Annotated in this window: 205 protein-coding genes (2 of these 205 only partly in view); 121 read left to right on the forward strand and 84 right to left on the reverse strand. The window is 60.3% G+C overall.

Translation table 11 applies throughout. The features are described 5' to 3' along the window. Positions 1–1,867: the 5' portion of a M3 family metallopeptidase gene (locus R5R33_RS09320; RefSeq protein WP_318952426.1), read on the reverse strand. It extends 182 nt beyond the left edge of the window; 1,867 of the gene's 2,049 nt are visible here — the first part of the coding sequence; the start codon lies at positions 1,865–1,867; the stop codon falls past the left edge of the window. 120 nt (positions 1,868–1,987) lie between these two features. Here R5R33_RS09320 and R5R33_RS09325 point away from each other — a divergent pair, with 120 nt between their 5' ends. The 3 genes from R5R33_RS09325 (at position 1,988) to R5R33_RS09335 (ending at position 5,104) form a co-directional block, all read left to right on the forward strand. Further along, positions 1,988–2,566 (forward strand): gamma carbonic anhydrase family protein, encoded by a 579-nt coding sequence (locus R5R33_RS09325; RefSeq protein WP_449843685.1) that lies wholly within the window; start codon positions 1,988–1,990, stop codon positions 2,564–2,566. A 191-nt stretch (positions 2,567–2,757) separates the two neighbouring features. Beyond that, a complete protein-coding gene (locus R5R33_RS09330; RefSeq protein WP_318952427.1) occupies positions 2,758–4,005 on the forward strand; it encodes a Zn-dependent hydrolase in 1,248 nt (415 codons plus the stop codon). Positions 4,006–4,192: 187 nt separating this feature from the next. Next, the gene (locus R5R33_RS09335; RefSeq protein ID WP_318952428.1) at positions 4,193–5,104 is read left to right on the forward strand and encodes a dimethylarginine dimethylaminohydrolase family protein; all 912 of its coding nucleotides are present in this window, start codon (positions 4,193–4,195) and stop codon (positions 5,102–5,104) included. 63 nt (positions 5,105–5,167) lie between these two features. Here R5R33_RS09335 and R5R33_RS09340 read toward each other — a convergent pair whose 3' ends face one another. The 7 genes from R5R33_RS09340 to R5R33_RS09370 form a co-directional block, all read right to left on the reverse strand. Further along, complete coding sequence (locus R5R33_RS09340; protein WP_318952429.1) at positions 5,168–5,569, reverse strand: hypothetical protein; 402 nt, start codon at positions 5,567–5,569, stop codon at positions 5,168–5,170. Positions 5,570–5,787: 218 nt separating this feature from the next. Beyond that, positions 5,788–6,903: a 5-(carboxyamino)imidazole ribonucleotide synthase gene (locus R5R33_RS09345; RefSeq protein ID WP_318952430.1), complete on the reverse strand. Its 1,116-nt coding sequence runs from the start codon at positions 6,901–6,903 to the stop codon at positions 5,788–5,790. Between the two features lie 49 nt (positions 6,904–6,952). Continuing rightward, positions 6,953–7,444 carry a 5-(carboxyamino)imidazole ribonucleotide mutase gene (purE, locus tag R5R33_RS09350; RefSeq protein WP_404810359.1) on the reverse strand — a complete coding sequence of 164 codons (492 nt, stop codon included), beginning with the start codon at positions 7,442–7,444 and terminating at the stop codon, positions 6,953–6,955. 390 nt (positions 7,445–7,834) lie between these two features. Beyond that, a complete protein-coding gene (gene aroE / locus R5R33_RS09355; protein WP_318952431.1) occupies positions 7,835–8,665 on the reverse strand; it encodes a shikimate dehydrogenase in 831 nt (276 codons plus the stop codon). A gap of 33 nt (positions 8,666–8,698) precedes the next feature. Next, on the reverse strand, positions 8,699–9,130 hold the full coding sequence (locus R5R33_RS09360) for a hypothetical protein (RefSeq protein ID WP_318952432.1): 432 nt from the start codon (positions 9,128–9,130) through the stop codon (positions 8,699–8,701). A gap of 179 nt (positions 9,131–9,309) precedes the next feature. Beyond that, on the reverse strand, positions 9,310–10,215 hold the full coding sequence (gene hemF, locus R5R33_RS09365) for an oxygen-dependent coproporphyrinogen oxidase (protein WP_318952433.1): 906 nt from the start codon (positions 10,213–10,215) through the stop codon (positions 9,310–9,312). Positions 10,216–10,278: 63 nt separating this feature from the next. Beyond that, positions 10,279–10,881: an L-threonylcarbamoyladenylate synthase gene (locus R5R33_RS09370; RefSeq protein WP_318952434.1), complete on the reverse strand. Its 603-nt coding sequence runs from the start codon at positions 10,879–10,881 to the stop codon at positions 10,279–10,281. Positions 10,882–11,138: 257 nt separating this feature from the next. On the opposite strand from R5R33_RS09370, the gene rrtA reads away from it, so the two are divergent. After that, positions 11,139–11,795: a rhombosortase gene (gene rrtA / locus R5R33_RS09375; protein WP_318952435.1), complete on the forward strand. Its 657-nt coding sequence runs from the start codon at positions 11,139–11,141 to the stop codon at positions 11,793–11,795. Here the strand turns inward: rrtA and R5R33_RS09380 are convergent. The 3 genes from R5R33_RS09380 to R5R33_RS09390 form a co-directional block, all read right to left on the reverse strand. Further along, complete coding sequence (locus R5R33_RS09380) at positions 11,783–12,925, reverse strand: PQQ-dependent sugar dehydrogenase (RefSeq protein WP_318952436.1); 1,143 nt, start codon at positions 12,923–12,925, stop codon at positions 11,783–11,785. The genes rrtA and R5R33_RS09380 overlap by 13 nt on opposite strands. A 69-nt stretch (positions 12,926–12,994) precedes the next feature. Then, complete coding sequence (gene dprA, locus R5R33_RS09385; RefSeq protein WP_318952437.1) at positions 12,995–14,158, reverse strand: DNA-processing protein DprA; 1,164 nt, start codon at positions 14,156–14,158, stop codon at positions 12,995–12,997. 108 nt (positions 14,159–14,266) lie between these two features. Then, the gene (locus R5R33_RS09390; protein WP_318952438.1) at positions 14,267–15,334 is read right to left on the reverse strand and encodes a LysM peptidoglycan-binding domain-containing protein; all 1,068 of its coding nucleotides are present in this window, start codon (positions 15,332–15,334) and stop codon (positions 14,267–14,269) included. A 279-nt stretch (positions 15,335–15,613) separates the two neighbouring features. On the opposite strand from R5R33_RS09390, the gene def reads away from it, so the two are divergent. The 5 genes from def (at position 15,614) to R5R33_RS09415 (ending at position 21,657) form a co-directional block, all read left to right on the forward strand. After that, positions 15,614–16,120 carry a peptide deformylase gene (def, locus tag R5R33_RS09395; protein ID WP_318952439.1) on the forward strand — a complete coding sequence of 169 codons (507 nt, stop codon included), beginning with the start codon at positions 15,614–15,616 and terminating at the stop codon, positions 16,118–16,120. Positions 16,121–16,314: 194 nt separating this feature from the next. Beyond that, positions 16,315–17,283, forward strand: coding sequence for a methionyl-tRNA formyltransferase (gene fmt, locus R5R33_RS09400; RefSeq protein ID WP_318952440.1), 969 nt, complete (start codon positions 16,315–16,317; stop codon positions 17,281–17,283). Next, positions 17,276–18,589 carry a 16S rRNA (cytosine(967)-C(5))-methyltransferase RsmB gene (gene rsmB, locus R5R33_RS09405; RefSeq protein WP_318952441.1) on the forward strand — a complete coding sequence of 438 codons (1,314 nt, stop codon included), beginning with the start codon at positions 17,276–17,278 and terminating at the stop codon, positions 18,587–18,589. Before fmt ends, rsmB begins: the two co-directional genes overlap by 8 nt. A 216-nt stretch (positions 18,590–18,805) precedes the next feature. Beyond that, positions 18,806–20,191 (forward strand): Trk system potassium transporter TrkA, encoded by a 1,386-nt coding sequence (trkA, locus tag R5R33_RS09410; protein ID WP_318952442.1) that lies wholly within the window; start codon positions 18,806–18,808, stop codon positions 20,189–20,191. A 14-nt stretch (positions 20,192–20,205) separates the two neighbouring features. Continuing rightward, positions 20,206–21,657, forward strand: a complete 1,452-nt coding sequence (locus tag R5R33_RS09415) for a TrkH family potassium uptake protein (RefSeq protein WP_318952443.1) — start codon at positions 20,206–20,208, stop codon at positions 21,655–21,657. 18 nt (positions 21,658–21,675) lie between these two features. On the opposite strand, the gene R5R33_RS09420 is transcribed toward R5R33_RS09415, so the two are convergent. Both R5R33_RS09420 and R5R33_RS09425 read right to left on the reverse strand, forming a co-directional pair. Next, a complete protein-coding gene (locus tag R5R33_RS09420) occupies positions 21,676–22,317 on the reverse strand; it encodes a CDP-alcohol phosphatidyltransferase family protein (protein WP_318952444.1) in 642 nt (213 codons plus the stop codon). A 98-nt stretch (positions 22,318–22,415) separates the two neighbouring features. After that, positions 22,416–23,300, reverse strand: coding sequence for a lysophospholipid acyltransferase family protein (locus tag R5R33_RS09425; RefSeq protein ID WP_318952445.1), 885 nt, complete (start codon positions 23,298–23,300; stop codon positions 22,416–22,418). Between the two features lie 161 nt (positions 23,301–23,461). Between R5R33_RS09425 and glyQ the strand changes: the two genes are divergently transcribed. From glyQ to gmhB, 3 genes are read left to right on the forward strand one after another with little or no spacing between them, the layout of a single operon-like run. After that, the gene (gene glyQ, locus R5R33_RS09430; protein WP_318952446.1) at positions 23,462–24,442 is read left to right on the forward strand and encodes a glycine--tRNA ligase subunit alpha; all 981 of its coding nucleotides are present in this window, start codon (positions 23,462–23,464) and stop codon (positions 24,440–24,442) included. Continuing rightward, entirely contained in the window at positions 24,442–26,523 is a 2,082-nt protein-coding gene (gene glyS / locus R5R33_RS09435; protein ID WP_318952447.1) for a glycine--tRNA ligase subunit beta, read from the forward strand. The genes glyQ and glyS overlap by 1 nt, the downstream gene beginning before the upstream one ends. 21 nt (positions 26,524–26,544) lie before the next feature. Next, positions 26,545–27,093 carry a D-glycero-beta-D-manno-heptose 1,7-bisphosphate 7-phosphatase gene (gmhB, locus tag R5R33_RS09440; protein ID WP_318952448.1) on the forward strand — a complete coding sequence of 183 codons (549 nt, stop codon included), beginning with the start codon at positions 26,545–26,547 and terminating at the stop codon, positions 27,091–27,093. Between the two features lie 147 nt (positions 27,094–27,240). Here gmhB and rimO read toward each other — a convergent pair whose 3' ends face one another. Next, the gene (gene rimO / locus R5R33_RS09445; RefSeq protein ID WP_318952449.1) at positions 27,241–28,614 is read right to left on the reverse strand and encodes a 30S ribosomal protein S12 methylthiotransferase RimO; all 1,374 of its coding nucleotides are present in this window, start codon (positions 28,612–28,614) and stop codon (positions 27,241–27,243) included. Positions 28,615–28,840: 226 nt separating this feature from the next. Here rimO and R5R33_RS09450 point away from each other — a divergent pair, with 226 nt between their 5' ends. Then, the gene (locus tag R5R33_RS09450) at positions 28,841–30,064 is read left to right on the forward strand and encodes a class I SAM-dependent rRNA methyltransferase (protein WP_318952450.1); all 1,224 of its coding nucleotides are present in this window, start codon (positions 28,841–28,843) and stop codon (positions 30,062–30,064) included. A gap of 83 nt (positions 30,065–30,147) precedes the next feature. Further along, entirely contained in the window at positions 30,148–30,624 is a 477-nt protein-coding gene (locus tag R5R33_RS09455) for a GNAT family N-acetyltransferase (protein ID WP_318952451.1), read from the forward strand. Positions 30,625–30,751: 127 nt separating this feature from the next. Here the strand turns inward: R5R33_RS09455 and gyrB are convergent, their stop codons facing one another. From gyrB to dnaA, 4 genes are all read right to left on the reverse strand, one after another. Beyond that, a complete protein-coding gene (gene gyrB, locus R5R33_RS09460; protein ID WP_318952452.1) occupies positions 30,752–33,175 on the reverse strand; it encodes a DNA topoisomerase (ATP-hydrolyzing) subunit B in 2,424 nt (807 codons plus the stop codon). Positions 33,176–33,301: 126 nt separating this feature from the next. Continuing rightward, a complete protein-coding gene (gene recF, locus R5R33_RS09465) occupies positions 33,302–34,408 on the reverse strand; it encodes a DNA replication/repair protein RecF (RefSeq protein ID WP_318952453.1) in 1,107 nt (368 codons plus the stop codon). Between the two features lie 143 nt (positions 34,409–34,551). Then, positions 34,552–35,661 carry a DNA polymerase III subunit beta gene (dnaN, locus tag R5R33_RS09470; protein WP_318952454.1) on the reverse strand — a complete coding sequence of 370 codons (1,110 nt, stop codon included), beginning with the start codon at positions 35,659–35,661 and terminating at the stop codon, positions 34,552–34,554. A 77-nt stretch (positions 35,662–35,738) separates the two neighbouring features. Further along, positions 35,739–37,448 (reverse strand): chromosomal replication initiator protein DnaA, encoded by a 1,710-nt coding sequence (gene dnaA / locus R5R33_RS09475; RefSeq protein ID WP_318952455.1) that lies wholly within the window; start codon positions 37,446–37,448, stop codon positions 35,739–35,741. 688 nt (positions 37,449–38,136) lie between these two features. Between dnaA and rpmH the strand changes: the two genes are divergently transcribed. The 21 genes from rpmH (at position 38,137) to R5R33_RS09580 (ending at position 59,423) form a co-directional block, all read left to right on the forward strand. Next, positions 38,137–38,271 (forward strand): 50S ribosomal protein L34, encoded by a 135-nt coding sequence (gene rpmH, locus R5R33_RS09480; protein WP_105102590.1) that lies wholly within the window; start codon positions 38,137–38,139, stop codon positions 38,269–38,271. Between the two features lie 45 nt (positions 38,272–38,316). Then, positions 38,317–38,832 carry a ribonuclease P protein component gene (rnpA, locus tag R5R33_RS09485; protein WP_318952456.1) on the forward strand — a complete coding sequence of 172 codons (516 nt, stop codon included), beginning with the start codon at positions 38,317–38,319 and terminating at the stop codon, positions 38,830–38,832. Then, the gene (gene yidD, locus R5R33_RS09490; protein WP_318952457.1) at positions 38,829–39,095 is read left to right on the forward strand and encodes a membrane protein insertion efficiency factor YidD; all 267 of its coding nucleotides are present in this window, start codon (positions 38,829–38,831) and stop codon (positions 39,093–39,095) included. The genes rnpA and yidD overlap by 4 nt, the downstream gene beginning before the upstream one ends. Before the next feature lie 7 nt (positions 39,096–39,102). Then, positions 39,103–40,758, forward strand: a complete 1,656-nt coding sequence (gene yidC / locus R5R33_RS09495) for a membrane protein insertase YidC (RefSeq protein ID WP_318952458.1) — start codon at positions 39,103–39,105, stop codon at positions 40,756–40,758. 167 nt (positions 40,759–40,925) lie between these two features. Then, positions 40,926–42,299, forward strand: a complete 1,374-nt coding sequence (gene mnmE, locus R5R33_RS09500) for a tRNA uridine-5-carboxymethylaminomethyl(34) synthesis GTPase MnmE (RefSeq protein WP_318952459.1) — start codon at positions 40,926–40,928, stop codon at positions 42,297–42,299. A 780-nt stretch (positions 42,300–43,079) separates the two neighbouring features. Then, positions 43,080–44,969: a tRNA uridine-5-carboxymethylaminomethyl(34) synthesis enzyme MnmG gene (gene mnmG, locus R5R33_RS09505; RefSeq protein ID WP_318952460.1), complete on the forward strand. Its 1,890-nt coding sequence runs from the start codon at positions 43,080–43,082 to the stop codon at positions 44,967–44,969. A 4-nt stretch (positions 44,970–44,973) separates the two neighbouring features. Continuing rightward, positions 44,974–45,618 (forward strand): 16S rRNA (guanine(527)-N(7))-methyltransferase RsmG, encoded by a 645-nt coding sequence (gene rsmG / locus R5R33_RS09510; RefSeq protein ID WP_318952461.1) that lies wholly within the window; start codon positions 44,974–44,976, stop codon positions 45,616–45,618. Between the two features lie 207 nt (positions 45,619–45,825). Beyond that, positions 45,826–46,641, forward strand: coding sequence for a ParA family protein (locus tag R5R33_RS09515; protein ID WP_318952462.1), 816 nt, complete (start codon positions 45,826–45,828; stop codon positions 46,639–46,641). Positions 46,642–46,659: 18 nt separating this feature from the next. After that, positions 46,660–47,568 (forward strand): ParB/RepB/Spo0J family partition protein, encoded by a 909-nt coding sequence (locus R5R33_RS09520; protein WP_318952463.1) that lies wholly within the window; start codon positions 46,660–46,662, stop codon positions 47,566–47,568. Positions 47,569–47,858: 290 nt separating this feature from the next. Then, entirely contained in the window at positions 47,859–48,269 is a 411-nt protein-coding gene (locus R5R33_RS09525; RefSeq protein ID WP_318952464.1) for an ATP synthase subunit I, read from the forward strand. Between the two features lie 116 nt (positions 48,270–48,385). Next, positions 48,386–49,309 (forward strand): F0F1 ATP synthase subunit A, encoded by a 924-nt coding sequence (atpB, locus tag R5R33_RS09530; protein WP_318952465.1) that lies wholly within the window; start codon positions 48,386–48,388, stop codon positions 49,307–49,309. Between the two features lie 100 nt (positions 49,310–49,409). Next, complete coding sequence (atpE, locus tag R5R33_RS09535; RefSeq protein ID WP_010131056.1) at positions 49,410–49,658, forward strand: F0F1 ATP synthase subunit C; 249 nt, start codon at positions 49,410–49,412, stop codon at positions 49,656–49,658. Positions 49,659–49,712: 54 nt separating this feature from the next. Further along, a complete protein-coding gene (locus R5R33_RS09540; RefSeq protein WP_318952466.1) occupies positions 49,713–50,183 on the forward strand; it encodes a F0F1 ATP synthase subunit B in 471 nt (156 codons plus the stop codon). Between the two features lie 11 nt (positions 50,184–50,194). Beyond that, entirely contained in the window at positions 50,195–50,728 is a 534-nt protein-coding gene (locus R5R33_RS09545; RefSeq protein ID WP_318952467.1) for a F0F1 ATP synthase subunit delta, read from the forward strand. 48 nt (positions 50,729–50,776) lie between these two features. Next, positions 50,777–52,321, forward strand: coding sequence for a F0F1 ATP synthase subunit alpha (atpA, locus tag R5R33_RS09550; RefSeq protein WP_318952468.1), 1,545 nt, complete (start codon positions 50,777–50,779; stop codon positions 52,319–52,321). A gap of 65 nt (positions 52,322–52,386) precedes the next feature. Next, positions 52,387–53,244, forward strand: coding sequence for a F0F1 ATP synthase subunit gamma (gene atpG, locus R5R33_RS09555; RefSeq protein ID WP_318952469.1), 858 nt, complete (start codon positions 52,387–52,389; stop codon positions 53,242–53,244). Positions 53,245–53,282: 38 nt separating this feature from the next. Next, a complete protein-coding gene (atpD, locus tag R5R33_RS09560) occupies positions 53,283–54,680 on the forward strand; it encodes a F0F1 ATP synthase subunit beta (RefSeq protein ID WP_318952470.1) in 1,398 nt (465 codons plus the stop codon). 71 nt (positions 54,681–54,751) lie between these two features. Further along, positions 54,752–55,171 carry a F0F1 ATP synthase subunit epsilon gene (locus R5R33_RS09565; RefSeq protein ID WP_318952471.1) on the forward strand — a complete coding sequence of 140 codons (420 nt, stop codon included), beginning with the start codon at positions 54,752–54,754 and terminating at the stop codon, positions 55,169–55,171. Positions 55,172–55,294: 123 nt separating this feature from the next. After that, positions 55,295–56,815 (forward strand): hypothetical protein, encoded by a 1,521-nt coding sequence (locus R5R33_RS09570; protein WP_318952472.1) that lies wholly within the window; start codon positions 55,295–55,297, stop codon positions 56,813–56,815. An 87-nt stretch (positions 56,816–56,902) separates the two neighbouring features. Then, on the forward strand, positions 56,903–57,913 hold the full coding sequence (locus tag R5R33_RS09575) for a patatin-like phospholipase family protein (RefSeq protein WP_318952473.1): 1,011 nt from the start codon (positions 56,903–56,905) through the stop codon (positions 57,911–57,913). Positions 57,914–57,968: 55 nt separating this feature from the next. Beyond that, positions 57,969–59,423, forward strand: a complete 1,455-nt coding sequence (locus R5R33_RS09580; protein WP_318952474.1) for a tetratricopeptide repeat protein — start codon at positions 57,969–57,971, stop codon at positions 59,421–59,423. A gap of 70 nt (positions 59,424–59,493) precedes the next feature. On the opposite strand, the gene R5R33_RS09585 is transcribed toward R5R33_RS09580, so the two are convergent. Together R5R33_RS09585 and R5R33_RS09590 are read right to left on the reverse strand one after the other, a co-directional pair. Then, positions 59,494–62,823 carry an amidohydrolase family protein gene (locus R5R33_RS09585; protein WP_318952475.1) on the reverse strand — a complete coding sequence of 1,110 codons (3,330 nt, stop codon included), beginning with the start codon at positions 62,821–62,823 and terminating at the stop codon, positions 59,494–59,496. 273 nt (positions 62,824–63,096) lie between these two features. Continuing rightward, on the reverse strand, positions 63,097–63,990 hold the full coding sequence (locus R5R33_RS09590) for a cation diffusion facilitator family transporter (RefSeq protein ID WP_318952476.1): 894 nt from the start codon (positions 63,988–63,990) through the stop codon (positions 63,097–63,099). Positions 63,991–64,149: 159 nt separating this feature from the next. Here R5R33_RS09590 and glmU point away from each other — a divergent pair, with 159 nt between their 5' ends. The 7 genes from glmU (at position 64,150) to R5R33_RS09625 (ending at position 72,507) form a co-directional block, all read left to right on the forward strand. Continuing rightward, a complete protein-coding gene (gene glmU / locus R5R33_RS09595) occupies positions 64,150–65,511 on the forward strand; it encodes a bifunctional UDP-N-acetylglucosamine diphosphorylase/glucosamine-1-phosphate N-acetyltransferase GlmU (RefSeq protein ID WP_318952477.1) in 1,362 nt (453 codons plus the stop codon). Positions 65,512–65,639: 128 nt separating this feature from the next. Further along, a complete protein-coding gene (pdhA, locus tag R5R33_RS09600) occupies positions 65,640–66,746 on the forward strand; it encodes a pyruvate dehydrogenase (acetyl-transferring) E1 component subunit alpha (protein WP_318952478.1) in 1,107 nt (368 codons plus the stop codon). Then, positions 66,747–67,754, forward strand: a complete 1,008-nt coding sequence (locus tag R5R33_RS09605) for an alpha-ketoacid dehydrogenase subunit beta (protein WP_318952479.1) — start codon at positions 66,747–66,749, stop codon at positions 67,752–67,754. Then, the gene (locus tag R5R33_RS09610) at positions 67,751–68,902 is read left to right on the forward strand and encodes a dihydrolipoamide acetyltransferase family protein (protein ID WP_318952480.1); all 1,152 of its coding nucleotides are present in this window, start codon (positions 67,751–67,753) and stop codon (positions 68,900–68,902) included. The genes R5R33_RS09605 and R5R33_RS09610 overlap by 4 nt, the downstream gene beginning before the upstream one ends. Before the next feature lie 76 nt (positions 68,903–68,978). Next, a complete protein-coding gene (locus R5R33_RS09615; RefSeq protein ID WP_318952481.1) occupies positions 68,979–69,740 on the forward strand; it encodes a DeoR/GlpR family DNA-binding transcription regulator in 762 nt (253 codons plus the stop codon). 24 nt (positions 69,741–69,764) lie between these two features. Then, the gene (glmS, locus tag R5R33_RS09620) at positions 69,765–71,594 is read left to right on the forward strand and encodes a glutamine--fructose-6-phosphate transaminase (isomerizing) (RefSeq protein ID WP_318952482.1); all 1,830 of its coding nucleotides are present in this window, start codon (positions 69,765–69,767) and stop codon (positions 71,592–71,594) included. A 43-nt stretch (positions 71,595–71,637) separates the two neighbouring features. Then, positions 71,638–72,507, forward strand: a complete 870-nt coding sequence (locus R5R33_RS09625; protein ID WP_318952483.1) for an alpha/beta hydrolase — start codon at positions 71,638–71,640, stop codon at positions 72,505–72,507. Positions 72,508–72,538: 31 nt separating this feature from the next. Here the strand turns inward: R5R33_RS09625 and R5R33_RS09630 are convergent, their stop codons facing one another. The 5 genes from R5R33_RS09630 to R5R33_RS09650 form a co-directional block, all read right to left on the reverse strand. Then, positions 72,539–72,688 (reverse strand): hypothetical protein, encoded by a 150-nt coding sequence (locus R5R33_RS09630; protein ID WP_318952484.1) that lies wholly within the window; start codon positions 72,686–72,688, stop codon positions 72,539–72,541. A 69-nt stretch (positions 72,689–72,757) separates the two neighbouring features. Next, positions 72,758–73,624 (reverse strand): hypothetical protein, encoded by an 867-nt coding sequence (locus R5R33_RS09635; protein ID WP_318952485.1) that lies wholly within the window; start codon positions 73,622–73,624, stop codon positions 72,758–72,760. Between the two features lie 59 nt (positions 73,625–73,683). Continuing rightward, positions 73,684–74,571 carry an oxygenase MpaB family protein gene (locus tag R5R33_RS09640; protein WP_318952486.1) on the reverse strand — a complete coding sequence of 296 codons (888 nt, stop codon included), beginning with the start codon at positions 74,569–74,571 and terminating at the stop codon, positions 73,684–73,686. Continuing rightward, a complete protein-coding gene (locus R5R33_RS09645) occupies positions 74,558–75,448 on the reverse strand; it encodes an oxygenase MpaB family protein (protein ID WP_318952487.1) in 891 nt (296 codons plus the stop codon). The genes R5R33_RS09640 and R5R33_RS09645 overlap by 14 nt, the downstream gene beginning before the upstream one ends. A 5-nt stretch (positions 75,449–75,453) precedes the next feature. After that, the gene (locus tag R5R33_RS09650; protein ID WP_318952488.1) at positions 75,454–77,790 is read right to left on the reverse strand and encodes a TonB-dependent receptor; all 2,337 of its coding nucleotides are present in this window, start codon (positions 77,788–77,790) and stop codon (positions 75,454–75,456) included. A 258-nt stretch (positions 77,791–78,048) separates the two neighbouring features. Between R5R33_RS09650 and R5R33_RS09655 the strand changes: the two genes are divergently transcribed. Further along, a complete protein-coding gene (locus R5R33_RS09655) occupies positions 78,049–78,291 on the forward strand; it encodes a VF530 family protein (protein ID WP_318952489.1) in 243 nt (80 codons plus the stop codon). A 171-nt stretch (positions 78,292–78,462) separates the two neighbouring features. Here R5R33_RS09655 and R5R33_RS09660 read toward each other — a convergent pair whose 3' ends face one another. Next, on the reverse strand, positions 78,463–78,876 hold the full coding sequence (locus tag R5R33_RS09660) for a hypothetical protein (RefSeq protein ID WP_318952490.1): 414 nt from the start codon (positions 78,874–78,876) through the stop codon (positions 78,463–78,465). Positions 78,877–79,164: 288 nt separating this feature from the next. Here R5R33_RS09660 and R5R33_RS09665 point away from each other — a divergent pair, with 288 nt between their 5' ends. The 7 genes from R5R33_RS09665 to R5R33_RS09695 all read left to right on the forward strand — a co-directional run bounded on the left by R5R33_RS09665 (position 79,165) and on the right by R5R33_RS09695 (position 85,649). Next, positions 79,165–79,701: a lipocalin family protein gene (locus R5R33_RS09665; RefSeq protein WP_318952491.1), complete on the forward strand. Its 537-nt coding sequence runs from the start codon at positions 79,165–79,167 to the stop codon at positions 79,699–79,701. Between the two features lie 142 nt (positions 79,702–79,843). Continuing rightward, complete coding sequence (locus R5R33_RS09670; protein ID WP_318952492.1) at positions 79,844–80,389, forward strand: sugar dehydrogenase complex small subunit; 546 nt, start codon at positions 79,844–79,846, stop codon at positions 80,387–80,389. Positions 80,390–80,391: 2 nt separating this feature from the next. Then, a complete protein-coding gene (locus R5R33_RS09675; RefSeq protein WP_318952493.1) occupies positions 80,392–82,005 on the forward strand; it encodes a GMC family oxidoreductase in 1,614 nt (537 codons plus the stop codon). After that, the gene (locus R5R33_RS09680; protein ID WP_318952494.1) at positions 82,002–83,321 is read left to right on the forward strand and encodes a cytochrome c; all 1,320 of its coding nucleotides are present in this window, start codon (positions 82,002–82,004) and stop codon (positions 83,319–83,321) included. The genes R5R33_RS09675 and R5R33_RS09680 overlap by 4 nt, the downstream gene beginning before the upstream one ends. Before the next feature lie 188 nt (positions 83,322–83,509). Next, positions 83,510–83,971, forward strand: coding sequence for a DUF6795 domain-containing protein (locus R5R33_RS09685; protein ID WP_318952495.1), 462 nt, complete (start codon positions 83,510–83,512; stop codon positions 83,969–83,971). 12 nt (positions 83,972–83,983) lie between these two features. Further along, positions 83,984–84,454, forward strand: coding sequence for a DUF6795 domain-containing protein (locus tag R5R33_RS09690; RefSeq protein ID WP_318952496.1), 471 nt, complete (start codon positions 83,984–83,986; stop codon positions 84,452–84,454). Positions 84,455–84,482: 28 nt separating this feature from the next. After that, entirely contained in the window at positions 84,483–85,649 is a 1,167-nt protein-coding gene (locus R5R33_RS09695; RefSeq protein WP_318952497.1) for a lipase family protein, read from the forward strand. A 38-nt stretch (positions 85,650–85,687) separates the two neighbouring features. Here R5R33_RS09695 and R5R33_RS09700 read toward each other — a convergent pair whose 3' ends face one another. From R5R33_RS09700 to R5R33_RS09710, 3 genes are all read right to left on the reverse strand, one after another. Next, positions 85,688–87,601, reverse strand: coding sequence for a monovalent cation:proton antiporter-2 (CPA2) family protein (locus tag R5R33_RS09700; protein WP_318952498.1), 1,914 nt, complete (start codon positions 87,599–87,601; stop codon positions 85,688–85,690). Between the two features lie 47 nt (positions 87,602–87,648). Next, complete coding sequence (locus R5R33_RS09705; RefSeq protein WP_318952499.1) at positions 87,649–88,944, reverse strand: cation:proton antiporter; 1,296 nt, start codon at positions 88,942–88,944, stop codon at positions 87,649–87,651. A 125-nt stretch (positions 88,945–89,069) separates the two neighbouring features. Further along, a complete protein-coding gene (locus tag R5R33_RS09710) occupies positions 89,070–89,975 on the reverse strand; it encodes a pirin family protein (protein ID WP_318952500.1) in 906 nt (301 codons plus the stop codon). A 152-nt stretch (positions 89,976–90,127) separates the two neighbouring features. On the opposite strand from R5R33_RS09710, the gene R5R33_RS09715 reads away from it, so the two are divergent. The 5 genes from R5R33_RS09715 to gstA all read left to right on the forward strand — a co-directional run bounded on the left by R5R33_RS09715 (position 90,128) and on the right by gstA (position 94,306). Then, the gene (locus R5R33_RS09715; protein WP_318952501.1) at positions 90,128–91,015 is read left to right on the forward strand and encodes a LysR family transcriptional regulator; all 888 of its coding nucleotides are present in this window, start codon (positions 90,128–90,130) and stop codon (positions 91,013–91,015) included. 51 nt (positions 91,016–91,066) lie between these two features. Further along, complete coding sequence (locus R5R33_RS09720) at positions 91,067–92,071, forward strand: Gfo/Idh/MocA family protein (protein WP_318952502.1); 1,005 nt, start codon at positions 91,067–91,069, stop codon at positions 92,069–92,071. 190 nt (positions 92,072–92,261) lie between these two features. Then, positions 92,262–92,666, forward strand: a complete 405-nt coding sequence (locus tag R5R33_RS09725) for a DoxX family protein (RefSeq protein ID WP_318952503.1) — start codon at positions 92,262–92,264, stop codon at positions 92,664–92,666. 37 nt (positions 92,667–92,703) lie between these two features. Next, positions 92,704–93,675: a glutathione S-transferase family protein gene (locus R5R33_RS09730; RefSeq protein ID WP_318952504.1), complete on the forward strand. Its 972-nt coding sequence runs from the start codon at positions 92,704–92,706 to the stop codon at positions 93,673–93,675. 31 nt (positions 93,676–93,706) lie between these two features. Next, the gene (gene gstA, locus R5R33_RS09735) at positions 93,707–94,306 is read left to right on the forward strand and encodes a glutathione transferase GstA (RefSeq protein ID WP_318952505.1); all 600 of its coding nucleotides are present in this window, start codon (positions 93,707–93,709) and stop codon (positions 94,304–94,306) included. A 7-nt stretch (positions 94,307–94,313) separates the two neighbouring features. On the opposite strand, the gene R5R33_RS09740 is transcribed toward gstA, so the two are convergent. The 3 genes from R5R33_RS09740 to hexR form a co-directional block, all read right to left on the reverse strand. After that, complete coding sequence (locus R5R33_RS09740) at positions 94,314–95,558, reverse strand: multidrug effflux MFS transporter (protein ID WP_318952506.1); 1,245 nt, start codon at positions 95,556–95,558, stop codon at positions 94,314–94,316. Between the two features lie 145 nt (positions 95,559–95,703). Further along, on the reverse strand, positions 95,704–97,494 hold the full coding sequence (locus tag R5R33_RS09745; RefSeq protein WP_318952507.1) for a DUF4153 domain-containing protein: 1,791 nt from the start codon (positions 97,492–97,494) through the stop codon (positions 95,704–95,706). Positions 97,495–97,506: 12 nt separating this feature from the next. After that, complete coding sequence (gene hexR / locus R5R33_RS09750) at positions 97,507–98,361, reverse strand: transcriptional regulator HexR (protein ID WP_318952508.1); 855 nt, start codon at positions 98,359–98,361, stop codon at positions 97,507–97,509. Between the two features lie 300 nt (positions 98,362–98,661). Between hexR and uvrD the strand changes: the two genes are divergently transcribed. The 7 genes from uvrD to pbp4b all read left to right on the forward strand — a co-directional run bounded on the left by uvrD (position 98,662) and on the right by pbp4b (position 115,979). Beyond that, the gene (uvrD, locus tag R5R33_RS09755) at positions 98,662–100,893 is read left to right on the forward strand and encodes a DNA helicase II (protein WP_318952509.1); all 2,232 of its coding nucleotides are present in this window, start codon (positions 98,662–98,664) and stop codon (positions 100,891–100,893) included. A gap of 141 nt (positions 100,894–101,034) precedes the next feature. Then, positions 101,035–102,159, forward strand: coding sequence for a TRAP transporter substrate-binding protein (locus tag R5R33_RS09760; RefSeq protein WP_318952510.1), 1,125 nt, complete (start codon positions 101,035–101,037; stop codon positions 102,157–102,159). A 204-nt stretch (positions 102,160–102,363) separates the two neighbouring features. Next, positions 102,364–103,218 (forward strand): PA4780 family RIO1-like protein kinase, encoded by an 855-nt coding sequence (locus tag R5R33_RS09765; RefSeq protein WP_318952511.1) that lies wholly within the window; start codon positions 102,364–102,366, stop codon positions 103,216–103,218. 131 nt (positions 103,219–103,349) lie between these two features. After that, positions 103,350–103,703 (forward strand): PBPRA1643 family SWIM/SEC-C metal-binding motif protein, encoded by a 354-nt coding sequence (locus tag R5R33_RS09770; protein WP_318952512.1) that lies wholly within the window; start codon positions 103,350–103,352, stop codon positions 103,701–103,703. Between the two features lie 326 nt (positions 103,704–104,029). Next, on the forward strand, positions 104,030–109,081 hold the full coding sequence (locus R5R33_RS09775; protein WP_318952513.1) for a S8 family serine peptidase: 5,052 nt from the start codon (positions 104,030–104,032) through the stop codon (positions 109,079–109,081). Between the two features lie 300 nt (positions 109,082–109,381). Continuing rightward, a complete protein-coding gene (locus R5R33_RS09780; RefSeq protein WP_318952514.1) occupies positions 109,382–114,427 on the forward strand; it encodes a S8 family serine peptidase in 5,046 nt (1,681 codons plus the stop codon). Positions 114,428–114,590: 163 nt separating this feature from the next. Continuing rightward, entirely contained in the window at positions 114,591–115,979 is a 1,389-nt protein-coding gene (pbp4b, locus tag R5R33_RS09785) for a penicillin binding protein PBP4B (protein WP_318952515.1), read from the forward strand. Positions 115,980–116,124: 145 nt separating this feature from the next. Here pbp4b and R5R33_RS09790 read toward each other — a convergent pair whose 3' ends face one another. The 5 genes from R5R33_RS09790 to R5R33_RS09810 all read right to left on the reverse strand — a co-directional run bounded on the left by R5R33_RS09790 (position 116,125) and on the right by R5R33_RS09810 (position 120,886). Further along, positions 116,125–116,460, reverse strand: a complete 336-nt coding sequence (locus R5R33_RS09790; protein ID WP_318952516.1) for a hypothetical protein — start codon at positions 116,458–116,460, stop codon at positions 116,125–116,127. Then, entirely contained in the window at positions 116,457–118,100 is a 1,644-nt protein-coding gene (locus tag R5R33_RS09795; protein ID WP_318952517.1) for a hypothetical protein, read from the reverse strand. The genes R5R33_RS09790 and R5R33_RS09795 overlap by 4 nt, the downstream gene beginning before the upstream one ends. Positions 118,101–118,310: 210 nt before the next feature. Continuing rightward, positions 118,311–118,700 carry an acyl-CoA thioesterase gene (locus R5R33_RS09800; RefSeq protein WP_105102539.1) on the reverse strand — a complete coding sequence of 130 codons (390 nt, stop codon included), beginning with the start codon at positions 118,698–118,700 and terminating at the stop codon, positions 118,311–118,313. Positions 118,701–118,922: 222 nt separating this feature from the next. Beyond that, on the reverse strand, positions 118,923–120,284 hold the full coding sequence (locus tag R5R33_RS09805; protein ID WP_318952518.1) for a TRAP transporter large permease: 1,362 nt from the start codon (positions 120,282–120,284) through the stop codon (positions 118,923–118,925). Beyond that, positions 120,281–120,886, reverse strand: coding sequence for a TRAP transporter small permease subunit (locus R5R33_RS09810; RefSeq protein WP_318952519.1), 606 nt, complete (start codon positions 120,884–120,886; stop codon positions 120,281–120,283). The genes R5R33_RS09805 and R5R33_RS09810 overlap by 4 nt, the downstream gene beginning before the upstream one ends. A 284-nt stretch (positions 120,887–121,170) precedes the next feature. Between R5R33_RS09810 and R5R33_RS09815 the strand changes: the two genes are divergently transcribed. From R5R33_RS09815 to R5R33_RS09840, 6 genes are all read left to right on the forward strand, one after another. After that, the gene (locus R5R33_RS09815; RefSeq protein WP_318952520.1) at positions 121,171–122,238 is read left to right on the forward strand and encodes a PstS family phosphate ABC transporter substrate-binding protein; all 1,068 of its coding nucleotides are present in this window, start codon (positions 121,171–121,173) and stop codon (positions 122,236–122,238) included. Positions 122,239–122,394: 156 nt separating this feature from the next. Next, positions 122,395–123,774, forward strand: coding sequence for a phosphate ABC transporter permease subunit PstC (gene pstC, locus R5R33_RS09820; protein ID WP_318952521.1), 1,380 nt, complete (start codon positions 122,395–122,397; stop codon positions 123,772–123,774). A 1-nt stretch (position 123,775) separates the two neighbouring features. Then, positions 123,776–125,068: a phosphate ABC transporter permease PstA gene (gene pstA, locus R5R33_RS09825; RefSeq protein ID WP_404810396.1), complete on the forward strand. Its 1,293-nt coding sequence runs from the start codon at positions 123,776–123,778 to the stop codon at positions 125,066–125,068. A 35-nt stretch (positions 125,069–125,103) separates the two neighbouring features. Next, complete coding sequence (gene pstB, locus R5R33_RS09830; protein WP_404810360.1) at positions 125,104–125,979, forward strand: phosphate ABC transporter ATP-binding protein PstB; 876 nt, start codon at positions 125,104–125,106, stop codon at positions 125,977–125,979. A 24-nt stretch (positions 125,980–126,003) separates the two neighbouring features. Next, positions 126,004–126,699, forward strand: coding sequence for a phosphate signaling complex protein PhoU (phoU, locus tag R5R33_RS09835; protein ID WP_318952523.1), 696 nt, complete (start codon positions 126,004–126,006; stop codon positions 126,697–126,699). 444 nt (positions 126,700–127,143) lie between these two features. Beyond that, positions 127,144–127,947 (forward strand): putative porin, encoded by an 804-nt coding sequence (locus R5R33_RS09840; protein WP_318952524.1) that lies wholly within the window; start codon positions 127,144–127,146, stop codon positions 127,945–127,947. An 80-nt stretch (positions 127,948–128,027) separates the two neighbouring features. Here the strand turns inward: R5R33_RS09840 and R5R33_RS09845 are convergent, their stop codons facing one another. Next, positions 128,028–129,320: a M48 family metalloprotease gene (locus R5R33_RS09845; RefSeq protein WP_318952525.1), complete on the reverse strand. Its 1,293-nt coding sequence runs from the start codon at positions 129,318–129,320 to the stop codon at positions 128,028–128,030. 101 nt (positions 129,321–129,421) lie between these two features. Between R5R33_RS09845 and R5R33_RS09850 the strand changes: the two genes are divergently transcribed. The 4 genes from R5R33_RS09850 (at position 129,422) to R5R33_RS09865 (ending at position 131,867) form a co-directional block, all read left to right on the forward strand. Next, positions 129,422–129,913 (forward strand): DUF4265 domain-containing protein, encoded by a 492-nt coding sequence (locus tag R5R33_RS09850; RefSeq protein ID WP_318952526.1) that lies wholly within the window; start codon positions 129,422–129,424, stop codon positions 129,911–129,913. Between the two features lie 158 nt (positions 129,914–130,071). Continuing rightward, complete coding sequence (gene yaaA / locus R5R33_RS09855; RefSeq protein WP_318952527.1) at positions 130,072–130,851, forward strand: peroxide stress protein YaaA; 780 nt, start codon at positions 130,072–130,074, stop codon at positions 130,849–130,851. 17 nt (positions 130,852–130,868) lie between these two features. Next, on the forward strand, positions 130,869–131,465 hold the full coding sequence (locus R5R33_RS09860; protein ID WP_318952528.1) for a DUF938 domain-containing protein: 597 nt from the start codon (positions 130,869–130,871) through the stop codon (positions 131,463–131,465). 45 nt (positions 131,466–131,510) lie between these two features. Further along, positions 131,511–131,867 (forward strand): hypothetical protein, encoded by a 357-nt coding sequence (locus R5R33_RS09865; RefSeq protein ID WP_318952529.1) that lies wholly within the window; start codon positions 131,511–131,513, stop codon positions 131,865–131,867. Positions 131,868–131,948: 81 nt separating this feature from the next. On the opposite strand, the gene phoR is transcribed toward R5R33_RS09865, so the two are convergent. From phoR to R5R33_RS09885, 4 genes are all read right to left on the reverse strand, one after another. Continuing rightward, positions 131,949–133,262 carry a phosphate regulon sensor histidine kinase PhoR gene (gene phoR / locus R5R33_RS09870; RefSeq protein ID WP_318952530.1) on the reverse strand — a complete coding sequence of 438 codons (1,314 nt, stop codon included), beginning with the start codon at positions 133,260–133,262 and terminating at the stop codon, positions 131,949–131,951. Between the two features lie 227 nt (positions 133,263–133,489). After that, positions 133,490–134,194, reverse strand: a complete 705-nt coding sequence (phoB, locus tag R5R33_RS09875; protein WP_318952531.1) for a phosphate regulon transcriptional regulator PhoB — start codon at positions 134,192–134,194, stop codon at positions 133,490–133,492. A gap of 129 nt (positions 134,195–134,323) precedes the next feature. Continuing rightward, positions 134,324–135,211, reverse strand: coding sequence for a 4-hydroxybenzoate octaprenyltransferase (gene ubiA / locus R5R33_RS09880; RefSeq protein ID WP_318952532.1), 888 nt, complete (start codon positions 135,209–135,211; stop codon positions 134,324–134,326). Positions 135,212–135,237: 26 nt separating this feature from the next. Then, positions 135,238–135,810, reverse strand: a complete 573-nt coding sequence (locus R5R33_RS09885) for a chorismate--pyruvate lyase family protein (protein ID WP_318952533.1) — start codon at positions 135,808–135,810, stop codon at positions 135,238–135,240. A 155-nt stretch (positions 135,811–135,965) separates the two neighbouring features. Here R5R33_RS09885 and R5R33_RS09890 point away from each other — a divergent pair, with 155 nt between their 5' ends. Continuing rightward, a complete protein-coding gene (locus R5R33_RS09890) occupies positions 135,966–137,282 on the forward strand; it encodes a dicarboxylate/amino acid:cation symporter (RefSeq protein ID WP_318952534.1) in 1,317 nt (438 codons plus the stop codon). 74 nt (positions 137,283–137,356) lie between these two features. Here the strand turns inward: R5R33_RS09890 and R5R33_RS09895 are convergent, their stop codons facing one another. The 4 genes from R5R33_RS09895 to R5R33_RS09910 all read right to left on the reverse strand — a co-directional run bounded on the left by R5R33_RS09895 (position 137,357) and on the right by R5R33_RS09910 (position 142,369). Next, the gene (locus tag R5R33_RS09895) at positions 137,357–138,037 is read right to left on the reverse strand and encodes a hypothetical protein (RefSeq protein WP_318952535.1); all 681 of its coding nucleotides are present in this window, start codon (positions 138,035–138,037) and stop codon (positions 137,357–137,359) included. A 307-nt stretch (positions 138,038–138,344) separates the two neighbouring features. Further along, positions 138,345–139,046, reverse strand: a complete 702-nt coding sequence (locus R5R33_RS09900) for a hypothetical protein (protein WP_318952536.1) — start codon at positions 139,044–139,046, stop codon at positions 138,345–138,347. 285 nt (positions 139,047–139,331) lie between these two features. Continuing rightward, positions 139,332–141,449 carry an ATP-dependent DNA helicase RecG gene (gene recG / locus R5R33_RS09905; protein WP_318952537.1) on the reverse strand — a complete coding sequence of 706 codons (2,118 nt, stop codon included), beginning with the start codon at positions 141,447–141,449 and terminating at the stop codon, positions 139,332–139,334. Next, positions 141,446–142,369, reverse strand: coding sequence for a hydrogen peroxide-inducible genes activator (locus R5R33_RS09910; protein WP_318952538.1), 924 nt, complete (start codon positions 142,367–142,369; stop codon positions 141,446–141,448). The genes recG and R5R33_RS09910 overlap by 4 nt, the downstream gene beginning before the upstream one ends. Before the next feature lie 233 nt (positions 142,370–142,602). Between R5R33_RS09910 and R5R33_RS09915 the strand changes: the two genes are divergently transcribed. After that, positions 142,603–142,857, forward strand: coding sequence for a GlsB/YeaQ/YmgE family stress response membrane protein (locus R5R33_RS09915; RefSeq protein WP_318952539.1), 255 nt, complete (start codon positions 142,603–142,605; stop codon positions 142,855–142,857). A gap of 216 nt (positions 142,858–143,073) precedes the next feature. After that, a complete protein-coding gene (locus R5R33_RS09920) occupies positions 143,074–143,952 on the forward strand; it encodes an NAD-dependent epimerase/dehydratase family protein (RefSeq protein ID WP_318952540.1) in 879 nt (292 codons plus the stop codon). Between the two features lie 76 nt (positions 143,953–144,028). On the opposite strand, the gene R5R33_RS09925 is transcribed toward R5R33_RS09920, so the two are convergent. From R5R33_RS09925 to R5R33_RS09945, 5 genes are all read right to left on the reverse strand, one after another. Beyond that, positions 144,029–144,412, reverse strand: coding sequence for a RidA family protein (locus R5R33_RS09925; protein WP_318952541.1), 384 nt, complete (start codon positions 144,410–144,412; stop codon positions 144,029–144,031). 241 nt (positions 144,413–144,653) lie between these two features. Then, entirely contained in the window at positions 144,654–146,771 is a 2,118-nt protein-coding gene (gene spoT, locus R5R33_RS09930) for a bifunctional GTP diphosphokinase/guanosine-3',5'-bis pyrophosphate 3'-pyrophosphohydrolase (protein ID WP_318952542.1), read from the reverse strand. A gap of 58 nt (positions 146,772–146,829) precedes the next feature. After that, positions 146,830–147,093, reverse strand: coding sequence for a DNA-directed RNA polymerase subunit omega (gene rpoZ / locus R5R33_RS09935; RefSeq protein ID WP_318952543.1), 264 nt, complete (start codon positions 147,091–147,093; stop codon positions 146,830–146,832). Positions 147,094–147,403: 310 nt separating this feature from the next. Next, positions 147,404–148,024: a guanylate kinase gene (gene gmk / locus R5R33_RS09940; protein WP_318952544.1), complete on the reverse strand. Its 621-nt coding sequence runs from the start codon at positions 148,022–148,024 to the stop codon at positions 147,404–147,406. Between the two features lie 235 nt (positions 148,025–148,259). After that, positions 148,260–149,504: a sterol desaturase family protein gene (locus tag R5R33_RS09945; RefSeq protein ID WP_318952545.1), complete on the reverse strand. Its 1,245-nt coding sequence runs from the start codon at positions 149,502–149,504 to the stop codon at positions 148,260–148,262. A gap of 167 nt (positions 149,505–149,671) precedes the next feature. Here R5R33_RS09945 and ahr point away from each other — a divergent pair, with 167 nt between their 5' ends. Then, positions 149,672–150,679 carry an NADPH-dependent aldehyde reductase Ahr gene (ahr, locus tag R5R33_RS09950; protein ID WP_318952546.1) on the forward strand — a complete coding sequence of 336 codons (1,008 nt, stop codon included), beginning with the start codon at positions 149,672–149,674 and terminating at the stop codon, positions 150,677–150,679. A gap of 92 nt (positions 150,680–150,771) precedes the next feature. Here ahr and R5R33_RS09955 read toward each other — a convergent pair whose 3' ends face one another. The 3 genes from R5R33_RS09955 to R5R33_RS09965 all read right to left on the reverse strand — a co-directional run bounded on the left by R5R33_RS09955 (position 150,772) and on the right by R5R33_RS09965 (position 155,077). Next, the gene (locus R5R33_RS09955; protein WP_318952547.1) at positions 150,772–152,562 is read right to left on the reverse strand and encodes a S8 family peptidase; all 1,791 of its coding nucleotides are present in this window, start codon (positions 152,560–152,562) and stop codon (positions 150,772–150,774) included. 387 nt (positions 152,563–152,949) lie between these two features. Beyond that, on the reverse strand, positions 152,950–154,185 hold the full coding sequence (locus R5R33_RS09960) for a glycosyltransferase (RefSeq protein ID WP_318952548.1): 1,236 nt from the start codon (positions 154,183–154,185) through the stop codon (positions 152,950–152,952). Positions 154,186–154,207: 22 nt separating this feature from the next. Then, positions 154,208–155,077 (reverse strand): YicC/YloC family endoribonuclease, encoded by an 870-nt coding sequence (locus R5R33_RS09965; protein ID WP_318952549.1) that lies wholly within the window; start codon positions 155,075–155,077, stop codon positions 154,208–154,210. A 137-nt stretch (positions 155,078–155,214) separates the two neighbouring features. On the opposite strand from R5R33_RS09965, the gene rph reads away from it, so the two are divergent. Both rph and R5R33_RS09975 read left to right on the forward strand, forming a co-directional pair. Next, positions 155,215–155,934, forward strand: coding sequence for a ribonuclease PH (gene rph / locus R5R33_RS09970; RefSeq protein WP_318952550.1), 720 nt, complete (start codon positions 155,215–155,217; stop codon positions 155,932–155,934). 191 nt (positions 155,935–156,125) lie between these two features. Continuing rightward, positions 156,126–157,850: a hypothetical protein gene (locus tag R5R33_RS09975; RefSeq protein WP_318952551.1), complete on the forward strand. Its 1,725-nt coding sequence runs from the start codon at positions 156,126–156,128 to the stop codon at positions 157,848–157,850. Between the two features lie 79 nt (positions 157,851–157,929). Here R5R33_RS09975 and R5R33_RS09980 read toward each other — a convergent pair whose 3' ends face one another. Further along, on the reverse strand, positions 157,930–158,697 hold the full coding sequence (locus R5R33_RS09980; RefSeq protein ID WP_318952552.1) for an exodeoxyribonuclease III: 768 nt from the start codon (positions 158,695–158,697) through the stop codon (positions 157,930–157,932). A gap of 122 nt (positions 158,698–158,819) precedes the next feature. On the opposite strand from R5R33_RS09980, the gene pyrE reads away from it, so the two are divergent. Then, positions 158,820–159,476, forward strand: coding sequence for an orotate phosphoribosyltransferase (gene pyrE / locus R5R33_RS09985; RefSeq protein ID WP_318952553.1), 657 nt, complete (start codon positions 158,820–158,822; stop codon positions 159,474–159,476). Positions 159,477–159,588: 112 nt separating this feature from the next. Continuing rightward, complete coding sequence (locus tag R5R33_RS09990; protein WP_318952554.1) at positions 159,589–160,185, forward strand: hypothetical protein; 597 nt, start codon at positions 159,589–159,591, stop codon at positions 160,183–160,185. 17 nt (positions 160,186–160,202) lie between these two features. Here the strand turns inward: R5R33_RS09990 and slmA are convergent, their stop codons facing one another. The 4 genes from slmA to coaBC form a co-directional block, all read right to left on the reverse strand. Beyond that, complete coding sequence (gene slmA / locus R5R33_RS09995) at positions 160,203–160,814, reverse strand: nucleoid occlusion factor SlmA (RefSeq protein ID WP_318952555.1); 612 nt, start codon at positions 160,812–160,814, stop codon at positions 160,203–160,205. A 233-nt stretch (positions 160,815–161,047) separates the two neighbouring features. Continuing rightward, positions 161,048–161,956, reverse strand: coding sequence for an acetylglutamate kinase (gene argB / locus R5R33_RS10000; RefSeq protein ID WP_318952556.1), 909 nt, complete (start codon positions 161,954–161,956; stop codon positions 161,048–161,050). 67 nt (positions 161,957–162,023) lie between these two features. Further along, positions 162,024–164,378, reverse strand: a complete 2,355-nt coding sequence (locus R5R33_RS10005) for a phosphomannomutase/phosphoglucomutase (protein WP_318952557.1) — start codon at positions 164,376–164,378, stop codon at positions 162,024–162,026. Between the two features lie 97 nt (positions 164,379–164,475). Next, positions 164,476–165,687 (reverse strand): bifunctional phosphopantothenoylcysteine decarboxylase/phosphopantothenate--cysteine ligase CoaBC, encoded by a 1,212-nt coding sequence (gene coaBC, locus R5R33_RS10010; RefSeq protein ID WP_318952558.1) that lies wholly within the window; start codon positions 165,685–165,687, stop codon positions 164,476–164,478. 130 nt (positions 165,688–165,817) lie between these two features. Here coaBC and radC point away from each other — a divergent pair, with 130 nt between their 5' ends. From radC to mutM, 4 genes are all read left to right on the forward strand, one after another. Then, positions 165,818–166,492 (forward strand): RadC family protein, encoded by a 675-nt coding sequence (radC, locus tag R5R33_RS10015; RefSeq protein WP_318952559.1) that lies wholly within the window; start codon positions 165,818–165,820, stop codon positions 166,490–166,492. Positions 166,493–166,889: 397 nt separating this feature from the next. Then, entirely contained in the window at positions 166,890–167,126 is a 237-nt protein-coding gene (gene rpmB / locus R5R33_RS10020) for a 50S ribosomal protein L28 (RefSeq protein ID WP_318952560.1), read from the forward strand. Between the two features lie 33 nt (positions 167,127–167,159). Next, positions 167,160–167,315: a 50S ribosomal protein L33 gene (gene rpmG, locus R5R33_RS10025; RefSeq protein ID WP_066960071.1), complete on the forward strand. Its 156-nt coding sequence runs from the start codon at positions 167,160–167,162 to the stop codon at positions 167,313–167,315. 266 nt (positions 167,316–167,581) lie between these two features. After that, a complete protein-coding gene (gene mutM / locus R5R33_RS10030) occupies positions 167,582–168,397 on the forward strand; it encodes a bifunctional DNA-formamidopyrimidine glycosylase/DNA-(apurinic or apyrimidinic site) lyase (RefSeq protein ID WP_318952561.1) in 816 nt (271 codons plus the stop codon). Here the strand turns inward: mutM and ggt are convergent, their stop codons facing one another. The 3 genes from ggt to rsmD form a co-directional block, all read right to left on the reverse strand. After that, positions 168,398–170,146, reverse strand: a complete 1,749-nt coding sequence (gene ggt, locus R5R33_RS10035) for a gamma-glutamyltransferase (protein WP_318952562.1) — start codon at positions 170,144–170,146, stop codon at positions 168,398–168,400. It lies immediately after the preceding gene. 88 nt (positions 170,147–170,234) lie between these two features. Next, positions 170,235–170,723: a pantetheine-phosphate adenylyltransferase gene (gene coaD / locus R5R33_RS10040; RefSeq protein ID WP_318952563.1), complete on the reverse strand. Its 489-nt coding sequence runs from the start codon at positions 170,721–170,723 to the stop codon at positions 170,235–170,237. Positions 170,724–170,831: 108 nt separating this feature from the next. After that, positions 170,832–171,422: a 16S rRNA (guanine(966)-N(2))-methyltransferase RsmD gene (gene rsmD / locus R5R33_RS10045; RefSeq protein ID WP_318952564.1), complete on the reverse strand. Its 591-nt coding sequence runs from the start codon at positions 171,420–171,422 to the stop codon at positions 170,832–170,834. 453 nt (positions 171,423–171,875) lie between these two features. Between rsmD and ftsY the strand changes: the two genes are divergently transcribed. The 7 genes from ftsY to R5R33_RS10080 all read left to right on the forward strand — a co-directional run bounded on the left by ftsY (position 171,876) and on the right by R5R33_RS10080 (position 178,488). Further along, the gene (gene ftsY / locus R5R33_RS10050) at positions 171,876–172,859 is read left to right on the forward strand and encodes a signal recognition particle-docking protein FtsY (protein WP_318955721.1); all 984 of its coding nucleotides are present in this window, start codon (positions 171,876–171,878) and stop codon (positions 172,857–172,859) included. A gap of 232 nt (positions 172,860–173,091) precedes the next feature. Beyond that, positions 173,092–173,775, forward strand: a complete 684-nt coding sequence (ftsE, locus tag R5R33_RS10055; RefSeq protein WP_138234223.1) for a cell division ATP-binding protein FtsE — start codon at positions 173,092–173,094, stop codon at positions 173,773–173,775. Continuing rightward, a complete protein-coding gene (ftsX, locus tag R5R33_RS10060; RefSeq protein WP_318952565.1) occupies positions 173,759–174,769 on the forward strand; it encodes a permease-like cell division protein FtsX in 1,011 nt (336 codons plus the stop codon). The genes ftsE and ftsX overlap by 17 nt, the downstream gene beginning before the upstream one ends. Before the next feature lie 344 nt (positions 174,770–175,113). Then, on the forward strand, positions 175,114–175,968 hold the full coding sequence (gene rpoH, locus R5R33_RS10065) for an RNA polymerase sigma factor RpoH (protein ID WP_318952566.1): 855 nt from the start codon (positions 175,114–175,116) through the stop codon (positions 175,966–175,968). Between the two features lie 276 nt (positions 175,969–176,244). Continuing rightward, positions 176,245–176,622: a DUF423 domain-containing protein gene (locus R5R33_RS10070; protein WP_318952567.1), complete on the forward strand. Its 378-nt coding sequence runs from the start codon at positions 176,245–176,247 to the stop codon at positions 176,620–176,622. A gap of 214 nt (positions 176,623–176,836) precedes the next feature. Then, complete coding sequence (gene trmB, locus R5R33_RS10075) at positions 176,837–177,574, forward strand: tRNA (guanosine(46)-N7)-methyltransferase TrmB (RefSeq protein ID WP_318952568.1); 738 nt, start codon at positions 176,837–176,839, stop codon at positions 177,572–177,574. A gap of 89 nt (positions 177,575–177,663) precedes the next feature. Next, complete coding sequence (locus R5R33_RS10080; protein WP_318952569.1) at positions 177,664–178,488, forward strand: outer membrane beta-barrel protein; 825 nt, start codon at positions 177,664–177,666, stop codon at positions 178,486–178,488. A 57-nt stretch (positions 178,489–178,545) separates the two neighbouring features. Here R5R33_RS10080 and R5R33_RS10085 read toward each other — a convergent pair whose 3' ends face one another. Beyond that, positions 178,546–180,456, reverse strand: coding sequence for an ATP-binding cassette domain-containing protein (locus tag R5R33_RS10085; protein ID WP_318952570.1), 1,911 nt, complete (start codon positions 180,454–180,456; stop codon positions 178,546–178,548). Between the two features lie 67 nt (positions 180,457–180,523). On the opposite strand from R5R33_RS10085, the gene R5R33_RS10090 reads away from it, so the two are divergent. Next, positions 180,524–181,084, forward strand: a complete 561-nt coding sequence (locus R5R33_RS10090) for a TIGR02444 family protein (RefSeq protein WP_318952571.1) — start codon at positions 180,524–180,526, stop codon at positions 181,082–181,084. 20 nt (positions 181,085–181,104) lie between these two features. Here R5R33_RS10090 and R5R33_RS10095 read toward each other — a convergent pair whose 3' ends face one another. Beyond that, entirely contained in the window at positions 181,105–182,100 is a 996-nt protein-coding gene (locus R5R33_RS10095) for a histidine kinase (protein ID WP_318952572.1), read from the reverse strand. A gap of 615 nt (positions 182,101–182,715) precedes the next feature. On the opposite strand from R5R33_RS10095, the gene R5R33_RS10100 reads away from it, so the two are divergent. Continuing rightward, positions 182,716–183,483, forward strand: coding sequence for an FKBP-type peptidyl-prolyl cis-trans isomerase (locus tag R5R33_RS10100; RefSeq protein WP_318952573.1), 768 nt, complete (start codon positions 182,716–182,718; stop codon positions 183,481–183,483). Positions 183,484–183,575: 92 nt separating this feature from the next. Here R5R33_RS10100 and rsd read toward each other — a convergent pair whose 3' ends face one another. The 12 genes from rsd to R5R33_RS10160 form a co-directional block, all read right to left on the reverse strand. Then, the gene (gene rsd, locus R5R33_RS10105) at positions 183,576–184,043 is read right to left on the reverse strand and encodes a sigma D regulator (RefSeq protein ID WP_318952574.1); all 468 of its coding nucleotides are present in this window, start codon (positions 184,041–184,043) and stop codon (positions 183,576–183,578) included. Positions 184,044–184,159: 116 nt separating this feature from the next. Further along, positions 184,160–184,918 carry an LrgB family protein gene (locus R5R33_RS10110; RefSeq protein ID WP_318952575.1) on the reverse strand — a complete coding sequence of 253 codons (759 nt, stop codon included), beginning with the start codon at positions 184,916–184,918 and terminating at the stop codon, positions 184,160–184,162. Next, positions 184,908–185,306 carry a CidA/LrgA family protein gene (locus R5R33_RS10115; RefSeq protein ID WP_318952576.1) on the reverse strand — a complete coding sequence of 133 codons (399 nt, stop codon included), beginning with the start codon at positions 185,304–185,306 and terminating at the stop codon, positions 184,908–184,910. Before R5R33_RS10115 ends, R5R33_RS10110 begins: the two co-directional genes overlap by 11 nt. Before the next feature lie 6 nt (positions 185,307–185,312). After that, positions 185,313–185,810, reverse strand: a complete 498-nt coding sequence (locus R5R33_RS10120; RefSeq protein WP_318952577.1) for a disulfide bond formation protein B — start codon at positions 185,808–185,810, stop codon at positions 185,313–185,315. Positions 185,811–185,831: 21 nt separating this feature from the next. Continuing rightward, positions 185,832–186,419, reverse strand: coding sequence for an acyl carrier protein phosphodiesterase (locus tag R5R33_RS10125; RefSeq protein ID WP_318952578.1), 588 nt, complete (start codon positions 186,417–186,419; stop codon positions 185,832–185,834). A 6-nt stretch (positions 186,420–186,425) separates the two neighbouring features. Further along, positions 186,426–188,015, reverse strand: a complete 1,590-nt coding sequence (gene gshA / locus R5R33_RS10130) for a glutamate--cysteine ligase (RefSeq protein ID WP_318952579.1) — start codon at positions 188,013–188,015, stop codon at positions 186,426–186,428. A gap of 128 nt (positions 188,016–188,143) precedes the next feature. Then, positions 188,144–188,620 carry a hypothetical protein gene (locus tag R5R33_RS10135; protein WP_318952580.1) on the reverse strand — a complete coding sequence of 159 codons (477 nt, stop codon included), beginning with the start codon at positions 188,618–188,620 and terminating at the stop codon, positions 188,144–188,146. A 129-nt stretch (positions 188,621–188,749) separates the two neighbouring features. After that, positions 188,750–190,003 carry a malic enzyme-like NAD(P)-binding protein gene (locus R5R33_RS10140; protein ID WP_318952581.1) on the reverse strand — a complete coding sequence of 418 codons (1,254 nt, stop codon included), beginning with the start codon at positions 190,001–190,003 and terminating at the stop codon, positions 188,750–188,752. Between the two features lie 180 nt (positions 190,004–190,183). Continuing rightward, on the reverse strand, positions 190,184–191,008 hold the full coding sequence (locus R5R33_RS10145; protein ID WP_318952582.1) for a thermonuclease family protein: 825 nt from the start codon (positions 191,006–191,008) through the stop codon (positions 190,184–190,186). A 23-nt stretch (positions 191,009–191,031) separates the two neighbouring features. Then, positions 191,032–191,244, reverse strand: a complete 213-nt coding sequence (gene rpmE, locus R5R33_RS10150) for a 50S ribosomal protein L31 (RefSeq protein ID WP_318952583.1) — start codon at positions 191,242–191,244, stop codon at positions 191,032–191,034. Positions 191,245–191,408: 164 nt separating this feature from the next. Further along, positions 191,409–191,714 carry a winged helix-turn-helix domain-containing protein gene (locus tag R5R33_RS10155; protein ID WP_318952584.1) on the reverse strand — a complete coding sequence of 102 codons (306 nt, stop codon included), beginning with the start codon at positions 191,712–191,714 and terminating at the stop codon, positions 191,409–191,411. Continuing rightward, positions 191,711–192,289 carry a hypothetical protein gene (locus R5R33_RS10160; RefSeq protein ID WP_318952585.1) on the reverse strand — a complete coding sequence of 193 codons (579 nt, stop codon included), beginning with the start codon at positions 192,287–192,289 and terminating at the stop codon, positions 191,711–191,713. Before R5R33_RS10160 ends, R5R33_RS10155 begins: the two co-directional genes overlap by 4 nt. Positions 192,290–192,584: 295 nt before the next feature. On the opposite strand from R5R33_RS10160, the gene R5R33_RS10165 reads away from it, so the two are divergent. Together R5R33_RS10165 and R5R33_RS10170 are read left to right on the forward strand one after the other, a co-directional pair. Next, entirely contained in the window at positions 192,585–194,864 is a 2,280-nt protein-coding gene (locus R5R33_RS10165; protein WP_318952586.1) for a primosomal protein N', read from the forward strand. A 106-nt stretch (positions 194,865–194,970) separates the two neighbouring features. After that, positions 194,971–195,531 (forward strand): SPOR domain-containing protein, encoded by a 561-nt coding sequence (locus R5R33_RS10170; protein ID WP_318952587.1) that lies wholly within the window; start codon positions 194,971–194,973, stop codon positions 195,529–195,531. Between the two features lie 10 nt (positions 195,532–195,541). On the opposite strand, the gene R5R33_RS10175 is transcribed toward R5R33_RS10170, so the two are convergent. Next, entirely contained in the window at positions 195,542–195,775 is a 234-nt protein-coding gene (locus R5R33_RS10175; RefSeq protein ID WP_318952588.1) for a DUF2798 domain-containing protein, read from the reverse strand. Positions 195,776–195,894: 119 nt separating this feature from the next. Between R5R33_RS10175 and hslV the strand changes: the two genes are divergently transcribed. From hslV to R5R33_RS10205, 6 genes are all read left to right on the forward strand, one after another. Then, positions 195,895–196,434, forward strand: a complete 540-nt coding sequence (gene hslV / locus R5R33_RS10180) for an ATP-dependent protease subunit HslV (protein ID WP_138234242.1) — start codon at positions 195,895–195,897, stop codon at positions 196,432–196,434. Positions 196,435–196,673: 239 nt separating this feature from the next. After that, complete coding sequence (gene hslU, locus R5R33_RS10185) at positions 196,674–197,987, forward strand: ATP-dependent protease ATPase subunit HslU (protein ID WP_318952589.1); 1,314 nt, start codon at positions 196,674–196,676, stop codon at positions 197,985–197,987. 72 nt (positions 197,988–198,059) lie between these two features. Then, the gene (locus tag R5R33_RS10190; protein WP_318952590.1) at positions 198,060–198,437 is read left to right on the forward strand and encodes a DUF971 domain-containing protein; all 378 of its coding nucleotides are present in this window, start codon (positions 198,060–198,062) and stop codon (positions 198,435–198,437) included. A 166-nt stretch (positions 198,438–198,603) separates the two neighbouring features. Next, positions 198,604–200,451, forward strand: a complete 1,848-nt coding sequence (locus R5R33_RS10195) for a PhoX family protein (protein ID WP_318952591.1) — start codon at positions 198,604–198,606, stop codon at positions 200,449–200,451. A gap of 93 nt (positions 200,452–200,544) precedes the next feature. After that, positions 200,545–202,233, forward strand: a complete 1,689-nt coding sequence (locus R5R33_RS10200; protein WP_318952592.1) for a hypothetical protein — start codon at positions 200,545–200,547, stop codon at positions 202,231–202,233. Positions 202,234–202,362: 129 nt separating this feature from the next. Next, positions 202,363–203,919, forward strand: coding sequence for an alkaline phosphatase (locus tag R5R33_RS10205; protein WP_318952593.1), 1,557 nt, complete (start codon positions 202,363–202,365; stop codon positions 203,917–203,919). A gap of 54 nt (positions 203,920–203,973) precedes the next feature. Here R5R33_RS10205 and R5R33_RS10210 read toward each other — a convergent pair whose 3' ends face one another. Next, a complete protein-coding gene (locus R5R33_RS10210) occupies positions 203,974–205,497 on the reverse strand; it encodes an N-acyl-D-amino-acid deacylase family protein (RefSeq protein ID WP_318952594.1) in 1,524 nt (507 codons plus the stop codon). 252 nt (positions 205,498–205,749) lie between these two features. Here R5R33_RS10210 and lysA point away from each other — a divergent pair, with 252 nt between their 5' ends. Next, positions 205,750–207,201, forward strand: coding sequence for a diaminopimelate decarboxylase (gene lysA / locus R5R33_RS10215; RefSeq protein WP_318952595.1), 1,452 nt, complete (start codon positions 205,750–205,752; stop codon positions 207,199–207,201). 33 nt (positions 207,202–207,234) lie between these two features. Here lysA and R5R33_RS10220 read toward each other — a convergent pair whose 3' ends face one another. Then, a complete protein-coding gene (locus R5R33_RS10220; protein ID WP_318952596.1) occupies positions 207,235–208,086 on the reverse strand; it encodes a CHAD domain-containing protein in 852 nt (283 codons plus the stop codon). A 116-nt stretch (positions 208,087–208,202) separates the two neighbouring features. Between R5R33_RS10220 and ubiE the strand changes: the two genes are divergently transcribed. The 8 genes from ubiE (at position 208,203) to tatC (ending at position 214,071) form a co-directional block, all read left to right on the forward strand. Beyond that, positions 208,203–208,952, forward strand: coding sequence for a bifunctional demethylmenaquinone methyltransferase/2-methoxy-6-polyprenyl-1,4-benzoquinol methylase UbiE (ubiE, locus tag R5R33_RS10225; RefSeq protein WP_318952597.1), 750 nt, complete (start codon positions 208,203–208,205; stop codon positions 208,950–208,952). 169 nt (positions 208,953–209,121) lie between these two features. Continuing rightward, positions 209,122–209,778: a ubiquinone biosynthesis accessory factor UbiJ gene (locus tag R5R33_RS10230; RefSeq protein WP_318952598.1), complete on the forward strand. Its 657-nt coding sequence runs from the start codon at positions 209,122–209,124 to the stop codon at positions 209,776–209,778. 4 nt (positions 209,779–209,782) lie between these two features. Continuing rightward, entirely contained in the window at positions 209,783–211,420 is a 1,638-nt protein-coding gene (ubiB, locus tag R5R33_RS10235; RefSeq protein WP_318952599.1) for a ubiquinone biosynthesis regulatory protein kinase UbiB, read from the forward strand. Positions 211,421–211,522: 102 nt separating this feature from the next. Beyond that, positions 211,523–211,921: a phosphoribosyl-AMP cyclohydrolase gene (gene hisI / locus R5R33_RS10240; protein WP_404810361.1), complete on the forward strand. Its 399-nt coding sequence runs from the start codon at positions 211,523–211,525 to the stop codon at positions 211,919–211,921. A 6-nt stretch (positions 211,922–211,927) separates the two neighbouring features. Next, entirely contained in the window at positions 211,928–212,275 is a 348-nt protein-coding gene (locus tag R5R33_RS10245) for a phosphoribosyl-ATP diphosphatase (protein ID WP_318952601.1), read from the forward strand. A gap of 60 nt (positions 212,276–212,335) precedes the next feature. Further along, positions 212,336–212,587, forward strand: coding sequence for a twin-arginine translocase TatA/TatE family subunit (tatA, locus tag R5R33_RS10250; RefSeq protein ID WP_318952602.1), 252 nt, complete (start codon positions 212,336–212,338; stop codon positions 212,585–212,587). A 29-nt stretch (positions 212,588–212,616) separates the two neighbouring features. Then, the gene (gene tatB, locus R5R33_RS10255) at positions 212,617–213,279 is read left to right on the forward strand and encodes a Sec-independent protein translocase protein TatB (protein ID WP_318952603.1); all 663 of its coding nucleotides are present in this window, start codon (positions 212,617–212,619) and stop codon (positions 213,277–213,279) included. Positions 213,280–213,324: 45 nt separating this feature from the next. Further along, positions 213,325–214,071, forward strand: coding sequence for a twin-arginine translocase subunit TatC (gene tatC, locus R5R33_RS10260; protein WP_318952604.1), 747 nt, complete (start codon positions 213,325–213,327; stop codon positions 214,069–214,071). A gap of 40 nt (positions 214,072–214,111) precedes the next feature. Here the strand turns inward: tatC and R5R33_RS10265 are convergent, their stop codons facing one another. Continuing rightward, positions 214,112–214,348 (reverse strand): hypothetical protein, encoded by a 237-nt coding sequence (locus R5R33_RS10265; protein WP_318952605.1) that lies wholly within the window; start codon positions 214,346–214,348, stop codon positions 214,112–214,114. A gap of 73 nt (positions 214,349–214,421) precedes the next feature. Between R5R33_RS10265 and R5R33_RS10270 the strand changes: the two genes are divergently transcribed. Next, complete coding sequence (locus R5R33_RS10270) at positions 214,422–215,528, forward strand: aminopeptidase (protein ID WP_318952606.1); 1,107 nt, start codon at positions 214,422–214,424, stop codon at positions 215,526–215,528. Here the strand turns inward: R5R33_RS10270 and dtd are convergent. After that, positions 215,459–215,905 (reverse strand): D-aminoacyl-tRNA deacylase, encoded by a 447-nt coding sequence (gene dtd, locus R5R33_RS10275; RefSeq protein ID WP_318952607.1) that lies wholly within the window; start codon positions 215,903–215,905, stop codon positions 215,459–215,461. The two genes, R5R33_RS10270 and dtd, sit on opposite strands and share 70 nt — an antisense overlap. A 167-nt stretch (positions 215,906–216,072) precedes the next feature. On the opposite strand from dtd, the gene R5R33_RS10280 reads away from it, so the two are divergent. From R5R33_RS10280 to R5R33_RS10310, 7 genes are all read left to right on the forward strand, one after another. Further along, the gene (locus tag R5R33_RS10280) at positions 216,073–218,208 is read left to right on the forward strand and encodes a prolyl oligopeptidase family serine peptidase (protein WP_318952608.1); all 2,136 of its coding nucleotides are present in this window, start codon (positions 216,073–216,075) and stop codon (positions 218,206–218,208) included. A 53-nt stretch (positions 218,209–218,261) separates the two neighbouring features. Continuing rightward, a complete protein-coding gene (locus R5R33_RS10285) occupies positions 218,262–219,326 on the forward strand; it encodes an NAD-dependent epimerase/dehydratase family protein (RefSeq protein ID WP_318952609.1) in 1,065 nt (354 codons plus the stop codon). 209 nt (positions 219,327–219,535) lie between these two features. Further along, positions 219,536–220,384, forward strand: a complete 849-nt coding sequence (locus tag R5R33_RS10290; RefSeq protein ID WP_318952610.1) for a mechanosensitive ion channel family protein — start codon at positions 219,536–219,538, stop codon at positions 220,382–220,384. Further along, positions 220,377–220,976, forward strand: coding sequence for an MgtC/SapB family protein (locus R5R33_RS10295; protein WP_318952611.1), 600 nt, complete (start codon positions 220,377–220,379; stop codon positions 220,974–220,976). The genes R5R33_RS10290 and R5R33_RS10295 overlap by 8 nt, the downstream gene beginning before the upstream one ends. 74 nt (positions 220,977–221,050) lie before the next feature. After that, on the forward strand, positions 221,051–222,946 hold the full coding sequence (locus R5R33_RS10300; protein ID WP_318952612.1) for a DUF885 domain-containing protein: 1,896 nt from the start codon (positions 221,051–221,053) through the stop codon (positions 222,944–222,946). Positions 222,947–223,003: 57 nt separating this feature from the next. Beyond that, on the forward strand, positions 223,004–224,692 hold the full coding sequence (locus tag R5R33_RS10305) for a SulP family inorganic anion transporter (protein ID WP_318952613.1): 1,689 nt from the start codon (positions 223,004–223,006) through the stop codon (positions 224,690–224,692). A gap of 41 nt (positions 224,693–224,733) precedes the next feature. Continuing rightward, entirely contained in the window at positions 224,734–225,639 is a 906-nt protein-coding gene (locus R5R33_RS10310) for a polyphosphate kinase 2 family protein (RefSeq protein ID WP_318952614.1), read from the forward strand. 43 nt (positions 225,640–225,682) lie between these two features. Here R5R33_RS10310 and R5R33_RS10315 read toward each other — a convergent pair whose 3' ends face one another. Further along, a complete protein-coding gene (locus tag R5R33_RS10315; protein WP_318952615.1) occupies positions 225,683–227,362 on the reverse strand; it encodes an NAD-dependent malic enzyme in 1,680 nt (559 codons plus the stop codon). Between the two features lie 207 nt (positions 227,363–227,569). On the opposite strand from R5R33_RS10315, the gene R5R33_RS10320 reads away from it, so the two are divergent. Beyond that, complete coding sequence (locus R5R33_RS10320) at positions 227,570–227,959, forward strand: acyl-CoA thioesterase (protein ID WP_318952616.1); 390 nt, start codon at positions 227,570–227,572, stop codon at positions 227,957–227,959. Positions 227,960–227,999: 40 nt separating this feature from the next. Here the strand turns inward: R5R33_RS10320 and R5R33_RS10325 are convergent, their stop codons facing one another. Together R5R33_RS10325 and R5R33_RS10330 are read right to left on the reverse strand one after the other, a co-directional pair. After that, positions 228,000–228,434 (reverse strand): Hsp20/alpha crystallin family protein, encoded by a 435-nt coding sequence (locus tag R5R33_RS10325; protein ID WP_318952617.1) that lies wholly within the window; start codon positions 228,432–228,434, stop codon positions 228,000–228,002. Positions 228,435–228,564: 130 nt separating this feature from the next. Continuing rightward, positions 228,565–229,665 (reverse strand): GGDEF domain-containing protein, encoded by a 1,101-nt coding sequence (locus tag R5R33_RS10330; RefSeq protein ID WP_318952618.1) that lies wholly within the window; start codon positions 229,663–229,665, stop codon positions 228,565–228,567. Positions 229,666–229,761: 96 nt separating this feature from the next. Here R5R33_RS10330 and R5R33_RS10335 point away from each other — a divergent pair, with 96 nt between their 5' ends. Both R5R33_RS10335 and R5R33_RS10340 read left to right on the forward strand, forming a co-directional pair. Next, the gene (locus R5R33_RS10335; RefSeq protein ID WP_318952619.1) at positions 229,762–230,313 is read left to right on the forward strand and encodes a macro domain-containing protein; all 552 of its coding nucleotides are present in this window, start codon (positions 229,762–229,764) and stop codon (positions 230,311–230,313) included. Between the two features lie 15 nt (positions 230,314–230,328). Next, positions 230,329–230,686, forward strand: the start of a protein-coding gene (locus R5R33_RS10340) for a VIT1/CCC1 transporter family protein (protein WP_318952620.1). It continues 398 nt past the right edge of the window; 358 of the gene's 756 nt are visible here — the first part of the coding sequence; it begins with the start codon at positions 230,329–230,331; its stop codon lies off the right edge, out of view.

Raw genomic sequence — 230,686 nt, forward strand, 5'->3', positions numbered from 1 at the left:
GGACCTCCGCCCACTTGTAGCTGTAGTAGCCAGCCGCGTAACCGCCGGCAAAAATATGGCTGAAGCTGTGCTGGAAACGGTTTTCCGGCGACACCGGCACCACCGAAATCTGTGAGCGCACATCGTTGATCAGCCGCTGAATTTCTTCGGCATTGGCGCCTTCGGGGCGCGAGTGCAGCAGGAAATCGAACAGGGCAAACTCCAGCTGGCGTACGGTAAACATGGCGGACTGGAAATTTCTAGCCGCGAGCATTTTATCCAGCAGTGTCTGCGGCAATGGCTCCCCGGTCGTGTAGTGCCCGGAAATCATGCTCAGCGCCTCCGGCTCCCAACACCAGTTTTCCAGAAACTGGCTGGGTAGCTCCACTGCATCCCAGGCCACACCATTAATGCCAGACACCGCCGCCACATCCACCTGGGTAAGCATATGGTGCAGGCCGTGGCCAAATTCGTGGAACAGGGTGGTGACTTCGTAGTGGGTCAGCAGCGCAGGGGCATCCTTCGACGGACTGCTGAAGTTACACACAAGATAAGCCACGGGCAACTGGAGTCCGGCCGCGGTCTGGCGGCGTACCCGGGCGTCATCCATCCAGGCGCCGCCGCGTTTGTTTTCCCGCGCATAGGGGTCCAGGTAGAAGCCGGCGATCGGCTCACCGCCGCGCTTTAACCAGTAGAAGTGCACGTCCCCATGGTAGGTGGCGACAGAGGTATCCGGTTCCGCGGTTACCCCGAACAGCTTTTCCGCCACCGCGAACAGGCCCTGCAGGACCTTCGGGTAGGGGAAATACGGACGCAACTCTTCCTCGCTGACCGCATAGCGGGACTGCTTGAGTTTTTCCGCGGCCCAAGCGGTATCCCAGGGCTGCAGGCGATCGATGCCAAGCTCCGCCGCAGCAAACGCCTGCAGTTCGGCGAACTCTTTGGCCGCCGCCGGTCGCGCGCGCTTGGCCAGGTCCCACAGGAAGGTTTCCACTTCCTCCGGGTCTCTGGCCATCTTGCTTGCCAGCGAGCGTTCGGCGTAGTTTTTCATCCCCAGCAGGTGGGCCTGTTCGGCGCGCAGGGCGAGAATTTCCGCCATCACATTGGCATTGTCGAACTCACCGCCGTTCGGCCCCACATCGGATGCGCGGGTTATATACGCGGTGGACATCTTGCGGCGCAGCTCGCGATTGTCGGCATGGGTCATCACCGCGAAGAAACAGGGGCCATCCAGAGTCAGCAGCCAGCCCGTCTTGCCTTTCGACTCGGCGAGGGCCTTGGCGCTGGCGAGTGCGGTCTGGGGAATCCCGGCAAGCTCGGACTCGTCCTCGATTTGCAGAGTCCAGGCTTTGGTGGCATCGAGGACGTTGTTGGCAAAGGTGCTTTTCAGTTCTGCCAAGCGCTTGCTGATAGCGGCGAAACGCTCCCGTGCGGCACCCTCCAGGCTCACCCCGCCCAGGTGCATATCCCGCAACCCGTGACGCACCGCCTGCTGGCGTGCCTGGGGCCAGCTGGCAAATTCAGGCGCCTTGGCCAGGGCGCGATATACCGCGTAAAGCGCCGGATCCTGCCCCACTTCGGTCCAGTACTCGGTCACCTTTGCCAGGCAGGCTTCGTAGGGCGCACGCCAGTCGCCGCTTAGTACACTGTTGAGGTGCGAAACCGGGTTGAACGCCTTGCCCAGCCGGTCCTGCACCTCTTCAAGCGGCGCCAGGGTCCCCTCCCAAGTCGGATTATCTCCGGCATTTTCCAGGCTATTTCTCAGCTGTTCGCGACACTTGTAGATCAATTCGACAATCGCCGGCTCCGCAAACTGCGGCTGGATGCGGTCGAAGGGCGGTAGTAGGTGGGACTCTAACAGCGGGTTGGACCACAGCGTGTCGGACATGGGCATTCCTTGTCGGCAAGGCGGATACAAAAAACAAACGCAACCCCGAGACCGCGGACGCGACAGACGGGGTTAACATATGCGCTGTATTTTAGTGGATTGCCAATCCGGAGGTCAGCCTTGTCCACAAACGCCCCCGCCGAAACCCCAAATGCCAACCTGCGTGAACACCGCGGCCAAGCCCCCAAGCTCGGCGCCCGCGTGTTCATTGACCCGATGAGCACGGTCATTGGCGACGTAGAACTGGGTGACGACTGCTCCGTATGGCCGATGGCCGTGATCCGCGGCGACATGCACCGGGTGCGCATAGGCGCTCGCACCAGCGTGCAGGACGGTTCCGTGCTGCACATCACCCACGCCAGCGCATTCAATGAAGGCGGCTGGCCGCTCACCATCGGCGAGGATGTCACCATCGGCCACAAGGCCTGCCTGCACGGCTGTACCGTGGGTAATCGGGTGCTGATCGGCATCGGTTCGATCGTGCTCGACGGCGCGGTAATCGAGGACGAAGTGGTGCTTGCCGCCGGCGCGCTGGTGCCACCGGGCAAGCGCCTGGAAAGCGGTTATCTCTATGTAGGTTCCCCGGCGAAGCAGGCGCGCCCGCTGTCGGAAAAAGAGCGCAAGTTCTTTACCTACACTGCGGGAAATTACGTCAAGCTGAAGGACGAGTACCTGAACGACCAATCCTCCAGTCGCTGAGCTGCGCTGCAGTTACTGCACTTACTACCGGCGGAATCCGCAGGATTACCGTCGGATGACCGTGAGTTCGACAATCAGAAGTTATCGCCGGCTGCAAAATTACCAGCTGTATATGTACTAAACCTACCTAGCGGAACCGACCGTACGGAGTAGTACTGCAATCACAATAACTTCAGCAATTGGACGACTCGATGAGCGATTACCACCAACTGCGTATTAACGGCCAGCGCCTGGGGGACACCCTGATGGCCATGGCCGCCATCGGCGCCACCGACAAGGGTGGCTGCAACCGCCAGGCCCTGACGGATCTCGACAAACAGGGTCGCGACCTCTTCGTACAGTGGTGCGAAGACGCCGGCTGCAGCGTCACCGTCGACGCCATGGGCAACATCTTCGCCCGCCGCCCGGGCACCAACCCCGATTTACCCGCCGTGCTCACCGGCTCGCACCTTGACACCCAGCCCACCGGCGGCCGCTTCGACGGCGTCTACGGTGTGCTCGCGGGCCTGGAAGTGGTGCGCAGCCTGAACGACGCCGGCATCGAAACCGAAGCCCCGCTGGAAGTGGCGGTGTGGACCAACGAGGAAGGCGCGCGTTTCTCCCCCGCGATGATCGGCTCCGGCGTGTGGAGCGGCGAATTCGACCTCGACTACGCCTACGCCCGCAGTGACAAGGAGGGCAAAACCTTCGGCGACGAACTCGCGCGCATCGGCTACAAGGGCAAGGCCCCGGCTGTGGCGCGCCCGCTCAGCGCTGCGTTCGAAGTGCACATCGAACAGGGCCCGATCCTGGAAGCGGAACAGAAACAGATCGGCGTGCTCTCCGGCGTACAGGGCATGCACTGGTACGACCTCACCCTGATCGGCCAACCCTGCCACGCCGGCCCCAGCCCGATGGAAACCCGCCGCGATCCGTTCATGGGCCTGCACCGCATCCTGAGTGAGCTTTACCAGCTCGCCGCCGAACACGGCCCCTGGGCCCGCGCCACCTTCGGCGACATCCGCGTCGAACCGGGCAGCCGCAACACCGTGCCGGAAAAACTCGTACTCGCCGTCGACCTGCGCCACCCCGACCAGAAAACCCTCGACGCCATGGACCAGCGCTTCCGCGAAATCGCCGCCCGCGTCGCCGATGAAACCGGCCTCGAACACCAGATCCGCGACGAATGGCGCTCCCCCGCCGTCGCCTTCGATCCCAAATGCGTCGAAGCCGTGCGTAGCTCGGTCGCCGAGCTCGGCTACAGCAACAAGGAAATGGTCTCCGGCGCTGGCCACGACTCCGTGTACATCTCGCGCGTGGCCCCCACCAGCATGATCTTCGTGCCCTGTGAAAAAGGCCTGAGCCACAACGAGGCAGAGAATGCCAAGGCGGAGGACCTGGAAGCCGGCGCCAATGTGCTGCTGCACGCCATGCTGAAAATGGCAAACAAGAGCAACTGACGAAGCACAAAACTCAAATGCGAAGCGGCTGATGCCGGTACCCCTTCACGAGACCTTCCGCGAGAGGGACCTCGCGGAAGAGCCCCCAGGGATGGGTTCACGGCGTGTCTCGTGAAGGGGTGCCGGTAGCAGCCGCGCCAGCGGGCCTGAAACAGGGCCCGATAAAACAAGATTCGAGAGAGACGACATGACCGAATTCACTTACAAACACCGCAATGACAACGGCGATACTGCGCCACTCACTCGCTGGGGCATCGACTCCGAGTACGGCGTACTCACCGACCTGCTTGTCGGCCCCATCGACCACTACTCCTGGCAGATGGGCAACGCCGCCTCCCGCCGCTCCGTGCGCCTCGGCCGCGAATTCAATGCCGATGTCGCCAAACGCCAGCACCAGGAAATGCTCGACGCCTACAAACACGCCGGCGTCACCACCCACCTGCTGCCCGCCGACGCCAACCTCCCCTACCAGCTCTACGCCCGCGACAGCAGCGTCATGACACCCTGGGGCCCCATCGTCACCCAGATGTACTCCCCCTGGCGCCGCGGCGAATGGGTCGACGTGATCAAGACCTACCAAAAACTGGATATCCCGGTGTACGACATCATCACCGCCGGCAGCCTCGAAGGCGGCGACTTCATGGTGCTGGAACCGGGCGTCATCCTGTGCGGCTACAGCGGCGAACGCACCTCACCGCAGGGCTTCAACCAGATGAAAAGCTGGATCGAAAAAGAAGGCTGGGAAGTGAAGGGCTACCAGTTCGACCCCTACTTTCTGCACCTCGATGTGCTGGTGGCCGCGCTCGCGGACAAATTAGTAGCCGTGTGTGTGGACGCGGTGGAGCCGGAGCTGGTGCAGTGGTTCAAGGCCCGCAACTTCGAGATCATCGACATCTCCTACCCGCAGGTGATGGAGCTGGGCGTGAACGTGGTGGCGCTCGGCAACGACCGCGTGATGCTGCCGTCCGACAATACCGAGCTGAAGGAAAAGTGCCGTGCGCGCGGACTGGAAGTGATCGACCCGGATATTTCCATGATCACCGCCGGTGGCGGCGGCGTGCACTGCATGTGCCAGCCGCTCGCGCGCAAGCCGGCGTAAGCTGCACAGAAATAAAAAAGGGGCTGCCATTGGCAGCCCTTTTTTATCCGCGGAATCTACCGGTTATTTCCCCTGCGCCCGCAGCAGGCCGGAACCGGCGATGCCACCGGCCGCGCACGCCAGAATTATCACCAGCGGCGTAAGGGTTCCCAGTGCCAGCGCGCCGATCCCCAGGCCGCGCATCGGCAACAGGATCAGCAGCAGGATACCGGCGGGAATCAGCGACAGCAGGAAACCACGCGTCAGCCAGCTCTTCTGCCACGGCAGCATAAAAATCAGGCCGCAGATACCGCCCCACACCACCCGCTGATACACATAGGTACTGGAAAGATAGGGGGCGATATCCACGTGCAGGAAACGGCTGAAACCGTAGTGCCCCATCGCCCACAGCGCGAGCGCATACCCCAGCCCGGCGAAACAGCCGGCGGCAAAACAGAAGGACAGGTCTCTCAGAAATTCTCGCACTTGCTACCTCCACAAATGGTGTCCGCGAAAACGCTATTTTTTTATTCGGGAACGTTTGGCAGAGGAGTATGCCAGAAGCACAGGATCGAATCGCAAACCCGTGTTCACTTTTGCTGTCCGCTGTGGACCGGCGTAAGTGCAGAAAGAAAAAACGCACCGCCCGGGGTGGCAAGGAAAAGTCCGGGGCGATGCGTTCAGAAAGGGATAACGACTTAGGTTCAGGCGGGACGTTTGGTTTCGCCGTAGAGTTCTTCCAGCATGCTGTCGATGCGTGTGGCCAGCGCTTCCTGGGAATCATCCAGCAGGATCACATGGCCCATCTTGCGGCCGGGGCGCAGCTCCTTGCCGTAAGACCAGACACCTTCGTTCTGCAGCGCCGGCTTTTTGTCCACGCCCAGCATGTTGATCATGACCGCCGGGCGCGCCGCTGCGGTATCACCCAGTTCCATGCCGAGGATGGCGCGTACGTGATTGGCAAACTGGCTGGTCTTGGCTCCAGCTAAAGTCCAGTGACCGCTGTTGTGCACCCGCGGTGCCAGCTCGTTGATCAGCAGGCCGTCGTCGCTAACGAAACACTCCATCGCCAGTACGCCCACGTAGTCCCAGGCATTCATCAGGGTGGCGAGATAAGTTTCGGCGGTGTGCTGCAGCTCTTCACTCACGTGCGGCGCCGGTGCGGTGGAAACCAGCAGGGTGCCGTTGTAGTGGTCGTTTTCCGCCAGCGGGTAGGTCACGACTTTGCCGTCCGCGGTGCGCGCGCCGATCAGGGATACCTCGCGGGAAAAGTGGATGCCCTTCTCCACCACGTATTCCGACGCGGGCACGTCGTTGGCGATGGCGGCGAGGTCCGCATCGCTGTTCACGCGCCACTGGTTCTTGCCGTCGTAGCCGTGCTCACAGCTCTTGATGAACGACGGGTAGCCCAGCTGCTTCACCGCCGCGCAGATCTCGTCGTAGTTGTTTGCCGGCAGGAACGGCGCTACCGGCAGGCCGGCGGCGGTAATCGCGGTTTTCTCGCGCAGGCGGTGCTGGGTTTTCTCGAACGCATCCGGGCGCGGGTACACGGGGCAGAATTTTTCCAGCGCGCGCAGCAATTCGGCGGATACGCCTTCGCGTTCGGCGGTGATCACTTTGGGCTCGCCCATGGCGCGGTACAGAGATTCGATATCCGCGTCGTCGGTGATCTGCACGATGGTGCCGAGGCCTTCCACACAGGTGGTGTTCTCACCGCCCTCGGCGAGGAAACTGAACTCGATGCCCAGCGGGCGCGCTTCCTGGGCCATCATCTGCGCCAGCTGGCCGCAGCCGACAATGCCTACTCGTCTGACTGTCATTTCCACACCTCTACAAACTCTTCAAATCTCTGCCCGGTCACTATCGGGCTTATTCCACTTCGAACGGCACGCCGGCGCTCTGGTTTTCGCGCCACTGGATCAGGCGCTGCTGCAGTTCCGGGTCGGACAGGGACAGCATCTGCGCTGCCATCAGGCCCGCGTTGTAGGCACCGGAAGCACCTACTGCCTGGGTGGCCACGGCCACACCTTTCGGCATCTGCACGATGGACAGCAGGCTGTCCATGCCGGTCATGAATTTGCTCTCCACCGGCACGCCGATCACCGGCAGCGGGGTCATCGCCGCGATCATGCCCGGCAAGTGCGCGGAACCGCCGGCACCGGCAATGATCACCTTAGTGCCGCGCTCGTGAGCGGTAGTGGCGAACTCCACCATGCGCTGCGGGGTGCGATGCGCGGAAACTACCGCGGTGGCAAAGGGGACTCCCAGTTCGGTGAGGGGTTTGGTCGCCATTTGCATGGTCGGCCAGTCGGATTGGGACCCCATCACGATGGTGACTGTTTCGAAGGGAATCTGTTTCACTTGCGCTTAACTCCAATGGTTCACGAGCACCGTGGCGGGAATCGCCACCGACACCAAGGACGGGCCAAGGACAAAATGGGTCTCACCACAGCCACACCATTGATAGAGGGTGCCCGACCCGGCCCGAATTAAGGGGCGAGAGGATACCAAAAAACAGCCAGAAAGCACGCCACACGGCGCCCTCAGGAAGGGTTAGCGACAGCTTTTCGCTATGTCACACGCGATATCCGGCCAGTGCGGACGGATTTCAGCGACCGTAACCGCAAAGATAGTGTGGAGAAGCGGTCACGACACCTTTGCGTGACCGGCCGGTTATGACTTGGGTGGGATAGGAAGGGACAGGTTTTTCGGCGCCGTTGCCGTTCTGCCAATGCTGTAGGTCTTGCGCCGCTAGACCTGCGACTTGGCGCGCAACCGGGCCCGCAACATCGCCAGCACCGGTGCCACCTGCGGGCGCACCCCGCGCCACAGGTAAAACGCCTCCGCCGCCTGCCCCACCAGCATGCCCAGACCATCGGCGGTCTCGGCACCCAGCGCGCTCGCCCAGCGCATAAACGGGGTCGGCTCGGCCCCATACACCATGTCGTAGGCACAACAGCCCGCCCCCACCACCGTCGCGGCGATCTGCGGCCGCTCTCCGGAGAGTCCGGCGGCGCTGGCATTGATGATCAGGTCGAACCCCGCCGGAATATCTTCGAGACCACTGGCGCTCAGGCTGCCGTAGGCGGAAAAGTCCTGCGCCAGCTGCAGCGCTTTCGACGCGGTGCGGTTGGCGATATGCAGCCGAGCAGGCTGTTCGTGCAACAGCGGCAACAGGGTGCCGCGGGTGGCGCCACCGGCACCCAGCACCAACAGCTTCTTGCCCTTTATGCTCCAACCCAGATGGTTGCGGATATCCGATACCAGGCCCGGGCCATCGGTATTGTCCCCCAGCAGCGAGCCATCCTGCTGCAGTGCCAGTGTATTCACCGCCCCCGCGGTACGCGCGCGCTCGGTCAACTCATCGGCGTAATCAAATGCATCCAGCTTGAACGGCGCGGTGATGTTCAAGCCCTTTGCGCCCGCGGAAAAAAATTCATCCGCTGCCGCCTTGAAGCCATCCACCTCCGCGAACAGCTTGTCGTATTCCAGATCCTGATGTGTCTCCTGCGCGAACGCCGTGTGAATTTCCGGAGACATGGATTGTTTGATGGGATTGCCGATGACTGCGTATCTATCCATGACGATATTTCGCTGATTGATAAATTATCTTGGTTACTGCTGACGCAGCGCATTTTTCAGCTGCACGGTTTCATTCACACCGATCAAACCATCAATTTTCAGTTTGCCCGCGTACTCGCACACCATATAGCGGGTGATCGCACTGTATACCTGTTTCGGCTTTTCGCCACTGGTATCCAGTAGCACCCAGTTCAGGGTGGCGAGGCTGGTGTTTTCATTCAGCTCGATGACATCGGTTACCGCACCGACGATCTGGTTTACCCCGAGTTTTTTATACTGCTTCAACAGCTTTTTTACCCGGCCAATAAAATACTCGCGGCTGAGCTCTGATTTTTTGCCGTTGGAAAAATAGTAATGAATGGGGAAGCGATAGAAGTCCGCGATCTGTTCGGCATCGCGCGCTTCGAACAGGCGGCGGTATTCGAGGAACAGTTTGTTGATGTCTTCCAGACGAGCCTTGTGCATGGCGATTTCCTTTTAGACAAATACCATCGAAATTTCCGAGAAGGTGTCGATGCCGTGTTTGTCTTTGCGAGACCTTCCGCGAGAGGGACCTCGCGGAAGAGCCCCCATGGATGGGTTTACGGCGTGTCTCGCAAAGGCAAACACGGTAGCGGCACCGCTACCAGAGCAATTAAAAACCTTTAAACCCAGTCCTTGTGCGGCAAGAAATCGGTATAGAGTTTTTCTTCCGGGGAGCCCGCTTCCGGGTGCCAGTCGTAGCGCCAGCGCACTTCCGGCGGCAGCGACATCAGAATGGATTCGGTGCGACCGCCGCTCTGTAATCCGAACAACGTACCGCGGTCGAACACCAGATTGAATTCCACGTAGCGGCCGCGGCGATACAGCTGGAAATCCCGCTCCCGTTCACCGTATGGCGTGTCCTTGCGCTTATTCAGAATTGGCAGATACGCATCCACATAACTGTCGCCCACCGCCTGCATCAGGCCAAACGCGTTTTCGAACCCACCCTCGTGGAAATCATCAAAGAACAGGCCGCCGACACCGCGCGCTTCACCCCGGTGCTTCAGATAAAAATATTCATCGCACCATTTCTTGAAGCGCGGATAAATATCCGCACCGAACGGGGCGCAGGCATCTTTCGCGGTCTGGTGCCAGTGCACTACATCTTCCTCGAAGCCGTAGTAAGGCGTCAGATCGTAACCACCACCAAACCACCATACCGGCTCGGCGCCCTCTTTCTGCGCCACAAACAGACGCACATTGGCATGGCTGGTCGGTGCATAGGGGTTGCGCGGGTGAATCACCAGGCTCACGCCCATCGCCTCGAACGAGCGGCCGGCCAGCTCCGGGCGCGCCGCGGTGGCGGACGGCGGCAGCTTGTCGCCGTAGACGTGGGAAAAGTTCACCCCGCCCTTTTCAATCACCTTGCCGTTTTCCAGCACCCGGGTGCGGCCACCGCCGCCGCCCTCGCGCGCCCACGCGTCCTCAAAAAATTCGTTGCCGTCCACCGCCACCAGTGCCGCACAAATGCGGTCCTGAAGATTCAGCAGATAGTCTTTGACGGCCTGGATGTCGACATTATTCATGCAAAGCTCGCGAATTGGGTTCGGCGGTATTCTTGTGGGTCGGAGAGAGACTGGCGCGCGTACTCAGCCGGCGCGCACAATCCGTCCGCTGGAGGCATCGCGGATCTCGCTCGGCGCCGAGCGGCCACCGGTATTGCCGCCACCGACAAAATCCAGCTCATCGCCAAAGTAGCGCAGCACCTGATATTTATGCCGCGCCGGCTGGCAACCAGTGGGATTGGCGGAGGTGGATACGATAGCACCGCCGAAGGCCCGCGATAATGCCGCGGTAAACGGATGACTGGTGTGACGCAGGGCCACACTGTGATGGACGCCGGTAACCCAGGTCGGTACCTGGTCGAAATGGGGCACCAGCCAGGTGACCGGTCCCGGCCAGGTGGCATCGATGCGCGCACGCTGGTCGCCGGAGAGGTTGTGCAGCAGGTCAGAGAAATGTTTCACGTCGCCGGACACCAGAATCAGCCCCTTTTCCAGCGGGCGGTTCTTGAGCCTGAGCAGGCGGGCAACGGCATCCGGATTAGCGGGATCGCACGCGAGTCCCCACACGGATTCGGTGGGATGGGCGATCACGCCCCCCGCGGCCAGTGCGCGCACGGCGGTCGCCATGGTCAGGCCGAAACTGTGCAGCATGGGGCGCTGGTTTATTGGGGAATGGTTTTCTGACAAGGGTCGGGACTCTTTCGGGTCTTGCGCTGCTGCAAAGGTTGCGACACCGCGGCTCACAGGGGAGCGCCGCAATTTATCGGATAGTACCAGCCTAGACAAGGCTGGCCGGGGAAGCGTGCCGGTTCGCGCCACCACGCGTGCGGTTCACAGCCTGCCAGCCACTCGGTGCTATCCACCGCATTCCCGCGCGCGTCTGCTGACCCGACTTTCCAGCTGTGGGATACTGCGGCAAGTTTTTGTGGCAACAGATTTACCCCATGTCAGTACCCTTCCTGCACACCAGCCGAATACTCCTGAAACAACAGGGTTTGGGTGGACCGCTGCTGCTATTTGCCGCGGTGTTGTGCTGCTGGCTGCTGGCGCCGGTGCTGTCGCCGCTACTGGAATACGACCGCGCCGCGATTGGCGGCGGAGAGATCTGGCGGCTGCTGAGCGGTCACCTGCCACACACCAACCTGCAGCATTTGCTTTTGAACAGCGCGGGCCTGTTGCTGTTGTGGATTCTGCACGGTCCCCACTACCGCATGGGCAACTTTGTCTCCAGTACCGCGGTGGTGGCGCTGGGCACCGGCCTGGGTCTGCTGCTGTTCTCACCGCAGACCGATGTGTACCTCGGACTCTCCGGGGTGCTGCACGGATTGATCATCTGGGGAGGCTGCCTGGATATCCGCGCGCGCTGGCTCACCGGTTACCCGCTGGTGGCGGGAACCTGGATCAAGGTGGGGCTGGAGCAGTACTACGGTGCCAGTGATGCCACCGCGCAGTTGATCGATGCGGCGGTGGCGGTGGACGGCCACCTGTGGGGCTCGGTGAGCGGAACAGTGCTGGGCCTGGTGGCGCTGGTGCGGCCAGCTAGCCCGGCAAAGGGCACGAGCGACAAAGCCGCTCAGCCCTCACCATCTCAACCTTCGTAACTGACCCGGTAAATGGCGCCGGCGTAGTCGTCAGATACCAGCAGCGCGCCGTCGGGCATTACCAGCACATCCACCGGTCGCCCCCAGTTTTCCTCTTCCTGCAGCCAGCCGTCGATAAACGGCTGGTAGGTGGTAGCCTCCCCCCTGTCATTCAGGGTGACCATGCTTACCCGATAGCCGATCTTCTTGCTGCGATTCCAGGAACCGTGTTCGGCGATAAACACCTGGTTTTTAAACGCCGACGGGAATTGGCTGCCGGTGTAGAACTTCACACCCAGCGGCGCCACGTGCGGTCCCAGCTGCTGTACCGGCGGTACGTAGGCGCTGCACTGCTTGCCCTCGCCGAATTCAGGATCAATGACATCGCCCGCATGGCAGAAGGGGTAGCCAAAGTGCTTGCCCGCGACCGGCGCGGTGTTGAGTTCGCACGGTGGCGTCTCGTCCCCCAGCAGGTCGCGGCCGTTGTCGGTAAACCACAGGTTTTTGGTCTGCGGATGCCAGGTAAAGCCGACGGTATTGCGCACCCCTTCCGCCCAGGTCTCGGTCGCAACTACCTTGTCGCCCTCGATTTTCAGGCGCTGGATATTCGCGTAGTCGGGTTCATCGCAGATATTGCACGGCGCGCCGACGGGCACGTAGAGCCAGCCGTCGGGGCCGAACGCGATGTACTTCCAGCCGTGGTGTTTGTCGGGAAACTGCTCGGTAATGGTGACCGGCTGCGGCGGGTTGTCGAGCCGCGACTCGATATCGTCGAAACGCAGGATGCTGGTGACGGCGCTCACATAGAGAGCGCCATCCTTGAACGCGACGCCGGTAGGCAGTTTGAGGCCCTCGGCAATGACCTTCACTTCGTCCGCCTTCTGGTCGCCGTCCTTGTCCAGCACCGCGTAGACCTTGCCCTCGCGCATGGATCCCACGAACAGGGTGCCCTTGTCTCCGCGCACCATGTGGCGCGCATTGGGCACATCCCTGCTGTAGACCTCGATCTTGAAGCCGTCCGGCAGGCGCAGTTTGTCGAGGTGGATCTCGCGGGGTTCGGCGCGTGCGCCGGTGGCGAGGGCCAGCGCCAGCACGCTGGCGATGGCGGCGACCGGGCGCCGTGGAGACGCGAGGTGTTTGAACAGCCCCATGGATGGACACTCCCTGAAAATGACAGGTGTGACCCTAGCGGCTTTTTTGTCTTGCGGCCAGTGGCCAGGTCATCCGGCCAGTGCGCTCAATTTAGAAAAAAGACGCGCGCCGCGACCGCTGAGCTGGTAGCCGCCGGGCAGCTGTTCCACCAGTCCCTCCAGCTCCAGCTGTAGCAGGCTCGCCATCAGGTCACCGGCTTCAGCGCCGGTATCCCGCGCCAGCTGTTCGATACTGCGGAGATCACCGCCCAGCGCTTGCACGAGCTGCCGCTGATCCGCGCTGAGGTCGGGAGCCTCGCTCACGGTCTCCTCAAACAGCCCCGGCTGGCTCGCCATGCCGGACAGCAATCCGCCCAACTGCTCAACAATGTCGGCGCTGGTCTCAACCAGGTGCGCCCCGTGCTTGATCATGTGGTGACAGCCCCGCGCCATTGGATTGTGAATGGAGCCGGGGATCGCAAACACCTCTCGATTCTGCTCCAGTGTCAGGCGCGCGGTAATCAGCGAACCGGAACGCACCGCGGCCTCAACCAGCAGTGTGCCGAGGCTGAGGCCGGAAATTACGCGGTTGCGCCGCGGGAAGTTGGCCGCTTCCGGTGCGGTGCCCAGCGGCATCTCACTGACGATGGCGCCGTCGGCGGCGAGTATCTGCTCGGTGAGTACGGCGTTGCGCACGGGGTACACCCGGTCGACGCCGGTGCCCAGTACCGCGATGGTTTTGCCCCCACCTTTCAACGCGCCGCTGTGGGCTGCGGCATCCACACCCAGCGCCAGGCCGGAGGTGATGGCGAAACCGGCGGAGGCGAGGTCGGCGGAAAAATCCCGCGCGTTGTCGAGGCCAGCGCGGGTGGCGCGGCGCGCGCCAACGACCGCCACCTGTGGCAGTGACAATGTGTGGGGATTTCCGCTCACGTACAGCAGCGGTGGCGGGCGGTGGATTTCTTTTAGTAGTTTGGGGTAGTTATCGTCGTCCCGATGCAGCAGGTAGACACAATGTTCGGCGCAGCGTTCGCGCTCTGCCAGTGCCCACTTACCCAGTTCACTGTCCAGCTCGCGGCGCTGGAATTCCAGTAATTGCGCACGGGCCCGTTCGGGCAGCTTGCGGGTCAGATTTTGTGGAGACTGTTGCAGGACGGCGGCAGCGGAGCCGAAGCGCTCCACCAGTTGCCAGTAGAGGCCGGGGCCAATGCCCTCGAGCCGAAGCAGGGATAAAGTAGCGGTCAACGCATCCATGCGCGGGTACCTCTAAAAATGATCTTTTTGCACGCGCGCAATGCGGCGTGCGGTGCCCCCGGTCAGAGGTACAAAACCTGACCGAGGGAGGCACCTTTATTATTCTGCTCAGGGATTTCTAACGAGATCCATCACCGCCAGCGGCTTGTCAGCTTCCAGCACCAGGCCGAGGCTCATTTTCTCAAAGCTGCGGAACACCATCAGCACGCCGGCGCGCTCGTCCGGCAGTTTGACGTTCTGGCGCGCAATCTGGTCGCGCACGGTGGCACCGCGCTTGTAGATGGCGAGTACATGGCCGGGCTCGAGGCCTTCGCGCAGGCCGCGGTTGATGGCGACCACGTCGTACTTGGCAACCTGGGTCACACCCTCTTCCACGCCGAGAATCACACCTTCTACCGGCACCGCGGGCGCACCCGGCTGGAACAGCGCGGCAATGGCGCGCTCTTCGACCGGCAGCAGGCGATCCTGCAGGCGGATGTCGCGGCTGGTGCGGGTGACGTCCATGGTGGCGACGGCAAACTCGGTGTTGGCGTTGTCCACGTCCAGCTGGCGCAGATCCACGGAACCCACGTCCAGCGCCTGCTGGCCCAGCTCCTCTCCGGTGTAGGGATCGGCGTAGATCGGGCCGGGACGGTAGATGCCATAGGAGGGCAGCGGCTCGCGGAAGTCGCCGCGGGCGTAGATCTTCTCGCCGGCCCCCATCAGGATACGCTGGTCCTGACCGGAGATGACGTAGGGCACGCCGTTAAAGGCACCCGGACCGACAATGCGGGAGCGGGACAGGAAGGCGTTAATGGCGTCCAGCGGGATGGCCGGGATGGCAGTTTCGATCGGCTCGCGGCGCACAGTCGGGCCGAGGCGGTTGTCGCTGGCCGGGCTCAGCTTGTAGGCAGTGGGCGCGCGCTCGAGTTCGAGGCGCGGCTGGCCATCGATATACACGAGGTTGAGGCGGTCGCCGGGATAAATAAGGTGGGGGTTCTCAACCTGGGGGTTTACCTGCCAGATTTCCGGCCAGTACCAGGGCTGGGACAGGAAACGTCCGGAGATATCCCACAGGGTATCGCCCTTCTGCACCACGTAGGTGTCCGGGTGGTCGGGCTTCAGGCGCACGTCTTGCGCCTGCAGGCCAAATGCAACCAGCAGGGTTGCAGCGGCGGCCAGAATTATTTTTTTCATGGAAGCATTCCTATGCTTTTGTGTCGCTAACGCTATCGGCCTTATCGTTTGCTGTGGGGCTATATCGCTATCGCTGAGTGTTTATATCGCTATAATCTCTCAGCGCTGGACCGGTAGCGGCAGTTGCCGCCTGCGAAAGGGGTATATATGACGCCAGCCGGCTTTGTGGCCAGAATGCGGTAACGGCCCCTATTAGCAAAATAGTTCAGCAAATTTCAAGCGCGATCATTATGTTATCAGCGCAAGTTCCACTAAGACTAGAAGTTTGTCACAGGTGTTATGGCCAAACTGGAAATCCTCGAATTCCCCGATCCCCGTCTGCGCAAGGTAGCAGAACCCGTCACCGAAGTGACGGATGCGCACCGCACGCTGATTGAGGATATGTTCGAAACCATGTACGACGCGCCCGGTGTCGGGTTGGCGGCGACGCAGATCAATGTGCACGAGCGCATTGTGGTGATCGATGTGTCGGAGGATCAGAGTGAGCCGCTGGTGCTGATCAATCCGGAGGTCGAGGTGCTCGACCCGGAGATCCACAAGTACGATGAGGGCTGCCTGTCTGTGCCGGGTTTCTACGAAACGGTGCAGCGCCCGCGCAAGATCCGCCTGAAAGCGCTGGATCGCAACGGCGAGGCCTATGCTTTGGAGGCTGAGGGGCTGCTGGCGGTGTGTATCCAGCACGAGATCGACCACCTCGACGGCAAGCTGTTTGTAGATTACATCTCTCCTCTGAAGCGCAATCGCATTCGCTCCAAATTGGAGAAGGCTCACCGTCAGCGAGCTTGAGTGTTTAAGACGGCCCGGTGGCGTCGGGGCACCGGGTTTGGGTTTTCAGGACCACTGTGAACCCATCCCTGGGCGTTTCGGCGCAAACATCCTGTTTGCGACGATCCTGAAAACCCAATCCCGGCACCCCGACTTCGCATCTTGTTTCTGGACTTCGTTTTCGTGTCCGCCCCTTCTTATCTGAAAGAATTTTCATGAGCCTGAATATCATCTTTGCTGGCACCCCCGACTTTGCCGCGGTACATCTGCAGACCCTGCTCGACAGCGAGCACAATGTCATCGCCGTTTACAGCCAGCCGGACCGCCCCGCTGGGCGCGGCAAGAAGCTGCTGGCGAGCCCGGTGAAGCAGTTGGCGCGAGAGCACAATATTCCGGTGTACCAGCCGCTGACCCTGCGCAATGAAGAGGCTCAGCAGGAGCTGGCGGCACTGAACGCGGATGTGATGGTGGTCGTGGCCTATGGCCTGATCCTGCCGCAGGTGGCGCTGGACACCCCGCGTCTCGGTTGCGTGAATGTGCACGCCTCGCTGCTTCCGCGCTGGCGCGGTGCGGCACCGATCCAGCGCGCGGTGGAGGCCGGAGATGCGGAAAGTGGTGTGGCGATCATGCAGATGGAGGCGGGGCTGGATACCGGACCGGTGCTGGTGGAGGTGCGCACGCCAATTTCGCCGCGGGAAACCGGCGGCAGCCTGCACGACAAGCTCGCGGGGCTCGGTGGACCGGCGCTGCTGACGGCGCTCGCGCAGTTGGAACAAGGCACGGCGCAACCGCAGGTGCAGGACGACCAGCTCGCCAACTACGCCGGCAAAATCACCAAAGAGGAAGCGCGTATCGACTGGACGCGCCCCGCTTCTGAACTCGCACGCCTGATTCGCGCCTTCAATCCGTTCCCGGTGTGCTGGACCGAATTTACCGACGCCAAAGGTGAGTCCCAGCGCCTGCGTATCTACAGCGCCCACCTCGAGCAGGGCTGCCACAACGACCTGCCCGGCACCATTCTCTCTGCCGATGACGAAGGCGTCCTGGTGGCCTGTGGTCGCGAGGCTCTGCGTCTCACTCAACTACAATTGCCCGGCAAGAAGACGTTGCCGGTGGCGGAAATATTGAAGGGTTACCGCGAACTCTTCGCCAAGGGCACCACACTGGGCACTGGCCATGAATGACCCGAGAGCGCTGGCGGCACGTGTTATCAGCCGCCTGTATCAGGACCGCGGCTCGCTGCAGCGACTGCTGCCGTGGGCCGAAAAACAGGTCGACGAGAAAGACCGCGCGCTGCTGCGGGAACTCTGTTATGGCACCGCCCGCTTCGCCCCGCGCCTGGAATTGCTGCTCGGCAAGCTGCTGCGCAAGCCGGTAAAAGATGAAGAGCTGGAAGCGCTCATCCTGGTTGGCCTGTACCAGCTGGAATACACCCGCATCCCGGATCACGCCGCCATCAGCGCCACCGTCGAAGCGGCGCGCGCGCTCAAGCTGGGCCACGCCACCGGTGTGGTCAACGGTGTGCTGCGCAATGCGCTGCGGGACAAGGAAGCACTTACCCGCAAGCTCTCCGGCAACCCCCAGTTCAGCTCCGCCCACCCCGAGTGGCTGCAGCAGGCAATCAAGAATGCCTGGGGCAGTGAAGCCAAGACCATCTTTACCGCCAATAACAGCAACCCGCCCATGACCCTGCGGGTGAACCTGGCGAAAACCAGCCGCAACGATTACCTAAAACAACTGAGCGACGCGGCCATCCCCGCCCAGCCCTGCACAATCTCCGCAGCCGGCCTGGTGCTGGAAAACCCCGTCGCCGTCACCCGCCTGCCCGGCTTTGACGACGGCCTAGTCAGCGTCCAGGACGAATCCGCGCAACTCGCCGCCCAGTTGCTGGAACCGCAGCCCGGCGAGAAAATCCTCGACGCCTGCGCCGCGCCCGGCGGCAAAACCTGCCATCTGCTGGAACTGCAGCCCGACCTAGACCTCACCGCCCTCGACGTCGAAGAAGAGCGCCTCGATCGCGTCATCGAAAACCTCGAGCGCCTCGGCATGAGCGCGCAGCTCATCTGCGCGGATGCCGCCGAATCCGAGCACTGGTGGGACGGCGAACAGTACGACCGCATTCTGCTGGACGCCCCCTGCTCCGCCACCGGCGTCATCCGCCGCAACCCGGATATCAAGCTGCTGCGCCGGCCGGAAGACATTACCGAACTCGCCGAACTCCAGGGCCGCATCCTGCGCGCAATGTGGCGCATATTGAAACCCGGCGGCACCCTGCTCTACGCCACTTGCTCCATACTCCCTGAGGAAAACAGCGCACAGGTGGCGCGCTTCATTGCGGAGACACCGGATGCGAGGGACAATACGCCGCAATTGCTGAACGAACAGCCCTGGGGGCTGCCCCAGGAAGCGGGAATGCAGCTGCTGCCAGGCATCCATGCCGGCGATGGTTTCTATTACGCCAAGCTGGAAAAGTTGCTTCCTGAGAACTGATGACGGCGGATGCCGTCGCTTACGAAGTAAAAGAGTAAGAATTGAAGCCGGAGTGGCGGGTGTAGGTTTTCAGGAGCGTCGGCAACAGGGATGTTGCCGACGCAGCGTACAGGGATGTATTTACAGCGGTCCTGAAAACCTACAGCCGGTGCTCCGGCGCCTCCGCACCAGCAAAAGAGCTTCAGCGGGCAAGGCGCAAAAGCCGAAACACCAATTATGAAAATCATCATTCTCGGCGCCGGTCAGGTCGGCGGTTCTCTGGCGGAAAGCCTGGCCTCGGAACGCAACGACATTGTTCTGGTAGACAGTAACGAGAAAACCCTGCGCGAGCTGCGCGACAAGCTCGACATCGGCATCGTTGTGGGTCACGCCTCCCACCCGGACGTATTGCAGGAAGCCGGCATCGAAGACGCCGACATATTGGTAGCCGTCACCAACAACGACGAAACCAACATGGCTGCCTGCCAGATCGCCCACACCCTGTATCGCGTCACCACCAAAATCGCCCGCGTGCGCGCCGCCGCCTATCTGCAATATCCGGAACTCTTCTCCACCGAAGCCTTCCCGATCGACGTGCTCATCAGCCCCGAACAGATCGTCTCCGAGTACATCGCGCGCCTTATCGAACACCCGGGCGCCCTGCAGGTACTCGACTTTGCCGACGGCCGCGTACAGCTCGTTGCCGTGCGCGCCGTGCAGGGCGGGCCGCTGGTCGGCCATCAGTTGCGCTACCTGCGCGAACACATGCCCAAGGTCGACACCCGGGTCGCCGCCGTGTACCGCCGCAACAGCCCAATCATCCCCCAGGGCTCGACCGTCATCGAAGCCGGTGATGAAGTCTTCTTTATTGCAGCGCGCCAGGACATCCGCGCCGTAATGAGCGAACTGCGCCGACTCGAACACGGCTACAAGCGCATCACCATCGCCGGTGGCGGCAACATCGGCCTGCGCCTCGCGCACAAGCTGGAAAACCGCTACTCGGTGAAAGTGATCGAGCAGGATCACGATCGCTGCCTGTTCCTGTCCGAGGAACTGAGTAATACCATCGTGCTGCACGGCAGTGCGTCCGACCAGGACCTGCTGCTGGAAGAAAACATCGAGGATACCGATGTGTTCCTCGCGCTCACCAACGACGACGAAGCCAACATCATGTCGTCGCTGCTGGCCAAGCGTCTCGGCACCCGCAAGGTGATGGCGCTGATCAACAACCGCGCCTATGTGGATCTGGTGCAGGGGGGCGAAATCGACATCGCCATTTCACCACAACAGAACACCATCGGCAGCCTGCTCACGCATGTGCGCCGCGGGGACATGGTCAACGTGCACTCGCTGCGCCGCGGCGCTGCCGAGGCCATCGAAGTCATCGCCCACGGCGACAGCCGCACCTCCAAGGTGGTGGGCAGGAAAATCGAGGATATCGACCTGCCGGAGGGAGCCAGCATCGGCGCGATTGTTCGCGAGAAGGACGGCGAGAGCCAGGTGCTGATCGCCCACGACAATATCGTCGTCGAGACCGACGATCACGTGATCGTGTTTCTTGTCGACCGCCGTCACACCCGACACGTGGAGCAGTTGTTCCAGGTCGGGTTCGGCTTTTTCTGACGGTGATCAGTTAAATGCGTCTGGCAGTCATAGCGCGGGTCTTCGGTATTTTGCTGACGGTGTTCAGCCTTACCCTGCTGCCCCCAATTGGCGTGTCCCTGTGGTACGACGACGGTTCCCATACGGCTTTCAGTATCGCCTTCGGTATCACCCTGCTCACCGGCCTGATCATGTGGCTGCCGGTGCACGACCTGAAACAGGACCTGCGTACTCGCGACGGCTTCGTGGTGACCTCACTGTTCTGGCTGATTCTCGGCAGTTTCGGTGCGCTGCCGCTGATCATCAGCCCGCAACCTGACCTGAGTATCGTGGACTCGATTTTTGAATCGATTTCCGGTCTCACCACCACCGGCGCCACCACCATTGTCGGTCTCGACACACTGCCGCCGGCGATCCTGTATTACCGCCAGCAGCTGCAGTGGTTCGGTGGTATCGGGGTAATTGTGATTGCGCTGGCGATCCTGCCGATGCTCGGTATCGGGGGTATGCAGCTGTACAAGGCGGAAATTCCCGGGCCGGTAAAAGACACCAAGCTGACACCGCGTATTGCAGAGACCGCGCGTGCATTGTTCGTGATTTATATTGCGCTCACGGTGCTGTGTGCGATCGGCTACTGGTGGGCGGGAATGAGTGTGTTTGATGCCATCTGCCACTCGTTTGCCACCGTCGCTAACGGCGGCTTCTCCACCCACGATGCGAGCATGGGTTTCTATGCCCACAACAATGCCATCATGGCCATTGCCATCATTTTCATGCTCACCGCGGCGATCAACTTCGGCCTGCACTTTTTCGCTTTCAGCAACAGGACCGTCAAACACTACTGGAAGGATTCGGAGTTCCGTTTTTATATCCTGATTACGCTCGCTGCCTGTGCGATTATCGTCGGCTACCTGTATGTATCCGGCACCTTTGATATGCGCGGCAGTATCCTGCACGGGGTATTCCAGGTGGTTTCCATTGGCACCACCGCCGGTTTCGGTTCCGAGAGTTTTGCCACCTGGCCCGCATTCCTCCCGTATATCCTGCTGATGGTGGGTATTATGGGCGCCTGCGCCGGTTCCACCTCCGGCGGTATCAAGGCGGTGCGCGTGATGCTGATCATGAAGTCCGGCCTGCGTGAACTGGACCGCCTGGTGCACCCGAGTGCCGTGGTGCCGATCAAGGTAAATCGCAAAATCGTACCGCCGCGGGTTACCGATGCGGTGTGGGGATTTTTTGCAATTTATATCCTGTCGTTTTTCGTGCTCACCATCGTGGTAATGGCAACCGGGGAGGATTTTGTTACCTCTTTTTCCACGGTGGCTTCCTGCCTGAGTAATATCGGCCCGGCACTGGGCGATGCGGCGGCTCACTATGGCGAGGTAAACGAGGTGGCGAAAGTTTTCCTGATTCTGGCAATGCTTGCCGGGCGCCTGGAAATTTTCACTTTATTGGTGCTGCTGACCCCGGCCTTCTGGCGTCACTGACCGTTTCGCGCAAAATTTTTACTCGAGCGTATCGTGGCGCGCGCGGATGATCTGCCAGTAACGCGGCACAAAGCGGTACAGCACCAGGATTTCCAGCAGGGTGCCGAGTAATGTCAGCGCATCGATGGTGTGGTCAAAAATATTTTCCGCACCCGATCCCTCATAAAACAGCTCAATGGCCAGCAGATCGGCAAACCCCATTCCCAGTACCGCATAAACCACCAGTGCCGCCAGTTTTGAAATCCAGTCCGGCGCGATATTGAACGGCTTTTTCAGCCACCCCATCAGCACCGGCAACACGCTCAGCTGTATCGCGTAGCGCACCACCACCAGTGATGTATACAAGGGGCCAATGGCATCGAAATACCACAGCAGGGGAATCAGGCAGAGTACGAAAATTCGGTCCACGATGGGATCGAGAAAGGAGCCGAAGCGCGTGACCCAGCCATAGCGTCGCGCCAGCTTGCCATCGAGCAAGTCTGTCAGCGCTGCCACGCAGTAAGTTGCCAGGGCCCACTGATATTCGTTTTTGAGGGTCAACCAGATGATCACGGGAATCAGCGCGAGCCGCGAATAGCACAACAGGTTGGGCAAATGACGCCAACGCGACGGCGACGGGTCTCTGCCGACGCCACCGGGGGCGCCCTTGCTTCTGGTCATCTGGGAGGCCGGGGATCTCTCGGTTTACCGCACTCCTACTACGATAGACCATCCACATCGGGATGCGATTGCCGCCACCCGATTCAGATTGCCGCGGTTTACTGGCGGTAGAGTCCGCTTTTCCCTTCGGGTACCCGGCGGAAGCGCTTGTACTCCCACTGGTATTGCTCCGGCGCCTCTGCGATACAGGATTCGACGCCGCGGTTGAGTGCCGCCAGGGAGACCTTCACTTCCTCACTGAAAATCGCCTGCTCTGCCGGCAGCAACACCAGCTCGAACCCGTCTTCGAGCCGTTTGGCAAAACCGAACACCACCTTGCAGCCGGTGCGCTGGATCAGGTTGTAGGCCAGGGTCATGGTCAGGGTGGGATGACCGAAGAAAGGCGCGAAGTCGCCACCGGAGAGCTCCGGTTCCTGGTCCGGCAGTACACCGACGATACCGCCGTCTTTCAGTGCTTTGAGCAATGCGCGCACCCCGCGCACGTTGGTGGGCACCAGATGGGCGCCGGTTTTCTCGCGGCCCTCGCGGATCAGCGGATCCAGCGCGGCGATCTTGGGCGGCGCATACAGGCTGGTGGTGGGACCGACGGTAGCCAGAAACTGGCCGAAAATTTCCCAGTTGCCGATATGCGGTGCCAGTACCAGCACCCCGCGGCCCTCTTCGACGCCGCTGGTCAGCAGCTGCTGGTTGCGCACCCGCACGATGACATCTTCTGCCCGGCTCCAGGGCTGGCGCCACAGGCTGGCGACCTCGAAGCCGGTAATGGCGGTGTTGATCACACTGTCGCGGGCGAGCTTTTCCCGTTCCGCCGCATCCATTTCCGGGTAGCAGCGCTGCAGATTGATGCGACTGATGCGCAGGTTGTCGCCGCGGCTCCACACCGCCACGCGTCCCACGGTACCGCCGAGACGGCGCGACCAGCGCAGCGGCAGCCTGCCCACCAGTTTCAATGCGCCCGCTGCCAATTGCCCTTTGATATCCAAAATCGGTACTTCCTTCTCAAATCCATCGTCGCCTGTCGGTCTGCCGTCACTGCGACTTTTCAGCATATGCCGGTTTTGTCACGCCCGCTGTTTAGTGCGCAACCAGCTACCGCTATACTTGCGCCCCTTGTCTTTTCACCCAGCTGAAACCGGAGAATGTGGTGTCCGAGCAACAAACCAGCGGTTCTGCCCCGGCGCAGGATCTGAGCACCTTTCAGGGACTGATTTTTACCCTGCAGGAATACTGGGCGCGCCAAGGGTGCGTCATTCTACAGCCTCTGGATATGGAAGTGGGCGCCGGCACCTTCCACCCCGCCACCTTCCTGCGCGCCATCGGCCCGGAAACCTGGAACGCCGCCTACGTGCAGCCCTGCCGCCGCCCCACCGACGGCCGCTACGGTGAAAACCCCAACCGCCTGCAGCACTACTACCAGTACCAGGTGGTGATGAAGCCGTCGCCCGCGAACATTCAGGACCTGTACCTGGACAGCCTGCGCGCCCTGGGCATCGACCCGGCGGTGCACGACATCCGCTTTGTGGAAGACAACTGGGAGTCACCCACCCTCGGCGCCTGGGGCCTAGGCTGGGAAGTGTGGCTGAACGGCATGGAAGTGACCCAGTTCACCTACTTCCAGCAGGTGGGCGGCCTCGAGTGCTACCCGGTCACCGGTGAGATCACCTACGGTATCGAGCGTATCGCCATGTACCTGCAGGGAGTGGAATCCATCTACGACCTGGTGTGGACCCGCCGCGCAGACGGCAGCGCCGTCACTTACGGCGATGTGTTTCACCAGAACGAAGTGGAAATGTCCCACTACAACTTCGAGCAGGCGGACGTGGAGTACCTGTTCCATACCTTCGATCACTGCGAGCGCGAGAGCCAGCGCCTGATCGAGCTGGGCCTGCCGCTGCCGGCCTACGAGCAGGTGATGAAAGCGTCGCACGCGTTCAACCTGCTGGACGCGCGCCACGCGATTTCTGTGACCGAGCGCCAGCGCTTCATCCTGCGCGTGCGCACGCTCGCCCGCGCCGTGGCCCAGGCCTATTTTGATGCGCGCCACGCGCTCGGCTTCCCGCTGGCCACCGAACAGGCCCGCAACGATGTTCTCGCCCAACTTGAAGCGCAGAAGGAGAAGAAGTAATGGCTCAGGATTTTCTGGTTGAGCTGGGCACCGAAGAGCTGCCCCCGAAAGCGCTTTCTACCCTCATGCAAGCCTTCGCCGACGGCATCGAGCAGGGGCTGAAAGATGCCGAGCTTTCCTACGGCTCGGTCAAAGCCTTTGCCAGCCCGCGCCGCCTCGCGGTCGCGGTGAGCGACCTCGCCGAACAACAGCAGGACAAGCAGATCGAGAAACACGGCCCCGCCGTGGCCGCCGCATTCGATAAAGACGGCAAGCCGTCCAAGGCCGCCGAGGGTTTTGCCCGCGGTAACGGCGTCACCGTGGACCAGCTGGCGCGGGTGCAGACCGACAAGGGCGAGCGTCTGGCGTTTATCAGCGAACAGAAAGGTGAAACCACCGAGAAACTGCTTGGCGACATCGTCAGCAAATCCCTGGCGCAGCTGCCGATTCCGAAACGCATGCGTTGGGGCGCGCGCAAGGAAGAGTTCGTGCGTCCGGCGCACTGGCTGGTGATGTTGTTCGGTAACCAGGTGGTCGACGCAGAAGTGCTGGGACTCAAGGCCGGCAACACCACCCGCGGCCACCGTTTCCACTGCAACCGCGAACTGGCGGTGGCCTCTGCCAATGACTATGTGCAGCAGCTGCGCGAGCCGGGTTTTGTAGTGGTGGACTTTGCCGAGCGCCGCGAGATGATTCGCGAGCAGGTAGAGGCGGAAGCCAACAACGTGAACGGCGAGGCGGTGATCGACGACGCCCTGCTGGATGAAGTGACCGCACTGGTGGAGTGGCCGGTAGCCCTCACCGGTCGCTTTGAAAAACGCTTCCTCGAAGTGCCGGCGGAAGCGCTGATCTCCTCCATGAAGGAACACCAGAAATATTTCCACGTGGTGGACGAAGACGGCAACCTGCTGCCGTTCTTTATAACCGTTGCCAACATCGAGAGCACCGACGCCAAGCAGGTGATTGAGGGCAACGAGCGGGTAATCCGCCCGCGCCTGTCCGATGCCGCATTCTTCTTCGAGACCGACAAGAAAATCAGCCTCGAAGCGCGCCGGGAAAAACTCAAGACCATCGTATTCCAGCAGAAACTCGGCACCGTCTACGACAAAACCGAGCGCCTCGCCAAGCTGGCGGCAGCGATTGCAGAAAAAATCGGTGGCGACTCTGCCCTGGCGCAACGCGCCGCGCAATTGTGTAAATCCGACCTCGTTACCGAAATGGTGTTCGAATTTGCCGACATGCAGGGCATCGCCGGCTACTACTACGCGGAAAACGACGGCGAGCCCCTGGACGTGGCCAAGGCCATGTACGAACAGTACATGCCGAAATTCGCCGGTGACGAACTGCCGGCCACCGAGACCGGCACCATCGTCGCGCTCGCCGACCGTATCGATACATTGGTGGGTATTTTTGGTATCGGCCAGCCGCCGAGCGGCTCCCGCGACCCGTTTGCGCTGCGCCGCGCCAGCCTGGGCGTTCTGCGCCTGCTGGTGGAAAAAAATATCGACCTGGACCTGCGCGAACTGCTGACCCTGGCCCGCGACGGTTACCCGCGCACCGCACTTGCCGAGCACGACAGTGTGGTCGAACAGACCCTGGCGTACATGCTCGATCGCTTCCGCGCGCGCTACGAAGACGCCGGTATCAAGGCGGAAGTCTTCCTCGCGGTTTCCGCGCGCAAGCTGTCGCGTCCACTGGATATCGACAACCGGGTAAAAGCGGTACACAGCTTCAGCCAGTTGCCGGAAGCGGAAGCGCTGGCCGCGGCCAACAAGCGCGTGTCGAATATTCTCGCCAAGCTGGAAGGTCCGGCGCCGAGCCAGATCGACCAGGCGCTGCTGCAGGAAGCTGCGGAAAAGGCCCTGTACCTTGCGCTGAAGGATGCGCAGGACGCGGTGGCCCCGCTATATGCCGAGGCGCGCTTCCAAGAAGGCCTCGCCGGCCTCTCCGGGCTGCGTGAAACCGTCGACAACTTCTTCGATGGCGTGATGGTGATGGCGGACGACGAGCAACTGCGCAACAACCGCCTGGCACTGCTGGCACAACTGCGCGGCCTGTTCCTGGAAGTGGCCGACATCTCCCTGCTGGCACCCGCCAAGTAAACGCAGAGCGGTAACTACACCATGGCCATAATCGTGCTCGACCGGGACGGCGTGATCAATCAACACAGTGATGATCACATCAGGTCCGCCGACGAATGGGTTCCCATTGCCGGCAGCATCGAGGCCATGGCGCAGTTGAGCCAGGCGGGCCACCAGCTGGTGATCGCCACCAATCAGAGCGGCCTCGCCCTCGGCCATTTCGATCTCGATGACCTCGAAGCCATGCATGCGAAAATGCGTGCGCTGGTGGAGGATGCCGGTGGCGAGATCGCCGCTATTTTTTATTGCCCACACAGCGACGACGATCACTGCCGCTGCCGCAAACCCAACACCGGTTTACTCGATGCCATCGAGGCGGAATTCGATACCAGTCTGCACGACTGCTATATGGTCGGCGACCGCCTCAAGGACCTGCAGTGTGCGGTGGCAAAAGGCTGCAAATCGGTGCTGGTGAAAACCGGTTGCGGGGAGCGGACACTGCGGTCGCTGATTGAAAATCCCGATCCTGCACTGATCGAAACCTCGGTATTCGAGAGTCTCGCGCAGTTCTCGGAATTTGTGCTGCGCTGAAGCTGTAAAACGCGGGCGGGATTGGGGTTCAATCCCATTGCCCATACGGCGATGGGTGCAGGCGCTGTAAGTGCTCACTCCAAAAAAACAAAAAGCCCGGAGCCGCAAGGCTTCCGGGCTTTTTTTATGGTCTGCAGTGCCGTGGGATTACAGCAGTTCAGCCCACAGGTCGTACTCATCCGCATGGGTGACTTCGGCCCATACCTTGTCGCCCGGTGCAAGCGAAATCTCGCCGTTCAGGTACACCATCCCGTCGATTTCCGGGGCGTCTGCCCAGGAGCGGCCAATGGCGCCCTCTTCGTCCACCTCATCGATCAGCACTTCGATCTTGCGGCCGATCTTCTGCTGCAGGCGCGCGGCACTGATCTGCTGCTGGTGCGCCATAAGGCGCTCCCAGCGGTCCTGCTTCACTTCTTCCGGTACCGCACCTTCCAGCTCGTTGGCCGGCGCGCCGTCCACCGCGGAGTATTTGAAGCAGCCGACGCGGTCCAGCTGGGCCTCGCTCAGCCAGTCCAGCAGGTACTGGAAGTCCTCTTCGGTCTCGCCGGGGAAGCCGACGATAAAGGTGGAGCGGATGGTGAGCTCCGGGCAGATCTCGCGCCACTTCTTGATGCGCGCCAGGGTCTTGTCCTCGAACGCCGGGCGCTTCATGGCCTTGAGTACTTTCGGGCTCGCGTGCTGGAAAGGGATATCCAGGTACGGCAGCAGTTTGCCCTCGGCCATCAGCGGGATCACATCGTCCACATTCGGGTAGGGATACACGTAGTGCAGGCGCACCCATACACCCATGGAGGAAAGCGCCTCGCACAGCTCCAGCATGCGGGTCTTCACCGGGCGGCCATCCCAGAAGTCCAGCTTGTACTTCAGGTCCACGCCGTAGGCGCTGGTGTCCTGGGAAATCACCAGTAGTTCCTGAACCCCGGCGTTCACCAGACGCTCCGCTTCACCCAGCACCTCGCCCACCGGGCGACTCACCAGCTTGCCGCGCATGCTGGGGATGATGCAGAAGGCACAGGAGTGGTTACAGCCCTCGGAGATTTTCAGGTAGGCGTAGTGGCGCGGGGTCAGCTTGACGCCCTGCGGCGGCACCAGATCGATAAACGGGTCGTGGTCGGCCTTGGGCGGAACCACTTCGTGCACGGCGTTGACCACCTGCTCGTACTGCTGCGGACCGGTGACGGACAGCACGCTCGGGTGCGCCTGGCGAATGGCATCTTCTTCCACACCCATACAGCCGGTGACGATCACCTTGCCGTTTTCGTGCAGTGCCTCGCCGATGGCGTCGAGGGATTCCTGCTTGGCGCTGTCGATAAAGCCACAGGTGTTCACCACCACCACGTCGGCGTCCTCATAGGAGGGAACCACCTCGTAGCCCTCCATACGCAGCTGGGTGAGGATGCGCTCGGAGTCCACCGTAGCCTTGGGGCAGCCGAGGGAGACAAACCCCACCTTGCCCGGGCCGGTTTTTCCCGGCTCCACTACGGTTGCACCGCCAGTCACTGAATTGTCTGCACTGCTCATGAGCATCCTCATACCGGCGCCGCGGGCGCTCGTCACCATTGATTAAAAAGCGGGCAATTCTAACGGGCGAAGGTGGGCTTGCATAGCGCGACAGTGCACGACATTTTCCGCAATTGAGGGAATTGCCCAGCGGGCGCGCTATGTTTGTCGTTCCAGGTATGAATAGTCACGAATCCCGGACCGGCAGTGCAATTGGCACTTGTGTTCCCCCGGTCGGATAACAACAATGGCGCCCCGCCTCAACCACCGGAGCCCTTCCGTGCAACAACTGATACTGAACCCCCGTGCCGAACGCCGCCTCAAGATGGGTCATCTGTGGATCTACAGCAATGAGGTGGATACCAAGCGCAGCCCGCTCAAGGGTCTGGAACCCGGCGAGCAGTGCGAGATTCTCGACAGCAACGGCAAAGGCCTCGGCTATGCGCTGGTGAACCCCAACCAGCTGATCTGCGGCCGCCTGGTGTCGCGCAAGGATCCCTTTACCGCCAAACAGCTGAAGCGCCGTCTGGAGTCCGCTCTGGCACTGCGCGAGCGCTATTTCCCCCACCCCAGCTACCGCATGGTCTATGGCGACTCCGACGGCCTGCCGGGCCTGGTGGTGGACCGCTTCGGTGATTACCTGGTGGTACAGGTCAGCAGCTGGGGCATGGAACGCATGCTCGGCGACATCGTCGATGCACTGGTGGCACTGGTGAAACCCAGCGGCATCCTGCTGCGCAACGACCACCAGGGTCGCAAGGTAGAGGAGCTGCCAGAGGTGTGCGAGGTAGCCCACGGCGAAGTACCGCAGATGGTGCCCTTCGAGGAGAACGGTGTTGCGCTGCTGGCGCCGGTGTACCAGGGCCAGAAAACCGGCTGGTTCTACGACCACCGCGACAACCGTGCGCGCCTTAACCAGTGGGTTAAGGGACTGAACGTGCTCGACCTCTTCTCTTACGCCGGTGGCTGGGGTGTGCAAGCACTCGCTCACGGTGCAGCGCAGGTGACCTGCGTGGATGCCTCTGGCCAGGCGCTGGACTGGTGCGAAGAGAACGCCGCGCTGAACGGGCGCAAGGACGACCTGGTGACCATCCAGGGCAAGGCGGTGGATGCCATGAAGGAGCTGATCAACGAGGGCCAGCGCTTTGATGCCATCGTGCTCGACCCACCGGCGTTCATCAAACGCCGCAAGGACCAGAAGTCCGGCGAGGCGGCCTACCGCCATATCAACGAACTGGCGCTGCGCCTGCTGGAAAAGAATGGCCTGTTGGTGAGTGCGTCCTGCTCCATGCACCTGGAATCCGACACCTTGCTCGAGATCCTGCGCGGCGCCGGCCGCCACCTGGAAAAGAACATCAGTATCATCGGCAGCGGTGGCCAGGGTGCAGACCACCCGGTGCACCCGGCGATTCCTGAGACCCGCTACCTCAAGGCACATTTCGTGCATCTGGCTGCGGGCAGCAACTACTGACACAAAGGGGTTTGGGAGGACACCGCGGGCAAACTACGATTCGGAGTCCGTAAAGAATCCGGAGCGGCTATTCAGGAGGGTCTATGCTAAGACCGCTACAGGAAGCCGATATCGAACGCCTGTTGCAGCTGTGGTTGCACCTGGCCTGCAGCAGTCACCCCAGTCTGCCGGTGAAGTTCTGGTCCCCGCAGGGGCGCCTGCTGCGGCGTCAGCTGGCGGCCCAGTGCCGCCGTCAGCAACTGCACGGCGATGCAACCGGGATAGTTTATTGGGTCTACACCCGACCCGGCAGCGATGTCGCCGAGGGCCTGGTGGCCATCACCGACAATGTGCTGATAGAGAGCATTTTCGTTTCGCCAGCGCAACAGGGGCGCGGTGTTGGCAGCGAGCTGATGGCCCAGGCCAAGTTCGGGCGACTACAGCTGGAGGCCAGGGTGCTGGAAGAGAACCTGGGCGGACGCTATTTCCTGCAGCAGCACGGTTTTGCGGAAACCGGACGTCATTTCAATCAATCCGCCAACCAGGACGAGATCTGGATGAATTGTCGGGTGGCGGTCTGAGTCCGGTTTTCCTGCTCCCCTTACCCATCGTCTGGAGCCAGTTTCCGGTCAATAAAAAACCCGATCGGCAGTTCGCGGATCGGGTTTTTTATTGCGCACTATTGTAGGCGCAGATACTGGCGCCTATTTACACGTCGAGGTTTTCCACCGCCAGCGCGTTGCTTTCGATGAATTCGCGGCGCGGTTCCACCTGGTCGCCCATCAGGGTGGTGAAGATCTGGTCCGCGGCAATCGCGTCCTCAACCGTCACCTGCAACATACGGCGGGTTTCCGGATTCATGGTGGTATCCCACAGCTGCTCCGGGTTCATCTCACCCAGACCTTTGTAGCGCTGGATACTGTATCCACGGCGGCTCTCGTTCATCAGCCACACCAGTGCTTCCGGGAAGCTGGTGATCGGCTGCTGCTTGTCGCCGCGCTGGATGTAGGCACCCTCTTCCAGCAGCCCCTGCAGCTTTTCACCGAGCTGGCAGATGGCGCGGTACTCGGCGGAGTCGAAGAAGTCGTGACTGACCGTGTAGCGGCTGCTGACGCCGTGGGCAACGATATCCACGGTGGGCAGGTACAGGTTGCGCTCGCTGTCGTGGCTGACGGAAACCTGATGGCGACGGCCACCGCCCTCACCTCCCGCCTCTTCCAGCTGAGCCTGCAGCTGCGCAACCCACTGCTCCATGGTGTCGCGGGATTGCAGGGCATCGGACTTGAGGCCAGGCAGGTACACCATGCTCTTCAGCACTTCCTGCGGGTACAGGCGTGACAGGCGGTCGATGGTGGCCATCACCGAGCGGTATTCCTTCACCATCGATTCCAGTGCGCTGCCGGAGAGTCCCGGCGCTTCCGGATTCACGAACAGCGAGGCGCTTTCCAACGCGGCGTTGGTCAGGAACTGGGTCAGTGCCGCCTCGTCCTTCAGGTACTGTTCCTGCTTGCCCTTGCCGATCTTGTACAGCGGCGGCTGCGCAATGTAAATGTGCCCCCGTTCGATCAGCTCTGGCATCTGGCGGAAGAAGAAGGTCAGCAGCAGGGTGCGGATGTGTGCACCATCCACGTCGGCGTCCGTCATGATGATGATGTAGTGGTAGCGCAGCTTGTCGGGGTTGAACTCGCTTTTACCGATGCCGCAGCCGAGGGCGGTGATCAGGGTACCCACTTCGGCACTGGACAGCATCTTGTCGAAACGTGCCTTTTCCACGTTCAGGATCTTGCCTTTCAGCGGCAGGATCGCCTGGGTGCGGCGATCGCGGCCCTGCTTGGCGGAGCCACCGGCGGAGTCACCCTCCACCAGGTAGAGTTCGGACAGGGCCGGGTCTTTCTGCTGGCAATCCGCCAGCTTGCCGGGCAGACCGGCGATATCCAATGCGCCCTTGCGGCGGGTCATTTCACGCGCCTTGCGCGCAGCTTCCCGCGCCCGCGCGGCGTCGATCATCTTGCCTACGACGGCCTTGGCATCCTGCGGGTTTTCCAGCAGGTAGTCGCTGAAAGACTGGCCCATTTCCTGCTCTACCGCGGGTTTTACTTCCGAGGAGACCAGCTTGTCCTTGGTCTGGGAGGAGAATTTCGGGTCCGGCACTTTTACTGAAATGATCGCAGTGAGACCTTCGCGAGCGTCGTCACCAGTGGTAGCCACCTTATCTTTTTTGCCCACCCCTTCCTTCTCGATATAGGTATTGAGGCCGCGGGTCAGCGCCGCACGGAAGCCCGCCAGGTGGGTACCGCCATCGCGCTGGGGAATGTTGTTGGTGTAGCAGTAGATGTTTTCCTGGAAGGAGTCGTTCCATTGCAGTGCGACTTCCACGGCAATGCCGTCTTCGCGCTGATTCTGGAAATGCAGCACCTTGTTGATAGGGTTCTTGTTCTGGTTCAGGAACTCTACGAATGCGCGCAGACCGCCCTCGTATTCGTACACTTCTTCCTTACCGCTGCGCTCGTCTTTCAGCACGATGCGCACACCCGAATTGAGGAACGATAGTTCCCGCAGACGCTTGGCGAGCTGCTCGAAGTGGAACTCGATGTTACTGAAGGTGGCTGGGGACGGTTTGAAGTGCACAGTGGTGCCGGTGCCCTCGGTGTCGCCGATCACCTTCAGGGGTTCGTCAGGTACACCGTGGCGGTAGATCTGCTCATGGATCTTGCCGCCGCGACGGATGGTCAGCTTCAGCTCCTCGGACAGTGCGTTTACCACGGAAACACCCACGCCGTGCAGACCGCCGGATACCTTGTAGGTGTTATCGTCGAACTTACCACCGGCGTGGAGCACGGTCATGATCACTTCCGCCGCAGAAATCCCCTCTTCCGCGTGGATTTCCGTGGGAATGCCACGGCCGTTGTCCGCAACACTTACCGATTCATCCGGGTGGATAATCACGCGAATTTCGTCGCAGTGGCCGGCGAGGGCTTCGTCAATCGAGTTGTCCACCACCTCAAAAACCATGTGGTGGAGGCCGGTGCCGTCATCGGTATCGCCGATATACATTCCGGGGCGCTTACGCACCGCATCCAGGCCCTTCAACACCTTGATGCTACTGGAATCGTAGTTATTCTCTTGCGACATTCTGTTGCTCCATTAACGCCGGCACACTGGCCTGGCCTGTCATATTCAAACTGTTGTCCATGTATCTTCCCCGGGATGAGTCATTCCGGGGAGCGCGGTCGTCGCCCTGACCGTCAAAAAAATCTCTCAATCCGCCCCTAGCGTCGCCGGGGTCACCTGACCATGTTCCACGTGGAACATTTTCGGTTCACACCAGGGCTGTGGCAGCGAAAGCCAGGGACGCGCAGTCACCTGATCTTCTATGCCCGTTACGAGAACTTGACTAGCACAATCACTAACCCAGCGGGCAAAGCGCAGCTGGTTCTCATCATCTAACTCCGACGGCAGGTCATCTACCAGAAATACAGGCTTTTCCCGCCCTGAAATGGTGGCCGCCATTGCGGTTCGGAGAGCGCAAACCGCCATCTTCTGCTGCCCCCGTGAAAGCACTGCATGGGCGGGCTGGCCGTGAATGGTAAAGCGCAGATCTGCCCGATGCGGACCTATCCGGGTAAACCCCTGGGTGAGATCACCATCCAGGGACTCCCTCAGTGAAGCGGCCAGACTGGTATCTTTCTTCCAACCACTGCGGTATTGAAGCTCCAGCGGCTCAAACACGGCCGCGGGCAGATCGCCGAGACGCTCCCTAAACAGGATCCGTAATTGGGCAAACACTTTGCGCCTTAGCGTATCCACTGCCTCACCACTCTGCACCAACTGATGTTCCCAGGGGGCAAGCAAATTTGAGTCGATTTTACCACGTCGGAGCAGTGCATTGCGCTGCTTCAGCGCCGATTGATACACCTTCCAGTGTTGCGCGAAAGAATGTTCCACGTGGAACACTGTCCAATCCAGCAACTGCCTGCGCACACCTGGACCACCATCCAGGGCGGCAAAGCTTTCGCTATTGATCACCTGCAGCGGCAAACAGGCCGCCAGTTGTGAACTGCTTTCCGCCGGCGCCTGATTGATTCGAATACGCCCGTGACCATCGCGACGCTTCTCCACTCCCAGTGAGACGCCACTGGTGAGACGACCGAACACGGCTAATGATTCGGCATCGTAACGAATGACCGTCTGGCTCTGGCGGGAACGAAACGAGCGGCCACTGGCGAGCATATGTACCGCCTCCAGCAGCGAAGTTTTGCCGCTGCCGTTAGCACCGCAGAACAGATTTACCGCCGGCGCCAACGGCAGGTCCGCAGCGTCGATATTGCGGAAATTACTCAATACCAGTCGGTTTACACAGGACACGGTATAACTCCGTTCGCACGAAATAATGACGAGCCACCGATACGAAAAAACCGCCAGCTCACTGAACTGGCGGTTTTCGGGAAGTACTCGGGATCACATAGCGAAATCAATGCGCTACCTCCCCCAGACCAGGCCGCAGGCGATCAAAGACGCATGGGCATGATTACGTACAGGGAATCCCCCTCTTCCGGCTGCTGCAACAACGCACTGCTATTGGCGTCGCCGAGACCGATTCGAATCTGATCGCTGTGGATAGCACCGGTCACGTCCAGCAGATAACCCACGTTAAAGCCAATTTCCAGCGGATCACCGTGGTAGTCCACCATCAACTGCTCCTCCGCCTCTTCCTGCTCCGGGTTATTCGCCACGATCTGCAGCAGGCCCTCGGACAGCTGCAGACGCACACCGCGGTATTTCTCGTTGGAGAGAATCGCGGCACGCTGGAACGCCTGGCGCAATGCCAGACGATCGGCAAAAACTTCATTGCCGGTGCTGCGCGGCAGCACGCGCTCGTAGTCCGGGAACTTGCCGTCCACCAGCTTGGAAGTAAACGTGAAGGGCCCACTGTTTACGCGAATATGGTTATTGCCGAGCACTACTTCGGCACTGGCATCGGTGTCTTCCAGCAGTCGTGCGAGCTCCAGAACGCCCTTGCGCGGCACAATGGCCTGCACCGGCGCTTCTACATTGAGACCCGGCGCATCGCGGTCACACAGCGCCAGGCGGTGGCCATCGGTAGCAACCGCACGCAATCGCTGCGGGCGACACTCCAGCAGCAGGCCATTCAGGTAGTAGCGCACATCCTGCTGCGCCATGGCGAAGCTGGTGGCCTCGATCAACCGGCGGATTTCGCGCTGGGAGATGCTGAAACGGCTCTGCGCAGAAGTCTCCTCCTGGTTGGGGAAGTCACTGGCCGGCAGCGTGGAAAGCTGGAAGCGGCTGCGGCCACTGCGCAGCACCAGTCGCTCCGCATCGCGCTCAAACTTGAGCTCGGCACCGTCCGGCAGCGAGCGACAGATGTCCAGCAGCTTGCGCGCGGGTACCGTCACCTCACCCTCCATCTCGGCGGGCTGGTCCAGCTGCAGGCGGCCTACGATTTCCACCTCCAGATCGGTACCGGTGAGCGACAGTTCCTGCCCCTGCAACTGCAGCAGCACGTTGGCCAGTACCGGCAGGGTCTGGCGCTTTTCCACTACACCGGCAACCAGTTGCAGCGGCTTTAACAGGGCATCACGGCTTACACTGAATTTCATATTTATTGCCTTGATCTCAATTTCGTTGTTCTGGTTTTCGCAAAACTGGTCGCGGGTTATCTATAACCATTGGCCTATCAGGTCGTCAGCGAACGCGTCAGCAAACGCACGTCCTCACGGATGTCACCGTCGGATTCCTGCAGCTCACGGATTTTGCGACAGGCATGCAGCACGGTGGTGTGGTCACGCCCGCCAAAGGCGTCACCAATTTCCGGCAGGCTGTGATTAGTCAATTCTTTCGCCAGTGCCATTGCTACCTGGCGCGGGCGCGCCACGGACCGGCTGCGGCGTTTAGACAGGAGGTCCGCGACCTTGATCTTGTAGTACTCGGCCACCACCCTCTGGATATTGTCGATGCTCACCAGGCGGTCCTGCAGTGCGAGCAGGTCCTTCAGCGCCTCGCGCACCAGAATATCGTCGATGGCACGGCCGGTGAACTGCGCATTGGCAATCACCCGGCGCAGCGCCCCCTCGAGCTCACGCACGTTGGAGCGGATACGCTGCGCGATAAAGAATGCAGAATCATGTGGCAGGTCCACACCCACCTGCTCCGCCTTTTTCATCAGAATGGCGACACGGGTTTCCAGTTCCGGCGGCTCAACTGCCACCGTCAGCCCCCAGCCGAAACGGGACTTGAGACGCTCCTCAAGGCCGTCGATCTCCTTGGGATAGCGGTCACAAGTGAGGATAATCTGCTGCCCACCCTCCAACAGTGCGTTGAACGTGTGGAAAAACTCCTCCTGAGAGCGCTCCTTGCCGGCAAAAAACTGGATATCGTCAATCAGCAGTGCATCCACCGAGCGGTAATAACGCTTGAAGTCGCTGATGGCGTTCAACTGCAACGCCTTCACCATATCCGCCACAAAGCGTTCCGAATGCAGGTACACCACCTTTGCATTCGGATTGCGATCCACCAGTGCGTTACCCACCGCATGCATAAGGTGAGTTTTACCCAGGCCCACACCGCCATAAATAAACAATGGGTTGTAGGCACCACCGGGGTTGTCGGCGATCTGCTGTGCTGCCGCCAGGCCCAGCTGGTTCGACTTACCCTCAACAAAGGAGGCGAAAGTAAATCCGCGGTTGAGAGAACTGCCGTGCTTGATGGCACCCTCAACTTCCACTTTGCGCTGGCCGCCCCCGTGTATCACCGGTGCAACCACCTCACCGCCGGAATGAAGGTCCGCCGGCAAACGCTCCGCCGCCGTCAATGCCTCCACCCCCGCCTCTTCGGCGGCGACATTGCTGTGCGCTTCTGAGGTCATGCGCGCGCCGCGAGACGCCGGCGATACGGACACGGAAGATGGCGCAGAATCCATCCTGGAAGCGGGGTAGCCACCACTGGAGAAGCCCCTACCGCCATCGCGGTAGCGGTCACCACCTACACCGGAAGTAGCCCCGCCAAACGCGGGCGCCGGGCTCTCCATATGCGGTGACGCATGTGACGGCGCAGAGGCCTGGTAACTGCGAGAAGAGGCGTACGCCGGTTGCGCAGGGGCACTATCAGCCCCGGCAAAACTGCGGCGAAAACGCGAGGTACGGCGATCCAGCGCCACCACTTCCACATGCAGTGAACGACCGGAAAATTGTTGCGCCAGCTCACGGATATGATCGAGATACTTGTCGCTCACCCAGTTCAGCACAAAGCGGTTAGGCGCCACCAGGCGCAGCTCACCCTCGGAACTGTCGTCGCTGACACGCAGCGGCCGAATCCAGGTACTGAACTGCTGCGGCGGCAATTCATCCTGCAAACAAGCAGCGCACTGCTTCCACACGGAATCGGACAAGGAACCCCCCAAAAGACGGATCGAGATGCGACGGCGCCCACACTGACGACCAGCCGGTGAACAAAGCTGTCCCCCCAAGAACAGCCTCCGGCCCCTGCACGAATGCCAGGGAAGCCCGCGGGCAGCACCTCAAAAGAAGGCCGACAGTATATCGATTGCCCCCGGGGTTATCCACAATTAAACCAAAATTAACACAGGATATTCCGGCAGAAAGCTCAGCAATATCAAAGGCTTGAACACAAATTAAGCGGCTGCGCAACGACTTATCCACAGCCAAACTGTGAATATCTTGGGGTCAAACGGTGTACTCCCCGAAATACCCGAGCCAATACAATGGCTTGCGCGGTAGCCCCTGCAAACAGCGCGGAGAAGCCGACGCTTTCCCTATACTTAGCCGTTATAGAGAAGGAAGATAGGCCGCCAACCTTTCGCCTCGATCAATGTGGATTTTCCTGCATCGAAGTCCAACGGGTGCATTGCTTTGGCTGGTTTCTTTCTATACAATCCGCCGCCTTCGCAGCGCATAGCCCGCTTCGGAGTATGCCTCCAGAAATGCCGAGCAATTCCGGAGACACGCCGCAACGAGGGGTTATAGCAGCCGCAAAAAGCAGCCGCGCCAGCCGTAAGCGGCCCAGATTTTAAAACCTCCAGGACCTGACTCCCGGACATAACTCCAGGTAGTAACAACATGAAACGTACATTTCAGCCCAGCAATCTGAAGCGCAAGCGCACCCACGGCTTCCGTGCCCGTATGGCCACCAAAAATGGTCGTAAAGTACTGGCCCGTCGCCGCGCCAAAGGCCGCAAGGTTCTGTGCGCCTAAGATTGCCGCTTAGCGAGCAACCTTAAAGATCGCATCTGAATCACTATGCAGTGCCCACGCAGCGACTTCGCATTTGCCAAGCCGCTGCGGCTGCTCAATGCGGCGCAGTATCGCGCCGTTTTTGATTCCGCGCCCGTCCGTGCGGCGCAACCTCAATTCCTGATCCTCGCCCGCCCCAACGAGCTCGGTCACCCGAGGCTCGGTCTTGTCATTGCCAAAAAGCACGTCCGCAACGCCACCGACCGCAATCGCATCAAGCGCATCGCCCGCGAGACCTTTCGCCTGCAGCAGCACCAGCTGTATCCGCTGGATGCCGTAGTGTTGGCGCGCGCCGGAGCTGGCGATCTCGACAAAGACGCACTGGCCAAGATATTCAACAAGCTGTGGCGCAGACTTGATCAGCGCGCTCGCAATCCGCAGCCGGAGCAGCAAGCGCAACAGCGGCCACCCAGGGCCCCGCGCGGCAAGGGTCGCAAAGGCAGCGGGAATAAAAATACCGCCGAGCAACCGACACAATCGCCCCACTCTGCAGGCACTGGGCACCAGGAGAGTGGTTCGTGACCTGGCTGGCTATCCGCCTGATTCACCTGTATCGCCTCATCGCCAGCCCGTGGGTCGGTAACCAGTGCCGCTTCCACCCCACCTGCTCCCGCTACTCGGAAGAAGCGTTTGAAACCCACGGATTCTGCAAAGGGGGTTATTTAACCCTGCGCCGCCTTATAAAATGCCACCCCTGGCATCCGGGCGGCCTGGATTACGTCCCCCCTGCGGTACCACCCTCAGAAACTCCGGCGGCAAAACACGAGCCACCGCAACAAGGCTAACAACATAATGGATTGGCAACGCTACACGCTGGTCGGCGGCATCGCCGCAGTCCTCCTGGCACTGGTTTACCAGTGGAACGCATTCAAGGAACAGCACGCCCCGGCGCTTGATCAGAAAACGGTGGTACACCATCAGGCGGAAGAAGCCACGTCCCTGCCAGGCAGCCAGCCCGGCAATAACAGTGGTGAGTTGCCGGAAGAAGGTGCGGTTCCCGAGGTGGGCGGCAGTGCCCAGCCCAAGCTGATCACGGTGAATACCGACACCCTGAGCTTGCTGATCGATCCAAACGGCGGCGACATCGTCAAGGTTGCGCTGCGCCAGTACTACGCGAAACTGCACACCCCGGATCGCCCCCTGATTCTGCTGAACCAGACCCGCAGCCATACCTATGTGTCGAAGAGCGGTCTGGTCGGCGGCCAGGGTAACTGCTCCGCGGGACGCCCACTGTTTTCCAGCGACGCCAGTGAATACGCGCTGCAGGAAGGCAAGGACACCCTGACCGTGGACCTGAAACAGTCCCAGGGCGGCATCGGCTTCACCAAGCGCTTCACCTTCACCCGCGGCAATTACCTGATCAAGGTGTCCTACCTGGTGGACAACGGACGCGACAAGCCGCTGCTGGCCGGTATGTGCGGAGAGATCGTGCGCGACAGCCTGGAGCCGCCGGTGGATGTGGGTATCGGTGTCTCTCCTTTCCTGGGTGCTGCGCTGCACACCAGCGAAGAGAATTACTTCAAGCAGGACTTTGAAGACATCGCCAAGAAGCCCACCACTGAAACTATTCAGGGTGGCTGGGTGGCCATGGTGCAGCATTATTTCCTGAGCGCATGGATTCCGAACCAGGAAGAGCGCAACACGTTCAGACTGAAGCCCATTGGCAACGGCCTGTACAGCATGGGCTTTACCAGCCCGCAGCTGCGGATCGAACCGGGCCAGCAGGGTACCGTTGAAGCCTCGTTCTATGCAGGCCCGAAAGATGTATTCACCCTGGAAAAGATTTCTCCGTACCTGGACCTGACCGTAGATTACGGTTGGCTGTGGTGGCTGGCGAAGCCGATGTTCCGGGTGCTGAACTGGATTCACGAGCACATCGTGGACAACTGGGGATGGTCCATCATCCTGTTGACCGTGTTCATCAAGGCACTGCTGTTCCCACTGTCCGCTGCCGGCCTGCGCTCCATGGCACGCATGCGCAAGTTTGCACCGCAGATGAAGAAACTGCAGGAGCAGTACAAGGACAACCGCCAGAAACTGGCGGAAGAGACCATGAAGCTTTACCGCCGGGAGAAGATCAATCCGGTGGGCGGCTGTCTGCCACTGCTGCTGCAGATGCCAGTGTTTATCGGTCTCTACTGGATGCTGATGGAAACCGTTGAGCTGCGCCACGCACCGTGGATCGGCTGGATTCACGACCTGTCGGTGAAGGATCCCTATTTCATCCTGCCGGTGTTTATGGGTGTGACCATGTGGTTCATGCAGAAGCTGAATCCACAGCCCACGGATCCGACCCAGGCGAAGATCATGCAGCTGATGCCGATCATGATGACCTTCTTCTTCCTATGGTTCCCGGCAGGTCTCGTGCTGTACTGGATTGCGAACAACCTGATCTCGATCGCCCAGACCTGGTTTATCAACCGGCAGGTAGAGGCCGCGAGCAAGTAACCAGAAACCCACGGTTTACTCCCGGAGGGGGGGAGCGCCCCGGGATAGGTTTTCGAAAACTTATCCCCGCCACCCTCCGTTCCAATCGAAGATCATTGCGCTGTAGCTAAACAAAGGGCCGCTAAATGCGGCCCTTCTTCTATCTGACTTTTGGATAAACTCAGAATATGTCCCAGCAAAGCCTGAACAAAGACACCATCGCCGCCGTTGCCACCCCACCCGGTCGCGGCGGCATTGGCGTGATACGCCTGTCAGGCCCGAAGGCACGGGAGATCGGCGAACAACTGGCCGGCAAGATCTTCAAACCCCGTTTCGCCCACTACTGCGATTTCACCCACGACGACCAGCTGCTGGACCAGGGCTTGGCACTGTTCTTCCCCGGCCCAAATTCTTTTACCGGCGAGGACGTGGTGGAGCTGCAGGGACATGGTGGCCCGGTGATTCTCGACACACTGCTTTCCGCCCTGCTGAAAACAGGCGCCCGACAGGCGCGACCCGGGGAGTTCTCCGAGCGCGCTTTTCTCAATGACAAGCTGGATCTGGCACAGGCTGAGGCCATTGCCGACCTGATTGACGCGGGAAGTGCACAGGCAGCACAAAATGCCCTGCGTTCACTGCAGGGAGTATTTTCCGAAAAAATCGAAGAGTTAGCGACACAACTAACCAGATTGCGGATCTATGTCGAAGCATCGATTGATTTTCCAGAAGAAGAAATCGATTTTCTCGCCGATGGCAAGGTAGCGGCGGATATACAGGCACTTTTGGCCCAACTAGACCTGGTAGAGGCACAGGCGCGCCAGGGGACCATCATGCGCGAGGGTATGCAGGTGGCGATAGCCGGCAAACCCAACGCGGGCAAGTCCAGCCTGCTGAATGCACTGGCGGGAAAAGATACTGCCATCGTCACCGATATCGCGGGCACCACCCGCGACGTACTGCGCGAACACATCCATATCGACGGCATGCCATTGCATATTGCCGATACCGCGGGACTGCGCGAGTCACCGGATCAGGTGGAACAGATTGGCATGCAGCGCGCCTGGGAGGAGATTCACAAGGCTGATCGCGTACTGTTGGTGGTGGACGCCGCGGAGCTACACAGCCTGGACCCGGAAACCGCCTGGCCGGAATTTACCCGCCAGCTACCGGACCCGGAGAAGCTTACCCTGGTGGCGAACAAGATTGACCTGACCGAATACAGTCCCGGACTGCTCGCGCACAGCGACGGCATCCCCGTCGTCGCCATCAGCGCCATGACCGGCGCCGGCGTAGAGGCCCTGCGCCAGCATCTGAAGCAGTGCATGGGATATCAGGCGAGCAATGAAGGCAACTTCAGTGCCCGCCGACGCCACCTGGACGCCCTGGCACGCGCGCGCGCCTTCATTGTTCAGGGCGAAGCCCAGCTCCACAGCAGTGGCGCCGGCGAACTGCTGGCCGAAGACCTGCGTCAGGCTCAGCAGGCACTGGGCGAGATTACCGGGGCCATGACCGCCGACGAGTTGCTGGGCAAGATTTTTGGCAGTTTCTGCATCGGTAAATAACCCTCAAGACTCAACGCACCACCGCCCGATCCCCCGCAGATGATCGGCGGTGTGCGCACATCGCCTCCCCCACCGCCATACATACCGCTTGCTCAACCTGATCCATCTATGAGATCCATGGATCCATCTACACCCATTCCCCCGAAAAACCACAAGAGTTGCGCACAGCAATCCACAAGGTTATCAAGATGGACCACCTATCCAACTTGGCAACACAGCTATTTATCCCGAACATCCACATGTTTATACACAGGAACACTGCTGTGCATTGGTATTTCCAGCCGTTGTGGGCAAACCATGGGACAAGTTACCCACAAAACCGGTACTCAGGCGGGGATAACACTCACTGGTCCGGGAATCCACCAAAGTTATCCCGTCCGTCCACAGCCGCCTACATGGGTTATCCGTCCCTCCACACAGGGGTTTGAGACGCAGTTATCAATCGCCTAACTCATTGTTTTAAAACAATTTATTAACCTTATACATGAATTTCACTACCCTAAATAACAACAACAAATACAAACACGTACTTATACGTAAGGAATGTATAACTTTATTTATGTATAGAAAGAGAAGGCTGGTTTCGATTTTTCTACGTGCCGCTTTTTTGCACAGCACAAGCTGCCTATAATGTGCGCCCGGATTTTTGCGTGGACGAATGGCCACGGTTGGCCTGTATGCAGCCGTGCCTACACCTATCGCCTGCATCGCAAAGGCAACCGGCGCCTGACCTAACCTGGCACTTTTACCTGCGGCACCTGGGCCATTGAGCTGAACCTTATGGAATACCCCACACAATATGATGTGATCGTAATTGGCGGCGGACACGCTGGCACCGAGGCGTGCCTGGCGGCGGCGCGCATGGGGAGTCGTACCCTGCTGCTGACGCACAATATCGAGACGCTCGGGCAGATGTCCTGCAACCCGGCTATCGGCGGTATCGGCAAAAGCCATTTGGTGAAGGAAGTGGACGCCCTCGGTGGCGCCATGGCCACTGCCACCGATTTCGGGGGTATCCAGTTCCGCGTGCTGAATGCCCGCAAAGGGCCGGCGGTGCGCGCCACCCGCGCCCAGGCCGATCGCGCCCTGTACAAGGCAGCGATCCGCAACATCCTTGAAAACCAGCCGAACCTGGATATCTTCCAGCAGGCCGCGGACGACCTGATCGTCGAGAATGAACGTGTCACCGGTGTGGTGACCAACGCCGGCATCCGCTTCCGCGGCAAAACCGTAGTGATTACCGCCGGTACCTTCCTCGGTGGCCGCATCCATATCGGCCTGGAAAACCATTCGGGTGGTCGCGCCGGCGATCCCCCCTCCATCGCCCTGGCCCAGCGCCTGCGCGCGCTGCCGTTCCGCGTGGAGCGCCTGAAGACCGGTACCCCGCCGCGTATCGATGCGCGCTCGGTAGATTTCACCGGGCTGGAGGAGCAGTGGGGCGACGAACCAATTCCGGTAATGTCCTATCTGGGCAATCGCGCCCAGCACCCGCGCCAGGTGTGCTGCTGGATCACCCACACGAACGAATCCACCCACGACATCATCCGCGGCGGCCTCGACCGCTCGCCGATGTATTCCGGCGTGATCGAAGGCATCGGCCCGCGCTACTGCCCCTCCATCGAGGACAAGGTGCATCGTTTCGCGGACAAGAACAGCCACCAGATCTTTATCGAACCCGAAGGGCTCAGCACCCACGAGCTGTACCCCAATGGCATCTCCACCAGCCTGCCGTTCGATGTGCAGATGAACCTGGTGCGCTCGATCAAGGGGTTTGAAAACGCGCATATCACCCGCCCGGGCTACGCCATCGAATACGACTTCTTCGACCCGCGGGACCTTCTGCCGTCGCTTGAAACCAAATTCATTGCAGGCCTGTTCTTCGCCGGTCAGATCAATGGCACCACCGGCTACGAAGAGGCCGCCGCCCAGGGGTTGCTGGCGGGCGCCAACGCCGCGCTCAACGCGCAGGACCGGGACGCATGGTCGCCCCGTCGTGACGAGGCCTACCTGGGCGTACTGGTGGACGACCTGATCACCTCCGGCACCAAAGAGCCCTACCGCATGTTCACCAGCCGCGCGGAATACCGCCTGCTGCTGCGCGAGGACAATGCGGACCTGCGCCTGACCGAAAAGGGGCGCGAGCTGGGTCTGGTGGACGACGTGCGCTGGCAGGCTTTCTGCGACAAGCGCGAGTCTATCGAGCGCGAACAGCAGCGCCTGAAAGACACCTGGGTTCAGCCCGGCACCGACGCCGCCCAACTTGTCGAGCAGAAACTACCGCAGGCACTGGCACGCGAGTACAGCCTGATGGACCTGCTGAAGCGTCCCGAGCTCGAATACCAGGACGTGGCAAGCCTCAAGGGGGAGCCCGTCAGCGACGAACAGGTGGCTGAGCAGGTGGAAATTTCCGCCAAATACGCCGGTTACATCGACCGTCAGCGCGATGAAATCGAGCGCCTGCAGGCCTATGAAGACACTCCCCTGCCGGTTGATTTTGACTACGCCGCAGTTTCCGGGCTTTCCAATGAAGTGATTCAGAAGCTCTCCGATGCGCGCCCGGATACTCTGGCGCGCGCCGGACGGGTGCCGGGAGTGACCCCGGCGGCGGTATCGCTGCTGCTGATCCAGCTGAAGAAGCGCGGCCTGCTGACCCGCAAAAAGGCGGTTTGAGTCGATGGAACATTTCCGCCCCCGCCTGAACCAGGCCGCCGAGCAACTGAACCTGAATCTGACACGGGAACAGCAGGACCAGCTGCTGGCCTATCTGGACCTGTTCGCCCGCTGGAACGCCGCTTACAACCTATCGGCCGTGCGCGACCCGGCGGAAATGCTCGAGCGCCACATCATCGACAGCCTGAGCGTGGTGAACCTGTGTGGCACCAGCGCCGACGACCAGTCCCCGCTGATCGATGTCGGCTCCGGCGGCGGCCTACCCGGGATTCCCCTGGCGATCATGCACCCGCAGCGACCGATCAGCCTGCTGGACAGCAATGGCAAGAAATCCCGCTTCCAGTTTCAGGTCGCCAGCCAGCTGAAGCTCGACAATATCAATGTCGTCAACCAGCGCGTCGAGGCATACCGGCCGGAACAGCTCTACGCCGGTGTCGTATCCCGCGCGTTTGCCTCCCTGCAGGACATGATTACCGGCAGTGAACACCTGCTCGCTCCCGGCGGCAGGTTTTATGCGATGAAAGGCAAGCTCCCGGAAGATGAGTTGAGTGCATTGCCAAAAGAGATTAAGGTCGACGAACTGCACACCTTGCAAGTGCCAGGCTGCGATGCAGAGCGCCATCTGATCGTCCTCTCCCGCGCGGAGTGAACCGGCCATGCGCCGGCGGATTCCCCGGAATGTACCGTCAGGCGTCATCGACCAAGAACGTGAAATAGAAACGTGTATTCAACACCAGCGCACCGGGCCGACATTCGCCAGTGCGCTTAGCTGCCGCGTCTTCCGGTGCATCCGGCCTAGCGGCGAGCCCGGCCGTGCAGAGGAAGCTGCGCCGTCGGGAATAACAGGACCAGAACCTTGAGCAAGATTTTTGCGGTAGCGAACCAGAAAGGCGGTGTCGGAAAAACCACCACCTGCGTCAACCTCTCGGCCTCACTTGTCGCCAACAAGAGACGGGTGCTGCTGATCGACCTCGACCCCCAGGGTAATGCCACCATGGGCAGCGGTGTCGACAAGAGCGACCTGCAACTCTCCAGTTACGATGTGCTCGCCAGCCTGCTGCCGCCGCGCAAGGCCATTGTCCCCACGTCCAGCGGCTACGACCTGATGCCGGCGAATATCGACCTGACCGCCGCCGAAGTGGAGTTGTTGGAAATGGACGGTCGCGAATCCCGCCTGCGCCAGGCGCTGGTGGAGATCCGTGACGATTACGACTACATCATCATCGACTGCCCACCGTCCCTGAACATGCTCACGGTCAATGCGCTGTGCGCCGCCGGCGGTGTGCTGATCCCCATGCAGTGCGAGTACTACGCGCTGGAGGGGCTCTCGGCGCTGATCGACACCATCACCCAGATCCAGAAGGCGGCGAATCCCAGCCTCAAGATCGAAGGCATCCTGCGCACCATGTACGACCCGCGCAACAGCCTCACTGGCGACGTGTCCGACCAGTTGAACCAATACTTTGGCGACCGCCTCTACCGCACCTGCATTCCCCGCAACGTGCGCCTGGCGGAAGCCCCCAGCTTCGGCAAGCCGGCGCTGGAGTACGACCGCAGCTCCAAGGGCGCCATCGCCTATCTCGCCCTTGCCGGCGAGATCACCCGCCGCGAAAGTACGCTCAAGCACGATAATCACAACAGTGGTCCCCGCACCGTAGCGGAAGCGGTTTAAGACCGAGGTAAAAGACTTATGGCCGCGAAACGCAAAGGCCTCGGGAAAGGACTTTCCCACCTGATCAGCAACAATGTCAGCGAGGCCATTGCCGTCGCCACCGGCGAGCGCCAGGGCGATATCGTCGAGCGCGTGGACGGGGAACTGAAAGAGCTTCCGATCGAATTCCTGCAGCGCGGCCGCTATCAGCCACGCCGCGACTTCCCGCAGGAATCCCTGCAGGAACTGGCGGATTCCATCCGCGCCCAGGGCATCATGCAGCCGATCGTGGTGCGCCCCATCGGTGAGCACAAATACGAAATCATCGCCGGTGAGCGCCGCTGGCGCGCCGCTCAGCTGGCGGAGCTGGACAAGGTCCCGGCGCTGATCCGCGACGTCTCCGACGAAGCCGCTATCGCCATGGCGCTGATCGAGAACATCCAGCGCGAAGACCTCAACCCGGTCGAGGAGGCCGTCGCCCTCAAGCGCCTGCAGGACGAATTTGAACTCACCCAGCAGCAGGTGGCGGAAGCGGTGGGTAAATCCCGCACCGCGGTTACCAACCTGATGCGCCTGCTCACGCTCACCGATGAGGTGCGGACCTTTCTGGAGCGCGGCGACATCGAGACCGGTCATGCCAAGGCCCTGCTGGGGCTGGCCGGTGACGAGCAGCGTGAGGCGGCACGCATGGTGGTGGATCGCGGACTGACCGTGCGTCAGACCGAGGCCCTGGTGCGTCGCTTCCAGGAGCAGGCGGGCAAACCCAAGGCGAAAAAGCTGGAAGTTGACCCGAATATCCGCCGTCTGACCGAGCGTCTGGCAGAAAAAATCGGAGTGCCGGTCAGCATCGATCACGGCGAAAAAGGTGCCGGCAAACTGGTGCTCAAGTACACCAGTCTCGATGAACTGGATGGGATTCTTGCCCACCTGGGGTACAGCGAAGACTGAGCTCCCTTCGCGGCAAACGTTACTGCTGCAACGGTTTCGTAATAAATCTGCAATTCCAATGCAGAATGTTGCACCAAATTGAGGCGCCACTTTGGCGCCTCAATTGCGTTATGGCGTCGAAATTCGAGATTGTTAGTGTGCGCTCACTATCGCGATCTTCTGTAGTAAAAGACCGCGAACGCCACACCATCTGACGGGATTTGCCAGTTGAATCGGCGGCCCTGTTCCGACATAATTCGCACGCCCAAAATTTGGGCGGAAACTAGAAACTGGCTGGCCCGTTCCCGCCTATGCGCAATCCCCCGGTAGTCAAGATTTCGCTGATTCAGCTGGCAGTAGTGTTGTTGGCTGCGCTGGCGCTCGAATTGACACAGGGGCGTATTGTTGCCATCTCCGCCCTGTTCGGTGGCCTACTCTGTGTGCTGCCGAATTTGTATTTTGGCCTGCGCGCGTTTGAGCTGCTGGGAAGAGGCGCTGACCTGCTGAAAGGTCGCCGCCAGCTGCGCGGCGCGCGCGCAAGCCAGCGCACGGTAGCCAGTTTCTACCGCGCCGAAACCGGCAAGTTTGTGCTGACCCTGGCGGGATTTGCGGCAGTGTTCGCCACCGTCAAACCGCTCAATCCAGCGGTGTTGTTTGTCAGCTACGGCTTGTGCGTGATTTTGCAATGGATTCTCGTGGCGCGCCTGCATGCAACCAAGTAGCGGCGGCCGCGGAACCCCTGAAGAGTGACTGCGCAGAGACAAGGGCATGTGAAGTGATTGCCCGCGCAGACAGGGGTTCCCGAAAAGTTTTTTATCTTAGAACGTGTTGAGGAACTATGGCTGCCGAACAAACCGCGACGGGTTATATCCAGCACCACCTGCAAAATCTTGCGTACGGTAAACTTCCCGCGGGTTATACCCGTGCCGACGGTAGTGTGCTGACCGACTCCACCTGGACCATTGCCCACAGCAGTCAGGAAGCTGCCGACATGGGCTTCTGGGCCGTTCACCTGGACACCCTGGGCTGGTCCATCGGTCTCGGTCTGCTTTTCTGTTTCCTGTTTGCCCGCGCGGCCAAGAATGCCACCGCCGGCGTACCCTCCGGTTTCCAGAGCTTTGTCGAGCTGGTTACCGAATTCATCGACAAGCTGGTTCGCGAAACCTTCCCACACACCAATCGCATGGTCGCCCCCATGGCGCTGACCATTTTCGTGTGGGTATTCCTGATGAACCTGATGGACCTGATCCCCGTGGACTGGCTGCCTGAGTTGGCGAAAGTCGCATCAGGCAATGAGCACGTCTTCTTCAAAGTGGTACCGACCACCGATCTCAACGCCACCCTGGGTATGGCGCTGGCGGTATTCGTGCTGATGATCTTCTTCAGCATCAAGGAGAAGGGTTTGATGGGCTTTGTGAAAGAGCTGACCCTGCACCCCTTCCACTCCGGCAAGTGGTATGTGGATATTTTCCTGATCCCGTTCAACTTCCTGCTGGAAGCGGTATCCCTCATCGCCAAGCCGGTTTCCCTCGGTCTGCGTCTGTTCGGAAACCTCTACGCCGGTGAAATGATCTTCATCCTGATCGCCATCGTGTTTGGCGTGGGCGTGCTGGGCTTTGTGGGTGCCGCGCTGCTGCAGATGGGCTGGGCCATTTTCCACATCCTGGTTATCACCCTGCAGGCCTTCGTGTTCATGGTGCTGACCACCGTGTACATGGCCATGGCGCACAACCGGGAAGATGAACACGAGCACGACCAGTAAGGTCGTGCCCCGCCTGTCGGGCGCAAAGATTTCGTTTGTACTTTAACTTTTTCATTCACTTTCAACTTCAACAACTCTCAACTTACTTTTGGAGAAAACAATGGAAGCATTAGGTCTGGTATACGTAGCTGCTGCACTGCTGATCGGTCTGGGCGCTCTGGGTACTGCTATCGGTTTCGGCACCCTGGGTGGCAAGCTGCTGGAAGGTTCTGCACGTCAGCCGGAACAAGCTCCCGCTCTGCAGGGCAAAATGTTCCTGATGGCCGGTCTGCTTGACGCCGTTCCGATGATCGGTGTTGGTATCGCCATGTACCTGATTTTCGCGGTTGCTCCTGGTCTGGCTGGTTAATTCCCCGTTCCAATTGCCCTTTAACCCTTTTTTGAAAGAGCAAGAGGTGTCGGTGTGAATATCAACCTGACTCTGATCGGCCAGTCGATCACCTTTCTCGCCTTCGTATGGTTCTGCTGGAAATTTGTCTGGCCGGCCCTGATGGGCGTTATGCAGGAACGTGAGCAGAAAATTGCTACCGGCCTGCAGGAAGCCGAGCGCGCCGGGAAAGACCTGGAGCTGGCCCAGCGCAAAGCTGCCGAGCAACTGAAAGAAGCCAAAGCCCAGGCTGCCGAGATCCTGGATGGTGCCAACAAGCGCGCCAACCAGATCGTCGAGGAAGCCAAGCAGGCTGCACGCGCAGAAGGCGATCGCCTGAAAGCCGCTGCACAGGCCGAAATCGAACAGGAAGTGAACCGCGCGAAGGAACAACTTCGCTCCCGCGTTGCCGCCCTGTCTGTTGCCGGTGCCGAGAAAATCCTTTCGGTCAACATCGATGCCAAAGTGCACGATGACATGATTGAGAAACTGGCAGCCGAGCTGTAAGCGAGGAACCCATGGCGGAACTCAGCACCCTGGCCCGGCCTTACGCGAAAGCGGCTTTTGCCCACGCGCAACAAGCCTCCGACCTCGCCGGTTGGAGCGTTGCGCTGGCAACCGCAGCAGCGGTCAGCCAGAACGAAAAGATCGGCGAACTGCTGGATGATCCCCAGCTGACCAGTGACGCGCGCGCGGAAAAATTCCTGGCGGTGTGCGGCGACTTCAGTGCGTCGCAGCAGAATTTCATCAAGCTGCTGGCGGAAAACCACCGCATGGCACTGCTGCCGGAAATTTCCCACCTGTTCGAAGCCCTGAAAGCGGACGCGGAATCCACTCTGGAAGTGGAAGTACTTTCCGCCCGTGCCCTCAGCGAAGAGCAGGCCCAGCGCCTCACCCTGGCACTCAGCAAGAAGTTCTCCCGCGAGGTGCACCTGCACAGCGCGGTAGATGAAAGCCTGCTGGGCGGCGCGATCATTCGCGCCGGCGACACGGTGATCGACGGTACCGTGCGCGGCCGACTGGCCAAACTCGCCGAGGCGATGAACTCCTAAATTACCTTCCCGGCCGGCGCAGCCCGCCGGGAAATCGAGGAACAGAGCATGCAGCAACTGAATCCCTCCGAGATCAGTGAAATCATCAAGAGCCGCATCGACAATCTCGATGTGAGCACCGAAGCCCAGAACGAGGGCACCATTGTTTCCGTATCCGACGGTATCATCCGCATCCACGGCCTGGCCGACGTGATGTACGGTGAGATGATCGAGTTTGAGGGCGGCGTCTACGGTATGGCGCTGAACCTGGAGCGCGATTCCGTTGGTGCTGTTGTACTGGGTGACTACAAGTCCCTGGTTGAAGGCCAGAAGTGCCGTTGCACCGGCCGCATCCTGGAAGCGCCGGTTGGTCCGGAGCTGCTGGGCCGCGTGGTGGATGCACTGGGCAACCCGATCGACGGTAAAGGTCCGCTGAACACCAAGCTGACCGACGCGGTGGAAAAAGTAGCCCCCGGCGTAATCGCCCGTCAGTCCGTTGACCAGCCGGTACAGACCGGTCTGAAAGCGATCGACACCATGATCCCGATCGGCCGCGGCCAGCGTGAGCTGATCATCGGCGACCGTCAGATCGGTAAGACTGCGGTAGCGATCGACGCGATCATCAACCAGAAAGGCACTGGCATTAAGTGTATCTACGTTGCCATCGGCCAGAAGCAGTCTTCTATCGCCAACGTAGTACGCAAGCTGGAAGAGCACGGCGCCATGGACCACACCATCGTGGTTGCTGCTGGTGCTGCTGACCCGGCTGCGATGCAGTTCCTGGCGCCCTACGTCGGCTGCACCATGGGCGAGTACTTCCGCGACCGCGGTGAAGACGCCCTGATCATTTACGATGACCTGACCAAGCAGGCCTGGGCCTACCGTCAGATCTCCCTGCTGCTGAAGCGTCCCCCGGGCCGTGAAGCATACCCGGGTGACGTTTTCTACTTGCACTCCCGCCTGCTGGAGCGCGCCGCGCGTGTAAACGCCGAGTACGTAGAGAAGTTCACCAACGGTGAAGTGAAAGGCAAAACCGGCTCCCTGACCGCGCTGCCGATCATCGAAACCCAGGCGGGTGACGTTTCCGCATTCGTTCCGACCAACGTAATTTCCATTACCGACGGTCAGATCTTCCTGGAAACCGACCTGTTCAACGCCGGTGTTCGTCCCGCTATCAACCCGGGTATCTCCGTATCCCGCGTAGGTGGTGCCGCGCAGACCAAGATCATCAAGAAACTGTCCGGTGGTATCCGTACCGCTCTGGCTCAGTACCGCGAACTGGCAGCCTTCTCCCAGTTTGCTTCCGATCTGGACGAAGCGACCAAGGCCCAGCTGGACCACGGTCAGCGCGTAACCGAGCTGATGAAGCAGAAGCAGTATTCTCCGCTGTCCATCGGCGAGATGGCGGTTTCCGTTTACGCTGCGGACAAAGGTTTCCTGAAGAACGTGGAAGTCAACAAGGTACTGGACTTCGAATCCGCCCTGCACGCTTACATGAATAGCGAGCACGCAGAGCTGATGTCGCAAGTGAACAGCACCGGTAACTACAACGACGAGATCGACAGCGCTTTCAAAGCTGCAATCGAGAAGTTCGTCGCTACCGGTAGCTGGTAAGTACCCGTGTGCAGGGGTGGGCTCGCCCTCCCCTGCAGGACTAATCCGGCAAAAGGTAACTGACTATGGCAGGCGGAAAAGAAGTACGCACAAAAATTGCCAGCATCAAGAGCACGCAGAAAATCACCTCGGCCATGGAAATGGTCGCGGCGAGCAAGATGCGCAAGGCTCAGGATCGCATGGCACTGGGGCGCCCTTACGCAAGCCGCATTCGCGCGGTGCTTGGTCATGTGGCCAACGCCTCGGCGGAATACCAGCATGTCTACCTGCAGGAGCGTGAAGTCAAGCGCGTGGGTTACATCCTGGTATCCACCGACCGCGGTCTGTGCGGCGGCCTGAACATCAACATGTTCAAGGCGGCCATCCGCGATATGCAGTCCTGGAGCAAACAGGGCGTTGGCGTGGATATCTGCGCGATCGGCAACAAGGCGGTCAGCTTTTTCAAAAACATCGGTGGCAACGTGGTCGCCGCCTTACGGGATGTGGGCGATGCCCCGCAAGAAGCGCAGCTGCGCGGCCCGGTAAAGGTGATGATCGACCGTCTCGCTGCCGGTGATATCGACCGTCTCTACCTGGTGTCCAACGAATTCGTGAACACCATGACCCAGAAGCCGCAAATCCAGCAACTGCTGCCGCTCAAGAAGGAAGAAGATGAGCAACAGCACCAGTGGGATTACCTGTACGAGCCCGAGGCGGTCGAACTGCTCGACGGTCTGCTGGTGAGCTACATCCGTTCCCAGGTGTACCAGGCGGTTGTAGAAAACAAAGCGTGTGAACAGGCTGCACGTATGATTGCGATGAAGAGCGCCACCGACAACGCCGGTGAGCTGATCGACGCACTGCAGCTGGTTTACAACAAGGCGCGCCAGGCAGCGATTACCCAAGAGCTGTCCGAAATTGTTGGCGGCGCCGCGGCGGTCTGAGGCGGCCGAGTAAAGATTTGAAATTTGAGGATCGGGAAATGAGTAACGGGCAAATTGTGCAAGTTATCGGCGCGGTCATCGACGTGGAATTCCCGCGTAATGCCGTACCGAACGTATACGATGCACTCGTGTGTGAGGAAAAGAACCTCACCATGGAAGTGCAGCAGCAGCTGGGCGATGGCGTGGTTCGCGCTATTGCCATGGGTTCTTCTGAAGGTGTTCGTCGCGGTCTCGCGGTAACCAACACCGGCGCTCCGGTTTCCGTACCGGTGGGCGTAGAGACCCTCGGCCGCATCATGGACGTACTGGGCAACCCCATCGACGAATGTGGTCCCATCGGTGAGAAAGAGCGCTCCTCTATCCACCGCGCTGCGCCGACCTACGAAGAGCAGTCCAGCTCCACCGAACTGCTGGAGACCGGCATCAAGGTTATCGACCTGGTATGTCCGTTCGCCAAGGGTGGTAAGGTTGGTCTGTTCGGTGGTGCCGGTGTAGGTAAAACCGTAAACATGATGGAGCTCATCAACAACATCGCCACCGAGCACAGCGGTCTGTCCGTGTTCGCCGGTGTAGGTGAGCGTACTCGTGAAGGTAACGACTTCTACCACGAGATGCAGGAAGCTGGCGTTGTAAACGTCGAAGAGTTCGCCAAGTCCAAGGTAGCGATGGTTTACGGCCAGATGAACGAGCCGCCCGGCAACCGTCTGCGTGTGGCCCTGACCGGCCTGACCATGGCCGAGAAGTTCCGTGACGAAGGCCGTGACGTACTGCTGTTCGTCGACAACATCTACCGTTACACCCTGGCCGGTACCGAAGTATCCGCACTGCTCGGCCGTATGCCGTCTGCGGTAGGTTACCAGCCGACCCTGGCGGAAGAGATGGGCGTTCTGCAGGAGCGTATTACCTCCACCAAGACTGGCTCCATCACCTCTATCCAGGCGGTATACGTACCGGCGGATGACTTGACCGACCCGTCCCCTGCGACCACCTTCGCGCACTTGGACTCCACCGTAGTACTGAGCCGTGACATCGCCGCCAAGGGTATCTACCCGGCTGTTGACCCGCTCGACTCCACCTCTCGCCAGCTGGATCCGCTGGTAATCGGTCAGGAGCACTACGAGTGTGCCCGCGGCGTTCAGTCTGTACTGCAGCGCTACAAGGAGCTGAAGGACATCATCGCGATTCTGGGTATGGACGAGCTGTCTGAAGAAGACAAGCAGATCGTAGCCCGCGCGCGTAAGATCGAGCGCTTCCTGTCTCAGCCGTTCCACGTAGCGGAAGTATTTACCGGTGCTCCGGGCAAATACGTGTCCCTGAAAGAAACCATCCGCGGTTTCCAGGGCATCCTGAACGGCGACTACGACCACATGCCAGAACAGGCCTTCTACATGGTCGGCACCATCGACGAAGCCGTCGAGAAAGCCAACAAGAAGTAAGGCACGTGTGTGAAACCCGGAAATTTTTTCGGGTTTCACAAGGCAAACAGCTGAGAATGTGAGGTAGCCTTATGGCTATGACTGTACATTGCGACATTGTTAGCGCAGAGGAATCCCTCTTCTCCGGTCTGGTGAAGATGGTGGTTGTGAGCGGCGTAGAGGGTGAGATAGGTATTACCTATGGTCACGCTCCCCTGCTTACCGCCCTCAAGCCGGGCCCGGTCCGTGTCATCAAGGACACTGGTGAGGAAGAGGTCTACTTCCTGCGCGGCGGCTTTGTTGAAATCCAGCCGAATGTGGTGACCGTGCTCGCCGATCTCGCCGAGCGCGAAATCGACGAGGAAGCGGCGCGCAAGGCTCGCGAAGAGGCGGAACACGCCCTGCGCAGTGCCCCGGCGGATATCGACTACGTCCGCGTTTCCGCGCAACTGGCCGAAGCCGAAGCGCGCCTGCGCACCCTGCAGGCGATCCGCAAGGCAGCCGGCAAGTAAATCTGCAATTCAGCAGGTCAAAAAAGCAGCTTCGGCTGCTTTTTTTGTGCCCAAAATTTGCCGCTCCGGGAATTTGGCGTTTAAATTAACGGGCAAATAATAAAAACGGATCGAGTTTTAGGGATGAAGAAATTCTTATTAATGTGGTTAATTACCACCGTTGCCTATGTTCCAACGGGTTTTGCGCGCCAGTGGAGCGAATACAGCTCAGACAACTTCACCGTCTATAGTGATGTGTCAACGCGCCATGCAGAGTCCCTGCTACAGGATATGGAACGCTTTCGTGCCGCAGTATTGATGTTTACAGGCTTGCCTGACGTACCTGAAGACCGTCGATTACAGATCTTTCATTTCAACAGCCGCTCTGAGTTCCAGGGCTTCACCGATAAAAGGGAAATAGCGGGTTTTTACCAGGAAACCTGGGATGGCCCACTAATCTTCTCCCAGAAGGGAACTAGCTGGAGTATTCCGGGAAGCGGGGTAATGTTTCACGAATACGTCCACCACCTTATGCGTGCGCGCAGCAATATGACCTACCCTATGTGGTACTCAGAGGGCTTTGCAGAACTTCTGGCGAGTGCCACGCTAAAGCGTGATCAAATTTCTCTGGGTCTAGTACCCGAATGGCGTCGGCCAGTATTTGATGGCCGCGCTTTCAGGGGTCCTTTGGCCGTTCCTGAGTTGCTACAACCAGATTTTGACGCTTCTAGTGGCAGTTACTGGGAGAGTTTTTACGGTTCTGCATGGCTGTTCACGCACTACCTGCAGCTGGGAGATCTTGCTGACAACCCGTCCTACCGTAAACAAACCCGGGATTACCTGCTCGCGGTGCATAACGGAGCGGAACCAATAACCGCATTCGAAGATCACTTCGGTGTGTCCGCAGACGCCATGGAAACGGAGCTCAGGAAGTACAGAAGAAGGGGGATACGTGGTGCCAGTTTTACCAGTCCTGCATACGATAAGCCGATAGGACACCGAGAAATCCCTGATCATGAACGCTACTACCTGTTGGCAGATAAGGCATTTGAAGTAGGTCAAGAACAGCTAAGCCGTAAATACCTGGATAAAGCGCTAAAACAGAAACCAAATTGGCATCCTGCGCTCGCATTGATCGCAGTATTGGAAAATCATGCGAATACACCTGAAACACTAAGCGCAGCAGAAAAAATTATGACCAATCTGCGTGCTAGTCGTCGGGCCGCACCGGGAGACATTGATGACTATCGCACTGCGATGAATCTGGCGCATTATTTTATGGACAAGCTAGATGAGATTCGCAAGACCGGGCAATCCGACCATGGCTTGCAAGATTGGGCTGTAAACTATGGTCAAATAGCTACCTCCCTCAACCCGGACTCAATAGCAGCACACCGTGTTCTATGGAGGGCTCAAAAAAATCCTCACGCGCCAGTGACCGCTTTGAAAACCATGATGAATGCCTATCAGCTCAATCCCGATAGTCTGTTTATTAATAAAGAAATCGGCTTCTACCTCGCTGATGCGCGACGTTTGGACCTGGCAGCACCGTTTCTTGAGCGGGTTTTAGCCTGGTCGCACCCAGGGCGAGATCGCACCAAGGCGAAAAATCTTCTCGCCCGGTTGCAAGAACAGCAGGAGGAGTCTGCTGTCAGCGCAAATTAACGGGCGTAACACCCAAAAAATCGCATGTTGCTGCGAAGTGTCTTGTGATTATGTTCCCAGATGGAACGCTTCTTTGCGGGAAATGAAGTGAATAAACCCATTATTGAGCCGTGTATAGGGCTGGCACTGGGAAGCGGTGCTGCGAAAGGATTCGCGCATATCGGTGTGCTTCGAGAATTGGATGAAATGGGGATTCGCCCCCAGGTCATCGCCGGTACCTCCATGGGTGCTTTTGTCGGAGCCGCCTATGCCGCTGGTGCGCTTGACAAGCTGGAAGAGTGGGCGCGGAAGCTGGATAACTGGCGGGTATTTTCGCTGCTGGATATCAACTGGTCGCTCAACGGCGGCGTAATCGGCGGCATCAAGCCATTTCGTGCATTTTTCGAGGATTTCGACTTCGAAAATATCGAAGATCTTCCCCTGCCATTTACCGCGGTTGCCACCGACCTGCACAGTGGCCAGGAGATCTGGCTGCAGGAAGGAAATCTGCAGGATGCGGTCAGTGCATCCTGCTCCATTCCCGGGCTTCTCTCTCCCAAGGCGCTGGCGGGCCGCTGGCTGGTGGACGGCGCCGTGTCAAATCCGGTACCCGTTGATGTGTGTCGGGCGATGGGGGCAAGCAAGATCATCGCGGTAGATGTCACCGAAGACACGGTTCCGCTACTGGACCGCGAGCACGGTGAAGTACGGCGCGCCGTGAGTGCGAAATCATCCCGCGAGGAAGAAACCGAACTGGTGGCCGAGAGCATCGAGTTTGCCGGTGGCATGCACATGACGGAGCGTGCGGCGGGTCCGGTCAAAGGATTTACCAGGCTGGTTGAACAAGGCAGGGAGCAGCTTTCCCAGTTGCGTATCAAGCGCGATCCAAAGCTCACACCGCCCGGTATGTTCGACACCATGCGCCGGGCCATGGAAATTCTCGAGCGCCGCCACAAGCGTGCGCGCATGATGGGTGCACCGCCCGATGTACTGATTCTGCCAAAGGTTGGCGACATCGGTGGCAACGATTATTCCCGCGCGGCAGAGGCCATTGAGGCCGGCGAAAAAGAAGCGCGCAGGTTGCGCACCTGGCTTGAGGATTTGGTTGCCAGTGCCTGATTTCATGTGTGGAACTCGATCCAGCTTTAACCGGTGAAATACTGAAGGCGGTGGTATGCGGGGGTTGTTCTTTTTACTGATGGCGCTGCTCAGTACCTGCGTAGCTGCCGCTGACTGGTACGAATATCAGTCAGAAAATTTCACCGTCTATTCCGATGTCCCCGAGCGTCGGGTCAATGCGCTGATGCGGGACCTGGAGCGCTTCCGCCGTGCAGCCCTCTTCTTTACCGGTCAGGAAGAAATACCGGAAAACAAAAACCTGCGGGTATTCCACTTTCGCGATTCTGCCGAATTCGAAAAATTCACCGGCGACCGCAAAATAGCCGGTCTGTACCGGGAGACCTGGGAGGGACCGTTCATTCTCTCCCGCGATGGCGACCACGGCATTTCCGGATCCGGCCTGATTTTCCACGAGTATGTGCATCACCTGATGCGCGAGCGCAGCGGGTTGACCTACCCGCGCTGGTATTCCGAGGGCTTTGCCGAATTGCTGGCGAGCGCCGAGCTACGCCGAAAAGACGTCGTGGTCGGCGGGCTGCCGGAGTGGCGTTTGAGTGCCTGGGCAGAGGAGGACCCTCTGACCATTAAACAACTGCTGGCACCGTCGCCACTCGCCGCACAAAACGGTGAGGACAACAGCCGCTACTGGAACAACTATTACGCCAGCGCCTGGCTCCTTACCCACTACCTGCAACTGGGCTATAACGCCGGCCATCCGGATTACCGTGCCGCCACCGCCGGCTACCTGAAGGCGGTGGCGGCGGGAGAAAACCCCTTCGAGATCTTCGCGGAACACTTCGGCAAGCCCATCGCAGAAATCCAGCGGGAGATGTTCGCCTATATGCGCGATGACATTCATCGCCACAAACTGGATATTCCCGAATACCAATACTCCATACCCCGCCGCACCCTCAACCAAAACGAGCGCCTGTTTCTGCTGGCAAGTGAAGCCGCGGATTTCGCCAAGCCGAAACTCGCCATGGACTACCTGAAACGGAGCGAACAGCAGGGTCTTGGTTGGCAGGAAAATCTCACCGCCATGGCGGTGATTGAAGCGCAGGGAAAGAACTACAAGCTCGGCGAAAGGGTTGCGAAGGAAATCGGCGAGCACGGCCAGATCAGCCATTTGACCGCGGCAAATCTCGCCCAGTATTACCTGCTGCGCTTGCAGGCCCTGTCTCTTACCCGCGAATGGAGCGAGGACTATTACCAGCAGGCGGTGAAATTCGGGAAAATCGCCGTGGAGATGGGGCCGGACTATTTGCCCGGCTACCGCTGCCTGTGGACCGTTTATCAGTTGAATGGGGAAAGCGAGCCGGCACTGCAGATCATGATGAGTGCCTATCAGCAGGCACCAAATCACCTGAACATGAATTCTGCGATCGGTTTTTATCTCGCGCATCTGGGCAAGCCGGAACTGGCTCGCGAATATCTGCAGCGGGTAGTGGCCTGGTCGCACTCGGATGAACTGCGCACTACCGCGGAAAAGGCTCTGCAGCAGGCCAGATAATCCCGGAAAAAACCTATAAAAAAGCCCGCAGCAAAAACTGCGGGCTTTTTGTTTCAACAGCAGAAACGGATCAGTGTACCCAGTGGTGGCGTTCCTGTTTCTCCTGGATTGCTTCCGCGGCTGGTGTCGGCATGGCGCTCACTGGTAAACGTTCGTGGAAGAACGCCAACCGCTGCTCGCCGTCTACCTCATCCATAGTGGCCGCGTCGAACACCTTGCCGTTGATCACGGTGTACTTGATGTTTTCGGACTGACGCAGGTTTTCCAGCGGATTGCCATCGACCACGATGATGTCCGCCAGCTTGCCCGCTTCCAGGCTGCCGAGATCCATGTCCATGCCCAGGTAGCGGGCGCCGTCGATGGTACCGGCGCGGAAGGCTTCCCACGGGGTGAAACCGCCCTGCTCCATCATCCACAACTCCCAGTGGGCACCGAGGCCCTCGCGCTGGCCGTGGGCACCGATATGCACCGTCACGCCCTTGTCGCGCAATTGCTTGGCGTGGCGCGCCACATTGAAGTGGTTGTAGTGGTTATCCGGCGACTTCTCGCGACGGATGGAGCGCGGGTTGACGATAAAGTCGGGGGTGAAGCGGGTCAGGCGCTCGTTTTTCCAAACGTCGGTATGGTCGTACCAGTAGTACTCGCCGGTGAGACCGCCGTAAGCCACCACGAAGGTCGGGGTGTAACCCACCTTGGTCTGGCTCCACAGCTGCTCTACGTCGGAGTAGATATTGGCAATCGGCAGCGAATGCTCGACGCCGGTGTGACCGTCCACAATCATGTTCATATTGTGCTGGTACTTACCGCCGCCCTCCGGCACCACCATGATGCCGTGCTTGCGGCCTGCCTCCAGCACCTGCTGGCGCTGCTCCCTTCGAGGCTGGTTGTAGCTCTTCACGGAAATCGCGCCCATTTCCTTCAGGCGGCTCACGTGAAACTCGGCGTCTTCGAGGCTATTGATCTTGGCGCGGTAGCCGGGACCCTTGGCACCGTAGAGGATGGTACCGGTGGAGAAAATGCGCGGGCCGTTGATGATGCCGGCCTTCTGCATTTCCGCGGCGGAGAAAATCTCACTGCTGTCGTTGGATGGGTCGTGAATGGTGGTCACGCCGAACGCAAGGCTGGAGTACAGGTTCCAGTTCTGCTGCGGAATGATCTCCTCGCGGCCCTGGGCGCCGTGGGCGTGGACGTCAACCAATCCTGGCAGCACCGTCTTGCCGGTGACGTCGATGCGCTGGGCACCAACAGGGATTTCCACCTCGCTGGCGGCACCCACCGCCACAATGCGGTTACCGCGGAATAGCACCACACCGTTGTCGATGACTTCCTGGGCCTTTTCCGCATCGCGCATGGTGACCACGGTACCACCGGTCAGGGCCACCAGCTTGTCGCTGTGGGCAAATTTCTGCGGGAAGCTGAGGTCGATACCTTCACTTACCGGCTCCGGCAGTTGCTCCGGGGCGCCGGTGACGAAGTCGAACGCGTCCTTCAATTGGCGCTGGTACAGTTTCGGGCCGTGGGCCCAGCCCAGGGTCTGGCTGTCGGCGGACCAGTGCAGGTTCTCACCGGCGCGCTTGGACACCTGGGTGACTTTCACTGCGGTGGCGTTGGGACCGATCGCTTCGGACTTGCCGGTGTGCATGAACGGTGCGGCGTAGGCCTTGAAGTCCTGGGTGAATGCCACCCAGCGGCTGTCCGGGGACAGGCGGAAGGAGGTGATCTCGGCGCCATACAAATGCTCGCGCTCGTCCTTGCCGTTGGTGTCCACACTTTTGAACACGCGCTTGCCGCCGTCGGCGTACACGAAATCGGAGAAGTAGACGCGGTCGCTGTCGGCACCGAAATGCGGCTCGTAGCCGGACTTGGCAATGCGGCGCTGCCAGTCACCGTCGGCGTCGGCCAGGTAGACACCGGGCTCGAGGGAGTACTCCGGACTCAGCAGGTAACCGCCGGTGAAACGGCGGAAGGCCACCAGTTCACCGTCGGGGGAGAAGCTCGGCTCCACGTACAGGCCGGGCTCCTTGGTGATGGTCTTGCCGCGGCCGTTGCGCGCGGAAACCACACGTACCTGGCCGAGCTTTTCATCGTCCCAGGTCACGTAGGTAATCTGCTTGCCGTCGCGGGACCAGCTGGGATACAGCTCGAAATACTCATCCTGGCCGGTCAATCGACGACGTTCGCCGCTGTTAACGTCCTGGATATAGATCTTTCCCAGGGCCTGGAAAGCGATCTGCTTGCCGTCCGGCGACTTCTGCGCCCAGCGGATCATCTTCACGTCGAACTGCTCGGGCGCCACATCCACGGGAAAACGAACCGCTGCGGCCACTTTCTTCTCGGTCTTGATGTGGGCAACGATCTCGCGCGCACCGCGCTCGATGCTGCTGCCATCGGCGGCAATGCGCAGGAATTTGCCCTTGCTCCACACGATCAGGGATTTGCCATCCGGCATCCAGTCGTACTGCACATAGTTGCCGTGGGAACCGAAGGTCTCCTGCAGGTCGCGCTCGAGACCGCTGTAGACCGGGGTTTCCAGACCGGTGTGCAGGTCCTTCACGAACAGCGAGGTGTTGAAATCCTGGCGGCGGACAAACGCCAGCTTGTTGCCGTCCGGGGAAGGCATGGGCGCGATGGAACCGCCGGGGCCGGAGACGAAAGTCTCTTCCTTGCCGTCATTCAGGTCGTAGCGGTTGATGGCGAACAGCTGCTGGGTGGAGTTCTTATTGTACTCCCACACGGTGCCCGGGGTGGTGTCGATGGTGTAATAGATGTAGCGGCCATCCGGTGAGAACACCGCGTCGGAGATGTTCTTCTGCGCGATGTCACCGCCCAGGCGCGCCTTGATCTGGCGACCTTCACCACCGCCGTGGTGGTACATCCAGATTTCGCCGGCGGGAATACTGCGGCCGGACATAAAGCCCTTGCGCGCCACCAGATACTGGCCGTCCGGTGACCAGCTGGGTGCATGTACCAGGTTTTCCTTCTCGGTGGTCAGTTGGCGAAGGTTCGCGCCGTTGCGGTCCATCACCCAGATGTTGTCGGCGCCATCGCGGTCGCTCACGAACACAATGGATCTGCCGTCGGGACTGAAGCGCGGCTGGGTATTCCAGGCAATTTCATTGGTCAGCGCGCGGGCCTCACCACCGGCCACCGGCACCTCGTAGATATCCCCCAGCATGTCGAAAATGATGCTCTTGCCGTCGGGGCTGATATCCAGGTTGCTCCAGGTGGTCTCACGGGTGTCCAGCGGCACAGACTTGAACTCGTAGGGTGGATTGTTCACATCCCACTTATCGGCGTCTTTGGCGCTCTCTTCCGCCTGCGCGGCGAAAGGCAATGCCAGAGCAATACCGGCGCTGCCGATCAGGCGCGCCAGTTTGCTGGCCTTGAAATGGTCGATCATGGATGGCTCCCAGGTGTGCGGGGTTATCGTTATGTCTTCGGCGGCACTGATGGCACCGCTCTTGTACTGTTCACTGCAACTTGTTCGCAGAAGGTCCAAAGGGTAAACCCGGGATCAAATTACGGGAATGACAGGAAAAGGCAATGGATCTGCGCCGAACGGCATAATCCTCGGGTTGTGTAAATTTCACTGGAATTTGCTGCGCCCACAACCGGCTGTACCGGCTGATACGCTGATCGCGAGGATACCCGGACGCCGCAGGTGCTGCCTGTGTCAGCCGAGATAGGAAGCATCTGTCGTAAAAACCACATCAAACTCCTGTTCGGCAACGAATTCCGCCATACGCTCGGTGAGCAGTTCGCGCCACTCGTCCACCTGATCTATACAGGCATGCTGGTGCCCTTCATCCAGGAGGATACGCGCATGCAGGTATACCGAGCGACCGGTTTTGACGATGCTGAGGGACCAGTTTTGTCCCGGAATATCCACCATTGCGTCGCGGAAGGCGCGGCGAATCTCGCGCTGGACATCGATTGGTGGGGATGCCAGCAGTACTTCCATCAGGTTGCGGTACAGGGTTCGCGCGGGTACCGGCAACATGACCAGCACCATCGCGACAACCAACCAGGAATCCACAAACGGCAGCCAGCCGCCAAGTGCATCACCAAAGCGCCACACCAGGGCAAAGGCACACAGCACCACCGCACTGAGTACGCCGTCCATCATCCAGGCAAAGGCGTCCACCTCGATCATGGTGGAGCCGGTTTTTTGGGCGATACGGCGCAACACCAGATACACCGCCAGGCAGCCGACACTGGCGATCGCCGCGTAGATGACAGCCCTGCCCGCATCCAGAGTACGCCCACCCTGATACAGCGCCGCAATGGCGGAAGACAACGCCATCAACATGACCCCGAGAATCACCATGCTTTGCAGTACATTGAATGCCGGCTCGAAGCTCGCATACCCAAACGGAAAGTGGCGATCGGCATCGCGCCGGATGATGCGCGAAACCGCCAGCATCACCAGCGACATGACGAAGTTCACCAGGGAGAAGACGCCGTCGAGAAAAATGGCCTCGGAACCGGTCCAGTGGGAAAAACCGAAACCCAGTGCCGCCATGATCAGGCAACCGACGATCGACAGCCACAGCCCCCGAGTCTCCATTTTCTGAACCCCAAACCATGTTGGTAAATATTCGAAGTAGACTCTGGGATATTAGTGGCAATTCTTGCCCTGATAGGGGGCGCAACTTGTGGTATTGACGCGAAGTCGCCACAATTCGCGGCCATTCTAAGATTTAGCTTCCGCACTTGTAGGAATTTCATGGCTATCGATATCGTCATTCTCGCCGCCGGCAAAGGCACCCGTATGCGTTCCGACCTCCCCAAGGTCCTGCACCCCATTGGTGGCGTGCCCATGCTGGGGCGGGTGATCGACGCGGCCAAGGCATTAGGTGATGTGGAGATTACCGTGGTCATCGGTCACGGCGCTGAGAGAGTGCGCGAGCGCTTTGTCGATAGCGGTGTGCAGTTTGTCGAGCAAACCGAACAGTTGGGCACCGGGCATGCGGTCGCGCAGGCCATCCCCTATTTCAGGGAAGGTGCCACGGTACTGGTGCTTTATGGCGATGTGCCACTGGTCAAAACCGCCACCCTGCAAAACCTGCTGCAGGCGTCGAACAGCGGCCCCGCGCTGTTGTCGGTGGTGATGGACGATCCCAGTGGCTATGGACGTATCGTGCGCGATCAGTCCGGCCAGGTGCAGGCGATCGTGGAGCAGAAAGACGCCGACGCCGCGACACTCGAGATCGATGAGATCAACACCGGCATTCTCGCCGCTCCCGCCGATTTACTCGCGCAGTGGCTGCCGGAACTCTCCAACAATAACGCCCAGGGTGAGTACTACCTTACCGACGTGATCGCGCGCTCGGTACGCGAGAACATCGCCGTGACCGGAGTGGTGGCCGATGATCCGGTGGAAGTCGCCGGCGTCAACAGTCGCGCGCAACAGGCGGAACTGGAGCGCGCGCTGCAGTGGGACAATGCCGCTGCCTTGATGGCCGCGGGCGTCACCCTGCTGGACCCGGCACGGTTTGACCTGCGCGGGTCACTTAGCTGTGGCGCCGACGTCTCCATCGACATCAACTGTATTTTCGAAGGTGACGTGTCTCTCGGCGACGGCGTGCAAATCGGCCCGAACTGTCTGCTGAAAAACTGCCAGCTGGCGGCCGGCACGGTAGTGGAGGCCAATTCGATCATCGAAGACGCCACCGTTGGCGAGGCCTGCACCATCGGCCCCTTTGCGCGTCTGCGCCCGGGCACCGAGTTGGCCAGCGGCGCCAAGGTGGGCAACTTCGTTGAGACCAAAAAAGCCAAAATCGGCCGCGGCAGCAAGGTCAACCACCTGTCCTACATCGGCGATGCCGAGGTCGGGGAAGACGTCAATATCGGCGCCGGCACCATCACCTGTAACTACGATGGTGTGAACAAGTCCAAGACCACGATTCGGGACCGGGCCTTTATCGGCTCCAACTCCGCGCTGGTGGCTCCGGTGGAAATCGGTGCCGGAGCGACCGTGGGCGCCGGTTCCACCATTACCCGAGAAGTGAGTGCTGACGAACTGGCGGTGGCCCGCGGCAAGCAGCGGAATATTTCCGGGTGGCAGCGACCCGTCAAGAAGTCCTGAGCGGACGTTGCCGCTTTGAGTCTCACCCGGTGGCGCCGAACCACCGGGTGCCGACCTTTAAAACTCGCTAAAACAAGCCGCCCCCAACAACTACACTTGCACGCATCGGAAAGAAAGGAATCCCGCCGATGCACAAACCTCGCCTGCAGCTGCAGGCTTCCTTCGATATCGCCTGGCTGCAATATCTGGATAAACAGGGTAGCGCGACCCAATCCCTGCCGGAATTCGCCAGCCCCGACTGGCTCACCCACAGCTTCCGCCAAATGCAACTGGCAAGGCTGGTGGATGATCGCGCGGTAAAGCTTCAGCGTACCGGCCGCCTCGGCACCTACCCCTCCACCCTCGGCCAGGAGGCCATCGGTGTCGCCACCGGCAACGCCCTGATGGCGGAGGACGTCTACTGCCCCTACTACCGGGAAACCGGCGCCCTGTTGGAGCGCGGTGTCTCCATCGAGGAAATTCTCGCCAACTGGGGCGGCGATGAGCGCGGGCAGAACTACCGGCACGCACCGCAAGACCTGCCCATCTGCATCCCGATTGCCACCCAGATGCTGCATGCCGCCGGCGTCGCCTTTGCGCTCAAATATCGCCATCAGCAACACGGCACGCCGCTGCAGGTGGCCGTTGCCAGCTCCGGCGAAGGTGCCACTTCCAAGGGGGATTTCTACGAGGCGATGAATCTCGCCGGGGTGTGGAAACTGCCCGTGGTTTTCGTGGTGAACAACAACCAGTGGGCGATTTCGGTGCCGCGCAGTGCGCAGACCAGCACCCACACCATTGCGCAGAAGGCGATCGCCGCCGGAATCCCGGCGCTGCAGGTGGACGGCAATGATGTAGTGGCGGTGGCCTGGGCGGTACGGGATGCGCTGCGGCGTGCGCGCAGTGACGAAGGGCCGGCGCTGATCGAGGCCATTTCCTATCGACTCTGCGACCACACCACCGCCGACGATGCCAGCCGCTACCGCAGCGGGGAAGAACTGCAGCAGGCCTGGCAGTGGGAGCCGGTCGCGCGGCTGGAGACCTATCTTCGCGGTGAAGGGCTGTGGAGCGATGCCAAGCAGCAGGATCTCGCGCGGGAGCTGGCGCAGACCATGGAGGCGGCGCTGAACAGCTGGGAGTCGCGCGCGCCGGAACCGGCCACCGCCATCTTCGATCATCTCTACGCGCAGCTGCCGGAAGGCCTCTACGAGCAGTACGACCAGCTGCGCGAAGAACTACAGGGGGCACGGGAATAGATGGGGGAGTCGGCAAACAGCATCACCCTGGTTGAAGCGGTCACCCAGGCACTGGCCTACGAACTCGCCAATGACCCCCAGGTGGTGGTATTCGGGCAGGATATCGGTGCCAACGGTGGTGTATTCCGGGCAACCGATGGCTTGCAGAAAAGATTCGGAGCGGAGCGGGTGCTGGACACACCGCTGGCAGAAAACATGATCGCCGGCATCGCCGTGGGTATGGCGACCCAGGGGCTGAGGCCGGTGGCCGAATTCCAGTTTATGGGCTTTATCTACCCGGGCCTCGACCACATCCTCAGTCACGCCGCGCGCATGCGCAATCGCACCCGCGGCCGGCTCAGCTGCCCCATCGTCTATCGCGCGCCCTATGGCGGCGGCATTCATGCACCGGAACATCACAGCGAGAGCACCGAGGCAATATTCGCGCACATTCCCGGTCTGCGCGTGGTGGTGCCCTCCTCCCCCGCGCGCGCCTACGGCTTGTTGCTGGCCGCCATCCGCGACCCGGACCCGGTGCTGTTTCTGGAGCCCAAGCGTATTTACCGCGCCGTCAGGCAGCCGGTGGCGGACGATGGCGAAGCGCTGCCACTGGACCGCGCCTTCGTCCTGCGGGAGGGCGGCGACCTGACCCTGATTGCCTGGGGTGCCAGCGTGAAGGAAACCCTGGCCGCAGCCGAGCAGTTATCCACAGAGGGCATCGAGGCGGAAGTCATCGACCCCGCGACCCTGAAACCGCTGGATATCCACAGCATCATCGACTCGCTGGAGAAAACCCGTCGCTGTGTGGTGGTGCACGAAGCCGCGCGCTTTGGCGGGCTCGGTGCGGAAATCGCCGCGCAGATCCAGGAGTACGCCTTCGACCTGCTGGACGCCCCGGTGCAGCGGGTTACCGGCTACGACACCGTCATGCCCTACTACCAGCTGGAACAGGTCTATCTCCCGGGGGTGGAAAGGATACTTGCCGGCGCGCGCGCAGCACTGGGTTATGTGCGGGAGGGCGGCCGGTGAAAATCTTCAAGTTGCCGGACCTCGGCGAAGGCCTGCCGGACGCCACCATCCGTGAATGGCAGGTGCGGGAGGGCGACAGTGTGGTTGCCGACCAGGTCCTGGTTACTGTGGAAACCGCCAAGGCCCTGGTGGAGGTGCCGTCACCCTATTCGGGTAGGGTGGAAAAACTGTTTGCCGCCGAGGGTGAAACCCTGGAAACCGGCCAGCCGCTGATCGGCTTCCAGCAGTCCGGTGGCGAGACCGCAGCACCGAAGCCGGCGGATTCCGGCACCGTGGTCGGCAAAATCGAATCCGGCAGCGAGGCTCTCGCGCGCGAGCAGCGCCCCGTTTCCCATCGCCCCCGCTGCGCTACCCCCGCGGTGCGCGCGCTGGCGCGGCAACTGGGTGTGGATCTCACCAGGCTCCACCCCGTCGGTTCCCGTTTCACCGAAATCGAGGTGCGTAACGCCGCCGGCCAGCCGCTCCCCGGGACGGGCGAAGTATCTGCGCAACGGGTAGCGGATACAGCCAAACCGGCAGTCGCCACCGGCACGAGTGCAGAGCCCGCTCGTCGCGCCATGGCGCTGGCCATGAGCCGCAGCCGCGATCTTGTCTGCCCCATGACCCTTTGCGACGAGGTGGATATTTCCGACTGGCCCAAGGGCACCAACGCCACCCTGCGATTGCTCCGCGCCATCGCCCACGCCGCCGCCAGCGAACCCAACCTCAACGCCCATTTCACAAACGACACCCTGGAACCACAGGCCCCGGTGAATATCGGCCTCGCCGTGGATGCCCCCAAGGGCCTGTTCGTGCCGGTGATCAAGGACGTGGCCGCCCACAGCGACGAAGACCTGCTGGCGGCAATATTCCGCTTCAAGCAACAGGCCAGCGAGGGCAGCATCCCCCAAAAAGACCTCCAGGGCGCCACCATTCATCTGTCCAACTTCGGCAGCCTCGGCGGGCGCTTCGCCACCCCGGTAGTGGTGCCGCCGCTGGTATGCATCGTCGGCGCCGGCCGCAGTCACAAGGCCGTGCTGCCCCACAAGGGCAAGGCGCGGGTGCGCAAACTGCTGCCGCTCTCCATTACCGCCGACCACCGCGCGGTCACGGGCGGTGAACTCGCCAGATTCCTAAAAAAATTGAGTGAATTTCTCACAGAACCCTGAATTCGGGTTGGCAAGCTAAGTTTCGATTCGCTATCCTTTGGTTTCGAAACGAAAGATAAGGGTTGCACCCCGCTCCATGTCCAAACGCAACACCCAACAGCGCCGCCACCAGATACTGGGGCATATCAATGACGCCGGCGAAGCCAGCGTGGAAGAGCTGGCGCGCCAGTTCGAAACTTCGGAAGTTACGATTCGAAAGGATCTGGCGGCGATGGAGGACAGCGGGCTGCTGTTGCGCCGCCACGGCGGCGCCATCCCGCTGCCGCGGGAATTGGTGGGTGAAGATCCCCTGTCCCAGACCAAGCGCGCCATCGGCTGCGCCGCGGCGGAGCTTATCCGCGACCACAACCGCATCGTCATCGACTACGGCCGCACCACCACCGGCCTGATCCCGGAACTGGACAAAAAGCGCGGCCTGGTGGTGATGACCAACTCCCTGCATGTGGCCAACCAACTGCGGGAGCTGGAAAACGAACCGACCCTGTTGATGACCGGCGGTACCTGGGACCCGCACTTCGAGGCCTTCCAGGGCCAGGTCGCGGAGCAGGTACTGCGCGGATACGACTTCGACCAGGCCTTCATCGGTGCCGACGGCATCGATCTGGAGCGCGGCACCTGCACCTTCAACGAACAGATCGGCCTTTCGCGGGTGATGGCGGAAGTCGCACGTGAGGTCATCGTGATGGCGGAATCCAGCAAGGTGGGGCGGCGGATACCCAACCTGGAATTGAGCTGGGACATGTTCGGGACGTTGGTGACGGACAGCGGCATTGACGACAAGGTTTGTGCACAGCTGGAACGCAGAGGCCTGCGCGTGATTTGCGCGGACGTGAAGTAACAACAAATTATTGAGGTTAGAGAAATGTGTGGAATCGTAGGCGCTCTCGGTCAGCGCAATGTCACCGGAATCCTGCTGGAAGGTCTGCGCCGCCTGGAATACCGCGGTTATGACTCCGCCGGCGTATGCCTGGTCAACGGCGATGGCCAACTGCAGCTGCGCAAAACCCAGGGCAAGGTCGCCGATCTCGAATCCGCGCTGGATAACAGTCCCACTGCCGGTCAGCTCGGCATCGCCCATACCCGCTGGGCCACGCACGGCGTACCTTCGGACAAAAACTCCCACCCGCACACCTCCGGCAACTTCGCCCTGGTGCACAACGGCATCATCGAAAACTACCAGGAACTGCGCGACCAGCTCATCGCCAAGGGTTACGAATTCCAGTCCGAAACCGATACCGAAGTCGTCGTGCATCTGATCCACGACCTCGCCAAAGATGGCCGCGACCTGTTGCAGGCCGTTTCCGCCGCTACCAAACAACTCCACGGGGCCTACGCCCTCGGCGTCGTCTGCTCCACCGAACCCGAGCGTCTGGTATGCGCCCGCCTCGGCAGCCCGCTGGTGATCGGCGTCGGTATCGAAGAGAACTTTATCGCCTCCGACCCCATGGCGCTGCAGCAGGTAACCGACCGCTTTATCTTTCTGGAGGAAGGCGACATCGCCGAAGTCACCCGCGAAAGCATAGCGGTGTGGGACAAAACCGGTGAAGAAGTCAGCCGCCCGGTGAACAAACTGCAGGGCGGCCACGACGCCGCCGACAAGGGCCGCTACCGCCACTATATGCAGAAGGAAATCTTCGAGCAGCCAAAAGTGGTGGAAGCCACCATGGCCGGCCGTATCGGTGAACACTCGGTGCTGTCCCAGGCACTGGGCACCGCCGCAAATGAAATCCTGCCGAACGTAAAACAGGTGCAGATCGTCGCCTGCGGTACCAGCTATCACGCCGGCCTGGTCGCGCGCTACTGGATCGAAGACTGGGCCGGCGTGCCCTGCTCCGTGGAAGTTGCCAGCGAAATCCGCTACCGCAAAACCGCGGTGCGCCCGGGTACCCTGTTCGTCACCATCTCCCAGTCGGGAGAAACCGCCGACACCCTCGCCGCGTTGCGCCAGGCCAAGGAACTCGGCTACCTCGCCTCCATGACCATCTGCAACGTGCCCAACAGCTCCCTGGTGCGCGAATCCGAACTGCACCTGATGACCGAGGCCGGCCCCGAAATCGGCGTCGCTTCCACCAAGGCGTTCACCACCCAGCTGGTAGCATTGCAGATCTTCTGTATCGCGCTGGCCAAGGCCAACGGCATGAGCGGCGAGCGCGAGGCGGTACTGGTCAGCGCCCTGCACCAGTTGCCAAAACTGATGGAAAAATTCACCGGTCTCGACGCTTTGGTGCAGGCCACCAGTGAAGCCTTCGCGGAAAAAAATCACGCGCTGTTTTTAGGCCGCGGTGTGGAATACCCGATCGCGCTGGAGGGTGCGCTCAAGCTGAAAGAAATTTCTTACATCCACGCGGAAGCCTACCCCGCCGGCGAACTCAAGCACGGCCCGTTGGCGCTGGTGGACTCGGATATGCCGGTGATCGTCGTTGCCCCCAACGACGAGCTGCTGGAAAAGCTCAAGTCCAACCTGCAGGAAGTGCGCGCCCGCGGTGGAGAGCTGTTTGTATTTGCCAGCCCGCAGGCGGGATTCAAGAGCGAGCCTGGCGTGACCGTGGTGGAAGTGCCGGATGCCCCGGAGAGCCTGCAGCCAATTCTGTACACGGTACCGCTGCAGTTGCTGAGCTATCACGTAGCGCTGTTGAAAGGTACCGATGTGGACCAGCCGCGGAATCTGGCTAAATCAGTGACCGTTGAATAAGTTGTTATGCTTAACGTCTTCCTTTCCCGACAGGGGGAAATCGATGTTGCGCAGACTGACCCTGGTATTGATCGCTAGTATTTCGACGGTGTTGCTGTCGGCCTGCTCCTCGGGCGCATTTTTTCTTGCCAACCTGCCGGTGAAATTCGCTGGCCCAGAGGTGCACCGGGATATCAGCTACGGTCCGCAGCTGTGGCAAAAGCTGGATATCTACCTGCCGGAGGAAACAAGCGCCCCGGCGCCGGTACTGGTGTTTTTCTACGGCGGGCGCTGGACCTTTGGCAAAAAAGAGCAGTACGCATTTGTCGCCAAAACATTTGCAGACGCCGGCTATATTGTGGTGCTGCCGGACTACTCCAAGTATCCGGCGGTGAAATTTCCGGTGTTTGTCGAAGATGCTGCCAAGGCGGTCGCTTGGACACACGATCACATACATCTTTATGGCGGCGACACCTCGCGCTTCTATATCTCGGGCCACTCGTCCGGTGCACATATGGGTGCCTTGGTCTCGGCCAATCCCGAGTATCTGAAAACCGAGGGCAAGCCGCTTTCCATCGTCACTGCCTTTGCCGGGTTGGCCGGGCCCTATGATTTCATACCGGAAGCGGAAGATCTGAAAGACATTTTCGGCCCGCCGAACAATTATCCGAATATGCAGGTGCCGACCTTTATCCGCGGCGATGAGCCGCCGATGCTTTTGTTACATGGCGCCGACGACAAGGATGTGATTCAGCGCAACCTGAATCGGCTGAGAGATAAAATCGAGAAGTCTGGCGGCGCTGTGGAAGCCCACATTTACGATGACGTGGACCATATCGATATGATCGGGTCTCTCAGCTGGCTATTGGAATTTAAGGCGCCTGTAGAGAGGGATATGTTGGAATTTTTCGAGCGTCAATCACCGAAGCAGTAAACGAAATAGAACAAGCATCCGCCTGTCCGCCTCATTCACCAGGAACAATGCGTAGTTGTGTACCGGTGCAGTAATCCAGGATTTCCAGCTTGGCCTGCGCTGTACGCAGTGCATTGGCGGCAATGATCTTGCTTTCGTCCGCCTGCGGCGACCGGCAATTCAGCACATCCGATATAGCCACGGCCTTGGATTTCTGGCCCCGCAGAGTCGCCAAAAAGTACAGCTACCAGGCCTTTGAATTCTGGAGGGCTCAGGTGATCCACGTTAGCCGCGATTCCTTGAGTATCCACTTCCCGTCCTTGTTTTCGTACTCAGCCTCTCCCCCTTGGTAAACCAGCTCGAAATGGACAATGGCCCTGGTCAGGTCACCGTTGAAATCGATCCGGCTGATGGTTGGGTCTGTGACCAGTCGCCACCCTCCCCAGTGGCCGTGGTAAATTTTCAAATACTGATTGAGGAATTGCAGTCGCTTGTTGCTTTCTCCAATCGCCATTGCCGGGGCCATGATGTTGCCCTGGCCTGCTGGCGTGGATTCTCCACCGAGAAACATTAACAACCGGTTTTTGTACTCCTCGGTAAGAATGAGCGCGAGTTTGTTGCCCTGAATCTGAGGGCGGAAATTGTGGAGAGTGGACTCGAAAACGATATTATCGGGATCAATAGGATATCGATCCTGTTTTAACTGCCGATAGACGTTCACGTCGATGCTGTTCTGTATTACATAGTATTTTACGCCGGTGAACTGGTCGGTGCCCCACTCAGGTTTCCCGATGCGTCCGAGGTTTGCGGGCTGATAAAAATCCTTGAATATTTCGTAGGTGAAGCGGAAGGCTTTCGGCAGCCCGTCCAGTTGCCGATCGGTGATCGGCGGATTGAGGTCTGCCCAGCCGATGAAAAAGCTGTCCAGCAATGTGCTGTTCTGATCCAGGTAAGCCCGATAAAGACGGAACTCCTGATATAGCTCGCGCTCACCGCGCGTGTATTCAGGAACTTCATCGTAAAGATTATCTGGAATAAATGGCTGTTGCTGGGGCGGCTTTTCCTGTGGGCAGGTGCATTCTTCTGCAGTTGTTTTAGTGCTGAGCAGAGCAAGTAGAATCAGGGCGAGAATACGCATAGCCTGGCTCTTCCATTGGCACTGGCCTAGTATGGACACGAAAAAATACAGATAAACAACTAATCCGTAGTTTGTACTGTTTTGTGCTTTACATTATCGCGTTCGAGTTTTAACAGTCGTTCTGGCGCCAGCTGTGCTATGTCATAGCCCCCTGGGTAAGTCCGGTAACCGTTGGGCCAGATCGGCTCTCCGAAACTTCCGAATAGCGCAAGCCACTTTGCCCGCAATTTCAGTAACAACGGTACCACTGTTGTATAAAAGCGGCCTGGGGACTCCAGCTGCACGGCATTGCGGGTCGCTTCATCTAGAAGCACCGCAGATACCGGTCTTACAAAATATCTAAATGGCTTGGGCAGCCAGGATTGCACAACCGCAAGCGTTGCATTGGATACCGAGCGATTGGCGCTACTGAACGTGAAGTGGTCACGCACATATTGTTCACTGAACTGGCGAATGGCGTTCAGCGATGGGGGGATATCCTGTATTGCCATGCGCTGCCCGACGTTGCGCCAAAAAACGTACAGCGCGACCTGTTCGTTTTCGCTCAATCTGCGCCAACCGTAGCGCTGGATCCAGTCGATGGGGTCCAGCATGAAGGTGGAAAGTACGAACAGGTAGTCTTCGTTGCGGATGGAAAAATACCCGTGGGTGCGGTTAATCCTCTGTAGTGCGGAACGGCCCTCCGGACTGTCGTAGCCAAAGCGCAACAGCTGCAGCATCAGCAGTGAGGTATCGTCGTAGCGCTTTTGCCCGTTGCTGGTGAATTCGCCGGTGCGCGCAAGCAATCCGCTGATACTGGGCGAGGCGAATGTCCTGAACAGGGCCAGCTCCAGTGCGCGGTTGAAATCCCACAAGAAACCATCGCAAATAATCAGGCGAGCGATTTCACAGTGATCTTCATGCGCGCACAAACGGGCGATTTTTTTTCGATTCTTATTTCTGAACATTTCTGGCGCTACGGTAGAGATAATTTTCCGGTAACCCGAGACGCTGGCAGGCGTGTACCGCTGGACTGGCCTTGATTACAAGCCGGTCCGCCAGGCGACCAGTAAGCCTTATCAGACGTCGCTCCCAGTTTTTCAGGCGCCAGCGGGTTTGGAGCTGCAGCGATTGCTGTGCCCAACCCGGCAGGATATCCACGGCGGCGCGCACCAGCATGCGCTGGTAGGGCCGCAGTGGAAGGGGAAATATCGGCGTGCGCAGCATCAGTTCGAGGAACTCGTCGATGATGCCCGTGGGTCGCAATTGCGGGCGCATATGCTCGAACAGTTCGTCCAGCGCCGCCACCGAGTCCGGCGCGCCAACGGCGCCATACAGCGTGGCGGGAACCCTAGCCTCGCGGTATACGTCATCCTTTTCCGCAAGCGACAGCGGCTTTACCAGCTGGCTGTAGGCCTCCACAAAACCAAAGCTGGCGGTGGCCTGCACCCAGTTCAGCAGCTCCACGTCGTTGGCGTTGTAGCTACGACCATCTTCGGTGATGCCGGAAATGTTGCCGTGCATTCGGCGTATCCCGGCAATCATCGCCTCGGCTTTGCTGCGCGGCCCGTACACGGTGACCATCGCGGCAAGCCCGGTGCGACGCAGCCGGCCGAGGGGATCGGTGCGAAACGTCGTGTTGTTCCACACGCCGTCGCGCACCCGCGCCTCTGCCAGCTCCAGAATGACGGCGGTGACACCGCCGACAAACATGGACACCGGGTTCTTGAAAATGCGCCAGGTTACGGAGTCCGCAGGGACAAGGGCCTCTTCTCCCTGTGGTTGACCGAAGTCGAACCTGACTTCTTTGTTCCACGTGCGATACGCGTGTCTTACGTCTTCCATCAAACTCAGAAACTGCCTCGCAGGGTCAAACCGTAGGTGCGGGGATAGGAAACATACGCATTGTAGTCCCCCGCCTGTAGTGGCGAGTCGAAGTGCACGCTGGCGTAGCGGTTGTCGCTGCAGTTCTGGCACCAGGCAGACAGCGACCAGCTGGTGGAATCCGGGCGCAGCCCGATATTCGCGGCGTACTCACTCTGCGCGTCGACCTTAAGGTTGTTGGAGGTGTTGGAATAGATTTCGGAGTTGTACACCATCCCCACACGGCCAAACAGATTCAGGCCAGTGGCGATGGGACGCTCGAAATCGAGAGCCAGGTTCGCAGACAGATTCGGTGCCATGGCAAATTCGCGGTCGGCGAGAATGCCCAATACCGGATCGTCGCCAAAGCGCGCTTCCGCCAGGTGCGTGAGGTCAAACATCAGCGAAAAGGTGTCGTTCAACACGAACTGGTTTTCCAGCTCCAGGCCGTAGACCGTCGCCTCTGGCGCATTGTCGACACTGAAGCGGGTGCCCTGGAACTGCGCCAGCTGCAGGTCTTCGATGTCGTTGTAGAACACTGCGAAGTTGCTGCGCGCGCGCCCGTTCCAGTATTCGGTTTTCAGGCCCAGCTCGTAGCCATCCATATATTCGGCGCGGTAGGTTGGATCCCCCGGTATCGCACCGGGAACCTCTTCCGGGTTGTTCAGGTTGGTGCCGGCGCCGCTGTTGTCGATGTTCACCCCACCGGACTTGTAACCGCGGCTGTAGGAGGCGTAACCCATCACCTGCCCGGTGAAGTGGTATTGCGCTGACAGCGAACCGCTGAAGGCGTCCTCCTCGTAGTGATCGTCAAACTCCGGCCCGGGCTGGGCGGTGAGCACCCGGAATACGGCGTTGGGCGCGGGGGTGAATGCATTGCGGAACATGGCGCCGTTCTTCTCGTCGCGGGAATAGCGCAGGCCAACGGTCAGCCCGAACTGTTCATTGACGTCCAGGTTCCAGTGCGTAAAGGCGGCGTGGGAGCGGCTGTCTGCGGGCATGTCCACATCGCTCCACTGTCCTTCGGTGGCATCCACGGTGCCGGCGGGAAAGCCATAGAGCTGGGTAAACAGGGTATCCCAGTAGAACTGTGCCTGGTCGCCCCACCAGAGTTCGTGGTGCGCATCGATGTCTTCATCGGCGTAATACGCTCCAACCACATAGTCGCCGCCAGAAAAGGGACCGAAACTTTCCACATCACCATTCAGGGTGAACTCCTGGGAAATCATCTTGGTTCTGAGGGATTCACTGATGGAGAGGATATTGGCGCCGACAAAATCCGCATCCATGCCCTGCTGGGAGATGCGCCAGTCGCGAATGCTGGACACGGACTTGAGCGTGCGCCCGCCGTCCAGCTCCCAGGCCATGTGCAGTACCGCGCCCTTGTCGTCGATGGACTGGTCGGTGGGGTTACTCAGCACCTGCTGGTAGTCCTTCAGATTTTCCGACGGCAATTGTTTGCCCTGCGCCAGTACCAGTGCATTGATAAATGGCTGGGTGGGGCCGTCGATGGCGTCCACCTGGCCGTAACAGCAGTTATTCTGCTCGTCGAACCAGTCGATAATCAGGCGGCTCGAAAAGGTCTCTGAGGGTTGGTACAGGAACTGAACCTTGGCGCCGCGAGGCTCGCGACCGTTGTATTCACCGCCGTTGGGGTCCTCGATATAGCCGTCTTCGCTGCCCCAGATGGCGGCCACGCGCATGGCCGCTTTGTCGCTCAGTGGCACGTTGGTGGCACCGCGCACCAGCTGGTTGCCGTAGTTGCCGACCCCCACTTCATAATCCACGCTGAAGTCATCGGTGGTCGGCGCCTTGCTGTTGAGGATCAGGGCGCCGGCGGAGGTATTCTTGCCGAACAGCGTGCCCTGCGGGCCGCGCAGAATCTCCAGGCTCTCCATATCCAGCCAGTTCTGCATGGCCTGGCCGGCGCGGGTGCGATAGACACCGTCCACAAACACGCCCACCGCGCCCTCGAACGCGCGGCTGTTGCCCACGGTGCCGATACCGCGGATCACGATATTGGCGCTGTTGGCGGCGCTGTTGACCACCGCAAAGCGGGTGCTGGAGGAGATCTGCTGGATGTTCGCAATGCTGTCCACCTGGGCGGCAGCCAGCTCGTCGCCGGTGACCGCGGTGACGGCCACCGGCACTTCCTGCAGGTTTTCTTCGCGGCGCTGGGCGGTAACCACCACCTCTTCCAGCTGGCGCGCCTCCTGGGCGGATACCGCGAACGGCACCGCCGCGGCAATTGCCGCCGCCAGTGCGGTAGTTGCTACGGTCAGGTTGCGCAGGAAAGGATTGTCGTACGTATGCTTAGTAGCCATCGGGAGCTTCCCTCTCATCGTTTCATTATCTTTATCGAGTGATCGGGCCACGGGCGCACAGCGTCTGCCTTTACTACCTGCGCCGCCAGCCAACAGGGGTCGGATCATGGGCAGTATGTAAGGGGCGGTGAAAATAGCTTCGTCTGTTTGGATGAATTTGCGTTAAATTCACCAGTGGAAACATTCAGAGAATTTTGGCGCCAAAGCCAATGAGATCCGCCATGCACAGAGTGGCGGTGACTGCAGAGCGAGGAAAACATGCATCACGATCAGCCCAACAATCCCCTGCATGGCGTCAAGCTGGAGACCATCGTGCTCGAGCTGGAAAACCATTACGGATGGGAGGGGCTCGCCGAGCGCATACCGGTGAACTGTTTTCGCAATGACCCTTCGGTGAAATCCAGCCTGAAGTTTCTGAGGAAAACACCCTGGGCCAGGGAAAAAGTAGAGGAGCTTTACGTCGCGACGTTCAGCGCTGCAAATCCATGGAAGAAGTCTTGAGACCACCCAGAGGAAGGTGAGATCTGTTATCCGTTGTGTGTAAGGCGGATATCCACGTACGTGGAAATGGTATGGAAATCGAATTTAAAAATGCGCGGGTAAAAAGCAGCCTGTCGCTGTTATTTATATCCCGCGCATTCTCAGATGGAGTCAATTTGTAAACGGCAGCTATCAGAAGCTGTAACTCAGGCGCAGATTGGCTACGCCTCTGTCACCGTATGCGTTTGCATCAAGCTCGACATTGAAGGCTGAACCGGCATTCACACCGATACCGACACCGCCGGCAATTCCGCTTGTGCTGCGCCCGCCCACCACGCCGCCTTTGGCAAGAAAATAGACGTCACCAGACGTGCGATAGGTCCCGAAAACCCCGCCAAATGTCACCAGGGTGTCCCGGGTAAATTCACCGTGGACGCCCCAGCCGCTGTCACCCTGATAACCCATATTGAAACCTGGGCCGCTACCAGCGGGTGAGCCGTCGATACCACCATAGTGAACGCCGGCATAAAAGCCCTGGGGCTTGGCGAGAGCAGCGGTCGGTAGTGCGAAAATGAACAGCGCGGGAATCAGAAATTTTTTATTCATTATGTGTTTTCAATAAATTGTTGGCATATGAAGTAAACCGCCAAAGGCATTGCCTCGTGGTAAGGCCGCGCACTGCCCTGTGGTGTCATAGAGCCCTTTACGGCGGCGCCTAAATTAACGGGTGCTCATACTGTGGTCAAGCCGGTGCGATATTCGAAAATACGACGAAAATTCTTGATACCGGCATTCAGTAAATGCCCGGCAGTGCGTGTTTTTTCTGACTATTTTTCTTGCGTAAGTGAATTCCCGCCCTGCCATGGGGCGTATCAGTGCATTTTCGGAGTAGCGATGGCAAGAATATCAACCTGGTGTTTACTGGCGGTGTCCCTGTTGGTGTCTGCCTGCACAGGAATCCCCGAGGGGGTTCAGCCGATCGACAATTTCGAGATCGATCGCTATCTCGGCAAATGGTACGAAATCGCGCGCCTGGATCACTCCTTCGAGCGCGGGTTGAGCCGGGTTACCGCCGAGTACACCCTGCGGCATGACGGTGGAGTGAAGGTGGTCAACCGCGGCTTTGATGCACAGAAGGCCAAGTGGAAGGAGTCTGTCGGCAGGGCGTATTTCGTCGGCGCGCCGAATGTGGGGCACTTGAAGGTTTCGTTCTTCGGGCCCTTTTACGGCTCCTATGTCATTTTCGAGCTGGACAAAGAATATCGCTACGCGATGGTTTCCGGGCCGGATCGTTCCTATCTGTGGCTGCTGTCGCGCACGCCCACGGTGGATGAGTCGGTGAAACAGCGTTTTCTCGAGCGCGCCGGTGAACTGGGCTTTGCTACCGCTGAGCTGATTCTGGTGGAGCAGTCGCCCATCACACCGGACTGAATGCCCTCCCCTGCGCGGTAGTCACGCCATTAACTATGTTCCCTTTCAGGCCGCTTTAGGGGACTCATTTCCCAATGGGCCCGGCATGCGGGGCTTATCTATACTGCCTGAAGCTGATTGATATACACACAGTGGTGGCGGTGTGAGTTCTTGCGAATCCTGTCGCGGCGAGGCCGTCGCGGCTGCAACCGATTATTCCGGTCCCCCCTTTTCCGATCGGAGAAGGTTTCTGTGCACCCAACTGGTTGTGGGAGGCGCCTTGGCGGTTTGTCCCGCCGCACTGCTGCAGGCGCAGACGAACCTGCCCGGTGACGCAAAGGAAGCCAGTTCGCGTCTCGGCAAGTTTTTTGCCATTTCCCAGAAGCTGCTCAGCCCGCTGCCGGTGAATACGCACCTGGATCAGCGGGTGGCGGCGAGATTGCTGGCGGCACTCAACAGTGAATACCCCAGTTTTCCGCAACAGCTGGATCTGTTCCCCGATGACCCGGGCTACGGCGACCGGCATTCACCGGTGGCGCAATTGATCGTTGCGGCCTGGTATCTCGGTACCGTGGGCAAGACCCTGGTGACCTTCGAGCGCGCGCTGATGTATCGACTCACCGCGGATATGCTTCCCGTTCCCTCCTACTGCACCGGCAGGCCCGGTGACTGGGCCAGTGCGCCTTCGGTAAATGGCGGGAGGGATTAGGCTTGGCAGGCGTCGAAGCGGAATATGTGGTGATCGGCTCCGGCGTGGCCGGCGCTCTGGTTGCCAATGAGCTGGCGCGGGCGGGGAAATCGGTACTGATACTGGAGGCGGGCCCGCGGGTGCCGCGCTGGCAGACGGTGGAGCGCTTTCGCAACCAGCCGGACAAGACCGACTTCATGGCGGCCTACCGCTCGGCGCCCTGGGCGCCGCACCCGGAGTATGGGGCGTTCGCCAACGACTACCTGATTCTGAAGGGCAGCCACCAATTCAATTCCCAGTACATCCGCGCGGTGGGCGGGACTACATGGCACTGGGCCGCCTCCTGCTGGCGCTTTCTGCCCAGCGACTTCAAGCTGCAAAGCCTGTACGGCGTAGGCCGCGATTGGCCTATCGACTACAGCGAGCTGGAACCCTGGTACCTGCGCGCAGAACAGGAATTGGGAGTGTGGGGGCCGCAGGATGAAGCGCTGGGCTCGCCTCGCAGCGCCCCCTACCCCATGGCACCACTGCCGCTGTCCTACAACGAGGCGCGGGTGAAAACGCGCATGAATGAGCACAATCCAAAGTGGCGGGTGGTGACCGAACCGGTGGCGCGCAACAGCCGCCCCTACGACGGCCGGCCCACCTGCTGCGGCAACAACAACTGCATGCCCATCTGCCCGATCGGTGCCATGTATAACGGCATCGTGCATGTGGAAAAGGCGGAGGCAAACGGTGCTGAACTTATCCACAGCGCGGTGGTGAACCGGCTGGTGAGCGAGGGCGATCGAATCGTTGCCGCCGAGTACAAGGACCCGGCGGGCAACAATTACCGGATCTCCGGCAAGAAATTTATTCTCGCGGCAAACGGTATTGAGACACCGAAACTGATGCTGATGTCCCACGGTCGCAACCACCCCACCGGGGTCGGCAACAGTTCGGATATGGTGGGCAGGAACCTGATGGACCACCCGGGCACCGGGGTGCGCTTCTATGCCGACGAGCGCCTGTGGCCGGGGCGCGGCCCACAGGAAATGACGTCGGTCATTGGCTTTCGCGACGGCGCCTTCCGTGCGCAATACGCCGGCAAGAAGCTGCACCTGTCGAATATCTCCGCGATCGAAAAAGCTGCGCGCCATGTACTCTCACAGCGCGACCCTATCGACACCCCCGAACTCACCGAGCGTATCCGCGACCGCGCCGCGCGCTATGTGGAGTTCAACAGCTTCCACGAGTTGCTGCCGCACCCGGAAAACCGCATCCGCCCGAGCACTTCGGAAAACGATGCCAGCGGTATACCGAGGCCGGAAATCACCTATCGTATCGACGATTATGTAGTGAAAAGTACCGCCCACACCCGCGAGACCTATGCCGAGATTGCCAAATTGCTGGGTGGCACCGAGGTGACGTTTGTCGATGACTTCGCGCCCAATAACCACATCAGTGGCACCACCATCATGGGTGAGAGCGCGGCCGATTCCGTGGTGGATAAGGATTGTCGCACCTTCGATCATCCCAACCTGTTTATCGCCGGCAGCGCGGTGATGCCTACCGTTGGCACGGTCAATGTCACCCTGACCATTGCCGCCCTCGCCCTGCGCCTCGCTGACACCCTGATCCGGGAGGGAGGCGGATGAGGTCCGCCATTGCCCTCGCAGCGATACTTTTTGCGCTCTCTCCGCTGGCGTGGGTCCGCGCACAGGAAATCTGGGACATCGCCGCACAAGAGGAGGTCAATCGCGAACTGAACCGACCTGAACTGATCGAAAAAGGTCGCTATCTAGCCGTTGCCGGCGACTGCAGGGCCTGCCACACCCGCGCTGGGGGTCCGGTCTTTGCCGGTGGTCGCGCCATGGCGATACCTGCGCTCGGAACCATATACAGCAGCAACATCACCCCGGACGCCAACAGTGGTATTGGCGGCTGGTCGCTGGAGGAATTCGACGGTGCACTGCGCCGGGGTATTGGTAAAGGTGGGCGCAATCTCTACCCCGCCATGCCCTACGAGGCCTATGCGAAGATTACCGACGACGATATCGCGGCACTCTACGCCTACTTCATGTTCGGGGTGGAACCGGTACACGACAATCCACCCGCCAATACCGTGCGCAAGACGCTCAGCGCGCGCTGGCCACTGAAGGTCTGGAATTACCTGTTCGCGCCGGATAAGCCGTTTAAACCGAACCCGCAGCAGAGCGATGAGTGGAATCGCGGCGCTTATCTGGTGCAGGGCCTCACCCATTGCGGTGAGTGCCACACTCCCCGCGGTATCGCGTTCCAGGAAAAGGCCTACGATGAAACGGACAAAGGCTTCCTCAGTGGCGGCCCGGTGTTCGATGGATGGCGGGCCTACAACATCACCCCGCATCCGGTCAGTGGCATCGGCCAGTGGAGCGCTGAGCAGCTCACCCAGTACCTGAAAACCGGCCACGTAAACCGCCTCGCCCAGGCCGGCGGCCCGATGGCGGAAGCCGTGGAAAACAGTTTCGCGAAAATGACCGACAGCGATATCGCCGCCATGGTCACCTACCTGCGCAGCATCCGCCCCATCAACAGCGGCGCCAGGCATCCGCGCCAGCAGCTGGGCTCCGCGGCCAGCGATGTGATCATCAAGCGGGGAAATTCTCTGGCGGTAGACCGCAGCCCCATACTTCACTCCGACGGCGCGCGCCTGTATCTCGGCCTGTGTGCCAGCTGCCACGCTGTGGACGGCACCGGCAGCAGAGATGGCTACTATCCCTCACTGGTACACAACTCCACCGTGGGTGCGGCCAGTGACCACAACCTGCGCCAGGCCATTCTCCAAGGCGTAAGCCGCACGGTGAATGGAGAAGAAAAAATGATGCCCGGCTTCGCCAGCGAGCTGGGAGAACAAGACCTGAAAAACTTGCTGGGCTACCTGCGCCGCCAGTTTGCGACACCGGCCGAGAGCGGTGCCTCCGCGAAAAATTGACTATCGAACGGTGAAATTATCCGTGCCAATAAAAATAAATTAGAAATTCGACTCTGGCACTATTTCTGTAGCCCCCGCTATTCGTAAAAACTGATACTTTCGTACCAATAAACGCTGAAATTAGCGGTTTTTATGCCGGTATAAGTCCGTTAAAGTTCCGAATCCTATCTTTTCCACGGAGCGGAAACTTGCAGGAACTTGGAATCCCCTTCTGGGCATTGCTCATTATTGCCTTTGCACTTGTCATGCTGTTTACCGATATCGGTAAGGCCTACACCTTTTCTGAAATGCGCTTGGAAATTACCTGTCAGGGTGTGCCGGCGGTCGGCGCTGTCGTCAAAAGACGGATTCGCTGGCAAAAGGAACTCACGGATGAGTTTACTGCAGATAGCAGTGGAGTAGTCGTTCTCCCACAGGTGCGCGAACGCTCAATCATGCAGTTTACTCCATCGGAATTTGTGGCTTCACAAGTGCTGGTTGTGCAGTTTTCCAACCAGGAGTTCAAGATCTGGATCAACGCCAAACGGCGGCCACAAAATAACTCCGAGCTGGATGGGAACCCGATGACAATGAAGTGTGAGCTTTCGGATGAACAGCGGTTGGTGACGGATTTTCGGAATTCATTTCTAACCAATTGCACCTGGAAATAACGGCGTTAATCAATGGACAAAATGTTTTTCAAAAAAATATTTCTGTTAATTATTCTCCTACCAGCGAGTGGCTATTGTATGGCGGTATTGGATATTGGAAAGGCCTACACCTTCTCCGGAATGAACCTGAAAATTACGCACAAGGGTAACCCGGCGGCCAATGCCAAGGTGACGAGAATTGTCGAATGGCAAAAGGAGAAGGTTGATGAATTCACCGCAGACGAGAGCGGCAGAGTCACCCTGCCGGAAGTCAAGGAGCGTTCCCTCAGCCAGCTTTTACCCGTGCAGTTTGTGGCGGCTCAGGTCGTCAATGTTGAATTCCAAGGGGAAGAATACGAGATCTGGGTCAATAGCAAGATGAGCCCGGGAAAAAATTCTGAACTGGGCGGCCATCCGCTAGATCTTGAATGCGAACTTACCCGCGAGCCGGTAGCCGTAGAAGATTTCGATACGATTCTGGTCACCAGCTGTCACTGGAAGTGACGTAAATAACCGAAACAGGGAAATAGTTATGTCAGAGCTGGACCCGAATTTTGCTGCGCGTCTCGCTTCCGGTGTTTATGCGGTAAAAAACGAAAAAACCAGAAGTGCTTTCTATACCACTTTCAAAAATTATCTGGAGCTGGGAGAAGACCGGAAACTGCAAAGTAGCGGGCTGACCGGGAAAACCGGCGGCATTCTCCTGCAGACCTCCCACATGATGGCTGTGGCAGCGGAAGGGAAATCCGGCAGCGCCTATGAGAATCAAGCTGTTATTGCGATCAAGGGTACTGCAAGCCTGATGGATGGCCTGACGGACCTGAATGCGGGACTCAAGAGCGCGAAAACCGGCGGTATGGTTCACCAGGGCTTTCTGTCCACGTTCAATTCATTCGTAGATCAGTTGCCGCAGTTTTCTACCAATGTTCACACTATCCACTGCGTCGGCCACAGCCTTGGTGGTGCACTGGCGACCCTGACGGCAGATTGGTTGAAGTCGCACTCAGGGCGCCAGGTGAAGCTTTATACTTTCGGATCGCCGCGGGTCGGCCTTGAATACTACGCCGCCAAAACCGGGCGACGGATAGGCGCCGCTAATATCTACCGGGTCTACCACCAGACTGACCCGGTACCAATGGTGCCGACCTGGCCTTTTTTCCATGTCCCCGACGGGGGTGACGGCGATTTCCTGCTGCCCTCCGGCCTGCACCTGAAGCCGTGGGAATTTCACAGCATGGACAGGTATGCCAAATCCACCAGAGGGGAAGACAATCAGCCGCTGGACTGGCCCAAACTGAAATCACGCCGCCCCCAGGATTTCCTCGATTCCAGTATCGAAGCCTGGCTGAAGGCCGACGGCGTGGTTTCGTTTACTCTGAACACCGCGCGGCTGCTGAGCGCGGCGATTCTGTGGGTGGTGAAAAAGCTGATCAATCTCACGGGGATTGCGGTAGTGATGGCGGGAAGTACCACCTTTACCCTGCTGGACCGCCTCGCCATGCTGATGAGCAAGGGTCTGCAGCTGGCCAAGGATATTTCCATCTGGGTGCTGCGCCTGATCCGGCGTATGGCGCAGATGCTGGGTATCGTGATTCGCGAGGGCGCGGAGATGACCCTGAATTTCATCCGCCAGGTGTTTATCCAGGCGCATCACGCGGTGTCGGAACTGGTGCGCCAGGCCGGCCGCACCCTGCACTGATTCCGCTGGTAAACCTTACCGGACCGAAGGCGCGGGGCTTACAGCCCCGGTCTGATAATCCCGGTCTTGTTGCGCCCCTTTTTGCCGCCTTTGCTTTGCTCTTCTTTTCCGGCACCCACGCGCTTGTTGTCCCAGTGATGATCCAGATGCAGGTCCGGGTCGCGGCGGTCTTCCCGCAGCGCTTGTAGCAGCTGTTCGCGGTAGATCCTGGTCTGCGCGATGTGCTGGGATTCGTCGCGCCAGTAAGGGAACAGAGATTCCAGCATGCGCTGGTCGTGCTGTTTGAATTTGCGTGCGGCCCTGTGGGCCCGGTGGTAGGAATAGCCCAATAACTGCAGCGCGCCGGCTCCGATCTCCAGCGCGCTGTCGACGGTTTCGCGGTAGATGTATTTCACGCCCGCTTCCATCAATGCGTACTGGTGCATACGGTTGCGCGCGCGCGCGAGGATGGTGATGTGTGGGTAGTGCTTCTGGATACGGCTGACGATCTCCAGTGACGCGGCCTGGTCGCTCAGGGTGAGGATGGCGATCTTCGCATTGTCGGCACCGGCCGCGTGTAGCAGGTCATCGCGCGAGGCGTCGCCATAGTAGGCCTTGATACCGTAGCGGCGCACCAGCTCCAGCTGCTCGGCGTTGTGCTCAAGCAGGGTGGTGTCGAAGCCGCAGGCATTCAGCAGGCGCCCGGAAATCTGGCCGTAGCGGCCGTAGCCGATGATGATCACCGGGGAGCCATCGTCCTGGGGGGCGCTGTCGGGAATATCCGGGGTGCGCGGGCCGGTGAAGTAGCGCGGCTGGATCAGCTGTTCATAGGCCAGCAACAACAGTGGCGTGAAGGCCATGGACAGGGCAATCAGCGCGATCAGCAGGCTGCTGACATCGCTCGGCAGCACCTGGTTCTGGCTCGCGAAGGCCAGCAGTACGAAACCGAACTCCCCCGCCTGCGCCAGGGATACCGCAAACAGCCAGTCCTCACCCCGTGCCATGCCACGCACCCGCGCCAGTGCAAACAGCACCGCGAATTTCACCAGCACCAGCATCGCCAGTAGCCCGAGCAGCAGCAGCGGCTTCTGCATCACCAGCGCGAGATCCAGGTTGGCGCCGACGGCGAGGAAAAACAGTCCCAGCAGCAGGCCCTTGAACGGCTCGATGTCCGCTTCCAGCTCGTGGCGGAACTCGCTCTCCGCCAGAACCACGCCGGCGATAAAGGTGCCGAGGGCCGGCGACAGGTTGAGCCAGGTCATGACCGCGGCCGCACCCAGTACAATCAGCAGGGAGCAGGCGGTGAAAAGTTCGCGGGTGCGCGCGCCCACCACCAGCCGCAGCAGCGGGGTAAGCAGGTAGCGCCCCGCCAGCACCAGCGCGGCAATGGCACCGAGTACCGCGAGGGCATAGGCCCAGCCCTGCAGGTGTTCCGGGTTACTGGCCACCTCCACGGTCGCCAGCAGCGGCAGCAGCGCAAGAATCGGGATGACCGCAATATCCTGGAACAGCAACACGCTGAACGCATTGCGTCCGCCCTCGGTCTTGAGCAGATTTTTTTCCGACAGTGACTGCAACACGATTGCAGTGGAGGACAGCGCAAGAATCAGGCCGACAGCGGTACCGGTGCGCCAGTTGAAGCCGAATAGTGCCATCGCCAGCCCGCAAACTGCAGCGGCGGTGATCAGCACCTGCGCGCCGCCGGTGCCGAAAATGGCGCCGCGAAGGGACCACAGCTTGCGCGGCTGCAGCTCCAGGCCGATCAGGAACAGCATCAATGCGACCCCGAACTCCGCGAAGTGCATCTCGTCGCTGGTGTCGCCCACCAGGCCGAAGGCGTGTGGGCCAATCAGCACCCCTGCTACCAGGTAGCCGAGCACCGAGCCGAAGCCCAGGCGTTTGGCCAGCGGCACGGAAATCACCGCAGCGGCGAGGAAGATGACGGCTTGTAGCAGGTAGTTATCGTGCGGCATGAACGCTCTTTGCAGTTATCGGGTTAGCAGCCGCTGCGACGGGAACATCAGTCTGCCGGGATGGCGGGATCGCCCTCCGGGAAGACCGCTGCGCGGCTGCGGTGAATCAGTGGGGCAATAGTGGAGCCCTGAACCACGATGGAGAAGAGTACCACGCCGTAGGTCATCACGATCCACAGGTGGCGCAGGTCGTGGTCGCCGGCAATCACGTGGCCCGCGGGAATCGACATCGCCAGAGCCAGTGCCAGGCCACCGCGCAGCCCGCCCCAGACGAGGATGCGCTCGGTGTAGGGATGGTATTTGCGATGGCGCTTCAGGATCAGGAACGGAATTTTCACCGCCAGGGTGCGGGCCAGCAGCACCACCACGATGGCCACCGCAATCAACACGAAGTCGATCGGCTGCAGGTTGATGGTGATCAGGAACAGACCCACCAGCAGGAACAGGATGCCGTTGAGGAATTCCTCGGTAATGGTCCAGAAGTGATCCAGCTCGTGCTGGCTCACCCGTGAGAAGCCACGCTCGCGGGTGTAGTTGCCGATGATGATGCCGGAGACCACCATCGCCAGTGCACCGGAAACCCCGAGTATGTTGGCAGTGGCAAAGCCCGCGGTGGGGATCACCAGGGTCAGCAGCAGTTCCAGGCTGTGGTCGTTGGTGGAGCAGATCAGCCAGTGGAACAGTGCGCCGATTGCCAGACCGAGGGCGATACCACCCAGCGCCTCAACCATGAACAAGTGGCTGATGGCGGGCAGCGTCGGTTCGGTGCCATCGAAGGCCAGCGCGTAGATCACTGCGAATACCACGATGCCGAAGCCATCGTTGAACAGTGACTCCCCTTCCACCTGAATGGAAATCTGCTCCGGCGCCTTCATGCTCTTGATGATCGCCAGCACCGCAATGGGGTCCGTGGGGGAGATAAGCGCGCCGAACAGCAGGCAGTACACCAGTTCCACCGGCATGCCGATAAAACCGAAGAAGTAATACATCATGTAGCCGACCGCGAAGGTGGAAATCAGGGTGCCGAAAATGGCGAGCAAGGTGATTTCCACTTTCTGGTTGCGCAGCATCAACAGGTCGATGTGCAAACTGCCGGCGAACAGCAGGAAGCCGAGCATGCCTTTGAGCAGCAGGTCTTCGAGATTCAGCAGCGGCAGCAGTTGTGCCGCCCAATCCCGCAGCTCGACGATCTCCAGTTTGCCGAGGCCGATGACGATCAGTGACAGCGCCAGCGAGCCCGCGGTGATGGCGATGGTAGTCTGGGTGCGCAGTACATATTGATTGAGGAAACCGAGAAACACGGAGACAGCAGCGAGAAAGCAAAAAGTGTAATAGACGTCCATGTGGGCGCGGGGTCTCCGGTGCGATGCGGGGGATTACCTCTAACTGTAGGAGCCCGCGGGAGGGCTCCTACAAAAAGCGGGGTTGAGCGCGCGCCAACTCGATGAGTAAATCTATCCGATAGAAATTACTCGGTGAGCGTGCCGTTGTTGTAGTCGCGCACGGCCTGTTCGATTTCTTCGCGGGTGTTCATGACGAAGGGACCGTAGTGCGCTACCGGCTCGTTGAGCGGTCTGCCGTGCAGTACCAGCATCCCTGCGCCCTGTTCCGGTGCGTCTTCAGGCGCGCGCAATTGTAATGATTCACCGCTGCCAAACAACACAAGATTGCCGCGATTTACCACGCCGCGACCGGTATCCAGTGCGCCGCGATAGATGTACACCAGCACCGAGTGTTCCGGCGATATACCCAGGTCGATTTGCGCGCCGGCCGCCAGGCGAATATCCGCCACTGCGGCCTCTGCGGCCGCATCCAGCAGTGGGCCATTCTCGGGTTGTCCATGCACCTGCCACTGACCGGCAAGTATGCGCAGCAGCGAGCCGCGCTCATCCAGTGGCACCTCGCGCACCTGTTCCGGCTGGATATCCCGCCATCCGGGCTTGCTCATCTTGTCCTGTGCGGCCATGTTGATCCACAGTTGGAAACCGTGCATGCCGCCCGCCCCCGGATCTTTGGATTGCGAAGGCATTTCCGAGTGGATGATGCCGCGCCCGGCGCGCATCCACTGGGCGCCACCCTGGGCGATTGCACCGCGATTGCCAAGGTGGTCGCGGTGCTCGAACTCGCCGCTCAGCATATAGGTCAGGGTCTCGATGCCCCGGTGCGGGTGCGGCGGAAAACCGGCGATATAGTCGTCGGGATTTTCCGAGCGAATTTCATCGATCATCAGGAAGGGGCTGAAATCCTGGAACTGGAAGCCCGCAACCCGGTGAATCTTCACTCCGGCACCATCGGCGGATGGTTGACCCGCCACTACCCGCGCCGCGCGGCGGACAGCGGCGCCTGAAACGCTGTTCTGTGTGAATTTATCCATGGTCCTGCTCCTCTGTTTCCGGCAGTATAGGCCGATAAAATCGCCAGAAAATGGCAAATAATCGCAACTAATATTCGAATGGCTCGACAGGTCATTTGGGCGCGCGGCATCACAAAACAGAAGCAGAAACAGCAACAGACAAAGGACAGTCTATGGCGAAGGTAACGCTGGAACAGTGGCGTATGTTTCAGGCAGTGGTGGAACACGGCGGTTTTTCCCAGGCAGCGGACGCGGTACACAAGAGCCAGTCTTCTATCAATCACGCGGTGCACAAGTTACAGGAGAGTCTCGGAATTCCCCTGCTCGAAGTGCGCGGGCGCAAGGCGGAACTCACCGAAGCCGGGCGCGTGCTACTGAACCGCGCCAGCGGTTTGCTGGATGAAGCGGAAGCACTGGAGGCGGTGGCCGATAGTCTCGCCGCCGGCACCGAGGCGCGCCTGCGCCTGGCGGTGGATGTCCTGTTCGATTACGAGGCGCTGCTCAATGCGGTGGAGCGCTTCGCCGGCGAATTCCCCCACACCCGCCTGGAGATCAGAGAGACGGTGCTTTCCGGCGCCGAGGAACTGCTGCTGCAGCAGGAAGTGGATTTCATCCTGTCGGCGCGCGTGCCCCAGGGCTTTGTCGGCGAGCCGGTCTCAAGGGTGAAGTTCGTGCCAGTCGCGCACCCAAACCACCCCCTGCACCAGCTGGGGCGTCCAGTGAACCGCGAGGATCTGAAAACCGCGCGGCAGATCGTGATGCGCGATTCCGCACTGAAAAATCGCCAGGATGCGGGTTGGCTCGGCTCCGACCAGCGCATCACCGTGACCAATGTGCACACCTCCATCGAACTGATTGAGCGCGGGCTGGGCTTCGCCTGGCTGCCACAGACGCGCATACGCGATTCCCTGTCTGCCGACCGGCTGCTGCCGCTGCGCACCGAGGAGCCCTGGGAGCGGGATGTCACCGTCTACCTGATTTACGCTGACAAGGATCGCGCAGGTCCCGCGGCCTGCCTGCTGTTGCGGGCGCTGCGCGAGGGGCTGCCACCGTTTGAATAGCGAGTTTTCGAAGTTGCGGTTGCGCAACAGATTGGCAGGCGGGAGGGCGTGATGCGCAACAATAGCGGTGACATCAACTGGGGAATCATCGGTTGCGGCAATGTCACCGAGGTCAAGAGCGGCCCCGCCTTCAGCAAGGTGCCCGGCTCGCGCCTATACGCGGTGATGCGCCGGGACAGGGAAAAACTGATCGACTACGCCCGGCGCCACTCGGTGCCGAAATACTATGAGTCGGCCGAAGCGCTGATTCACGACCCCGAGGTGGACGCGGTGTATATCGCCACGCCGCCGGGCAGCCATCGGCAGTATGCATTGCAGGTCGCCAGCGCCAACAAGCACTGCTGCATCGAAAAGCCGATGGCGCTGAATGCCAGCGAGTGCCGGGAAATCCTCGACGCCTTTGCCGGCAAATCCGCACAGCTGTTCGTGGCCTACTATCGTCGCTCCCTGCCCCGCTTTAACCAGGTGAAGGCATGGCTGGATGCCGGAAAGATCGGTGCGGTTCGCCACGTAAGTTGGGGTTATTCCCGCCCGCCTTCGGAGCGCGCTTTATCTGGGGAGTATGACTGGCACACCGATCCGCAGATTTCCGGTGGCGGCCATTTTGTCGACCTGGCCTGTCACGGACTGGACCTGTTCATCTATCTGCTTGGGGACATCTCCGCTGCCAAGGGCATTGCCACCAACCAGCAGGGATTGTATCCGGCAGAGGATGCAGTGGCGGCCTGTTGGATTTTCGACAGCGGCATCACCGGCTCGGGACACTGGAACTTCGGGGCGGGCGCCAGCTGCGACGATGTCATCATTACTGGCAGCGCCGGCAGTATTCATTTCTCGGTGTTTGGGTCTGGCCCGTTTGTCCTCGAGACGGCGGCGGGCGTCGAGCGTGCCGACATCAGCAATCCGGAAAATATCCAGTATTTCCATATCGAGAATATGATCCAGCACCTGCGCGGCAATCTCCGTCACCCTTCGCTCGGTCAGGACGGGCAAAAAGCCTCGTGGGTCATGGACCAGATACTGTCGGGATATTACCCGCCGACCACCGCAATCTGATCTCACAGGCCACTGCCGCAGCATCCGCTGCCAAGCGGCGCACGGCCGAATTCCTTAATTGCCTTCCGATCGATAAATTCGTCCATTCTGGACGAATTTATGCGGTTTTAGTTTCGAAAACCCGAACTACACTGAACAGCGTTGTCACTCCATACACTTTCCGCAACGGAAATCACTTGAGGATTCAGCAATGAACAACGGAGTTCTGTGTGATTTTGGCAAGCTTCTCGCGCGCATTCTGATGTCGGTGATGTTTATCGTCGCCGGTTACAGCAAGATCGGTGCCTACGCCGGCACCCAGGAATACATGGCATCCGCCGGCCTGCCGGGAATCCTGCTGCCACTGGTGATCCTGCTGGAGTTCGGTGGGGGCCTGGCGATTCTGTTCGGCTTCTGGACCCGCTGGGTGGCGCTGGCCCTGGCCGCCTTCTGTATCGCCAGCGCCTGGCTGTTCCACAATGTCCCCGGCGATCAGATGCAACAGATCATGTTCATGAAAAACGTCACCATCGCCGGTGGCTTCCTGCTTCTCGCCTGCACCGGTGCCGGCCGCTTCAGCTTTGACCACGCCATGGCCAGGGTGAAAAACCGATGAAACATGCTCGCGGCTATGACGGTAAGGGAGCGCGAACATGGGACTGCTGGTAAACGGCGAGTGGAAGGACCGCTGGTACGACACGGACAAATCCGGCGGTGAGTTCGAGCGCGAGGCCGCCCAGCTTCGCAACTGGATCACCGCCGACGGCAACGCCGGCCCCAGTGGCGAGGGCGGTTTTGTGGCGGAAAAAGACCGCTACCACCTCTACGTGTCCCTCGCCTGCCCCTGGGCGCATCGCACCCTGATCTTTCGCAGGTTGAAAAGGCTTGAGGATTATATCGGTGTGTCGGTAGTGAGCCCTTACATGCTGGAACACGGCTGGACCTTCAATCGCGACGAGGGCAGCAGCGGCGATGACCTCTACCGCAGCGAATACCTGCACCAGATTTACACCCGCCACCGCGCGGACTACTCCGGCCGCGTCACCGTGCCGGTGCTGTGGGACAAGGAGCGCGAGTGTATCGTCAGCAATGAGTCGGCGGAGATTATCCGCATGTTCAATTCTGCATTCGACGGACTCACTGGGGACGAGCAGGATTTTTATCCACAGGATCTGTGCGGCGATATCGATGTCACTAACGAGCTGGTCTACCAGAATGTGAATAACGGCGTGTACCGCGCCGGTTTTGCTACCAGCAAATCCGCTTACGAGGCGGCGTACCACCGGTTGTTCGAGGTGCTCGAACAACTGGAAAGGCGCCTTCAGCAGAACCGTTACCTCACCGGTGCGCGCATCACCGAGGCGGACTGGCGCCTGTTCACCACGCTGATCCGTTTCGATGCCGTGTACCACGGCCACTTCAAGTGCAATAAACAGCGGTTGGCGGATTACCCAAACCTGTGGGGCTTTGTGCGCGAGCTGTACCAGTGGCCGGGGGTGGCGGAGACGGTGGATTTCCACCACATCAAGACCCACTACTATGCGAGTCACCGGAACATCAATCCCACCGGCATTGTGCCGGTGGGGCCTGAACTGGATTACGCCGCACCCCACGGTCGCGGCTGAATATTTGAGGCTCTCAGCCTGAGGAAAAGCCATGAAGCTGTTCTATTCCCCCGGCGCCTGCTCCCTCTCCCCGCATATCGTTGCCTGTGAGGCGGGCATCGAGCTCGAGCTGTGCAAGGTCGACCTGCAGACCAAGCAGACCGAAAGCGGCGGCGACTACACCCAGGTCAACCCCAAAGGCTATGTGCCGGCACTGCAGCTGGAAGGCGGTGAAGTGCTGACGGAGGGGCCCGCCATAGTGCAGTTTCTGGCGGAGCAGAAACCGGATGCGCAACTGGCGCCGGAATACGGCACCCTGGATCACTACCGGGTACTGGAGTGGTTGAACTACATCTCCACCGAGGTGCACAAGACCTTTGTCCCGCTGTTCTGGAATGGTTCCGACGGGGAAAAAGAGCGCGCGAAAATCCGGTTGGGCAATCGCTTCCAGTTTGTGGAAGAGCGCTTGGCCGGCGACTACCTGATGGGCAGTGAATTCTGTATTGCCGACGCCTACCTGTTCACCGTGTACAGCTGGTGTGACACGGTGGGTGTGGATACCGGCAACTGGCCGAAGCTCAAGGCCTTTGCCGAGCGCATGGCGGCGCGCCCGGGAGTGCAAAAAGCCCTGAAAGAAGAGGGGTTACTCTGAACGCGGTTCAGCGCCGCTGTTCGATCTCGATTGGCTGCCATGCCCTGGCCACAAACAGCGCCATGCACAGCGCGGCGGCCGCGCAGCAAAGCATGCCGCCGGCTATGGGAACCAGGGTTCCGGTGTGGATGCCGTTCACCAGGCCGCCGAGCAGTCCCCCGGAAATAAACAGCGAGGCGCCATAGAGTGCATTCGCGGTACCGCTGATCTTGGGGAAGAACTCCAGGTAACAGGCGGCGGAGTTGGGGGCGATAATCCCGATACTGCCCATGGCCATCACCAGCGGCGCCATCCACGCCAGCAGCGGCTGGCTATTGCCGAAATACAGTGTGCTCGCCAGCAACAGCCCGCAGGCGAGCGTCAGCAGCATCATCCCCGCCAGCAGTATCTGCCGCGGCTCGAACACCCTCAGCAGCCGGATATTCAGTTGCATCATTACGGCGAGTCCCAGCACGCAACTGCCGAACATCAGGGGGAATTGCGAGGAGGACACGCCAAAGCGTTCCATAAATACGAAAGGTGCGGTGGTGATGTAGATGAACATACAGCCGCTCACCAGCGCCTGCCCGAACAGGAAACCCAGTGCCCGCGGGCAGCGGAAGATCTGGGCGTAATTGCGAAACAGTGTGGTGCGGGACTCGCGCTGGCGGCGCGCGCGGCGGAACTTCGACACTGTCTCCGGCAGTATCCCGCGCACCAGCACGATCATTGCCACCGCATACACCAGCAGGAAAATGAAGATTGCGTGCCAGTCGCCAAAACGCAGCAGCGTGGCGCCGATTACCGGGGCCACCATCGGCGCGATCAGCATCATGGTGGCGATCATCGACATGATCCGCGCCGCGTCGCGCCCGTGGTACAGGTCGCGCACGATGGCACCGCAGATCACCGTGGCAAAGCCGCCCCCCACCGCCTGGCAGAAGCGCAGTGCCACCAGCATCTCGGCGCTGTTGGTGAACAGGATCATGGTGGTGCTGGCGATAAACATCGCCAGACCAATGGTGCCAATCAGGATGCGCCCGAGGCGGTCCGACAGCGGCCCGCCGAATATCTGGCCCACCGCAAACCCCAGCAGGTAACTGGATACCGAGTGCTGTATCAGCGCCACCTCGACCCCGAGCGCCTCGGCCATGGCGGGAATCGCCGGTAGGTAGGTGTCGATGGCAAAGGGCGTCAACGCCACCAGCGCGGCGAGACAGGGCGCGAGCCAGCGCGGTGGTTGGCCGTTGGCATCGAAGAAATTCGGGGGCATAACTACTCGGATAAAATCTGCGGGTGAACGCGCCCGCGCTGTGGAAAGCTTAGTCGGCGTGGTGCGGGAACTGGATAGCGCCGGCATCTTAGCTGGCGACGGCTATGGGTTCCAGAACGGTGAAGAAGTTTTAGCCGGGCCGGCGTTACTGCGTCGGATCGAACAGCAGTTCGTCTCCAAGATAAAGACTCTGCCAGCGGGACGGTCGCAGGCCGAATTGGCCACTGCCAAGCCGGGTCTTTAGATCTGCAAAGGATTCATCGGTATCGCGGTTGTTTCCGCCAATGGAGACCCAGCCTTTGGGTCCGGAGGAGTAAGCGGTAATGCTCAGCCAGTGGCGGTCACCATTGCCGCTCTCGTTGTGGCGAAACAGCAAGTACTCCGGACTTCCATCGCTGTCCAGATCCTGTACCAGCCAGAGACAGGAGTGCCGCTCTTCGCCACAGGATCGCGCCTCTAGTTCGAGCACGGCACGGTCTGGCGGCGGTGCACCTTCGGGCAGCACAGCGATCTGGCGCAAATCCTGCTCCCGGGCCTGCGCTTGCAGCGGGTTTTCGCGCAGTTTCCGGATGCCTTCGGTTTTTCCCTTCAGTTCCTGCACATAAGCCGTGAGCTCGTCGTTTTGCCGTACTTGCGGCAAGTTCTCCAGCGTCTGTAACGCCTCGCGCCCCGGTCGTCCCAGTTTCTGCCGCAGGAAAAAGAAATCGAAATCCGCCAGCTCTGTGCGCCCGTCCTGCAGGCGCGCCAGTTGGCTGTCCGCGCTGATGCGCCAGAAATTCACCAGCGGCGACTGGGTAATCAGGCACACCGCCAGTACCCACAGCGCCGGCCCGGTATTGATCCGCCGCAACCACTCCGCCCAGTGTTCTCCCCGGCGCAGGATCGACAGGCTGTAGCTGGTGGCCAGCAGCGCCAGGGTCAGCGCCACCACAAATCCCCACAATCGCTCCGGGGTCCAGCCGTACTGGGCTATCCGCAACCACAGGCCGTAGAGCGCGAACACCGTGTAAAACGGTGCCACAAGCAGCGCCAGCAGCAAAAGCCGGTTGATCCACTTGGGATAGCGCGCAAACGGGAAGTCATCCTGGATCACACCGTTGGTAAAAAACAGCAGCAGTGCCACCAACCATAGCAGCAGCGCACTGCCGTGCCCGGTATCCCAGATGGGTTGCAGGCCGGTAAATGGCAGGGTGGCGAGGAACACAATGGTGAGCACCGCCAGCAGTGGCAGCAGCGCCACCAGCATGGTGCGCAGCAGCCGCTTCAGGGTCAGTACAAAACTCTGCTGGGAACGAAACAGAATCGCACCGCAGCCAGCCACCAGCCAGGTCACCGGGTAAAAGAACCAGTCCTTCCAGAACAGGTCGCTGAAAAACGGGATGCCCACCAGCTTGAACAGCGCCTGCCACAGGAACAGGATGAGCCAGAAAATGGTGGTAAACACCAGGGTGAGGCCGACGGTGAGGGCGTTGTCCCAAGAGAAGTGAAACAGGGCGGAATACTGCGGCTTCTGTAGTCGCTCCACGCCGGTAGCACAGGCGCGCAGCAGGAAGGCGACGATAAAGGTGGCAATGATGATCGTCGGCACGAATTCAAGGGGAGGACCGCAAGGCACCAGTTCAGCAGGTGTGCACTGGTAGCCGCGGTAACCGGCGAGCAGCGCCAGCAACACCGCGTAGCCTGCAATCACCCACCAGTAGCCCCGCGCCAGGCGCGGGGCGATGGTGACGATCACCAGCGGCGGAATGGTGATGGCGAGGGTGTAACAGAGGTACTGCCACACCGGCGACCAGGTGTCGACAGCGGCGAAAAACTTGAGTGCGTAAAGCGCAAGCCCCTGGATCAGGGCTGCGGTGAGAATCAGGCGCCTCTCGGTGGCACCGAGACTCTCGGCGTCAGAGAAATTTTCCGGCTGTTCGTCGCTGCTTCCCTGCATATCGCGCCTTGATCAGTGTTTTTCCTCGCGAAGGTTGTACAGCCCCTTCTTCAGTTTTAGCAGGTGCTCCTGCAGCTGCGGTCCCTTGCGCTGTGCCACGCCGATGGCGAGGACGTCGATCACCACCAGATGCGCGATGCGCGAGGACAGCGGCGTGTACAGCTCGATGTCCTCTTCCACGTCCACCTCCAGTGGAATGGTGGACTTTCGGGTCACAGGCGAGCCGCTGGGGCCCAGGCCGATCACCGTGGCGCCCTGGGCCTTGGCCATTTCCATGGAGCGCAGCAGCGAGGAAGTGCGTCCGCTCTGGGAGATGGCCACCACCACGTCGCCCGGCTCCATGCCCATGGCGGACATGCTCTGCATGTGGTGGTCTGAGTGGGCCGCGGCGGCAAGTTGCAGGCGGAAGAATTTGTGTTTGGCGTCGGCGGCTACGGCACCTGAGGCGCCGAAACCGAAGAATTCGACGCGTTTGGCAGCGGCGATGGCGGTGATGGCCGCCTCCAGAGCGCGGTTGTCGATCTTGTCGCGCACGTTCAGCAGGGTATCGACGGTGGAGTCGAACACCTTGCGCTTGTACTCGGCGATGGTATCGGTCTCGGTGACCGCGATCTGGCCGAAGCTGGGGCTGGAGGCCAGCTGCTGGGCGAGGTTGAGCTTGAATTCCTGGAATCCGGAGCAGCCCACGGCGCGGCAGAAGCGCACGACCGTCGGTTCACTCACCTGGGCTTCGGTGGCCAGGTCGACGATGCGCATATGAATGATTTCGCCGGGGTTGGCGAGGATATACTCCGCAACCTTGCGCTCAGATTTGCGCATGGAGCTCAGCTGTTCGCTGATTTTCTGCGTGACTTCCGCTGGCTTCACGACATTACCTTCTCTGGTTCAAGTCGTGCAGTTTAGCGGCATGGCGGGATGCTGGCGAGCGCTGATGGACGTTGTAGGAGGCGCAGTGGCGGGCTTGCTACCGGGTTTGCCTTTGCGGGACACGAGCTAGGCGCCCCCCCTCAACCCATCCCTGGGGGCTCGGCTGCGGCCATCCAGGCCGCAGACGGTCTCGCAAAGCCGTACCCGGCATCAGGCCCCTCGCATCCGGGTTCAGTTGGTCATCAAAAACCTGTTCATATAAACAGGTTCCTTTTCTTTCCTCTGATACAATCGCCGCCCATGGACGTATCTGAACTTTTAGACCCCCTGAACGACGCCCAGCGCGAGGCCGTAGCCGCGCCGCCGGGTAACCAACTGGTTCTCGCCGGTGCCGGCTCGGGCAAGACCCGCGTGCTGGTGCACCGCATCGCCTGGCTGATGATGGTCGAGGGCGCATCGCCCTACTCCATCATGGCGGTGACATTTACCAACAAGGCCGCGCGCGAGATGCGCGGGCGCATCGAGGAGCTGCTGGGGGTAAACACCTTCGGTATGTGGGTGGGCACCTTCCACGGGCTAGCCCACCGCCTGCTGCGCACTCACTGGCAGGAAGCCAAACTGCCGCAGAATTTCCAGATTCTCGACAGCGACGACCAGCTGCGCCTGATCAAGCGGGTGCAGAACGAGCTGGGGCTCGATGATAAGAAGTGGGCTCCGCGGGAGACCCAGTGGTGGATCGGTGCACAGAAAGACGAAGGCCTGCGCCCCCAGTACATCCAGCTGAGTGGCGACCCCTGGCTGCAGACCATGGTGCGTATCTACGCCGCCTACGAAGAGGCCTGCCAGCGCGCCGGTCTCGTCGACTTTGGCGAGCTGCTGCTGCGCGCCCACGAATTGCTGCTGAATAACGACGGCATTCTCGCCCACTACCGCCGCCGCTTTCCTTACATCCTGGTCGACGAGTTTCAGGACACCAATACGATCCAGTACGCCTGGCTGCGCCTGCTGGCCGGCGACGAGTGCCATATCACCGCCGTTGGTGACGACGACCAGTCCATCTACGGTTGGCGCGGCGCCAAGATCGAAAACATCCAGCACTTCGAGCTGGACCGCAAAGCGGTGCAGACGGTACGCCTGGAACAGAACTACCGCTCCACCAGCACCATCCTCAACGCCGCCAACGCGGTCATTGCCCACAACACCGGCCGCCTCGGCAAGGAGTTGTGGACCGAGGGCGAGAAAGGCGAGCCCATCGCGCTCTACTCTGCGTACAACGAGCAGGACGAGGCGCGCTTTATCGTCGAGCGTATCCGCGACTGGGTGCGCGACGGCAACCGCCGCGACAGCGTCGCCATCCTGTACCGCTCCAACGCCCAGTCACGGGTGCTGGAAGAAGGTTTGCTGCGGGAACAGGTGCCCTACCGCATTTACGGCGGCCAGCGCTTCTACGAGCGCCTGGAGATCAAGAACGCGCTCGCTTACATGCGCCTGCTCACCAACCGTCATGACGACACCGCGTTCGAGCGGGTGGTAAACACCCCGACCCGCGGCATCGGCGCGCGCACCGTGGATATGGTGCGCGAGTTCGCGCGCGAGCATGGCAGTTCCATGTGGGCGGCGGCGGAGAAGATGCTGCAGCAGAAAGTGCTGGCGGCCCGCGCCGGCAGTTCGCTGGCGGGCTTCCTCAGTCTGATCGATGCGCTGGAAGAAGAGAGCATCGACAAGACCCTCGACCATATCGCCGAGATGGCCATCGAACAGACCGGTTTGATGGATTTCCACAGCAAGGAAAAAGGCGAGAAAGGCCAGACCCGGGTGGAGAACTTGCAGGAGCTGGTCAGCGCCTGCCGCGCCTTCGATGGTGCGCCCCAGGCCACCGACGCCGACGGCGAAGTGGTGGAGGAAGAGGAAGTGCCGCTGCTGAACCAGTTCCTCGACAGTGCGGCACTGGACGCCGGCGAGGGCCAGGCGGACGAGTTCGAGGACGCGGTGCAGCTAATGACGCTGCACTCGGCCAAGGGCCTGGAATTCCCGCTGGTATTCATGGCCGGGGTGGAAGAAAACTTGTTCCCGCACAAGATGTCCGCGCAGGAGCCCGGACGCATGGAGGAAGAGCGCCGCCTCTGCTACGTGGGCATCACCCGCGCCATGCAGAAGCTGTACATCACCTACGCCGAGTGCCGCCGTTTGTTCGGCAGCGAGACCTACAACAAACCGTCGCGGTTTGTGAACGAAATCCCGGTGGAGTACATCCACGAGGTGCGCCTCAAGACCGAGGTTTCCAAGCCTCTGTTCCAGCCGAACTACGGCAAGTTCGGCGGCGGTATCAATCCGTACTCTGACGCCGCCCCGGACTTCGACGACGACCTGCCGCCGCTGGCGCTGGGTGGTCGCGTGGACCACGCCAAGTTCGGCGAAGGTACCGTGGTGCAGTTCGAAGGCAGCGGCCCGCGCGCGCGGGTACAGGTCAATTTCGATGATGCCGGCGCCAAGTGGCTGGTGGTCTCCATGGCCAAATTGCAACCTCTTTAATGCCCAGTGTCATCCCGACGCAGGCCGGGATCCAGTAATCTACAGGACTGGCAGTAACGATAAAGACCCTGCCAGTCCCACTGGATCCCGGATCAAGTCCGGGATGACGTAACAAAACCAACAATAAAAATTCAAACGGACATGAAAAAAATAAACTGGTATCCGCCCGTCATTCTCGGCCTGCTCGCCCTGCTGGTGCTCACCTTCGGCGCACTCGTCGTTTCCCGTTCCGATCAGGAACAGAAGGTCACAACGCTTGAAAATACCGGCCAGCAGACCTTCGAGTGGAAACTCGTCACCACATGGCCAAAAAATTTCCCCGGCCTCGGTAGCGCGCCGGAGCGCTTCGCGAAAAAAATCGACCAGATGTCCAACGGCCGCCTGAAGATCAAGGTTTACGGCGCTGGCGAGCTGGTACCGGCCATGGGTGTGTTCGGCGCGGTTTCCGATGGCGCCGCCCAGGTGGGCCACGGCGCGGCCTATTACTGGAAGGGCAAGATTCCCGCAGCGCAGTTTTTTACCGCAGTGCCCTTCGGGCTCAACGCGCAGGAAATGAATGGCTGGCTGCACTACGGCGGCGGCCTGCAGTTGTGGGAGGAGCTCTACGCGCCGTTCAACCTGATCCCCATGGCTGGCGGCTCCACCGGTGTGCAGATGGCAGGCTGGTTCAACCGCGAGATCAATTCCGTCGAGGACCTGAAAGGCCTCAAGATGCGCATCCCCGGCCTCGGCGGTGAAGTGCTGAACCGCGCCGGTGGCACTGCCGTGACCATCCCCGGCGGCGAGCTGTACACCGCCCTGCAGACCGGCGTGATAGACGCCACCGAATGGGTAGGCCCCTACAACGATCTCGCCTTCGGCTTCCACCAGATCGCCAAATACTATTACTACCCCGGTTGGCACGAGCCCGGTTCGATCCTAGAGATCATCATCAACAAGACCGCGTTCGAAAAACTGCCGAAGGACCTGCAGGCCATCGTGCGCACCGCCGCCCGCGACGCCAACCAGGACATGCTCGACGAGTACACCGCACGCAACAATCGCGCGCTGAAAGAGCTGGTCGGCGAGCACGGGGTGGAGCTGCGCAAACTGCCAGACGATGTCATCGCCCACCTGAAAACCATCAACGACCAGATCATGCAGGAAACCGCGGCGAAAGATCCGCAATTTGCGCGTATCTACCAGGCCTTTCAGGACTTTGAATCCCAGGTCATCCCCTACCACCGGATCAGTGAAGAGGCGTATTACAAAACCCGGGATCACTAATCCGAAGGCCAGTCACCAGGAATTGCCACTTTTTGCATAAAAATTAGGAAAAAAATCCGGCCAGCGGGGCTTAACCGGAATGCCTCGCTGGTGCTCGCCGCTCTGCAGAATTTCCCCCGGGGCAGACTGCGCATACCGCTTATTTATTGGGCGATTTTGGTGTCATAATGCCGGCCTGCTCCATCCCCTATTCAGTTGAAGACCGTGAAACCCCCAAAACGCCTGCAGCCCCTCGTCGATGACGGATTGATCGATGAAGTTATCAGCCGCCTGATGAGTGGCAAAGAAGCCGACATTTTCATTGTCCGCTGTGGTGACCATATCCGCTGTGCCAAGGTCTATAAAGATGCGATCAAACGCAGCTTCAAAAAGGCAGCCCAGTACCAGGAGGGCAGGAAAGTGCGCAGCGGACGCCAGGCGAGGGCCATGGAAAAGCGTTCCAACTACGGCCGCAAACAACAGGAAGAGATTTGGCAAAATGCCGAGATCGACGCCCTGTCCCGGCTGAGTCGCGCCGGTGTGCGCGTACCGGAAACCTACGGTTGTGTCGATGGTGTACTGCTGATGGAACTGGTCACCGACGAGGCGGGCGATGTCGCCCCGCGGCTCGGCGAAGTGATCATGTCGCAAGAGCAGGCGCTCGAAGATCACGCGCTGATGATGCACTACATTACGCTCATGCTTTGCGCGGGCATTGTGCACGGCGACCTGTCCGAATTTAACGTGCTGGTGGATGATTACGGCCCGGTGATTATCGACCTGCCGCAGGCTATTAATGCCGCCGCCAACAACAGCGCGCGGGAAATGTTTGCCCGCGATGTGAACAACATGCGTCGCTACTATGGTGAATTTGCCCCCGAGCTACTGCACACGCAGTACGCCAAGGAAATTTGGGCGCTGTACGCCGAAGGTAATTTGACGCCGGATACTGTGCTCAGCGGCGAGTTTGAAGACGACAGCGACAGTGCCGATGTAGACGGCGTGCTGGAAGAAATCAAAGCCGTGATGCGCGAGGAGCAGGAGCGGCAGCAGCGCATCCTTGAAGCGGAATATGAATAGCCTTCTGCCAAACCGATTGCTTCAATCTGCCGCGATTAAATCCACCCCGCCGGGGGTTTAAACCAGGATATTTTTGATTGTGACCAGAACATAATTGGTTGCAGCTTTTTTACCGTCATTTGGATTAATTAATGTCGAACCGCAAATTTTTTTACAAAGGCCGCCAGGATCCGCGGGAAAACCATGTCAAATTCGGTTTTGCAACCAAGGCCTCCGCGAAATCCGGCAGCAAGAAATATCCGCTGCCACTGGTAGTGACCAGTGAAGAGCGCAAACGGGAAGTGGAAGCACTGGTGGCCGACGCACAGTTATACGCAGAGGTCAGTATTGATAGCCGTGAGGGCGCAGTTGAATCCATTGCGGAACTGACGGCCCTGCTCAACAAAAAGGGTACGGTCAAACTCGACAAGATTCCCGAGCGCAATGAGCCCTGCAGCTGCGGCAGTGGTAAAAAATACAAAAAGTGCTGTGGGCTGGGTGACTGATTAGACGGACTTAAAGCTATCAAGCCGTTCCGGGATCGGACACTTATGCAAGCAAAAAGCGGGGCCAGCGGGCCCCGTTTTTTTTGACCAGATAGTGATTCGTTTTGGTGCAAGTCAGGCATCCGAATGCACCATGCATCGCGCGAAAACAGTGCCCTACCTCCCTAATATGACAGTTGTGCGCTTTGTAAAGGTGCGGTGACAAACTGTGACAATCAATCAGTAACTCCTGACGTCTGCGGTTAATTAGCATCGGGCGGCCTTTGCTGTTGTTGTGGTTTTGTAACAGCGAAAAACAAATAAAAAATAAACTCTCAGGAGTGACCATGAAAATAAAAACGCTGAGCAGCGCAATAGCTGCCGCGTTGTACAGTCTTGGGGCCATGCACAGCGTTCACGCTGCAGGTCAGGAAAAGGTGGTGCTCAAAACTCTGGATTTGAGCCAGCCGGTTTACCAGGAATACAAAGCGCAATATCAGAAAAACCAGGTGCTGGAAAACAACGGGGCCAATATCCAGCTCCAGAATGCCAGTACCAACCAGAAATTTTTTCGCGAAGAAGGCCTCACCGGCACGCACAAATATTTCGTGCGCCTGAAAGACCTGCCTGCGGCCGTATACGACGGTGGCGTTGAAGGTCTGGCCAGCACCAAGGACCTGCTGAAAAGCGGCGCCAAAGCGCGCGGCAATCAAACCCTGAATGCCTACACCAGCCACCTGCAGTCCAAGCAGCAGGCCCTGGTGAGCCAGGCCGCCGGCAAAGGCGTTAACCTGCAGGTTCTGGAAAGCTTCCAGGTAGCCTTGAACGCGGTGACTGCAGAGCTGACCCAGGATGAAGCGGAAGCGCTGTCCGAGCTGCCGAATGTTGCCGGCGTCGAGCGCGTGCGCATCTATGAACTGCTGACCGACGTCGGTCCGGAATTTGTCGGTGCTGGTGCTGCCTGGAACGGCGACAGCCGTATTGGCGGCAAGTACATGGGTGAAGGTATTGTTGCGGGTATCCTGGATACCGGCGTCAACACCGACCACCCCTCTTTCGCCGCCACCGGCGACGATGGCTACACCGTACAGAACCCGCTGGGTGAAGGTGTGTACCTGCACGACTGTGCGGTAGATGGACAAGAAGAGCTGTGTAACAGCAAGCTCATCGGTATCTGGTCTCATGCAACGATTACCGATACTTTCCGCGGTCCTGAAGTCTGTCGCCGCGGCATTTGTACCCCGGGTGATATGCTGCGTCCGGCATACGGCGAAGACTACAACGGCCACGGTTCCCACACTGCGAGTACCGTTGCCGGTAACGTAATCAACAATGCGCCCTACTCGCTGCCGCAGCTGGCCGAGGTCAGCGACGGTCTCGATACCGGCTTCGATTTCGACAAGATTTCCGGTGTTGCACCGCACGCCAACATCATTTCCTACCAGGTCTGTTACCCGGAAGCCGGCTGTCCCGGCGATGCGCTGGTAGCCGGTATTGAACAGGCGATCCAGGACGGCGTAGACGTCATCAACTACTCCATCAGTGGTGGTGTGGATCCCTGGAACTCCGCCACCGAGCTGGCATTCCTCGCCGCGCGCGAAGCGGGTATCAGTGTTGCCGCCTCCGCCGGTAACGCAGGCCCCACCCTGCAGACCGTCAACCACACCTCGCCGTGGCTGACCAGCGTGGCCGCGACTACCCACAGCCGTGAAATGGCGGTGGAAACCGCTGTCAGCTACGCCGGCTTTATCGACCCCGCCGCCGGCAGCGAAGTGCCCAAGTGGTCCGAGACCGGACTGGTGGGCGGCTCCCTGAACTCGGAAGAAGTCACCGGTGTGGTGGTCTGGGCCAAGGATTACGCGGATGCCGCTGGCGTCAAAGACGGCAACGGCTACTGTGCGACCGAGTACGCGCCGGGCACGTTCGACTTCTACAAAGACGGCGTCACCCCGATTGCCGATCCGGCTACCGGTGCCACCGCCGCCGATGGCGGTGTCAACGTCTTCGTCGTCTGCCAGCGCCACTCGGCCACCGATCCCAACGCCAACGCGCGTACCGCGAAGGTCGCGAACATCAAGGCGGGCGGTGCCGACGGTTTCATCATGTACAACCGCGATCTCGACCAGGGCACCGTTGCCGAGGTCTACGAGCTGCCGTCCGTGCACTTCACCAACCAGCAGTGGAACGGTGTTTACCCGGACGACGGCCTGGAAGACTGGGTCGACCACTCCACCCAGCGCGGCCACATGATCACCCTGAAGCCGGCAACCGTTGCGCGCCGTATCGATCCGGCCGCGGCCGATCAGATGGCAGAGTTCTCCTCGCGCGGGCCTTCCGTGATCCCGGAAAACCGCGAAGTGATGTCCCCGAGCATCTCCGCGCCGGGTGTGGAGATCTACGCGGCCTATGCCGATGAACACCCGTTCAGTTCCGCCGCTTCCGGCGACTATGCGACCCTGCAGGGTACTTCCATGTCCGCGCCCCACGTCACCGGTGCCCTGGCGCTGATGACCCAGGCTCACCCGGACTGGACCCCGGCGGAAATCCAGTCTGCGCTGCAGCTGACTGCCGTGGCGGAAGTGTGGGATCCCGCGCGCAACGAAAAAGCCAGCACCTGGGCCACCGGCTCCGGACGTCTGGATGTGGCCGCGGCGCTCGACGCCCAGCTGATCATGGATGTACCGGTTGAACAGTACCTCGAAGCCAACCCGGCCAACGGTGGCAACGCAGGTGGACTGAACACCCCGTACATGATCGACATGAACTGCCGCCTGAGCTGTACCTGGATCCGTACCGTGGAAGCTACGGTCGATGGAACCTGGAACATCTCCAGCAAAACCGGCGAGGCCAGTGTGAAGCTGAGCGCAACCCCGGCCACCTTCAGCCTGAAAGCGGGCGAGAAGCAGACCGTGGTAGTGACCGGCAGCTGGGTCGACTCCCAGAGCATCCACGACGTGCCTTACGGCCTCAGCGTGTTTGGCGAAGTACTGGTTGAAAACGCCGCTACCCCGGGTGAAACCGTGGCGCGCATGCCGGTGGAAATGAACCTGGCGCAGGGCGACCTGCCCACCGACATCAACATCACCGCGCACCGCGACCAGGACAAGTACACCCTGTCCGGGGTTGAGGTGAAGGATGCCCCGCAGCTCACCGGCCGCGTGTTCTCCAAGGTGGCGCCCGCCATCGAGACCATCGAGGTCAACCAGCGTGCCACCGGCAACGGTACCAACCTGTTCGAATACACCAGCGATGTTGAAGACCCGACAGTGCATGTGAGCTGGGTTTCCGTACCGGAAAACGCCGTGCGCCTGATCGCGGAAGTGCTGGAAAACCTGCACAGCGATGAGACCCGCGCGAGCAACCGCTATGGCCAGCTGGGTCTGTATGTGGGTGTCGACCTGAACGGCGACGGTATTCCGCAGTACGACACCGAAGCCGTGTGTAAGTCCGTGCTCGCCAGTGGCGATGGCAAGGACTGGTGCAACATCAACTACCCGCAGGCGGGCAACTACTGGGTCGTGTGGCAGAACCACGCCACGTACAGCGGCGACTTTGTGGATGACTTCAAGGTTGCCACCGGTGTGGTCACCACCGAGCAGGACAGCGACCTGAGCTTGTCTCTGCCGTCCAGCGCGGAAGTGGGTGAAGCGTTCGACCTGAGCATCAACTGGCAGGATCTGGGCCTGGCCAAGGGCGAGTTCTTCTACAGTGCCTTCGACCTCGGCAGCAGCCCGACCAATGCTGGCAACCTGGGTATGGTGCCGTTCAAGATCACCCGCAGCGACAACGATGTGGATATCGAGACCAGCAAGACTCGTGCCCGCGTTGGTGATGTGGTCGACGTGACCGTCAAGGTGCAGCCGAACCTGTCCGGTTATGACCGCAGCTTCGAGCTGGCGAGTGTTCTGCCGGAAGGCCTGACCCTGGTGAGTGGCTCTGTGTCCGCCAGCCGCAGTGAATACCTCGGCGGCGTAGTGGAAACCGAAAATGGTTTCACCGTCACCGGTGCTCAGCTGAGCTCTGTGGACTGGAAACCGGAGTACGTCATCACCAACTCTCTGGAAGACAGCATGTGTCGTACCCCAGATGTGGGCCTCGGCGACGGCTATATCGACCTGAAGCGGGCCGGTATCTACCCGAGTGACTACTTCGGTGAGAACTACACCGACGGCGCAATCCCGTTCCCGTTCGAGTGGGTTTGGCCGGGCTTTGGCGACTACAGCTTCTACATGAACACCGAAGCGCCGTCGCTGCTGACCGACTCCATCTACATCCACCCGAACGGCGCCATCGACCTTAACGGCCTGATGTCCCGCAGCTATGGCTCCAACGCCGCGTTCGCCCCGTATCCCTACACCCTGGGTACCGCGTTCCAGGTAGTCGGCGGTATGTGGTACGGCGCAGCCGGTAGAGTCTTTGGTGCGCTGTACAACCCGAGCGCCGACGACGAGGTTAACTCCGGTACCACCGTGGCCTTTACCGACAACCACCTGATCGTGGAGTGGGACCGCATTGGCCGTATCGATCCGTCCACTAACCCGATGTCGCCGATGGACGACCACTACGATGTGGAGTTCATCCTGAGCCGCGGCTACGACCACAGTGACGGCGCCTACGAGATGTACCTGGCGTACGACAACCTGAACTGGGGCTCCCAGCTCGCCGGTACACTGACCGTTGGTACATATGCCACCGCCGGTGTGCGTGGTCTGAAATCTCCGGCGACCGCGTTCGGTGGTTTCGGTGAAAACGGCGACCTGTCTACCGCCATCGGTAACGGCAACCTGCCGTCGGTGCTGCATGACAACCAGGTGTTCTGCTTCGACTACCGTGGCCCGGAAACCTCAGCGTTTGAAATCACCTTCCAGGTGCGCGCAAACGCCAAGGCTGCCGGTACCGTGCAGACCATCGACGTTGGCAACGCCGTCGACGGACTGGACACCCTGCAGGTAACCGCGGACATCACCGTCCCCGGCAATATCACCCTGGGTGAGATCGCCGACCAGCAGGTGAACGAGGACGAAACGCTTGCGGGTATCACCGTGCTGTACGCGGACGAGGACAACGGTGCGAACGTGATCACTGTAACCGGTGACAACATCAGCGCTGAAATTCACGGTAACGCGTCCGGTTCCACCTTCGACCTGATCCCGGCGGAAAACTTCCACGGCACCACTGAGGTGACGGTAACCGTTGCCGACGCGCTGTTCCCGAACGACGCCGTCTCCACCTCTTTCACCCTGACCGTGGTTTCCGACGGCGTGGATGAGTCTGCGGTTGAGGAAGAAGTCGTGGTTGAAGAGAAACCCAAGAAGAAAAAAGGTGGTTCCATGTTCTACCTGCTGGCCCTGCTTGCAGTGGCTGGCCTGATTCGTCGCCGCAGAATTACTCTGCACTAATAGGTGACGCATGACCTGAGTGTGCAACCGGCTGACGGTTGCCACACTCCACGCTTAAAAAGGGCCGACTTGTCGGCCCTTTTCTTTTTTTCGAAATCCGCTAATTGCCCGCACCAATTTTTTCCTGTTCTTCCCTTACCTCCCTATTGTGTCAAAAAAGGCTGAAAACCAGCGCCGTAACAAACTGTAACAGTTTATCGGTAACTGCCACGGCGCCCGGTTCTTTAGCATCGAGAGGCCTCTGCTGTTTTGGGTTAGTGACAGCAAATTGAAATAAAAAATAATCTCTCGGGAGTAGCCATGAAGATAAAAACGCTGAGTAGCGCCGTCGCTGCCGCGTTGTACAGTCTTGGGGCCATGCACAGCGTTCACGCGGCAGGGCAGGAAAAGGCGGAGCTCAAGACACTGGATCTGAGCCTGCCCGTATACCAGGAATACAAGGCGCAATATCAGAAAAACCAGGTGCTGGAAAATAATGGAGCCAATATCCAGCTCCAAAATGCACGCACCAATCAGAAATTTTTGCGTGAGGAAGGCCTCACCGGTACGTACAAATATTTCGTGCGCCTGAAGGACCTGCCTGCTGCCGTGTACGACGGTGGTGTCGACGGCCTGGCCAGCACCAAGGATTTGCTGAAAACCGGCGTCAAAGCCCGCGGCAACAGCACGCTGAACGCCTACACCAGCCATCTGCAATCCAAACAACAGGCGCTGGTTAGCCAGGCGGCCGGCAAAGGTGTCCACCTGCAGGTGCTGGAAAGTTTCCAGGTCGCGCTGAACGCGGTGACCGCAGAACTGACCCAGGATGAAGCCGAGGCACTGTCCCAGCTGCCGAACGTGGCGGGCGTGGAGCGCGTACGCATCTACGAGCTGGATACCGATGTGGGTCCGGAATTTGTTGGCGCCGGTGCCGCCTGGGAAGGCAACAATGCCGTTGGCGGCCGCTTTATGGGTGAGGGCATCGTTGCTGGTATCCTCGATACTGGTGTGAATACCGACCACCCGTCCTTCGCCGCCACCGGCGACGACGGCTACACCGTGCAGAATCCGCTGGGCAGCGACATTTATCTGCACGACTGTGCGGTAGATGGCCAGGCCGAGCTGTGTAACAGCAAGCTGATCGGTGTCTGGTCCCACCCCACCATTACCGACAGCTACCGCGGTCCCGAGCGTTGCACCGCCCGTGGCTGTACCCCGGGCCCGATTCTGCGTCCGCCGATCGGTGAGGACTACGCAGGCCACGGTTCCCACACCGCCAGCACCGTCGCCGGCAACGTGATCTACAACGCACCCTATGTGCTGCCGGAAGCGGCCGAGGCCAGCGACGGCTTTGATACCGGATTCAAGTTCGAAAAAGTGTCCGGCATGGCGCCGCACGCCAACATCATTTCCTACCAGGTCTGCTACCCGGAAGCCGGCTGTCCGGCGGATGCACTGGTGGCCGGTATTGAGCAGGCCATCCAGGACGGCGTAGACGTTATCAACTACTCCATCAGCGGCGGTGTCGACCCGTGGAACAGCTCTACCGAGCTGGCGTTCCTGGCGGCGCGCGAAGCGGGTATCAGTGTGGCGGCCTCAGCCGGCAACGCGGGCCCGAAACTCCTGACCGCGAACCATGTGTCCCCCTGGCTGACCAGCGTCGCGGCGACCACCCATACCCGCGAGATGGCGATTGAAACCGCGGTGAGCTATGCCGGTTTCATCGACCCGGCCGCTGGCAGTGAAGTACCGGACTGGGCCGAGACCGGCCTCGTCGGCGGCTCGCTGAACCCGGAAGAAATCACCGGTGTGGTGGTGTGGGCCAAGGACTACGCCGATGCCGAGGGTGTGAAAGACAACAACGGCTACTGCGCCACCCCCTACGCGCCGGGTACCTTTGATTTCTACAAGGACGGTACGGCGATCACAGATCCGGCCACCGGCGCCACCGCGGCCGACGGCGGCGTGAATGTGTTTGTGGTGTGTCAGCGCCACGCCGCCAACGACCCCAATGCCAATGCGCGCACCGCCAAGGTGACGATCGTCAAGGCCGGTGGCGCGGACGGCTTCATCATGTACAACCGCGATCGCGACCAGGGCACCGTGCCCGAGCTCTATGAGCTGCCGTCGGTGCACTTCACCTACGACCAGTGGAACGGGGTCTACCCGGCCAACGGCCTGGAGGACTGGGTCGACAGCACTTCTGAGCGCGGTCACATGATTACCCTGAGCCCGGCTACCGTGGAGCGCCGCATCGATCCGGCCAACGCCGATCAGCTGGCGGACTTCTCCTCCCGCGGTCCCTCCCCTATCGCGGCAAACCGCGAAGTGATGGTGCCGAGCCTGGCAGCGCCGGGTGTGGCCATCTACGCGGCCTACGCCGACGAACATCCCTTCAGCGAAACCCCTTTCTCTGCGGACTGGGATACCCTGCAGGGTACCTCCATGGCCGCGCCCCACGTTACCGGTGCGCTGGCGCTGATGACCCAGGCGCACCCGGACTGGACCCCGGCGGAAATCCAGTCTGCACTGCAGATGACCGCAATGGCGGACGTGTTTGACGCCGATAAAAATCAGGTGGCCAACAGCTGGGCGACCGGTTCCGGACGACTGGATCTGGCGGCGGCGATCGATGCGCAGCTGATCATGGACGTACCGGTGGAACAGTACCTCGAAGCCAACCCGGCCAACGGTGGCAACGTCGGTGCGCTGAACACCCCCTACATGATCGACACTAACTGTCGTCTCACCTGCACCTGGATCCGCACCGTCGAGGCCACCGTCGATGGCACCTGGAACGTTTCCACCAAGACCGGTGAGGCCAGCGTGGCGTTGAGCGCGAGCCCGGCGACCTTCAGCCTGAAAAAAGGTCAGAAGCAGTCCATCGTGATGACCGGCAAGTGGGTCGATTCCCAGACCCTCACCGATATCCCCTACGGCCTGAGTGTGTTCGGTGAAGTGATGATCGAAAACGCTGCCACTCCGGGTACTAGCATCGCGCGCATGCCGATGGAGATGGTACTGGCGGAAGGTGACTTGCCGATCGGCGTCGACATTACCGCGCACCGCGAACAGGACAAATACACACTGTCCGGCCTCGAAACCCGTGATGCGCCGCAGCTCACTGGGCGCGTTTTTGCCAAAACCGCACCGACCATTGAGACCATTGAGGTACAGCAGCGCGCCAACGGCAACGGTTCCAACCTGTTTACGGTAACCGGTGACGTCGAGGATCCCTCGGTACATGTGTCCTGGGTTTCCGTTCCGGAAAATTCGGTACGCCTGATTGCCGAGGTCATCGAGAACCTGCACAGCGACAAGGCTCGCGAAAACGGTCGCTACGGCCAGCTGGGCCTGTACGTGGGTATCGACCTGAATGGTGACGGTATCCCGCAGTACGATACCGAAGCCGTATGTAAATCTGTCCTGAGCAGTGCCGATGGCAAAGACTGGTGTAACGTCAATTACCCGGCAGCCGGCAACTACTGGATCGTCTGGCAGAACCACGCGTACAGCGCGGAAGGTTTTGTGGATGATTTCCGCGTGGCTACCGGCGTGGTAAGTGCTACCCAGGACAGCGACATGAGCCTGGCAATCCCGTCCAGCACCACCACCGGTGAAGCATTCGATGCGAGCATCCAGTGGCAGGAGCTGGGCCTGGCCAAGGGCGAGTTCTTCTACAGCGCCTTCGATCTGGGAAGCAGCCCCGCCAACGCGGGCAACCTGGGCATGGTGCCGTTCAAGATCATCCGCGGTGACAATGATGTGGCGATCGAGAGCAGCCAGACCCGCGCACGCGCCGGGGATGTAGTGGATGTCACCATCAAGGTGCAGCCGAACCTGTCCGGTTATGACCGCAGCTTCGAACTGGCCACCGAACTGCCGGAAGGCCTCACACTGGTAAGCGGCAGTGCCACTACCCACAGCGATTACCGGAGTGGTGTGGAAGAGACCACAAACGGACTGAAGGTGACCGGTGTACAGCCCAGCTCCGTGGACTGGAAACCGGAGTACGTGGTTACCAACTCGCGCGACGACAGCATGTGCCGTACTCCGAACGTGGGCGTTGGTAATGGTGGCTACATCGACCTCAAGGAAGTGGGTATCTACCCGAGCTCCTTCTTCAGCACCACCTACACGGAAGGCCCCACCCCGCTGCCGTTCAACTGGGTTTGGCCGGAGTTCGGTGACTACGCGTTCTACATGAACAAAGAGGCACCATCTATCGCCAGCGATGGTCTGTTCGTGCACCCGAATGGCGCCATCGATCTCAACGGCATGTTGAGCTTTTTCGGTTCCAACACCTGGTTTGGTGAGGAGCGCCCCTATCAGTGGGGTACCCCGGTACAGGTCGTCGGCGGCCTCTGGTTCGGTGAACCGGGTGTGCTCTTCGGCGCACCGTACAACCCGAGCAACGACGACGAGGTGAACTCCGGCACTACCCTCGCCTTTACCGACAACCACCTGTTTGTCGAGTGGGACCGCCTGAGCAACCTGGACATCAGCACCATGCAGCCCACGGATAACAACTTCGATGTGGAGTTCATCCTGAGCCGCGGTTACAACCACAGTGAAGGCGCGTACGAAATGTACCTGGCCTACGACAACCTGAACTGGGGCTCCCAGGTCAGTGGCTACCGCACTGTGGGCAATGGCGCCTCGGCCGGTGTCCGCGGCCTCAAATCACCGACCACGCAAATCGGTGGCTATGGTAAGTACGGAGACCTGTCCACAAACATCGGCAGTGGCAACCTGTACGACGTACTCCACGACAACCAGGTGTTCTGTTTTGACTACCGCGGCCCGGAAACTTCGGCTTTCGAAGTATCCTTCCAGGTTCGCGTGAAAGGCGAAGCAACCGGTACCGTGCAGACCATCGACGTAGCCAATGCCGTTGACGGTCTCGACACTCTGCAGGTCGTTACCGACATCACCGTGCCCGGCAATATCACCCTGGGTGAAATTGCCGATCAGCAGGTGAACGAGGACGAAGTGCTGAAGGGTATTACCGTGCTCTACGCCGACAATGACAACGGCAACAACGTCATCACCGTAACCGGTGACAACGTCACCGCCGACGTTCACGGCAATGAGTCCGGTGCGACCTTCGACCTGATGCCGGCAGAAAACTTCGATGGCACCACCGAAGTCACCGTCACGGTAACGGACGCACTGTTCCCGAGTGATACGGCCTCCACTACCTTCACCCTGACCGTGGTATCCGACGGTGTGGATGAGTCTGTGGTTGAGGAAGTCGTAGTCGAGGAAAAACCCAAGAAGAAGAAAAAAGGTGGTTCCGTGTACTACCTGCTGGCCCTGCTCGCCGCAGCGGGTCAGATCCGTCGTCGCAAGCTCGCGTTGCGTTGATATGTGATCGAATGCGGCACCCGCGTTGTGGGTGTCGTATCTCAAACCATTAAAAAGGGCCGGCTTTGCCGGCCTTTTTTTTTGTTGGCAATGCGGTTAACTTCAGTCTTCTGAACACCTTAAGCCCACTGCTGGCGAAATATCAAACAACATAAGGGGCCATATGAAATATCTGGTTGAGCGCACTTTCATTCAGGTCGCGATCGGTGTGCTGTTATTTGTTGCTTCCGAGTGTTTCGCCGCGCCCGCGCAGCCCCTGCATTTTCCCGAGCTACACCCGCCAAGTGCACCGGAGGACGCCGGATTTTCTTCAAGCAAGCTACAGGAGCTCGATGCCCTGATTTCCCGCGATGTGGCTGCGGGATTTCCCGGTGCGGTGCTGCTTATTATTCGGGATGGGAAAGTCGTCAAAAATACCAGTTACGGTTATCGGCAGAAATTCTCCGGTGCAAAACCGCTGGAAAATTTCGCTCCAATGACCACAGGCACGCTGTTTGATCTGGCGTCCAACACAAAAATGTATGCGACGAATTTTGCCTTGCAGAAACTCGTCAGCGAAGGTCGGCTGGATTTGCAGGCAAACGTGCGCGAATACCTGCCCGAATTTCGCGACCAGGAATCCGATGCCATCAAGGGTAAAAACGAACTGAGAATTGCGGATATCCTGCACCACAGCGCAGGGTTTATGCCCGACCCGCAATATCACAATCAAGCCGTGGCAAAATCGCTTTACTCGCAGGACAGAAGTGTCACCTCACGCCTGATTTCACAGACACCACTGGCTTACCCACCGGGAACGGCCAACGTCTACAGCGATGTGGACTACATGCTGCTCGGTGAGATTATCGAGCGTGTTACTGGTCAGATGCTTGACGAATATGTGGAGCAATCCATCTACGCGCCACTGGGGTTGAAACACACGCGTTTTAATCCCCTGCAAAAAGGCTTTGCGCCCGCAGACTTCGCAGCGACGGAGCTTCAGGGCAACACCCGCGATGGTAGTATCACATTCCCCAATATCCGTACCGACACATTGCTCGGCCAGGTGCACGACGAAAAGGCGTTCTATTCCATGGCGGGTGTGTCCGGTCACGCGGGCTTGTTCTCCACGTCTGCAGATTTGGCGGTGCTGCTCCAGGTAATGCTCAATGGTGGCGGCTATGGTTCAGTTTCGCTGTTTAATCGCCAGACCATCTCGGAATTTACCTCCCCCGCGGAAGCCGATCCCACCTTTGCCCTCGGCTGGCGCACCAATGGCAATGCCAGCATGCAATGGATGTTCGGGGAATACGCCAGCAATCGCGCCTACGGGCATACCGGCTGGACCGGCACCCTCACGATCATCGACCCTGAGTACAATCTTGGTATTGTGCTGCTCACCAACAAGAAGCATTCACCCGTTATCAAGTCGGGATCCAATTCGGGAAAATTTATCGGGGATTTATTTGCGACTGGCCGTTACGGCGAGGTGGTATCGGGGGTTTACCGGGCAATGGGAATTTCTCAGGATCAGGGCTCGTCTGATCGGCTCATTGGCACCGGGCCAAAATAATCAGCAAGTTTGGGCGATGTGCGCGAATTTTCGATGCGTACGTTAGTTAGCCTGTGAAACCATCGCTGTATTTGCGCGCACAATAGGTACCGGAAGCGGACTTGGTTTTATATGGGGTACAGAGCGTAAATTAAAATTCAACCATTCATTGGTTGTCAGAAAAATAATAATCATTTTGATTGCGCCAGCTTATCCTTACAAAACTCCCACCAACAAGACCACTTTCTCGAAGGTATTCAAAAACTTCGGCAGGACTCCATTCTCTTCCGCTTGCAAAGGCAACATTGAGATCCCTGAGTTTTTCAAATATCGTTGCTTTGTCGTTTTTGTCTTTTGTTTCATACATGTAGTTATGTGTTTTTGGGTCTAATGAAAATCCAATTGAAGTAAGTTTTTCTTCGATAGGCTTTAATATCGGTTTTACGGAAATGGTTTTCCCATCAGCTTTGTGTACATAAGCACTAATTTTTACATGGTTCACCGTACGTATACCTCTAATAAAGTGGAGACACCATTCCCGTCGGTAGTCGGGATTGAGTCAATAACAATTTCAGGTGCGCCACCGGGAAGGTGATTCCCTGGGCCTAGAAAATATTCATTACCTTCTAAAGGGCTTCGCGACATCCTATCAATTACGTTTTCAATTTTTCGAACTTTAAAGCCGTCATTCAACGTTCCAGGAGTCAGCCCAAAGGCTTCTTCCAGCTCAGTCGCCTTTTTCTTGCTAATTACTGCTGGTGATTTTTCTGGAAGTTTCCCGAGAACGTCCGTAATTCCTTGCATGTCGGAAATAAATGTTCCGTTACGACCGATTGTGGGGTACTCATCCCATTCTGTCGGGCTAACATTGAACCCTATGTTATCTTCAAGCATCCTTTTTTGGCGCTCTCTTGCTTGAAGTATTGTTTCTTTGATTTCCAGGTCCTGAACTTTTATATCAGAGCTATCTTTTGATTTTTTAACACTGGCAGGACGACTTATTCCAAAGTCATTGATTGGGGGCGGAACGTCTAATTTTGGGAGTTCGTCTAGTGTGACCTGGGCTTTCTTATGTTCCAAGTGCGAAAATTTTTTCGACATGGAACGTAGGCTTTTTGTATTCTCGGCGAAACTTTCTAGAAATTTTCCCACTTGCCGGAATTTTACCATGTGCCGAGTTAAATTTGAGCTTCCCAGCGCGAGCCCGGCTCCAGCGGTTACCGCCGCAAGTACTATGGTGAACAACACCTCAAACGCGGCACCACCCGAAAGCTCGGTAATCTCTAGCGCGTGCTGCGCGGCAGCGTAATCTTTCACAAAGCGACGCAGGTCTGCCTGCAGTGCGACATCTTCCCAAATGATGCCCGCGATTTCCAAGGCGCGGTCGAATTGTTCTCTGGTGATGCTGCCGGGATCGAAGCCCAGAACCTGCACCAGTTCGCGCTTCTCGGCGGTAACCAGTTCATCCCGGCAGGCTTCGAGGAAACTGGTATTGTTGCTCCGCGTCTTCTGTAGGGCGCGGTAGCTGGCCTGAATTCCACGCAGGCTGCGCTGGACCGGATTGAGGCAGTCGTTGACGTCTTTTAGCCACTGGGTCAAATCTGTACCGGCGTCCCACAGGCCGGTGAGAAAGGCGCCGGTGTAGATCATGCCGCGGTTTACGGTGGTCTCCCTGCGCAGGTTTTGTGTGTGGTGGGCGGCCTCGGCCTTTTCTGCGGCGACGATGCCGGCGAGCGCAATGCGAATTTTGCTGCGGAGAACGCCCCGGTTGTCCGCCTCGGGCTTTTCAGCCGGCTTCTGTTTGGTCGAATTGATTTTGCTGAAACTGAGTTCGCCGTGATAAATGGCGTCCAGTATCAGCGCCCACCTGCCCTGGAGTTGCAGTGGAAGGGCGGTGGCGGAAGGAAGCGGATGCGGGTGAAATTCCCAGCCATTGCCCAGCCGATGTCGCAAGCGCTGAAAAAGCTCGGTGTTGTGAAAGTGGAAAACGGCCTGTTCCGCTCTGAACAGCTCATCGCCATTCAAATGTGGAAGGGCATCCAGTGCGCCCCGGTACTGGTCCGGGCCGGTGGAATTTAGCCAGTGACCGGAGGAAATAGCGTAGGTATTCCCGCGGTTGTCCGTGAGCTGGTAAATCGACATATCCGTGTCTGATTGAATTGTGCGAAGCGAGGGATGCTACCGCGAAAGGCGGCAGTTAAAAAGTGTGTGCGGGGAAAGATGTGAGGGGGTAGCCGTGCGCGATTGAATGTGTGCCGCTCGGGAGCTTCGCGCGCAGAACGGGAATTCTCCGGCGCATCCCCAGGGAAATACGCCGGTGTTCAAATCTGAATTGCAGTGCTGAGTCTGTGTTCAGGGCAGCGGTCGCGTACGCCCGCGATCGTCGATGGCGACAAAGACGAATTCACCCTCGGTCACTTTCACCTGCTCGCCGGTGTCGACCCGGGTCAGCCAGACTTCCACCATGGTCTTGATGGAAGAGCGCCCCACTTCGATGGCTTCGGCGTAGCAGCTTACGGTGGAGCCGACAGGTACCGGGCGCAGGAACACCATGCTGCCGACGGCGACGGTAGTGACACGGCCGCGGGCGATGCTCTGGGCGAGGATGGCGCCGCCGAGATCCATCTGCGACATCAGCCAGCCGGCGAAAACATCACCCTGGGGGTTGGTGTCGCGGGGCATGGACTGGGTTTGCAGGGTCAGGGTGCCGCTGGGTTGCGGTTCTTCATCAATGGCGGACATCGCGAGTGCTCACAATTCTTAGATTTATTGGCCCGACAGCCGGCTGCTAACAAATACATGCGGCGCACAAATTGGCGCCCTGCCGTCAGGGTGGCGCATTCTAGCACAATGTGGGTACAAATTAGCCAGACTTCCGTGCGTGAATTCCCGCATGACATCAGCATATTGTGCTGATCTTTCCCACGTAAACGCCGTTTTAGCCCGGATGAGCGCCGTTCCAGTTCACGAGGCCAGATAAGTCGGCAGCCAGGTGGCCAGGGATGGCCACAGTGCCAGCAGGCACATCACCAGCAACTGAATCGCGATAAACGGCACCACCCCGCGGTAAATGGCACCGGTGGTCACCTCTACCGGCGCTACGCCGCGCAGGTAAAACAGCGCGAAGCCGAATGGCGGCGTCAGGAACGACGTCTGCAGATTTAGTGCAATCATCACGCCAAGCCATACCGGGTCGAGTCCCATGGCCAGCAGTACCGGGCCGACAATGGGCACCACCACGAAGGTGATCTCGATGAAGTCGAGAATAAAGCCCAGCAGGAAGATCACCAGCATTACCAGCAGGGTGGCGCCGATGACACCGCCCGGCAGGTTGCTGAAGAAGTGGGTGACCACTTCCTCACCGCCAAATCCGCGGAATACCAGGGAAAACAGCGAGGCGCCGATCAGGATTGCGAACACCATGGCGGTGACCTGGAGGGTGCTCTGCCCTACTTCCCCGGCGCGCGCCCAGTTCAGTGCGCCGCGACCCCAGGCGAGGATGCCCGCCCCCAGCGCGCCCACCGCCGCGGCCTCGGTGGGCGTGGCGGCACCGGTGATGATGGAGCCGAGCACCAGCAGCATCAGCGCGATGGGCGGGAACAGGCTTTTCAGGGTTTCCACCAGATCCACTTCTTCTTGCCGCTGTCGCTCCTGTGCAGACTCGTGTCTGGCGATAAACAGCAGATACAGGATATAGGCCGCCACCAGCACCAGTCCGGGAATGATCGCGCCCACAAACAGGTCACCGACGCTCACCGGTTTGGGGTTGAAAATGCCCTGATTCAGTTGCGCCTGTTGGTAGGCATTCGACAATGTGTCCCCCAGCAGCACCAGGGCAATGGAGGGCGGAATGATCTGGCCGAGGGTGCCGGTGGCACAGATGGTGCCAGTGGCGAGCTTGGGCGAGTAGCCCCGGTTTAGCATGGTCGGCAGCGACATCAGTCCCATGGTGACCACAGTGGCACCGACGATGCCGGTGCTGGCGGCGAGCAGCGCGCCCACCACCACCACGGATACCGCCATGCCGGCGGGGATGCCGGAGAACACCCTCGCCAGATTGACCAGCAGCTCCTCGGCAATGCGGGCCCGTTCCAGCATCACACCCATCAGCACGAACAGCGGAACCGCCATCAGCGTGCCGTTCTGCATGATCCCGTAGAGGCGGTCGGGGAAGGCGCGCAGCAGTTCCGCGTCGAACACTCCGCCGACGATACCGAGGCCCGCGGCGAGCAGCGCGGTGCCGCCGAGGGTGAAGGCCACCGGATAGCCGAGCATGAGAGCCGCGCACACGGCAACGAACATCAGCAGTGGAATCAGTTCCATCATGCGCCCACCTCCCCGGCGGTTTCCCGCACCGATACCGGGGGCTGTTCACTTGCCGAAACGCGCGGCGACTGCGTCGGTTGCTGCCGGCTGTCGGTTTCCAGCTGCATCAGGGTATTGAGCGCGCGGGCGAACTGGCTGACGCCCTGCAGAGCCAGCGTGGCCGCAGCCAGCGGAATCAGGCTTTTCAGCAGGTAGACGCCGCCGAGACCATCGGCGCTGTTGCTGGTCTCGTGCACAGCCCAGCTGCTGGCGGCGAAGTGCCACCCGCCAACGGCAATAAACGTGCAAAGCGGCAGCAGGAAAATCAGGCATCCCACCGCATCGACCCAGGCCTTGCCGCGGGCAGACAGGGTGCGGTAGAACACGTCCACCCGCACATGGGCTGAAGCCTGTAGTGCGTAGGCCAGGCCGAGCATAAAGGCGGCGCCGTGCAGGTAGGTGACCGTGTCCTGCAGGGCGAGGGAGCCGCCGTCAAAGCCGTAGCGCAGGGCGACGACGAGGCTCTGTATCAGGACCATGGCCAGGGTCAACCAGCCCAGCAGGTGACCGCTGCGGCGGGTGAAGCAGTCGAGGCCGTTGGCGGCGCGCAACAGAAACTTCATGGGAGGTCTCTCAGATCATCTTTATTGTTCTGTTATTGATGCGAGAGCGTACCTTCTGGTCAAGGATTGCGCCAGCGCCGGGGGTGAACCTGTGTAGCTGGTGGGTTCTGTCGAGCGCACGTGGCGAAGCAGATTGAAACCACTGGACGAAATTCAGTCAGAAAACCGGGGTGCGACTGTAATCTGTTTGTAACTTTTCATTCATAGAATCGTCACCAGTTCGAAATAGTATGCGCCGCGTACAGTCCTTTTGACCTAATTGGCGACCACTTCTGGAGATAGCTATGAACAACCGTTCTGTGAGCAAGAAAGTTCTGGCCTCGGCCCTGGCGGCCCTGACCATTGCGGCATCCAACGTTGCCCTGGCGGCGCGTGACCACATCAGCATTGTCGGTTCATCCACCGTTTACCCCTTCACCACCGTGGTGGCCGAGCGTTTCAGCCGCTCCACCCAGTTCAAGACCCCGGTGGTGGAATCCACCGGCACCGGCGGCGGCATGAAGCTGTTCTGCCAGGGCGTGGGTGAGAACACCGCGGACATCACCGGCGCTTCCCGTCGCATCAAGCAGTCCGAGCTGGACATGTGCCACGACAACGGCGTGGATGTAGTGGAAGTGCAGATTGGTTACGACGGCATCGTGATTGCGAACGCCAAAAGCGACCAGCGTTTTGAACTCTCCCGCAAGGACCTGTTCCTGGCGCTGGCGAAAGACGTGCCGAACCCGGATGGTTCCGAGACCGTAGTTCCGAACCCCTACAAAACCTGGAAAGACGTGAATCCCACCCTGCCGGCACACAAGATCGAGGTTCTGGGTCCGCCCCCGACCTCCGGTACCCGCGACGCCTTCGCCGAGCTGGCGATGGAAGGTGGCTGCCAGCAGTTCGGCTGGGTCAAGGCCAAGGAAAAAGCCGACAGCCACACCTACAAGGCCATCTGCCACAACCTGCGCGAAGACGGCGCTTACGTTGAAGCGGGCGAGAACGACAACCTGATCGTGAACAAGCTGGTTGCCAACCCCAATGCCCTGGGCATCTTCGGTTTCAGCTTCCTCGACCAGAATGCCGACAAGGTACAGGGCTCCCTGATCGAGGGTAAGGCGCCGACCTTTGACTCCATCGCCGACCAGAGCTACCCGGTATCCCGCCCACTGTTCATCTACGTGAAGAAAGCCCACGTGGACGTAGTACCAGGCATCAAGCAGTTCTTGGCGGAATTCACCAGCGAGCGCGCCTGGGGTGAAGATGGCTACCTTGCGGACAAGGGTATGATCCCGCTGCAGGACAGCAAGCGTCAGCAGGTCGCTGGCGATGTGCGCAAGCTGAATGCACTGACTAATCTGGCTGCGAAATAAACGCAGTCCACAGGTAGATGGATTTACCGGCCAAGCCCTCTGAGGGCTTGGCCGTTTCCGTATAAAAGAGCGCGGTTTTTCACCGCCATGCAAATGCGGCCGCAAGCGACCATAATGGCCGGCGTTTATGATCCAGTGAGTTAACCGAGCGATTCGATGCAGACTCCCACACTCTTTGCCCTGTTGTTGCTGCTGATCCTGGTGGCCTACGGCACCGGCTTCAGCCGCGCCATCAGTGCCGCCCGCAGTCGCGGCGGTGTCCGCAGCCTGGCCTCGCTGCCCAGCTATTACGGCGTGCACACCGCGCTCTGGTGCGGGCTGCCGGCGCTGGTCATCCTCGGCGTGTGGCTGGCGTTTGACGACGCCATCATTCGCGCTCTGGTATTGGGCGGTGTCACCGACCGGCCGGAATCCCTGTCCGGGCAGAACCTGCTGTACGCGCAGATCCAGAACCTGGCGGCGGGCAATCTTGTCGGCGAGGCCACGCCACAGCTGAGCGCGGCCGCCGCGCACCTGAACAGCCTGCGCCAGAGCGGCCAGTGGCTGCAGACCGCACTGATCCTGATTCTGGCCATTGGCCTGGGCGCCTATGCGCTGTTGCGGGTAACCCCGGAGCTGCGCGCGCGGGAAAAAGTGGAAAAGGTGTTGCGCGCCATTCTGCTGATGTGCGCCTGCGCCGCGATCTTTACTACCGTCGGCATCCTGCTGTCGGTGCTGTTCGAATCCGTGCGTTTCTTCCAGGCGGTGCCGGTTTCCGAGTTCCTGTTCGGACTGCACTGGAGCCCGCAGATGGCACTGCGCGCAGACCAGGTGGGCTCGAGTGGTGCGTTCGGTGCGGTGCCGCTGTTTACCGGAACCTTGATGGTGTCCGCCATCGCGATGCTGGTGGCAGTGCCGGTGGGCCTGATGTCGGCGATCTATCTCGCCGAGTACGCGAGCAAACGGGTGCGCGCCTTCGCCAAGCCCCTGATCGAAATTCTCGCCGGTGTACCCACAGTGGTGTACGGCTTCTTTGCCGCATTGACGGTAGCGCCGTTCATTCGCGACCTGGCCCAATCGGTAGGGCTGGAAGCGTCCAGTGAGAGTGCGCTGGCCGCGGGCCTGGTGATGGGGGTAATGATCATCCCGTTCGTATCGTCACTGTCCGACGATGTGATCAACGCGGTGCCGCAATCCCTGCGCGACGGTGCGCTGGGACTCGGCTCCACCAGATCTGAAACCGTGCGCAAGGTGGTGATTCCCGCCGCCCTGCCCGGCATCGTCGGCGGTGTGCTGCTGGCGGTATCCCGCGCGATTGGCGAGACCATGATCGTGGTGATGGCCGCAGGTCTCGCCGCCAACCTCACCGCCAATCCGCTGGAATCCGTCACTACCGTGACGGTACAGATTGTGACCCTGCTGGTGGGCGACCAGGAATTCGACAGCCCGAAAACCCTCGCGGCGTTTGCCCTCGGCCTGATGCTGTTTATCAGCACGCTGATTCTGAACTTTATCGCCCTGTACGTAGTGAAAAAATACCGGGAACAGTATGACTGATCTGACCCAAACCAACCTGACGCAGCAACAGGTGCGCGAGCGAATCGCCAAACGGCTTGCCAGCCGCCACCGCAAGGAAAAACTGTTTCGCGGCCTCGGCATCGCCAGCATCGCGTTCGGCATTCTGGCGGTGGTGGTGTTGTTCACCGATATCATCAGCAAGGGCGCCAGTGCCTTTGTGCAGACCCAGATTCAGCTGCAGGTCAATTACGACCCGGCGGAACTCGGCATCGACAAGGTGGACCACGAGAGCCTCGCGTGGGCGAATTTCGACGGTGTGATCCGCAATGCCCTGCGCGAGCGCTTTCCGGACGTCAGCGGTCGCTCGGAAAAGCGCGAGCTGTATTCGCTGGTCTCCAGCGGAGCCGGCTTCGATTTGCGCGAGCGCCTGGAGCGTAATCCCGGGCTGCTGGGACAGAGCGAAACCATCTGGGTGAACGCCGACGACGACGTCGACACCTATGTGAAAAGCCTGTCGAAGAGTAAGGAGGGTTTTCTCGGCCGCACTTCCGAGCAGAAGGCGGGCTGGATCAATGCGCTGCTCGCCAGTGGTGAGATGGAAAAGCGCTTCAATAAAACCTTCTTTACCAACGGCGATTCCCGCGAGCCCGAACAGGCGGGCATTCGTGCGGCGTTGGTAGGTTCGCTGTTTACGCTGTTGGTGACGCTGGTGCTGTCCTTCCCCATCGGCGTGGCTGCGGCGATTTACCTCGAGGAATTCGCGCCGAAAAACCGCTGGACCGACCTGATCGAGGTGAATATCAACAACCTCGCCGCGGTACCGTCCATCGTGTTCGGTCTGCTGGGCCTCGCAATCTTCATCAACTTCTTTGAACTGCCGCGCTCGGCGCCGCTGGTGGGCGGCCTGGTGCTGACGTTGATGACACTGCCGACGATCATCATTTCCAGCCGCGCCTCTCTCAAGTCGGTGCCGCCATCCATCCGCGAAGCGGCCATGGGCATGGGCGCCTCGCGCATGCAGGTTGTACTGCACCACGTGCTGCCGCTGGCGATGCCGGGCATGCTGACCGGTGCCATCATCGGTATGGCACAGGCGCTGGGCGAAACCGCACCGCTGCTGATGATCGGCATGGTGGCCTTTATCGTCGATGTGCCCCACGGCGTCACCGACCCGTCCACCGTACTGCCGGTACAGATTTTCCTTTGGGCCGACAGTCCGGAGCGCGCGTTTGTGGAGCGCACTTCCGCGGCGATCATGGTGCTGCTGGCCGTGCTGATCACCATGAACACCTGCGCAGTCTGGCTGCGCAAGAAACTCGAGCGCCGCTGGTAAGCGAAAGCGCGTAAGATAGCGAACGAGATAGAGCCATGAGTACCATGACCCTGAATGCGGGCCCGGCAGCAACCGCCGAAGACGCAACCGCGGAGCAGAATTTTGTGAAGACCAGAGCGGAAAACATCAAGACCGTCGGCACCCCCTTCTGTGACGACGCCAAACTGCGCATGCGCAACGTCAATGTGTTTTACGGCGAAACCCAGGCGATTCACGACGTGAGCCTGGATATCGGCCGCAATGAAGTGGTGGCGATGATCGGCCCCTCCGGCTGCGGTAAATCCACCTTCCTGCGCTGCCTGAACCGGATGAACGACACCATCGAGGGTTGTCGCGTGGAAGGTGAGCTTAGCCTCGACGGCGATGCGATCTACGGCCCCAAAGTGGATGTGGTACCGCTGCGTGCGCGGGTGGGTATGGTGTTCCAGAAGCCGAACCCCTTCCCCAAGTCCATTTACGAAAACGTGGCCTACGGCCCGAAGATTCACGGCATTGCCAGCCGCCGTGCGGAACTCGATGAAATCGTCGAGAACAGCCTGCGTCGCGCCGGTCTGTGGAATGAGGTCAAAGATCGTCTCGACAAGCCCGGCACCGGCCTTTCCGGCGGTCAGCAGCAGCGCCTGTGTATCGCCCGCGCCATCGCGGTGAGTCCGGAAGTGATTCTGATGGATGAGCCCTGCTCGGCACTGGATCCGATCGCCACCGCACGAATCGAAGAGCTGATCGACGAGCTGCGCGCGAACTACACCATCGCCATCGTCACCCACTCCATGCAGCAGGCGGCGCGGGTGAGTCAGCGCACTGCCTATTTCCACCTCGGCAAGCTGGTGGAAGTCAACGATACCGAGACCGTGTTCACCAATCCCGAGCACGAACTCACCGAAGCCTACATTACCGGCCGTTTCGGCTAAGGTTGGGGGGAGCCCACAGAGATTATGGAAATGCATTTCGATCAACACATCTCCCGCCAGTTCAACGAGGAGCTTGAAGGCCTCAAGACGGAAATGCTGGAGATGGGCGGCCTGGTCGCCCGTCAGGTAGCGGATGCGGTAGACGCACTGGCCAACGCCGACAGCGAGCTGGCGGAAAAGGTGCTGCAGGTGGAAGAGGAAATCGACCGCTGTGAAATGGAGCTGGACGAGCACGCCACCCTGATTATCGCCAAACGCCAGCCGGCGGCATCGGACCTGCGCATGGTGATGTCGGTAATCCGCAACGCCCGCGACCTGGAGCGCATGGGCGATGAGGCGAGCAAGATCGCGAAAATGGCCATCGCGCTCACCGACGAGGGCACCGCGCCCCGCGGCTACACCGAGATCCGCCATATCGCCAACGCCGTGCGCAAGATGCTGGACGACGCCCTCGACGCCTACACCCGCTTCGATGTGGAAGCCGCGCTGAAAACCCTGGCGGAAGACGAGCAGGTGGACATGGATTACCGCAGCGCGATTCGTGAGTTGATCACCTACATGATGGAAGACCCGCGCAGTATTTCCCGGGTGATGAACGTGCTGTGGACCCTGCGTTCACTGGAGCGTATCGGCGACCATGCCAAGAACATCTGTGAGCAGGTGGTGTACCTGGTGAAAGGCGCGGACATCCGTCACGGCAACAAAAAAAATCTGCGCTAACTGCGGATTGATTCACATATTGATTCCATCGGTGTTTCGGATCCCGAAAAAATACGCTGGAAATAATTTTACAAAAGGCCGCTATTGCGGCCTTTTGTGTTTTCGCACCGGCTTGGATTGGGAATGGCTTGCTGCCGTTTTTCACTGGGTTGGAAAACCTCTGCCGCCACCGCCAGTCGCCGCGCACTTTCTCTCGTTAAGTCTTATTCAGCATTGGTTCAGTCGCCGCCTCACAGAATGCGCACACTTCCGTAATTGCACTTGTAGTTACATTACGGAAAACACGCGATAGTTGAGACGCTTGTCACACTTAACACTTATCGTTGCACTGAAATTTTCCATTGCTTAGAATCCGCGCCGCCTTTGTCCAAGGGCAAAAAATGGGTACGGGTACGAAAGTACAGATTTAAACGTACAGATGTAATTTAAACAGGGAACACTTCCATGAAGTTCAAGTTTGCAGCTCTTCCGCTCATGCTGGTTTCTGCCTTCGCTGCTGCAGAACAGTACAACTCCTTCACCGACGCTGACTATGAAAATCGCGATTACCGCGGTGCAGACGTCGACATTCTGGGCGTTCAGTCTCAGTACTATTTCGGAGCCCTGAACACCCTGGGTCCGCGCAAAGAATTCAACTACATTCTGCCGGTGAGCAACATCTACGGCGGCGTTGCGTCTGTCGATGCCGGTCCGGTCGAAGATGAAATCGTGACCTTCGGTGGCGAATACTACACCGGTCAGTGGAAGGTATTTGGTGAGTTCAGCGATGTGTTCTCCACCAATGTATACAGCGCCGGTGCTGGCTTCCTGTTTTCTCCCGACCTGCTCGCCGAAGTAGAAGCGGAGAAAATGGAAGATGAAGACACCGTGGTATACGTGCGTGGTAAATACAACCACCAGCTGAGCGGCACCGACTACATCGGCTTCACCGCAGAAATTGATGACGGTTTCGATTACCGCAGTCTTTCCTCCAAGTACTTCACCGCCCTGTCCGGTGGCCAGTACCTGACCGCGGAACTGGGTATTACCGATACCGACGGTGCTGACTTCTACTGGAATGGTGCGCTGGAGTTTTACTTCAACGAAAACACCTCTGTAGGCGTGGCATACGACGAATTGGTGGAAGATTACGAAATCAATGCCACCCATTTCTTCAATCGCAATGTTGCCGCCAAAGTGGCCTACGGCTCCAACCGCGATTTCGACGATCTGGATATGTTCCGCATTGGCGTAACCGTTCAGCTGTAATTTCTTTTCGGAAATTACCCATAAAAAAAGCGGGCGAAGAAATTCGCCCGCTTTTTTTTGCTTCCGGCAACTGGAAATTATTATCCCTGATTACCCAGTTCCTGCACCCGTGCCTGCGCCTTGGTGCCAATATCCCCACTGTCCTGCGCGGCGATCTGATACTGGCTTAAGGCATTCTTGGTGTTGCCCTGCTGTTCGTATACCTGTCCCAGGTAGTAGTGCGCGTGCGCGGTATCCAGATACTGGGTGGAGCGGCTCAGGTCGCGCTCAGCGGCGGTGAAATTTTTCAGCTGCGCGTTCAACATGCCGCGCATCAGCCAGTTGGAGAACAGGGTCGGGTTTTTCTGCACTGCGGTCTCATAGGACGCGAGCGCTTCCGTGTACTGTTTTTTCTGCGCCAGCAAATCCCCTTCCAAGGCGTAGAAGGAAGCCTCCTTGGGTTGCAGCTTCTGGGCCTGGCGGGTGAGTGTCAGTGCGCGGTCGTAATCCTTCTTCCCCACCGCGGCGACGGCGTCGTCGTAGCTCTTGTAGGCATCCGCATCGCGCTTCAGCTGCGCAATCGCCTTCTGGTACTGGGTGCGGTTGGCTGTGCCCGCAGATAGCTTCTTCGCGTGCTCGACGTTTGCATTCACCCGCGACTGGGACGGCGGGTGGCTCGCGAACAGCGCTTCGAGCGCGCTGGACTGGTTGCCCTTGGACAGCTCGACGAACTTCTCCTGCAGGCGCACCGCGCCCTGTGGGTCGTAGCCGGCGGCGGCCATGTATTTCATGCCGTAGCGGTCGGACTCCAGCTCGTTGTCGCGGCCGTATTTGGCGATGTAGGCGGAACCGCCGAACTGGCTGCCGAGGGAGACCAGGTCACCGTAGCCGGTGTTCTGGGTGGTGGCGCCGAGGATCGCGATGCCGGCACCGAGGATCTGCTGCTGCGACATGGCCGCGGCGGAATGGCGCGCGGCGGCGTGCACGATTTCGTGACCTAGCACCGCGGCCAGCTCGGCTTCATCTTCCAGCAACACCAGCAGGCCGCGGTTTACCGCAATCTTGCCGCCCGGCAGCGCCCAGGCGTTGGGCACCGAGTTGTTCAGTACCACGAATTCGTAGGGCAGCTGGGGCTGGTCGGAGACCTTCGCCAGTTTCTGGCCCACGTTGCTGACGTAGGACTGCAGTGCCGGGTCGACCAGGTATTCACCGCCCTGGGTCTGCTGCGCCTTCGGATACTGCTGCGCGCCCAGTGCCACCTCCTGGCTCTGCGACATCAGCGACAGTTCCTTTTTGCCGGTAACCGGGTTGACCGCACAGCCAGCGATTCCGGCGGTCACAGAGGCCGCAATCGCCGTGGCCAGCAGTCGGTTTGCAATTGAACGCGGAATCATAGGTCTCTCCCTGTATAATGTTCGATCTTTTGACAAGGCCGCGGTTGGCGCCGCGGCCGGATTCAAGGCCGATTATTGTACACAGTCCGGAGAATGAGGTTATGACGACCGCGCTGCAGATTATCGAATTATTTGCCGGTACCAATCCCGATGGTGAGCCGGTGGTGGAGCGGTTGCAGGTCAAGGTCAACGAGGACGACAGCGTACAGCTGGTACGCTCCCCTGCGTTTATCAAGGGCATCGCCAGCGGCGACACCATCAAGATCAACCGCCAGGATCCACAAAAGCCGGGCTTCGACCTGGTGAAGCGCTCCGGCAATCTGGCGGTGCGGGTCTTCTGCCGCAGTGACAGCACCAAGCTCTCTGATCAACTGACTCCGCAGATCGAGAAACTCGGCGGCGAACTGGATATGGAGAGCCCGCGCCTGCTGGTGTACAGCATCCACGTGAGCTGCGGTTTCGACGAAATTGAGCAGATCCTCAACAGTGCGTGCGACGGCGCCAACAGTGTCTGGTACTACGGCAATGTGTACGATCCGGTGGATGGGCAGACGCCGCTCAACTGGTGGCAGGACATCCTCAAACCGGAATAAAGCTACTGCGCGTGCGCCTGGCGGCGTCCGGCGGTGCTCACAATCCTCACGTACATATGTACGCTCCGGTTGTTGCGCTCCGGCGGTCACTACCAGCCACCCGCTCGCTACGCTTTCTTGGGCCCCATACGGCCACAAATTGAATTAGAGCTTGCTGTATGCTGATCGTTATCTCCCCAGCCAAAACCCTCGATTACGAGAGTGACATCCCTGCGCTGGGAACCACCCAACCGGACTTCCTGAAAGAGTCCGCCGCACTGATTGAAGAGCTGAAAGTACTGAGCCCACAGGATATCTCCGGGCTGATGAAAATCTCCGACAAGCTGGGCCTGCTCAATTACGATCGCTTTCACAGCTGGAAACGGCCGTTCACCGACGACAACGCCCGCCCCGCGCTGCTGGCGTTCAAGGGCGATGTGTATACCGGTCTCGAGGCCGAGACCATGCACAAGCGCGATTTCGACTTTGCGCAAAAACATCTGCGCATGCTCTCCGGCCTCTACGGCCTGCTGCGCCCGCTGGACCTGATGCAGCCCTACCGTCTGGAGATGGGTACCAAATTCGCCAATAAGGGCGGGAAGAACCTGTACGAATACTGGGATGGCAAAATCACCGCGGCGCTCAACGAGCAATTGAAGGCGCTGAAAAGCCGGGAGCTGGTGAATCTCGCGTCCACCGAGTACTTCAAGTCGGTGCAGCCGAAAAACCTCGAGGCGGACATCGTCACCCCGCATTTCAAGGACTGGAAAAACGGCCAGTACAAGATGATCAGCTTCTTTGCCAAAAAAGCCCGCGGCATGATGAGTCGCTGGGCCATCGACAACCGGGTCAAAAAGGCGGCGCAGCTGAAAGACTTCGACGTCGCTGGCTACTACTTCAGTGAGGAGCACTCCAAAGGCAATGACTGGGTGTTTCTGCGGGATGAGCAGCCGGCCTGACGACCGGCGGTGAACTTATGGCCGATGTAAAACTGCCCGATGCCCCTTCCACCGGCCGCAACCGCGAGCCGATTTTCGAGCAGCTGCGGCGCCTGCTGGCGCACAGTCGCCGGGTACTGGAAGTGGGCAGCGGCACCGGCCAGCACGCGGTGTACTTTGCCCCGCGCCTGCCGCATCTGCTCTGGCAGACCTCGGAGCGCGTGCAGAATCTGCACGAAGTGCAGGCGTGGCTCGCCAGCAGCCCCGCCGACAACCTGCCGCCGCCGCTGCCGCTGGATGTTACCGGGGAATGGCCGCAATTGCGCGTGGATACGCTGTTTACCGCCAATACACTGCATATCATGCCGGCGAGTGCAGTGGAGAGCTTCTTCGCGCGCCTGCCGCAGGTGCTTGAGCCCGGCGGTCAGCTGATCGTTTACGGTCCGATGAAAATCGCCGGCAACTATATCGGCTCCGGCAATGCGGACTTCGATGTGTGGCTGAAGGAGCAGGACTCGCTGCGAGGGATTCGCGATCTCGAGTGGCTGGACCAGCTCGCAGAGGCGCAGGGGCTGCGCAGAACGGAAAACAATTTCCTGCCCGCCCATAACCAATTGCTGGTTTGGCGGGCCTGAGCCCGACACCGGAACACAACAGAATCAGGAATACAGGAGCGCACTATGCCCCCATGGTTTGAAACAACCCTCGCCATTTTCGCCGGCATCGCCGCGGTCTTTTTCTTTGCCAAATACCGCGAAACCGCCGCTGCGCTGGAGGAGTCCGAGCGCATGAAGTACAAACTATCAAAAGACCTGGACCGCTATCGCGACGTACCGCAGCTGCGTGCCCTGCGCGACGGCCTCACCGGCGAGCACAGCCTGCCGGCAGACGACGAGGGGCGGGAACATCTGCTGATCCGCGACAGTGCCCGCAAGCTGGTGCACATCACCATTACTAGAACCGCGGTTCCCGTCAGCGATGGTGAAGTGCGCTATCGCACCGGTGGTGAAGAGCGAACGCTCGAGGAATTGAACTGACCCCGGTTTCCGAAAAGGCCCCTCGCGGGCCTTTTTTAATCACAGCGCTCTCACTGTCCTGGCTGCCACAGGGCTGAAGACTCAGGCCGAATTGGTCAGTGTCAGTTTCTGTGTGGGGAAATTGAGGGTAAACGTACTGCCGCGGCCGGGCACACTGGTGACCGAGAGGTTGGCGCCGTGGCGCAGCAGCACGTGTTTGACGATGGCAAGGCCGAGGCCGGTGCCGCCGCTCTCCCGCGAGCGACCTGCGTCCACGCGGTAGAACCGCTCGGTGAGACGCGGAATGTGTACCGGATCTATGCCGATACCGCAGTCCTTCACGGAAAAATGTCCACCGGCCGCATCCAGCCGCCAGCGCAGCTCAATGGGACCGCCATCCGGGCTGTATTTGACCGCGTTGAACGCCAGATTTGCGAATGCGCTGTGCAGCTCCCCGGATGTGCCGGTAATCGTGCAGTCTTCAATGCACTCCACCGAAATCTCGTGACGCCCGCCACTCAATGACCGGGCTTCACCGGCTACCTGCTCCATCAATTGCCGCACCGAAACCTTGTCGCGGCCGCTCTCGCGCTCGGACGTCTCCAGTCGCGCCAGTAACAGCAGATCATTTACCAGCCCGGTCATGCGCACCGTCTGCTCGCTCATCTGCGACAGTGGCCGTTCCCAGTTGCGCGGCGCCTGGCCGCTCATTTGCAGGGTTTCCAGATAACCCGCAATCACCGTCAGCGGTGTGCGCAGCTCGTGGGAAACGTTCGCCACAAAATCCCGCCGCATCTGCTCGAGATTGTGCAGTCGCGTCACGTCGCGCACGATCACCAGCGCCTCATCGTGACCGAAGCGCGTCACCTCCATAGTCAGGATGCGGGAGTCATCCCCCGGCGCCGGCAGCGTAATCGGCTCCAGCGACGGCCGGCCGCGACCGAACATGCGGTTGTACATATGCTCCACAAATCGTGGATCGCGCACGAAATTGACCAGCGGCTGGCCCGCGTCATCCGCCTGCAGCCGCAACATCTGCCCCGCTGCCGGGTTCCACCAAGCCAGATTCCCCTCGTCCTCCAGCGCCACAATGCCCTCGCGCAGCGCGCTGGTACTGTCCTGTACCCGGCGCAGCATGGAGTGCAGCTTCTGCTTTTCCTTGCGGTGGCGGCGTTGCATGCGATAGAAATCGTCGGAAATATCCCCCCACACCCCGAAGCTTGTCGGCGCCGGGCCGCGGCGGCCGTTGCTCAGCCAGTGATCGAACTGGTTCTGTTGCCACAGCAGCCAAAACAGGTACACGGCGAGGCCGGCACACAGCGACATCCACCAGTGGCCACTGGAGAAACCGAGGATGGTGGTGCCTAGGGCGATAACGATAAAGCGCGAGAACTCGCCAATACTTCGATCGAGCATGATGGTTGGGCCATCTGAATAGGTGGGTGAATTCCGCAGACTGAAAAGCAGTCCGCAGAATTCTAAGCGAAGGTCGGGTGCCGGGTATGTGTTTTTGAAAGCGTCGGCGACATGGACGTCGCCGACGCAGCGTACAGGGATGTATTTACAGCGGTTTCAAAAACGCATACCCGGTGGCCGGCCGCCACTGGACTCTCCACGGAGTCACACAAATCTGGAGAAGGAGCTTACACCCTTTCCACGGTCTGTACAGAAAAGCGGTAGCCGGTGCCGCGTACGGTCTGGATATAGCGCTCGTGGCCGTCGATGGTCAGCGCCTTGCGCAGGCGGCGGATATGCACGTCTACGGTGCGCTCCTCCACATACACATTGCCGCCCCACACATGGTCCAACAGCTGCGTACGGGTATAGGCGCGCTCCTGATGCGACAGGAAAAACGTCAGCAGACGGAACTCCGTGGGTCCCATATCCACCGGTTGGCCATTGATCGTCACCCGGTGGCTGATCGGGTCCAGCACCAGGCCGCCCGCGGTCAGCGGCTCCTCCGGTGCACTCGGGCCAGTACGTCGCAGCACCGCCTTGAGGCGCGCTACCAACTCGCGGGGAGAAAACGGCTTGGTGATGTAATCGTCAGCGCCGGTTTCCAGGCCCTTGATCTTGTGATCCTCCTCGCCCTTCGCTGTCAGCATGATGATCGGCAGCGAGGATGTCAGCTCATCCCGCTTCAGGCGGCGGGCCAGCTCAACCCCGGATACATCCGGCAGCATCCAGTCCAGCAGCACCAGATCCGGCTTCTCGTCGATCACCAGCGCGTGTGCCGTCTGTGCGTTTTCCGCCTCGAGGCAGCGGTAGTCCGCCATCTCCAGCGCAATTCGCAGCATGTCCCGTACCGGGGCTTCGTCGTCGACTATAAGGATCGTTTTGCTGTGCATCTGCCTGCCATACCCTAACTGGTTGGTGTCACTTAACTGACTTTTCTCAGAGTGGCCATTTAACGTCACTTTAATGACAAATATATGACAGGTGTTTGGCAATCACGACTTTGCCGGGTAAAGCCAACTTCAACTGGCGAGGAAGTGGAAAAAAATACCCAAAAAAATCGCCGCGCCGACCAAATTGTTGTTTAAAAATGCCTTGAAGCAGGGGTCTCGTTGTCGATCCCGTACCAGCCACTGCTGGTAGCTGAACAGCGCCGCGGCAATCGCCACCCCACAGTAATACAGCGCGCCCAGCGCCTCGCGGCTGCCCAGCATCAGCAGCGCAAAAACCACCATAACCTGCAGGCTGCCGGTCATCACCCGGTCCATGTCGCCGAACAGGATGGCGGTGGATTTGACGCCAATTTTTAGGTCGTCATCCCGGTCCACCATGGCGTAAAAGGTGTCGTAAGCCACGGTCCACAGCAGGTTGGCGGTAAAGATCAGCCAGGCCACCGCCGGCACTTCCCCTTGCACCGCCGCGAATGCCATGGGGATACCCATACTGAAGGCGGCACCGAGCACCACCTGCGGCAGGTGGGTGTAGCGCTTGGCGAAGGGGTAGCAGAAGGCCAATACCAGCGCCGGCAGCGACAACAGCACGGTAAGCTGATTGGTGGTGAGCACCAGCAGGAACGCCAGCAGCATCAGCCCGGCAAACAGCAGCAGAGCGCCTCTGGCGGTGGCTGCACCGGTGGCCAGCGGGCGCTGGTTGGTGCGCTTCACATGGCCGTCAATATTGCGATCGGCAAAGTCGTTGATGGCGCAGCCGGCGGCGCGCGTGAGGATCACACCGAGGGTGAATACTGCGAACAGATGCAGACCGGGCCAGCCTTTCGCGGCGATCCACAGTGCCGACCAGGTGGGCCACAGTAGCAGTAGTGAACCGATGGGGCGGTCGAGACGGGCCAGCTGCCAGTAGGGCAGTATCTGCGGCCAGCGCTGTTGTATCTGTTGGCTGATCACTTGCATTGGATTTTCCCGGAATTCACTCCCGCTCAGGCGCTGGGCGGGCTATGGGGATTGAAACTGCTGAGGAAGGTTTCCGCAACCAGCAGGGGTTTGTCGCCGAGCCAGAAGGTGGAGCGGCGGCCCCAAGCGCGCGGAGCCATGTCGGCGAGCGCTTCCAGCGAGGATTGGGGATTGCGCGCGAGCTGGTTGAGGACGATGGGGCCGCGGCGCATGTCAGGCCGGCTGAACAGCAGTTCGCCCAGCGGGCGGTTGTCGAGGCTGCGCAGGTGGCGGTGTTTGCCGGCGAGCGAGCGCTCGGGGAGTATGCTGCGGGCGTAGACCCACGGTTGGCCGCGTCCGCAGAGCAGGACCTCGCGTACCAGCGCGAGGGATTTATCGCGCAGGTTGAGGGCGCGGCGCTCTTCGAGGCGCGGTTGCTGCCAGCCCTGGTTGAGGATCTGTACGCTAAACTCGCCGCTGCTGTGGTGTTTGAGCGCGGCGGTGAGTGAGCCGGGGTGCAGAAGCCACGGCAGCAGCGCTTCCGGTGGCGTTTGTCCGTGGAGGGTATCCAGCGGATGCGGGTGCCAGTCGCCGATGGGTTCAAATGGGGAGTGGTACAACGGTGACTCCGCGACGGTTCAAATATGACCGCATTGTACCCGACCAAACCGCTGGGGAAATGGTTGGGTTTTGCCCGACCCGGGCGCTGCCGATATAGTACCAGCCACGAGTAAGTAAAGCCGCGCAGAAGCTGGCAATAAAAACAGGACGGACCATGGGGCTCACCAAAAAAATCGTACTGGCCATGATCGCGGGTATCGCGGTCGGCCTGTTGTTCAATTTCTTAAATACCAGCCAGATCCTCGGTGAAGGTGTTACCGGGTTCATCAACAACTACCTGACCAATGGCCTGTTCGACATTGTCGGCAAGATCTTTATTGCTTCCCTGAAGCTGATGGTGGTGCCGCTGGTACTGGTGTCACTGATCTGCGGTGCCTGCGCGCTGTCGGAGGGCAGTCGTGTCGGGGTGCTGGCGGGCAAGACGCTGCTGCTGTACCTGGTGACCACCGCGATTGCGATTTCGCTGGCGCTGCTGCTGGCGCTGGTAATCCAGCCCGGCGCGGGCATGGAGGGAATGGCCACGGGCGCGACGTTCGAGCCGAAACCAGCACCGCCGCTGTCGGAAATGCTGGTCAATATTTTCCCCACCAACCCGGTGGACGCGATGGCCAAGGGCAATATGCTGCAGATCATCGTGTTCGCGCTGCTGATGGGCTACGCAATTTCCCGCAGTGGCAAGCCGGGGCAGCGCATCGCGGGTTTCTTCAATGACCTGAACGAAGTGATCATGCGCATGGTATCGGTGCTGATGGTATTTGCGCCCTATGGGGTGTTCGCACTGCTGGCGAACAAGATCGCACAGCTGGGCCTGGACGCGATCCTGCAGCTGCTGAAGTACTTCCTTGTAGTGCTGGGCGCGCTGCTGCTGCACGCCTTCGGCGTTTACCCCCTGCTGCTGAAGTTACTGTCGGGCCTGAATCCGGTGAAGTTGTTGAAGAAGATGCGCCCGGCGATGGTGTTTGCCTTCAGTACCGCATCTTCAGCGGCCACCATTCCGGTTACGCTTTCCACCGTGGAAAAGCGCCTGGGTGTGGATAACAAGGTGGCTTCATTCACCATTCCCCTGGGGGCCACCATCAATATGGACGGCACCGCGATCATGCAGGGCGTGGCGACGGTATTTATTTCCCAGCTGTATGGCATCGAGATCGGCCTGATGGGCTATCTCACCGTGATCCTGACCGCGACCCTTGCTTCCATCGGCACCGCCGGTGTACCGGGTGTGGGCCTGATCATGCTGGCGATGGTGCTGCAGCAGGTGGGCCTGCCGCTGGAGGGGATCGCCATCGTGATGGGTGTGGATCGCCTGCTGGATATGGTGCGCACCGCGGTGAACATTACCGGCGATGCGGTGGTGAGTGCGATTGTGGCCAAGAGCGAGGGCGCGCTGCATCTCGACACCTTCAATGATGACACTTACCACAGTGTGATGGACAACGGCCAAGAGCGCGGGCGCTCCGCCATTTCCTGATACCGAACCCGAAACAAAAAGGGCTGCAATTGCAGCCCTTTTTGTTTGTCCACTGTACAGCGTATGCAACGGCGCTACAGCGTGGCCATTTCCCGCAGCTGGTCCGCCTCCAGGTTTTCCTCCATGGATTCCACCAGTCGTTCGACCATTTGGCTGAGTGCCTTTTTGATGGCCTCTTCAGTGTTGTCATCGCTTTCACGGCCATCGTGGTAGATACGTGTCAGGTATTTTCTACTGATCTTCATATCGTCGATGCTGATTCGTTGCTCGCGCAGCGCGACACCGTTGCGGTTGCTGAGTGCGTAGCGAAATTCGCCCCTAATCGCGACACTGCCCTGCTCCAGGTCGTAATCCCCCTTGGGCTTCATGCCGGCCAGGTTTTTTATCACCCTCAGATCGAGCGTGTTCTGCAGATTCAGCACGCCATTTTCCTGCACCAGCGGCACCTCTTCATCGTCGAGATATTCGTACAGTTCCCTGGCCAGTTCGCTGTGCAGGTGTTGGGTGTAGGTTCGAATCGCCTGCTGTTTGAGGTCTGCGAGCCCGCCGTTGCTGCCGGCCTGGGCCAGCATCAGTTCCAGGTTGCCGCTGGAAACCGGCATGGGCACATCGATCTGGATTTGGGTGGGGGCAATAACCAGGCTTGGGGTATGTTCGTCGCCTCCCCAGAAACCGCTCTGGGCCTGGGACTGGGCGCAAAAACCGATACTCAGCAGGCCGGCGAGAGCCAGTCTGCGCAACGTCGAGGTTCTCATTCATCTCTCCCTGTTTTCTTTTTTATACCGGGATGTATTGGGTGCAGCTTGGCGAATGGCTTCGCTCTGTTTTTTATGAAGTTGCCATGACAGGCTGCCATTTATCGCTACAGAGAGCAAAATTTTTCCGTGACTTTTGCGTCAGTAGTAGTCTTTTTTGCGCACAGCATCTCGGCGAGAAATTATGAATTGGGGTAGCGCTTGGGGGGGGTGCGCTGCGGGGGAGGCTTGCGGGAGGAACAGGTGCAGGGGGGACAGCGGTACCTTTGCGGCGGCGGATAATCGGGTATCCACCGCCGGTACAGGATCAGCCGCCGGCGAGTTTGCGCAGGCTGTCTGCTTCCAGATCGTCTTCGATGCGGTTGATAACGCGTGTCACCAGGTTGTCGAGCAACTTCTCCAGCTCTGCCGGGGTGCTGTCTTCCGCTTCCTGGCCGTTGCTGTAGGTTTTGACCTGGTAGCTGCCCTTCAAGCGCAGGTCGGCGATATCCAGGCGCTTCTCCAGCACTACCTGCCCGCTCGGATCCTGCAGGCGAAAATGGTAATCGCCACTGGCACTCAGGTTGCCGCGTTCCAGTTCGTGCTCGCCATTATTCTTGAGGCCGCTGAGTTGCTTGACCACAGAGATATCGAAGAAGTTGTACAAGGTCAGCGAGCTATTACTGGCCCCCAGTGGTACCTCTTCGTCGGTGAAGAAGGCGCGCAGTGCGGCGTCGAGCTTGTTGCGCAGCTGTTCGCTGAATTCGCGGGTGGCGGCGTCCCGCGCAGCGGTCAGTCCCTGTCCGGAAGCGGCCTGCGCCAGCAGTGCTTCCATATCGTTGCCCTGCAGCGGTGTGGGTATGTCCGCGGCAACTACCGTGCGCGCCAGGGTGATTTCGGGCAGCGGGCTGTCGGCGCTGCCGCCGAAAAGACCCTGAGCCTGGGCGTGTGATGCGCTAAGCGTCAACAGGGCGCAGAGGGCCACGCGGCCGGTGGTGGAAACAAGATGGTGCTTGAAAAAGCTGTTCAAAAGAATCTTCCTGTGAATTGCGCGATCGCTGGACGTTACTGGTCTCACTCGGCACGGCCGAGGCGCGGCTCCGGTGACTGGGTCACCCTGCTGTTTTAGCGGCCTGAATAGGCCTTTTGGAGCAGGCTGCCATCGCTGTGGCGTGAGTGCAAAAAAATTGGTGACCAAACCTGACCAATTGGTCTATGCAATGCGCGGTGCTGTGAGAAAAGGAGGAACAGTTCCCAAAACATGGAAAAAACAAACAGGTGATTTGGCGGAATAATCTTTGTTGGTACGAATGTACTAAGCTTCCGCAAAACGCGGCTTGTTGTGCAGCCAGCGCCGTACCAGCGCCGTGCGCGCAGTGTCGTCCAGGCGAGGTGCGGCGGCGATTTTCTGCACCAGAGGCAGCAGGTGGGCGTCCCGTTGCAGGTCGGCGATGCGGTGCTGGATCTCACCGGTCTGGCGGGTACCGAGGATTTCTCCGGGCCCGCGCAGGCGCAGGTCCTCTTCAGCAATGGCGAAGCCATCGGCATGGCTGCGCAGGGCCTGCAGGCGGGCGCGACCGTTGGCGGACAGCGGGGTGGAGTACATCAGCACGCAGTGACTGGCGATACTGCCCCTGCCGACGCGCCCTCTCAACTGGTGCAGCTGTGCGAGACCCAGGCGCTCGGGATTTTCGATGATCATCAGGCTGGCATTGGGCACGTCCACGCCCACCTCGATCACGGTGGTGGCTACCAGCAGGTCCACTTCACCGGCCTTGAAGGCTTTCATCACCAGATCTTTGGCATCCGGTTTCATGCGCCCGTGTACCAGTGCCACACGCACGCCGTCGAGGGTGTCCGCCAGTTCTTCGGCGGTGGATTCCGCGGCCTGCGCCTGCAGGGTTTCCGACTCTTCGATCAGGGTGCAGACCCAGTAGGCCTGGCGACCCTCGCGCACCGCGCTCTGTACCCGTTCCATCACGTCGTAGCGGCGCTCACTGGAGATGGCCACGGTGTTGATGGGCTGGCGCCCCGGGGGCAATTCATCGATTACCGAGCAATCGAGATCCGCGAATGCCGACATGGCCAGGGTGCGGGGAATCGGGGTGGCGGTCATGATCAGCTGGTGCGGCTGGGTGCGCTGTTGGCCCTGATGAGTGCCTTCGACCGAGCCCTTCTCCCGCAACTGCAGCCGCTGGCGCACACCGAAGCGGTGCTGTTCGTCGATGATCACCAGCGCCAGACGGTGGAATTCCACCCCCTCCTGAAACAGGGCGTGAGTGCCCACCACCAGCTGCGCATCGCCATTGGCGATGGTCGCCAGCTGCGCGCGGCGCTCGGACGCTTTCATGCTGCCGGTGAGCCAGGCCACGCTAATACCCAGGGGCTCCAGCCAGCCGCAGAAATTGATCCGGTGCTGCTCGGCGAGAATTTCCGTGGGTGCCATCACCGCACATTGAAAGCCGGCGCCAATGGCCTGCAGCGCGGCGCGTGCGGCCACCAGGGTCTTGCCGGCGCCGACGTCTCCCTGCAGCAGACGCATCATGGGCACCGAGCGGGCGAGGTCGTCGGCAATCTCTTTGCCAACACGCTTCTGCGCATTGGTGGGGGCAAACGGCAGGCGCGCGAGAAAATCCCGCTCCAGTGCGGCATTGGGCGGGAGCGCGGGTGCCTCCACCCTGGATGCGCTGCGGCGCAATTCCAGCAGGCTCAGGTGGTGGGCCAGCAGCTCTTCCAGTGCCAGTCGCTGTTGCGCCGGGTGCTGGCCTTCCGCCAGCTGTTCCAGGTCCGCGTCCGCCGGCGGTTGGTGCAGATACATCAGGGCGCCCGCGAGCGGCATTTGCAGGGCCCTCGGCAGCAGTTCCGCCGGCAGCAGCTCGGTAACGTTGCCCTCGGCGAGCCAATCCAGTCCCTGGCCGATCAGCGCGCGCAGTCGCCCCTGCCCCAGGCCTTCGGTCAGCGGGTAAATCGGGGTGAGCGTGTCGGCGGTGGGAGAAATATCCTCTCCCAGAATTTCGGTCTCTGGATGATACAGCTCGACGCCGGCGCTGCCGCGGCGGGCCTCGCCGTAGCAGCGCACCCGGGTGCCGGGGGCCAGGCGGTTTTTCTGTGCGGCGGTGAAGTGGAAAAAGCGCAGGGTGACACTGCCGGTGCTGTCCTGCAGGCGCACGGCCAGGCTGCGGCGGCGGCCGAGCATAACGTTAGCGGCGCGCACCTCACCCTCGATAACCGCATCCATACCTGGGCGCAGGCCCGCCAGCGGGACCACACGAGTGCGGTCCTGGTAGCGGGCAGGCAGGTGGAACAGAAGGTCCTGCAGCGAGCTGATATGCAGCTTGGCGAGGGTTTCCGCCAGTTTGGCGCCGACACCTTTAAGCGCGGTGACGGGGATCTCTGCCAGCGGTTTTTGACTGTGGTCGGAACTGGGGCTCACGGACTCTTCAGCTGACACTGATTGATGGCGTCGCGCAGCATGTCGATGGCGCGGTGGCGCGGGAAGCTCGCCCGCCATGCCAGTGCCACAGTGCGCTGGGGCGCCGGCGCCACAAAAGGACGGGTCACCAGCACCCCGGTGGCGTACTGGGAAGCGGCGGCGGCGGACAGCGGCAGCACGGTGATGCCCAGGCGCGAGGCCACCATGTGGCGCAGGGTCTCCAGCGAACTGCCGTCGGCGGCGGTGCGGATGTGGCCGCTGCCGGCCTCCCTCTCGATGGACTGCTGCAGTTGCGGGCAGGCCTCCAGCACCTGGTCGCGGAAGCAGTGGCCCTCGCCCAGCAGCAGTACATTGTCTTCACACAGTTGCTCGGGGCTCAGGGCATCGTACTTGGCCAGTGGGTGGTCCGAGGGCATCAGCACCACAAAGGGTTCGTCGTACAGCGGTTGGGTGACCACGTCGGGCTCGGTAAACGGCAGCGCGATGATCACCGCATCCAGCTCGCCCTTGCGCAGACGCGCGCGCAGCGTGGACGTATAGCCCTCCTCCACATACAGCGGCATCTGCGGTGCCAGGTGTTGCAGTTGCGGAATGAAATGCGGGAACAGGTAGGGCCCGATGGTGAAGATGGCACCCACCGACAGCGGGCTGCTCAGCTGATCCTTGCCGGCGCTGGCGATATCTTTGATCGCCGCCGACTGCTCCAGTACCAGCTGTGCCTGGGCGACGATACGCTCCCCTAGTGGGGTGGCCTGTACCCGGGTCTTGGAGCGCTCGAACAGGGCCACGCCCAGTTCTTTTTCCAGCTTTTTGACGGCGATGGACAGGGTCGGCTGGCTAACAAAACAGCGCTCGGCGGCGCGGCCGAAATGCTGCTCCTGGGCCAGGGTGACGATGTAGCGCAACTCGTTCAGTGTCATGGCAAACGCAATCAAGGAAAACTTGGCGATAGAGTTTATTCATAAACCCCCCCGAGCGGCCAGTAAAACCGCTGGGCGGGTGTGTAAAAGTCACAAACCAGAAAAAAATGCTATTAGCCGGGTTTATGGATAGTAATTTTTGCTATTAACTTGCGCCCTTCGCGGTGGCGTGACGCTTTTTTTGCTATACGTGTAAGGGCAAGTGTTCAATACACACAAAGCGGAGAATCGCTATGGGAATCTTGTCTTGGATTATTCTCGGCCTGATCGCGGGAGCGCTGGCCAAGTGGATCATGCCGGGCCCTGACCCCGGCGGCTGGATTGTCACCATCATCATCGGTATCGTCGGTGCGGTAATCGGCGGCTGGCTCGGCAATATGGTGGGTATCGGCGGTCCGGTCACCGGTTTCTCGGTAGGTGATATCATCACCGCCGTGATCGGCGCCATTGTCCTGCTGTTTGTCTACCGGTTGGTGAAATCGCGCTGACGCAGACGTGGAATTTTGAGTGCAGGGGCCCACAGCACGCTGTAGGCCCCGTTCACAGATTGCGATGGGCAAACAGGTTATAAATAGGTCTGCTGACTGAGAATCCGCTGTAATTCACAATTATTCTCACATTCTTCTTAAAAATGAGTGCCGGCGCGATTGCGGCACTGCGTATTCGGGGCCGGCGTTCGGACCTGGGGGTTGATTCAAGCGGTTATGGCAAAGGAAAAAGTCTGGATCTTCGGCTGCGGTGATCTGGGAACCCGTCTGGCACTGAAGCTGGATCGCAAGGAGTACGACGTATTCGGCGTGCGGCGCAATCCGCTGCAGGCGCTGGCACGCAAGCGCCGGGCCGATGTCGTCAACTGGCGCCGCGGTGACGCTACCCGGGTCGAAGATATTCACGAACATCTCGGCAAAGGTGCGGATATCGTTATCGCCACCTTCACTCCCGGAGCCAGTACCCCGCAGGCCTACCAACGCGCCTATGTGGAAACCGCCAGCGCCATGCGCCAGGCCCTCGCGGACATGGAAAAACCACCGCGCCTGTTCCTGTGGATTTCCTCTTCCCGCGTCTACGGCCAGAGCGGTGACCAGTGGCTGGACGAGCGCTCGCAGCCACTGCCCAGCAGCTTTCAGGGCGAGGCATTACTGGCGGCAGAAAAAATCGTACAGCAGAGTGTGGTGGATTCCTGCGTGGTGCGCTTTGCCGGTATCTATGGCCCCGGACGCGACCGCCTGCTATCACAGGTGCGCGCCGGACGCTGTGCACCGCCCTCACCGCCGCAGTTCAGTAACCGGATTCACGTGGACGATGCGGTGGGTTTCCTGGCGCACTTGATTGAAGGCCAGAAAAAAGGCATGGCGATCGAGAAACTGTATATCGGTGCGGACTGCACGCCAGTGCCCATGTATGAGCTGCAGAGCTGGCTGGCCAAGTCCATGGGATACACCAGTGCGCACCTGCGCGAGGAGGTGCCCACCAGCGAGCGCCGCTCCAAGAAATTGAGCAACAAGCGCATGCTGGAAAGCGGCTATGAAATGCTGTATCCGGATTACCGCGCGGGCTACAGCACCCTGCTGGAAAACGACTGATTTCCGTTTCCGAAAATTCCCTTCACTGAATTTTCGTCTGCGCGCCGCCCGCCCCGAGCGGCGCTGCACTTTCCGCTTAAATCACCATCACCGCTTCGGCTTCGAACTGCGCACCGCGCGGCAGCTGGCTAACACCTACCGCAGCGCGCGCCGGGAACGGCTTGGTGAACAGCTCAGCCATCACTTCGTTAACGGTGGCGAAGTTGCTGAGGTCGGTGAGGTACAGGTTCAGTTTTACGATGTGGTCCAGCGAGCCGTTTGCGGCCTCACACACCGCGCGCAGGTTTTTAAAAACCTGCACCGCCTGCTCGCGGAAGTCATCGGAGATGAGTTCCATGGTTTCCGGTACCAGCGGAATCTGGCCGGACAGGTAGATGGTGTTGTCGACTTTGACTGCTTGCGAGTAGCTGCCGATGGCGGCCGGTGCCTTATCGGTTTTTATCACGGCGCGGTTGGGCATGGGTTACTTCTCCGGGCCCATAGGGGCCTGCTTGCTGAAAAAGAAAGCCGGAGAATATAGCGCGGTTTATGGGGTTTGGGGAGCAAAGTAGGGCTGTCGATAACGATATGCGAACCCATCCACAATCCGGAAAAATTCGCGCAAATCCCTACCGAATTTAACAAATCAGCCGCAACAAGCATCCGCCAGTAGCGGCGGACTCTCCCGGAACTAATTCGTTGCGTTGCTTTTAAGGGCGGGATTACGGGCGCGCGATCTTGAGCACGGCGGGCAGGTTGCGCAGGCGTTTCATCACCCGTGCCAGGTGTACCCGGTTGGCGACTTCCAGGGTCAGGGCGATGACACTGTGCTGGGCATCCTTCTCGTCCACGTGGATCTGCTCGATGCTGGCGCCCTCCTCCGTGATGCGCGTCGCCAGACGGGCGATGATGCCGCGCTCGGATTCGACTTCAACCCGCACGTCGCCGAGGAATTCCCCCTTAACATCCGGTGACCAGTTCACCGCCATGATGTTTTCCGGGTGCTCGCGCAATTCCGCCGCATTGCGGCAGCTGTCCCTGTGTACCACCACGCCCTTGCCGGAGCTGATATGGCCCATGATGGTGTCGCCGGGGATCGGGCGGCAGCAGCGGGCAAAGCTGATCATCATGCCCTCCTGGGCGTCGATGGTCAGCGGAGAGGAAATGTGGCTGGCTTCGGTTTCGGTGGTGCCCGGCGGTACCAGCAGTTTGGCGGCTGAAAAAGCGGCGCGGTTGCCGAGGCCGATTTCCTCCAGCAGGTTGTCGAAGCTCTCGCAGCGGGCTTCCTTCACCCCGCGCTGGACCTGTTCTTCCGTCAGGTCGGTGATCTTGAGGTGGAACTTCACCAGCGCCTTTTCCAGCAGTCGCTGCCCCAGGGCGATGGAGTCGTGGTGGCGCTGGTGCTTGAGGAAATGACGGATGGCACTGCGGGCCTTGGCGGTCACCACGAAATTGAGCCAGTTGGGGTTTGGCTGCACATTCTTGCTGGTGAGGATTTCCACCTTCTGGCCGCTCTCCAGCGGCTGTGACAGTGGCGCCAGGCGCTGGTTGATGCGCACCGCCACACAGGAGTTGCCGATGTCGGTGTGCACCGAATAGGCGAAATCGACCGCGGTGGCACCGGCGGGCAGATCGATGATCTTGCCCTTGGGCGTGAACACGTAAACTTCGTCCGGGAACAGGTCAATCTTTACGTTTTCGATAAATTCCAGCGAGTCGCCGGCGCGCTGCTGCATTTCCAGCAGGCCCTGCACCCACCGGCGCGCGCGCACCTGGCTGGTGCCGCCGGTGTTCAGTACCTCATCGCCGGAGGACTTGTACAGCCAGTGGGCGGCGATGCCGCTGTTGGCCATCTCGTCCATTTCCTTGGTGCGGATCTGCACCTCGATGGGCACACCGTGCATACCCAGCAGCACCGTGTGCAGGGACTGGTAGCCGTTGGACTTGGGGATCGCGATATAGTCCTTGAACTCGCTGATCACTGGCTTGTACAGGTTGTGGATAACCCCGAAGGTGCGGTAGCAGGTATCCACACTGTCGACGATGATGCGGAAGGCGTAGACGTCCATGATTTCCTTGAACGACTTCTTCTTCGAACGCATCTTCTGGTAGATGCTGAACAGGTGCTTCTCGCGGCCGATCACCAGCGCGTCGATTTTTTCCCGCTCCAGGCGCAGTTCGATCGCGTTCTGGATCTTTTCGAGCAGCTCCTTGCGGTTGCCGCGGGCGGCGACCAGCGCCGCGCGCAGCCGGCTGGCGCGCAGTGGATAGGTGGCGAAGAAGGCGCGGTCCTCGAACTCGATCCGCACATCGTTCATACCCAGGCGGTTGGCGATGGGGGCGTAGATTTCCAGGGTTTCGCGGGCGATACGCGCGCGCTTTTCCGGCTTCAGCGAGCCGAGGGTGCGCATGTTGTGCAGGCGGTCGGCGAGCTTCACCAGAATCACGCGGATATCCCGCGCCATGGCCAGTGCCATCTTCTGGAAGTTTTCCGCCTGTTTTTCCGCCGGGCTGTCGGTCTCGAACTGGGTCAGCTTGGAGACCCCGTCCACCAGGTCCGCCACCTCATCCCCGAACTGCTCCGCCAGCGCCGCTTTGGGGATGCCGGTGTCCTCGATGACATCGTGCAGCATGGCCGCGGCCAGGCTCTGGGCGTCCATATGCATGCCCGCCAGGATGGTGGCGACGGCGAGGGGATGGGTAATGTAGGGTTCGCCAGAGCGCCGGGTCTGGCCCTCGTGGGCCTGCTCCGCATAGAAATAGGCGCGGCGGACGAACTGGATCTGGTCGGGGGGAAGGTAGGACGAGAGGCGATGGGCCAGACTGTCGATAGTGTGCAAAGCCGCGCTCGCCTCTTAGATTTCCTGCAAATCCTGCATCAAAACGTCGGTGTCGGAATTACAGGTCCTGCTCGGACAGGAATACCGGCGCCGGCGCAGCGCGGCGCACAGGCTCGTCTTCCGGCTCGTCGAGGATGCTGGCGTCCACGAAGCCCTCTTCGATTTCGCGCAGGGCGATCACGGTGGGCTTGTCATTTTCTTCCGGCACAAAGGGGTCGCGGCCACCGGTGGCGATCTGACGGGCGCGCTTGCTGCCCACAATCACCAGCTCAAAGCGGTTGTCTACGTGGTCGAGGCAATCTTCAACGGTAATACGTGCCATATATCTTCTGTTCCAGTGTGGGTTCGCCCGGTTGGGCAAAATTGGCGAATTCTGTTGTCCGCAGGGAGTAGCCCGGACGGATTGGGGGTAGCTATTCTACCGGACCGCGCGGTGTACGCAAATCGAACAGTCGACAAGACTGGTGCTTTCTGGCGGTTTAGTGGCGGCGTCGCTACCGGGAACAGCCTCGTGAGACACGCCGTGAATCCATCCCTGGGGGCTCTGCACCGCCATCCATGGCGGTGAAGGTCTCACAAGACTGTTCCCGGCATCGACGCCTTCGCAGAGAGTTCAGCCTGCTTGGTGTGTGTTACTGCGTCCGCAACAGCGACTGCAACAGCGCGGTGTGGCGCTCCTGCTGTCGTACCAGCCGCTGGCGCTCTGCGACCATGATGGCGCGCAGTTCACCGAGCGCGGTGGTGAAATCGTCGTTGATGATCAGGTAATCGGTTTCCACATAGTGAGACATCTCGTTGATCGCCTGCGCCATGCGCTTGTCGATCACCGCCTGATCGTCCTGGCCGCGCCCGGTGAGACGCTCCAGCAGTGCCTGCTGCGACGGCGGCAGGATGAAAACCCCCAAGGTCTCCGGCATCAGCCGACGTACCTGCTCGGCGCCCTGCCAGTCAATTTCCAGGATCACATCGCGGCCGCTGGCGAGGGTTTCCTCAACCCACGCCTTGGAGGTGCCGTAATAATTTTCGAACACCTGCGCGTGCTCGAGGAAAGCGTCCTCCTCCAGCATGGCCAAAAAGCCATCGCGGTCCACGAAATGATAGTTGATGCCGTCGATTTCACCCGGGCGCATGGACCGTGTGGTGTGGGAAACGGATACGGTGACCTGGGTGTCGGCCTCGATCAACGCCTTCACGAGACTGGTTTTGCCAGCGCCGGAGGGCGCAGAGACCGTATAGAGAGTACCTGTGGACACGGCGAACCTTGCTGCTGTGGTGAGTGGTAATTGATGGGCGGGGATTATAACGAATGCCGGGGGCGGCGTGTGAACGGTAAACAGGCAGCCCCCCGACCGGTGCTTGGGGGCAAAAGTGTTGGGTTTTTCCGGACCGTCTGTCACGGGGAGACAGGCGGGCCGAAACCGGTCGGGGGTGCCTGCGAAATCTCAACCCGAACTTTGGGGAAGCCCGGGCTACTGCGGATTCCTAGCGTTAATGACTAACGGAGGTGACTGTATCGTCTTTGCGCGCAAAAACCAACCGCCACCACAGCGCAGCGCTGACCAGGCTGTAGCCGGCTACCGCCGCCCAAATTGCCTGGGGCAACAGCGGCAAGGCTGCGAACAGTGCGATCAAACGGCCCAGCTCCCACAGTCGGGTGCGCCCCTCACCATCCAGGATGCGCCCGTTCACCACCAACCCCACAACAAGCATCAGCACCAGCAGCGCGGTGGTGCCGTAGCCCAGTGTTTTGCTGTACTGCAGCAGCGCGAGCGTGGCCGCGGAGTAAATCAGGTGTTGTGCCAGTGCGTACCAGCGCAGGCCGCGCGCAATGGTCGGGTCGAAACGGTGGAAGTTGTCGAGGTCTCCGCTCGGCACCGGCATCGCCGCCTCTGCATCCGCCGGCCGATAGCCGGTGGCGCGGAACCACAGGGTGAGTTTTTCCTTCCAGTTCTTGGTGTACACCGCGTCCAGCCACATGCGCCGGAAGTGTTGCAGGTTGGCGGCCAGTGGATCGAAGGTATTGAGCGGCTTGCGCACCCCGTAGATACAGGGCTCTTCAGTCAGCTCCTCCTGATAAGTACCAAATAAACGATCCCAGATAATCAGCACGCCACCGTAATTGCGGTCCACATACACCTTGTTCTGGGCGTGGTGCACCCGGTGGTTGGAGGGGGTAACGAGAATCCACTCCATCCAACGCACCTTGGGGAATTTCTGGGTGTGCACCCAGAACTGGTAGATCAGGTCGATGGCACCGGCGGTGACCAGCAGTTCCCACGGCATGCCGATCAGCAGCAGCGGCAGATAGAAGATCCAGCCTAGTGGTACCAGGTCACTGGACTGGCGCAGTGCGGTGGTGAGGTTGTAGTCCTCACTCTGGTGGTGCACCAGGTGCTCGGCCCAGAAGATGTTGATCTCGTGGCTGATGCGGTGCTTCCAGTAGTAGCAGAAGTCGTAGGCAATGACCGCCAGCACCAGGTGCCAGGGATTCTCCAGCGACCAGCTGATGCCGAGGCTCTGGTAAACCGGCTGCAGCCACTGGTACAGCGGGATGTAGATAAGCACCAGGATGCCCACCCGCACCAGGCCGAGAATGCGGCTCAGGATTCCGGCGCCGAGGCTGCCGATGGCATCGTTGAGGCGGTAAAGCCCCCAGCCGCGCCAGCGGTCCAGCGCGAGTTCGATCAGTACGGCGAGCAGGAAAAACGGAATGGCGGCAGTGACGAGTCCCACGGGTACCTCGGAATTTGACTATATCGTTATCGTTGTTCTGACCTCGCGGGTAATGTTGCCACAGGCCGCAACATGAACAATGTCCACGAGAGACCGGATTCCGAAATCCGTACGCTATTTTCCACCACTTACCGATTTCAAAGACCCACAGACCATCGGGAGCCACCATGATCAACGCTTATGCCGCCGACAGCGCCGGTGCCGAACTCAAACCCTTCCGTTACGACCCCGGCCAGCTGAACCCGGACCAGGTGGAAATCGCGGTGGAATACTGCGGCCTCTGCCACAGCGACGTGAGTGTGGTGAATGACGAGTGGGGCATGACCGCCTACCCGGTGGTGCCCGGGCACGAAGTGGTCGGTCGCATCACCGCCCTGGGCGAGGGCGTGACCCACCTGAAAAAAGACCAGCGTGTGGGTCTCGGTTGGCACTCGGGCTTCTGTGGCCACTGCGGCGAGTGCGACACCGGCAACCAGAATCTCTGTGCCCAGGCCCAGCCCACCATCATCGGCCACCACGGCGGCTTTGCCGACAAGGTGCGGGCCAGCGCCGACAGCGTGGTACCGATACCCGACGGGCTCGATCCGAAAGTCGCCGGCCCTCTGTTCTGTGCCGGTATCACCGTGTACAACCCGCTGGTGCAGTTCAATATCAAACCCAACAGCCGCGCCGCGGTGATCGGCATTGGTGGTCTCGGCCATCTGGCGTTGCAGTTCCTGAATGCGTGGGGTTGCGATGTCACCGCATTTACCTCGAGCGACAGCAAGCGCGACGAGGCCCTGGAGCTGGGGGCGCAACACACCCTGAACAGTCGCGACCCGGAGGCGCTGAAAGCCGCCGCCGGCCAGTTCGACCTGATCATCTCCACGGTCAACGTAAAGCTGGACTGGAATACCTATCTCGCGACACTGAAACCCCGCGGCCGCCTGCATTTTGTGGGCGCCACCACGGCACCGCTGGATCTGAATGTGTTCAACCTGCTGATGGCCCAGCGCCAGGTCTCGGGATCCCCCGTGGGCAGCCCCGCCACCATCGCCGACATGCTCGAATTTGCCGTGCGCCACAACATTGCGCCGAAAGTGGAGCACTTCCCGATGAGTAAGGTGAATGAGGCATTTGCGCGCCTGCATAGCGGTGAAGCGCGCTATCGGATCGTGCTGGAGGCGGGAAAATAAACCGCGGGAAAAGCCGCAAAAAAGGCCGGCGAATGCCGGCCAAGCTAAGGGCGGAGTATTAGTCGATCAGAAACGGGTAAATCCCAGCCCGGTCAGGGTGTCGCCTCTGCCTGCAGGGTAACCCCGGAATAGGCGGTGTAACCGCGGATACTGATGTACCAGGTGCCCGCCGCCGGGCTACTGAAATTGCAGCTCTCGGTGTTGCCGGTGAGATAGGGGCGGCAGTCGTAGTTGCCGGTGGTGGGCTGGGCGCCGTAACGCACGTAAAGGTCGGCGTCACCACTGCCACCGTACATGCTGACATCCAGGGTGGAAATCCCCGCATCTACGTCCAGGGTGAAGTGCTTCCAGCTGCGGCGACTGCCCGACAATCCGGTCTCCGTCCAGCCGCTCGCCTCACCGCTGCCACCACTGCTTCCGCCGCTGCTACTTCCGCCGCTACTACTGCTGCTACTTCCTCCGCCGGATGCATAGGCCACGGCCGCGGCGGCGTCGACAATACCGCTACCGCATTGGCTGCAGGTGGCGGGGAAGCTGCGGGCTGTACTTTTGAGAATGCTTTCCACACTGTCCGGGGTCAGGCTTCCGTCCACCGAATAGAGCAGCGCTGCGGCACCGGATACGTGGGGCGTCGCCATACTGGTGCCCTGGTAGTAGGCGTAGACGTCGCTACCCGGCGTGGTGGTGCCGTTGTTCAGGGTGGACAGCACACCATTTGCACTAACTGAGGTATCACCGCCGGGAGCCGCCACATCCACCACGCTGCCGTAGTTGGAATACCAGGCGCGGCCGCCACTGCGATCCACGGAAGCCACGGTGACCACGCCGGAGCAGTTGGCGGGGGTGGCGCTGGATGCGTTGGTATTGGAGTTGCCCGCGGCCACCACCACGGTAGCACCCAAGCTGCGTGCGGTGTTGATGGCGTTTTGGGTCGTACTACCACAGCTGCCGCTGCCACCCAGGGACAGGCTCAGCACTTTGGCCGGATAGGGGTTGCTGGGCACACCGGAAACCGAACCGCCTGCACCCCAGATAATCGCGTCGGCGATATCCGAGGTGTAGCCGCCGCAACGGCCGAGCACGCGCACCGGCACCACTTTGGCCTTGTAGGCCACACCTGCAACACCGGTACCGTTGTTGGAAACCGCGGCAATGGTGCCGGCGACATGAGTGCCGTGCCAGCTGGAGTTGGTGGCCTGCCAGCCGGTGGCGCAGTCGTTGGTGGAAGTCCAATCACCGGGGTCCGAGGCATCCGAGTCGCGGCCATCGCCGTCACGGGACACGAAGGTGTCGGAGATCATGTCGTATCCGGGCAGGATATTCGCCGCCAGGTCCGCATGGGGGCGGTAGCCGGTATCAATCACTGCCACTACCACACCCTCCCCCTGTGTGGTATCCCAGGCTGCCGGCAGGTTCAGGCCGCCCGCAGATTCATAGTAATGCCACTGATTGCTGTAGTAGGTATCGTTGGGGGTGGCCAGTGCATGCATCATCAGATCCGGTTCTGCGTACTCCACTTCGGTGTCCTGCTGCAGGCGGCTGATGATGGCATCGAGTTCCGATTTGCTGGTGCGTTTTTCCAGTTTCAGCAACTGCGCGCCGGTAGCAAGACGGCGCATTTGCTGGAAGCGGTGGCCGGCTGTCTGGGCCGTGCGATCGAGAGCGGTCTGTGACATGGCGGCGGCATTGGCGCCCGCCATGGAATTTTTGTATTTGACGATAATGCGATCCGTCACCACTTCCGCCGGCGCAACCGCCATGGCGGACAACTCGGGTTCCACCGCATACGCGGTAAAACTCGCGCCAAATGTGGCACTGAAAAGCAGAGTCGCCGCGCCGAGCACGGCGCCGGGGCGTTTTTTCACAAATGCTGAAAATTTCATGGTTGAGAATTTCTCCTTGATTATTTTTATCGGCGGAGCTGGATAGGACCGCCGGTAATCACACCACGGAACTCCTGAGCGGTGACCCCGGAAATCTGCCTGGCAATTTTGTTGTGGTCTTCTTTTCGGGGTACTGGTTTGACGATGGGAAAGGCCGCGCCCACAGTAAAAAGGGAAGGTAATGTTTTGTAATTTGCGCCAAATTTAGAAATTAATTGGTGCTGACGTTCTCTTTATGGAAAATTTTGCTAAAGGGTTCTCGTTTTTCGATGGCGCGCAGGAGTCTGGTTCCTGACAATAAAAAAGGCCGCAACTATTGCGGCTTTTTTTTTGAAATGATTGGAGAGATCAGCCTTGGGTCGCAGGTGGGCAACATAAAAACATGCTCTACATGTCCGCCAACTTGTTTTTGGCCTCGATCCAGCGGCTCATAAATTCCTCGGCGCGATGTTCGGTGCGCCGCAAAATGCGCCCCCAGATATTACGGTTGCGATGTTCTTGCAGATTTTCCGCGATGCTCTCGAGGCGCGCGATAAACGCAGCGGCATGGTGCTCGTAAAAAAATTCAGATGCCAGCGCCTGTTGCCCGGCATCGCGCGCGCCGAGCCAAGCGGTTTGGTTTTGATATAGCTGCGCCGTGGTTGCGGCAAACTGATCGGGGTTGTCGCTCAGTACATAACCCCAGGCATCCGCAGGGGCCATGGATTCGGCGCCAATGGGGGTAGTGACCGTCGGTGTGCCGCTGAGCCAGCCATCGAGAATCTTGCCCTTTTGCCCGGCACCGAAACGCAGCGGTGCCAGGTTCAGTCGGTAGCGCGCAAGGGTGGCGAGCGCATCGTCGGTGCGCCCGTGTACCCGAAAGCCCGTCGCCGGGTCGCTGAGTCGATGCATCGCGTGATCCGAGTAGGCGCCGTACACATGGCACTCGACACCGGGCAGCAGCCGGTGCAGCTGCGGCCAGACCTGCTCGGCAAACCAGATGGTGGCATCGCGATTCGGCGCGTGCTTGAAGCCGCCGATCATCGCCAGGTGTTGGCGTTCATCGAAGCCCGGCAGAGTTTTCAAATCTGGCAGTTGCTTCACCAGAAACGGCAGGTAGTGCAGTAGCCAGTCGGGCAGGCAGAAGTGCTGTTTCAGCAGTTCCACCTCGACCCGCGAGATCATCAGCGTGAGATCGCAGCGCGCCATGGCGGCGATCTCGCGCTCGGCGATGGGGTGAAACAGGTTTAGCGGCTGGCCGTGTTTGAGTGCTTCATGGCGCGCCTCGCGCAGGCTGTGGAAATCGCTGGTGTCGAGTACTGTAACCGCGTGCGGGCACTGCTCGCGCATCCGCCAGCCAAACTGCTCCTCCATCATGAAGCGGTCGTAGATCACCAACATTGGATTCAGCGCGCGCACCCAGTCATCGAAGCCACTGTCGTTGACCTCGATCTGGTGCTCGCCGTAACCGGTTTTGGCCTGAAAGGGTGTGGGCTGCGCCGGGCTCGCGATCTCTATTTCGTAGCCCGCCTCGGCGAGCAGCTCGAGAATATCCAGCGTGCGGCGACCGGCGGCGGTGGAAGCGGGCTCGGGCCAGTGCTTGGCCAGTAGCAAGGTTCGTTTGGTGGGCGCGTCGCGGTACATCTGGTCGCGGTCCTTGTGTCCGTTACTCGATGTTCTGCACCTGCTCGCGCATCTGTTCAATCAGCACCTTCAACTCCACCGCCGCCTGGGTGGTATCGGTCACCACCGCTTTTGACGACAGGGTATTCGCCTCGCGGTTGAATTCCTGCATCAGGAAATCCAGGCGGCGGCCGATGGGACCTCCGTTTTTCAGCACGCGGCGGGTTTCGGTGATGTGGGCATCCAGGCGGTCGAGTTCCTCATCGACATCGGCCTTCTGTGCCAGCAGCGCAATTTCCTGCTCGATACGGTCCTTGTCGATTTCTTCCAGCAGTTCCTGCAAACGGCTTTTCAGTTTTTCCCGCTGGTTTTGCAGTATCTGCGGCAGCAGTGCGCGCACCGTGGTGACCTGTTCGCTGATGCCTTTGATACGCGCTTCGATAAAGCCGGCGAGTTCCGCGCCCTCGCGCTCGCGGTTTTCCACCACCTGGGCCAGCGCCTGCCGGAAGCCTTCGAGGATAGCGCTGGCCTGTTCGTCCGCATTGGTTTCCGGTTCGGCAATCACCCCCGGCCACTTCAGCACTTCCAGCGGGTTCAGCGGCTGGCTCTCCGGTGCCACCTGCTTGGCGGCCTTGACCAGCTCGTCCACCAGCGCCTGATTGATCTGCAGACCGGCCACTTCACCGCTGTTGGCCTTGAGGTTGAGGCTCATCTCCACCTTGCCGCGGTTCAGGGTGTTGCGCAGCAGTTCGCGCAGCTTGGGCTCCAGTGCGCGGGCCGCTTCCGGCAGGCGGAAGTGCGGCTCAAGGTAGCGATGGTTGACCGAGCGCATCTCCCACACCGCGGTGCCGGTGGAGTAATTGACTTCCGCGCGCCCGAAGGCGGTCATACTGCGCACTTTGTTGTTAGCCATACTGCCGTGCTCCAGAAATGCTGGGTGGTAGAAAAAGAGCGGCAAAGCATAGCACAGGGTGATTGCCGGTTTTGCTGGCTATAATGGCCGGCCGTGAAGGATTCCGTTATCCCATTCCAGAAAACATGAGGTGTTATATGCAGCGACCGAGCGGCCGCAAACCAGAGCAACTGCGCGATGTGCGCATTACCCGCCATTACACCCGCCATGCGGAGGGTTCTGTACTGGTGGAATTCGGCGATACCAAGGTGCTCTGCAATGCGTCGGTTGAGGCGGACATTCCGCGTTTCCTGCGCGGCAAGGGTAGCGGCTGGATTACCGCGGAATACGGCATGCTGCCCCGCTCCACCGGTTCCCGCATGGGCCGTGAGGCGGCGCGCGGCAAACAGGGCGGGCGCACGGTGGAGATACAGCGTCTTATCGGTCGCTCCCTGCGCGCGGCGGTGGACCTGAAGCTGCTGGGCGAGCACCAGATCACCATCGACTGCGATGTGATCCAGGCGGATGGCGGCACCCGCACCGCGTCCATCACCGGTGCCTGCGTGGCGCTGGTGGATGCGCTGCGCTACATGCAGCGGGAGAAAATGATCGATACCGATCCGCTGAAAAACATGGTGGCGGCGATTTCCGTCGGCATTTACAACGGGGTGCCGGTACTGGACCTGGATTACCCGGAAGACAGCAACGCCGACACCGACATGAACCTGGTGATGGCGGAAGATGGCGGCATGATCGAGGTGCAGGGTACCGCGGAAGGTGCGCCATTTACCGAGCAGCAGTTTGCGGAAATGCTGGCGCTGGGCAAGGCGGGCATCAACGAGTTGATCGCGCTGCAGAAACAGGCGCTGGCGGAGTAATTCAGGGATCGCCAGCCACGGCTAAATTAATCGGGCGCGCGGGCGCCAACATCGGAAATCAGGCAGGCCTTGCCACCACGGGGTGGTCGAGTCCCGCCTGTTTTGTCATAGGCTTCTCTCACATACCCCCGGGGTGGATTGCGTCCCGGAAGATGATTCCAGAATCGATAACAGGGATAGTGAGAGAGCCGATGGATAAACTTTGCCAGGCTTCCGCCTTTGCCTTGCTGCTGATGAGTAGTGCGCACACATTTGCCCAGGAAGCCACCCAGGAAGCCCGTCCGGATTCCAGTCAGGAGTCCAGTACCCACCACAAACACTATCAAGAGCCTGCGGGCGGTGATAAACCCTCGCCCAGCGGCAGTCTCGCGCCCCGCCTGCAGAACCTCGGTAAACATACCTTTCCGGTGAGTTGCGCATCGGAAAAGGGGCAGCAGTACATCAATCAGGGGGTCAATCTCGCCTACGGCTTCAACCACGCGGAAGCCGGGCGTTCGTTCCGTGAGGCCGCGCGCCTGGACCCGGACTGCGCCATGGCGTACTGGGGCCAGGCGCTGGTGCTGGGTCCCAACATCAACGTGCCCATGGATCAGGAGGCGGAGCCGAAGGCGCGGGAACTGGTGCTTAAGGCGAAATCCCTGGAAAAAAGCGTAAACGCGCGCGAGCGCGCACTGATCGATGCACTGACAAAACGCTATACCGGTGATCCCAGCGACCGCGGCAAGGCCGATGCCGCGTACGCGGCGGCCATGGGCAAGGTGGCGGAGCAGTATCCGGAAGACCTGGATATTGCGACCCTGTATGCCGAGTCCATCATGGACCTGCGCCCCTGGAACTACTGGATGCGCGATGGCACTCCCTACGAGGGTACCGAGCAGATCGTTGCGCTGCTGGAAAAGGTCATGGCGAAAAACCCGGAGCATCCGGGGGCGCTGCATCTCTACATTCACCTGATCGAACCGACCGATACGCCGGAGCGGGCGGAAAAGGCGGCGGATACTCTCAAAAACCTGATGCCTGGCGCCGGGCATATCGTGCATATGCCCGCGCATATCTATCAGCGTGTGGGGCGCTATGCGGACTCGGTGGCAACCAATGAGCGGGCCATTGCCGCGGATGAAGACTACATCGCCCAGTGCCGCGCCCAGGGCATCTACCCCATGGCTTACTACCCGCACAACATCCATTTCCTGTGGTTTGCGAATACCGCGAGCGGGCGCAGTGCCGCGGCCATCGACGCGGCCAACAAGGCGGCGGAGCAGATCAGCGATGAGAGCCTGGCGGCGATGCCGATGCTCGCCGGTTTCCGCGTGATTCCCTACTGGTCGCTGGCGCGGTTTGGCAAATGGGATCAGGTCTTGGCCCTGCCCCAGCCGCCGCAGGATCAATTCCTTAACGGCGCCTGGCACTATGTCCGCGGCCTGGCTTTTATCGGCAAGGGACAACTCGACAAGGCGCAGGCGGAGCTGGAACAGGTCCAGAAAATTGCCGCCAGCCCCGCGCTCGACTATTCGATGTTCTCGCCCAACAGCGCCAAACAGATTCTTTCCATTGCGCCGGAAGTGCTCGCTGGTGAGCTGGCGGCGGCGCGCAAAGACTACGATTCTGCGGTCAATCACCTGAGCCGGGCGGTGCTGCTGGAAGACAGCCTGGTGTATACCGAACCCGCGGAATGGCACTACCCGCCGCGTCTGGCGCTGGGTGCGGTTTTGCTGGAGGCAGGACAGCCGCGGGAGGCGGAGACGGTGTACTGGCAAGACCTGGAGCGGCGTCCGGACAATGGCTGGGCGCTGTTCGGCCTCGCCAAGGCGTTACGAGCGCAGCACAAAAGCGACGAGGCGGACCTGATCGATGCGCGCTTCAAGCGCGCCTGGCGGGATGCGGATGTGAAGCTTAGGGACTCCCGAATTCACTAGCGATTCGGTAATCCGCAACCACAAAAAAAGGCGCAGCGGTGATTTACCGGTGCGCCTTTTTCGATGGCGATGAAGGCGGTCAGACCTCCAGATCGTAATCCATGATCACCGGCAGGTGGCTGGAAAACTCGACGTTCTTGTTGATGGCGCCATATTCGATCTTGTTTTTCAAGGTCTGGGAGACGATCTGCATATCGGTGCGCCAGCCGTCGCCCTCGCCCACCTTGCCGCTCGGCCACCAGCTGAATTCGTCGGCGTCTTTCACGATCCTGCGGAACGCGTCGACGTAGCCAATCTCATTGAACAGCTGGTCGAGCCAGCGCTGTTCGTGGCGCATGAAACCGGGGGTGTCCTGGTGGTCCTGCCAGTTCTCCACGTCGGCGCGGCGGTGTGCCATGCCCCAGTTACCGCAGAAGATGAAGTCGCGGCGCTTGCGACTGATCTTGGCCAGGTGCGCCTGCATGTCGTCGAAAAACTGCACTTTCACTTCCAGTGAAGCTTCATCTGTAGCCACCGGTGCCAGCAGCGAGCCGACACTCAGGCGCTCAAAGTCGGCCTGCAGGTAGCGACCGTACATATCGACGCCATTGGCAAAGCCCATACCGTAGATCAGTGCCTTGGGTTGCGCGCGGGTATAGATGGCGACGCCGTTTTCGTGGGGGGTTCCGGAATCGAAGAAGTAGCTGTAGTAACCGTCCGGATGAAAGATGGGATGATCCAGTTCCGGTTCCAGTGAGCGTAGATCCTGCAGACAGATGATGTCCGCGTCCTGATCTGCCAGCCAGTCGTATAGCCCGCGTTGTGCAGCCTGGTGCACTCCGTCCACGGACAAACTCACTATTCGCATTATTAGCCCCTTACCAGCGGACTGTGTAAAATTGCAGTCTTTATTCGTCTGAACATTCTATGATCGCCGCCCCCAATCCTAGGGGGTTATCCTTCACCTTAGCCAATAGTTATCAAATTGCCATGCAGCAGTACCAGCGCGACTTTATTGAACTGGCCCTGGAGCACGATGTGCTCTGTTTCGGGGATTTTACGTTGAAATCCGGGCGCCAGAGCCCTTACTTCTTCAATGCCGGCCGTTTCCACAGCGGTGCAGCACTCGCCGCTCTGGGCAATGCCTACGCGGAGGCGATCATTGCCTCTGGAGTGGAGTTTGATGTCATTTTCGGGCCGGCCTACAAGGGCATCCCGCTGGGTGCGGTGACCGCGGTGGCACTGGCGCAGAAAGGCGTAGATAAACCCTTCTGTTACAACCGGAAAGAGGCCAAGGACCACGGCGAGGGCGGAACCTTAGTGGGTGCGCCGCTTAAAGGCAAGGTTTTGATCATTGATGATGTGATTACCGCCGGCACCGCGGTGCGCGAGGTGATGCAGATCATCAACGCCCAGGGTGCCGAGCCCGCCGGTGTGGTGATCGGCCTGAACCGCCAGGAAAAGGCCGGCGATGAATCCGAGCTCTCCGCGATCCAGCAGGTAGAGAAGGAATACAGTATTCCTGTGATCGGCATTGTGGAACTTGACGATATTATTTCCTATCTTAAGGATCAGGCTGCAAGCGAGGAGCTGCTGCAGCGGATCATCGACTACCGCCAGCGCTATGGCGTGGGTTCGAAGGGCTAGATTCTGAGGAATAAGGCTCGCGGCCCGTCATATGTTTATCGGGCGCAAGGGATGGTCGCCATTGGCTGAATTTTGCGCAAGGTACAGGCGCATAAACAATAAAGAGGCAGGCGTGAAAATCGCACTAGCGCTGGCACTGACCGGCGCCCTTCTGACACTGGATGTCGGAGCTGCAGATCAGGGGTGGGACGGCAAGAAGCTGTACCGCTATACCAACGAACACGGCGTACAGGTGCTGGATGATATGGTGCCTCCCCGCTACGTGGCCGGAGGCTATGAGGTGATGACCCCTTCCGGCCGGGTACTGGAAGTGGTGGAACCTGAGCTCTCGGGCAAGCAGCTGGCGGAAAAGGAGCGCCGCGAGGCCCGCGAGGAGGCGGACCTGCAATTGCTCAAACGCTACAACAGCGTTGCCGACATCGAATCTGCGCGCAAGCGCAAACTCGCCATCGTGCAGCAGGATATGGCGATCCTGCGATCCAATATTTCCTCCCTCAGCCGCCAGATCGAGAGTGAAGAATCCGTGGCCGCGCGCACCCAGCGCAACGGCGGCGCTGTGTCCCCGGAACTGCTGGAGCGCATTGAGAATCTGCGCAAGGAAGTTGCGGTGGTCAGCGAGCGGTTGTCGCTGCGCGAAAAAGAGGCGCTGACAATCAACAGCGAGTATGACGAAGCGGCAAGCCGCTATCAGGAAATAGCCGGCAAATAAGCCGGCTTTTTTATCGCTCAGTTCTGCGCGGCCAGCGCACTCTCCCTGAAGAAACCGGCAACCAGTACCGGCCACTGTTCTGCCCAGAATTCGGTGGGGCGGCGCTTGAAGCCGCTGCGCACGTACTGGACGATGCGGCCTTCGGCGCTGGCCAGCAGCAGGTTGGCAGCGGCCGTGAGCGGGATGGCAGGGCGCAGTTGTTCGCGCAGCTCCGCTTCGCGCAGGATCTGCTTGAGCTGGGTTTCCAGGCGATCGAACAGTTGCAGGATGCGGCTGTGCAGGCGCTCGGTTTCGCCGGTAAGAGCGTCGCCGGTGAGCAGGCGGGTGATACCGGGGTTGCGTTCGCAGAAGGCCAGCACCAGGTGCAGGATCTTCTGGCAGCGGACCAGCGCGGTGGGCTCGTCCTGCAGGATGATCTTGATGCGGCTGAAGATGGTCTCTTCGATAAATTCGATCAGCCCTTCAAACATCTTGGATTTGCTGGGGAAGTGACGGTAGAGCGCCGCTTCGGAGAAACCCACTTCCTTGGCGAGTGCCGCGGTGGTGATACGGGCGCCGGGGCTGGCTTCAAGCATATGGGCCAACGCCTGCAGTATCTGCTGGCGCCGATTGATTTTTTCGCTGCTCATTTACTGCCTTTACCCGGGATATTCAGCCGGGAACTGATTTTGTTGTTGTGCCGGTTTTGTTCTCGTTGGTTGGCTCGGCAGCGATTCTCGGATGGGGAGTGTCAGAAGCCCGCTGGAATTTGCTGAAAGCCTGTTAACCGGCGCCAGAATCGTAACGATTCGGCGCCACGGCATCAATTGTTAGTGACCGTTAACAACGGGAATGTGACAAAAGTCACGTGTAACACGGGTATTTACGAGGCCCGCTTGGTGTTGGTGATCAGGGTGCCGACGCCGCTGTCGGTGAAGATCTCCAGCAGCACTGCGTGGGGAACGCGGCCGTCGATGATGTGCGCGGAGGTCACGCCGCCTTTCACCGCGTCGAGCGCACAGGCGATCTTCGGCAGCATGCCACCGTAGATGGTGCCGTCGGCAATCAGGCCGTCCACTTCCAGGGTGGAGAGTCCGGTGAGCACCTTGCCTTCCTTGTTCTGCAGGCCTGCCACGTTGGTGAGCAGCATCAGTTTTTCCGCCTTCAGGTACTCGGCGATCTTACCCGCCACCAGGTCGGCGTTGATGTTGTAGGACTCGCCCTCTCTACCCACACCGATGGGGGCAATCACCGGGATGAAATCGCTGTTGATCAGCATCTCGATCACGTCAGTGTTCACGCTCTCCACTTCGCCCACGTGGCCGATGTCGATGATTTCGGAGGCGTGCAGGCCGGCGCTCTCTTCCTGGCGGCGCAGTTTTTTGGCGCGGATCAGCAGCCCGTCCTTGCCGGTTACGCCCACGGCGCGGCCGCCGTTTTTGTTGATCAGGTTGACGATCTGCTTGTTCACGGTGCCGCCCAGCACCATTTCCACCACATCCATGGTCTGGCTGTCGGTAACGCGCATGCCATCCACGAAGCGGGATTCGATACTGAGTTTGTTCAGCAGGTCGCCGATCTGCGGGCCGCCGCCGTGCACCACCACCGGATTCATGCCCACCAGTTTCATCAGGATCACATCGCGGGCGAAGCTGTTCTGCAGCTCCTCGTCCACCATGGCGTTGCCGCCGAACTTGACCACCACGGTCTTGCCGATAAAGCGCTGGATATAGGGCAGCGCTTCATTGAGTACCTGTGCGACGCGCAGGGCGGATTTCTGATCCAGTGACATAGCGTTTTCCTTACTGCATGAGCGGGAGGTTCAGCCCTGGTGCTGCCCTAGGCACCTTTGAAGGTACCTAGGGCAGCACCAGGGCGGGATCGAGTTTGTGGAGTTGTTCGGCGACCAGTGCGCGGATACGCGCGAGCGCGGCCTCGTCGTCGGCCTCAAAGCGCAGGGTCAGCGCGGCGGTGGTGTTGGAGGCGCGCACCAGGCCCCAGCCGTCGGCGAATTCTATGCGCAGACCGTCGATGGTGTTGAGGTCCGCGTTGTCGAATCTGGCTTCTTTGCGCAGGCGGTCAATGAGCGCAAATTTAGCACTTTCCGCGACCGGCAGCAGGATTTCCGGCGTGTTGACCATCTGCGGCAGGGAATCGAGCAGCTCGTCCAGGCTCTGCTCGCGCAGCGCCATGATCTCGAGGATACGCGCGGCGGCGTAGATACCGTCATCAAACCCGTACCAGCGGTCCTTGATGAAGATGTGCCCGGAGAGCTCGCCGCCGAGCAGCGCACCGGTTTCCAGTATCTTGGTCTTCATCGGCGCGTGGCCGGTTTTCCACATTACCGGGCGGCCGCCGTACTGGGACACGAGGTTGGCGAGGGCGCGGGAGCTCTTCACGTCGAACACGATATCCGAGCCAGGATTGCGTGCGAGAATGTCCCGTGCCAGCAGCATCACCAGCTGGTCTGCCCACACGATGCGGCCGCTGCCGGTGACCAGGGTAACCCGGTCGCCGTCTCCATCGAGGGCGATGCCGAGGTCGGCACCCTCGCCTTTCACCACCTGGATCAGATCCCGCAGGTTTTCCGGGCGGGAAGGGTCCGGTGGGTGGTTGGGGAAGTCGCCATCCACTTCGCAGTAGAGGGTTTCCACCAGGCAACCCAGCTGTTCGAACAGTTCCGGCGCCAGCTCCGAGGTGGCGCCGTTGCCGGCGTCGATAACGATATGGGGTTGGCCGGCAAGCGCCACGTCGTTGAAGATCTCATCGATGTACAGGCCGTTTACGTCCTGGAAGTTGTGGCTGCCCTGACCACCGGCAAACTGACCGGAAAGCATCAGCTGGCGCAGTGCCTGCAGTTTTTCCTCCGCCAGCGGGCGGCCGTTCATCACGATCTTGAAGCCGTTGTACTCCGCCGGGTTGTGGCTTGCGGTCACCATCACGCCGCTGCTGGCGTTCTTGCTGCGGGCGCAGGCAAAGTAGAGCAGCGGTGACGGCACCAGGCCGAGATCCACAGTGTCGCAGCCGCTTTCCAGAATTCCCTCGATCAGGCAATCGCGCAGCAGTTCACTGCTGTTACGCCCGTCGCGGGCCACCAACAGCACGCTTTCACCGGATTGCAGCGCAATGCTGCCCAGCGCCCTCCCCAGTTGGTAGGCGAAGGGTTCGTTGATCTCGTCACCGGCGATACCGCGGATATCGTAGGCGCGGAATACGTGGGCGGGGATCTCTGTGCTCGGGGTGCGCATCAGCTCGCCGTGATCCGGCTTCTTCGGTGCAGCCGGTGCCGGTGCTGGGGCTGCGGCCACCGCGGTGCTGATATTTTCCCTGGAAACCGGCGCTTGCTGCAGGTCTTCCTTGCGCAGGCCTTTCCGGGCCGATGCGCGATTGCCGCGCGCGGATTTCTCCCACGGCGCCGCACTGCCTTCGGCGGGCATCAGTTTCCACAATCCGAACAGGCTACCCAGCAGGCCCAGCAATGCCAGCGCGTAAATCAACGCAGCGGAAATACTGTGGTCGGCGGCAAAAGCCGGCGAAGGGCTAAAAGCCACCTGCAAATAGGTGCCGGGCACGGCGGCGCTGGCAGCGCGGGTGCCGCCGGCCTGAGTGTCACTGGCCTGGCGGGGAGAGTTCCACAGCGGCCGCGCCGGGCCATCGGGAAACTGCTGGTTGATCTGGATGCCGCCGGCACTCTGGTCCAGTTGGCTGAGGGCGCGTTCAAATACGCCGAACGGCTGGCTCACCAGCAGTGCGCCGTCTGCCTCCGCACGGGCACTGTAGAGCTGCCAGCGGTTCTGGCTGTCGCGCAGGAACTCAGGTTTCTGCTCGCCCTCGTCGCGGCTGCGCTTCAACAGGTCAACCAGGGCGAAATTGAGCGGCGGTTGGCCCGCGCCCACCTGCAGTTGGTCCGGGGTGAAAAACTGCAGCGATGCCTGGCTGAGTTCGGCGGCACCGGTGCTGATACTGGATTTTCGCTGCAGCTCCAGCCCGCGCAATTGCTGCTGGCGCTGGGCAAAAAACTGCTGCAGCTGCAGCGCATGGCCGTCGGCCACCTGCTGTGCGGCACGGTACACGCTGTCGGCGTTGTGTCCTTCGACCACTTTGGTCATCAGCAAGTGGCTGCCGCCCAACCACACCGCCGCTACGAGCAGCGCGGGTAGTGTCAGGCCGCTGTGCCACAGCGGTTTTTTTGCAGATTGAATAATTGAAGCCACGACGGTTTTACGTCTCCCCAGTCTTCCCAGACCAGCACCCTGACCGGTTCAGTAATTTCTGAATCTTGTGTGTTGTTGTTTTTACAGCTTGTATTTATTACTTCGCAAACGCCCTGGCCGCGATCAGCGCAATCAGCTCGGCGGCAAGTTCGGTTTTCAGCGCCGCCGGCAGCGGATGCTGGCCGCTGCGGTCGATCACTATCACGGCATTGCGGTCGCTGTTGAAGCCCCCTTCCGGGTCGCTCACATCGTTGGCCACAATCATGTCGAGATTCTTGCGCGTGAGCTTGCTCTCTGCGTGCTCGGTGACTTTTTCAGTCTCCGCGGCAAAGCCCACCACAAACGGGCGCTTGTCGCTGCGGGCGGCGATGGTGGCGACGATGTCCGGGTTCTTCACCAGCTGCAGCACATCGCTGTCGTTGCCATCTTCCTTCTTTATCTTTTGCGCGGCCACCACGGCGGGGCGGAAATCCACTACCGCGGCCGCGGCGATAAACAGGTCGCAGTCGTCGGCGGCCTGTTCGGCAGCGGCGAGCATGTCATCGGTGCTGACGACATCCACGCGTTTTACCCCGGCCGGAGTGGCTAAGCGCACAGGGCCTGCAATCAAAGTGACCTCGGCGCCCGCGCGGGCGGCCGCGGCGGCGATGGCGAAGCCCATCTTGCCCGAGCTGTGGTTGCTGAGATAGCGCACCGGGTCCAGAGCCTCGCGGGTGGGGCCGGCGGTAATGGTGACCTTTTTACCGGCGAGTAGCTGTTGTGGAGCGAGGACGTCCACCAGCCCATCGACGATCGCCAGTGGCTCCAGCATACGTCCGGGTCCCACATCGCCGCAGGCCTGGCTGCCGGCATCGGGCCCGAGCAGGGCGACGCCACGGCTCTGCAGGGTCTGCACGTTGGCCTGGGTGGCCGGGTGGCGCCACATGGCCTGGTTCATGGCCGGGGCGAGCACCACCGGCGCTTCGGTGGCCAGGCACAGGGTGGTGAGCAGGTCGTCGGCCATGCCGGCGGCGAGCTTTGCCATCACGCTGGCGCTGGCGGGGGCGACAAGGATTACATCCGCCCATTTGGCCAGCTCGATATGCCCCATGGCGGCCTCGGCGGCGGGGTCCAACAGGTCGGTGTGCACCGGGTTGCCGGAGAGCGCCTGAAAGGTGAGCGGACGCACGAACTCCTGGGCGCCAGCGGTCATGACCACGCGCACGGTGGCGCCGCGATCCTGGAGCCTGCGTACCAGGTCGGCGCTTTTGTAGGCGGCGATGCCGCCGGTAACGCCAAGCAGTATCCGTTTATCGGCCAGAGAGGGCATATTCGGTGGTTCCGGAACTCTGAGAACACGTAAGATTACCATCTTAGCGCGCCAGGCCATATGGCCCGTTGGCGGCGCAGTCTGGCTCGCAATGGAAGTGAGCGTTTACTGTATCCAGGGAGGGGAAATCATGGCGATTACGGATTGGCCGGCGGAGGAGCGCCCGCGGGAAAAACTGCTGGCGAGGGGCGCGCAGGCGCTGTCGGATGCGGAGCTGCTGGCGATTTTCCTGCGCACCGGGTTACCGGGGGTGTCGGCTGTGGATCTAGCGCGGCAGTTGCTGGCTGATTTCGGCGGGCTCCGGCCATTGCTGGAGGCGGATCGCAAGGCGTTCTGTACCGGCAAGGGGCTTGGTGACGCCAAGTTTGTGCAGTTGCAGGCGGTGCTGGAGATGGGGCGCCGCCATCTGGCGGAGAGCTTGAAGCGCTCGGATGCGCTGACCAGTCCCCAGGCGGTGCGTGACTATCTGGCCGCCCAGCTTCGCCACCGCACCCGCGAGGTGTTCTGCTGCCTGTTTCTGGACAGCCAGCACCGGGTGATTGCCTATGAGGAACTGTTTGAGGGCACGCTGAACGCGGCAAGTGTGTATCCTCGCGAGGTGGTGCAGGCGGCGCTGGCCAAGGGGGCCGCGGCGGTTATTCTTGCCCATAACCATCCGTCGGGGGTGAGTGAACCGAGCCACGCTGACATTCATATCACCCAACGGCTGAAGGAGGCGCTGGCGCTGGTGGATATCCGGGTGCTGGATCACTTGATTGTCGGCGAGGGGGAAGGGTGCTCTTTTGCCGAGAGGGGACTTTTATAGGTGGGGGTTTATTAGCTAGTCCGGCGGCGGCAGGGCACCGGGTGCGGCTTTTCGGGACCGGGCTAGGCGCCCCCCTTCAACCCATCCCTGGGCGCTTCGGCGCAAACATCCTGTTTGCGACGATCCCGAAAAGCCGCACCCGGCACCCCGCCTTCGCATCGCGTTATTGACTCCGTAGCCACGGAGTGAGTCAGATTTCTATCTTCGACTCAAAGTGTCTGGGCAGACAGTAAAAAGATTGATCAAAACTTGCCCCCCCTAGGGTGTTCTGGTATAAAACGCCGCTCTTTGCGGCCGGGCCAGATTCTATACAGATCCCGCGGTCCGCTGGATAACGAATTTAGTCCCTGCCCCGCCTCAGCGCTGAGGGCACGAGAGTTTTAAAGAGGCCAATCAGATGTCCAAGGTATGTCAGGTAACCGGCAAGCGCCCGGTAACCGGAAACAACGTTTCTCACGCCAAAAACCGCACCAAGCGTCGCTTCGTGCCGAACCTGCAGTCCCACCGTTTCTGGGTGGAAGCAGAGAAGCGCTTCGTTAAACTGCGTATATCCACTAAAGGCATGCGCATTATCGATAAGAAAGGTATCGATAGCGTACTGGCTGAGCTGCGCGCGCGCGGCGAAAAAGTTTAATTGCTGCTGTAGCAGCAGATTGGAGATAGAACAATGCGTGACAAGATTCGTCTGAATTCCAGCGCCGGTACCGGCCACTTCTACACCACTGACAAGAACAAGCGCAACATGCCTGAGAAAATGGAGATCAAAAAATACGATCCCGTTGTTCGCAAGCACGTTATGTACAAGGAAGGCAAAATCAAGTAATTGATTGCCTGACTGTTCGCGAAAAAGCCCGGTTTTCCGGGCTTTTTTGTGCCTGATAAAAACTGAGAGCTCTGATGCGAAGGCTTCGATACCGATGACCTTTTGCCAGACCTTCAAAAACATGGATGTTTTTGCAGAGCCCCCATGGGCCGAAGGCGCCGTGAATGCATGGAGCGGCCGGACTGGGTGCACGGCGTGTCTGGCAAAAGGTCATCGGTAGCGGAGCTGCCACGTAACCCTATAAGTGGCTACCCGGAACCCAGACAATGCCCGAGTTACCAGAAGTAGAAACCACCAAGCGCGGTCTGGCCCCCCATCTGGAAGGCCGGAGGGTGAAGCAGTGTGAAATCCGCCAACACAGCCTGCGCTGGCCGGTGGATGCGGATTTTGCCGAGAAGATCCAGGGTGCACGTATCCAGCACCTCGATCGCCGTGCCAAATACCTGCTGGTGCAGACCGACAAGGGTATGGCCATCTGGCACCTGGGTATGTCCGGCAGCCTGCGCATGGTCGACGGCAACCTGCCGCCGCAAAAACACGACCACATCGACTGGTTGCTCGACAGCGGTAAGCGTTTGCGCTTCCACGACCCGCGCCGCTTCGGCGCCCTGCTGTGGACCACCGAAGATATCGCCGGCCACGACCTTATCGCCCATCTCGGCCCCGAGCCGCTCAGTGACGACTTCCACGGCGACTACCTGTTCAACGCGTCCCGCAGTCGTAAAGCTCCGGTAAAAAGCTTCATCATGGATGGCCGCATCGTCGTCGGTGTAGGCAACATCTACGCTAGTGAAGCTCTGTTCATGGCCGGCATTCGCCCGCAGACCCCCGCCGGCAAAATCACCCGCGCCCGCTACGAGCGTCTGGTCGAGGCGATCAAAACCGTCCTCGCCGCCGCCATCGAACAGGGCGGCACTACCCTCAAGGATTTTGTCGGTGGCGACGGCAAGCCCGGCTACTTTGCCCAGCAGCTGAATGCCTACGGTCGCGCCGGTCTGCCCTGCCCGCGCTGTCCCGGCACCATCCGCGAACAGATCATCGGCCAGCGCAACACCTTCTTCTGCCCTCGCTGCCAGCGCTGATCAAAGTCCGACCGCGCTGCCCTCGCGGCGGGTATCGGCGCCGCCATAGAGTTTGCCGTCCATCAGCGCGATCGCGTGAATGCCGCTGTTGAGTTCCTTCTGCACCACGGTGTGGCCCATGTCCTCCAGCCTTTTCAATTCAGTATCGGCAAGCGCTTCCGGCTCCACCTCCACCTGATAACCAATCGCGGTGATATTGCCCGCGTGGATGGCCTCGGCGATGGGCATGCCCTTGGCCAGGTGATAAAGGATCGTGCGCGCGGTGTAGTCGATGATGCGCGAACCGCCGGGGGAACCCACCAGCAGTCGCAGGCTGCCATCTTTATTGAAGACTACCGTGGGTGACATGGAGGAGCGCGGGCGCTTGCCGGGTTCGATGCGATTCGCCACCTTCTGCTTGTCCGCATTTGTGGGCACGAAGGAGAAGTCCGTCAGCTGGTTGTTGAGCACGAAGCCCTTCACCATCAGGCGCGAGCCGAAGCCGGTCTCGATACTGGTAGTCATGCTCACACCGTTGCCGTACTGGTCGATGATCGACAGGTGGCTGGTGTTCGGCAATTCCGGGGACTGCGCAACCTGGCGCTTGTCGGCAAATCCCGCCGGGTCGCCGGCACTGGCCGGTTGGGCTTTGGCCGGGTTGATCAGTTTTGCGCGTGCGGCGAGATAGTCCGCAGCCACCATGGCTTGCGTCGGCACCTCCACAAAATCGGGATCGGCGGAGTAGGTATTGCGATCGGCGAAGGCGAGTTCCGAAGCTTCCACAAACAGGTGGGTGAGCTCTGCGCTGCCCACAGCGGATTTGTCCAGTGGGAAATGCTGCAGCATGCCGAGCAGCGCGCCCACCGTGGTGCCGCCGGAAGACGGCGCCGCCGCCCCGCAGACTTCATAGGTGAGGAAGCCGCTGCACACCGGTTCGCGCATCTTGGCGCGGTAGCTCGCCATATCCTTGCGGGTCATCTTGCCGGGGTTTTCCGGATCGTTCTGCACCGCGTCAACGATGGCCTCGGCGATTTCCCCTTCATAAAAAGGCCGCACGCCTTCTTTCGCCAGTTGCCGCAGGGTCGCGGCGTATTCCGGGTTCTTCAGCAGGTAGCCGACTGGCAGTGGTGCACCGTCTTTGCCGAAAAAGTAATTACTGATTGCCGGGCGCACCGCCACCCGCGGCATCTGTTCCAGTAACTCGTGCAGGCGTGGGGAAACCTCAAAGCCCTGTTGCGCGAGTTCGATGGCGGGTTGGAACAGGTCTTTCCACGGCAGTTTGCCGTCGCGCTGGTGGGCGAGCGCGAGCATACGCATCGCGCCGGGAACGCCCACGGAGAAACCGCCGATCACCGCGTCGAGAAAACCCCGCGGCTGGCCGTCGCGAATGAAATAGTTTTCGTCCACCGCCATCGGCGCGGTTTCACGGCCGTCGTAGGAGTAGAGTTTTTTCTGGTCCGCGCGGTAGCTCAGCATAAAGGCACCGCCACCGATGCCGGAGGACTGCGGCTCAACCAGCCCGAGCACCAGCTGTGCGGCAATCGCCGCGTCCACCGCGCTGCCGCCCTTGGCCAGCATCTGTTCCGCGGCGGCGGAGGCGTGGGGGTTGGCAGTGACCGCCATATATTTGCTGGCGACGGCAGACTTGATCTCGCTGCGCCCGGTGGCGATTTCCGGCTGTACTTCCTGCGGCGTGGCGGGCGGCAGCGATGCGAGCGCCGCGGCGGAAAAAAGGAAAGAGGAGAGAGGGAAAAGCTGAAATCTGTTCACTGGGCGATCCGATGTTGCCTGCGCGGGATCGCCCGAGTGTATCAGACCTGAATCAAACGGGGTTCAGGTCCGAAACTCAAGAGGGTATTCAGGGGGCTTGGCGGTTGAATTTTTCCTGCAGCGCCTTTTGCACGGACGGCGGCACGAACTTGGTGACATCGCCGCCGAGGGAGGCAATTTCACGGACCAGGGAGGAGGAGATATAGGAGAGGTGTTCTGCCGGAGTCAGGAACAGGCTTTCCATTTGCGGTGCCAGCTGGCGGTTCATGTTGGCAAGCTGGAACTCGTATTCAAAGTCGGACACCGCGCGCAGGCCGCGCACCACCCCGTTGGCATCCAGCTGGCGCACCAGGTCCGCGAGCAGGATGTCAAAACCGATCACCTCGATATTGTTGAGATGCGACAGCTCCTGCTGTGCCAGTTCCACCCGCTCTTCGAGGGTGAACAGCGGATTCTTGCGAGTGCTCGCGGCAACGGCGACCACCACGTGATCGAACAGACGCGCAGCCCGTTCCACCAGATCCATATGACCATTGGTAATGGGATCGAAAGTACCCGGGTAAACCACTTTTTTCATATGCCAAATCGCCTTGCCGGCCAGAGGGGACGCGCATCTTAAACAATTTAGCGCTTTCCCTCAAAAAATCCCTGAACCCGAGGGGATCAGATGGGTCTGGCGCAGAGATCAGACGGCAAACAGGCGCATGCAGACCTGCCCTGCCTGCTTTTCCTTCTCCAGCCGCCAGCTTGGTGGTGTGGCGATCAGAGTATCCCGCGGTGATTCCACGTAAACGAGGGTGCCGGGCCCAATGCGCCCGCTGTCGACCAGAGCCTGCAGGGTGCTCTGCCACAAGTCGCCGGCAAACGGCGGGTCGATAAACACCAGGTTCCAGGCATCCCCGGGCTGGGCCAGGAATACCTCTGCCGGGCAATTGTGCACTTTTCCGCCGTCCGCCTGTAGCAGCTCCAGCTGCTGGCGCAACATCTGCGCTGCGCCGCGGTCGAGTTCCACGAAGTCCACCGCCGCCGCACCCCGGCTCAGGGCTTCCAGCCCCAGCGCACCTGAGCCCGCAAACAGGTCCAGGCAGCGGGCGCCCGGCAGGTAAAACTGCAGCCAGTTGAACAGGGTTTCCCGCAGCCGGTCGCCGGTAGGGCGCAGCCCCTCAATCGGCGCGAACGCCACTTTGCGCCCGCGCCAGCGCCCGCCGATGATGCGCAACTGGGACGTGGGGGCAGTGCCCGGCTTGTTCGTTTTCGAGGGCGGTCTTCTGGACATCGGGCTTCCGGGGGACAAATCTTTACTGCAGGCGAATGGGACGGGGCGCGACTGTTTGCTAAACAGTCAGCGGTCAGCGGTGCTAAGATTAGCGCCTTTCCGCGGCCGGCCGCCAGTCGGCACCCGTCAGTCACTGATTTCCTGTCAAAGAATCCACACGCGATGATTTTTGATTTCCTGCGCAAAAAGAAGCCCGAGGGCGAATCCGGGGATAGAGAGCCCACCCAGGCGGAAGCCCAGAACCCGCTGGTGGAAGAGCCGGTATTTGAGATTCCGGACAACCTGAAGGCGGATACTGCTGTCGAGCCGGAAGTTGCACCGCAACCGCCGCAACCTCCAGGGGAGCATTTCTCGGTGGAAGAAGCGCCGGAGGCGGCGTTTGATCCGGTGGCGGAGCTGGCCGATGTATCCGCTCCTGAAGTGGTACCGGAATCCGTGCCGCCGGTGTTGGAAGTGCAGCCTGAGCCGGCTCCGGCAGAAATCGCCCTACCCCAGGAAAAGCCGAAGAAAGAGGGTTTCTTTGCCCGCATCCGGCGCGGTCTCGCGCGCACCAGCAGCCAGTTTGCCGAGGGTATGGGCAACCTGTTCCTGGGTGCCAAGGAGATCGACGAAGACCTGATGGAGGAGCTCGAAACCCAGCTGCTGATGGCGGACGTGGGGGTGGAAGCTACCGCCGAGATCATCGACCGATTGACCGACCGCGTGTCCCGCCGCGAGCTCTCCAATGGCGAGGCGCTTTACCTGGCATTGCAGGATGAACTGGCGAGCCTGCTGGACAAGGTGGAGGCGCCGCTCGCTATCGATCAGGCCAAGCAGCCGTTTGTGATCCTGGTGGTGGGCGTCAACGGCGTCGGCAAGACCACCACCATCGGCAAGCTGGCGCACCGCTACCTGAACGAGGGCAAGTCGGTGATGCTGGCGGCCGGCGATACTTTCCGCGCGGCAGCTGTTGAACAATTGCAGGTATGGGGCCAGCGCCACAATGTGCCGGTGGTGGCCCAGCACACCGGTGCGGATAGCGCATCCGTGATCTTCGATGCGATCCAGTCCGCCAAAACCCGCGGCGTGGATGTGGTGATCGCCGATACCGCCGGCCGTCTGCACAACAAGGCGCACCTGATGGAAGAACTGTCCAAGGTGCGCCGGGTGATGGGCAAACTGGATGAATCCGCGCCCCACGAGGTGCTGCTGGTGCTGGATGCGGGCACCGGCCAGAACGCGATCTCCCAGGCCGAAACCTTCAGGAATGCCACCGGTGTCACCGGCCTGGTGCTGACCAAGTTGGACGGCACCGCCAAGGGCGGGGTGATTTTCGCGCTGGCACAGAAGCTGGGGATTCCGGTACGCTTTATCGGAGTCGGCGAGCAGTCGGAAGACCTGCAGCCGTTTGTGGCGAAAGACTTTGTCGCCGCGCTGTTTAATCGGGCTCAGGGCTGATCATTATTGCTTGAGGCGAGATTGTCTCAAGTAACTAGTCGAGTGGCGGCGCTGCTACCGGGTACAGCTTTCTGAGACACGCCGTGAACCCATCCCTGGGGGCTCTTCCGCGAGGTCCCTCTCGCGGAAGGTCTCAGAAAGCTGTACCCGGTATCAGCGCCTTCGCGTGAAGTCCTGTACGCTCTGCGACCAAGTGCCACTGCGGAATCAAGAACAACAAAAACGCGCGCTTATGATCCAATTTGATAACGTTAACAAACGCTATGAGTCCGGGCAGGACGCGCTGGGGCGCGTGAGCCTGGAAATCGAGCGCGCGGAAATGGTGTTTCTCACCGGCCACTCCGGCGCTGGCAAGAGCACCCTGCTCAAGCTTCTCACCGCTATCGAGCGCCCTACCCGCGGCAATGTCATCGTCGGCGGGCAGAATCTCAATCGGCTGCGCAACAGCCAGATCCCCTACTACCGCCGCAATCTCGGCATTGTGTTCCAGAACCACCAGCTGCTGTTCGATCGCAGCGTGTTCGATAACGTCGCACTGCCGCTGTCGGTTTCCGGCTGCAGCAAGCGCGAGGTCGGCCGCCGGGTGCGTGCGGCACTGGACAAGGTGGGGCTGCTGCACAAGGAAAACCAGAATCCCATCGTGCTTTCCGGCGGTGAGCAGCAGCGGGTGGGCATTGCCCGCGCGGTGGTGAACAAGCCTGCGGTGTTGGTGGCGGACGAGCCCACCGGTAACCTGGACCCGAAGCTGTCGGAAGAGATCATGCGGCTGTTCCGCGATTTCAATGCGGTGGGTACCACGGTGCTGATCGCGAGCCACGACCTCGAGCTGATCGCGCGCATGAGACAGCGCGTCCTGACCCTGCAGCAGGGCCAACTGATTTACGACGGATACCCTAGCCGTGAACCAGCGTATTAATTCTCCTTCCCGGGCCTCTCAGGCCCCGGCCGAGCGCCCGCGTACCGCCGGCGCTGTCACCGCGCGCACCAGTGGCGGCGATCGCCTGCGCAGCTGGCTGGGCCACCACAAAGAGATGTGGCACGAATCCTGGGTGCGTTTTTTCGCATCGCCCATGTCCAGCGGCATGACCGCGCTGGTGATTGCGATTGCACTGGCGTTGCCCGCGGCGCTGCAGCTTGGGCTCACCAATTTCCAGCGCGCCGTGGCCGGTTGGGACGGCCAACCGCAGATTTCGGTGTTCCTGCACAAGCGTGCCAAGGAGGACGCGGTATCGGCCTGGACGGACAAGTTGCGTGCGGATCCGCTGGTGGCGGAGGTGACCTACATTTCGCCGGAGCAGGCGCTGCAGGAGTTCCAGCAGGCTTCGGGTCTGGGGGATGCGCTCGCTGGTATGGAGAGCAATCCGCTGCCAGCGGTGTTGCTGGTGCGTCCGTCCGGCGCCGAAAGTGCGGTACTTGAGGCACTGGCAGAGCGCCTGCGGGAGAGTGCGCTGACGGATTCGGTGGTGCTGGATATGGCTTGGGTGCAGCGGCTGGCGCAGCTGACGGAACTGGGCCGCCGTATGAGCCTGGGGCTGGCGTTCCTGCTGGCGCTGGGGGTGCTGCTGGTGGTGGTGAACAGTATTCGACTGCATATCGAGAGCCGCCGTGAAGAGATTCTGGTGGTGAAGCTGGTGGGCGGTACCGACGCCTTTGTGCGCCGGCCTTTCCTGTACACCGGCCTGGTGTACGGTCTGGTGGGCGGACTGATTGCGTGGCTGCTGGTGAGTTTCGGGGTCTGGCTGCTGGCGGGCCCGGTGAGCGGGCTGTCGAATCTCTACGGCAGCAGTTTCCGCCTGGATGGCCCTGGGGTCACTTATCTGCTCGGGCTGGCGGGCGGTGCGGCACTGCTCGGCCTGACCGGCGCCTGGCTGGCAGTCGCACGGCATATTTCGGCGATTCAGCCCCGCTAAGTCGTCTTCGCACCTCTTCTGGACAGGTCAAACCACCACTTTGACCTGCTGGTCAGTCAAGATTCGTAAAGCCTGGCTCCCACCTGGAACTTCCCCTGTGGATAACTGCTCTAACCCACCGGAAATCAAGGCCTGGCGCGGTGCGCCGGGCGGCCCCAAACGGGGTTCCATTTCCTTCTGTGGGTGCTACACTGTGGCCAACTCTGCACTTCCGGTGCCGCTTTGAGGCTGAGCAAGCCAAGGGCCGGTTGGAGCAGGCCGCCGCAAACTACTGGTCCCGGTAAGAATTAGTCCGGGCAGCAAGTGCCAAGCGGGGCAATCGAGAGTTACGAGGAGAATCCTGAATGGGAACCAGTCTGCAGCCGATCCATACACTGTCACCGGGCGGAAATCTGAATGCCTATATCCAGACAGTCAGCGGCTTTGACGTACTGACCGCCGAGGAAGAAAAGAAACTCGCGGAAGATCTTTACTACAACAATGACCTGGAAGCTGCCCGTCAGCTGGTCATGTCTCACCTGCGTTTTGTGGTGCACATCGCCAAGTCCTACTCCGGTTACGGCCTGAACCAGGGCGACCTGATTCAGGAGGGCAACGTGGGCCTGATGAAGGCGGTAAAGCGTTTCAATCCCGAGAAGGGTGTTCGCCTGGTGTCCTTTGCAGTGCACTGGATCAAGGCGGAGATTCACGAGTTCATCCTGCGCAACTGGCGCATTGTGAAGATCGCGACCACCAAGGCGCAGCGCAAGCTGTTCTTCAACCTGCGCGGCCACAAGAAGTCGCTGGCTTGGCTGACCAATGAGGAAGCCAAGCGGGTGGCGGAAGAGCTGAATGTGGACGTGGCGCACGTGCACGATATGGAAGGCCGTCTCGCGGCCCACGATGCGGCGTTCGACGCCGGCGTGGACGACGATGATGAGTCTGCGTGGCAGGCGCCGGCACACTACCTGGAAGACCGTCGTTACGATCCGGCAATGATGCTGGAGCAGGACAACTGGGAAGAAACCAGTGTGAACAACCTGGCGATGGCGATGGAGCAGTTGGACGACCGCAGCCGCGATATCATCGAGGCGCGCTGGCTGACCGACAACAAAGCCACCCTGCACGAGCTGGCCGACAAGTACGGTGTTTCCGCCGAGCGTATCCGCCAGCTGGAAAAGAACGCCATGAAGAAAGTCCGGGTGGCGATGGAGGCCTGATAGTCCTCTTGAGTTGGCCGGATTTAAGAACCGCGCTTTATGCGCGGTTTTTTCTTATCTGGTGGCTTGGTGGCTTGGTGGTTTTTTGTGGTGCTCTGAAGCTGGCTCGGTGGCGGTTGAGCACTGTGGGCGGGTTTTCAGGACCGCTGTGAACCCATCCCTGGGCGCTGCGGCGCAAACTTCCTGTTTGCGACGCTCCTGAAAACCCGCCCCCAGCACTCCCCCTTCACGTTGAATCGATTTACTTCGTAAGCCATCTGATAAAGGAAAAATTGAATGGCTAAATTGTATTTATTGCTGGCTGCATTTTTTGGCGGCACGGGTGTAGTCCTCGGTGCATTTGGCGCACATGGTCTTCGCAACAAGGTCGCGGAAAACCTGCTGGAAGCCTATAAAACAGGGGTGCATTACCAGTTGATCCACGCGCTGGCGCTAATCGGCATTGCACTACTGATCCAACAAGTGGGCGCGAAAACCTCACTGATCGTCAGCGGCGCCCTGTTTGCCATTGGCATCCTGTTTTTCTCCGGAAGCCTCTACGGCCTGACCTTCGGCGGCCCACGCTGGCTCGGCCCGATCACGCCACTGGGCGGAACCCTGATGATCGGCGGCTGGATAGCCCTGTTTATCGCCGCCCTCGACTACACAAAGTAAGCAACACTAAGCAACGAAGTAAAAACTCCAAATCGAAGGCCAAGTGCCGGGTATGGGTTTTTGGAAGCGTCGCAAACAGGATGTTTGCGCCGCAGCGCCCAGGGATGGGTTTACAGCGGTTCCAAAAACCCATACCCGGTGATTGGCCGCCCCAGCACCAGCTACGAAGCACCCAACGAACAGTGCTTCGAAGCCACGAGGTAACCAGATAGCGATGCAAGAAGACCCCATCAACGAACAAACCGGAGAGGAAGAAGACTTCCCCTACCGCACCGAATTCAAAAAGAAATCCATCCGCAGCTACGTGATCCGCGCCGGCCGTATGACCGAAGGTCAGCGCCGCGCGTTTGATAACTACTGGGGACCTTACGGTCTGTCCCTGTTCGACGGCAGTATCGACCCGAAGGAAGTGTTCGGCCGCGAAGCACCGGTGGTGCTGGAGATCGGCTTCGGTATGGGCGATTCCCTACTGGAAATGGCCAAGGCTGAACAGGACAAAGACTTTATCGGCATCGAAGTACACCCACCGGGTGTCGGTCGGCTGATCAACAACGCCGGCAAGGAAGAACTGAAAAACCTGCGGGTGTACATGGCCGACGCCGTCGATGTGCTGAACGACTGCATTGCCGATGGCAGCCTCGACCGCTTCCAGCTGTATTTCCCCGATCCCTGGCACAAGAAAAAGCATCAGAAGCGCCGTATCGTGCAGCCCGAGTTTGTAAAGCTGCTGTGCAACAAGTTAAAACCCGGCGGCCTGATGCACATGGCCACCGACTGGGAAAATTACGCCGAGCAGATGCTGGAAGTACTCGAAGCGGAAACCATGCTGGAAAATACCGCCGGCAAGGGCAACTACGCCCCGCGCCCGGAATTCCGCCCTCAGACCAAATTCGAGCGCCGCGGTGAGCGCCTTGGTCACGGCGTCTGGGATCTGCTGTACAAGAAAAAATAAGCGTCGAACGACGTATAGGCAGCGAGCCCGGCGCTCGGGCTTGCTGTGCTATCTTCAGACTACCGGTAAACGGATGCTCCGGAGCCACAATGACAAAAAGCCCAAATCCCGCCCGCAAATGCCTGCGTAATTTGCTGCTGAGCGGCGTCGCCCTGCTGTGCAGTGCCCAGACCCTCGCCGACCGCGAGGGCACGCTCAATCTATACCTGAACGGCGGCTACTACTGGTTTGATGGGGCGCGCCTCGATGGCACGCCCTACTTCGGCTTTGAGCTGGAAGACAGCGCCGGCGGCGGCTTCGGTTTCGGCTACAACGTCACTGACCGCTGGGTAGTGGAAGGTGTGTACGACTATTTCAGTGTCAATGTGGAGGAGACCCGCGAGGATGTGGGTGTACAGAACTATCACCTCGACCTGATGTACCAGTTCGCCGGCCAATTCTGTGGCAATTACGACTGGCAGCCCTATGTGGTGGCGGGTGCCGGTGAGATACGCATCGATGAGGATTCCTACGGTTATCCCGACGATTGGCACAACCGCCAGACGATGCTCAACTTCGGCGCCGGCCTCAAATACCGGCTAGCCCCGCGCTGGCAGCTGCGCGGTGACGTGCGCGGCTTTCAGGGGGTTGAAGAAGGTGGTCTCGACGGCTTCGTGAGCCTTGCCATCGGCTACCAGTGGCGGGATGACGTGGTACCAAGGGATTGGGATGGCGACGGTGTCTACAGCAACCTGGACCAGTGCCCGCAGACACCGGTGGGGATCGATGTGGATGCGCGCGGTTGTCCCATCGACAGCGATGGCGACGGCGTGCCGGACTATATGGACCAGTGCCCGAATACACCTCTCGGCATGGCCGTGAACGATGACGGTTGCCCGCGGGAGCCCTACAACCCGGCGGACTTTTCCAAGTAATTCTTTTTAGCTAAGGGCGGAGCAGCCGCCCTCAGCCGATTGGAATTGCCCTGCTGCCTAGGCGTCTCGCGCCGCTTCCAGCTGCTCGGAAATTTCCAGCCACTCCATTTCCAGCTCTTCCAGTGTTTCCCGCGCCTGTCCCTGGGCCTGGGTGAGGCGCGCAATCTCGTCCTGCTGGCCGCCGCTATAGAGGTTTTCATCGGCGAGCTTCAGTTCGATTTCCTGAACCTCTTTTTCCGCCTTCGCCATTTTCTGTTCGATGTTTTTGAGCTTGTTGGTGAGCGGCTTCAGCTGCTCCCGCAATGCGGCGGCGGCACGGCGCTGTGTCTTTTTGTCCTCTGTCGGTTTACTGTCCGCTACACCCTGGACTTCACTGCCTTGACGTTTCTCCTCACGCTTGAAGCTGAGCAGCCACTGTTTGTAATCCTCCAGGTCGCCGTCAAACGGCTCCGCGCGGCCATCCGCCACCAGGATGAACTCGTCGGTGGTGTTGGCCAGCAGGTGGCGATCGTGGGACACCAGGATCATGGCGCCGGGGAACTCGGCGAGCGCCAGGGTCAATGCGTGGCGCATCTCCAGGTCCAGGTGGTTGGTGGGTTCGTCCAGCAGCAGCAGGTTGGGCTTCTGCCACGCCAGCAGTGCCAGCGCCACCCGCGCCTTCTCGCCGCCGGAAAAGCCGCCCACCGGTTCGAACACGCGGTCGCCGACAAAACCGTAACCGCCGAGGAAATCCCGCAGCTGCTGCTCGCTGGCGTCAGGAGACAGTCGCTGTACGTGCAGCAGCGGTGACGCCTTGGAATCCAGTGCTTCCAGCTGATGCTGGGCGAAATAGCCAATTTTCAGGTGCTCGCCGCACTGACGCTCGCCGCCGAGTAGCGGCAGCTCGCCCGCCAGGGTCTTGATCAGGGACGATTTGCCGGCGCCGTTCGGGCCTAAAAGACCGATCCTGCGCCCTGGCTGGATACCGAGCTCAACCCGCGGCAGGATGACTTTACCCGGGTAGCCGATGACCGCCTCGCGCAGGTCCACCAGCGGGTTGGAAACCTTGTCCGATGACGGCAGGCGGAAGCGGAACGGGGAATCCACGTGTGCCGGGGCGATCTCCGCCATGCGGTCCAGTGCCTTGAGGCGGCTCTGGGCCTGCTTGGCCTTGGAGGCCTTGGCGCGGAAGCGACGCACGAAGTCTTCCATGTGCGCCCGCTCTACCTGTTGTTTCTCGTACTGCACCTGCTGCTGTGCCAGGCGCTCGGCACGGGCGCGCTCGAAAGACGTGTAGTTGCCGCTGTAGAGCACCAGGGACTGCTGTTCGAAACTGACGATGCCGTCGACCACCGCGTCGAGAAAGTCGCGGTCGTGGGAAATGATCAGCAGGGTCCCGGGAAAGCGCTGCAGCCACTGCTCCAGCCACAGGGTCGCATCCAGGTCCAGGTGGTTGGTGGGTTCGTCCAGCAGTAACAGGTCCGCTGGGCACATCAGTGCGCGGGCCAGGTTCAGGCGGATGCGCCAGCCACCGGAAAAACTTTTGACCGGGCGCTGCTGGTCCGCGTGGGAAAAGCCGAGGCCATCCAGCAACTGCGCCGCCCGCGCGGGGCCGCTGTAACCGTCGATCGCCGCCATGCGTTCGTGCAGTTCGCCGATGCGCTTGCCGTCGCTGCCGTCGGCTTCCGCCGCCTCCAGTTCCTGTTGCAGCTGGCGCAGGCGGTGGTCGCCGTCTAGGGCGTAATCCAGCGCGCTCTGGTCGCTGGCGGAGACCTCCTGGGCCATATGCGCGACCTCCCAGCCAGAGGGGAGCTCGACCGAGCCGGCATCACTCTCCTGCTGTTTCAACAGCATTTTGAACAGGGTGGACTTGCCACAGCCGTTGGCACCGATAATGCCTACCTTGTGGCCGGGGAATATACGACAGCTGGCATCGCGCAGCAGGTCGCGCCCGCCCACCTGCAGCGAAACGCCTTGCAGATTGATCAATGGAAACCTCTTTGAATTCGCCGGATTTTGACTAGGCTATCCGAAAACAAAACGCCGGGATTCTATCGTGACAGAAACCGCACCTCCATCTCCGCCGCTCTCTCCACTGCAGAATCCGCTGTGGGACTTCAGCCTGGAGTTTTATCGCCAACCGCAGGTAGCGGACTTTCTGCTCGAGTGTCAGGACACCCGCGGTGCGGACGTGTGTCTGCTGCTGTGGGCCAGCTACACCAGCGCCTGCGGGCGCCAGTTGAGTGACGAGAGCTGGCGGGTCGCCGACCGAGGGCTGGCGCCGCGACGGCGCATGATCAACAGCGTGCGCAATCTGCGCCGCATGCTCGCGCGGGTCAACAAGGGAGGCTGGCTGTACGAGTGGTGCAAACGCAGTGAGCTGCGTATGGAGCAGCGGCAGCTGGCAGCACTGTGGAAACTGAATGGAGAGGCTTGGCCGGAAACCCGCTCGCCGCTGGAGTTGGCCGGACAGCAATACGGTCTGCTGCAAAAAGAACAGGCCCGCTGGGCGGGCCTGATCGATGCTTACAGTACCGGCATTGGTGTCGCCCGCGGGGCATCGCCACTGGATGCCGTCACCGGTAACACACCGGGTACTGCGCCCGACAACTGCTGAGCGGGCGCATTAATTCCAACTCAATACTTGTGCTTGTGCTCTTCCGGGCCGTAGTGCGGGTTTTCCTCGGTGGCAAACAGGCTGTTGGCCGGGGTGCTGGGGGTGATGCTCGGAGTGACCGGATTGATCGCGATGGAGCTGGACTCGGGCATCAGCGGTTTCGGCTCTGAGGTCTTGCCCATGATCGGCTCGGGAGTGGTGATCTCGGTGACTGCCGGCGCCTTTTCCTGGGTGCTTACCGCCGGCTTACTGCCGTTGGTCTTGGTCTTTGCCTTGGGCGCGGTTGCCTTTTTCGGGCTGGCTTTCTTCGCAACGGCCTTTTTCGCTGGTTTCGCTTCGGTGGCTGCCGCTTCCGCTTTCACCGCGGCCGCTGCCGCTTTCTTCACGGTCGCTTTCTTGGCTGTTGCTTTCTTGGCGGGGGCTTTTTTCGCTACAGCTTTCTTCGCCGGAGCCTTTTTGGCCGCCGCCTTTTTCGGGCTGGCTTTTTTCTCGCCGGATGGTGCTGCCTCAGTTTTGGCCGCTACTTTTTTTGCGGTTTTCTTGGCGGTGACCTTCTTGGCCACAGTCTTCTTCGCTGCGACTTTTTTCTTGGGCTTGCTTGCGCCCAGTACTTTCTTGCCTGCCGCCTCGCCTGCCTTGCGAATGGTCTCGGCGGTCTTCACTACCAGTTTAGCGGCAGCCTCAGCCGCTGCGGCATCGGAGGCCAGCTTGGCGGCGTCCTTGGCGGACTTCTCCAGTTTGGCGACGGCGGCCTTGGCCATGTCGACTTTTTTCTTCGCAGAGGTTTTCGCAGCGGCGGTCTTGGCTTTGCTTGCGGCGGTGCGCGCGGCAGCCAGTTTGTCTTTGGCTTTCTTCACCTGGGCCTGTGCAGTAGCGGCATCCTTGGTGGCTTTTTTCAGGGCTTTTTCGGCATCAGCCGCGTCTTTGGTTCGCGCCTTGTCGAGTTGGGTGGTGATCGAAGCGATCTGTTTTTCCAGATCGGCAATGGATACAGCGGCTTTGCGTTTGGCGGCCATGAGTCGAAATCCTGCGGTTGAATCGGGTTTGTCGGAATCGGTTTGAACGGGACCCTGGGCTCACTCCCGGTAGCGCAGAACCACCTTTCTTTCCGAGAAAAAAATCAGGGTTGAAAGCTGATAATAGCGCTGTTATTTCGGAAGTGCATCCCTGATCCCCGGTCGATCTTGCGCATTTTCCTGCGACTTGCTTTGTCCTGCTACTCGCGCGATCGGGAGTGACCGTCGGAGGTTGGAAAAAAGTTATCCGGAAATGAAACATCCGGCGCGATTTGGCGTCTTACCGGGCAGTGTGCAGCCTCAACCTGCATGGGTTAGACTTGTCTGTCGCTGGCCGGACTCAACATAACTGTGATCTGCCGCACAATGCGCACAGTGGTCTAGGTGTACAACAGCAGAGAGGGGTGGACGGATCAGTAGCCCTACTCGATACAAATAATGGGGACCTCTAAGAATCGTAGCGAGTGGGTGGCTGGTGGTGGCCGCCGGAGCGCAGCAAGCGGAATGTACATACGGTACATGAGCATTCTGAGCACCTCCGGACGCCGTCATGCGCACACGCAGTAGATTTTCTTAGTTGCTCTAATGTTTCACGGAAATAAAGAGATTACTCTCATGAATAAAACTTCTTTGGCTGCTGCGGTTGCACTGGGTATTGCACTGGTCGGCTGTAACAAACAGGAATCTGCAAGCACCGCGGATATCAAGCTCGAGTCCCAGGAGCAAAAGGTCAGCTATATCATCGCCGAAGATATGGCAAACCGCCTCAAGACTCAGGACGTAGCGCTGGATCCGAAAATTGTCGCTATGGCGCTGGAAGATGTGGCCAGCGGCCGCGAGTCCCGTCTGAGTGAAGAGGAAAAGCAGCAGGTCATCCAGGTATTCCAGGAAAACATGCAGGCCAAGCAGAAAGAGCTGATGGCCAAGCAGGAAGCCGAATTCAAGGCGGCCGCAGACAAGAACCTGGAAGATGGCAAGAAGTTCCTGGAAGAAAACGCCAAGAAAGAAGGTGTGAAAACCACCGAGTCCGGCCTCCAGTACAAGGTGATCACCGAGGGCACCGGCTCCATGCCCACCGAGACCAGCGTGGTGGAAGTGGACTATAAAGGTACCCTGATCGACGGCACCGAATTCGACAGTTCCTACAAGAACGGCAAGCCGGTACAGTTCCCGGTAAACGGCGTAATCAAGGGCTGGACCGAAGCGCTGCAACTGATGAAGGAAGGCTCCAAGTGGGAACTTTACATCCCGTCTGACCTGGCCTACGGCCCGGGCGGCGCCGGCGGTCAGATCGGCCCCAACTCCACCCTGATTTTTGAAGTGGAGCTGCACAAAGCTGACGTCAGCAAAGACGAAGGCGCTGCGGAAGACGACGCGCAGTAAGCGTGACTTCTCCGCGGGCAATAAGCCGGTATTGAGCTGGCAATAAAAAAGGGGCCGATGGCCCCTTTTTTAATACTCGCCTGAAAAGTATGTCAGGCAAGCTGATTCTTGTGCACCGTATGCAGGGTGTCGATCATGCGGTCCTCTGCGGCGAAGCGGGTTTCCAGCGCGACACCCAGCTCGGAGAGATCCTGCGCCAGGGACTCGAGATCGTCGGTCTCCTGGTATTTGTCGTTGAAGTCCACGGCCAGGTCGGTAGTGGCGTCGATTTCTCGGTAGAGAGATTTTGCCTGTTCCAGCCCTTCGCTGTCCCCGAACGCCTGACCTTCCTGAATCAACTGGTCGTAGACCTCGAAGTGCCCGGCAGATATGTAGTCCACCAGTTGCTGGCACAGGGTGCGCACACTGGCCTCAACTTCTCGGTCGCCATCGGCAATTTCCTTTTTCTCCGACAGGTGGCAAAAGCTCACCAGCAGCGCCTGACGCGAATGCAGCCAGCGGTCGATAATCTGGCTGACACCGCCCCACCGCTCCTGCGCATCTTTACAGTTTTCCAACATCTCCAAGTTTCCTTTTGTGACTTCTACAACTGCCTATTTGGAATGTAGAAGCTTATGCCTTCGCCGGCAAGAAAGGCGCAGAAAAAAACGCCACAACGAAAAATTCGTCTAGCGGTTCACATGGTCACAAAGACTGGAAGCAGGAGCGCGGTCAACGCACCGCACAGCCCCATCGCCAGCGCCGAGAAGGCGCCACACAATGCGCTGATTTCCAGTGCGCGCACGGTGCCGATGGCGTGGGCATTGACCCCCATGGAAAAACCGACCACGCGTTCGTCGGAGATCCCCAGCAAGCGCAGCAGACCGGGGCCGCACACCGCACCCACAATACCGGTAAACGCCACCACGCCCGCAGCGAGGCTCTGGATACCGTGCAGCTCCTGCGCCAGTGCCAGAGCCACCGGTGTGGTCACGGACTTCGTGGTCAGGGCGACCAGCACGGTGCGGCTGCCGCCGAGCAATGCGGCAATGAACACGGCCACCAGTGGTGCCAGCACGGCGCCCAGCAGCAGCCCCAGCATCAATGGCCAGCCGGCCCGGCGCACCACCTGCAGGTTTTGTTTGAGCGGAATTGCGAGGGCGACTACAGCGGGGCCGAGCAGCAGGTACAGCAGGCCGCTGCCACTCTGGTAGGCGGGGAAGTCCACGCCCAACAGCAGCAGTCCCGCAAGCACCAGCAGGCTGCCGCCCACCACCGGATGCAATATCGGGGTGCCTGCACGACGGTAAATCTTCAGGCCGAACCAGAAGCCGAGAATATTCAGTGGCAGTATCACCAGGGGATGGGATACCGACAGAGGCTCGGCAAAGGCGGTGGCTACCTGCTGCAGCTGCGCCAGCCATTGCTGCCAGGCGCCGAGGGTTTCAGCCTTCACTGTGCTCTCCACGGCGGCGCTTGCCACTGCCAATAAGAAGTCGCTGCAGCATCATTGCCGTGAGTGCGAAGCTGATCAGGGTGCCGATGACCATGGCGGCGACCAGCGCGAGCCAGTCGCCGCTCGTCAGGTCGCGCACAAAGTAGATCCCCACCGAGGCGGGCAGAAAAATCAGTACCAGCAAGCGAAGTATCTGTTCGCTGACGATGGCGAGCCCGGAAGGGACTCGTCCGAGGAGCATCAGTGCCAACAACAACAGCAGCATGCCGAGCACCGAGCCCGGAATCGGCAGTGCGAAGGTGGCGGTGAGGCCGCGGCCGGCCAGATCAAAGGCCAGCAGCAGCACGGCCCCAAGCAGCCAGCGGGAAACGTTTTTGATCCGGGCCACGGTCGATCAGCGCTTGCGGAACGCCTGCCACAGGCCGAACAGGATCAGCCCGATAAAGCCCACCGCAGCCCAGCCGGGAATGGACAGGCCGAGCAGGGTCCATTTCACTTCCGCACAGTTGCCGTCGCCGCTGAGCAGAGTCTTGATGACTTCGGACATGGGGAACATTTCCACCATGTAGGTAATGCCGGGGCCGCAGGCGGGAACCTGGTCTGCCGGCAGACTCTGCAGCCACAACTGGCGGCCGGCGAAGTACAGGCCGCCCAGGCCCCACAGGGAAACCAGCAGCCCATAGATGCGGCGACCGATGGTTTTGGGGTTGTGCAGGAACGCGATCAGGGACACCAGCCCCACCCCGAGAAACATTACCCGCTGGGTGATACACAGCGGACAGGGTTCCAGCCCTTTTGCGTATTCCAGATAGAAAGCGGTGCCGAGTACGAACGCCACAGCGAGGAACATCAGCAGAAAAGTCGTGCGGGGAGTAGGCAGGGTCATGGTCATTATTTTTCCGGATTGTTGCCGTCAGATTGAGTGCTGCCGGAACAGTGCAGCCTGTTGCGACAAGTCGGTAAACAGTGAATGAAAATCTTGCTCCAGCGCAGCGCGGTCTGCCAGCAGCAGCGGCAGCATTTCCGCCAGTGGCTGCGGGCGGCGCAGGCGCTGGCCGACGCGCTCGAGGGTACGCTGGATAACTTCTACCTCGCGGTAGCCGGGCAGCAGTTTAAATTGCTCGGCGCGCTGAATAAATGCCCGCGCGTTTTCCGGTATCCACTGGCGGCGCTCGCGGAAGTTGGACCAGCAGTTGTCGACGAAGGTTTCCAGGGGCTCCGCGGACCACTGGTGCCAGTGACTGGCGAGCAGGTGGTCGAACCAGATATCCAGGGTGATACCGCCGAGACGACGCCACTGGGGGCCGAGGCGGGCCAGTGCGGAGCGGTAGGCGGGGTGCTGATCACTCAGCAGGTCGATGCGCCGGTGCAGGCGGATGCCATCTTCGATGGGCTGCGGGCGCTCGCCCTTCAGGGGACCTTTGACAAAGTCCCCCAGCAGCCCGCCCAGCTGCCAGTCCGGGTCGGGACCGGACAGCAAAAGATGGGCGAGGTAGTTCATGTGCGGTCAGAGGGCGCGCTGGCAGAACACGTACTGCGCGTAGTAGCGGCCGAGAAAGTCTTCGAAGCTGCCCTTGTCTGCCGCTTCCACATCTCGCTGCTTCTGCAGGGATTCTTGCGCGAGGCGCTCGAACTCCACCTGTTCCGTCGCGTCCAGCGGGCGCTCGAGGAAATACTGGCGGTGTTGTTCGGCCTTGGCCTTGGCCCACTGGAAGAAGGTCAGTCCGTGCTCGTGCATTTCCGCCAGCACCTGTGCGGCGGGCGTCGGGATCCTGCCGGCGATCTTGTCGCGCTGGATAGTGACGGCGCGCTGGTAGTCGTGGCTCTGCCAGGCCTGATCCAGCAGGTCGGCCATGGGGGAAATTTCGTCCAGCAGCGCCGTCGCCCAGTCGGTGAGTTTGCGCTCGCTGCCGTTGTGAATCAGCTGAAGTTCCGGGTCGCGGCCACGGTAGACAATACGCGCCTGGTTTTCCTGCACCGCGCGGTAATCGGCCTCGTCGGTCTGCGGGCTGTCGCTGAGCAGGCAGTGCAGCAGGAAGGCGTCGAGAAAGCGCATCTGCGGCGCTTCGATACCGAGTGGCACGAAGGGGTTAAGGTCGAGGCAGCGCACTTCGATGTATTCGACACCGCGGGCGTCGAGGGCGGAAAGTGCGGTTTCACCCATGCCGGCGGGATTTTTCGGGCGGATCGGCGAGTAAAACTCGTTTTCGATCTGCAGCAGGCCGGTGGACAGCTGCTGGTATTCGCCGTCGGCATCCTTCACGCCCAGTTCGTGGTAGGGCGGGTACGGCAGGCTGATGGCCGAGCACAGGGTAACAAGGTAGCTCTGCAGGTCGTTGTAGCAGACCACCAGGGACTTCTGTGCGTCGCTGGTGTAGCCGAGGTCGCCCATGCGCAAGGAGGTGGCCTCTGGCGCGAACAGGCTGCGACCGTCGCCGTCGAAGGGCTGCAGGTTGTGCTGGCGATTCTGTACAAAGGTGCCGCACACCGCCGGCGCGGCGCCGAACAGGTAGATCAGCAGCCAGTAGTGGCGGCGGAAGTTGCGGATCAGGTCGAAGTAGCGGCGGGTCTTGAAATCCTGCAGGGACTCGTCGCTGCCCTCCTTGTCCTGCAGCCACTGCCAGAAATCGTCCGGCAGCGAGAAGTTGTAGTGGATGCCGGCAATGGTCTGCATGGCGCGCCCGTAGCGCAGGCCGAGACCGAGCCGGTAGATGGTCTTCATGGTGCCGCTGTGGGAGCTGCCGTAACGGGCGACAGGGATGTCCGCATCGCGGCCGATGCGCCCGGGCATGCTGTTGACCCACAGGCGCTCGTCGCCCATCTGGCTGTAGGTAAAGCGGTGGATCTGGTCGAGCTTCTCCAGCGCCTGCTCCGGTGTCGCCACCGGCGGGGTGATGAACTCCAGCAGTGCTTCGGCGAAGTCGGTGGTGATGCAGTCGTGGGTGAGCGCGGAACCGAGGCCACGGGGGTGGTCGGTCTGCGCCAGTTCGCCCTCGGCAGTCACCCGCAGGCTCTCTTTTTCGATGCCGCGGCGGATGCCCTTTAACAGGGACAGGGCTTCCGGCTGGGCCAGTTCGGCCAGATTGAATGTGGGCACTGGGATCTCCTGTGCGCAGCCGGTCGGCGCTTGCGCCGGATATGCCGCGATCGGGGTAGTCTGCGTATCCCGCCTAAGTGGGGGCGCAGAATCACAACTCAAGGGAGTGTGGGTCGTAAAAGATATCGTCAGGGCTGGCTGACGATGGACTCCGGCGGCTGCTCCGGCTCTATTTCCGGTGTGTCGCCGGGGTATTGGTCCGGGTCGATTTCCGGCTGCAGATCCGGTTCCACTTCCGGCGCGGGCTGCGGATCTACTTCCGGGTTGTATTCCGGCGGCACTTCACTCGGGTCCGGCTGCGGCAGCTCATTCGGGTCGCCGCCCTCTTCCGCCGCTTCCTCACTAACTTCGCCGGCATGGACATGCAGCGGTTCGTCGCACAGGGCGTCGGCGGGGATCTGGGGGTTTTTCTTGGTATCGAGTTCGCATTCGAGCAGCTCGATGCGCAGAGTGACATCGCGGGTGTTGGCCTCGAACATCTGGTTGATGGCGACGTCCTTGTACTCGGTGCGGAACAACCGGGCGCTATCGCGGCCGTCGATCCATTCGTTGCTTTTGCTCAAAAAAAGCTGGTGCTGATTGGTCAGCACATAGACATGACTCATGCGGGGAGGAAACTCTGCTCAAACATGAGGGGGAGTTTAGCGGTGGAGGGGGGGAGGCTCAAGAATTGTGTCGGGATTGGTATGTTTTGCCCGGCGGCGCAATCGCCACCGGGCCAAGGCAAGAACCAATCAGAGTGCTTTTAACGGATAGTGCGCCGGATACGGCAACCTGGCCGCACCGCTTTCCACCGCCGCCTTCGCCACCGCCGCCGCCACTTCCGGCAGCAGGCGCGGGTCGATCGGTTTTGGCAGGATGTAGTCTGGGCCGAAGCTCAGCTCCACACCACCATAGCCAGCGCACACTTCATCCGGCACCGGCTCGTGCGCCAGTTTGCGCAGCGCCTCAACGGCCGCGAGCTTCATGTCTTCATTGATACGCGTCGCGCGCACATCCAGTGCCCCGCGGAAAATGAACGGGAAGCACAACACGTTGTTTACCTGGTTCGGGTAATCCGAACGGCCGGTGGCCATGATCAGGTCGCTGCGGGTGGCGTGGGCCAGTTCCGGGGAGATCTCCGGGTTGGGGTTCGAGCAGGCGAACACCACGGGTTTCTCCGCCATATGCGCCAGCTGCTCGGCAGTGAGCAGGTCCGGGCCGGATACACCGAGGAACACGTCGGCGCCCTCGATGGCATCGTCCAGGGTGCGCATCTCGGTATCCCGCGCCCACTCGCCTTTGTAGGCGTTGATGTCGGTGCGTCCGGAGTGGATCACGCCGCGGCTGTCGAGCATGGTGATGTGGTGTTTCTTCGCTCCCGCCGCCAGCAACAGTTTGCAGCAGGCGGTGGCAGCGGCGCCGGCGCCCAGGCAGACGATGCGCACGTCACTGATGTTCTTACCCTGGATCTCCAGCGCATTCAGCATGCCCGCCACGGTGACGATGGCGGTGCCGTGCTGGTCGTCGTGGAACACCGGCACCGAGCAGCGCTGGATCAGCGCCTCCTCAATATGGAAGCACTCCGGCGCCTTGATGTCCTCGAGATTGATACCGCCAAAAGTGTTGGCGATCGCGGCCACCGTCTCGATAAAGCGCTCGGGGCTGGTGGTGTCGACCTCGATATCCACCGAATTGATGTCGGCAAAGCGCTTGAAGAGCAGCGATTTGCCTTCCATCACCGGCTTGGACGCCAGTGGGCCCAGGTTGCCGAGACCGAGGATGGCGGTTCCGTTGGAAATGACCGCCACCAGGTTGCCCTTGCCGGTATAGAGGTACGCGGCCTCCGGGTCTTTGGCGATCTCGCGCACCGGTTCGGCGACGCCAGGGCTGTAAGCGAGGGACAGGTCTTCCTGGGTGTGGGCGGGGGTTGTCAGCTCCACCGAGAGTTTGCCCGGTGTTGGCAGGGCGTGGTAATCCAGCGCTGCCTGGCGCAGGGAGTAGGTCATTGGGGTGTCATCTCTTTGGTCTGGATTGCGCGGCCAGCGTTCTGTGGCTGGGGCGCGCGGGTTACCGCGGATGTCTTGATTTTATTGTCGGAAAGACGGTTTGCTCGCCTCCCCTATCCGCGGCCCGCAGAATAACTGAGACGACCGGAGGTCCACAAGCTTAAAAATTGATCGCAAGAGTTATTTTCTACTAATTTCGATAGTGAATTCTGAGTCTGAAGAAATAAACCAGCGTTTATTTTTCTTATTATGGGATGAATATTTCGACCCGCGATCGATCAGCCAGCCTTTCACTTCTATTTTGCGCCCTTGCCAATTGTCCCCATTAGGGTGGCCATAATCCCGTCCGCTCCTGAGGCGGACCGCCACCGGGCCGTCCAGCTCCAGCCAGACAAACTGGTTGCGCTCCACTTTTTTCACGGTGCCGGCGAGCAGTACAAAGCCGCCGTCGCCGGGCTTGATGTCCGCGGCCTTGAGCACCGGCCATACCCCGGGGGCCCACACGCCACGGCTGTGGGTGCGCGCATCCTGCTCGCGGATGGCGAGGCACTCGGCGAGCGCCAGGTTCGGGTATATGGCGACGTGAAAGGCGAGCCCGGCGGCCAGTAATGCCGATTCCAGGCTGTCGCCGCGGTGATTGTAGACATGGGCCAGCACACGACCGTGGTTGTCGTAGCGGCCGCGGTCGTACACCAGTTCCACGTCGCCGCCCTCGAGAAAGCGCTCGGTAAACTCCTTGGCCTCACGCGCCAGCGGTTGGGCCTTGCGCTCACCGTGGGAGAGCTCCGGGGCGTTGACGCCGATAAGGCGTACCCGGCGGCCGTCTTTCAGGCGCAGGGTGTCGCCGTCCACGACCTTTTTCAGTGCCACCACCTCGTCCGGCTCGCCCAATACGCAGTCGGCGTGGACGGGGGCCAGTGTCGCCAGCAGCAAAAAACAGGCATAAAAAAAGGCACTCAGGGAAGCCCTGAATGCCTTTTCTGTCACCGGGAACAAACGGGTCATTCCGGTGCGCGGCGTGCCGACACTTACTTGGAGATGCGGCTGCCGAAACGCTTCTTGAAGCGGTCTACGCGGCCGCCGGTGCTCGCTTGCTTCTGCTTGCCGGTGTAGAACGGGTGGCAGTTGGAGCACACGTCCAGCTGCAGATCCTTGCCCAGAGTGGAGCCCATTTTGAACTCGTTGCCGCAGGAGCAGGTGGCAGTGATCTGAACGTAATTCGGGTGGATATCGGTCTTCATGATGGCCTCTTTTCGACACCGCCACCCAGTCTTTTGCTGAGCACGGAATCGTCATTGGTTCAGGGGAGAATTCCCCGGGCTGTTTAAAAAGTCGGCGCATACTACCAGATTAGCCCGTTGATACAAGTTCAAATGTGCCCCGGGCGTCACCGTTCGGCGCCGGTTCAGACGCCCGTGCCACTGGCGTCAATCAGCGCTCGCAGCGCCGCCATATGCGCCTCCAGCGCGGCCCGGCCCGCGTCGCTCAGCTGGTACCAGGTAGTCGGTTTGCGCTCCACGAAATCCTTGCGGCTACTGAGGTAGCCCTGCTCCTCCAGCTTGCGCAACTGGGCGCCGAGATTGCCATCGGTGGCCTGCAGCTGTGCCTTGAGGCGCGCGAAGGTCAGCTCGCCGTGTTTTGCCAGCAGCACACAGGCGCCGAGGCGGATGCGGTGCTCGAACAGAGCGTCGAGAGCGGCTAGCGCCTTCATGCCTCACCACCCGCAGTGCGGAGTGCGGCGCGGCGGCTGAAGCCGGCCCAGAACAGGGCGAGGCCGACGGTGGCGCCGGTGATGGTCCAGGTATAGGGGGGCATCAGCGTGATCAACACCCCATAGGCCGCAAGCATCAGCAGTCCACACCACAGCAGTGGCCGCTCCAGATGCACGCCGGCGAGGCCATAACCGATACCGGTCACCAACAGGAAGTTGGCGCCGCCCATCTCCGGCGAAACCCGCCCCAACAACAGAGGCAGGAAGCACAACAGGAAGGCTGCGCCCATCAGTGACCAGTGCAGTCCATAACGGCGGGCCAGTTTGGGGTTGTTGATCCCATGGCGGCGACTCTGGCGAGCTCCCAGCCACCAGCTGAACAAGCCGCCACCGAAGCCCGCCACCAGCCAGTAGAATCCGGCCAGTTGTGGGGCGAAGTCCGGCAGGCTGAAGCCAATGGCGATAAGTGCACCCCAGAGGAAATACAGTGCCGGGATGCCGCCGGCGGTAGCATCCTCGCGCAGGGCGCTGCTGATATAGTCCAGGTCGCTTTGCAGTTTGTTGACGTCGGTCATGGTCACAATTCCTTTGTGGGTAAATTTTGCGAATACGGCTGTGGATAACCCGGGCCGATCGTTGGTGAGCGGTTCCGGGCGATTCTGGATAGAGTTCTCTAATTTATAGAGTTGATACTTGCAGAGTACTTTAATTTTTAGAGTTAACAAGAGCTGACGGGCAAATTGATGTAATTTGGGTGGGATACGGCGCCAGTGGATACTGTCGCTGTACCCGCCAGCGGGAGCCGGTACACTAGCGCGCTTTCGCAAACGACACCGGTATGCAGAACGACACGACACACACGGAGGCAGCTTGACCGCAGCGGGGGCGCAACAAGACATGCAGCATGAAGTGCGCGATTTCGCACCAGAGGGCGCACAGCCACACGCACTTGGTGCGCGCGCCATCCTGCGCCTCGCGGTGCCGGTACCCCTGCGCCGCCTGTTCGACTACCTGCCGCCACAGGGGCTGGGTGCGGACGACCTGTGCCCGGGCCAGCGCTTCCTGGTGCCCTTCGGCAATCGCGACCTGGTGGCGGTGCTGGTGGACGTCGTATCGGAGTCGCCGCTTGCCGAGCTGAAACCGGCCACCGAGTGCATCGACCGCCAGCCGATCTTTGATGCGCGCAGCCGCCAGTTCCTGCAGTGGGCGGCGGATTACTACCAGGCGCCCGTGGGCGAACTCTACGCCGCGGCCCTCCCCGTCGCCCTGCGCAAGGGCAAGCCCTCGGATCACTGGGCGGAGCAGTGGCTGGAGCTCACCACCGAAGGCAAAGGCCTGCCCGAGACCGCATTGGCGCGGGCCAAGAAGCAACAGGAGTTGTTGCAGCTGCTGTTGAAGACCGGCCGTCAGAGCCGTACCGCACTGAATGCCCGCGGCCTTAACAGTACCGTGTGCAAGGCGCTGATTGAGCGCAATCTGGCGCACTGGGTCAGTGGCCCTACCGCGCCGCCGCCGCTGGAAGAGGTGGAACCGCAAGCCGCACCCGAGCTCAACGACGAGCAACGCGAGGTGATCGACGCGGTACCCGCCAGCGGCTTTAGCGCTTCATTATTGGAAGGCACTACCGGCAGCGGCAAGACCGAGGTCTACCTGCGCCTGATGGCGCGGGCCCTGGCCCGGGGTGAGCAGGCGCTGTTGCTGGTGCCGGAAATCGGTCTCACCCCGCAGACATTGCGCCGCATCGCCGCGCGCTTCCCGGATTTCCGCATCGCCGCGCTGCACTCGGGACTCGCCGACGGTGAGCGCGCCCGCGCCTGGCTGTCCGCCGCCAGCGGTGTGGCGGATATCGTCATCGGCACCCGCTCGGCGATCTTCACGCCGCTGCCGCGTCTCGGCGTGATCCTGATCGACGAGGAACACGACGGCTCCTTCAAACAGCAGGACGGGGTGCGCTACTCCGCCCGCGATCTGTCCGTGGTGCTGGCGAAGAGTGCCGATGTGCCGGTGCTGCTGGGCTCGGCAACGCCATCGCTGGAGAGCCTGCACAACGCCCTGTCCGGCCGCTATCAGCACCTGCGCCTGCGCCACCGCGCCGGCAATGCGCGTCCGCCGCAGATCAGCGTGGTACCCACCCTGCACCAGCAACTGCAGGAGGGCTTTGCCCCCCAGGTGTTGCGGCACATCGGCGACACCCTGAACCGCGGGGAGCAGGCGCTGGTGTTTATCAACCGCCGCGGCTATGCGCCGGCGCTTACCTGCGATGACTGCGGCTGGCTTGCCGACTGCCCGCACTGCTCCGCCAAGCTCACCCTGCACCGCCGGAGCCGCCATCTGCGCTGCCATCATTGCGACTACCGCATGCGTGAGGTGCACAGTTGCCCTCAATGTCATAGCCGCAATCTCAACGCCCTGGGCGCGGGCACCGAGCGCAGTGAGGACTTCCTCACCCACAGCTTCCGCAATTTCCCGGTGATCCGCGTCGACCGCGACACCACCGCCACCAAACAGGCGCTGGACAAACTGCTGGAGCCTGCGCGCAATGGCGAACCCTGCCTGTTGCTCGGCACCCAGATGCTGGCCAAGGGCCACCATTTGCCCAAGGTCACGCTGGTGGTCATCCAGGACGCCGACGGCGGCCTGTTCAGTGCCGATTTCCGCGCCCCCGAGCGCATGGGCCAGTTGCTGGAACAGGTGGCCGGCCGCGCCGGTCGCGGCGACCTGCCCGGACACGTGCTGGTGCAGAGCCGCTACCCCGAACACCCGCTGCTGCAATTGCTGCTGAACCGGGGCTACGGCGCCTTTGCCCGCCAGTTGCTGGAAGAGCGCAAGATCGCCCAGCTGCCGCCGGTGCGCGCAATGGCGCTGGTGCGCGCCGAGTGCGAGGAGCCGCGCTGGGCGGAGGAGTTTCTCGCCAACGCCCGTAACTATTTAGAGGCGCTGGCGCCGAGCTCGCCGGAATTGCAGTATCTGGGGCCGGTGCCGGCACTGCTGGAGCGCAAATCCGGCCGCTTCCGCTTCTATATCCAGATCACCGCCGACAAGCGCGGCCTGCTGCAACAGTTGCTTGCGCGCTTCTGCCAGTGGGCCGAGGGCAACAGAAACCGGCGCCTGCGCTGGGCGGTGGATATGGACGCACAGGAATTGTCCTAAGAATCTACCGCGCGTGCGCCTGACGGCGTCCGGCGCACGCGTTACAATTCCCGGCCCGCAGAATAATCGCGAATAAAGATCGCCAAAAACGATTAAGAGAGCAGTCATGGCCCGCCGCAACACCCGCCGCCAACAATCCTCCGGCAAACCCGCTTGGGTCTGGTTCGTGCTCGGCAACTTCGTCGGCGGCTTTGCGGTGTTCATCTTCCTGCTGAGTGACCTCAAGACCGAAAAGGCCAAAGTGGTCGCCAGTGCCAAACCCGCGCCCCAGGCGCAGGCACCGGCGGACGCCAAACCCAAATTCGATTTCTACAAATTGCTGGAAGAGAGTGAGGTGAAGGTTGCGCCGCCCAAAAACCAGCAGGTTCGTGTGCGCGACAGCAATGCAGACAGCAAACCGGCGGAAAAGGAAGAGGCACAGCCGGAACTGGTGTACATCCTCCAGGCCGCCAGCTTCCGCGACAAGGACGAGGCCGAGCGCCTGCGCGCGCAGCTGATGCTCGCAAACCTCGACGTCAAAGTGGAATCCGCCAGCGACAGCCGCGGCACCTGGCACCGGGTACTCGTCGGCCCCTACACCAACCGTTCAAAGGTCGCCAAAGCGCAGAGCATCCTTGCCGAACACCGCCTGATGCCGCTGGTGTTGAAGCGTCCCGCCCAGGGATAAGCGCGCGAGACTATTCCGTCTCCACCAGTTTGCGCGCAATCCAGTGCGCCACCGGCGCAATGATCGAAATCAGCGGAAACGCCACCACCCAGGCCACCAACCCCGCGTGCAGCCAGCGGGAAAAGAACCCCTCGGTCACGCCGGTATTGATGATGGTGATCACCCCGGACATCATGGTCGACATAAACAGCGACATGAACAGCGCAAAAACCAAGGTGTAATAACGGCGCTTTATGCGGGCCACAGGCGTTCTCCACAGGACCTCAGAAGAAGGCGCCAGAGTATAAACGCACCCCCGCAAAGTTGAAATTTCGCCTCCTCGACCACACTTAGTGCTTCTGAAAAGAAAACGCAGAGGCACCAGTGGAACAATATCGCGGCACAACCATTCTCTCCGTACGCCGGAACGGCAAAGTCGTCATCGGTGGTGACGGTCAGGTCTCCATGGGCAACACCATCATGAAAGGCAACGCCCGCAAGGTGCGCCGCCTCTACAACGACAAGGTCATCGCCGGATTCGCCGGCGGCACCGCCGACGCCTTCACCCTGTTCGAACGCTTCGAAGCCAAACTGCAGGCCCACAACGGCCAGCTCACCCGCGCTGCCGTCGAACTCGCCAAAGACTGGCGCACCGACCGCGCCCTGCGCCGCCTCGAGGCCCTGCTTGCCGTCGCCGACGAAACCGCCAGCCTGATCGTCACCGGCAACGGCGACGTCATCCAGCCGGAAGACGACCTGATCGCCATCGGCTCCGGCGGCCCCTTCGCCCAGTCCGCCGCGCGCGCACTGCTGGACAACACCGATATGGATGCGAGAAGCATTGTCGAGCAGGGTTTGAAAATCGCCGGCGATATCTGCGTGTACACCAACCAGAATCACACGATTGAAGAATTGAATTACTGATTGCCAGCTTGCTGACAAGGTAATTCAGAACTTGCTAACGAAGTAACTGACTACGAATTGAAGGTGGGGTGCCGGGTACAGTTTTTTGAAAGCGTCGGCGACAGGGAAGTCGCCGACGCAGCGTACAGGGATGTATTCACAGCGGTTTCAAAAAACTGTACCCGGTGCCGCGCCGCCAACGCACCAGCTCTAAAGCGAACCACGCTAGGGCAACGCGAAAAAGAATCCGAGTAAAGACCATGTCCATGACCCCCAGAGAAATCGTCCACGAACTCGACCGCCATATCGTCGGCCAGCACGACGCCAAGCGCGCCGTCGCCATCGCGCTGCGAAACCGCTGGCGCCGCATGCAGGTCAACGAAGAACTGCGTGCTGAAATCACCCCGAAAAACATCCTCATGATCGGCCCCACCGGCGTCGGCAAAACCGAAATCGCCCGTCGCCTCGCCAAACTCGCCGGCGCGCCGTTTATCAAAGTCGAAGCCACCAAATTCACCGAAGTCGGCTACGTCGGCCGCGACGTCGAATCCATCGTGCGCGACCTGGTCGAAATGGCCGTGAAGCTCGAGCGCGAGCGCGCCATGGAATCCGTCAAACAGCGCGCCATGGATGCCGCCGAAGAGCGCGTGCTCGACGCCCTGCTGCCCCCCGCGCGCAGCACCGAACCCGGTGACAAGGATTCCAGCACGCGTCAGGTCTTCCGCAAAAAACTGCGCGAGGGCGAGCTCAACGACAAGGAAATCGAAATCGACGTTTCCGCCTCCCCCATGGGCGTCGAAATCATGGCGCCTCCCGGTATGGAGGAAATGACCAACCAGCTGCAGGGCATGTTCTCCAACATGTCCAAGGGCAAAACCCAGAAGCGCAAGCTCACCGTCAAGAAAGCCCTCAAGCAACTCACTGACGACGAAGCCGCGAAAATGATCAACGACGAGGAGATCAAAACCCGCGCCATCCAGTCCGCCGAGCAGAACGGCATCGTGTTTATCGATGAGATTGACAAAGTCGCCAAGCGCCAGGGCAACAGCGGTGCCGATGTCTCCCGTGAGGGTGTGCAGCGCGACCTGCTGCCGCTGATCGAAGGCTGCACCGTCACCACCAAGTACGGCATGCTCAAAACCGACCACATCCTGTTCATCGCGTCCGGTGCCTTCCACCTGGCCAAACCGTCCGACCTGATTCCGGAACTGCAGGGCCGTCTGCCGATTCGGGTGGAACTGAGCTCGCTCACCTCCAACGACTTCCAGCGGATCCTCACCGAACCCAGCGCCTCGCTCACCGAGCAACAGAAAGCGCTGCTGGCCACCGAGGGGGTTGATTTGAGTTTCACCGAAGACGGTATCCGCCGCATTGCGGAGGTGGCCTACGATGTGAATGAATCCACGGAAAATATCGGTGCGCGCCGCCTGCACACCGTGCTGGAAAGGCTGCTGGAGGAAATTTCCTTCGCCGGTGGCGATGGTGACACCAGTGTGACCGTCGACGCGGAATATGTGGACAAATATCTGGGCGAGCTGAGTAAAGACGAAGATCTTTCGCGCTTTATTCTCTGATCAGTTTTATTTTCGATGCACACACGGGCCGCAATGCGCGGCCCATGTGTTGTAAATTTTTCGGATTCAAGCATGTCCGCGCCAAAAAAAATTCGCCTCGACAAAGCCAGCAAAAAACTCATCCTGCTCTATGCCGATCGTGAATTCGAACTGCCTGCCGAATATTTGCGGGTCTATTCCCCCAGTGCCGAGGTGCGCGGTCACGGCATCGGCCAGGGAACCCTGGTCAGCGGAAAAATGCATGTGGGTATCGAAAAAGTGGCCTCGGCCGGCCGCTATGCGCTGCAAATTTTCTTCGACGACGGCCACGACAGTGGAATCTACACCTGGGCCTACCTGCGCGAACTGTGCGATCGCCAACAGGCAAACTGGCAGGCTTATCTCGAGCGATTAAAATACGAAGGCAAGGGCCGCGATCCGGATGTGAGCCCGGTGAAATTTATCGGTTGAGCGCTAAAAAAATCCCCGACCCGGAATTTTCCGGTTGTGAGCTAAATCCCGATTCACGAAAACTTCATTCACCCGTCACACTGGTGGGCCCATCTGTCACGCCACTGTCACCTCTGCTCGTTTAAATCCCCGGCGCAAAATATTTTTAAGCTTGGGGGCTTACATAATGATTCCGTTCTCAAAAACACCGCTGGCTTTGAAGCTGGGGGTTATTCTCGCTGCCTTTGCATTGCTTCCCGCCTGTAGTGACGACAACCACCGCCATGAGCCAGAAGTGGAAGTGCCGACTCCGGATCCCGATGACGGCACTGGCGAAACGCCTGCGCGCACCCTGAGTTTTACCGGTGTCGCCACCCCGACTACCGACCAGGAAAAGCGCCAGATCCTCGCGGCACCGAAAGTGGAAGTCGACGGCGAAGAGTACGAGATCGGTTTCCACACCCTGCTGCGTTCCGGTGACGTGGTAAATGGCAATGTGACCTTCGGCCTGCTGGTGGATGCCGCCGGCCAGGCACTGTACGACGCCGACGGCATGATCAAGGTTACCGATGCTAACGAGCATACCTCCCTGCTGCCGGTGGCCGATCGCCTGTTCTCCGTATCGCAGATGGAAACCCGCCCCGGTGCCATGTTCCTGATGGAACTGGACCAGGATGCGACTACCGGTGAGCTGACCACCAAAGAGTTGTGGCAGATCGACCAGTCGGGCGTCGACGGCGGCTGGGTACACTGCGCTGCTTCCGTAACTCCGTGGAATGCGCACCTGGCATCCGAAGAATACGAGCCGGATGCCCGCTTCCTGCCCACCAGTGTGGAAACCGCGGCCGACGGCTACTCCGCCACCATGCTGGAGTACTACGCCGATCCCAGCCAGTGGAATCCCTATTTCTACGGCTGGAATATCGAGATCAATGTCAATGCGGAAGGCGACGCTGCCCCGACCACCGATCTGGTCAAGCACTATGCCATGGGCCGCCTCGCTTTCGAGCTGTCCTACGTGATGCCCGACAGCAAGACCGTGTACATGACAGACGATGGCACCAACGTTGGTTTCTATATGTTCATCGCCGATAGTGCCGGAGACCTGAGCGCGGGTACCGTCTACGCCGCCAAGTGGAACCAGACTTCCGCGGAAGGCCTCGGCGCGGCCGACCTGGAATGGGTATCCCTGGGCCACGCCACCGACGCCGAGATCGATGCGGCTGTGCACGGAGCCGATGGTGTTCCCGCCGTCACCTTCAACGATATCTTTGAAGTGGACGCCGAAGGCTGTATCGCCACTGCCACCAACGGCAACAAGGAATGCCTGAGCGTGAAGCCGGGCATGGAAACAATTGCCTCGCGCCTGGAAACCCGCCGCTACGCCGCGCTGATGGGCGCTTCCACCGAATTCCGCAAGGAAGAAGGCGTGACCTTCGATCCCGCCGGAAACAAGCTGTATCTGGCGATGAGTGAAGTGGGCAAAGGCATGACCGATGGCGCCGGCGATGTGCAGATTGCCGAAGCCAACGCCTGTGGTGCGGTGTACCAGCTGGACGTGGCGGCGGATAGCGAGATCGGCTCCGATTACGTTGCGATCAATATGTCCGGCCTGATCGGTGGCATTCCCGCGCAATACGCTGTAGACAGCCCCTTTGCCGGCAACACCTGCGATGTCGACGCTATCGCCAACCCGGACAATGTCACTTTTATCACCGGTTACAACACCCTGATCATCGGTGAGGACACCGGCTCCGGCCACCAGAACGATGTGATCTGGTCCCTGAACCTGGACGACGTCGACGCTGCGGATTCCACCGCCGGCCTCACCCGTATCAAGACCACGCCCTACGGCTCCGAGACCACCTCGCCCTACTGGTACCCAAACATCAATGGCTTCGGCTACCTGATGAGCGTGGTGCAGCACCCCTACGGCGAGTCCGACGGTGACAAGCTTGCGCCCGGCTCACTGGAGCACCGCGCCTACACCGGCTACGTGGGCCCCTTCCCCGCCATGGATACCAGCGCGGAATAATTCCCGCTGTGTAGCGAATGCCGGAGTCCCGATAATTTTTCGGGGCTTCGGCTCTTCTGTTTTTAAGTCAGACCTATTTATCGAGTCAGACCTATGCGTGCTTCCTCTTTCGCGGCGTTGGCCGCCACCATAATTTCCGGGCCATTTTTTTTCGGTGTAAATGCGCTGGCAAAAGAGCCGGCCGCTGAAACAACAAATCTTGGCCGCCTCTACCTGTCCAACCCCGCCGCGGTCACCCCGCCCCAGTGCTACACCAAAACCGAAAATGCCGACAGGCCAGCGAGCAATCCCTGCTACGCCTGTCATACCAATAGCCAGGCTCCGAATTTCACCAACGACCTGGACCTGCAGCTGGTGTACGACTTCGCCGAACCCGCGCGACAGAATCGCTGGCACAATTTGTTCAAGGACCGCAGTGAATATCTCGCGTCTGTAAGCGATAAAACCATCCTCGACTATGTGCGCGAAGACAACTATCGCGCGCAGGATGGCAGCATTCCCCTCGCGCAAACTCTCACGCAAAAACTGCCGGCGCACTGGGATGGCAACCGCAACGGAACATGGGATGGCTATGTGCCGGATGTGGGATTTGATTTCGACAGCGAAGGTTTCGACCGCGACGGCGACGGTCATCTCACTGGCTGGCGCGCGCTGGCCTACACGCCGTTTCCCGGCACGTTTTTTCCAACCAACGGTTCCACCGACGATGTGCTAATTCGTTTGCCGGCAATTTATCGCAACAACGAGAGCGGCAAGTACAGCGGTGAGGTTTACCGGGTAAATCTGGCCATCGTCGAGGCGCTGATCAAGCGTGCGGACGTGGCGATCGCCGCTGTGGATGAGACCATTCTAAAGGTCGATCTCGACAAGAACGGCGAGCTCGCCACCGCCACCAAAATTGCCTACGACTGGGCGCCGCGAGAGCAGCGTTTCATGTCCTATGTGGGCGAAGCGCGCCTCGCCCAGCAGCGCCAGGAAGCGCCTCTTTCCGCTGGTTCCTATCCGCTGGGTACCGAATTCCTGCACAGCGTGCGCTACCTCGATGTGGACAGCGACGGTCAGGTGCGTATGGCGTCGCGCATGAAGGAACTGAGATATGCGCGCAAGGTGCGCTGGGTAAATTATTTCCAGCACCGCGAACTGGCGGCCGACGAACTCAAGGATGCGCATGACTTCCCCGACCGCCTCGAACCGGTGGTGGGAGATATCGAGCGCGGCGTCAGCAACCGCCGCGGCTGGCGCTATAGCGGATTTATCGAGGACGCGCACGGCGCGCTGCGGCCGCAGTCGTTTGAAGAGTTGGCCTCCTGCACCGGCTGCCACGGGGCCATCGGCGCGAATGTCGATGGCGGCTTTGCCATGGGTCGCAAGCTGGATGCCGGTGACAGTTTCCAGCGCGGCTGGTACCACTGGACCCAGAAACCTCTGGCGGGCCTCCGCGAGCCGCTGCGGGAAGACGGTCGCGGCGAGTACGCGTTCTACCTGCAGCAGGTGGGCAATGCCGACGAATACCGCTCCAACACCGAGGTGCGCGCGCGGTTTTTCGCGGAAGATGGCAGCCTGCAAACGGCCATGCTCGAGCGCCTGGCCACCGACATCAATATCCTGATCATGCCGTCGCCCCGCCGCGCGCTGGACCTGAACAAGGCCTACCGCGCGATTGTCGAGGAGCAGAGTTACCGCGAGGGGCGCGACGCCGTGCTGGGCCCCCGGGACAACCTGCTGCGAGAAGTGGCCGAGGGGCAGGAGACCGGGGTGCGGGAGGTGGTCTCCTACCGCTGAGCAGCGCAGAAATGGGGTGGTCGCCGCCGCGGTCACCATTCTGTAATATCGTCCCAGTCTAATTGGCGCCATTATTTGCCCTAGCGGTCCGTTGGCCGCTCGGGTGCCTGATTTGCCTGGGAGAGTTTCATGATCCGTACATCTATCGGCGCGGCTATCGCCGCCGCGCTTACCGCCGTCACACTTTCGGCTTCTGTGAGCGCCGAAGGTCTGTCCGCCAGCCAGCGCAACAGCCACTGGTTCAGCGAAGCCCAGGACCGCCTGCAGCAGGCGGCGCAGGTGGAGATCAACAACAAGCGCGGCGCCGCCAAGAATGTGATCCTGTTTATCGGCGACGGTATGGGCATCTCCACCGTGACCGGTGCGCGGATTCTCGCCGGCCAGATGCAGGGCCAGACCGGTGAGGAATACCAGCTCAGTTTCGAGAAAATGCCGTTCGCCGGCCTGATCAAGACCTACAACACCAACCAGCAGACCCCGGACTCCGCCGGTACCGCCAGCGCCCTGATGAGTGGTGTGAAGACCAAGGCCGGTTTTATCGGCGTGGACGAGAGCGTGGCGCGCGGCGACTGCAAGGCGGGCCTTGAGCACCCGCTCACTACGGCACTGGAATTGGCGGAAGCCCGCGGCAAGGCCACCGGTATCATCAGTACCGCACGCATCACCCACGCCACCCCCGCTGCCACCTTCGCCAAGGTGCCGGAGCGCGACTGGGAGTACAAAGCCCCGCAAGGCTGCCGGGATATCGCCGCACAGCTGGTGGCAATGCCGGTGGGTGACGGTATCGACGTGATCATGGGCGGCGGGCGTCGCGGCTTCCTGCCCGCGGATGTGACCGATCTGGAAGGCGCTGCCGGCAAACGCGAGGACGGCCGCAACCTGGTGAGCGAGTGGCAGAAACGCTACGGCAACAATGCGGTGTATATCGAGGATCGTGCCGGCTTCGACAAGCTCGATAGCAAAGCCACTAACAAGCTGCTGGGCCTTTTCCAGCCGTCGCACATGCGCTACGAATCCGATCGCAGCAACGACAAGGCCGGTGAGCCGTCCCTCAGCGAAATGACCGCCAAGGGCATTGAACTGCTGAACCGAGACAAGGACGGCTACTTCCTGATGGTGGAGGGCGGCCGTATCGACCACGGTCACCACGCCGGCAATGCCTACAACGCGCTGCACGATGCGGTGGAATTCGCCAAAGCGGTACAAGTGGCGATGGACAAGACCGATCCAAAAGACACCCTGATCATCGTCACCGCGGACCACAGCCACACCTTTACCATCGCCGGCTACCCCACCCGCGGCAACCCGATTCTCGGCAAGGTGGTGAGCAATGACGAGCGCGGCGAACCGATGAAAACCCCGCAACTGGCGGCAGATGGCAAGCCCTACACCACCGTCGGCTACGCCAACGGCCCCGGCTTCGCCGATCTGGGCAAACAGACCGATTCCGACGCCCGCATGAATGCGCCGGTCGGTGCTGGCCGTGTTGATCTCACCGAGGTCGACACCCAGGCCCCGGGTTATTTCCAGGAGGCATTGATCGTGAGCGAGGGGGAAACCCACGGTGGCGAAGATGTGGGTATCTGGGCGCGCGGCCCCGGTTCACAGCTGCTGTCCGGCACCCACGAGCAAAACTATGTGTTTCATGTGATGGCACATGCGGGCGGGTTGTTGCCGGGCAGATAATATTGTCTCTGGGCCGTGCGGCGTGGCCTTCGCCGCAAATGGCGTTGCGCGGCCCTACCGCCTGATGATCACGCCCGCCGGTGCACCGGTCGCCGCGTCATCCAGGTACACCGCCACGCCATTCACCCACACGGTCGATATACCGGCGGAAGCCAGTCCCGGTTTTTCGATAGTGGCCCGATCGATGATTCGCTCCGGATCAAATAGCACCAGGTCGGCGTAATAACCGGGGTAAATCTGGCCCCGTTGGCGAATACCCATGTGCCCGGCGGCGAGGCCGGTGGCCTTGTGTATCGCGCGCGCAAGGTCGAGGGTGTTCTGCTCGCGCACATAGCGACCCAGAATGCGGGGAAAGCTGCCGATGCCGCGGGGGTGCCCGTCATTCAACGCGCCGTCGGAGCAAAAATTGCTGTGCTCCCAGGTGATGAACCGCTCGACGTCCGCCTCGCTCATGCTGACCCCCACGACCTGCTGACCATCGTACTCCGGACTGTATTCCCGGGCCAGGCGCAACAGCCACAGATAAGTGACGGCTGGCTCCTCACGGCGTGAGGCGGCGATCTCCGCAATGGTTTTCCCCACGAATTCCGGACGCGCATCAAACTGGGTGATGTGCATGCCATCGGCGGTGGTGAGCTCGCTGAGGGCGTACTCGGCGGCGGCGAGGTCATCAAAATTGCGCTCGGGAAACAATACAGTGAGCGTGGACTGCCAGTAGGTATAGGGGTAAATGTCGGCGCTGACGTCGATGCCCGCGCGCCGGGCGGCGTCGAGGCGAGCCAGCACTTTGTCGGCCTGCCCCCAGAGCGACAGCGAGCCGAGCTTGATGTGCGAAACCTGCACCGGCAGTTTCGCCTGCTCACCGATCGTCAGCAGTTCCTCCAGTGCCTCCCAGAAGTGCCGGTCCTCGCTGCGGAGATGGCTGGCATAACGCCCACCCGCAGATGCGGCAATCCTGGCCAGCGCCAGCACCTCGCGCGTGCTGGAATAGATACCGGGGTCGTATTCGAGCCCGGTGGACAGGCCCAGCGCGCCGGCATCCATGTCGGCTTTCAACAGTAGCTGCATTTTGCCGATTTCTTCGTCGCTGGCCTCGCGCTCGGCGAGGCCCATCACCTTCTCCCGCAGTGTGTTGTGTCCAGAATAACTGGCGATATTGACGCTCACCGGGTGCTGCTGGCGATGGGCAAAATACTGCGCGAGCGGCAGCTCATCCGGGGAGCTGCCGTCCTGCCCGACCACAATGGTGGTGATGCCCTGGCTGATGGCTTCAGCTGCTGCGGGCGCGCCGTCAATGCCGAATTCGTGGTGTGAGTGTGTATCGATAAAACCCGGTGCCAGCACCAGTCCCTTCGCATCAATGATGCGGTCGTCGGGTTGCGGTGGAATATCGCCCATTGCGGAAATGCGGTCGCCGTCAATTTTGACCGACGTGACGACCCCGGGGCCACCGGAGCCGTCAAACACTGTGGCGTTGCGGATTAACGTACCGGCACAAGCGGGCGCGGCAGCGAATACACAGGGGAGGCAGGCGAGGAAGGCGAGGATGGCGACGGCGCGCAGGGATGCTGTGATCAAGGTTCGGTGTCTCCGCGCACGCGGGAATCCTGCGTGCTTTTTTGTTATTGAAATTCGTGGAAGTACCGCGTCCGCTCGATAGTAGGTCCAATACCCGTGGCGGACAAGCGTGCCAGCGGCCCCGTTGCCGGGCAGTGCGCGTGCGAAGTCGATAGCTAGGTTTGGCGATGGATTGCTAAGATCGGGGAAATGCGCAGGTCATGGCCTGGCGAACCCGAAATCGAAACCTATACGCTCGCGATGAGAATAAAAATGAAAGAAGCCGCCGCATTGCATCCCTGGGCCAGAAACGATTACCTCTCCAGCCGAAACGGACAGCTGCACATTGATGGTGTCGACATCAATGCGCTGGTGGAGCAGTACGGTTCACCACTGTACGTGTTTTCCGAGCGGCAGCTCCGTGACAACGCCGAGAGCATCCTGAATCATTTCCGCCGTGTGCACCGCAACACCACCGTGTGTTTCGCCAGCAAGGCCAACGCGAATATCGCGGTGCTGCAGGTGTTCAGGGCCGCGGGTCTCTCCATCGAAATTAATTCCGGGGGCGAATTCCACAAAGCCATCACCGCAGGTTTTCAGCCCGGCGAAATGGTCTTTAATGGCGTCGCCAAACTTGTAGAGGAGCTGCGCACGGTCATTGCGGCGGGAATCAAGGCGATCAATGTGGATTCGCTGACCGAGCTCAAGCGCATTCTCGCGGTGGCGCAGGCACTCGGGCGGCGCGCCAACGTAACCCTGCGTATTGTTCCCGAGATCAAGGGCGGCGCCGCGGCAGGCTGGGAAACCGGTACCTCGGAATCCAAGTTCGGGATGACCCGTGCGGAGCAGCGCGAGGCGATCGCGCTCATCGCGGAAAATGTTGCCTTTCTCAAGATGACGGGCATTCACGCGCACATCGGCACGCAGGTAACCGATATCGGTGCCTACCACAGGGAGGCGGAATTCCTCATTGCATACTTCAGGGAAGTTTGCGAGCTACTGCCCTACCCCCTGGAACATATCAACCTCGGCGGTGGCTTCCCGAAGAATTACAGCAGCTCCGAAGAAAACTGGCGGACCACCTCCGGGCATTACCAGGGCAAATACCGCACCGATGTGGACTTTGAGATGCTGGCGCAGACCCTGATTCGGCCGATCACTGAGTCCCTCGGCGAGGCCGTGGAAATCATTGTCGAACCGGGCCGCAGTATGGTGAGCGACACCGGTGTTCTGCTCACCCGCATCGAGGCGCAAAAAGAGCGCAACCAGCAGGCGATGTACTATCTGGATGCCGGCTACAGTGTGCTGTTCGACGCGTTTATCGGCTGGTATTTCCACATGATCAATGCCAATCGCGCCGACGATGTCGACACCCATCTGTGCAAGGTGGTCGGGCCGCTGTGCGACAGCAGTGATGTCTACTACGACATCGAGGGGGAGGGGTATGTGAAGACGCTGTTGCAGCAACAGCCGGAGCTACGTGCACACCAGGCGTTGCTTGAGGAGGTGTTGGTGCATCAGCCGGGGTTGCGAGAACTGCCTGCAGCCACGCAGCTCGGGGATGTGCTGGCGCTGTTTGACGTGGGCGCCTATGCGCTGGAGATGATGAACGACTACTGCGGTCGCTTGTCCGCGGCGGCGGTGATGGTGGATCGGCAGCAGGATACGCGGTTGATTCGCCGGCGGGCGCGGGATGAGGACTTGCTGCGCTTCGATGTCTACTGAGCGCGCGGATTGCTGGGATAGGTATTTCCGCGTTTACCTGGCTGCGGCTTTCGCTACTTGGCATTGCCGCTGCCAGCTTTTGCGGGCAAACAGGCGGTCGCACTCGCGGCCGATCACTGCCCGCAACTCCTCCAGCCTCTGCTGGGCACTGTCCAGTAGCGGTATCAGCTCACCATTCAGCTCCTCCCCCCTGTCTGCCAGGAAGTCACATAACAGGCGCAGGTCACGCCAGTCTCCCAGCGCGCTCGCCAGCGTTTTCAGGTGCGCACGGCGGTTGCCAATTTTCTTGGGCTTGAGCGGCTGCAACAGGCGGGTGTGGTACCACTGGTCTTTTACCCGTTTGCGCAGGGTGTGCATGCGGACAATGTCATAGTCTTCCAATGCTTCATTCGCAGCGTTGAATGTGCGCCGATGGCTGCGCGCGTAGCCGCGGATTAAGTCTTTTTTACCGAGATCCGCCAGATCCCAGTTGTCGATATGTTGCTGGCCCTCCCGCAACAACTCCTCCGCCTGTTGCAGTGCTTCCTGTGCACCGCTGGTGTCGATACGCGCTTCGAGCAGCGTTGCAGTTGCCGGAAAATGCTCGCGCCCCAGTTGTTTGACCAGGGCGTCGTACAGGGAAACCGCGTCGCGGCTGCCGGAGAGTATTTCAGCGATACCCCGGTAGTGGGCATTTTCGAAGCGATATAGTTGCTCCGTACTGTCGTCGGTTTTCTGTACCAGCCGCATCAGCGCACGCATTTTCTTGCAGTGTTTGCGGACCTGGTGGGTGGCTTCTGGTTCATCCTGTTGGGTGATGGCATCCAGCGCCGAGACGATCTGTTCTCTGGCGACCCGCCGTTTTTCCTCGCTGGGCGGTTTTCGGGGGTGAAAACGGTAGCTCATGGTGGATTCCGGTATTCCAGTGGAGCCTTCAGTGTAGGTTTGTCCGCTCCCGGCGAGTGCCCAGCGGCCCGGCCCCATGTACAATGTCGCCCTGAATTTGGTACAGCAGGCGCAAGATGACGGAACGCAAGACGACCCATTTCGGCTACCAGCAGGTGCCGGTCGAAGAGAAGGCCGGGCGGGTGGCGGATGTTTTTCACTCGGTGGCGGCGCGCTACGACGTGATGAACGATCTGATGTCCGGCGGTATTCACCGCTTGTGGAAGCGTTTCACCATCGAGCTGTCGGCGGCGCGCCCGGGGCAGACGATCCTGGATATCGCCGGGGGTACCGGCGACCTGACAGCGCGTTTTTCCCGCATTGTGGGCCCTACCGGCAAGGTGGTGCTGGCAGATATCAACGCGTCAATGTTGAAGGTCGGGCGCGATCGCCTGCTGGATCGCGGCATTGCCGGCAATGTGGAGACGGTGCAGGCGGACGCCCAGTACCTGCCGTTTCCCGACAATACCTTTGACTGCATCACCATCGCCTTTGGCCTGCGCAATGTGACGGACAAGGATCTGGCGCTGCGCTCTATGCTGCGGGTGCTGAAACCCGGCGGTCGCCTGCTGGTGCTGGAGTTTTCCAAGCCGCAGTCGAAGCTGCTGGAAAAGGTCTACGACCAGTATTCTTTCCGCCTGCTGCCGTTCATGGGCAAGCTGGTGGCGGACGATGCGGAAAGCTACCGGTATCTCGCCGAGAGCATCCGCATGCATCCGGATCAGGAAACCCTGAAAGACATGATGAGCGACGCCGGCTTTGTGGACTGCGAATTCCACAATATGACCGGTGGCATTGTGGCTTTGCACAAGGGCATCAAGCCCTAGTTCTATTTTGAATTTTGTGGCGGTCCGTCTGCCGGTGAGTGTTCGCGGGACACGCCGTAAACCCATCCATGGGGGCTCGGCTGCGGCCATCTAGGCCGCAGACGGTCCCGCGAACACTCACCGGCAGACGGACCTTCGCATCCGAGTCTGAACCGACTTCAGAATAAATATGACCGACCCCACCTTCCGCGCCGGCTTCGACGCCACCCTGGAAACCGCCATCAACACCGCCCTGCGCTATGACCCGGGCAGCCGCGCACGCCTCGCCAGGCTGGCGGGCAAGGTGCTGCGGGTGAATCTCACCGCGCCTTCCATGAACCTGTTTCTGGTTATCGATGACGAGGATGAGGGCGGCTATATCGAGGTGCACAGCCGCTGGAGTGGCGAGGTGTCCACGGAACTGTCCGGTTCGGCGCTGGCTTTCCTGCAACTGCTGAAAAACCGCGATGCCACCCCGGCGAAGCTGGGGGTGACGGTGCGCGGTTCCAGTGCATTGCTGGCGGAGCTGCAGTCCATCCTGCGTGATCTCGATATCGACTGGGAGGAGCCGCTGGCCAAGCTGATCGGCGATGCGCCGGCGCACCAGTTGGGCGCAGGCATGCGCATGGCGGCGAGCTGGCTGAAGGGTGCACTGGGTTCTGCACCAAAAGCGGGCGCGGAGGCGGTGAGTGAGGAGTGGCGGATGACACCACCGCAGGCGCAGTTTGAGGCGTTTGCGGAAGATGTGGCCGGGTTTGCCCAGGGGGTGGACCGGCTGGAGGCGCGCATTGAGATTTTGCGCCGCAAGCTTGAAGGCCGGGACCAGCTCGACGGCAAGGAGAAGTAAAGACGTGCCGATTGCGAGAAGTCTGACCATTGCGCGGGTGTTCCTGCGCTATCGCCTGAATGAGCTGATCCCTGCAGAGCACCAGCCCCTATGGCTGCGTGCTCTGTGGGCGCCGGCGAAGTTACTGCCACAGGGCAGCAAAGCGAAGAATATGGGCCGCGGTGAACGGCTGCGCCGCGCCCTGGAGGACCTGGGGCCGATTTATGTGAAGTTTGGCCAGCTGCTTTCCACCCGCCCGGACCTGTTGCCGCCGGATATGGTGCAGGAGCTGAACCAGCTGCAGGACAATGTGCCACCCTTCCCCGCCGACCAGTGCATCGCGCGCATCGAAGCGGCACTCGGCGCACCGGTGGACGAGCTGTTTGCGGATTTCGAGCGCGCGCCGCTGGCATCTGCTTCGGTCGCCCAGGTACACGCGGCGAGACTGAAAGATAAAGATGGCCAGCCGGGACAGGCGGTGGTGGTGAAGGTGCTGCGGCCGGGCATCGACAAGGTGATCCAGCAGGATCTGGAACTGCTGCACCATATCGCCCGCTGGATTGAGCGTTATCTGCCGGACGGCCGTCGCATGCGCCCGGTGGAGGTGGTGGAGGACTACCGCCACACCATCGAGGGCGAGCTGGATCTGGTGCGCGAGGCGTCCAGCGGCTCCGAGCTGAAGCGCAACTTTGCCAACTCCCCGCTCCTCTATATCCCCGAGGTCCACTGGGACTATACCCGCGAGAATGTGCTGGTGCTGGAGCGCATCCACGGCATTCCGGTGACCGACCTGGCGCAGCTCAGGGCGCAGAACACCAATATGGAGCTGCTGGCCGAGCGCGGGGTGGAGATCTTCTTCAAGCAGGTGTTCGAGCACAATTTCTTCCACGCGGACATGCACCCCGGGAATATCTTCGTGTCCCGTGAGCATCCCGAGCGGCCCAAATATATCGCCATCGACACCGCCATTGTCGGCAGCCTGAGCCGCGAGGATCAGTATTATTTGGCGCGCAATTTGCTGGCTATGTTTCGCCGCGACTATCGCATGGTGGCGGAGCTGCACGTGCAGAGCGGCTGGGTGCGCCGGGATACGCCGGTCAACGCGTTCGAGGCGGCGATTCGCTCGGTGTGCGAGCCGATCTTCGAAAAACCTCTGGGCGAGATTTCCTTTGCGCGGGTGTTGATTAGCCTGTTCCAGACTGCGCGGCGCTTCGATATGGAAGTGCAGCCGCAGCTGGTGCTGTTGCAGAAGACCTTGCTGAATATCGAAGGATTGGGGCGTCAGCTTTATCCGCAGCTGGATCTGTGGAAGACTGCCCATCCATTTTTGGAGCGGTGGATGCGCGAGCGCATCCACCCCAAGACTATCCTCGGTGAAATCCGTCGATATGGCCCAGAATGGTTGGAAAAATTCCCGCAACTGCCGCAACTGGCGTTTTCCGCACTGGAACAGGGGCGGGAACTTGGGCCGCAGTTGCAGCATCTGAGTGAGCAGCTGGCGGGCAGCAGGCGCCGTGGACGGGCGCGCTACGCGCGTATGATCGTCGGCGGCTTGCTGGCCGCGGGCGCGGCGTTACTGGCTTCCCCCGGGCTGCTGGCGCAGGTGCCGGCAATGAGTTGGGCGATGGGAGCGGCTGCGCTGGCCCTGCTGCTGTGGCCGTGAGCGGCTTGCTGGACACGGTGCCGCGCGCCAACAAGGCATAAAACGACAGCCGGCAGCCCGACGGTCCAGCCTACAATAACGAATGCAGTAAGGATGCGAGTCGTGAGTGAAACCGATTTTACCCAGGCGGTCAGCTGGAACAGCGACGGCCTGGTGCCCGCGATAGCCCAGGATGTGAAAACTGGCAGGGTGCTGATGATGGCGTGGATGAATCCCGAATCCCTGCGTCTCACGGTGGAGGAAGGTCGCGCCGTCTACTGGTCGCGCTCTCGTGGCAAACTTTGGCGCAAGGGCGAATCCTCCGGGCATGTGCAGCAGGTGCGGGAAATCCGCCTCGACTGCGACGGTGACACCATCGTACTGCTGGTGGAACAATTGGGTGGCATTGCCTGTCATACCGGGCGCACCAGCTGTTTTTACCAGGTACTGGAAAACGGCCAGTGGCAGATCCGCCAGCCAGTGATTGCCGACCCGGAAGCCATTTACGCAGGGAAGAAATAAGCTGTCATGAGCAATATGCTGATACAACTGGACCGGGTACTGCGGCTGCGCATGCAGCAGGGAGATGCGGAGGCATCCTATGTGGCGAGCCTGCACCACAAGGGACTGAACAAGATTCTGGAAAAGGTCGGCGAGGAAGCCACTGAGCTGGTGATCGCGGCCAAGGATGCCGAGGGCAAGGGCAAGGGCAGCGCCGAGCACAAGGCGCTGATCGGTGAAACCGCCGACCTCTGGTTCCACTCGCTGGTGATGCTCGCGCATCTGGGCAGCGACTCCCGCGAGGTGCTCGACGAGCTGGGCCGTCGCTTCGGCCTGTCAGGGCTGGAAGAAAAGGCCGCGCGCCAGCAGGATTGATTAAAAGCCCGCAACCGCGGGATCGACACAAAACCAAGAACACTTTCAGGAGCATTTCACATGGGTATTAGCTGGCAACAATTACTGATCCTGCTGGTCATCGTACTGCTGATCTTCGGCACCAAGCGCCTGCGCAATCTTGGCGGCGACCTCGGCGGTGCTATCAAGGGCTTCAAGAAGGCCATGAAGGAAGAGGAAAAGAAAGGCGAAGACGAGGACAAGGACAAGGACCCGGAACTGCTGGGCAAGGACGACAGTGTGAAGCCGCAGCAGAAAACCTCGAGTGAAGAAAAGCAGTCCCAGGACAAATAATCCTCCGCAGGCCACTGAGCGATTGACGCGTGTTTGATATCGGATTTTTTGAACTGCTATTGGTAGGCATCGTCGGCCTCGTGGTCATTGGCCCCGAACGTCTGCCCGACGCCGTGCGCACCACCGTGCGCTGGTGGACCAAGATCAAGCAGACTCTTGGCAATGCCCGGGAAGAGCTGGAGCGCGAGGTCGGCGCCGACGATATTCGCCGCGAGTTACACAACGAGCGGGTGCTGCGTGAGCTGCGCGAGAGCAAAGACGAGATGGAGCGCACGTTCAAGGATGCGGAGCGAAAGTTTGCGCAGGACCTGAAAGACGTGGAGCGCCAGGCGGAAGCGCTGAAGCAGGGAGTGGAAGCGGCTCCGGTACCTGAACCGGACCTGGAAGCGGACCAGCTGCGCGCCGCGCAGGACTATCTGCCCGAGCAGGATGCCGGCACAAAACGCGCCGATGACTATCTGCCGGAGGATGAGGAAAGCGACGAGGACCTGGAGGACCCGGAATATCCCGAGCACCTTCACGATCACGGCGACCCGGAATTCAACCCGCACCATCCCAGCCACTTCCGGCACGAGGAAGATGAGGCCTGGGCGGAAGTGGATCGAGTCGACCCGGAAGCCGCGCCAGACAGCGAGGCCCCGCAGGCATCACCTAAAAACAAGTCGACCCGGGCGGAAGACAAGCCGCAATGAGCGGATTTTCCCGGGTGACCATCAATTTTTCTCGAGTGACTATCAATGAGTGATAGGGAACAACCCTTTGTCGAGCACCTGATCGAGCTGCGGGATCGTCTGCTGAAAACCCTGTTGGTTGTGATCGCGATTTTTGCCTGCATGGCGCCGTTTGCCAACGACATCTACGATTTCGTCGCCGATCCGCTGCAGGCGCGCCTCACCGAAGGCGCGGGCATGATTGCCACCGAGGTAACCTCACCCTTCCTTACCCCGTTCAAAACCACGTTCGTGCTGGCGTTTTTCGTCGCCATTCCGTTTGTGCTGTTCCAGTTCTGGGCGTTTATTGCGCCGGGCCTGTACAAGCACGAAAAACGCCTGATCGGTCCGCTGATGTTTTCCAGTGTGATGTTGTTTTACGCGGGCATGGCATTTGCCTACTACGTGGTATTTCCGCTGATCTTTGAATTTTTTATCAGCTCGGCGGATGCGGATATCAAGGTGATGCCGGACATCCGCAGTTATCTGGATCTCGCACTCAAGCTGTTTTTTGCCTTTGGTTTCGCGTTTGAAATTCCCATCGCCACCATCGTGTTGATCTGGAGCGGTGTGGTATCTGCAGCGGACCTGGCGAAAAAACGCCCCTATGTGATCGTCGCCTGTTTCGCCGTCGGCATGCTGCTCACTCCGCCGGACGTGATCTCCCAGACCCTGCTGGCGGTCCCCATGTGGCTGCTGTTCGAGATCGGGGTATTTTTCGGGCGCTGGATCAAGCGCGGCAAGCGTGAAGAGCTTCCCGAAGAAGAATCATGATCGTGGTGCGGAATTCTCCGCACCATTTCAATGGCCGTGTTCAGGCCGCCAAAATAGCCGCTATGCTGATACAGCCCAGCACGCCGACAGCCAGTGCAAACAGCTGCCGGTGCGACTTCCACTGTGGCAACAGCGCAAGCAGCGCCAGTGGTGGCAGAAACAGGGCGACGATGCCGAGCGGTGCGGAATCCGCAAAGCAGACCCGCAGCAGGTAAATCCACAGCACGGCACCCAGCACCAGCGTAATTACCAGCGACACAGCGGCAACAGGTGGCATGGACGACTCCCTGAAAAATTTCCTACTGCTGACAAAGCTAGCTCTTTTCACCGGATTTGGCCGCAGCTGGCGTGTGGCTTTGCTATTGGCCAGTGCCCTTCTCGGTGGCTGTGAAACCATCCACTTCTACTCCCAGGCCGCCACCGGCCAGCTCAAGATTCTGGCCGGGCGCAAGCCCATCGACCGCCTGGTAAGCGACGAGCAGACCGATGCGAAACTCCGCCGGCAATTGCAGTGGGTGCAGGCTATCCGTTCCTATGCCGGCGCCGAACTGAATTTGCCGGTAGGCAGTGCCTACAGTGAGTTTACCCAGCTCGAGGGAGAGTACGCGTTGTGGAACCTGGTCGCAGCACCGGAGTTTTCTTTGTCGCCGAAGCGCTGGTGCTACCCCATCGCCGGCTGTGCCAGTTACCGCGGCTATTTCGACAAGGCGGATGCCGAAGCGCGGGCCGCGGACATGCGCGCCCAGGGCTACGACGTGTATCTCGGCCCGGTGCCCGCCTACAGCACGCTGGGCTGGTTTGATGACCCAGTGCTGTCGAGCTTTGTGGACTGGCAGCCGGACCGCCTGGCGGGCCTGCTGTTTCACGAGCTGGCGCACCGCCGGGTGTACATCTCCGGCGATACCCAGTTCAACGAGAGTTTTGCCACCGCTGTTTCGCGTATTGCGCTGCCACAGTGGCGCCGCCGCCAGGGGATTCCAGCCCCGGCGGTAGAAAGTGTGGCGCAGGCCCAGCGCGTAAACGGTCTGATGGTGACCGCGCGTAAGCAGCTGCAGGAAATTTATTCCTCGAGCCTCGGCGACGACGCAAAGCGCGAGCAAAAGGCGCGCACCCTGCGCCAGCTGCGCCACTGTTATCGCGAGCTATCTAGGGGCTGGGAGCACGACGAGCAGTTCACAAAGTTGGTAGAGAAGACCAACAACGCCACCCTCGCACTGGTGAGCGAATACCAGTCACAAGTGCCGGCCTTTATGCAGTTGTACAAAGACAGCGGCAGCGACTGGCAGGCGTTTTATGTTGCGGTAGAGCAGCTGGGAGCAGAGGCTAAGGATTCGCGCAAGGCGAAGCTCAAGGAGCTGGGTAAGCGGGCGGAGAGTGCCGGCATTACTCAGACTTCCAGCAGGAAAGTTACCGGGCCGTCGTTGCAGAGTGACACCTGCATGTCGGCGGCGAACTGACCGCCGGCAACGGGTAGCTCCGCTGGCATGATTGCACGCGCACGTCGCAGGAAATATTCGTAGAGCGCTTCCGCCTGCTGCGGGCTCGCGCCGCGGCTGAAGCTGGGGCGCAGGCCCTTTGCGGTATCGGCAACCAGGGTGAACTGGCTCACCACCAGCAGACCACCGCCCGCCTGCTGTACATTCAGGTTCATCTTGCCCTGTCCATCGCCGAAAATGCGGTAGTGCATGACTTTGTGCAGCAGTTTGTCCGCGGCCTCCTCGCTATCGCCCGCCTCTACCCCGAGCAGCAGCAGAATACCGCGGTCGATGGCCCCGACGGATTGACTGTCCACCTCTACTTTCGCGTGTTTTACCCGCTGGATCAGGCCTTTCATCGTAATCCTCCCCTAAACTGCACTGGCACTCTGGAACCCCGACCGCGAATCGCTTAGGGTCTGTGCAGCCGAGTGTAAAGGTTCCTTAAACTGGCATCGACCACCCACTGGGCTAAAGCCCAAAATGCAGTTACCCCGAATAACGCTATACAGACCGGAAGCCTTGCATGAAAAAGACAGCCATCGCCCTGCTCGCCGCCGCTGCGGTCGCAGGTGGCATTGCCGCTAGCTACACCGCCGCCACTGGCAAAGCTGCAGTAGCGTATCCGCAAACCAAGAGTGTCCCGCAGCAAGATGACTACTTCGGTACCAGCGTGAGCGACCCCTACCGCTGGCTGGAGGACCTGGAATCACAGCCGGTAAAGGACTGGGTGACCGCCCAGAACGAATTCTCCCTGCCGACACTCAAGGCGCTGCCGGGGTGGCAGAAAATCAACGACCGCCTCACCGAACTGTGGCAGTACGAACAGTACGGCGTGCCATACAAAAAGGCCGGCCAGGTTTTCTACGAATACAACGACGGCAGCTGGGACCAGAGTGTGTTCTACAGCACCCGGGATATATACCAGGACGGCGGTGTCGTGCTCGATCCGCGCACCCTGAGCAAGGACGGCACCATCGCCGCGAAGAATTACTCCGTGAGCCCGAATGGTCGCTATCTCGCCTACGGCACCTCCGACGGCGGCACCGACTGGACCGATTACCATGTGCGCGACTTGAAAACCCGTCGCCTGATGCCCGACCACCTTACCGGGATTAAATTCAGCGGTGCCAGCTGGGCCAAGGACGAATCCGGTTTTTACTACAGTCGCTATCCGTTCAATGAAGATGGCAGCGCAGACGACAGCAAACAGGTGGCGGTGTACTTCCACAAAATTGGCGAGCCCCAGGGCCGCGATCGCCTGGTGTATGAAATTACCGATCATCCATCCCGCAACCCGGAAGCGCAGGTCAGTGACGATGGCAATTACCTGATCTTCGGTATCTTCGATGGCTACGACAGCAACGGCATTTACTACAAGGACCTGCGCGACGAGAAGGCGCCGGTGGTCAAGTTGTTGAATGACTGGGATGCGCTCTACACCTATCTCGGCAATAACGGCAAAACGTTTTTTTTCGAAACCAATGCAAATACCACCAATGGCAAGATTGTTGCGATCGATCTGGACCAGCCGGAGAAAGCCAACTGGAAAGTCCTGGTCCCGGAACAGAAGGATGCGCTGCAGAGCGCCAGCCTGATCGGCGGGCGCTTCGTGCTGCATTATCTGCAAGATGCGAAATCCAAGGTGGTGGTTACCGACCTCACTGGCAAGCAGCAGTACGAGCTGCAGTTGCCGGGTATGGGCACGGTGGAGGGTTTTCACGGTGAGCCGGATGGCAGCGAAACCTATTACGCCTTCAGTAATTTCCTGACGCCGCCCAGCATCTACAAGCTGGATGTGGCGAGCGGAAAAAGTGAAAAAGTAAAACAGCCGAAATACCCGGCGGATTTTTCTGATTACACCGTGAGCCAGCACTTTTTCACCAGCAAGGACGGCACCCGTGTGCCGCTGTTCCTGGTACATAAAAAGGGCCTGAAAAAAGACGGTAGTAATTCCACTCTGCTGTATGGGTACGGCGGCTTCAATGCGGCGCAGCTGCCCCAGTTTTACACCCGTTTCGCCGGCTGGCTGGATATGGGAGGCACCCTGGTGATGGTGAACCTGCGCGGTGGCAGTGAGTACGGCGGCGACTGGCACAAGGCCGGTACCAAATTGCAGAAGCAGAATGTGTTCGATGATTTTATCGGTGCTGCCCAGTGGTTGATTGCTGAAAAAATTACCTCACCGAAAAAGCTCGGCATCATGGGACGTTCCAACGGCGGTCTGCTGGTCGGTGCGACCGAAGTGCAGCGCCCTGACCTGTTCAAGGTGGCGCTGCCGATTGTCGGTGTGCTCGATATGCTGCGCTATCACACTGCATCTGCCAACGCGCGCCAGTGGTCCAGCGATTACGGCCTGTCGGAAAACAAAGATGAGTTCGCCGCGCTCTACGCCTATTCGCCGGTGCACAACACCAGCAAAGGAACCTGTTACCCGGCCACCTTGATCACCACCGCCGATCGCGACGACAGGGTGGTGCCGTGGCACAGCTACAAATTTGCCGCTGCGCTGCAGCGGGACCAGGGCTGTGACAACCCGATCTATCTCGCGGTGGAAACCCGCGCGGGCCACGGTGCGGGTAAACCGGTGTGGATGCAGGTGGAAGATTTTACCAACCAGTACGCCTTTCTCGCCCATGAACTGGGTCTGGAAATTAAGTAAGCTCGCTGATTGATGGGCGGTATCCACTGTCCTCGTAGTAAAAGAGAAATAACATGCGCGCATTTGTAACCGGCGGCACCGGCTTTCTCGGTGCCAACCTGATTGAACAATTGAAAGCCGATGGCTGGGAAGTTATTGCCATGCACCGTCCCGGCTCGAATGTCGCGCGCCTGCGCGAGCTGGGTGCCACGCCGGTGGCGGCATCGCTGGATGACATCGATTCCCTGCGCGCGGCGCTGCCCAAGGATCTGGATGCGGTGTTTCACCTCGCGGGCAACACCAGTATGTGGCGCGGCGGCGACGCCCAGCAGTGGCAGGACAATGTGGTGGGATCGGCCAATCTCGCACGCGCGGCGCGCGAGCATTTTGCCGCGCAGTTGGCAGGTGGAGGGGCGCCGGGCCGGATGATCGTCACCAGTTCTATCTCCGCGTACGGTTACCAGCAGGGCGTCCTCAGCGAAGAGAGTCCGCAGTGCGCGAACGATCCCAAATATCACTACCACTACTCGAAAATGCACGCGGAAAACGCAGTGCGGGAAGAGATTGCCAAAGGACTGGATGCGGTGTTCCTGAACCCCTGCGGCATCGTCGGCAAATACGATGTATCCAGCTGGGCCCAGACCTTCTTCATGCTCGCGGAAAACACACTGCCGGGGGTGCCCCCAGGCGGTGGTTCCTTCTGCTACGCGGGCGCGGTGGCGCGGGCGCATATCCGTGCGTTTGAGCGCGGGCGCTGCGGGCAGAACTATATCCTCGGCGGCACCGATGCGAGTTTCCTCGAGTTTTTCGGCATCATCGCCCGCCTCGTGGGAGTGCCGGCACCGACGCGCACCACGCCGGCATTTGCCATCCGTGCGATCGCCGCGCTATCCGGACTTGTGTCCCGCTTCACCGGACGTGAACCCGCGGTAACGCCGCAGAAGGCCGCGATGCTCACACGGCGCACGGCCGCCGACAGCAGTCTCGCACAGCGCGAACTGGGCTATGGCACCGAGCTCAGTCTGGAGGAAATGCTGCGGGAGTCACGCGACTGGCTGGTGAGCGAGGGACTGTTGCGTTTACCGGATGCGTCCGCCGAGGCCGCGGTGAGAAGCGAGGCAGAAAGAAAAGCATCGTGAACCGTCGCAATCTCGTATTTGTGCTGGTGACGACCCTGCTGATCCTCCAGCTGATCCAGCACTATTTCTTCTCCGGCAGCGGGCAGTAACCCGGAAATCCCTGTAGGAATACGCGATAGCAGTGTGACCGGAGCCTAGTCGGCTTCGGTTCACTTGCCGTATTCTTGTGCAAATTCGTTCTGGCAACTGCTTATAGGGGAGATGTACTTGTGGATGGACTGAAAGCGCAACTGGAAGAGCTGTGGCCGGTGGTGATGGACGTGGGGCTCAATGTGCTCTGGGCCCTGCTGGCCCTGCTGGTGACCTGGATCGCGGCAAAAATCGTGGCCCGGGGAATCCGGCGCCTGGGTGAGAAGGGTATTGACGAGACCCTGATTCCGGTGCTTGAGACCCTTGCGGTGTGGGGCACCTATGTGATCGGCGGCCTGGTGGTACTGGACATTTTCGGGGCCAACACCACCTCCCTGGTTGCGCTGCTGGGTGCCGCGGGTATCGCCGTTGGCCTTGCCCTGAAAGACACCCTGCAGTGCATCGCCGCCGGCTTTGTCCTGCTGGGGCTGCGCCCGTTCCGCGTGGGTGAGACCATCCAGTTCGGCAGCATCATCGGCACCGTGCGCAAGATCGGCCTGTTCACCACCGAGCTGGACACGCCGGACGGCCTGCGCATTTCCGCACCCAACGACAAGGTGTGGGGCGAGACCCTGACCAACTTTACCCGCAATGCCAGCCGCCGTATCGAGATCATCGCCAGCATTGCCTACGGCGACGATATCGAAACGGGTATGAACGTGCTGCGCAAACTGGTGGCGGAAGAGCCGCGCATACTCACCGAGCCGGAACCCGCCTATGCGGTGCGCGCACTGGCAGACAGTTCGGTGAACCTGCACCTGCGCGCCTGGACCACCACCGACGATTACTGGGACGTGTACTGGTCGCTGATGAAAAAGCTCAAGCCGGCGCTGGAAGCCGAGGGGCTCAGTATTCCTTTCCCGCAGCGTGAGCTGCATATCATCAATCAGGCTGAAAAACAGCCGCGGGAAAAAGTGGCCCATGAATAACTGGTTGTCCATTGAACCGCTGGCATGGAGTGGCATTCTTGTCGCTATGGCCTGCGCTGGTGCCATCGGTCTCGAGCGCCAGCTCAGGGGCAAACCGGTAGGTATTCGCACCTCCATTCTGATCGTGCTTGGTACTTACACCTTTACCGCGCTGGCCGTGTCTATTGGCCAGGGCGCGGATCAGGCGCGGGTACTCGGCCAGGTAATTACCGGCATCGGGTTTCTCGGTGCCGGTGTCATGCTCGCCCGCGACGGTGTGGTGGTGGGGGTAACTTCCGCTGCCACTATCTGGGTGCAGGCGTCCATCGGCACCCTGATTGGATTCGGCAAACCCGGTACCGCAGTGGTCATCACCGGGCTGGTCCTGTTCGTGTTGTTGGGTGTGGATATTCTGGAAAATTATTCCACCCGCTTTACCCGCGGCGTGCACTCGCGCTATCGCCGCTGGCGCGACCGGCGTGATTTGCGCGAGGAGCTGCAGCGACCGAATCCCGCGGTACTTAGCGACGGCATTGCGCCGCACTCAGCTGCCGCGCCCGACGAGGAAGTACCCGAGCCGGCAATGACCGGCCGTGAAGAAAAAACCATTTGATCCTTCGAATCGTTCCGGTATTGCACGACCGGAACGTTTTCAATTTCTGAAACCTTTTTAAAGAGGCGAGTGTTATGCGCAAAGCGCTACTGAGTCTGGTTATCGCGTCCGTTATTGCGGGCTGTCAGCAGGGTGAAGAACCGAAGAAAGATGCACAGCTGGAAGCTGGTGCAGTTACCGCGACACAGCAAGCGGGTGAAACTGCTTCTGTTACTGAAGTGGACCAGGAGGCGGAAACCAAGCGCCTCGGCGAATGGTTCGACGCGAAATTCGAGGAAGAGCTGCAGTTCAGCCCGATCCAGCTCAGCTACCTGGGCCGCAAGGAGCAGTACGACAAGATCGACGATATGAGCCGCGCCGCCGACGAGCGCAAGCTGGCGTGGAAGGCGAAAACCGTCGAGGAAATGAAGCAGAAGTTTGATTACGACAAGCTGACTGCCGCCGGCAAGGAATCCTACGACCTGTGGATTTTCCAGTACGAGCAGGAAGTAGCCGGCAAGCCCTTCTGGGAGCACAGCTACTTTGCCGGTGAGCTGGGTGGTCCGGAGGATCAGTTCCCCACCTTCCTGATCAACCAGCACAAGGTGGACACCGAGCAGGACATGCGCGATTACATCAGCCGTATCGGCGCCTCTGGTCGCGCGCTGGGACAGGTTCTGGAGCGCGCGCAGGCGTCTGCGGAAAAAGGTATTCGCCCGCCGCGTTTTGCCTATGACCTGGCGATCGAACGCGCGCAGAAAGTCATTTCCGGCAAACCCTTTGGCGATGGCGGCGACGCGCCACTGATGGCCGATGCCAGCAGCAAGATCGACGCGCTGAAGAAAGACGGCAAGATCGACGACCAGACCGCGGCAAATCTGCAAAATGCAGTGGCCGAGGCCCTGAACGGCGAATTCAAGCAGTCCTATGACGCCTATATCGCATGGCTGCAGAAAGACCGCACCAATGCCAGCGAAGAGGCCAAGGGCGCTTCCAGCCTGCCGGACGGTGAGGCCTTCTACAACAGCCGCCTGTCCGTTTACACCACCCTGCCGCTGTCCGCCGAGGAAGTGCACCAGATCGGTCTCGACGAAGTGGCGCGCATCCGCAAGGAGATGGAAGGCATCAAGGACCAGGTGGGTTTCAAGGGTAACCTGCAGGAGTTCTTCACCTTCATCCGCACCGACGACCAGTTCTACTACCCGAACACCGATGAAGGTCGCAAAGAATACCTGGCGGAAACCCAGGGCTTCCTGGATGACGTGCAGAAAAAACTGCCGGAATTCTTCGGTATCCTGCCCAAGGCAGGCCTGGTAGTGAAGCGCGTGGAAGCCTTCCGCGAGGTCCCCGGTGGCGCCCAGCACTATCAGCCCGGTACTCCGGACGGCTCCCGCCCGGGCACCTACTATGTGCACATGTCCGACATGAGCGCGCTGTCCACCACCGATATGGAAACCGTGACTTACCACGAGGGTAACCCCGGCCACCATATGCAGATCTCCATTGCCCAGGAGCTGGAAGGCATTCCGAAATTCCGCACCCAGGCGCATTTCACCCCCTACGTGGAAGGCTGGGCGCTTTACTCCGAAGCGCTGGCCAAGGAGATGGGCCAGTTCCGCGATCCCTACAAGGACTTCGGTCGCCTGACCGCGGAAATGTGGCGTGCCATCCGCCTGGTTGTGGATACCGGCATGCACGCCAAGGGCTGGACCCAGGAACAGGCGGTGGAATATTTCCTGGATAACTCCGCCATCCCGGAAGGCGCGGTGCGCTCCGAAGTGCGCCGCTACCTGACCCTGCCGGGCCAGGCCACTTCCTACAAGATCGGCATGCTGAAGATCCAGGAACTGCGTGCCAAGGCCGAGAAAGAGCTGGGCGACCAGTTTGATATCCGCGCCTTCCACGACACCGTCCTCGGTGGTGGTGCACTGCCGCTACCGCTGCTGGAGAAGCGTATAAACGCCTGGATCGACAGCGTCAAACAGGGCTGAACCAGGCTTTAGGGCTGAACTACGCTTAAAAGTCCCGGAGTAAACAGGACGGGCGCAATGCCCAAGCGTATTGATGACAGACCTGCTGCGGGGGCCTGGCCGGTACTACTCGGTATCAGACCCCTGAGTGTGCGACAGATACCGGCGGAAATCCTCGCCGGTATCACCCTCGCGGCACTCGCGGTACCCGAAGTCATGGGCTACGCGAGAATTGCCGGCATGCCCGTGGTTACGGGTATCTACACCCTGATTGTTCCCCTGTTCATTTACGCCCTGCTGGGTGCCTCGCGTCACCTGGTGGTGGGGGCGGATTCGGCCACCGCGGCAATCCTGGCCGCAGGCCTCGCCGGTATCGCGGCAACCTCCTCCGCGCACTATGTGGCGCTGGCCACAGTGACCGCGCTATTCGCGGCATTTCTGTTACTGGTGGCGCGGCTGGTGCGCCTCGGCTTTCTCGCCAACTTTCTCTCGCGTACGGTACTGATCGGCTTTCTCTCCGGCGTCGGCATCCAGGTCGCCCTCGGGCAGCTGCCGGGAATGGTGGGGCTGCAGGTATCGGGGGGCGACGAATGGCACAAACTCCACGCCGCGGTGCGCAACCTGGATGCGACCAATGCCTACGCCATCGGCATCAGCGCGGCGGCAGTGATCCTGATCCTGTGTTGCAAAAAGCGCTCGCCGCGCATTCCCGGCGCGCTGATCGCGGTTATTGCCGCGACCTTTGCCAGCTGGGCGCTGGACCTGCAGCGACACCTGCCGGTGCTCGGTGAAATCCCCGCCGGCTTTCCGGATTTCGGCCTGCCGCAAATCCACTGGGAGCGGCAGCTGCTGGTGGAGCTTATGCCCACCGCGTTTGCCATCTGTTTCGTGATTCTCGCGCAGAGCGCCGCCACCGCCCGCGCCTATGCGGAGCGCTACGGCGAACGCTTTGATGAGGAGGCGGATCTTGTGGGGCTCAGCGCGGCCAATCTCGGCGCCGCACTCACGGGAACCTTTGTGGTCAACGGCAGCCCCACCAAGAGCCAGATCGTCGACAGTGCCGGTGGCCGCACCCAGTTCAGCATGCTCACCGCGGGTGTGATCGCGCTACTGGTGCTGCTGTTTCTGACCCGGCCACTCGGGCATATGCCGGACGCGGTGCTCGCCGCCGTGGTGTTCCTGATCGGCCTGGAGTTGATCGATCTGCGCGGCCTGCGGGAGATTTACCGCACGCGGCCATTGGAATTCTGGGTTGCGGTAGTGACCATGGCGACGGTGGTTTTGATCGGCGTCGAACAGGGCATCATGCTGGCGCTGGCACTCTCTCTGGTGGTGCATACCCGCCACGGCTATAACCCCACCAATGTACTGCTGGTGCCGGTTGCCGGGGAGGGTTGGCGTGCGCGGCCCATTGCCAGTGGCGTGCAGGCGGTGCCCGGGCTGATCATCTATCGCTTCAACCACAGCATGTATTACGCCAACGCGCAGCGGCTCACCGACGAGGTCACACAACTGGTCGATACAGCGGAGCCCCGCTTGCACTGTTTCTGTATCGAACTCTCCGCGGTGGACGATGTGGATTTCACCGCGGCCGAAGCGCTGGCCAAGCTCCATCGCGCACTCTCTGCCCGGGGCATCCGCCTGCTGTTCACCACCGTCATGCTGGGTGAATCCACCCGTGCGCTGGCACAGGTCCGTGCGCTGGTAGGGGAAGAGGCCATTTATCCCAGCCTGAATGCGGTGGTTGCCGCCGCTACGGAAGTCTGAGCATCGCAGGCCATCGCAGGCCATCGAAGGAAAGCCGCAACATGGACTATTTCGAGGAATTCCGGATTAAACCGGGCAGCCGGGTAAAGCTGGCGGCCATCGATGCCTCCTATCACGGCGAACACAAAACCCACGAGGCGGCGCTGCCGGTCATCGAGGAATACGCGCGCCGGCTGCGCGAACTGCAATATCTACTGTATGCGGAGCACAAACGTTCACTGCTGATCTGCCTGCAGGGGCGCGACGCCGCGGGCAAGGACGGCACCATCAATCATGTGCTGGGGGCGATGAACCCGCAGGGATGTACCGTCACCGGGTTCAAGCAGCCGTCCGTGGAAGAAGCCGACCACGATTTCCTGTGGCGATGCCACAAGGCGGCGCCTGCGCGCGGTCATGTGGCGATTTTCAATCGCTCCCACTACGAGGATGTACTGATCCAGCGGGTACACAAGATGGTGCCGGAAAGCGTCTGGTCCGGGCGCTACCAGCACATCAACAACTTTGAACAGCTGCTTGCCGACAACCACACCCTGATACTGAAGTTCTACCTGCACATCGATGCGGAGGAACAGCTGGAGCGTTTCCGCAAGCGTATCGAGGACCCGACGCGTCACTGGAAAATCAGTGACAGCGACTATGCGGAAGCCCCCTTCTGGAATGAATACACCGCGGCATTTGAAGATGTGCTGGATAAATGCAGTACCAGTTTTGCACCCTGGTTCGTGATACCGGCCAATCACAAGTGGTTCCGCAACCTGGCGATTTCCCACATCGTGGTGCGCGCGCTGGAATCGTTGAAGATGGAATTCCCGCAGCCAACGGTAGATATCGACAGTATCCGCAAAAAATATCACGCCCTCGATCGGGCGGAGGTGCGGCAGGGAATGATTACGCAGGAGGAAGGGAAAAGCAGTGAATTAAAAGAAAACAAGAAAAATAAAAAATAATCGGCGCGGGCCTTGCCAGCCTGCGCCGATCTGCGGCTTTCGATCAGAACGCCACGCGGCGGTAGCGGCGATAGGCCGGCGACCAGAAATTTTTCTCGATCAGCTTAACCAGCTTGTCTTCGCAGATTCCCGGGGCGACGCCGTCCGCCTGGGCCTGCTTGGCCACCGCCATGGCGATGGCCTTGCCCACTTCGCGGATCTGCGACAGCGACGGCAGCAGCGCCCCACTGCCGTCCTTCACCACCGGCGCGTTTTCCGCCAGCGCGTTGGACGCGGCCATCAGCATGTTTTCCGTCACCCGCGTGGCACCGCCGGCGATGACGCCGAGGCCGATACCCGGGAAGATATACACATTGTTGCACTGGGCGATCGCGTACTGTTCGCCGTTTAGCTCCACCGGGCTGAACGGACTGCCGGTGGCGACCATCGCCTCGCCGTTGGTCCACTCCAGCACTTCCTGCGGAGTGGCTTCCGCGCGCGAGGTGGGGTTGGACAGCGGCATCACCAGCGGGCGCTTGCAGCCCTTGTGCAGGGCCTCGATCACCGGCTGGGTGAACAGGCTGCCCTGGCCGGACACGCCGATGAGGATGGTGGGTTTGACTTGCTCGATCAGCGCCTGCAGGTCCCATTCAGACGCCTGGGGATATTTTTCCGGGCTCTGCGCCAGCTTCTGCTGGAAGTCGTGCAGGTTTTTCATGTCGCTGGTGACCAGGCCGTAGCGGTCGAACATGAAGATGCGCTTGCGCGCTTTCTCTTCCGACAGACCGTCGTTCACCATCGCCGCCACCACCTGTTCGGCGATACCGCAGCCAGCGGAACCGGCACCCACCACCAGCACCTTCTGTTTGGACAGCGCCTCGTCCTTGGCCTTGCAGGCCGCGAGCATGGTGCCGAGTGCCACCGCAGCGGTGCCCTGGATGTCGTCGTTGAAGCAGCATACCTTGTTGCGGTAGCGGTTCAGCAGCGGCATGGCATTGGTCTGGGCGAAGTCCTCGAACTGGATCAGGACCTTGGGCCAGCGGCGTTTTACCGCGGCGATGAATTCATCCAGGAATTCGTCGTACTCCTCCTGGGAGATGCGCTCGTTGCGCCAGCCCATGTACATGGGGTCGTTCAGCAGGGTGCGGTTGTTGGTACCCACATCCAGCATCACCGGCAGGGTGTAGGCGGGGCTGATGCCGCCGCAGGCGGTGTACAGGGAGAGCTTGCCGATGGGGATGCCCATACCGCCGATGCCCTGGTCGCCGAGGCCGAGAATGCGCTCGCCGTCGGTGACCACGATGACCTTTACGTTCTCCTTGGTGGCACTGCGCAGGATATCGTCCATGTGTTCGCGGTCCGGGTAGGACACGAACAGTCCGCGGTGGTTGCGGTAGATATTGGAGAACTCTTCACAGGCCGCACCCACCGTGGGGGTGTAGATGATCGGCAGCATCTCTTCGATGTGCTGCTCGATCAGGTGGAAGAACAGGGTCTCGTTGTCGTCCTGAATCGCGCGCAGGTAAATATGCCGCTCCAGATCCGTGCGGCACTGCTGATACTGGTGGTAGGCCCGGCGCACCTGCTCCTTGATGCTTTCCACATTGTTCGGCAGCAGGCCGATCAGGTTGAATTCGATGCGCTCCTGCAGGCTGAAGGCACTGCCCTTGTTGAGCAGGGGGATTTCCAGCAGTGACGGGCCGGCGTGGGGAATGTACAGGGGGCGTTTATCTTTCTGGCTCATAAAACAGCGAAAAATCCTGTGGGCGATGGCCCGCAAAAAACGAAACTGGCGCGGGCCGGGCGAATCAGAGCCGGCATTCTACGCCGGTTGACCGAATGTGTCTTACGGGATGGCGGAATTTTACAGAAGCGATTTTCGGTGGAGCAAAATCCCGCGGACTGGTTAAATCACCAGAACAAAAAACGGTAAATAATTGCGAGGAAATTGATGTTCGTTTACCAGGTAGAACCCCGCTTCAGCGAAACCGACGCGCTCGGGCATATCAACAACACCGTGGTACCCGTGTGGTTCGAACAGGGGCGCACACCCGTCTTCCAGCTGTTCAACCCGGATCTGGCGCTGAACCAGTGGAACCTGATCCTGAAAAAGATGGAGGTGGACTTCGTTGCGCAGATCTATCTCTACTCCCCGGTGGAAATCCGCACCACCCTGAAGGCGGTGGGCAATACCTCGTTTACCCTGCATCAGGAAGTCTGGCAGAAAGAGCAGCTGGTGGCCCAGGGAGACTGCGTGATGGTGCATTTCGATTACGAGAAGCAGGCCTCTGCGCCCATCCCGGCGGCGGTAAGGGAAAAACTGCTGCCGCACATGGTGTAAGAAAAAGCCGGCACTATTGCCGGCTTTCGCTGCAGGATCGTCAGTGGATCTGGATGCGGTGACTGACGGGCTCCTTTGGTTCAGCTTTTGGAACCGTCAGTGTCAGCACGCCGTCCTTGAAGGTCGCGTCAATATCTTCCTCCTTGATGTCCCCGCCCAGATTGAAGCTGCGGGTGAATTTTCCGTAACGGCGCTCCTGGCGCAGTACCTTGCCACCCTCTTCCTCGCCTTCGGAAATTTTCTGGTGCACCTCGGCCTCGATGGTCAGTACGCCATTTTCCAGGGTGACCTCCAGATCCTCCCTGGCAATCCCGGGCATTTCCGCACTGATCTGGTAATTGCCCTTGCTCTCGTGAATATCCACCCGCGGGGTGAAAAAGCCGCTGCGGGACTCACCGCTGAGTTGTCCAGTGTTAAAAAATTGCTCCACGAAGTCATCGAAATTGAGCACGGTGTCTCTGGGAACCAGTTTCATGATGCTCACCTCCCCTCGATTCGGCAGTGATCACCGGCGCAAGCGCAGCCGGTGCCTGGCAAAAATTATAGGGAGGGGGCTGTGGATCGGTAGCGGAAGGGTGACCGGGTTTGGGGCTTCGGCCCTCTGTTCAGTCGCTCACCACCTGGTTGCGCCCACCTTTCTTGGCGCGATACATGCGGGAGTCGGCCTCTGCCAGCATCTGACCCTGGGTCGCCGCCGCGGGGTTGTCCTGGGCCACGCCGAAACTGATGGAAATGGTGACCGGCTCCGCATAGGTGGCGCTCAGCGCTTCCACTTTCTCGCGCAGTTTTTCCGCGAGGATACTGCCCCCGGCGACGTCGGTATTGGGCAGCAGGATCAGGAACTCCTCCCCGCCCCAGCGCGCGACCACATCGTCCGCACGGGTGTTTTCGCGCAGTATCCGCGCCACGTCTTGCAGCACGCGATCGCCGAAACTGTGCCCGAAGGTGTCGTTGATGGCCTTGAAACTGTCGAGATCGCCGATCAACACCGTATAGCGCCCCGCGAGGTCGGCATTGCGTCTCTCCAGATCGCTGATGGCCTTGTAGGCCTCGCGACGGTTGGCGAGGCCGGTGAGGGCATCGGTGCAGGCGTGGTTTTCCAGTTCCGCAGTGAGTTTGTGCAGCATCTGCTGGGTCTGGTGGCGGCTGCTGTCGAGGATCGCGGTGAGCGCGGTTAGCGCGCCGAAGACCGCGATAAAGCGCGCGCGGTGGCCGGTGTCGTATTGCGCCAGCAGTCCGGGGAACTCCGGATAGAACAGGATCAGTGCGGTGGCGCCGCCGACAAAGGCGAGGGTTACCGTGCCCCACTTGTAGCCGTACAGGTTGATAAACCCTGGCACCAGCATCACCGCCCACATCAGGCCGGTATTGTTCACACCGCCGGAAAGCAACAGATAGAAGTAGAGCACCAGCAGCAGCGCGCCCACCAGCAGCGGTGTCTTGCGGCTGGGGCCGGCGATATTGACCCCGATATACGCGCCCAGGATTACCGCGGTCACCGCGAACAGAGTGCCGGCGAGAAACAGGTCTGCCGCCATCAGCGCGATCACGCCCATGGCGCCGGTAATCGCCAGCGCAAAAATCAGCATATATCCGGAAGCCTGGATGCGGCGGCGCAGCTCAAGGCCCATTACCTGGGCAATGGGGTCGCCGAAATCAGTGCTGTGTTGATGGCTGCGGATAGAGGGCTTTGCAGTGGTTTCCATTTGCTCTGGTCTTGTTCGCATTGTCATCGCGGCCAGGTCCCTCGGCCGTTATACCCAGGGCTTTGGACAAGCGTCCGAAGCCGAAGGGCTATAGTAATGGCGAACAGCACTGGCGCGGAGACCGGCATGGCACAGCTGCGATTGATTTGTGACGACATTCTCACTATCGAGGCGGATGCCCTCGTATGTCCGGCGCACAAGCACCTGATTCGCGGGCGTGGGCTGTCCGCACAGGTCTACGACCGTGCCGGCGCGGCCTTGGTAAGTGAGTGCTCGCAGCTCCCGGAGTGCGCGGTGGGGCAGGCGTGTATTACCAGTGCGCCTAACCTGCCGGTGCACTATCTGCTGCATACGGTGACACCCCAGTGGAGCAGTGGCGACCAGTGGGGGGCGCTCGCGGTGGCGCAACTGCGCCAGTGCTACGAAAGTGTGCTCGCGCTGGCGACAGAGCGCGGCCTCAAACGTCTGCTGTTTCCCGCGCTGGGGGCGGGGACCAACCGCTTTCCCCACGAGATCGCCGCCCATCAGGGCCTTGAGGTATTGCATGGCGTGCAGCAGAAGTTCGCAATGATTACGATATGCCTGCACAGCGAGGCGGCTCTGGGCACATGGCGCAAAGTGGAGCGACGCTTTTTCGGGGCGCCATAACCTCGGTTGAAACCCATGAAAATTTCCCCCCGGCAAAAATTGCTGCACGAACACCGCCCGGAAAATATCGCCCAACGCCTCGGCCAACCGCCGCGGCCGGAGCGTATGTCGGACCTGGTGCTCGGCGCCATCGACGGTTGCATTACCACCTTTGCCATCGTCTCGGGCGCCTTTGGCGCGGGGTTTTCGCCGCTGGTGGTACTGGTGATGGGGGTGGCCAACCTGCTGGCGGACGGCGTCAGTATGGCGGTGAGCAACTACGAGGCGGTCAACGCCCAGCAGCGTTTTGCCGAACACGCGCGCCGCACCGAAGAACAGCATATCCGCCTGGTTCCGGAGGGCGAGCGCGAGGAAATCCGGCAAATTTTCGCCG

This window comes from Microbulbifer pacificus, from assembly GCF_033723955.1.
GTDB classification, from domain to species: Bacteria; Pseudomonadota; Gammaproteobacteria; order Pseudomonadales; family Cellvibrionaceae; genus Microbulbifer; species Microbulbifer pacificus.

What these genes read in the sequence shown, in the direction of transcription:
- R5R33_RS09330 (WP_318952427.1), top strand. Translation starts at nt 2,758, where the DNA reads ATGAGCGATTACCACCAACTGCGTATTAACGGCCAGCGCCTGGGGGAC.
- R5R33_RS09335 (WP_318952428.1), top strand. Translation starts at nt 4,193, where the DNA reads ATGACCGAATTCACTTACAAACACCGCAATGACAACGGCGATACTGCG.
- R5R33_RS09345 (WP_318952430.1), bottom strand. Translation starts at nt 6,903, where the DNA reads ATGACAGTCAGACGAGTAGGCATTGTCGGCTGCGGCCAGCTGGCGCAG.
- aroE (WP_318952431.1), bottom strand. Translation starts at nt 8,665, where the DNA reads ATGGATAGATACGCAGTCATCGGCAATCCCATCAAACAATCCATGTCT.
- R5R33_RS09360 (WP_318952432.1), bottom strand. Translation starts at nt 9,130, where the DNA reads ATGCACAAGGCTCGTCTGGAAGACATCAACAAACTGTTCCTCGAATAC.
- hemF (WP_318952433.1), bottom strand. Translation starts at nt 10,215, where the DNA reads ATGAATAATGTCGACATCCAGGCCGTCAAAGACTATCTGCTGAATCTT.
- rrtA (WP_318952435.1), top strand. Translation starts at nt 11,139, where the DNA reads ATGTCAGTACCCTTCCTGCACACCAGCCGAATACTCCTGAAACAACAG.
- R5R33_RS09380 (WP_318952436.1), bottom strand. Translation starts at nt 12,925, where the DNA reads ATGGGGCTGTTCAAACACCTCGCGTCTCCACGGCGCCCGGTCGCCGCC.
- dprA (WP_318952437.1), bottom strand. Translation starts at nt 14,158, where the DNA reads ATGGATGCGTTGACCGCTACTTTATCCCTGCTTCGGCTCGAGGGCATT.
- R5R33_RS09390 (WP_318952438.1), bottom strand. Translation starts at nt 15,334, where the DNA reads ATGAAAAAAATAATTCTGGCCGCCGCTGCAACCCTGCTGGTTGCATTT.
- def (WP_318952439.1), top strand. Translation starts at nt 15,614, where the DNA reads ATGGCCAAACTGGAAATCCTCGAATTCCCCGATCCCCGTCTGCGCAAG.
- fmt (WP_318952440.1), top strand. Translation starts at nt 16,315, where the DNA reads ATGAGCCTGAATATCATCTTTGCTGGCACCCCCGACTTTGCCGCGGTA.
- rsmB (WP_318952441.1), top strand. Translation starts at nt 17,276, where the DNA reads ATGAATGACCCGAGAGCGCTGGCGGCACGTGTTATCAGCCGCCTGTAT.
- trkA (WP_318952442.1), top strand. Translation starts at nt 18,806, where the DNA reads ATGAAAATCATCATTCTCGGCGCCGGTCAGGTCGGCGGTTCTCTGGCG.
- R5R33_RS09415 (WP_318952443.1), top strand. Translation starts at nt 20,206, where the DNA reads ATGCGTCTGGCAGTCATAGCGCGGGTCTTCGGTATTTTGCTGACGGTG.
- R5R33_RS09420 (WP_318952444.1), bottom strand. Translation starts at nt 22,317, where the DNA reads ATGACCAGAAGCAAGGGCGCCCCCGGTGGCGTCGGCAGAGACCCGTCG.
- glyS (WP_318952447.1), top strand. Translation starts at nt 24,442, where the DNA reads ATGGCTCAGGATTTTCTGGTTGAGCTGGGCACCGAAGAGCTGCCCCCG.
- gmhB (WP_318952448.1), top strand. Translation starts at nt 26,545, where the DNA reads ATGGCCATAATCGTGCTCGACCGGGACGGCGTGATCAATCAACACAGT.
- rimO (WP_318952449.1), bottom strand. Translation starts at nt 28,614, where the DNA reads ATGAGCAGTGCAGACAATTCAGTGACTGGCGGTGCAACCGTAGTGGAG.
- R5R33_RS09450 (WP_318952450.1), top strand. Translation starts at nt 28,841, where the DNA reads ATGGCGCCCCGCCTCAACCACCGGAGCCCTTCCGTGCAACAACTGATA.
- R5R33_RS09455 (WP_318952451.1), top strand. Translation starts at nt 30,148, where the DNA reads ATGCTAAGACCGCTACAGGAAGCCGATATCGAACGCCTGTTGCAGCTG.
- gyrB (WP_318952452.1), bottom strand. Translation starts at nt 33,175, where the DNA reads ATGTCGCAAGAGAATAACTACGATTCCAGTAGCATCAAGGTGTTGAAG.
- dnaN (WP_318952454.1), bottom strand. Translation starts at nt 35,661, where the DNA reads ATGAAATTCAGTGTAAGCCGTGATGCCCTGTTAAAGCCGCTGCAACTG.
- rpmH (WP_105102590.1), top strand. Translation starts at nt 38,137, where the DNA reads ATGAAACGTACATTTCAGCCCAGCAATCTGAAGCGCAAGCGCACCCAC.
- rnpA (WP_318952456.1), top strand. Translation starts at nt 38,317, where the DNA reads ATGCAGTGCCCACGCAGCGACTTCGCATTTGCCAAGCCGCTGCGGCTG.
- yidC (WP_318952458.1), top strand. Translation starts at nt 39,103, where the DNA reads ATGGATTGGCAACGCTACACGCTGGTCGGCGGCATCGCCGCAGTCCTC.
- mnmE (WP_318952459.1), top strand. Translation starts at nt 40,926, where the DNA reads ATGTCCCAGCAAAGCCTGAACAAAGACACCATCGCCGCCGTTGCCACC.
- mnmG (WP_318952460.1), top strand. Translation starts at nt 43,080, where the DNA reads ATGGAATACCCCACACAATATGATGTGATCGTAATTGGCGGCGGACAC.
- rsmG (WP_318952461.1), top strand. Translation starts at nt 44,974, where the DNA reads ATGGAACATTTCCGCCCCCGCCTGAACCAGGCCGCCGAGCAACTGAAC.
- R5R33_RS09520 (WP_318952463.1), top strand. Translation starts at nt 46,660, where the DNA reads ATGGCCGCGAAACGCAAAGGCCTCGGGAAAGGACTTTCCCACCTGATC.
- R5R33_RS09525 (WP_318952464.1), top strand. Translation starts at nt 47,859, where the DNA reads ATGCGCAATCCCCCGGTAGTCAAGATTTCGCTGATTCAGCTGGCAGTA.
- atpB (WP_318952465.1), top strand. Translation starts at nt 48,386, where the DNA reads ATGGCTGCCGAACAAACCGCGACGGGTTATATCCAGCACCACCTGCAA.
- atpE (WP_010131056.1), top strand. Translation starts at nt 49,410, where the DNA reads ATGGAAGCATTAGGTCTGGTATACGTAGCTGCTGCACTGCTGATCGGT.
- R5R33_RS09545 (WP_318952467.1), top strand. Translation starts at nt 50,195, where the DNA reads ATGGCGGAACTCAGCACCCTGGCCCGGCCTTACGCGAAAGCGGCTTTT.
- atpA (WP_318952468.1), top strand. Translation starts at nt 50,777, where the DNA reads ATGCAGCAACTGAATCCCTCCGAGATCAGTGAAATCATCAAGAGCCGC.
- atpG (WP_318952469.1), top strand. Translation starts at nt 52,387, where the DNA reads ATGGCAGGCGGAAAAGAAGTACGCACAAAAATTGCCAGCATCAAGAGC.
- atpD (WP_318952470.1), top strand. Translation starts at nt 53,283, where the DNA reads ATGAGTAACGGGCAAATTGTGCAAGTTATCGGCGCGGTCATCGACGTG.
- R5R33_RS09565 (WP_318952471.1), top strand. Translation starts at nt 54,752, where the DNA reads ATGGCTATGACTGTACATTGCGACATTGTTAGCGCAGAGGAATCCCTC.
- R5R33_RS09570 (WP_318952472.1), top strand. Translation starts at nt 55,295, where the DNA reads ATGAAGAAATTCTTATTAATGTGGTTAATTACCACCGTTGCCTATGTT.
- R5R33_RS09580 (WP_318952474.1), top strand. Translation starts at nt 57,969, where the DNA reads ATGCGGGGGTTGTTCTTTTTACTGATGGCGCTGCTCAGTACCTGCGTA.
- R5R33_RS09585 (WP_318952475.1), bottom strand. Translation starts at nt 62,823, where the DNA reads ATGATCGACCATTTCAAGGCCAGCAAACTGGCGCGCCTGATCGGCAGC.
- R5R33_RS09590 (WP_318952476.1), bottom strand. Translation starts at nt 63,990, where the DNA reads ATGGAGACTCGGGGGCTGTGGCTGTCGATCGTCGGTTGCCTGATCATG.
- glmU (WP_318952477.1), top strand. Translation starts at nt 64,150, where the DNA reads ATGGCTATCGATATCGTCATTCTCGCCGCCGGCAAAGGCACCCGTATG.
- pdhA (WP_318952478.1), top strand. Translation starts at nt 65,640, where the DNA reads ATGCACAAACCTCGCCTGCAGCTGCAGGCTTCCTTCGATATCGCCTGG.
- R5R33_RS09605 (WP_318952479.1), top strand. Translation starts at nt 66,747, where the DNA reads ATGGGGGAGTCGGCAAACAGCATCACCCTGGTTGAAGCGGTCACCCAG.
- R5R33_RS09615 (WP_318952481.1), top strand. Translation starts at nt 68,979, where the DNA reads ATGTCCAAACGCAACACCCAACAGCGCCGCCACCAGATACTGGGGCAT.
- glmS (WP_318952482.1), top strand. Translation starts at nt 69,765, where the DNA reads ATGTGTGGAATCGTAGGCGCTCTCGGTCAGCGCAATGTCACCGGAATC.
- R5R33_RS09625 (WP_318952483.1), top strand. Translation starts at nt 71,638, where the DNA reads ATGTTGCGCAGACTGACCCTGGTATTGATCGCTAGTATTTCGACGGTG.
- R5R33_RS09635 (WP_318952485.1), bottom strand. Translation starts at nt 73,624, where the DNA reads ATGCGTATTCTCGCCCTGATTCTACTTGCTCTGCTCAGCACTAAAACA.
- R5R33_RS09640 (WP_318952486.1), bottom strand. Translation starts at nt 74,571, where the DNA reads ATGTTCAGAAATAAGAATCGAAAAAAAATCGCCCGTTTGTGCGCGCAT.
- R5R33_RS09645 (WP_318952487.1), bottom strand. Translation starts at nt 75,448, where the DNA reads ATGGAAGACGTAAGACACGCGTATCGCACGTGGAACAAAGAAGTCAGG.
- R5R33_RS09650 (WP_318952488.1), bottom strand. Translation starts at nt 77,790, where the DNA reads ATGGCTACTAAGCATACGTACGACAATCCTTTCCTGCGCAACCTGACC.
- R5R33_RS09655 (WP_318952489.1), top strand. Translation starts at nt 78,049, where the DNA reads ATGCATCACGATCAGCCCAACAATCCCCTGCATGGCGTCAAGCTGGAG.
- R5R33_RS09660 (WP_318952490.1), bottom strand. Translation starts at nt 78,876, where the DNA reads ATGAATAAAAAATTTCTGATTCCCGCGCTGTTCATTTTCGCACTACCG.
- R5R33_RS09665 (WP_318952491.1), top strand. Translation starts at nt 79,165, where the DNA reads ATGGCAAGAATATCAACCTGGTGTTTACTGGCGGTGTCCCTGTTGGTG.
- R5R33_RS09680 (WP_318952494.1), top strand. Translation starts at nt 82,002, where the DNA reads ATGAGGTCCGCCATTGCCCTCGCAGCGATACTTTTTGCGCTCTCTCCG.
- R5R33_RS09690 (WP_318952496.1), top strand. Translation starts at nt 83,984, where the DNA reads ATGGACAAAATGTTTTTCAAAAAAATATTTCTGTTAATTATTCTCCTA.
- R5R33_RS09695 (WP_318952497.1), top strand. Translation starts at nt 84,483, where the DNA reads ATGTCAGAGCTGGACCCGAATTTTGCTGCGCGTCTCGCTTCCGGTGTT.
- R5R33_RS09700 (WP_318952498.1), bottom strand. Translation starts at nt 87,601, where the DNA reads ATGCCGCACGATAACTACCTGCTACAAGCCGTCATCTTCCTCGCCGCT.
- R5R33_RS09705 (WP_318952499.1), bottom strand. Translation starts at nt 88,944, where the DNA reads ATGGACGTCTATTACACTTTTTGCTTTCTCGCTGCTGTCTCCGTGTTT.
- R5R33_RS09710 (WP_318952500.1), bottom strand. Translation starts at nt 89,975, where the DNA reads ATGGATAAATTCACACAGAACAGCGTTTCAGGCGCCGCTGTCCGCCGC.
- R5R33_RS09715 (WP_318952501.1), top strand. Translation starts at nt 90,128, where the DNA reads ATGGCGAAGGTAACGCTGGAACAGTGGCGTATGTTTCAGGCAGTGGTG.
- R5R33_RS09720 (WP_318952502.1), top strand. Translation starts at nt 91,067, where the DNA reads ATGCGCAACAATAGCGGTGACATCAACTGGGGAATCATCGGTTGCGGC.
- R5R33_RS09725 (WP_318952503.1), top strand. Translation starts at nt 92,262, where the DNA reads ATGAACAACGGAGTTCTGTGTGATTTTGGCAAGCTTCTCGCGCGCATT.
- R5R33_RS09730 (WP_318952504.1), top strand. Translation starts at nt 92,704, where the DNA reads ATGGGACTGCTGGTAAACGGCGAGTGGAAGGACCGCTGGTACGACACG.
- gstA (WP_318952505.1), top strand. Translation starts at nt 93,707, where the DNA reads ATGAAGCTGTTCTATTCCCCCGGCGCCTGCTCCCTCTCCCCGCATATC.
- R5R33_RS09740 (WP_318952506.1), bottom strand. Translation starts at nt 95,558, where the DNA reads ATGCCCCCGAATTTCTTCGATGCCAACGGCCAACCACCGCGCTGGCTC.
- R5R33_RS09745 (WP_318952507.1), bottom strand. Translation starts at nt 97,494, where the DNA reads ATGCAGGGAAGCAGCGACGAACAGCCGGAAAATTTCTCTGACGCCGAG.
- uvrD (WP_318952509.1), top strand. Translation starts at nt 98,662, where the DNA reads ATGGACGTATCTGAACTTTTAGACCCCCTGAACGACGCCCAGCGCGAG.
- R5R33_RS09760 (WP_318952510.1), top strand. Translation starts at nt 101,035, where the DNA reads ATGAAAAAAATAAACTGGTATCCGCCCGTCATTCTCGGCCTGCTCGCC.
- R5R33_RS09770 (WP_318952512.1), top strand. Translation starts at nt 103,350, where the DNA reads ATGTCGAACCGCAAATTTTTTTACAAAGGCCGCCAGGATCCGCGGGAA.
- R5R33_RS09775 (WP_318952513.1), top strand. Translation starts at nt 104,030, where the DNA reads ATGAAAATAAAAACGCTGAGCAGCGCAATAGCTGCCGCGTTGTACAGT.
- R5R33_RS09780 (WP_318952514.1), top strand. Translation starts at nt 109,382, where the DNA reads ATGAAGATAAAAACGCTGAGTAGCGCCGTCGCTGCCGCGTTGTACAGT.
- pbp4b (WP_318952515.1), top strand. Translation starts at nt 114,591, where the DNA reads ATGAAATATCTGGTTGAGCGCACTTTCATTCAGGTCGCGATCGGTGTG.
- R5R33_RS09795 (WP_318952517.1), bottom strand. Translation starts at nt 118,100, where the DNA reads ATGTCGATTTACCAGCTCACGGACAACCGCGGGAATACCTACGCTATT.
- R5R33_RS09800 (WP_105102539.1), bottom strand. Translation starts at nt 118,700, where the DNA reads ATGTCCGCCATTGATGAAGAACCGCAACCCAGCGGCACCCTGACCCTG.
- R5R33_RS09805 (WP_318952518.1), bottom strand. Translation starts at nt 120,284, where the DNA reads ATGATGGAACTGATTCCACTGCTGATGTTCGTTGCCGTGTGCGCGGCT.
- R5R33_RS09810 (WP_318952519.1), bottom strand. Translation starts at nt 120,886, where the DNA reads ATGAAGTTTCTGTTGCGCGCCGCCAACGGCCTCGACTGCTTCACCCGC.
- R5R33_RS09815 (WP_318952520.1), top strand. Translation starts at nt 121,171, where the DNA reads ATGAACAACCGTTCTGTGAGCAAGAAAGTTCTGGCCTCGGCCCTGGCG.
- pstC (WP_318952521.1), top strand. Translation starts at nt 122,395, where the DNA reads ATGCAGACTCCCACACTCTTTGCCCTGTTGTTGCTGCTGATCCTGGTG.
- pstB (WP_404810360.1), top strand. Translation starts at nt 125,104, where the DNA reads ATGAGTACCATGACCCTGAATGCGGGCCCGGCAGCAACCGCCGAAGAC.
- phoU (WP_318952523.1), top strand. Translation starts at nt 126,004, where the DNA reads ATGGAAATGCATTTCGATCAACACATCTCCCGCCAGTTCAACGAGGAG.
- R5R33_RS09840 (WP_318952524.1), top strand. Translation starts at nt 127,144, where the DNA reads ATGAAGTTCAAGTTTGCAGCTCTTCCGCTCATGCTGGTTTCTGCCTTC.
- R5R33_RS09845 (WP_318952525.1), bottom strand. Translation starts at nt 129,320, where the DNA reads ATGATTCCGCGTTCAATTGCAAACCGACTGCTGGCCACGGCGATTGCG.
- R5R33_RS09850 (WP_318952526.1), top strand. Translation starts at nt 129,422, where the DNA reads ATGACGACCGCGCTGCAGATTATCGAATTATTTGCCGGTACCAATCCC.
- yaaA (WP_318952527.1), top strand. Translation starts at nt 130,072, where the DNA reads ATGCTGATCGTTATCTCCCCAGCCAAAACCCTCGATTACGAGAGTGAC.
- R5R33_RS09860 (WP_318952528.1), top strand. Translation starts at nt 130,869, where the DNA reads ATGGCCGATGTAAAACTGCCCGATGCCCCTTCCACCGGCCGCAACCGC.
- R5R33_RS09865 (WP_318952529.1), top strand. Translation starts at nt 131,511, where the DNA reads ATGCCCCCATGGTTTGAAACAACCCTCGCCATTTTCGCCGGCATCGCC.
- phoR (WP_318952530.1), bottom strand. Translation starts at nt 133,262, where the DNA reads ATGCTCGATCGAAGTATTGGCGAGTTCTCGCGCTTTATCGTTATCGCC.
- phoB (WP_318952531.1), bottom strand. Translation starts at nt 134,194, where the DNA reads ATGCACAGCAAAACGATCCTTATAGTCGACGACGAAGCCCCGGTACGG.
- ubiA (WP_318952532.1), bottom strand. Translation starts at nt 135,211, where the DNA reads ATGCAAGTGATCAGCCAACAGATACAACAGCGCTGGCCGCAGATACTG.
- R5R33_RS09890 (WP_318952534.1), top strand. Translation starts at nt 135,966, where the DNA reads ATGGGGCTCACCAAAAAAATCGTACTGGCCATGATCGCGGGTATCGCG.
- R5R33_RS09895 (WP_318952535.1), bottom strand. Translation starts at nt 138,037, where the DNA reads ATGAGAACCTCGACGTTGCGCAGACTGGCTCTCGCCGGCCTGCTGAGT.
- R5R33_RS09910 (WP_318952538.1), bottom strand. Translation starts at nt 142,369, where the DNA reads ATGACACTGAACGAGTTGCGCTACATCGTCACCCTGGCCCAGGAGCAG.
- R5R33_RS09915 (WP_318952539.1), top strand. Translation starts at nt 142,603, where the DNA reads ATGGGAATCTTGTCTTGGATTATTCTCGGCCTGATCGCGGGAGCGCTG.
- R5R33_RS09920 (WP_318952540.1), top strand. Translation starts at nt 143,074, where the DNA reads ATGGCAAAGGAAAAAGTCTGGATCTTCGGCTGCGGTGATCTGGGAACC.
- R5R33_RS09925 (WP_318952541.1), bottom strand. Translation starts at nt 144,412, where the DNA reads ATGCCCAACCGCGCCGTGATAAAAACCGATAAGGCACCGGCCGCCATC.
- rpoZ (WP_318952543.1), bottom strand. Translation starts at nt 147,093, where the DNA reads ATGGCACGTATTACCGTTGAAGATTGCCTCGACCACGTAGACAACCGC.
- ahr (WP_318952546.1), top strand. Translation starts at nt 149,672, where the DNA reads ATGATCAACGCTTATGCCGCCGACAGCGCCGGTGCCGAACTCAAACCC.
- R5R33_RS09955 (WP_318952547.1), bottom strand. Translation starts at nt 152,562, where the DNA reads ATGAAATTTTCAGCATTTGTGAAAAAACGCCCCGGCGCCGTGCTCGGC.
- R5R33_RS09960 (WP_318952548.1), bottom strand. Translation starts at nt 154,185, where the DNA reads ATGTACCGCGACGCGCCCACCAAACGAACCTTGCTACTGGCCAAGCAC.
- R5R33_RS09965 (WP_318952549.1), bottom strand. Translation starts at nt 155,077, where the DNA reads ATGGCTAACAACAAAGTGCGCAGTATGACCGCCTTCGGGCGCGCGGAA.
- rph (WP_318952550.1), top strand. Translation starts at nt 155,215, where the DNA reads ATGCAGCGACCGAGCGGCCGCAAACCAGAGCAACTGCGCGATGTGCGC.
- R5R33_RS09975 (WP_318952551.1), top strand. Translation starts at nt 156,126, where the DNA reads ATGGATAAACTTTGCCAGGCTTCCGCCTTTGCCTTGCTGCTGATGAGT.
- R5R33_RS09980 (WP_318952552.1), bottom strand. Translation starts at nt 158,697, where the DNA reads ATGCGAATAGTGAGTTTGTCCGTGGACGGAGTGCACCAGGCTGCACAA.
- pyrE (WP_318952553.1), top strand. Translation starts at nt 158,820, where the DNA reads ATGCAGCAGTACCAGCGCGACTTTATTGAACTGGCCCTGGAGCACGAT.
- slmA (WP_318952555.1), bottom strand. Translation starts at nt 160,814, where the DNA reads ATGAGCAGCGAAAAAATCAATCGGCGCCAGCAGATACTGCAGGCGTTG.
- argB (WP_318952556.1), bottom strand. Translation starts at nt 161,956, where the DNA reads ATGTCACTGGATCAGAAATCCGCCCTGCGCGTCGCACAGGTACTCAAT.
- coaBC (WP_318952558.1), bottom strand. Translation starts at nt 165,687, where the DNA reads ATGCCCTCTCTGGCCGATAAACGGATACTGCTTGGCGTTACCGGCGGC.
- radC (WP_318952559.1), top strand. Translation starts at nt 165,818, where the DNA reads ATGGCGATTACGGATTGGCCGGCGGAGGAGCGCCCGCGGGAAAAACTG.
- rpmB (WP_318952560.1), top strand. Translation starts at nt 166,890, where the DNA reads ATGTCCAAGGTATGTCAGGTAACCGGCAAGCGCCCGGTAACCGGAAAC.
- rpmG (WP_066960071.1), top strand. Translation starts at nt 167,160, where the DNA reads ATGCGTGACAAGATTCGTCTGAATTCCAGCGCCGGTACCGGCCACTTC.
- mutM (WP_318952561.1), top strand. Translation starts at nt 167,582, where the DNA reads ATGCCCGAGTTACCAGAAGTAGAAACCACCAAGCGCGGTCTGGCCCCC.
- coaD (WP_318952563.1), bottom strand. Translation starts at nt 170,723, where the DNA reads ATGAAAAAAGTGGTTTACCCGGGTACTTTCGATCCCATTACCAATGGT.
- rsmD (WP_318952564.1), bottom strand. Translation starts at nt 171,422, where the DNA reads ATGTCCAGAAGACCGCCCTCGAAAACGAACAAGCCGGGCACTGCCCCC.
- ftsE (WP_138234223.1), top strand. Translation starts at nt 173,092, where the DNA reads ATGATCCAATTTGATAACGTTAACAAACGCTATGAGTCCGGGCAGGAC.
- rpoH (WP_318952566.1), top strand. Translation starts at nt 175,114, where the DNA reads ATGGGAACCAGTCTGCAGCCGATCCATACACTGTCACCGGGCGGAAAT.
- R5R33_RS10070 (WP_318952567.1), top strand. Translation starts at nt 176,245, where the DNA reads ATGGCTAAATTGTATTTATTGCTGGCTGCATTTTTTGGCGGCACGGGT.
- trmB (WP_318952568.1), top strand. Translation starts at nt 176,837, where the DNA reads ATGCAAGAAGACCCCATCAACGAACAAACCGGAGAGGAAGAAGACTTC.
- R5R33_RS10080 (WP_318952569.1), top strand. Translation starts at nt 177,664, where the DNA reads ATGACAAAAAGCCCAAATCCCGCCCGCAAATGCCTGCGTAATTTGCTG.
- R5R33_RS10095 (WP_318952572.1), bottom strand. Translation starts at nt 182,100, where the DNA reads ATGGCCGCCAAACGCAAAGCCGCTGTATCCATTGCCGATCTGGAAAAA.
- R5R33_RS10100 (WP_318952573.1), top strand. Translation starts at nt 182,716, where the DNA reads ATGAATAAAACTTCTTTGGCTGCTGCGGTTGCACTGGGTATTGCACTG.
- rsd (WP_318952574.1), bottom strand. Translation starts at nt 184,043, where the DNA reads ATGTTGGAAAACTGTAAAGATGCGCAGGAGCGGTGGGGCGGTGTCAGC.
- R5R33_RS10120 (WP_318952577.1), bottom strand. Translation starts at nt 185,810, where the DNA reads ATGACCATGACCCTGCCTACTCCCCGCACGACTTTTCTGCTGATGTTC.
- R5R33_RS10125 (WP_318952578.1), bottom strand. Translation starts at nt 186,419, where the DNA reads ATGAACTACCTCGCCCATCTTTTGCTGTCCGGTCCCGACCCGGACTGG.
- R5R33_RS10135 (WP_318952580.1), bottom strand. Translation starts at nt 188,620, where the DNA reads ATGAGTCATGTCTATGTGCTGACCAATCAGCACCAGCTTTTTTTGAGC.
- R5R33_RS10140 (WP_318952581.1), bottom strand. Translation starts at nt 190,003, where the DNA reads ATGACCTACTCCCTGCGCCAGGCAGCGCTGGATTACCACGCCCTGCCA.
- R5R33_RS10145 (WP_318952582.1), bottom strand. Translation starts at nt 191,008, where the DNA reads ATGACCCGTTTGTTCCCGGTGACAGAAAAGGCATTCAGGGCTTCCCTG.
- rpmE (WP_318952583.1), bottom strand. Translation starts at nt 191,244, where the DNA reads ATGAAGACCGATATCCACCCGAATTACGTTCAGATCACTGCCACCTGC.
- R5R33_RS10155 (WP_318952584.1), bottom strand. Translation starts at nt 191,714, where the DNA reads ATGAAGGCGCTAGCCGCTCTCGACGCTCTGTTCGAGCACCGCATCCGC.
- R5R33_RS10160 (WP_318952585.1), bottom strand. Translation starts at nt 192,289, where the DNA reads ATGACCGACGTCAACAAACTGCAAAGCGACCTGGACTATATCAGCAGC.
- R5R33_RS10170 (WP_318952587.1), top strand. Translation starts at nt 194,971, where the DNA reads ATGGCCCGCCGCAACACCCGCCGCCAACAATCCTCCGGCAAACCCGCT.
- hslU (WP_318952589.1), top strand. Translation starts at nt 196,674, where the DNA reads ATGTCCATGACCCCCAGAGAAATCGTCCACGAACTCGACCGCCATATC.
- R5R33_RS10190 (WP_318952590.1), top strand. Translation starts at nt 198,060, where the DNA reads ATGTCCGCGCCAAAAAAAATTCGCCTCGACAAAGCCAGCAAAAAACTC.
- R5R33_RS10195 (WP_318952591.1), top strand. Translation starts at nt 198,604, where the DNA reads ATGATTCCGTTCTCAAAAACACCGCTGGCTTTGAAGCTGGGGGTTATT.
- R5R33_RS10200 (WP_318952592.1), top strand. Translation starts at nt 200,545, where the DNA reads ATGCGTGCTTCCTCTTTCGCGGCGTTGGCCGCCACCATAATTTCCGGG.
- R5R33_RS10205 (WP_318952593.1), top strand. Translation starts at nt 202,363, where the DNA reads ATGATCCGTACATCTATCGGCGCGGCTATCGCCGCCGCGCTTACCGCC.
- lysA (WP_318952595.1), top strand. Translation starts at nt 205,750, where the DNA reads ATGAAAGAAGCCGCCGCATTGCATCCCTGGGCCAGAAACGATTACCTC.
- R5R33_RS10220 (WP_318952596.1), bottom strand. Translation starts at nt 208,086, where the DNA reads ATGAGCTACCGTTTTCACCCCCGAAAACCGCCCAGCGAGGAAAAACGG.
- ubiE (WP_318952597.1), top strand. Translation starts at nt 208,203, where the DNA reads ATGACGGAACGCAAGACGACCCATTTCGGCTACCAGCAGGTGCCGGTC.
- R5R33_RS10230 (WP_318952598.1), top strand. Translation starts at nt 209,122, where the DNA reads ATGACCGACCCCACCTTCCGCGCCGGCTTCGACGCCACCCTGGAAACC.
- R5R33_RS10245 (WP_318952601.1), top strand. Translation starts at nt 211,928, where the DNA reads ATGAGCAATATGCTGATACAACTGGACCGGGTACTGCGGCTGCGCATG.
- tatA (WP_318952602.1), top strand. Translation starts at nt 212,336, where the DNA reads ATGGGTATTAGCTGGCAACAATTACTGATCCTGCTGGTCATCGTACTG.
- tatC (WP_318952604.1), top strand. Translation starts at nt 213,325, where the DNA reads ATGAGTGATAGGGAACAACCCTTTGTCGAGCACCTGATCGAGCTGCGG.
- R5R33_RS10265 (WP_318952605.1), bottom strand. Translation starts at nt 214,348, where the DNA reads ATGCCACCTGTTGCCGCTGTGTCGCTGGTAATTACGCTGGTGCTGGGT.
- dtd (WP_318952607.1), bottom strand. Translation starts at nt 215,905, where the DNA reads ATGAAAGGCCTGATCCAGCGGGTAAAACACGCGAAAGTAGAGGTGGAC.
- R5R33_RS10280 (WP_318952608.1), top strand. Translation starts at nt 216,073, where the DNA reads ATGAAAAAGACAGCCATCGCCCTGCTCGCCGCCGCTGCGGTCGCAGGT.
- R5R33_RS10285 (WP_318952609.1), top strand. Translation starts at nt 218,262, where the DNA reads ATGCGCGCATTTGTAACCGGCGGCACCGGCTTTCTCGGTGCCAACCTG.
- R5R33_RS10295 (WP_318952611.1), top strand. Translation starts at nt 220,377, where the DNA reads ATGAATAACTGGTTGTCCATTGAACCGCTGGCATGGAGTGGCATTCTT.
- R5R33_RS10300 (WP_318952612.1), top strand. Translation starts at nt 221,051, where the DNA reads ATGCGCAAAGCGCTACTGAGTCTGGTTATCGCGTCCGTTATTGCGGGC.
- R5R33_RS10305 (WP_318952613.1), top strand. Translation starts at nt 223,004, where the DNA reads ATGCCCAAGCGTATTGATGACAGACCTGCTGCGGGGGCCTGGCCGGTA.
- R5R33_RS10310 (WP_318952614.1), top strand. Translation starts at nt 224,734, where the DNA reads ATGGACTATTTCGAGGAATTCCGGATTAAACCGGGCAGCCGGGTAAAG.
- R5R33_RS10315 (WP_318952615.1), bottom strand. Translation starts at nt 227,362, where the DNA reads ATGAGCCAGAAAGATAAACGCCCCCTGTACATTCCCCACGCCGGCCCG.
- R5R33_RS10320 (WP_318952616.1), top strand. Translation starts at nt 227,570, where the DNA reads ATGTTCGTTTACCAGGTAGAACCCCGCTTCAGCGAAACCGACGCGCTC.
- R5R33_RS10325 (WP_318952617.1), bottom strand. Translation starts at nt 228,434, where the DNA reads ATGAAACTGGTTCCCAGAGACACCGTGCTCAATTTCGATGACTTCGTG.
- R5R33_RS10330 (WP_318952618.1), bottom strand. Translation starts at nt 229,665, where the DNA reads ATGGAAACCACTGCAAAGCCCTCTATCCGCAGCCATCAACACAGCACT.
- R5R33_RS10335 (WP_318952619.1), top strand. Translation starts at nt 229,762, where the DNA reads ATGGCGAACAGCACTGGCGCGGAGACCGGCATGGCACAGCTGCGATTG.